Source organism: Kribbella sp. NPDC058245, from assembly GCF_042882005.1.
Lineage (GTDB): Bacteria > Actinomycetota > Actinomycetes > Propionibacteriales > Kribbellaceae > Kribbella.
Window position 1 is genome coordinate 1 of the sequence record NZ_JBHVWY010000011.1, and the last position, 229583, is coordinate 229583.

General features: G+C 66.3%; 210 protein-coding genes. 127 read left to right on the plus strand and 83 right to left on the minus strand.

Going from position 1 to position 229583, the window contains the following annotated elements; genetic code table 11:
* Nucleotides 1-140: 140 nt before the first annotated feature.
* The 7 genes from ACFVWG_RS24595 to ACFVWG_RS24625 all read right to left on the minus strand — a co-directional run bounded on the left by ACFVWG_RS24595 (nt 141) and on the right by ACFVWG_RS24625 (nt 11261).
* Complete coding sequence (locus ACFVWG_RS24595; RefSeq protein ID WP_391545733.1) at nt 141-791, minus strand: hypothetical protein; 651 nt, start codon at nt 789-791, stop codon at nt 141-143.
* 198 nt (nt 792-989) lie between these two features.
* Nucleotides 990-2804, minus strand: coding sequence for a glycoside hydrolase family 76 protein (locus ACFVWG_RS24600; protein WP_391545734.1), 1815 nt, complete (start codon nt 2802-2804; stop codon nt 990-992).
* A 1-nt stretch (nt 2805) separates the two neighbouring features.
* Nucleotides 2806-5547, minus strand: a complete 2742-nt coding sequence (locus ACFVWG_RS24605) for an AbfB domain-containing protein (protein WP_391545735.1) — start codon at nt 5545-5547, stop codon at nt 2806-2808.
* A gap of 108 nt (nt 5548-5655) precedes the next feature.
* Entirely contained in the window at nt 5656-8778 is a 3123-nt protein-coding gene (locus ACFVWG_RS24610) for a chromosome segregation ATPase (RefSeq protein ID WP_391545736.1), read from the minus strand.
* Nucleotides 8775-9464, minus strand: a complete 690-nt coding sequence (locus ACFVWG_RS24615; protein ID WP_391545737.1) for a hypothetical protein — start codon at nt 9462-9464, stop codon at nt 8775-8777. The genes ACFVWG_RS24610 and ACFVWG_RS24615 overlap by 4 nt, the downstream gene beginning before the upstream one ends.
* The gene (locus tag ACFVWG_RS24620) at nt 9457-10074 is read right to left on the minus strand and encodes a hypothetical protein (protein WP_391545738.1); all 618 of its coding nucleotides are present in this window, start codon (nt 10072-10074) and stop codon (nt 9457-9459) included. Before ACFVWG_RS24620 ends, ACFVWG_RS24615 begins: the two co-directional genes overlap by 8 nt.
* Entirely contained in the window at nt 10071-11261 is a 1191-nt protein-coding gene (locus ACFVWG_RS24625; RefSeq protein ID WP_391545739.1) for a hypothetical protein, read from the minus strand. The genes ACFVWG_RS24620 and ACFVWG_RS24625 overlap by 4 nt, the downstream gene beginning before the upstream one ends.
* A gap of 293 nt (nt 11262-11554) precedes the next feature.
* Here ACFVWG_RS24625 and ACFVWG_RS24630 point away from each other — a divergent pair, with 293 nt between their 5' ends.
* The 3 genes from ACFVWG_RS24630 (at nt 11555) to ACFVWG_RS24640 (ending at nt 14111) form a co-directional block, all read left to right on the plus strand.
* On the plus strand, nt 11555-12352 hold the full coding sequence (locus tag ACFVWG_RS24630) for a TrmH family RNA methyltransferase (protein WP_391545740.1): 798 nt from the start codon (nt 11555-11557) through the stop codon (nt 12350-12352).
* 39 nt (nt 12353-12391) lie between these two features.
* On the plus strand, nt 12392-13375 hold the full coding sequence (locus ACFVWG_RS24635; protein ID WP_391545741.1) for a GDSL-type esterase/lipase family protein: 984 nt from the start codon (nt 12392-12394) through the stop codon (nt 13373-13375).
* An 85-nt stretch (nt 13376-13460) separates the two neighbouring features.
* Nucleotides 13461-14111 (plus strand): hypothetical protein, encoded by a 651-nt coding sequence (locus ACFVWG_RS24640; protein WP_391545742.1) that lies wholly within the window; start codon nt 13461-13463, stop codon nt 14109-14111.
* A gap of 552 nt (nt 14112-14663) precedes the next feature.
* Here the strand turns inward: ACFVWG_RS24640 and ACFVWG_RS24645 are convergent.
* From ACFVWG_RS24645 to ACFVWG_RS24655, 3 genes are read right to left on the minus strand one after another with little or no spacing between them, the layout of a single operon-like run.
* Nucleotides 14664-15566, minus strand: coding sequence for a hypothetical protein (locus ACFVWG_RS24645; protein WP_391545743.1), 903 nt, complete (start codon nt 15564-15566; stop codon nt 14664-14666).
* 8 nt (nt 15567-15574) lie between these two features.
* Nucleotides 15575-16789 (minus strand): SWIM zinc finger family protein, encoded by a 1215-nt coding sequence (locus ACFVWG_RS24650; RefSeq protein WP_391545744.1) that lies wholly within the window; start codon nt 16787-16789, stop codon nt 15575-15577.
* Nucleotides 16786-19572 (minus strand): DEAD/DEAH box helicase, encoded by a 2787-nt coding sequence (locus ACFVWG_RS24655; RefSeq protein ID WP_391545745.1) that lies wholly within the window; start codon nt 19570-19572, stop codon nt 16786-16788. Before ACFVWG_RS24655 ends, ACFVWG_RS24650 begins: the two co-directional genes overlap by 4 nt.
* Before the next feature lie 134 nt (nt 19573-19706).
* Here ACFVWG_RS24655 and ACFVWG_RS24660 point away from each other — a divergent pair, with 134 nt between their 5' ends.
* The gene (locus tag ACFVWG_RS24660; RefSeq protein WP_391545746.1) at nt 19707-20681 is read left to right on the plus strand and encodes a zinc-binding dehydrogenase; all 975 of its coding nucleotides are present in this window, start codon (nt 19707-19709) and stop codon (nt 20679-20681) included.
* On the opposite strand, the gene ACFVWG_RS24665 is transcribed toward ACFVWG_RS24660, so the two are convergent.
* Nucleotides 20678-22009: a diguanylate cyclase gene (locus ACFVWG_RS24665; RefSeq protein WP_391545747.1), complete on the minus strand. Its 1332-nt coding sequence runs from the start codon at nt 22007-22009 to the stop codon at nt 20678-20680. The two genes, ACFVWG_RS24660 and ACFVWG_RS24665, sit on opposite strands and share 4 nt — an antisense overlap.
* A 120-nt stretch (nt 22010-22129) precedes the next feature.
* Here ACFVWG_RS24665 and ACFVWG_RS24670 point away from each other — a divergent pair, with 120 nt between their 5' ends.
* Nucleotides 22130-22306 (plus strand): hypothetical protein, encoded by a 177-nt coding sequence (locus tag ACFVWG_RS24670; RefSeq protein ID WP_391545748.1) that lies wholly within the window; start codon nt 22130-22132, stop codon nt 22304-22306.
* A gap of 104 nt (nt 22307-22410) precedes the next feature.
* On the opposite strand, the gene ACFVWG_RS24675 is transcribed toward ACFVWG_RS24670, so the two are convergent.
* A complete protein-coding gene (locus tag ACFVWG_RS24675; RefSeq protein WP_391545749.1) occupies nt 22411-23661 on the minus strand; it encodes an MFS transporter in 1251 nt (416 codons plus the stop codon).
* A gap of 396 nt (nt 23662-24057) precedes the next feature.
* Between ACFVWG_RS24675 and ACFVWG_RS24680 the strand changes: the two genes are divergently transcribed.
* The gene (locus tag ACFVWG_RS24680) at nt 24058-26610 is read left to right on the plus strand and encodes an MXAN_6230/SCO0854 family RING domain-containing protein (protein WP_391545750.1); all 2553 of its coding nucleotides are present in this window, start codon (nt 24058-24060) and stop codon (nt 26608-26610) included.
* A gap of 105 nt (nt 26611-26715) precedes the next feature.
* The gene (locus ACFVWG_RS24685; RefSeq protein ID WP_391545751.1) at nt 26716-27219 is read left to right on the plus strand and encodes a hypothetical protein; all 504 of its coding nucleotides are present in this window, start codon (nt 26716-26718) and stop codon (nt 27217-27219) included.
* Nucleotides 27220-27385: 166 nt separating this feature from the next.
* Here ACFVWG_RS24685 and ACFVWG_RS24690 read toward each other — a convergent pair whose 3' ends face one another.
* Nucleotides 27386-28141, minus strand: a complete 756-nt coding sequence (locus ACFVWG_RS24690) for a FadR/GntR family transcriptional regulator (RefSeq protein ID WP_391545752.1) — start codon at nt 28139-28141, stop codon at nt 27386-27388.
* 190 nt (nt 28142-28331) lie between these two features.
* On the opposite strand from ACFVWG_RS24690, the gene ACFVWG_RS24695 reads away from it, so the two are divergent.
* The 8 genes from ACFVWG_RS24695 to ACFVWG_RS24730 are packed head-to-tail and all read left to right on the plus strand — an operon-like array spanning nt 28332 to nt 37100.
* On the plus strand, nt 28332-29846 hold the full coding sequence (locus ACFVWG_RS24695; protein WP_391545753.1) for an ABC transporter substrate-binding protein: 1515 nt from the start codon (nt 28332-28334) through the stop codon (nt 29844-29846).
* Between the two features lie 4 nt (nt 29847-29850).
* A complete protein-coding gene (locus tag ACFVWG_RS24700) occupies nt 29851-30801 on the plus strand; it encodes an ABC transporter permease (RefSeq protein WP_391545754.1) in 951 nt (316 codons plus the stop codon).
* The gene (locus tag ACFVWG_RS24705) at nt 30798-31616 is read left to right on the plus strand and encodes an ABC transporter permease (RefSeq protein ID WP_391545755.1); all 819 of its coding nucleotides are present in this window, start codon (nt 30798-30800) and stop codon (nt 31614-31616) included. The genes ACFVWG_RS24700 and ACFVWG_RS24705 overlap by 4 nt, the downstream gene beginning before the upstream one ends.
* Complete coding sequence (locus tag ACFVWG_RS24710) at nt 31613-32602, plus strand: ABC transporter ATP-binding protein (protein WP_391545756.1); 990 nt, start codon at nt 31613-31615, stop codon at nt 32600-32602. Before ACFVWG_RS24705 ends, ACFVWG_RS24710 begins: the two co-directional genes overlap by 4 nt.
* On the plus strand, nt 32595-33443 hold the full coding sequence (locus tag ACFVWG_RS24715; RefSeq protein WP_391545757.1) for an ATP-binding cassette domain-containing protein: 849 nt from the start codon (nt 32595-32597) through the stop codon (nt 33441-33443). The genes ACFVWG_RS24710 and ACFVWG_RS24715 overlap by 8 nt, the downstream gene beginning before the upstream one ends.
* Nucleotides 33440-34873, plus strand: a complete 1434-nt coding sequence (locus ACFVWG_RS24720) for an aldehyde dehydrogenase family protein (protein ID WP_391545758.1) — start codon at nt 33440-33442, stop codon at nt 34871-34873. Before ACFVWG_RS24715 ends, ACFVWG_RS24720 begins: the two co-directional genes overlap by 4 nt.
* A gap of 14 nt (nt 34874-34887) precedes the next feature.
* The gene (locus tag ACFVWG_RS24725; RefSeq protein WP_391545759.1) at nt 34888-35688 is read left to right on the plus strand and encodes an SDR family NAD(P)-dependent oxidoreductase; all 801 of its coding nucleotides are present in this window, start codon (nt 34888-34890) and stop codon (nt 35686-35688) included.
* Nucleotides 35689-35696: 8 nt separating this feature from the next.
* On the plus strand, nt 35697-37100 hold the full coding sequence (locus tag ACFVWG_RS24730; RefSeq protein ID WP_391545760.1) for an amidase: 1404 nt from the start codon (nt 35697-35699) through the stop codon (nt 37098-37100).
* Here the strand turns inward: ACFVWG_RS24730 and ACFVWG_RS24735 are convergent.
* Entirely contained in the window at nt 37097-38140 is a 1044-nt protein-coding gene (locus tag ACFVWG_RS24735; RefSeq protein ID WP_391545761.1) for an alpha/beta fold hydrolase, read from the minus strand. The genes ACFVWG_RS24730 and ACFVWG_RS24735 overlap by 4 nt on opposite strands.
* Before the next feature lie 231 nt (nt 38141-38371).
* Nucleotides 38372-39256 (minus strand): NAD(P)-dependent oxidoreductase, encoded by an 885-nt coding sequence (locus ACFVWG_RS24740; RefSeq protein WP_391545762.1) that lies wholly within the window; start codon nt 39254-39256, stop codon nt 38372-38374.
* 107 nt (nt 39257-39363) lie between these two features.
* On the opposite strand from ACFVWG_RS24740, the gene ACFVWG_RS24745 reads away from it, so the two are divergent.
* Together ACFVWG_RS24745 and ACFVWG_RS24750 are read left to right on the plus strand one after the other, a co-directional pair.
* A complete protein-coding gene (locus ACFVWG_RS24745; protein ID WP_391545763.1) occupies nt 39364-39744 on the plus strand; it encodes a winged helix-turn-helix transcriptional regulator in 381 nt (126 codons plus the stop codon).
* A gap of 42 nt (nt 39745-39786) precedes the next feature.
* Entirely contained in the window at nt 39787-41643 is a 1857-nt protein-coding gene (locus ACFVWG_RS24750) for a hypothetical protein (protein WP_391545764.1), read from the plus strand.
* Between the two features lie 591 nt (nt 41644-42234).
* Here the strand turns inward: ACFVWG_RS24750 and ACFVWG_RS24755 are convergent.
* The gene (locus ACFVWG_RS24755; RefSeq protein WP_391545765.1) at nt 42235-43728 is read right to left on the minus strand and encodes an alpha-N-arabinofuranosidase; all 1494 of its coding nucleotides are present in this window, start codon (nt 43726-43728) and stop codon (nt 42235-42237) included.
* A gap of 152 nt (nt 43729-43880) precedes the next feature.
* Between ACFVWG_RS24755 and yicI the strand changes: the two genes are divergently transcribed.
* Nucleotides 43881-46103, plus strand: a complete 2223-nt coding sequence (gene yicI / locus ACFVWG_RS24760; protein WP_391545766.1) for an alpha-xylosidase — start codon at nt 43881-43883, stop codon at nt 46101-46103.
* On the opposite strand, the gene ACFVWG_RS24765 is transcribed toward yicI, so the two are convergent.
* The gene (locus ACFVWG_RS24765; protein ID WP_391545767.1) at nt 46096-48894 is read right to left on the minus strand and encodes a glycoside hydrolase family 3 C-terminal domain-containing protein; all 2799 of its coding nucleotides are present in this window, start codon (nt 48892-48894) and stop codon (nt 46096-46098) included. The two genes, yicI and ACFVWG_RS24765, sit on opposite strands and share 8 nt — an antisense overlap.
* 171 nt (nt 48895-49065) lie before the next feature.
* Nucleotides 49066-50256, minus strand: coding sequence for an ROK family protein (locus ACFVWG_RS24770; protein WP_391545768.1), 1191 nt, complete (start codon nt 50254-50256; stop codon nt 49066-49068).
* A 162-nt stretch (nt 50257-50418) separates the two neighbouring features.
* Between ACFVWG_RS24770 and ACFVWG_RS24775 the strand changes: the two genes are divergently transcribed.
* Genes ACFVWG_RS24775 through ACFVWG_RS24795 form a run of 5 tightly spaced genes read left to right on the plus strand, consistent with a single transcriptional unit; the run spans nt 50419 to nt 58150 of the window.
* Nucleotides 50419-52086: an extracellular solute-binding protein gene (locus tag ACFVWG_RS24775; protein ID WP_391545769.1), complete on the plus strand. Its 1668-nt coding sequence runs from the start codon at nt 50419-50421 to the stop codon at nt 52084-52086.
* On the plus strand, nt 52070-53032 hold the full coding sequence (locus tag ACFVWG_RS24780) for an ABC transporter permease (RefSeq protein ID WP_391545770.1): 963 nt from the start codon (nt 52070-52072) through the stop codon (nt 53030-53032). Before ACFVWG_RS24775 ends, ACFVWG_RS24780 begins: the two co-directional genes overlap by 17 nt.
* Complete coding sequence (locus tag ACFVWG_RS24785) at nt 53029-53994, plus strand: carbohydrate ABC transporter permease (RefSeq protein WP_391545771.1); 966 nt, start codon at nt 53029-53031, stop codon at nt 53992-53994. Before ACFVWG_RS24780 ends, ACFVWG_RS24785 begins: the two co-directional genes overlap by 4 nt.
* 8 nt (nt 53995-54002) lie before the next feature.
* Nucleotides 54003-56198: a carbohydrate-binding protein gene (locus ACFVWG_RS24790; protein ID WP_391545772.1), complete on the plus strand. Its 2196-nt coding sequence runs from the start codon at nt 54003-54005 to the stop codon at nt 56196-56198.
* The gene (locus ACFVWG_RS24795) at nt 56195-58150 is read left to right on the plus strand and encodes a beta-galactosidase (protein WP_391545773.1); all 1956 of its coding nucleotides are present in this window, start codon (nt 56195-56197) and stop codon (nt 58148-58150) included. Before ACFVWG_RS24790 ends, ACFVWG_RS24795 begins: the two co-directional genes overlap by 4 nt.
* Here the strand turns inward: ACFVWG_RS24795 and ACFVWG_RS24800 are convergent.
* The gene (locus tag ACFVWG_RS24800; RefSeq protein ID WP_391545774.1) at nt 58123-59151 is read right to left on the minus strand and encodes a LacI family DNA-binding transcriptional regulator; all 1029 of its coding nucleotides are present in this window, start codon (nt 59149-59151) and stop codon (nt 58123-58125) included. The two genes, ACFVWG_RS24795 and ACFVWG_RS24800, sit on opposite strands and share 28 nt — an antisense overlap.
* Before the next feature lie 292 nt (nt 59152-59443).
* Here ACFVWG_RS24800 and ACFVWG_RS24805 point away from each other — a divergent pair, with 292 nt between their 5' ends.
* Nucleotides 59444-60151, plus strand: coding sequence for a hypothetical protein (locus ACFVWG_RS24805; protein WP_391545775.1), 708 nt, complete (start codon nt 59444-59446; stop codon nt 60149-60151).
* 51 nt (nt 60152-60202) lie between these two features.
* Here ACFVWG_RS24805 and ACFVWG_RS24810 read toward each other — a convergent pair whose 3' ends face one another.
* Entirely contained in the window at nt 60203-60808 is a 606-nt protein-coding gene (locus ACFVWG_RS24810) for a PadR family transcriptional regulator (RefSeq protein WP_391545776.1), read from the minus strand.
* 65 nt (nt 60809-60873) lie between these two features.
* On the opposite strand from ACFVWG_RS24810, the gene ACFVWG_RS24815 reads away from it, so the two are divergent.
* From ACFVWG_RS24815 to ACFVWG_RS24835, 5 genes are all read left to right on the plus strand, one after another.
* A complete protein-coding gene (locus ACFVWG_RS24815; RefSeq protein ID WP_391545777.1) occupies nt 60874-61761 on the plus strand; it encodes an alpha/beta fold hydrolase in 888 nt (295 codons plus the stop codon).
* A 186-nt stretch (nt 61762-61947) separates the two neighbouring features.
* Nucleotides 61948-62454 carry a Fur family transcriptional regulator gene (locus ACFVWG_RS24820; RefSeq protein ID WP_391545778.1) on the plus strand — a complete coding sequence of 169 codons (507 nt, stop codon included), beginning with the start codon at nt 61948-61950 and terminating at the stop codon, nt 62452-62454.
* A gap of 114 nt (nt 62455-62568) precedes the next feature.
* Nucleotides 62569-63462, plus strand: coding sequence for a metal ABC transporter solute-binding protein, Zn/Mn family (locus ACFVWG_RS24825; protein ID WP_391545779.1), 894 nt, complete (start codon nt 62569-62571; stop codon nt 63460-63462).
* A 3-nt stretch (nt 63463-63465) separates the two neighbouring features.
* Nucleotides 63466-64314 (plus strand): metal ABC transporter ATP-binding protein, encoded by an 849-nt coding sequence (locus ACFVWG_RS24830; protein ID WP_391545780.1) that lies wholly within the window; start codon nt 63466-63468, stop codon nt 64312-64314.
* Nucleotides 64315-64319: 5 nt separating this feature from the next.
* On the plus strand, nt 64320-65180 hold the full coding sequence (locus ACFVWG_RS24835; protein ID WP_391546018.1) for a metal ABC transporter permease: 861 nt from the start codon (nt 64320-64322) through the stop codon (nt 65178-65180).
* Nucleotides 65181-65216: 36 nt separating this feature from the next.
* Here ACFVWG_RS24835 and ACFVWG_RS24840 read toward each other — a convergent pair whose 3' ends face one another.
* The 5 genes from ACFVWG_RS24840 to ACFVWG_RS24860 form a co-directional block, all read right to left on the minus strand.
* A complete protein-coding gene (locus tag ACFVWG_RS24840) occupies nt 65217-65963 on the minus strand; it encodes a L,D-transpeptidase (RefSeq protein ID WP_391545781.1) in 747 nt (248 codons plus the stop codon).
* 436 nt (nt 65964-66399) lie between these two features.
* Entirely contained in the window at nt 66400-66813 is a 414-nt protein-coding gene (locus ACFVWG_RS24845; protein ID WP_391545782.1) for a hypothetical protein, read from the minus strand.
* A 2-nt stretch (nt 66814-66815) separates the two neighbouring features.
* Nucleotides 66816-67454 carry an SEC-C domain-containing protein gene (locus ACFVWG_RS24850; protein ID WP_391545783.1) on the minus strand — a complete coding sequence of 213 codons (639 nt, stop codon included), beginning with the start codon at nt 67452-67454 and terminating at the stop codon, nt 66816-66818.
* A gap of 583 nt (nt 67455-68037) precedes the next feature.
* Nucleotides 68038-68463 (minus strand): PKD domain-containing protein, encoded by a 426-nt coding sequence (locus tag ACFVWG_RS24855; RefSeq protein WP_391545784.1) that lies wholly within the window; start codon nt 68461-68463, stop codon nt 68038-68040.
* 479 nt (nt 68464-68942) lie between these two features.
* Nucleotides 68943-69539, minus strand: a complete 597-nt coding sequence (locus tag ACFVWG_RS24860; RefSeq protein ID WP_391545785.1) for a DUF6318 family protein — start codon at nt 69537-69539, stop codon at nt 68943-68945.
* A 141-nt stretch (nt 69540-69680) separates the two neighbouring features.
* Here ACFVWG_RS24860 and ACFVWG_RS24865 point away from each other — a divergent pair, with 141 nt between their 5' ends.
* Both ACFVWG_RS24865 and ACFVWG_RS24870 read left to right on the plus strand, forming a co-directional pair.
* Nucleotides 69681-70568, plus strand: coding sequence for a LysR family transcriptional regulator (locus ACFVWG_RS24865; protein WP_391545786.1), 888 nt, complete (start codon nt 69681-69683; stop codon nt 70566-70568).
* A gap of 28 nt (nt 70569-70596) precedes the next feature.
* The gene (locus tag ACFVWG_RS24870) at nt 70597-72048 is read left to right on the plus strand and encodes a plasmid pRiA4b ORF-3 family protein (protein WP_391545787.1); all 1452 of its coding nucleotides are present in this window, start codon (nt 70597-70599) and stop codon (nt 72046-72048) included.
* Between the two features lie 61 nt (nt 72049-72109).
* On the opposite strand, the gene ACFVWG_RS24875 is transcribed toward ACFVWG_RS24870, so the two are convergent.
* Together ACFVWG_RS24875 and ACFVWG_RS24880 are read right to left on the minus strand one after the other, a co-directional pair.
* Complete coding sequence (locus ACFVWG_RS24875; RefSeq protein ID WP_391545788.1) at nt 72110-73084, minus strand: aldo/keto reductase; 975 nt, start codon at nt 73082-73084, stop codon at nt 72110-72112.
* Nucleotides 73085-73184: 100 nt separating this feature from the next.
* A complete protein-coding gene (locus ACFVWG_RS24880) occupies nt 73185-73640 on the minus strand; it encodes a DUF1841 family protein (RefSeq protein WP_391545789.1) in 456 nt (151 codons plus the stop codon).
* 177 nt (nt 73641-73817) lie between these two features.
* Between ACFVWG_RS24880 and ACFVWG_RS24885 the strand changes: the two genes are divergently transcribed.
* The 3 genes from ACFVWG_RS24885 (at nt 73818) to ACFVWG_RS24895 (ending at nt 75568) form a co-directional block, all read left to right on the plus strand.
* Nucleotides 73818-74504, plus strand: a complete 687-nt coding sequence (locus tag ACFVWG_RS24885) for a YdcF family protein (RefSeq protein WP_391545790.1) — start codon at nt 73818-73820, stop codon at nt 74502-74504.
* 274 nt (nt 74505-74778) lie between these two features.
* Entirely contained in the window at nt 74779-74937 is a 159-nt protein-coding gene (locus tag ACFVWG_RS24890) for a hypothetical protein (protein ID WP_391545791.1), read from the plus strand.
* Nucleotides 74938-75028: 91 nt separating this feature from the next.
* Complete coding sequence (locus ACFVWG_RS24895; protein ID WP_391545792.1) at nt 75029-75568, plus strand: GNAT family N-acetyltransferase; 540 nt, start codon at nt 75029-75031, stop codon at nt 75566-75568.
* Between the two features lie 2 nt (nt 75569-75570).
* Here ACFVWG_RS24895 and ACFVWG_RS24900 read toward each other — a convergent pair whose 3' ends face one another.
* The 13 genes from ACFVWG_RS24900 to ACFVWG_RS24960 form a co-directional block, all read right to left on the minus strand.
* On the minus strand, nt 75571-76131 hold the full coding sequence (locus ACFVWG_RS24900; protein ID WP_391545793.1) for an NUDIX hydrolase: 561 nt from the start codon (nt 76129-76131) through the stop codon (nt 75571-75573).
* 17 nt (nt 76132-76148) lie between these two features.
* The gene (locus ACFVWG_RS24905) at nt 76149-76940 is read right to left on the minus strand and encodes a hypothetical protein (protein WP_391545794.1); all 792 of its coding nucleotides are present in this window, start codon (nt 76938-76940) and stop codon (nt 76149-76151) included.
* A 112-nt stretch (nt 76941-77052) separates the two neighbouring features.
* On the minus strand, nt 77053-77505 hold the full coding sequence (locus ACFVWG_RS24910) for a pentapeptide repeat-containing protein (protein ID WP_391545795.1): 453 nt from the start codon (nt 77503-77505) through the stop codon (nt 77053-77055).
* Between the two features lie 236 nt (nt 77506-77741).
* Entirely contained in the window at nt 77742-78152 is a 411-nt protein-coding gene (locus ACFVWG_RS24915) for a hypothetical protein (protein ID WP_391545796.1), read from the minus strand.
* A gap of 47 nt (nt 78153-78199) precedes the next feature.
* Nucleotides 78200-79456 (minus strand): methyltransferase, FxLD system, encoded by a 1257-nt coding sequence (gene fxlM, locus ACFVWG_RS24920; RefSeq protein ID WP_391545797.1) that lies wholly within the window; start codon nt 79454-79456, stop codon nt 78200-78202.
* 43 nt (nt 79457-79499) lie between these two features.
* Nucleotides 79500-80636, minus strand: coding sequence for a methyltransferase domain-containing protein (locus ACFVWG_RS24925; RefSeq protein ID WP_391545798.1), 1137 nt, complete (start codon nt 80634-80636; stop codon nt 79500-79502).
* Nucleotides 80637-80639: 3 nt separating this feature from the next.
* Nucleotides 80640-81578: an ATP-grasp ribosomal peptide maturase gene (gene tgmB, locus ACFVWG_RS24930; RefSeq protein ID WP_391545799.1), complete on the minus strand. Its 939-nt coding sequence runs from the start codon at nt 81576-81578 to the stop codon at nt 80640-80642.
* A gap of 11 nt (nt 81579-81589) precedes the next feature.
* A complete protein-coding gene (tgmA, locus tag ACFVWG_RS24935) occupies nt 81590-81820 on the minus strand; it encodes a putative ATP-grasp-modified RiPP (RefSeq protein ID WP_391545800.1) in 231 nt (76 codons plus the stop codon).
* Between the two features lie 207 nt (nt 81821-82027).
* A complete protein-coding gene (locus ACFVWG_RS24940; RefSeq protein ID WP_391545801.1) occupies nt 82028-82363 on the minus strand; it encodes a hypothetical protein in 336 nt (111 codons plus the stop codon).
* Between the two features lie 79 nt (nt 82364-82442).
* On the minus strand, nt 82443-82631 hold the full coding sequence (locus ACFVWG_RS24945; RefSeq protein WP_391545802.1) for a hypothetical protein: 189 nt from the start codon (nt 82629-82631) through the stop codon (nt 82443-82445).
* 215 nt (nt 82632-82846) lie between these two features.
* Entirely contained in the window at nt 82847-84082 is a 1236-nt protein-coding gene (locus ACFVWG_RS24950) for an MFS transporter (RefSeq protein ID WP_391545803.1), read from the minus strand.
* Nucleotides 84083-84091: 9 nt separating this feature from the next.
* Nucleotides 84092-84310 (minus strand): DUF397 domain-containing protein, encoded by a 219-nt coding sequence (locus ACFVWG_RS24955; RefSeq protein ID WP_391545804.1) that lies wholly within the window; start codon nt 84308-84310, stop codon nt 84092-84094.
* A 28-nt stretch (nt 84311-84338) separates the two neighbouring features.
* Complete coding sequence (locus ACFVWG_RS24960; protein ID WP_391545805.1) at nt 84339-85196, minus strand: helix-turn-helix domain-containing protein; 858 nt, start codon at nt 85194-85196, stop codon at nt 84339-84341.
* An 84-nt stretch (nt 85197-85280) separates the two neighbouring features.
* Between ACFVWG_RS24960 and ACFVWG_RS24965 the strand changes: the two genes are divergently transcribed.
* Nucleotides 85281-86042: an alpha/beta fold hydrolase gene (locus ACFVWG_RS24965; protein ID WP_391545806.1), complete on the plus strand. Its 762-nt coding sequence runs from the start codon at nt 85281-85283 to the stop codon at nt 86040-86042.
* Between the two features lie 440 nt (nt 86043-86482).
* On the opposite strand, the gene ACFVWG_RS24970 is transcribed toward ACFVWG_RS24965, so the two are convergent.
* Complete coding sequence (locus ACFVWG_RS24970) at nt 86483-86701, minus strand: hypothetical protein (RefSeq protein WP_391545807.1); 219 nt, start codon at nt 86699-86701, stop codon at nt 86483-86485.
* A gap of 528 nt (nt 86702-87229) precedes the next feature.
* Here ACFVWG_RS24970 and ACFVWG_RS24975 point away from each other — a divergent pair.
* The 5 genes from ACFVWG_RS24975 (at nt 87230) to ACFVWG_RS24995 (ending at nt 93807) form a co-directional block, all read left to right on the plus strand.
* Nucleotides 87230-88399 (plus strand): hypothetical protein, encoded by a 1170-nt coding sequence (locus ACFVWG_RS24975; RefSeq protein ID WP_391545808.1) that lies wholly within the window; start codon nt 87230-87232, stop codon nt 88397-88399.
* A gap of 14 nt (nt 88400-88413) precedes the next feature.
* On the plus strand, nt 88414-88869 hold the full coding sequence (locus ACFVWG_RS24980) for a GNAT family N-acetyltransferase (RefSeq protein WP_391545809.1): 456 nt from the start codon (nt 88414-88416) through the stop codon (nt 88867-88869).
* 631 nt (nt 88870-89500) lie between these two features.
* Complete coding sequence (locus ACFVWG_RS24985) at nt 89501-91114, plus strand: ATP-dependent endonuclease (protein WP_391545810.1); 1614 nt, start codon at nt 89501-89503, stop codon at nt 91112-91114.
* Nucleotides 91114-92796 (plus strand): UvrD-helicase domain-containing protein, encoded by a 1683-nt coding sequence (locus tag ACFVWG_RS24990; RefSeq protein WP_391545811.1) that lies wholly within the window; start codon nt 91114-91116, stop codon nt 92794-92796. The genes ACFVWG_RS24985 and ACFVWG_RS24990 overlap by 1 nt, the downstream gene beginning before the upstream one ends.
* A gap of 174 nt (nt 92797-92970) precedes the next feature.
* Entirely contained in the window at nt 92971-93807 is an 837-nt protein-coding gene (locus ACFVWG_RS24995) for a PIN domain-containing protein (RefSeq protein ID WP_391545812.1), read from the plus strand.
* Between the two features lie 138 nt (nt 93808-93945).
* On the opposite strand, the gene ACFVWG_RS25000 is transcribed toward ACFVWG_RS24995, so the two are convergent.
* Complete coding sequence (locus tag ACFVWG_RS25000; protein WP_391545813.1) at nt 93946-97044, minus strand: DUF3427 domain-containing protein; 3099 nt, start codon at nt 97042-97044, stop codon at nt 93946-93948.
* Nucleotides 97045-97370: 326 nt separating this feature from the next.
* On the opposite strand from ACFVWG_RS25000, the gene ACFVWG_RS25005 reads away from it, so the two are divergent.
* Nucleotides 97371-97580 (plus strand): hypothetical protein, encoded by a 210-nt coding sequence (locus ACFVWG_RS25005; protein WP_391545814.1) that lies wholly within the window; start codon nt 97371-97373, stop codon nt 97578-97580.
* A gap of 59 nt (nt 97581-97639) precedes the next feature.
* Here ACFVWG_RS25005 and ACFVWG_RS25010 read toward each other — a convergent pair whose 3' ends face one another.
* The 7 genes from ACFVWG_RS25010 to ACFVWG_RS25040 all read right to left on the minus strand — a co-directional run bounded on the left by ACFVWG_RS25010 (nt 97640) and on the right by ACFVWG_RS25040 (nt 101930).
* On the minus strand, nt 97640-98527 hold the full coding sequence (locus ACFVWG_RS25010) for an HNH endonuclease (protein ID WP_391545815.1): 888 nt from the start codon (nt 98525-98527) through the stop codon (nt 97640-97642).
* 64 nt (nt 98528-98591) lie between these two features.
* Entirely contained in the window at nt 98592-99347 is a 756-nt protein-coding gene (locus ACFVWG_RS25015) for a DUF429 domain-containing protein (RefSeq protein ID WP_391545816.1), read from the minus strand.
* Between the two features lie 109 nt (nt 99348-99456).
* Nucleotides 99457-99906: a dCMP deaminase gene (locus ACFVWG_RS25020; protein ID WP_391545817.1), complete on the minus strand. Its 450-nt coding sequence runs from the start codon at nt 99904-99906 to the stop codon at nt 99457-99459.
* A complete protein-coding gene (locus ACFVWG_RS25025) occupies nt 99899-100573 on the minus strand; it encodes a RibD family protein (protein WP_391545818.1) in 675 nt (224 codons plus the stop codon). Before ACFVWG_RS25025 ends, ACFVWG_RS25020 begins: the two co-directional genes overlap by 8 nt.
* Nucleotides 100574-100594: 21 nt before the next feature.
* The gene (locus tag ACFVWG_RS25030; protein WP_391545819.1) at nt 100595-101224 is read right to left on the minus strand and encodes a hypothetical protein; all 630 of its coding nucleotides are present in this window, start codon (nt 101222-101224) and stop codon (nt 100595-100597) included.
* A complete protein-coding gene (locus tag ACFVWG_RS25035; protein ID WP_391545820.1) occupies nt 101221-101556 on the minus strand; it encodes a hypothetical protein in 336 nt (111 codons plus the stop codon). Before ACFVWG_RS25035 ends, ACFVWG_RS25030 begins: the two co-directional genes overlap by 4 nt.
* Complete coding sequence (locus ACFVWG_RS25040) at nt 101553-101930, minus strand: hypothetical protein (RefSeq protein WP_391545821.1); 378 nt, start codon at nt 101928-101930, stop codon at nt 101553-101555. The genes ACFVWG_RS25035 and ACFVWG_RS25040 overlap by 4 nt, the downstream gene beginning before the upstream one ends.
* An 89-nt stretch (nt 101931-102019) precedes the next feature.
* On the opposite strand from ACFVWG_RS25040, the gene ACFVWG_RS25045 reads away from it, so the two are divergent.
* From ACFVWG_RS25045 to ACFVWG_RS25055, 3 genes are all read left to right on the plus strand, one after another.
* Nucleotides 102020-102334, plus strand: a complete 315-nt coding sequence (locus tag ACFVWG_RS25045) for a hypothetical protein (protein WP_391545822.1) — start codon at nt 102020-102022, stop codon at nt 102332-102334.
* 208 nt (nt 102335-102542) lie between these two features.
* Nucleotides 102543-102905, plus strand: coding sequence for a hypothetical protein (locus ACFVWG_RS25050; protein ID WP_391545823.1), 363 nt, complete (start codon nt 102543-102545; stop codon nt 102903-102905).
* Nucleotides 102906-102908: 3 nt separating this feature from the next.
* Entirely contained in the window at nt 102909-105701 is a 2793-nt protein-coding gene (locus ACFVWG_RS25055) for a caspase family protein (protein ID WP_391545824.1), read from the plus strand.
* Nucleotides 105702-105737: 36 nt separating this feature from the next.
* Here ACFVWG_RS25055 and ACFVWG_RS25060 read toward each other — a convergent pair whose 3' ends face one another.
* Both ACFVWG_RS25060 and ACFVWG_RS25065 read right to left on the minus strand, forming a co-directional pair.
* Nucleotides 105738-107759 (minus strand): protease pro-enzyme activation domain-containing protein, encoded by a 2022-nt coding sequence (locus tag ACFVWG_RS25060; RefSeq protein ID WP_391545825.1) that lies wholly within the window; start codon nt 107757-107759, stop codon nt 105738-105740.
* Nucleotides 107760-107928: 169 nt separating this feature from the next.
* Nucleotides 107929-109059, minus strand: a complete 1131-nt coding sequence (locus tag ACFVWG_RS25065; protein WP_391545826.1) for an epoxide hydrolase family protein — start codon at nt 109057-109059, stop codon at nt 107929-107931.
* A gap of 60 nt (nt 109060-109119) precedes the next feature.
* Here ACFVWG_RS25065 and ACFVWG_RS25070 point away from each other — a divergent pair, with 60 nt between their 5' ends.
* Nucleotides 109120-110115 (plus strand): helix-turn-helix transcriptional regulator, encoded by a 996-nt coding sequence (locus ACFVWG_RS25070; RefSeq protein WP_391545827.1) that lies wholly within the window; start codon nt 109120-109122, stop codon nt 110113-110115.
* On the opposite strand, the gene ACFVWG_RS25075 is transcribed toward ACFVWG_RS25070, so the two are convergent.
* Together ACFVWG_RS25075 and ACFVWG_RS25080 are read right to left on the minus strand one after the other, a co-directional pair.
* Nucleotides 110112-110792 (minus strand): response regulator, encoded by a 681-nt coding sequence (locus ACFVWG_RS25075; protein WP_391545828.1) that lies wholly within the window; start codon nt 110790-110792, stop codon nt 110112-110114. The two genes, ACFVWG_RS25070 and ACFVWG_RS25075, sit on opposite strands and share 4 nt — an antisense overlap.
* Nucleotides 110789-112789 (minus strand): sensor histidine kinase, encoded by a 2001-nt coding sequence (locus ACFVWG_RS25080; RefSeq protein ID WP_391545829.1) that lies wholly within the window; start codon nt 112787-112789, stop codon nt 110789-110791. Before ACFVWG_RS25080 ends, ACFVWG_RS25075 begins: the two co-directional genes overlap by 4 nt.
* Nucleotides 112790-112941: 152 nt before the next feature.
* On the opposite strand from ACFVWG_RS25080, the gene ACFVWG_RS25085 reads away from it, so the two are divergent.
* The 3 genes from ACFVWG_RS25085 (at nt 112942) to ACFVWG_RS25095 (ending at nt 114893) form a co-directional block, all read left to right on the plus strand.
* On the plus strand, nt 112942-113292 hold the full coding sequence (locus tag ACFVWG_RS25085; RefSeq protein WP_391545830.1) for a hypothetical protein: 351 nt from the start codon (nt 112942-112944) through the stop codon (nt 113290-113292).
* Entirely contained in the window at nt 113292-113978 is a 687-nt protein-coding gene (locus ACFVWG_RS25090) for a hypothetical protein (protein ID WP_391545831.1), read from the plus strand. Before ACFVWG_RS25085 ends, ACFVWG_RS25090 begins: the two co-directional genes overlap by 1 nt.
* Before the next feature lie 78 nt (nt 113979-114056).
* Entirely contained in the window at nt 114057-114893 is an 837-nt protein-coding gene (locus tag ACFVWG_RS25095) for a methyltransferase domain-containing protein (protein WP_391545832.1), read from the plus strand.
* On the opposite strand, the gene ACFVWG_RS25100 is transcribed toward ACFVWG_RS25095, so the two are convergent.
* Entirely contained in the window at nt 114874-115941 is a 1068-nt protein-coding gene (locus ACFVWG_RS25100; protein WP_391545833.1) for an alpha/beta hydrolase family protein, read from the minus strand. The genes ACFVWG_RS25095 and ACFVWG_RS25100 overlap by 20 nt on opposite strands.
* A gap of 320 nt (nt 115942-116261) precedes the next feature.
* Between ACFVWG_RS25100 and ACFVWG_RS25105 the strand changes: the two genes are divergently transcribed.
* Nucleotides 116262-117626, plus strand: coding sequence for an FAD-binding oxidoreductase (locus ACFVWG_RS25105; RefSeq protein WP_391545834.1), 1365 nt, complete (start codon nt 116262-116264; stop codon nt 117624-117626).
* A 105-nt stretch (nt 117627-117731) separates the two neighbouring features.
* Here ACFVWG_RS25105 and ACFVWG_RS25110 read toward each other — a convergent pair whose 3' ends face one another.
* Nucleotides 117732-118268: a dihydrofolate reductase family protein gene (locus tag ACFVWG_RS25110; RefSeq protein WP_391545835.1), complete on the minus strand. Its 537-nt coding sequence runs from the start codon at nt 118266-118268 to the stop codon at nt 117732-117734.
* A 13-nt stretch (nt 118269-118281) separates the two neighbouring features.
* Nucleotides 118282-118845 carry an NADPH-dependent FMN reductase gene (locus ACFVWG_RS25115; RefSeq protein ID WP_391545836.1) on the minus strand — a complete coding sequence of 188 codons (564 nt, stop codon included), beginning with the start codon at nt 118843-118845 and terminating at the stop codon, nt 118282-118284.
* Between the two features lie 96 nt (nt 118846-118941).
* Here ACFVWG_RS25115 and ACFVWG_RS25120 point away from each other — a divergent pair, with 96 nt between their 5' ends.
* Together ACFVWG_RS25120 and ACFVWG_RS25125 are read left to right on the plus strand one after the other, a co-directional pair.
* A complete protein-coding gene (locus ACFVWG_RS25120) occupies nt 118942-121977 on the plus strand; it encodes a BTAD domain-containing putative transcriptional regulator (RefSeq protein WP_391545837.1) in 3036 nt (1011 codons plus the stop codon).
* Nucleotides 121978-122024: 47 nt separating this feature from the next.
* Nucleotides 122025-123536: an LLM class flavin-dependent oxidoreductase gene (locus ACFVWG_RS25125; protein WP_391545838.1), complete on the plus strand. Its 1512-nt coding sequence runs from the start codon at nt 122025-122027 to the stop codon at nt 123534-123536.
* 4 nt (nt 123537-123540) lie between these two features.
* Here the strand turns inward: ACFVWG_RS25125 and ACFVWG_RS25130 are convergent, their stop codons facing one another.
* On the minus strand, nt 123541-124167 hold the full coding sequence (locus ACFVWG_RS25130; RefSeq protein ID WP_391545839.1) for a DUF6308 family protein: 627 nt from the start codon (nt 124165-124167) through the stop codon (nt 123541-123543).
* 298 nt (nt 124168-124465) lie between these two features.
* Here ACFVWG_RS25130 and ACFVWG_RS25135 point away from each other — a divergent pair, with 298 nt between their 5' ends.
* The 3 genes from ACFVWG_RS25135 (at nt 124466) to ACFVWG_RS25145 (ending at nt 126597) form a co-directional block, all read left to right on the plus strand.
* Nucleotides 124466-124957, plus strand: coding sequence for a hypothetical protein (locus ACFVWG_RS25135; RefSeq protein WP_391545840.1), 492 nt, complete (start codon nt 124466-124468; stop codon nt 124955-124957).
* 424 nt (nt 124958-125381) lie between these two features.
* Entirely contained in the window at nt 125382-125750 is a 369-nt protein-coding gene (locus ACFVWG_RS25140) for a hypothetical protein (protein ID WP_391545841.1), read from the plus strand.
* A gap of 58 nt (nt 125751-125808) precedes the next feature.
* On the plus strand, nt 125809-126597 hold the full coding sequence (locus ACFVWG_RS25145) for a phytanoyl-CoA dioxygenase family protein (RefSeq protein ID WP_391545842.1): 789 nt from the start codon (nt 125809-125811) through the stop codon (nt 126595-126597).
* Nucleotides 126598-126605: 8 nt separating this feature from the next.
* Here ACFVWG_RS25145 and ACFVWG_RS25150 read toward each other — a convergent pair whose 3' ends face one another.
* Nucleotides 126606-127208: a DUF4291 domain-containing protein gene (locus tag ACFVWG_RS25150; RefSeq protein ID WP_391545843.1), complete on the minus strand. Its 603-nt coding sequence runs from the start codon at nt 127206-127208 to the stop codon at nt 126606-126608.
* A 214-nt stretch (nt 127209-127422) separates the two neighbouring features.
* Between ACFVWG_RS25150 and ACFVWG_RS25155 the strand changes: the two genes are divergently transcribed.
* The gene (locus tag ACFVWG_RS25155; protein WP_391546019.1) at nt 127423-128037 is read left to right on the plus strand and encodes a LysE family transporter; all 615 of its coding nucleotides are present in this window, start codon (nt 127423-127425) and stop codon (nt 128035-128037) included.
* On the opposite strand, the gene ACFVWG_RS25160 is transcribed toward ACFVWG_RS25155, so the two are convergent.
* Both ACFVWG_RS25160 and ACFVWG_RS25165 read right to left on the minus strand, forming a co-directional pair.
* Nucleotides 128034-131465, minus strand: a complete 3432-nt coding sequence (locus ACFVWG_RS25160) for a UvrD-helicase domain-containing protein (protein WP_391545844.1) — start codon at nt 131463-131465, stop codon at nt 128034-128036. The two genes, ACFVWG_RS25155 and ACFVWG_RS25160, sit on opposite strands and share 4 nt — an antisense overlap.
* A complete protein-coding gene (locus tag ACFVWG_RS25165) occupies nt 131458-134541 on the minus strand; it encodes a PD-(D/E)XK nuclease family protein (RefSeq protein WP_391545845.1) in 3084 nt (1027 codons plus the stop codon). Before ACFVWG_RS25165 ends, ACFVWG_RS25160 begins: the two co-directional genes overlap by 8 nt.
* A 120-nt stretch (nt 134542-134661) precedes the next feature.
* On the opposite strand from ACFVWG_RS25165, the gene ACFVWG_RS25170 reads away from it, so the two are divergent.
* From ACFVWG_RS25170 to ACFVWG_RS25215, 10 genes are all read left to right on the plus strand, one after another.
* The gene (locus ACFVWG_RS25170; protein ID WP_391545846.1) at nt 134662-134859 is read left to right on the plus strand and encodes a hypothetical protein; all 198 of its coding nucleotides are present in this window, start codon (nt 134662-134664) and stop codon (nt 134857-134859) included.
* Between the two features lie 7 nt (nt 134860-134866).
* Complete coding sequence (locus ACFVWG_RS25175; protein ID WP_391545847.1) at nt 134867-135262, plus strand: VOC family protein; 396 nt, start codon at nt 134867-134869, stop codon at nt 135260-135262.
* Between the two features lie 212 nt (nt 135263-135474).
* On the plus strand, nt 135475-138213 hold the full coding sequence (locus tag ACFVWG_RS25180) for an FtsK/SpoIIIE domain-containing protein (RefSeq protein ID WP_391545848.1): 2739 nt from the start codon (nt 135475-135477) through the stop codon (nt 138211-138213).
* Nucleotides 138210-138884, plus strand: a complete 675-nt coding sequence (locus ACFVWG_RS25185; protein WP_391545849.1) for a hypothetical protein — start codon at nt 138210-138212, stop codon at nt 138882-138884. Before ACFVWG_RS25180 ends, ACFVWG_RS25185 begins: the two co-directional genes overlap by 4 nt.
* Nucleotides 138885-138901: 17 nt before the next feature.
* On the plus strand, nt 138902-139162 hold the full coding sequence (locus ACFVWG_RS25190; protein ID WP_132414728.1) for a hypothetical protein: 261 nt from the start codon (nt 138902-138904) through the stop codon (nt 139160-139162).
* A gap of 6 nt (nt 139163-139168) precedes the next feature.
* Nucleotides 139169-140419, plus strand: coding sequence for a hypothetical protein (locus ACFVWG_RS25195; protein WP_391545850.1), 1251 nt, complete (start codon nt 139169-139171; stop codon nt 140417-140419).
* Nucleotides 140419-140889, plus strand: coding sequence for a hypothetical protein (locus tag ACFVWG_RS25200; RefSeq protein ID WP_391545851.1), 471 nt, complete (start codon nt 140419-140421; stop codon nt 140887-140889). The genes ACFVWG_RS25195 and ACFVWG_RS25200 overlap by 1 nt, the downstream gene beginning before the upstream one ends.
* Nucleotides 140879-141004: a hypothetical protein gene (locus ACFVWG_RS25205; protein ID WP_391545852.1), complete on the plus strand. Its 126-nt coding sequence runs from the start codon at nt 140879-140881 to the stop codon at nt 141002-141004. Before ACFVWG_RS25200 ends, ACFVWG_RS25205 begins: the two co-directional genes overlap by 11 nt.
* Before the next feature lie 237 nt (nt 141005-141241).
* The gene (locus ACFVWG_RS25210) at nt 141242-141427 is read left to right on the plus strand and encodes a hypothetical protein (RefSeq protein WP_391545853.1); all 186 of its coding nucleotides are present in this window, start codon (nt 141242-141244) and stop codon (nt 141425-141427) included.
* A 44-nt stretch (nt 141428-141471) separates the two neighbouring features.
* Nucleotides 141472-141819, plus strand: coding sequence for a hypothetical protein (locus tag ACFVWG_RS25215; protein ID WP_391545854.1), 348 nt, complete (start codon nt 141472-141474; stop codon nt 141817-141819).
* Between the two features lie 142 nt (nt 141820-141961).
* Here ACFVWG_RS25215 and ACFVWG_RS25220 read toward each other — a convergent pair whose 3' ends face one another.
* Complete coding sequence (locus ACFVWG_RS25220; RefSeq protein WP_391545855.1) at nt 141962-142273, minus strand: hypothetical protein; 312 nt, start codon at nt 142271-142273, stop codon at nt 141962-141964.
* 188 nt (nt 142274-142461) lie between these two features.
* On the opposite strand from ACFVWG_RS25220, the gene ACFVWG_RS25225 reads away from it, so the two are divergent.
* Entirely contained in the window at nt 142462-143451 is a 990-nt protein-coding gene (locus ACFVWG_RS25225) for an oxidoreductase (protein WP_391545856.1), read from the plus strand.
* Nucleotides 143452-143462: 11 nt separating this feature from the next.
* A complete protein-coding gene (locus tag ACFVWG_RS25230; RefSeq protein ID WP_391545857.1) occupies nt 143463-143954 on the plus strand; it encodes a metallophosphoesterase family protein in 492 nt (163 codons plus the stop codon).
* A 134-nt stretch (nt 143955-144088) separates the two neighbouring features.
* On the opposite strand, the gene ACFVWG_RS25235 is transcribed toward ACFVWG_RS25230, so the two are convergent.
* A complete protein-coding gene (locus tag ACFVWG_RS25235) occupies nt 144089-144244 on the minus strand; it encodes a hypothetical protein (protein WP_391545858.1) in 156 nt (51 codons plus the stop codon).
* A 150-nt stretch (nt 144245-144394) separates the two neighbouring features.
* Between ACFVWG_RS25235 and ACFVWG_RS25240 the strand changes: the two genes are divergently transcribed.
* The 3 genes from ACFVWG_RS25240 to ACFVWG_RS25250 all read left to right on the plus strand — a co-directional run bounded on the left by ACFVWG_RS25240 (nt 144395) and on the right by ACFVWG_RS25250 (nt 146747).
* Complete coding sequence (locus tag ACFVWG_RS25240) at nt 144395-144898, plus strand: hypothetical protein (protein ID WP_391545859.1); 504 nt, start codon at nt 144395-144397, stop codon at nt 144896-144898.
* A gap of 70 nt (nt 144899-144968) precedes the next feature.
* The gene (locus ACFVWG_RS25245; protein WP_391545860.1) at nt 144969-146204 is read left to right on the plus strand and encodes an exonuclease domain-containing protein; all 1236 of its coding nucleotides are present in this window, start codon (nt 144969-144971) and stop codon (nt 146202-146204) included.
* 9 nt (nt 146205-146213) lie between these two features.
* Nucleotides 146214-146747: an orotate phosphoribosyltransferase gene (locus tag ACFVWG_RS25250; RefSeq protein WP_391545861.1), complete on the plus strand. Its 534-nt coding sequence runs from the start codon at nt 146214-146216 to the stop codon at nt 146745-146747.
* A 623-nt stretch (nt 146748-147370) separates the two neighbouring features.
* Here the strand turns inward: ACFVWG_RS25250 and ACFVWG_RS25255 are convergent.
* The 3 genes from ACFVWG_RS25255 to ACFVWG_RS25265 all read right to left on the minus strand — a co-directional run bounded on the left by ACFVWG_RS25255 (nt 147371) and on the right by ACFVWG_RS25265 (nt 148621).
* On the minus strand, nt 147371-147616 hold the full coding sequence (locus ACFVWG_RS25255; protein ID WP_391545862.1) for a hypothetical protein: 246 nt from the start codon (nt 147614-147616) through the stop codon (nt 147371-147373).
* A 57-nt stretch (nt 147617-147673) separates the two neighbouring features.
* Nucleotides 147674-148162, minus strand: a complete 489-nt coding sequence (locus ACFVWG_RS25260) for an FBP domain-containing protein (RefSeq protein WP_391545863.1) — start codon at nt 148160-148162, stop codon at nt 147674-147676.
* Between the two features lie 66 nt (nt 148163-148228).
* Nucleotides 148229-148621 (minus strand): SRPBCC domain-containing protein, encoded by a 393-nt coding sequence (locus tag ACFVWG_RS25265; RefSeq protein WP_391545864.1) that lies wholly within the window; start codon nt 148619-148621, stop codon nt 148229-148231.
* A gap of 354 nt (nt 148622-148975) precedes the next feature.
* On the opposite strand from ACFVWG_RS25265, the gene ACFVWG_RS25270 reads away from it, so the two are divergent.
* Nucleotides 148976-149470, plus strand: a complete 495-nt coding sequence (locus ACFVWG_RS25270; protein ID WP_391545865.1) for a hypothetical protein — start codon at nt 148976-148978, stop codon at nt 149468-149470.
* Between the two features lie 121 nt (nt 149471-149591).
* On the opposite strand, the gene ACFVWG_RS25275 is transcribed toward ACFVWG_RS25270, so the two are convergent.
* The gene (locus ACFVWG_RS25275) at nt 149592-150143 is read right to left on the minus strand and encodes a hypothetical protein (protein WP_391545866.1); all 552 of its coding nucleotides are present in this window, start codon (nt 150141-150143) and stop codon (nt 149592-149594) included.
* Nucleotides 150144-150329: 186 nt separating this feature from the next.
* Between ACFVWG_RS25275 and ACFVWG_RS25280 the strand changes: the two genes are divergently transcribed.
* From ACFVWG_RS25280 to pgm, 5 genes are read left to right on the plus strand one after another with little or no spacing between them, the layout of a single operon-like run.
* On the plus strand, nt 150330-150968 hold the full coding sequence (locus tag ACFVWG_RS25280) for a hypothetical protein (protein WP_391545867.1): 639 nt from the start codon (nt 150330-150332) through the stop codon (nt 150966-150968).
* An 11-nt stretch (nt 150969-150979) separates the two neighbouring features.
* Entirely contained in the window at nt 150980-152233 is a 1254-nt protein-coding gene (locus tag ACFVWG_RS25285) for a sensor histidine kinase (protein ID WP_391545868.1), read from the plus strand.
* Nucleotides 152208-152864: a response regulator gene (locus tag ACFVWG_RS25290; RefSeq protein ID WP_391545869.1), complete on the plus strand. Its 657-nt coding sequence runs from the start codon at nt 152208-152210 to the stop codon at nt 152862-152864. The genes ACFVWG_RS25285 and ACFVWG_RS25290 overlap by 26 nt, the downstream gene beginning before the upstream one ends.
* A 4-nt stretch (nt 152865-152868) precedes the next feature.
* Nucleotides 152869-153225: an MmcQ/YjbR family DNA-binding protein gene (locus tag ACFVWG_RS25295; RefSeq protein WP_391545870.1), complete on the plus strand. Its 357-nt coding sequence runs from the start codon at nt 152869-152871 to the stop codon at nt 153223-153225.
* Nucleotides 153226-153271: 46 nt separating this feature from the next.
* Nucleotides 153272-154894, plus strand: a complete 1623-nt coding sequence (pgm, locus tag ACFVWG_RS25300; RefSeq protein ID WP_391545871.1) for a phosphoglucomutase (alpha-D-glucose-1,6-bisphosphate-dependent) — start codon at nt 153272-153274, stop codon at nt 154892-154894.
* Here the strand turns inward: pgm and ACFVWG_RS25305 are convergent.
* Together ACFVWG_RS25305 and ACFVWG_RS25310 are read right to left on the minus strand one after the other, a co-directional pair.
* The gene (locus ACFVWG_RS25305; protein ID WP_391545872.1) at nt 154891-155274 is read right to left on the minus strand and encodes a DUF3037 domain-containing protein; all 384 of its coding nucleotides are present in this window, start codon (nt 155272-155274) and stop codon (nt 154891-154893) included. The genes pgm and ACFVWG_RS25305 overlap by 4 nt on opposite strands.
* The gene (locus ACFVWG_RS25310) at nt 155271-156008 is read right to left on the minus strand and encodes a HipA family kinase (protein ID WP_391545873.1); all 738 of its coding nucleotides are present in this window, start codon (nt 156006-156008) and stop codon (nt 155271-155273) included. The genes ACFVWG_RS25305 and ACFVWG_RS25310 overlap by 4 nt, the downstream gene beginning before the upstream one ends.
* Nucleotides 156009-156050: 42 nt before the next feature.
* Here ACFVWG_RS25310 and ACFVWG_RS25315 point away from each other — a divergent pair, with 42 nt between their 5' ends.
* A complete protein-coding gene (locus ACFVWG_RS25315) occupies nt 156051-157103 on the plus strand; it encodes a glutamate--cysteine ligase (protein ID WP_391545874.1) in 1053 nt (350 codons plus the stop codon).
* 44 nt (nt 157104-157147) lie between these two features.
* On the opposite strand, the gene ACFVWG_RS25320 is transcribed toward ACFVWG_RS25315, so the two are convergent.
* The 4 genes from ACFVWG_RS25320 to ACFVWG_RS25335 form a co-directional block, all read right to left on the minus strand.
* Nucleotides 157148-158929 (minus strand): glycerophosphodiester phosphodiesterase family protein, encoded by a 1782-nt coding sequence (locus ACFVWG_RS25320; protein WP_391545875.1) that lies wholly within the window; start codon nt 158927-158929, stop codon nt 157148-157150.
* Nucleotides 158930-159019: 90 nt separating this feature from the next.
* Nucleotides 159020-159748 (minus strand): hypothetical protein, encoded by a 729-nt coding sequence (locus ACFVWG_RS25325; RefSeq protein WP_391545876.1) that lies wholly within the window; start codon nt 159746-159748, stop codon nt 159020-159022.
* Nucleotides 159749-159951: 203 nt separating this feature from the next.
* On the minus strand, nt 159952-160557 hold the full coding sequence (locus tag ACFVWG_RS25330; protein ID WP_391545877.1) for a hypothetical protein: 606 nt from the start codon (nt 160555-160557) through the stop codon (nt 159952-159954).
* 37 nt (nt 160558-160594) lie between these two features.
* Complete coding sequence (locus tag ACFVWG_RS25335; RefSeq protein ID WP_391545878.1) at nt 160595-161044, minus strand: pyridoxamine 5'-phosphate oxidase family protein; 450 nt, start codon at nt 161042-161044, stop codon at nt 160595-160597.
* 82 nt (nt 161045-161126) lie between these two features.
* Between ACFVWG_RS25335 and ACFVWG_RS25340 the strand changes: the two genes are divergently transcribed.
* The 4 genes from ACFVWG_RS25340 (at nt 161127) to ACFVWG_RS25355 (ending at nt 164219) form a co-directional block, all read left to right on the plus strand.
* Nucleotides 161127-161621, plus strand: coding sequence for a MarR family winged helix-turn-helix transcriptional regulator (locus tag ACFVWG_RS25340; protein ID WP_391545879.1), 495 nt, complete (start codon nt 161127-161129; stop codon nt 161619-161621).
* Between the two features lie 16 nt (nt 161622-161637).
* Nucleotides 161638-162042, plus strand: coding sequence for a hypothetical protein (locus tag ACFVWG_RS25345; RefSeq protein ID WP_391545880.1), 405 nt, complete (start codon nt 161638-161640; stop codon nt 162040-162042).
* A 142-nt stretch (nt 162043-162184) separates the two neighbouring features.
* Nucleotides 162185-163297, plus strand: a complete 1113-nt coding sequence (locus tag ACFVWG_RS25350) for a GNAT family N-acetyltransferase (RefSeq protein ID WP_391545881.1) — start codon at nt 162185-162187, stop codon at nt 163295-163297.
* Nucleotides 163269-164219, plus strand: a complete 951-nt coding sequence (locus tag ACFVWG_RS25355; RefSeq protein WP_391545882.1) for a potassium channel family protein — start codon at nt 163269-163271, stop codon at nt 164217-164219. Before ACFVWG_RS25350 ends, ACFVWG_RS25355 begins: the two co-directional genes overlap by 29 nt.
* A gap of 899 nt (nt 164220-165118) precedes the next feature.
* Here the strand turns inward: ACFVWG_RS25355 and ACFVWG_RS25360 are convergent.
* Nucleotides 165119-166258, minus strand: a complete 1140-nt coding sequence (locus ACFVWG_RS25360) for an LLM class flavin-dependent oxidoreductase (RefSeq protein ID WP_391545883.1) — start codon at nt 166256-166258, stop codon at nt 165119-165121.
* Nucleotides 166255-167571 (minus strand): MFS transporter, encoded by a 1317-nt coding sequence (locus ACFVWG_RS25365; protein WP_391545884.1) that lies wholly within the window; start codon nt 167569-167571, stop codon nt 166255-166257. The genes ACFVWG_RS25360 and ACFVWG_RS25365 overlap by 4 nt, the downstream gene beginning before the upstream one ends.
* A 160-nt stretch (nt 167572-167731) precedes the next feature.
* On the opposite strand from ACFVWG_RS25365, the gene ACFVWG_RS25370 reads away from it, so the two are divergent.
* The 16 genes from ACFVWG_RS25370 to ACFVWG_RS25445 all read left to right on the plus strand — a co-directional run bounded on the left by ACFVWG_RS25370 (nt 167732) and on the right by ACFVWG_RS25445 (nt 184113).
* Nucleotides 167732-168766, plus strand: coding sequence for a LacI family DNA-binding transcriptional regulator (locus ACFVWG_RS25370; RefSeq protein WP_391545885.1), 1035 nt, complete (start codon nt 167732-167734; stop codon nt 168764-168766).
* On the plus strand, nt 168763-169641 hold the full coding sequence (locus ACFVWG_RS25375; RefSeq protein WP_391545886.1) for a carbohydrate ABC transporter permease: 879 nt from the start codon (nt 168763-168765) through the stop codon (nt 169639-169641). The genes ACFVWG_RS25370 and ACFVWG_RS25375 overlap by 4 nt, the downstream gene beginning before the upstream one ends.
* A 13-nt stretch (nt 169642-169654) precedes the next feature.
* Complete coding sequence (locus tag ACFVWG_RS25380) at nt 169655-170488, plus strand: carbohydrate ABC transporter permease (RefSeq protein ID WP_391545887.1); 834 nt, start codon at nt 169655-169657, stop codon at nt 170486-170488.
* A gap of 9 nt (nt 170489-170497) precedes the next feature.
* The gene (locus tag ACFVWG_RS25385; protein ID WP_391545888.1) at nt 170498-171772 is read left to right on the plus strand and encodes an ABC transporter substrate-binding protein; all 1275 of its coding nucleotides are present in this window, start codon (nt 170498-170500) and stop codon (nt 171770-171772) included.
* Nucleotides 171772-172911, plus strand: coding sequence for an ADP-ribosylglycohydrolase family protein (locus ACFVWG_RS25390; RefSeq protein ID WP_391545889.1), 1140 nt, complete (start codon nt 171772-171774; stop codon nt 172909-172911). Before ACFVWG_RS25385 ends, ACFVWG_RS25390 begins: the two co-directional genes overlap by 1 nt.
* Nucleotides 172911-174200, plus strand: coding sequence for an ADP-ribosylglycohydrolase family protein (locus ACFVWG_RS25395; protein ID WP_391545890.1), 1290 nt, complete (start codon nt 172911-172913; stop codon nt 174198-174200). The genes ACFVWG_RS25390 and ACFVWG_RS25395 overlap by 1 nt, the downstream gene beginning before the upstream one ends.
* Nucleotides 174190-175089 carry a ribokinase gene (locus tag ACFVWG_RS25400; RefSeq protein ID WP_391545891.1) on the plus strand — a complete coding sequence of 300 codons (900 nt, stop codon included), beginning with the start codon at nt 174190-174192 and terminating at the stop codon, nt 175087-175089. Before ACFVWG_RS25395 ends, ACFVWG_RS25400 begins: the two co-directional genes overlap by 11 nt.
* Nucleotides 175086-177074: an SUMF1/EgtB/PvdO family nonheme iron enzyme gene (locus ACFVWG_RS25405; RefSeq protein ID WP_391545892.1), complete on the plus strand. Its 1989-nt coding sequence runs from the start codon at nt 175086-175088 to the stop codon at nt 177072-177074. The genes ACFVWG_RS25400 and ACFVWG_RS25405 overlap by 4 nt, the downstream gene beginning before the upstream one ends.
* Complete coding sequence (locus tag ACFVWG_RS25410) at nt 177071-178258, plus strand: CaiB/BaiF CoA transferase family protein (protein ID WP_391545893.1); 1188 nt, start codon at nt 177071-177073, stop codon at nt 178256-178258. Before ACFVWG_RS25405 ends, ACFVWG_RS25410 begins: the two co-directional genes overlap by 4 nt.
* 15 nt (nt 178259-178273) lie before the next feature.
* Nucleotides 178274-179086 (plus strand): HpcH/HpaI aldolase/citrate lyase family protein, encoded by an 813-nt coding sequence (locus ACFVWG_RS25415; RefSeq protein WP_391545894.1) that lies wholly within the window; start codon nt 178274-178276, stop codon nt 179084-179086.
* A 42-nt stretch (nt 179087-179128) separates the two neighbouring features.
* Entirely contained in the window at nt 179129-179383 is a 255-nt protein-coding gene (locus ACFVWG_RS25420) for a type II toxin-antitoxin system Phd/YefM family antitoxin (RefSeq protein ID WP_391545895.1), read from the plus strand.
* On the plus strand, nt 179380-179631 hold the full coding sequence (locus tag ACFVWG_RS25425) for a type II toxin-antitoxin system RelE/ParE family toxin (RefSeq protein ID WP_391545896.1): 252 nt from the start codon (nt 179380-179382) through the stop codon (nt 179629-179631). The genes ACFVWG_RS25420 and ACFVWG_RS25425 overlap by 4 nt, the downstream gene beginning before the upstream one ends.
* 78 nt (nt 179632-179709) lie before the next feature.
* Nucleotides 179710-181305, plus strand: coding sequence for a phytoene desaturase family protein (locus ACFVWG_RS25430; RefSeq protein WP_391545897.1), 1596 nt, complete (start codon nt 179710-179712; stop codon nt 181303-181305).
* Nucleotides 181302-181727, plus strand: a complete 426-nt coding sequence (locus ACFVWG_RS25435) for a TIGR03668 family PPOX class F420-dependent oxidoreductase (protein ID WP_391545898.1) — start codon at nt 181302-181304, stop codon at nt 181725-181727. Before ACFVWG_RS25430 ends, ACFVWG_RS25435 begins: the two co-directional genes overlap by 4 nt.
* Nucleotides 181728-181858: 131 nt before the next feature.
* Nucleotides 181859-182884 (plus strand): DUF4037 domain-containing protein, encoded by a 1026-nt coding sequence (locus ACFVWG_RS25440; protein ID WP_391545899.1) that lies wholly within the window; start codon nt 181859-181861, stop codon nt 182882-182884.
* 2 nt (nt 182885-182886) lie between these two features.
* Nucleotides 182887-184113, plus strand: coding sequence for an RNA polymerase sigma factor (locus ACFVWG_RS25445; RefSeq protein WP_391546020.1), 1227 nt, complete (start codon nt 182887-182889; stop codon nt 184111-184113).
* Between the two features lie 83 nt (nt 184114-184196).
* Here ACFVWG_RS25445 and ACFVWG_RS25450 read toward each other — a convergent pair whose 3' ends face one another.
* Nucleotides 184197-184694, minus strand: coding sequence for a MarR family winged helix-turn-helix transcriptional regulator (locus ACFVWG_RS25450; RefSeq protein WP_391545900.1), 498 nt, complete (start codon nt 184692-184694; stop codon nt 184197-184199).
* 97 nt (nt 184695-184791) lie between these two features.
* On the opposite strand from ACFVWG_RS25450, the gene ACFVWG_RS25455 reads away from it, so the two are divergent.
* From ACFVWG_RS25455 to ACFVWG_RS25470, 4 genes are all read left to right on the plus strand, one after another.
* Complete coding sequence (locus tag ACFVWG_RS25455) at nt 184792-185670, plus strand: NAD-dependent epimerase/dehydratase family protein (protein ID WP_391545901.1); 879 nt, start codon at nt 184792-184794, stop codon at nt 185668-185670.
* A gap of 47 nt (nt 185671-185717) precedes the next feature.
* Nucleotides 185718-187022, plus strand: a complete 1305-nt coding sequence (locus ACFVWG_RS25460) for an acyl-CoA dehydrogenase family protein (RefSeq protein ID WP_391545902.1) — start codon at nt 185718-185720, stop codon at nt 187020-187022.
* Nucleotides 187022-188233 (plus strand): acyl-CoA dehydrogenase family protein, encoded by a 1212-nt coding sequence (locus ACFVWG_RS25465; protein WP_391545903.1) that lies wholly within the window; start codon nt 187022-187024, stop codon nt 188231-188233. The genes ACFVWG_RS25460 and ACFVWG_RS25465 overlap by 1 nt, the downstream gene beginning before the upstream one ends.
* A 316-nt stretch (nt 188234-188549) precedes the next feature.
* Entirely contained in the window at nt 188550-188933 is a 384-nt protein-coding gene (locus ACFVWG_RS25470) for a pyridoxamine 5'-phosphate oxidase family protein (RefSeq protein ID WP_391545904.1), read from the plus strand.
* Nucleotides 188934-189017: 84 nt separating this feature from the next.
* On the opposite strand, the gene ACFVWG_RS25475 is transcribed toward ACFVWG_RS25470, so the two are convergent.
* The 4 genes from ACFVWG_RS25475 to ACFVWG_RS25490 all read right to left on the minus strand — a co-directional run bounded on the left by ACFVWG_RS25475 (nt 189018) and on the right by ACFVWG_RS25490 (nt 193197).
* Nucleotides 189018-189380 carry a hypothetical protein gene (locus ACFVWG_RS25475; protein ID WP_391545905.1) on the minus strand — a complete coding sequence of 121 codons (363 nt, stop codon included), beginning with the start codon at nt 189378-189380 and terminating at the stop codon, nt 189018-189020.
* A gap of 230 nt (nt 189381-189610) precedes the next feature.
* Complete coding sequence (locus ACFVWG_RS25480) at nt 189611-190567, minus strand: NADP-dependent oxidoreductase (protein ID WP_391545906.1); 957 nt, start codon at nt 190565-190567, stop codon at nt 189611-189613.
* A gap of 132 nt (nt 190568-190699) precedes the next feature.
* Nucleotides 190700-192019 (minus strand): dipeptidase, encoded by a 1320-nt coding sequence (locus ACFVWG_RS25485; RefSeq protein WP_391545907.1) that lies wholly within the window; start codon nt 192017-192019, stop codon nt 190700-190702.
* Nucleotides 192019-193197, minus strand: coding sequence for an MFS transporter (locus tag ACFVWG_RS25490; RefSeq protein ID WP_391545908.1), 1179 nt, complete (start codon nt 193195-193197; stop codon nt 192019-192021). Before ACFVWG_RS25490 ends, ACFVWG_RS25485 begins: the two co-directional genes overlap by 1 nt.
* Nucleotides 193198-193347: 150 nt before the next feature.
* Here ACFVWG_RS25490 and ACFVWG_RS25495 point away from each other — a divergent pair, with 150 nt between their 5' ends.
* The 5 genes from ACFVWG_RS25495 to ACFVWG_RS25515 all read left to right on the plus strand — a co-directional run bounded on the left by ACFVWG_RS25495 (nt 193348) and on the right by ACFVWG_RS25515 (nt 199804).
* Nucleotides 193348-193926: a TetR/AcrR family transcriptional regulator gene (locus ACFVWG_RS25495; RefSeq protein ID WP_391545909.1), complete on the plus strand. Its 579-nt coding sequence runs from the start codon at nt 193348-193350 to the stop codon at nt 193924-193926.
* Between the two features lie 54 nt (nt 193927-193980).
* Nucleotides 193981-195195, plus strand: a complete 1215-nt coding sequence (locus tag ACFVWG_RS25500; protein ID WP_391545910.1) for an MFS transporter — start codon at nt 193981-193983, stop codon at nt 195193-195195.
* Complete coding sequence (locus ACFVWG_RS25505) at nt 195192-196139, plus strand: TIGR03564 family F420-dependent LLM class oxidoreductase (RefSeq protein ID WP_391545911.1); 948 nt, start codon at nt 195192-195194, stop codon at nt 196137-196139. The genes ACFVWG_RS25500 and ACFVWG_RS25505 overlap by 4 nt, the downstream gene beginning before the upstream one ends.
* Before the next feature lie 31 nt (nt 196140-196170).
* The gene (locus ACFVWG_RS25510; protein WP_391545912.1) at nt 196171-198957 is read left to right on the plus strand and encodes an AAA family ATPase; all 2787 of its coding nucleotides are present in this window, start codon (nt 196171-196173) and stop codon (nt 198955-198957) included.
* An 82-nt stretch (nt 198958-199039) separates the two neighbouring features.
* Entirely contained in the window at nt 199040-199804 is a 765-nt protein-coding gene (locus tag ACFVWG_RS25515) for an arginase family protein (protein ID WP_391545913.1), read from the plus strand.
* A gap of 17 nt (nt 199805-199821) precedes the next feature.
* Here the strand turns inward: ACFVWG_RS25515 and ACFVWG_RS25520 are convergent, their stop codons facing one another.
* On the minus strand, nt 199822-200319 hold the full coding sequence (locus tag ACFVWG_RS25520) for a hypothetical protein (RefSeq protein ID WP_391545914.1): 498 nt from the start codon (nt 200317-200319) through the stop codon (nt 199822-199824).
* A 145-nt stretch (nt 200320-200464) separates the two neighbouring features.
* Here ACFVWG_RS25520 and ACFVWG_RS25525 point away from each other — a divergent pair, with 145 nt between their 5' ends.
* Together ACFVWG_RS25525 and ACFVWG_RS25530 are read left to right on the plus strand one after the other, a co-directional pair.
* Nucleotides 200465-203959, plus strand: a complete 3495-nt coding sequence (locus ACFVWG_RS25525; protein WP_391545915.1) for a glycoside hydrolase domain-containing protein — start codon at nt 200465-200467, stop codon at nt 203957-203959.
* A gap of 165 nt (nt 203960-204124) precedes the next feature.
* Nucleotides 204125-204442 carry a DUF4241 domain-containing protein gene (locus ACFVWG_RS25530; protein WP_391545916.1) on the plus strand — a complete coding sequence of 106 codons (318 nt, stop codon included), beginning with the start codon at nt 204125-204127 and terminating at the stop codon, nt 204440-204442.
* A 609-nt stretch (nt 204443-205051) separates the two neighbouring features.
* Here the strand turns inward: ACFVWG_RS25530 and ACFVWG_RS25535 are convergent.
* Nucleotides 205052-207136 carry a bifunctional polysaccharide deacetylase/glycosyltransferase family 2 protein gene (locus ACFVWG_RS25535; RefSeq protein WP_391545917.1) on the minus strand — a complete coding sequence of 695 codons (2085 nt, stop codon included), beginning with the start codon at nt 207134-207136 and terminating at the stop codon, nt 205052-205054.
* 838 nt (nt 207137-207974) lie between these two features.
* Here ACFVWG_RS25535 and ACFVWG_RS25540 point away from each other — a divergent pair.
* The 5 genes from ACFVWG_RS25540 to ACFVWG_RS25560 all read left to right on the plus strand — a co-directional run bounded on the left by ACFVWG_RS25540 (nt 207975) and on the right by ACFVWG_RS25560 (nt 219672).
* On the plus strand, nt 207975-216578 hold the full coding sequence (locus ACFVWG_RS25540; RefSeq protein WP_391545918.1) for a DNRLRE domain-containing protein: 8604 nt from the start codon (nt 207975-207977) through the stop codon (nt 216576-216578).
* The gene (locus tag ACFVWG_RS25545) at nt 216575-216958 is read left to right on the plus strand and encodes a hypothetical protein (protein WP_391545919.1); all 384 of its coding nucleotides are present in this window, start codon (nt 216575-216577) and stop codon (nt 216956-216958) included. The genes ACFVWG_RS25540 and ACFVWG_RS25545 overlap by 4 nt, the downstream gene beginning before the upstream one ends.
* 105 nt (nt 216959-217063) lie before the next feature.
* Entirely contained in the window at nt 217064-217582 is a 519-nt protein-coding gene (locus ACFVWG_RS25550) for a hypothetical protein (protein WP_391545920.1), read from the plus strand.
* A 411-nt stretch (nt 217583-217993) separates the two neighbouring features.
* Nucleotides 217994-218584 carry a suppressor of fused domain protein gene (locus tag ACFVWG_RS25555; RefSeq protein ID WP_391545921.1) on the plus strand — a complete coding sequence of 197 codons (591 nt, stop codon included), beginning with the start codon at nt 217994-217996 and terminating at the stop codon, nt 218582-218584.
* A 137-nt stretch (nt 218585-218721) separates the two neighbouring features.
* A complete protein-coding gene (locus ACFVWG_RS25560; RefSeq protein ID WP_391545922.1) occupies nt 218722-219672 on the plus strand; it encodes a hypothetical protein in 951 nt (316 codons plus the stop codon).
* A gap of 187 nt (nt 219673-219859) precedes the next feature.
* Here the strand turns inward: ACFVWG_RS25560 and ACFVWG_RS25565 are convergent, their stop codons facing one another.
* Entirely contained in the window at nt 219860-220213 is a 354-nt protein-coding gene (locus ACFVWG_RS25565; protein WP_391545923.1) for a hypothetical protein, read from the minus strand.
* Between the two features lie 51 nt (nt 220214-220264).
* On the opposite strand from ACFVWG_RS25565, the gene ACFVWG_RS25570 reads away from it, so the two are divergent.
* The 5 genes from ACFVWG_RS25570 (at nt 220265) to ACFVWG_RS25590 (ending at nt 223319) form a co-directional block, all read left to right on the plus strand.
* Nucleotides 220265-220483, plus strand: a complete 219-nt coding sequence (locus ACFVWG_RS25570; RefSeq protein ID WP_391545924.1) for a hypothetical protein — start codon at nt 220265-220267, stop codon at nt 220481-220483.
* A 380-nt stretch (nt 220484-220863) separates the two neighbouring features.
* The gene (locus ACFVWG_RS25575; RefSeq protein WP_391545925.1) at nt 220864-221415 is read left to right on the plus strand and encodes a DUF4241 domain-containing protein; all 552 of its coding nucleotides are present in this window, start codon (nt 220864-220866) and stop codon (nt 221413-221415) included.
* 359 nt (nt 221416-221774) lie between these two features.
* Nucleotides 221775-222233, plus strand: coding sequence for a hypothetical protein (locus ACFVWG_RS25580; protein WP_391545926.1), 459 nt, complete (start codon nt 221775-221777; stop codon nt 222231-222233).
* Nucleotides 222234-222485: 252 nt separating this feature from the next.
* Nucleotides 222486-222932 carry a hypothetical protein gene (locus ACFVWG_RS25585; RefSeq protein ID WP_391545927.1) on the plus strand — a complete coding sequence of 149 codons (447 nt, stop codon included), beginning with the start codon at nt 222486-222488 and terminating at the stop codon, nt 222930-222932.
* Nucleotides 222933-223319: an ankyrin repeat domain-containing protein gene (locus ACFVWG_RS25590; protein ID WP_391545928.1), complete on the plus strand. Its 387-nt coding sequence runs from the start codon at nt 222933-222935 to the stop codon at nt 223317-223319.
* On the opposite strand, the gene ACFVWG_RS25595 is transcribed toward ACFVWG_RS25590, so the two are convergent.
* Nucleotides 223316-223597 (minus strand): hypothetical protein, encoded by a 282-nt coding sequence (locus tag ACFVWG_RS25595; protein ID WP_391545929.1) that lies wholly within the window; start codon nt 223595-223597, stop codon nt 223316-223318. The two genes, ACFVWG_RS25590 and ACFVWG_RS25595, sit on opposite strands and share 4 nt — an antisense overlap.
* Here ACFVWG_RS25595 and ACFVWG_RS25600 point away from each other — a divergent pair.
* The 9 genes from ACFVWG_RS25600 to ACFVWG_RS25640 all read left to right on the plus strand — a co-directional run bounded on the left by ACFVWG_RS25600 (nt 223590) and on the right by ACFVWG_RS25640 (nt 229403).
* Nucleotides 223590-223814 (plus strand): hypothetical protein, encoded by a 225-nt coding sequence (locus ACFVWG_RS25600; RefSeq protein WP_391545930.1) that lies wholly within the window; start codon nt 223590-223592, stop codon nt 223812-223814. The two genes, ACFVWG_RS25595 and ACFVWG_RS25600, sit on opposite strands and share 8 nt — an antisense overlap.
* Complete coding sequence (locus tag ACFVWG_RS25605; protein WP_391545931.1) at nt 223804-224640, plus strand: hypothetical protein; 837 nt, start codon at nt 223804-223806, stop codon at nt 224638-224640. The genes ACFVWG_RS25600 and ACFVWG_RS25605 overlap by 11 nt, the downstream gene beginning before the upstream one ends.
* Nucleotides 224641-225240: 600 nt before the next feature.
* Nucleotides 225241-225660 (plus strand): hypothetical protein, encoded by a 420-nt coding sequence (locus tag ACFVWG_RS25610; RefSeq protein WP_391545932.1) that lies wholly within the window; start codon nt 225241-225243, stop codon nt 225658-225660.
* Between the two features lie 620 nt (nt 225661-226280).
* Entirely contained in the window at nt 226281-226598 is a 318-nt protein-coding gene (locus ACFVWG_RS25615) for a hypothetical protein (protein ID WP_391545933.1), read from the plus strand.
* Nucleotides 226599-226658: 60 nt separating this feature from the next.
* Nucleotides 226659-226889, plus strand: a complete 231-nt coding sequence (locus ACFVWG_RS25620; RefSeq protein WP_391545934.1) for a hypothetical protein — start codon at nt 226659-226661, stop codon at nt 226887-226889.
* Nucleotides 226890-226957: 68 nt separating this feature from the next.
* Nucleotides 226958-227242, plus strand: a complete 285-nt coding sequence (locus tag ACFVWG_RS25625) for a hypothetical protein (protein WP_391545935.1) — start codon at nt 226958-226960, stop codon at nt 227240-227242.
* Between the two features lie 141 nt (nt 227243-227383).
* On the plus strand, nt 227384-227734 hold the full coding sequence (locus ACFVWG_RS25630) for a hypothetical protein (protein ID WP_391545936.1): 351 nt from the start codon (nt 227384-227386) through the stop codon (nt 227732-227734).
* A gap of 170 nt (nt 227735-227904) precedes the next feature.
* Nucleotides 227905-228390: a suppressor of fused domain protein gene (locus ACFVWG_RS25635; protein WP_391545937.1), complete on the plus strand. Its 486-nt coding sequence runs from the start codon at nt 227905-227907 to the stop codon at nt 228388-228390.
* A gap of 62 nt (nt 228391-228452) precedes the next feature.
* On the plus strand, nt 228453-229403 hold the full coding sequence (locus ACFVWG_RS25640) for a hypothetical protein (RefSeq protein ID WP_391545938.1): 951 nt from the start codon (nt 228453-228455) through the stop codon (nt 229401-229403).
* Nucleotides 229404-229583: the final 180 nt, after the last annotated feature.

The window sequence follows — 229583 nt, forward strand, 5'->3', positions numbered from 1 at the left end:
CTGCGACCGGGAGGTCGTGGGAGAGTAGGACGCCGCCGGACTTTCACACTGTTAAGGGCCACCCCGCGAGGGGTGGCCCTTAACATATGTCCGGGTAAATCAGGACCCGGCTAAGACTGCCCAGCAGTACTGAGCTCGGCTCAGCCTTCCGGAGCGATGCCCACCAGGGCTGCAGCAGCGCAGATGTGGACCGGAGTGAGGTCTGCAGGTGACACCGGGGCCTGGAGCAGCGTTCCGCGCTCGAACGGCGTCAATTGAATGTCGATTCCGTGCGCGCCGGCCACCATCCCGCGGACGTACGTGAGCCAGCCCATCATCGGGATCCCCCGACGGAAGACTCCCGCGGCCGCTGCCAGCTCCGTATCGGCGATGCTGGCCCACTCTGGCTCCCAGATCGACACGACAGCACGCAGGACCTGCGCGAACCGATCTGACTGGATCAGCGCGTCGTCGTCGCTCCAATGCAGCGTGACCTGGTCCGACACCGTCGTGAGCGTCCCACCCATAGACAGGTCGAACAGCCAGGGCAGCTCACCAGTGCTCTGCAGGTGTAGCCGAGTGGTGCTGGAGCCGTTGGCGAGCACCTTCGTGGTCGCCTCGACCATTTCCTCGAGCGGAGTCGACCCATCCGCCTCGAGAACGTGGTACCCCCACCGCTCGTCCTGCGTCCACACATGGACGTCCGGGAACGCGACAGCGACCGCCGTCAGCGTCCGTCCCACCCGCAGCGCGCGGTGCTCGACGGTCTCGTCACGATGAGCCCACTGGGCGCGTAAAAGCCATGATGCCATCACGCCCTCCGATCGTGAGCCGGCCGATCCTGCGCAGCAGACGGTACGCCGGTGGCCGGATGGTTGGCCAGAGTTCCGCCTACTCGGCGTGAAGAGCCCGCGCGGTTCTCTGGAAGTTCCACCCGACCAGTCTGCGGCACCGATGGGTCGGAGGTGACCACCGGGGTCCGGTTTTGGTAAATAAGCGTCCGAAGTAGCTCAGGGTTTCGGTGTTGCCGCGAGCAATCCGCCGAGCGCGCTGGCCTGCGTCCGCCAGTCCCGGACTCCGCCGGCGGCCCAGCGTTGCCCGAGCCGGTTCAGCGTGTCCCGATCGTTCTGCCAGATCGAGTCTGCCTGCCGCTGCGCGTAGGTCTTGTACGACGCGTCACCGGTGCTGTCAGCGAGATCCATCAGGTACCGCATGAAGATGCCCTTGAACTGCTTCTGGTTGTCATCGCAGTTGCCCGCCGGGTCACATGACTCGGTCAGAATCCCTCCGGGACTCAGCACGGAAGACGACATCGCAGCGTCCCCTAGCTGCCGTGCCTTCGCCAGTACGGCGCTGTCTCCGGTGGCGCGCCACAACTCGAGCGCGCCGCCGATCGCCAGACCCTGGTTGTAGGTCCAGACCGTCTGCCCGTTGTTCGTGCACGAGGCGGTGATCCCGTCATTCACCAGGCCGGCCGAGTTGATCATGCCGCTGTTCTTGAACCAATTCCAACTGGTGGTCGCCCGCTGCAACCACACCGAGTCACCAGACAGGCGGTTGTGCAGAGCCGCGGTCATCCGGATGTACAGACCGTTGGTGACCGCGTTCTTGTAGGTCCGCTCGCGATCCCACCACACCCCGCCACCACACGAGCCGGTGTCCCAGTAGCCGTGGACGTAGTTCGCGATGGTCACCGCCATGTCCAGGTACTTCCGGTCGCCGGTGAGGTCGTACGCCTGGATCCAGGCGATCGCCCACCACTCGGTGTCGTCGATCGCCCGGCTGATGAAGTTACCCTCCAGCGCGTCACCGCTCTTCACTCCGGCCGCGAAGACACCCTTGTTCTTCTCATACATCTCGTTGACGATCCAGCGCAGATCGGTACGCCGGGTCCGCTGCTGGTAGTCCATCACCGTGGTCAGCGCGACCGCGGAGTTCCACCAGCTCGACAACCACCACGCGGTGTAGGGCTGGTACGAGTACATCAGCGCATCAGCCGCGGCTGAGGTTCGATCCGCCGCCGGCCGCGCCCACGCCGTACAGGTGCCGTTTTGGCCTTCGACTGCGCGGCCGCAGGCGCGGACCGCGCCGCCGTACAGCTTGGAGCGTGGGTCTGCTGTGGCGTAGAGCTTCGTCTTCACCGACGTCGAGCCGGAGCCGACACTGAGCCGGCCGAGGGAGGAGCCGCCGGGCCAGGAGGCGCCTTCGTTCCAGGAACGGTCGAGCCAGACCTCGTCGCCGGCATTGCCGGTGTCGATGGTTCCCCACGCCATCCCGCGGTTGTCGATGTGCAGCGCGATCCTGCGTCCGGAGAGTGCTGCCGATGGGATTGGCTGGTTGTCACCGGACGGGCCGTCGCTGCCGTCGCAAGCTGCGGCGCAGATGGTCGGATACGCCCAGGCGGTGCAATCCACTCCGGCTGCGTCGCCGCAGGCGCGGATCATCCCGCGCCGGTGGCCGGCTGGGTCGGCCAGGTTGTACATGAGCGTCCGGGTGCCGGTCCAGCCACCGGGGATCCAGGCCTTGCCGAGCAGGCCCTCCCAGGTCGCACCGCCGTCCCAGCTGCGGTCGAGCCACACCGAATCGTTGGCGACGCCGTTGTCGATGCTGCCCCAGGCCATCGAGTCCTTGTCTGAGACATGCAGTACGACGCGCCGTCCGTTGATCACCTTCTCCGGCACCGGGAAGGTCTCCTCCTGAGCCCGCGACGGATCGAGCGTGTCGCACGCGACCGAGCAGACCTGCGCCAACGGAACCACTCGGGCATACGCCGGTACGACGAGTGTCGCGCTCAGCACCGCGAGAGCAAGGAGTAGCCGGCGCATCTCAGCCTCCCAGCCCGGCCTGGTCGGTCCAGGTCGCGTCGGCGTTGTAGCTACCGCCACCGTCCCACGCGTTCGCCCCACTGGCTGTAGCGATGTACACCAGCTCACTGGCGTGACGCACGTAGTAGGTGGGGTAGTTGAACGACTGCAGAGACACGTTCCCCGCGCCGCCAGCCAGCGGAGGCTGTGCACAGAACGTCGCATCCCGGCGGAACGTGTCGGAACCGTCGCTGGTCGCCTTCTGCAGCCGGTAGTTGCTGTGCCGCAGGTACTGACCGGGGAAGTTGATCGACTCGAGCGAATAGCAGGTGCTCTCCGCCAGACCAGCCCGTATGACGAAAGTCGAGTCCTGGCGGTCAGCCAGCGCAGAGCCCGCGTCCACGACATCTGTTCGCGCCAGGCTGTCCCGATGCCGCAGTACCCGGTTGGTGTAGCCGGGCGTGGTCACGCGGAACGTGCGGGCCTGACCGACGCTGAGATCCGCACCGCTCTTCCACCACGCCGGTATGAGGTTCCAGGTGGAGTCGTCGCGGAAGGACCCACCGGTGTCGCCGTCGACCCACACTTCGGAGTTCCGGTGCCGCAGGTACTGACCGGGCCGCGCTGCGGACTCCAGTGACGTACCTCCGCCGCTCAGACCTGGGCGGGCACAGAAGGTCGCATCGGCCGCGAAGGTGCCGCCGGTGTTGGCCTCCTTGTAGACCCGCTGGTCACGCTGGCGCAGGTACTGGCCGGGGAAGTTGCGCGACTCGAACGAGAAGCAGTTGCCATTCGACAGCCCGGAGCGGACCCAGTACGTGGCGTCCTGCTTCAGACCCTGGCTGCTCCCGCCATCAACCACCTCGGTGTTCGCGACTCCGTTGATGTGCCGGAGATAGCGGTTGGTGTAGTTCGGCGTGGTGACCCGGAACGACACCAGCTTCCCGGTCGGCAACGCCGTACCGTTCGCTGCCGCCAGAACCTGCTGATGTACGGCGCGGACCCGGGCGAAGTCCATCTTCTGCACTTGCCGGTCGTAGGTGAAGAAGCCGTTGATCTCGTCTTCCACGTCCGTCGGCTCGGTGTAGATCGAACCCGACAGTCCGGAGCCATTGATCAGGTCCGGCAACTGACTGGTGATCTGGATGTAGCGGTTCGTCAGCGCTTCACTGGTCGGGAGCATCTCGTAGGCGAAGCTGTTCCCGCTCGGCCACTCGTGACCGGGCACGTGCAGCCCGAGCCCGCCGTACTCACCGAGCTGCAGTACCCGGGTACTCGACGGAGCCCGCGCGATCCCAGGACCGACGTACATGTGGTCGTCGATGATGTCGCCGTTGCCAGGGTCCGGATCGGAGTCGCAGCAGTTCGATCCGGAGTTGTGGTTGACCAGCCGGCTCGGGTCGAGGCTCTTCACCAGGTCGGCGATACGGCCGGCCTGGAACTCACCCCAGCCTTCGTTGAACGGGATCCACTGCACGATCGACGTGATCTGCTTGTGGTTGTCGATCATCCGGCGCAGCTCGGATTCGTACCGCGCTTCACCGGTCGTCGATGCGTTGCGGCCGGCCACGAGCGACGGCATGTCCTGCCAGACCATCAGCCCGAGCTTGTCGGCCCAGTAGAACCAGCGGGCCGACTCGACCTTGATGTGTTTGCGGACCATGTTGAAGCCGAGCGACTTCTGCTGTTCGAGATCGAAGCGCAGCGCCGTATCGGTCGGCGCGGTGTAGAGGCCGTCGGGCCAGAAGCCCTGGTCGAGGGTGCCGAGCTGGAAGACGAACTTGCCGTTCAGCGTCGGGCGCATGAACCCGCCGATCATCGCCTTGCCGACCGAGCGCATCCCGAAGTACCCGCCGACCGCGTCGCTGCCGAGCGTGACCTTGAGGTCGTAGAGGAATGGGTCATCGGGTGACCAGAGCCTGGCGTTCGGCACCGGCACGCGGAACGACGTACCGGTGACGCCGGTGGCTTCTCCGACGACCTGGCCGCCGGACAGGACCTGTGCACGCACCGATTGACCGGCGGATGAGGCTTGGACGTTGAGGTCGAGGCCGCCGGCGGCGACGTTCGGAGTGGTGTCGAGGCGGGTGATCCAGGTGGCCTGAGTCGGTTCGAGCCAGACGGTCTGCCAGATGCCGGACGACGGGGTGTACCAGATGCCGCCGCGGTTGAGGCGCTGCTTGCCGGACGGGATGTCCTCGGCGTCGACCGGTGCCCAGACACCGACGATGATCTCGTTGTTCCCGGCGCGGAGTGCCGAGGTGACGTCGTACGAGAACGCGTCGTACCCGCCCTCGTGCGTACCGAGCAGGACGCCGTTCACCCAGACCTTGGACTGCCACATGACGGCGCCGAAGTTCAGCTGTACATGCCGGCCGGACCAGCCGGACGGGATGGTGAAGTTCCGCTTGTAGTACATGCGGTTCTCGTGCCGCTGGATGCCGGACAGCGCCGACTCGATCGGGTACGGGACCAGCACCTCCTCGGCCAACGTCCCACCGATCGGCGGGCTGTTGAGGTTGCTGGTCGGCGCGAACTGCCAGACGCCATTGAGGCTCTGCCAATCCGTCCGGGTCAGCTGCGGCCGCGGGTACTCAGGCAGCGGGTTGGTCACCGAGACCTGATTGGTCCACGGCGTCGTCAGCGGTGGCGGCTTCGGCGCGAACGCCTGGGCGGGTGCCGAGACCAGCCCGGTGCTGAGGATCGCGAGAACGATCAGCAGAGTAAGCCGTACGGAGGCATGACGAAGCAGGCCGGAGGTCATCTGTGGTCTCCTCGGGGCGGTAGGAGAGAGCGCTCTCACCCGTCAGTATGAAGACTCAAGCGACTTAATCAAGACTCTGGATGATTGTTTCTGTGGGAAAGCGTCGAACTACGTGAGGGTGGGCGACGCCATCTCGAGCGTCGGGGTCTTGCCGCGGTAGGACTCGAGCCACGAGCGCAGCAGCTCCACGCGCGCGGAGTATTCCTCGTTGCCCTTGACGACGGGAGCCTGGTTGTACGCCATCGTGTCCGAGCTGCGGCGCAGCTTGACGTAGAGCCGCGACGACGCGAGGGCGTAGCGCTCCATGTCGTCCTGCAGCGCACCGATGACCGTGATGTTGCGGTCGCGGCCGATCTGCTCGAACAGCGCCACGGCCTCGCGGCGGTGCTGAGAACCCAGGTTGCGGCCGAGCTCGTCGAGGATCAGCAGCAGCGGCCGGTCGGAGCCGCCGGCCAGCGCAGCGGCGCAGACCAGCTTCACGGCCTTCTCGTCCATCTGCGCGGTGTTGCCCTTGACGTTGAACGCCGAGAACGGGCCGCCTTCGGAACGTCGCCACTTCGGCGTGACGGTCCACCGCCACGGCTTGTCCGGCTCGGCGGGCGGGTCGGGCTCGGGGAACTCGAGCTTCGCGCCGTAACCGCCGTACTGCTGGTCGAGGCGGTCGAACTCCTGTGACACCAGGCGAAGCCGGGCCTTGATGCCGTCGGCAAGTGATGCGCGGTGCGCGCGGGCTGTGCTCTCGGCCTCGCCGAGTCCCTCGCGCGCACGCTCCAACGCGGCGTTGCGCTCGGCGCGCTGGTTGGCGATCTGCTGTTGCTGCAGGCTGTCGAACGTCTCGTGCTGCGCAAGGTGGCTGCTTAGCGTCCGGTGCAGCGCTGGGACCAGGCCGACGCGGGCGCCGAGCGTGCCGTTCGTCCAACCGTCCGGGCCGTTGAGGATCTCCCAGAGCTCGGCCGGGATCTCCTCACGCGAGCGAGCGTTGGGGAAGCAGCGGCGGATCACGTCATCGAGCTGCGTGCACGCCTGATGATTCCAGTCAGCCGTCGTACGGCGTTGCGCGTCGTCAGGCAGCCCGAGGAGGAACTCCTCGGCTTCGGCCGGTGTGGTGCCCCAGGCCGTGATCCGGCTGGTCAGGTCGAGCGCGGTCTGCTCCTCGAGCAGTCGCAGCCGGCGGCCGGTGAGGTCATCGAGGATCCGGTCGTGATCGCGGCGAGTCGATTCAAGGTTCTTGAGCCGCTCGTCGCGAACCAGTTGCTGGCCGGCCGCAGCTTCGGCGGATTCCTTGGCTGCTTGGAGTTGCGGCGCGAGCGAGTCGCGGTCGTTCTCGTGGCGGTCGATCGTTTCGCGCAGCGCGAGGATCTGCTCCTGCACCGACTCGGCGTCGGCCAGCGCGCGAGCGGCCGCCGTACGGCGCTCTGCTTGGTCGACACGGGCCCGAGCTTGCTCCAGCGCGGTTGATGCTGCGGCGCGTGCTTCGGCTGCAGCCTCGACGCGACGGCGTGCCGCCTCGATCCGCGCGGTCCGGCCGGTGAGCGGTTCGTCGAACTGGCCGACCGCGACGACGCCGGCGACGTCGTCGATGTTGTCCTTGGTTGCGCGCTCGGCGAGCGTCGTGAAGAAAGCATCCAAGGCGAAGCGCTTGTCGGCCGAGGTCGGAATACCCTTGGCGCGCTTGCCGGCGGTACCGGGCCGATTCGCCAGCACCAGCAGGAATCCGGCGTACCCGGCATCGGCCAGCGCTGCCGAAGCAACCGCCGCATCACCGGCGTCGATGACGACAGCTTCCCGGTACGGCGCCAGTCGCGGCTCCCACTCGGATCGGGCTGCAGCGGGGAGGTCGGTGATGTCGGTCAGCGCGCCGCATTCGAGCCCGGCGTTCTCCAAAACCTGCTGCTGAGCAGCGGAAACGGTCTGCCCGCTCTCGGCCTCGCGCAGCTCGGCGGTCGCGACGTCGACCGCGGATCGGGCAGCGTGGTCGCGCCCGATGTGTTCCTCCAGCGCTTCACGCGCTTCGGCCTGCTCTTCGCCGGCCGCAACCAGATCGCGCCCGTCCGCGGAACGACCCGCATCCAGCAGTCGGCGGTGCTCTTGCCCCATGCGCTCGAGCTGCTCACGGACCGAGCGCTGCGCGAGGTCGAGATCGCGGTCGCGCGCATCGAGCTTGTCGCGCTCCTGCCGGGTCAACTGGACATCGCGGAGCAGAACCTCCTCGTTGCCGAAGGCATCGATCCCGGCGTCGACCGCCTCCCGGCGCGCCTCCTGCTCGGCGACCCGCCCGTCGAGTTCACCGAGCTCCTGCAGGATCTCGCCGTTCCGGGCGTCACCGTCGATCAGGTGTCGCGCACAGCGCGCCTGCCAGGACTCCTTCGCGGAGGCCAACGCATCCCGGGCCGCGCCACGCTGCAGGATGCCGGCCTCAACCGCAGCCATCTCCTGCTCCCAGCGCTGCAGGTCGGCGGCCGCCTGCTTGGTCGCCTCGCGCTGCGTGTGCTCGGCCGATCGGTGCGCTTGCTCCTGCTCGAGTTCGTGGTCAAGGCCGGTCAGGGTTGCGATCGCGTTGAAGATCCGCGCCGGGCCCAGCTCGTTCAGCGGTTCGGCGAGCAGGTTCGCGGTCGGGCTCGAACGCACCGAGGTCGAGAGGAACGAGACGCAGCGGACCTGGCCGCCGTACAGAACGCTGGACAGCTTGTTGGCGTGGAAGTCGGTGCGGCCGTTGGAGTGCGGCAGCGCCGCCCACAACGCGTCGGCCCCGGCAGCGCGCTCGGCCTCGGTCGCGCCGTACGGGACATGCAGGCCGTTCTTCCAGCGCAGATCCAGGTACGACGCTTTGCGGTTGATGCGGATCCAGACGGTGATCGCGGCCGCCTCGATCTCGTCGAGTTCGGTGAGGTCGGGATCGGAGAAGACGCCGACGATGTAACCGCGGTCGACGTTCGACCAGTTGCCTTCCTGGCCGGCCGCCTCGGCGGTGAACAGAAGCTCGGCCGCACCCGGCGCACCGCTGGTGAGCCGCCACTGGTCGTCCGCGTGCAGCAGGCTGAGCGCGGCGATCCAGGACGACTTGCCGGCGCCGTTCGAGTCGGTCGGGCCTTGACCCGCGACCGTGACGAGCCCCTGACCGACCATCGGAATCGGGTGTGTGGACAGCCGGGACAGGTCGACGACCTGGACACCGAGCAGCACCTTCGACCCGAGGATGTCGAACGGACCGTCCTCCACCGTGCTGCTCATGCCACTCCTTCTTCTTGTTCGGCGCTGCTCGATGCGTCGTCCAGCGGGGTTGCCGTCCCGTTGCGGGCCCGGATGGCTTCAGCGATCGGACTGGCCGGCGCTGCGGCCAGGATGAGTTGGTCCTGCAGCCGGCGCCGGGCGGCGGGGGTCAGGCGTTGTAGCTGTGGACCGGGGATGTAGCTCGGACCACCGGAGTGGTCACCGGACAGCTGGATAAGTCCGGCTGCGCGCAGTCGTTGCAGTGCGAGCCGTCGCTCTTCACCGCTGATCTTGGTAGTGCGGAGCTCGTCGACGGTGGTTGGCCGGGCCGACTTCCAACTGTCGCCGGTGAGGATGCCTTCGCTGCGGGGAATCGCGACGGAGTGGATCAGCACCAGGACCAGTACGGCGCGGTCGACGACCGACAACGGCTGCCAGCCCTGCGCGGTCAGCGCAGCGGCGATGTCATCGGCGTACCCGGACGTCCAATGCGTGCCGTCGACCTGCACGAGCACGCGGCCGATCAGCTTCAGCATCTTCTGCACCTGTCGCCGCAGCGTGACATCACGCAGACCGGCCAACTGCACCTCGGCCACGGGATGCGCGGCGTACTGAACAGCACTGAACGCGGCCAGCACCTCATCACGCGCGCGGTCGCTCAGGTCCTGCAACAACGGATCGAACAACACATGCTGCTGCTCACTCATCAGCAGCCTCCGGTACCAGCGGCTCAGGCTCCGCGGCCTCAGGTGTAGTGCTGAGGACAGGTGGTGGGGGATCGGGGAGGTGCCGGCAGAGGTCTCGGAGAGTCGCTTGGTCGGCCGCCGTCCAGTTGATGACGCGCGGACCGAGCCGCACCTCGCCCGCCTTCTCGTTCCAGCGAATCCAATGCGTCGCGTGCAGCCGCCGCAGGCTGCCGATGATCAGAGTCAGGTCACTCGACTGCTCGGCCCGCCCCCGCATCCCGGCGTACACGGCTCTCACCTGGGCAAGCGTCCCGACCGAACCAGGCCAAGCCGAACCACTGCGATCAGTCCAGCAACACGCAACCACGATCGCCAGCACGCGAGCAGTCTCATTCGGCTGCTCAACAGCGACCGGCGGCGTTCCAAGCTCATCCAGTACGGCGTGCCCCGCGCCCGACGGCATCATCGGCACCAGCCAGACCGTGGAGCCGTCCGGCTCGGCTGCGCGGGCCAATCCAGCCACCGCTGGCGTATCCGGGTCCACCGCGAGTGGGCCGGCCGACTGCACCTTCGCCCACCACAGTGCGTTGTAGAGCCGTCGCTCGACGGCCTCCGAAGCCGGGGTGCTCATCGGCTCACCCGGCGGAACACGCCTTCGGTCGCCCACGGCGTCCCGGCCGCTGGGTCGATCCGCATCCCGTCGGACCACACCAGCTCATAGTCCAGCTCGTCATGCAGGTGTGCGGCGGTCAGCTCGGCCAGCACTCGGCGCGCCGTCACCCAGTCGCCCGCGTCGTCGACCACCTCGACGATGTCCACCGACGGCCGTCCGGCGAGCACCCGCTCAGCCTCGGACCGCAGCTCCTCACGATCAGTCGCTGCAGCCGACTCGGGTGCATCCACATCCGCAGTCGGGCGGGGCGGCGCCATCCGCGCCGTACCGGATCGGCGTCCGGTCTCCACCGCTTCGACCATCGTCTGCGGCGAGAAGTCCGGCGCGGCTGCGTCGAACAGCAGCCCGTCCAGCACCGCAGCCAACGCGTCCGGCTCGCTTCCGCGGGTGAACGACACCCAGGTCTCGATCGGGAGCAGGCCGAGGGCGCGCGTCGTACCGGCTCTCTCGACCAACCGGCCCGCGGCCAGCTGGACAGCATCGGCATACGCGGCGAGTGACATCCGCAGCGACGTGCAGGCCCGGTGCAGACCCGGCCAACGGCCGAGGACGATGCGGTGGACTGTCTCGGCCTGCTCGATCAGCCGCTCGTTACCCCAGGCGAGCTGCGCATTCTCCCGGAGCTGGGCGCTGGTGCTGGTCGCGACGAGAATCGCCAGCTCGTTACCGAGTAGACGGAAGACCTTGGTCAGGCGCTCGATCGAAGCGAGCCCGTCCTCCTCGGTGGACTTCGGGTCGCTGACGCTGTGTGCCTCCAGGGTCAGCAGCTGGTGCAGCTCACCCTGACCGCCCTGCACCGACATCCGGCGCAGGAACATCAGCATCACGTACGGCGCGAAGGCCGCGCGGTGGCGCAGCTCGTTCGGACGGTCGACGAGCTTGGTGATCGCGCCGTACTGCCGGAGCACCTCGAAGCGGCGGACGATCACATCGTGCGGGTAGGCGCGGCAGGCCAGCGTCGCCTGCTCGACGGTCAGCCCGTCGCTCCCGGCCTCCGCGAACGCGTCCAGAATCGCCTGATCGGCGTCCAGCAGCTCCGGATCGACGATCATCGCCCCGGCCTCGCGTGCGAGCACGGCGAACACCTGCCGGTAGACGCGCAGCACGGCCGCTTCGGCCTCCGCGTCCAGCAACGTCGCGTCCATGCTCACTCCTCCCGTGTGGTACCGCCCCCGCGAGCGAGCGGCAACCAGGAAAAGGACTCTAGCCATCGACTCCGACAGACCAAAACCGGGCCCGCCGAGCCTGTGGAAAACCTGATGACGACGGCGGCCGATGCTGCCTACCATCGCGAACATGAAGCAGCATCACCTTGGCTGACGCGGTCCAGGTAGACCGCGTCAGGACCACAACGCCGCTTGAGGCGTTCACACACCGGTGCGCGACCCACGACAGGGTCCCCGGTGCGCTGCTCAGTTCTCCAGTACGGAGTCCGCACATGACTGTGCACCCCGCTGCGCCCGCTATCGGCGCCCAGCACCCCGCTGTCCGTGACCTGCTCACTGTCCGCAAGGACGCCGCTCCCGGCCGCATCCTCGTCGAAGGCGCCTGGGAACACGACCGCCTGCTAGCCACCGACACCCACCTCGAGACGTTCTTCTGGTGCCCTGAGGCCGGTACGACGTACCCGGTCGACCGGATCGCGGAGCGGGCCACTGAGGTCTACCGGATCTCGCCCAAGCTGCTCGACCGCCTGTCCCGCAAGACCCGCTCGGACGGCCTGCTCTCGATCGCGCGCCTCCCCGAGTGGGAACCACGCGACTTCCGATTCAACGCGGAGTCGCTTGTCCTGGTCGCGGACGGCGTCGAGTACGCCGGCAACCTCGGCACGCTGATCCGGACGGTCGACGCTGCTGACGCAGACTGCCTGGTCCTGACCAACAGGCGAGCCCGACCGAGCCATCCGGCCGTGTACTCCGCCAGCCGAGGCATGGTCCTGTCGACACCAGTCGTGGAGTTCGACGAGATCAGTGAGGCGGCGGCCTGGCTGCTTGAGCACGGTTTCCAGGTGCATCTGGCCGATCCGGCGGCTCAGGGCAGTTACCGGGAGACGTCGTACGACGGTCCGACCGCGTTCGTGGTCGGGTCCGAGGGCTCGGGGCTGTCGCCGGAGTGGCATGCCCAGGGCTTCGGTGGTGTGTCGATCCCGATGCTCGGCCAGGCCGACTCCCTGAACGTCGCGCTCTCCGCCGGCATCCTGCTGTTCGAGGCGCGGGCCCACAAGAACGGGTGGTGAAAGAATGGACGCCGCCACCAACGACAAGGGAGTTAGAACGTGCCGTTCGAGCCGGGCGAAGTGGTCGCCCCGTCAGACCCGCGGATCGTCCTGGAGGGCCAGTGGGGTCACCAGCCCGGCGTCGCGATCACCGTGAACTCCGGGTCGCGGCTCTCGTTCTCCTTCGCGGGGGAGTGGGTGCAGCTGCTCTTCGACACGGACGGCCTCACGGTCGCGCCACACCTGTGGATCACGGTCGACGACGGTGAACCGACGCTGCACGTGGTCGAGGACTCGGTCATCGACCTGTCCGCACCCACCGGCCGCCACAAGGTCGAGGTGGTCGTCAAGGACGTCAACGAGCACGCCAACCGGTGGAACCCGCCGTTCGAGAGCGCGGTGGTCTTCGCCGGTCTGGTCCTCGACGTGAACTCCCGCCTGCGGCTCAGCGGCCGGCCCGGTGGACCACGACTCGAGTTCTACGGTGACTCGATCACACAGGGCGTGCGGGCGATCGGCCCGGAGATCGAGTCGGAGGGCGTCGACGGTACGGCGAGCTACGCGTACCTCACCGCCCGCGCCTTCCGAGCGACGTCGTACCAGGTCGGTTTCGGCAGCCAGGGCATCGTGAAGCCGGGGAACGGCGAGGTGCCGTCGGGGCTGGAGTCGTTCGGCTGGAACTTCGCCGGTTCACCGGCCGAGCGCGTCGAGTCGCCGGACGTGGTGGTGGTCAACCTCGGAGTCAACGACGAGACGCTCACGGCCGATCAGTACGGCGAGTACGTCGGCCGCGTGCGATCGGCGTACCCCTCGACAACGGTGGTCGCGCTCACGCCGTTCAACGGCAAGCACGCCGACACGATCGCGGCCGCGGTCAAGTCGTTCGACGACGAGAACGTCGTACTGATCGATTCGACCGGCTGGATCACCGAGGACGACTGCACCGACAACATCCACCCGTCGGTCGCGGGTCACGCCAAGATCGCCGCCCAGCTCGTCCCGGCGCTGGAAGCCACGACGGCACTGCGTCTTCCTTCTATTTAGCACAGAAGCGCGACCCAAGAAACAGACTGCTTCTTTTCCTCGCGGCCGCCCACACTCGGAGGCGGCCGCAACAGGAGGAGAACCCATGATCACCCCGGACGACCTCGACACCGCAGTCACCTGTGTCGTCGACGCCCTACGCCCAACCGTCGACCAGGACTGGTCCGCACCCGCCGGCTCGCTCGACTGGAGTTGCCGCACCACCGCCGAACACATCGCCCAGGCGCACCTCCACTGGGCGACCCAGCTCGCTGTCGCCGCGCAGACGAAGTACGTCCGCTGGTCAGCCACCGCTCAAGAACTCGCCCCGCCCGCCGGCGTCCTCGACTTCCTCGAAGCCGCCGGTCGCATCCTCGCCCTGGTCGTCCGAGCCACCCCATCCTCCGTCCGCGCCTACCACCCCTGGGGCATCGGCGACCCCGAAGGTTTCACGGCCATGGCCTGCGTCGAGTCCCTCCTCCACGGCCACGACCTCACTTCGACTCTCGGCAACCCGCTCGACCCATCCGCCGACCTCTGCGCCCGCATCCTGGCCCGAGCCTTCCCCCACGAACCCCAGCCCACCGAGGACCCCTGGCTCAACCTCCGCTGGCTAACCGGCCGAACCGAAATCCCCAACACCCCAACGCCCACCAGCTGGAAGTGGCGCCCCACCCCACTCAACGAGACCTGGACCCCAGCCCCCGAAGCAGCCCCCATGCCCTTCACCCCCCTGCCGCTGCCGACGTCGGGATGACCGCGCGGCTCCAGCGCTAACGTCCGAACGATCGGAGACATGGTCTCCGGTTCTTCGGACGTTGCGGTCGGTTCTGCGCTAACGTCCGAACAACCGCAGACATGGTCTCCGGTTCTTCGGACGTTGTGGTCGGTTCTGCGTTAACGTCCGAGCAACTCGAGACGTGGTTTCCGGTTCTTCGGACGTTGGCGAGATCGTGCGTGGCCGAACGGCCGTGGGGAGGGATTAGCGGAGATCTACTGCCAAATAGCGGCAGTGGATTACCGCAAACCGGACCGGATGGTGGTTAGCCGGATTGGCTGGTTGGCGCTGGGGGACCTCATGCCGCCCACCCAGTGCGTGCATCGACGCCGGCGGATCGGGTACCGGGGGAATCGACCCCCGGCGGGTGGTCGAGCCGCGGAGAAGCAGGAGCCTCACAGTCACGACGGCTAGTCCGACTCGTGGCGAGGGTTTTACAGCAGAGAGCGACTGGACCCACTCCTCACCACCCGCCGGGCCCACTCGAACGGCCACCCGACCCACGTCAGCACCACTCGACCTCGACCACAACTAACGCCGGTACGACACCACCATCGCGCGCCCGAGTTCCAGCACCGCCGGAGCCTGACCATCTCTGGTCGTAAAGACATCGACGTAGGTCTTCGCGACTCGATAGGTGACGTAGCCGTTGGTCTCCTGCCAGCCAAGGTCTCCGACCTTCACAGCCTTTGCTGGGGGAGCCGGATACTGCCGGAAGATGCCAGCCTGATCGGAGGTTGAGCCGCCGCCCCGAATGAGGACGGTGTCCGTGGCCGAACCCCACTGGCAGTAGGTAGTGCCGTCGACCGTTCCGCCACGCCGAAGGACCGCCTTGGTACCAAGGGCCTTTTCGGCCGCGGCGAGGCCGGGCGCACAGTGCGGTGGGTCGACGATCGGTGCGGCGATGGGCAGTCCGTTGGGTAGCTCAGTGATGGCCTTGGCCATGTCGCGGAGCTCGGCAAGCGTGGAACGGTCGCTGCGATAGGCGCTGCCGTATGCGCTGTCGCCGCGGATCAGGACCAGACGATCAGCGGTTCGGAAGCCGAGCTGCGGGGCGGCAGCGACTGGGTCCAGCGTCCAGGAGCCCTCACCCAGTCCGCCGTCCATCACCTTGGCAGCGACATGGCCGCTGCGGAAGTTCTCCTCTGTCACTTTCCGGAGCCGAACGGCCTCGGCGGCGCTGACGGGCAAGATCGAGAGCGAGACCCGAACCATGTGCTGCGGTGCCTCGGTGTCTGTCAGTTTGCAGCTGTCCGCCATCGGCGCCAGCGCGCTCGGTAAGGCCGCCGTCACTTTCCAGGTGCCGGCCAGTTTCGGCAGCATGCGTTCGCACAAGTTGCCGGTCGCAACCGGTGCGGGTGCTGGCTTCTTGTCCGACTGGCAGCCAGACAAGAGCAGTACGAGTGCGCCCGCGATGGCGATGATCCGCCGCATCAATCCCCCTAAGACTCCAACAGGTCTTGAGGATAAGGGGCGGGCGGGCGACTCAGGGTCCAGTCGCCGAAGTGTTGGTCGAAGCGGTACCAGAGACCGTCCGCGCCCAGGCGGAGTTGGCGTTTGCCGGCGGTGACTCGGTTGGCTTCGATGGTGGCCCTCGGCATCAGAGCGGCCGCTTCGGCCAGAGCATCGGGGTCGACGTCCGTTGGTGAATCGAGGGTGACGGATAACCCGCCGGCGCCGCCTTCGCGCCAGGCGGCAGCCCAGCTGGTGAGCTGACGAGCCGGTACGCCGGAGCGATGCGCGAGCTCGGCCAATTCCGCCGTACCGACTCCCGCGGCCCGCCGCGCAAGGTCCTGATCGAACGTCAGCTCCGAACCACCGTCCCCCGAAGCCAACTCCCAAGCACGCTGCGCAGCGTCGGTCGCCAACGCCACGAGATCCCGTACGTCGATCTCCGACGAGCGAGGTGGATCCAACGCCTGCACCGCTGCGGGTAGTCGCGCGGTCCGCAACGGTCGCGGCACAACCGGCAGCACGCCGATCCGAGCCTCGTAAGCAGCCCGAGCCGGAATGCCTGGGGGAGCGGCCTTCACGACAGGCGCCGTGGATGCAGTCCCTCGACGGGCACGGAGGGCCGCGAGCAGGTCATCGCGCGACCGACCACGGAGCAGCAGTAGTTCAAAGGGATCGGCATCGAGTGCATCGGTGATCACGTAACAGACGGCTGCCGAGTGTTTGCACGGTACGGCGAAGTCCGGGCAGTTGCAGTTCGTCAGGACCTCGCCCGCACCCGGCAAGAGGTCCAGCCCGGCCGCACGCACGTCATCGACCACCTCAGGCGGCAGTTCACCATCCAGCAGCGCCGCCACTCGCCCAATCTGAGCGGACACGACGTCGAGCACGGCGTCCCACTCCGCGCTCGAGAATGCTCGGATCCGCACCGCCACCTGGTACGGCGTCACCCGGCTGCCCTGCACGACCGCGTCGACCTCGCCGGGGGTGACCGTCAGCTCCAGCACGCTCCCGCGCCTCGCGTACGAACGCCCACGCGCCAAGCGGTTCGGATCGAGTCGCGCCCGTTGCTCCAACGCTTCCAGCCAGGCGCGTCCCCACCAGGTCGCACCGAACGGCCGTCGGCTCCCTGGCCCACGCGCGGCCGGCAGCCCCGCGTCCTCGCCTTTGTCCCGCCAGCCCTGCCAAGGTGTGCGCTCGTTCACGGCTTGGCCCTCCCAACAGCAGAAGGGTTGTATCCACTCGCCGACCCCGACCGAGCCGGCCCGGTTGACAGCTCGACAAGCTCAGACAGCTCCGCATCGGACAGCTCACTCAGCCACGCCTCACCCGAACCAACCACCGCGTCAGCCAGCGCCCGCTTGCCCGCGATGACTGCCGAGATCCGGTCCTCCAACGTGTTCTCCGTGACAAGCCGGTGCACCTGGACCGGCCGATCCTGCCCGATCCGGTACGCGCGGTCGGTCGCCTGATCCTCGACCGCCGGATTCCACCAGCGGTCGTAGTGCACGACATGCGTCGCCTGCGTGAGCGTCAGCCCGACACCACCCGCCTTGAGCGAGAGCAGGAACACCGGCGACTCACCGGCCTGGAACTGCGCGACCATCTGCTCGCGCTTCCGCACCCCGATCCCACCGTGCAGGAACAGTGGCTGCACACCACGCGTCGCCAGATGCGCTTCGATCAGCCGGCACATCTCGACGTACTGGCTGAAGATCAGCACCGATTCACCTTCGGCGAGGATCACGTCGAGCAGTTCGTCGAGCGCGGCCAGCTTGCCGGACCGTCGCTCCAGCGGCCCCTTCTCATGCAGGAAGTGGGCCGGGTGGTTGCAGATCTGTTTGAGCTGTGTGAGCAGACTGAGCACGAGCCCGCGCCGCTCGATCCCTTCCGCGGCTTCAATCTTGGCCAGCGTCTCCTTCGCGACCGCTTGGTAGAGCGTCGCCTGCTCGATGGTCAGCGGTACGACGACGTCCTGCTCGGTCTTCGGCGGCAGCTCCGGTGCGATCCCGGGATCGATCTTGCGCCGCCGCAGCAGGAACGGCCGGGTGACGCGCGCCAGCCGAGACGTCGCCTCCTCGTCGTGATACCGCTCCACCGGTACGGCGATGTCCTGCCGGAACCGGTCGAGGGTGCCGAGCAACCCCGGCGCTGCCCAGTCCAGAATCGACCACAGCTCGGACAACCGGTTCTCCACCGGTGTCCCGGTCAACGCGAGCCTGGTTGCCGACGGCAACGTCCGCAGTGCGCGAGCGGTCCGGGACAACGGGTTCTTGGCGTGCTGCGCCTCGTCCGCGACGGCCAGCGCCCACTGCACCTCGCCGAGCACCTGATGGTCCTGTCGGACGACGCCGTACGTGGTCAGCACCACTTCGTCCGGCGCGATGTCACTCAACGTCCGGCCCGCTCCATGGAAGCGCCGAGTCGGCACATCCGGGGCGAACCGGGCGAATTCCCGCTCCCACGTGCCGAGCAGCGTCGACGGGCACACCACCAGCGTTGGCCCACGACCGCGCCGTAACAAGTGCAAGGCGATGACCTGGATCGTCTTGCCCAGACCCATGTCATCGGCCAGACAACCGCCAAGCCCGAGATCGGCCAGCTGCGCCATCCACGCAACGCCGCGACGCTGGTAGTCCCGCAGCGTTGCGTGCAGCCCCGGCGGCTCCACGAACGGAGCAGTCTCGTCACCCGACCGGAGCCGCGCCAGCATCTCTGCGAGCGACCCGTCCGCGTCGAACGCGACCAGCTCGCCGTCGACCACGATCGTCCCGGTGAGCGCAGCCCCGAGCGCCTCGGCACCGGTCAGCTTCTGCGACCCGCCGCGGCGCAGCTTCCGCACGAGGTCGTGGTCTACGCGCACCCAGCGCCCACGCATCCGGATCATCGGCCGCTTCGCCTCCGCGAGCGCGGCCACCTCATCCTCGGTCAGCTCTTGCCCGTCCAGCATCGGCCGCCAACGGAACGCGACCAGCTCGGTCAAGCTGAAGTCCGGGCCTGTCACAGCCCCAGGTGTCGGCGTCCCGACCGTCCCGCGCACGCTGAGCTCACTCGCGAACAGCTCGGCAGGCCAGAGCACCTCGATGCCCGCGCCCTCTAGCGCCGTACTGCCCTCGGCCAACTCTTCCAACGCATCGTCATCCACGTCGACCGCTGACGGCGCTGCGTCCCGTAACGCTGCTGACAGCGGCGGCCACACTCGCGCCCCACGCCGCAGTGCCAGCAGAAGGTCAGTCTCGGCTCGCTCACCGAGCGCCGCGAGCACTGCGGCCGGTGAGGTCCAGACATCGGCCACATCGACCAGCAGGCTCGGATCCAGCTCACTGCGAAGCTGCAGCACGGCTTGGAAGTCAGACAGCTCCTCAGACGGCGGCTCGATCCGCAGCACCAGCCGCGCACCGGCGTCCTCGCTCTGCGCAGTCTCCGCCAACCACGCCGTCGGCCCGGTCACCGCCACCGGTTCCACCGCCGCGAACGGCGCCGCCCCTGGACGAGCCGTGACCGCAGCAGCAGGCGTCCGCACGAGCGTGTCCGCAATCGCATCCCAGAACGCCCGCACGAGTTGCTCCGGATCGACCAGCCGCACCGGTCGCGACCCCTCGATCGGCAACGCATGCCCGTACGGCGGCATCGCGGCGACCAGTTGCTTCAGCCAACCCCGGTCCGGCGGATCCAACGGTGCCACCCGCCAACCGCCGTACCCACTGGGGGTGAGATCGGGCACCAGCCGTCCGCGCGCGATCAGCCCCAACCCGGCTAAGGCAGCCGCCCGCCAGGCCTCCCAACTCGCGGCGCCTTGCACCGGTGTTGACGCGAGCGCGAGCGCCTCCGTGATGCTCAGTATCCGCGCCGGGACCGTCGTCCGCCGGACCTGCGATCCCTGTGGGAGCACGAGGTTGACGCTCTCGTCGGCCGCGTCGATGTCGCCGTACAACGCCAAACGGCCCGCGCGCGGCGGGTCGGCTGGGAGGAAGACGGCGTCGAACATGCCCTGCACAGTACGCCGGTCCGCCGACAAACTTTCTCGTCGCCGGTCCCGGCCTGTGGACAACTCGGATCGGGTTGACCTCAACCATGGTTCAGGGACGAGCCTGGGGAGCACCAGACGACGAAGGAGCAGGAATGCGTGCAGCAGTGGTGACCGAGTTCGGTGAGCCCTCGGTGATCCGGATCCAGGACGTGGCCGACCCGATTCCGGCCGCGGGACAGGTGCTGGTCGAGGTCGAGGTGGCCGACGTGATCTTCGTCGAGACCGCGATCCGCCGCGGCCAGCATGGCGGGTTCTTCGACGTCCAACCGCCGTACGTGCCGGGTGGCCGGTTCGGTGGCCGGGTGCGGGCGACCGGACCCGACGTACCGGAGACGTGGATCGGCAAGACAGTCGTCGGACGCGGTGTGGACTTCGGCGCGCACGCGGAGCTGGTACTCGCGGCCGCCGACACACTGACTGAGGTACCTGCCGGTCTCAACTTGGAGACCGTCGTCGCAGTGACCGGCGACGGCTTCACGGCACTACTGCTTGAGCAACTGGCCCCGGACCTGCGAGACAAGGACGTACTGATCACTGCGTCGGCAGGTGGCATGGGACTGCTGCTGATCCAGCTGGCCCACCGTGCTGGCGCACATGTCATCGCTGCGGCGCGTGGACAGGCCAAACTCGACCTCAGCAAGGCACAGGGCGCAGATGTGGTCATCGACTACTCGCAGCCGGGCTGGGAGAAGGCTGTGCTCGAAGCAACCGGCAACCGTGGCGCAGATGTCGTCTTCGAAGGTGCTGGCGGCGAGCTGGGCGCGACAGCGTTCGAGGTGGTCAAGGACGGCGGCTGGTTCTCCGCGCACGGTGCGCCGAGCGGTGGCTTCGCCGCCTACGACCCAGCCGAGGCGGAGCGCCGCGCGATCACGGTGAAGGGGATCGCGGACCTCCGCCTCGATCTCGTCGAGACGCCGGTGACCGATGCGCACGTGCTGCAACGCGCGGCGGCCGGTGAGCTGGTCCCGGTCGTCGACCGTGTCTTCGACCTGGACCACGTTGCCGACGCGCATACGGCTCTCGAGCAGCGCAAGCTACTCGGTAAGGCTCTGATAAGAGTCCGCTAGTCGACCGGCTGGTCGGCGTGGTCAGTCACAGCAGGGGGAGTAGGCCGGGCCGCGACGATGCGGTTCCGGCCGTCTCGCTTGGCGCTGAGCAGAGCGTTGTCGGCGGCAAGCACCAGCTGATCCATGGTGGTCGCCACGTCCGGATACACCGCAGCTCCGATAGACGCCGGTACGCCGCTGATCACCGCGGTCTCCTCAGCCGCCGTATCGACAGACACTGTCAGTGCGCTCAGGCGGTCGCGAATCCGCTCAGCGACCTCCAGCACCTCGGTCTCTGAAGCACCCGGCAAGAGGACCGCCAGCTCGTCACCGCCGACGCGTGCGACCAGATCGCCCTGCCTGACCTCAGCACGGACGCTCTGACCAACAGCCTTCAGCGCTTGGTCGCCAGCGGGGTGACCGTAGGTGTCGTTGATCTCCTTGAACTTGTCCAGGTCCAGCATCAACAGACCGACAGTGCTGCGCAGAGTCTCCGCCCGCGCAAGCTCCACCGGTACGGCGTTCGCCCAGTACGCCGGTGTGGCCAGTCCGGTCTTCACGTCCGTCCCAGCTGCGCGCTGGAACTGCGGTAGCAGCAGATCGCGATGCAGAGTCAGCACCGTAACCATCAGGATCGGCACCACCCACGGGTACGACGCCTGGAGGCCACCGACCGCCACACCGAGACCCAGACCCGCGACCACCACCAGCTGATCGGAGAGGTCACCCAGCGCGCTCCGTGCGGTGGCATCGGGGGAGGACAGCAGAATCGCGCCGATCACGAGTGCGAAGTTCACCAGCCACCACGTGGTCGCTGCGCCCAGCACGACCAGCAGGGTGAACGGACCGGTTGGCACCCGCGGCTCAGCGATCAGCCCGCCCCCTCGCAGTACGGCGGCGGCCGCGGCACTTGCCAGGGTGAACGTGCTGGCGGAGAAGACCTTGCGGTGCGCGATGGTCCGGCCGTAGACGCGGATCCAGGAGTAGCCGTACGAGACGACGATCAGCGCGATCACCAGGCTCAGCGGCAGGAGCAGGAGGCCGGCGAACACCCAGAGGCTCTTCAGGTTCGTGTAGGGCGAACTGTTAGCTGCCATCTCGCGTCGCCGCTCGATTCCGCGGGCAGACTCCAGATGAAGGACCGAGGCGGCCGCGAGCACGGCGAACGCGGCCCACTCGGAGGGCCTGACGCCGGCTCGGGCGCCGGAGAACGTCGAGGCCAGAGCCAAGGCGGTGATCGTGACGGCAACAGCGTCGACACCCAGCACATAGCTCAGCGCCGGGCGTGGCAACGACCAGAGCTTCCATTGGCGGGGTGGCACCCACTTGCTCCGACCGATCAGAATCATGGTGGCCTCACACGGATAGACCTGAGCGGTTATTCCTGAATAGTAACTGCCTGTTCACGCGAGGTCATCCCGGACCGCGCGACATTCCATCTGGCGGATGGCGAAGGAAGGATCCCCACCATGTCCGAGAACAGCACCGGTAACGAGTGGTTCCACGGCTCGAACAAGCGCTCGACAGGCGGCGGGAACGAGTGGCTGCACGGCGGGAACGAGTGGTTCCACGGCGCCGGGAACGAGTGGCTGAACCGGCCGTCCGGAGGCGGCAACGAGTGGTTCACCGACGGTAACGAGTGGTGATCCACGAAATCTCCCGGGAATTTCTTTACCGACACTTTACGGAGGGCTTTCCGGAGGTAATTCGCTGAATCTCCGGCAGTCTTGTCAGCAGGTTGTGCGAGAAATCACGCGAGGCCTGTTCCGGCGGCTTCGGGTCCGGGGCGGCGGGCACGCGACCAGGCGGCGCCCGCCACCCCGGCGGCACCCAGCCCGACGGTGCCCATCACCCCCAGGGCGAACGACGGCGACGAGCCTTGAGCGATCAGACCGGCCAGCAGGATGCCCAGACCTTGGCTGCCCCGGAGCGCGGTACTGGCGACTCCGAACGCTTGACCGCGCTGTGAGTCCGGCACGGCCTGTACGAAGGCCGCACTGGTCGGCAAGTGATAGGCAGATGCCAGCCCTGAGACCGCCCACAGCGTCACAGTCGGCACCAGACCCGGTGTGAGGAAGCACAGCACCAACGGGACGCATGCGAGAGCCGCCAGCGGACCCAGCAACTGCATGCGACGTTCTGGCGGACAGAGGGTGATCAGCCACATCCCGGCGACCGCCCCGGCCGGACTGGCAGCCAGCAGGAGCCCTGCCGCGGTCGGTCCCTCACCGATCTCGTGGGCGTAGGGGACCGCGAGGCCCTCCACAGTCACGTAGAAACCGGCGATGGTGGCGAGGATGACGAGTGTCCGTAGCTTCGGCGTACGGGCGACCAGTGAGAGACCTGCGGACAGGTCTTTGAAGTAGCTGCGAGATGGCGCATCAGTGCCACTTGTCGGAGTTGGCCGGCGGCGCACACCGAGCGTGATGAGTCCCGCGGACAGCAGAAAGGTCGCAGAGTCGAGCAGGAGACCGCCGGACGTGCCGACAGCCACCACGATCGCGCCACCGGCACCGAAGCCGATCACCTGGCTGAACTGCACGACCATGTCGTTGGCAGCCTTGCCGAGCACGTAGTGATCCCCAGGCAGTACGGCGGGGAGTGTGGCTGCCCGCGCTGCGTTGAACGGCGAGCCAAAAGCCTGCAGTCCGAGCAGTAGCAGGATGACCACCAGCAGTGGAAGCGCCTCAATCGCCATGGCGGCAACGAGAATCGCCCTCGCCAGATCGGCGACGATCATCACCGCCCGGCGCGGGAAACGGTCCGCGAAGCCCGCCAGCAGCGGACCGAACAGCAGATCGGGGACGTAGGTCAGCGCATAGGTCAGTGCGGTCAGCCCGGCCGACTCCGTCCGGTCGAAGACCAGCACCGACAACGCCACACGCGCGAGCTGGTCACCGGCGACGGACAGGACGCCGGCCAGGAACAATGCGCGGAACTCGGCATGTCCGAAGACATCCCGCCAGCGCGCACGCTTGACCACCCCAGCCGCCATAGTCATAGCTTCACCACTATCCGTAGTCCCACACCTTCCAAGCGTGATCAGAAGGGTTTCCCCGCACGAATCAGGGGTGGTTCAAGGGTTCGCTTGCGGCGCATCAGTGCCATCTTGATCTCAAAACGGCTACCCGGTGGCGTCGGGTTTGATCAAAGGTTCTATTCTGTAGATGTTCCGATGCTGGGGTCTGGGCGGGGCGGCCCCGACCCTGGCATCGGACTTCTCTTTGTCCGGGCATCCGGGTCTCGACGGCCTTCGGAAACTGTCCCCGGCGCCCGGTAGCGTTCTTCTTGCCAGGGGCGGCTCCTGGACGTGCTTCCTTCTCCTTCACCAGGCAAGTAGCGCGTCCGCTCTCCGCCTCTGGCGCCCTCATCTCTGACGTCTTGTGGGGAGGACGCGATGCAGGAGGCTGCGGCCGTTCTGTTGCGGCGCCGACGGCTGGTCGACGCGACAGCACTGACACCGCCGGTGCGCCGTTCGGCGTGGCAGTGGGTGCGGCGCCCGCTGACCATCCAGGCCGGCATGTCCGCGTTGCAGGCCGACCTCATCCAGCGTGGGTTCCTGCTATCGGTCGGCCTCTACCGCCACTGCTCCGGCCTGTCCGCGCCTGCCCTGGTCGGTCTGGGCAACACACTGCTCGATCTGCTGGACGCAGAGTCCGGCAACGACACCGAGCACGTGCCACTGTTCCGTGGCTTCCCAGACACCGTTCCGGCCGACACCGAGACGTTCTACATCAACCGCGTCTTCGCCCGGCTGCTCCAAGAGCCCCAGCAGCCCTGTGTGCTGTGTGGCGACACCACGTCCGTGCACCCGGTCTCGCCGTGCGCTCATTTGGTCTGCCGGAGCTGCTGGGACGGTGCAGACCTCAGCGCCTGCCCGCTGTGTCTGCGCAGGATCGACCCGAGCGATCCTTTCCTGGAGCCGTCGTTCGACGAGGTCCAGCCGGGCCAGGTCCGTTCTGACCGGCTCCGTCTGCTGTCGCTGGCCGGTCCGGACGCTGTCCGCACCACAGTCGAGTCTCTCCTGGTACGGCGTACTCCGCCGGCCGCCGTGGACCGTGCCGACCTGCAGGTGCTGCTCCCGCTCGCGGACTTGTCCTGGCTGCCCGATGACATCCCGGTCCGCGAGGTCCGAGCCGTGGTGCTCGCACACTTCCTGGCCGACGAGCCAGACGTGATCGACCGAGCCACCACGGCGACCGACGTACTGCGACTTCTCTACGCATTGATGGACGCCGACCCCGGTCTACGAACACCACCAGTACGGCGTACGTCGCTGTCTCGCGCTACCCGGCGACTGGTTCTCGGCCGCTTGGACCGGCTACCGGCCGAGACGCTGATCGAGGACATGCTGCGGCACGAGCGCGCCTGGAAGCGGATGGGCGAAGTGCTGCACCCCTTCGAGTTCGCGACTCGGCATCCGCGCGCGGCGCTCGCGTTCGCCATACTGCGGCGGACCGATCTAGACACGCAGTCGGCAGCTGGTCGAGCGGTGTTGAGCGAGGCAGCACGGCATCCGTTCGTGCGGGTGGAGGAGGGGCGGCTGGTCATGCGCACCTTCGCCTCCCGTGTTGAGGGTGCGTTCGTGGACGGCCGTCCGGGAATGGCGCTCGACCTGCTGCGGCAGCGGCCGGGGGAGCTGCTCAGACGGCTGGTGCAGCTCGCCCGTGAGCTACCGGCTGATCAGCACGGCGATCTGGTGGGTGCCGTGGGCACTGCGGTCTCAGACGTGTCACCGGCCGTGGTCACTGCCGCGCTTGGACAGGTGCGCACGCCGCCCGGCGACCTGCGGTTGTTCTTCCCGCGTGGTGGCACCACTCGCGTCTGGACCACGGTCGACCACCGGGAGCCGCTGCCATCCCAGCTCGCGGCCGCGCTGTCCGGCGTACTGGTTGGAGAGATGTTGCGGCGGGCCACTGATCTGCCGCGATGGCGGCGGGCGTTCCTGGACGAGGAGCTCGCCCGGCTGGCCGCACCGGGCTCGGAGCGCGGATCGTCCGCGTCACTGCGCCGGATGACCCGAGGGAGCGCCGTACAGATCCCACCGGCGGACTCGCTGCGGTTGTTCCTGCACTGGGTCGAGCCAGCCGGGAAGCGGGTCGATCTGGACCTTTCGGTCGCGGTGTTCGGCGAGGAGTGGGACTTCGTCGGCCTGTGCGACTACACGGAGCTGCGCCTGGATCAGGAAGCGGCCGTGCACTCAGGTGACCTGACGTCCGCACCGGGTCCCGACGGCTCGACGGAGTTCGTGGATCTCGACCTGCGTCAGCTCCGTCGGGCAGGCGGGCGGTATGTGCTGCCGGTCGTGTTCAGCTACAACAACGTCCCGTTCGACCAGCTCGAGCGCGGGTTCGTCGGAGTGATGCGGCAGCCGACCGCACTGTTCGATCCGGCCGCCGTCGAGGAGCGCTTCGATCTGAGTGGTCCGGCCAAGATCCTGATGCCGTTCGGCGTCGACCTGCACACCAAAGAGCTCCGCTGGTACGACGTGAACCTCACCGATGCCGGCTACGGCCATGACATCGCGCGGTACGGCGGTCAGCTGGCGTTGATGTGCGCTGCGCTGGAGGACGTATACGGCTCCGGCGATCGCGTCAGCCTGTGGGAGATCTGCTGCTGGCACGCTGCTGCGCGCGCCGACGAGATCGCCGTACGGTGTGATGACGGATCGGTGGTCGGCTACCTGCGCGACCCGGCTGAGGACGTGGCTACGTTTGCGCGGCGGCTGACCGCCAGGCTGGAGCCAGACCGCGTGTGGGACGAGGACGCGGCGTCCAGAGCCGATTTCGTTGGGGTTCTCAACGGAGACCTCACACCACGCGCCGGCACGCAGGTCTACGCGCTGCACCCACGCCTGCTCGACGCAACCACGCTCTCGCTGGTGGACGCGTCGTACCTGCTGAGCGCCCTGGCGCCGGACAGCCGGGCGCATGCCCCGGTGAATCTGTGAGGACCCTGAGAACTGTTTGACAATTCCGTGACGGTGCCGCGTCAGGTGCTATGGCCTGGTCGGCAGCAGGAGTACAACGGAAAGTGACTGCGAAGGGAGCCACGCATGACCTACGACGTGGTGGTGCTCATCGAGCGGGAGATGAGTGAGGGCGACGCGCGCCGCGTTGCCGCCCTGCACGCAAGGCACGAAGAAGCCATCAACTACCACCTACTGGTCTCCAGTCATCCGGAGCGCGGATTCGGTGGTCCGATGGCCTTACTGGGAACGACGTTCGCCGATGTGGCCGGTCTGAGTGGCCCACCGGGAAGCGCCCCGTCCGGAACGGCGACCGCGACACTCGCTGATCCAGACCTCGACATGGCCTCCGTCATCGAACACAGTGCGCGCCTCCTGCGCGCGGCAAGTCGCTATCCGGTGCAGGTCTCGATCACGCACGGCGAGGTGCTGCTCGCACTGAAGTCGCTGGTCATGCGCAGCGGTGGCCAGGAGGTTGTGGTGGTCGCCTGGCCGGAGACCGCAGCCAGCTTCCTGTGCTCCGATTGGGCTGCCAAGGCCCGTAAACTGCTGAAGGTACCGAGAGTCCGAATCCTCGAGCACGACAACTAGTTAGGGCGTGTCTCTCAACTCCCCGCCTACTGCGCTGCACCCGGCACGGCACCTCGCCGCACTGGAGGAAAGACCACGATGGAAAAGCATCGAGGCCTCCCCTCCAGCACGCCGATGCACCGCACCGGGCACATGCTCGCTACGGCGCGGACTCAAGAGACACGCCCTAGTCGGTGAGTGCCCGGAGCGCATCGCGTTCGCCTTCGGGCACATAACCTGCGTAGTAGTCATACATGTTCTGACGGGCGACCCTTGCGGCGGCGTGTCCGTCGCCGGAGCGAATCGCGTCGACGACCTCCGAGTGGTGCTGCAGTGACTCTAGCATCAGCGCACGGCTGTTCGGCGCGTGCGCGATCTTGTCCGAGATCAGGCTCAGTACGACGCCGCGCACGACCTCGTTGCAGGTCTGGATCAGCGAATTGCGCGCGATCCGGGCGACCACGTCGTGGAAGGTCAGATCGGCCTCGCTGAACGCGGTGAAGTCGACATCGATCGCGGTCCGCATCGCGACCAGCGTGTCCTCGAGCTCGGCGAGCTGGTCCGGCGTCCGCAGCTGCGACGCGACCTGGATCGCCGCGCCGTCCATGATCATCCGGAACCCGATCAGCTCGGCCAAGGTCAGCTCGTCGACCCGCGCCAGCCGGACCATCTGCTTGCGCAACGCGATCGACGAGAACGGCAGGATCTCCGGACCGTTCGGATCACCGGGCCGCGACCGGACGACGCCGTTGCTCTCCAGCACCCGGAGCGCCTCGCGAACCGTGGACCGGCTGACCGCGAACTGGCTGACCAGCTCCCGCTCACTCGGCAGCCGCTGACCGGGCGCGAGCTCGCCCTTGGCCAGCGCGTCCTCGACCTGCTCGACGATCCGCTGATAGGCGCGCACGGGCTGGACCGGCTGAAACCGCGGTCCCTCAGCCATGCAGTCATCCCCATTTCGCCTTGACAGACCACTCGGTAGCGACAAACCTAGTGGCCGACTGACACCTAGTCCACTGGTCAGACCAGTCACAGCTGGACGGCGAAGCCCGCCGTACTGCGTGCCCGGGTCCGGCCGGAGCGGACCGGGTCGGCAGAATGCGGCGAGAGTCCGGTGATCTGGAGGAGTTCGCGTGAAGTCGTACACCACTCGAGCGGTCGCGTTCGTCGCCTCCGCCGCACTACTGGCCCTCACCGCCTGTTCGGCCGGTTCGAGTACGTCGGGCGGTGGCGCGACGACCGGTGGTGATCAGTCGCTGTCACTCGGCCTGGTCGCGGAGCCGGCCAGCCTCGACTTCACCACGACCGACGGTGCGGCGATCCCGCAGGTGCTGCTCGGGAACGTCTACGAGAGCCTGGTGAAGCAGGACGACTCGGGCAAGATCGTGCCCTCGCTGGCGAAGTCGTGGACGGTGTCGCCGGACCGCAAGACCTACACGTTCGACCTGGTCGACAACGCGAAGTTCACCAACGACAAGCCGTTCACCGCGGCCGATGCGGTCTTCAGCATCAACCGGGTGAAGTCGGCGTGGACGACCTCGCTGAAGAGCGCGATGGACGTCGTCGCCGGGGCGAAGGCGTTGTCGCCGACCCAGCTGCAGGTGACGCTGACCAAGCCGAGCAACGGCTGGCTGTTCCGGATGACGACCCGGATCGGGGCGATGTTCTCCGAGACCGGTGTGAGCGCGCTGGCCACGGCGCCGATCGGCACCGGGCCGTACAAGTTCTCGAAGTGGAACCGCGGCGACTCGATCGTGCTGCAGCGCAACGACGCCTACTGGGGGACCAAGCCGTACTTCCAGCAGATCACGCTGAAGTACTTCAAGGACCCGACCGCGCTGAACAACGCGCTGCTCACCGGCACGATCAACGTGATCACCACGGTGCAGGCGCCGGAGGCGCTCAGCCAGTTCACCAGCAACGCGAAGTACCAGGTGATCGAGGGGACGACGAACGGCGAGGTGCTGCTGTCGTTCAACAACTCCAAGCCGGTCTTCAAGGACGTCCGCACGCGGCAGGCGATCCGGCAGGCGATCGACCACAAGGCCTTGCTGGACACGTGTTTCGCCGGGCGCGGCAAGCTGATCGGCTCCATGGTCCCGCCGACCGACCCGTGGTACGAGGACCTCACCGGAGTCGCGCCGTACGACGTGGCGAAGGCGAAGTCGTTGCTGCAGGCCTCTGGTGCGGCCGGCGCCACACTGCGGCTGCGGCTGCCCACCCTGCCGTACGCGACCTCGTGCGGTCAGGTGGTGAAGAGCCAGCTGGAGCAGGTCGGGCTGAAGGTGCAGATCGACCAGCTGGAGTTCCCGGCCGCGTGGCTGACCACAGTCTTCAAGAGCGCTGACTACGACATGTCGATCATTGCGCACGTTGAGCCGCGTGACCTCGGTGCTGTGTTCAGTCCGGCGTACTACACGCGCTACAACGACCCGGAGCTGCAGCAGCTGCTCGCTGCGGCGGACGCAGGTGATGAGGCGGCGCAGCTCGACAACATGAAGAAGGCGGGCCGGCGGCTCTCTGAGCAGGCTGCGGGGGACTGGCTGTTCCTGCTGCCGAACCTGATCGTCGCGGACAAGAACCTGACCGGTCTGCAGCAGAACGCGATCACCGAGAACTTCGACCTGTCCCGTCTCGCCCGGTCGTGACACCGTGATTCTTCGCCTGATCGAGCGCACCGGTGTGCTCTTGGTCAGTCTTGGAGTCAGCTCGGCGCTGGTCTTCGGGTTCATGGCAGTACTGCCCGGAGACCCCGCCCGGGTCGCACTGGGCGTGAACGCGTCAGATGAGGCAGTGGCCGAGCTGCGGCGCCAGTTCGGGCTCGACCGGTCGCTGCCGGTGCAGTACTTCGATTGGCTCGGCGGACTACTCCGGGGCGACCTCGGTACGTCGTACGTGTCGAAGGCCGCGATCGGACCGCAGGTGTTCGACCGGTTCCAGGTGACGCTGCTCCTGGTGCTCGCGGGGATGCTGATCGCGCTGGTGCTCGCCGTACCGGCTGGCACCGTGATGGCGGCGCGGCACCGGCAGCTGTCCGGGGTAGCGCTCTCTGCGCTCTCACAGGTGGGCGTCGCCGTACCGGCGTTCCTGGCGGGCATCCTGCTGATCATGGTGTTCGCAGTGAAGCTTGGCTGGCTTCCGGCGAACGGATGGACGCCGCCAGCTCAGGACCCTGGGATGTTCGTGCGGCAGCTAGTGCTGCCGGCCTTGTCACTCGGGCTGGTGCAGGGCGCCGTACTGACCCGGTACGTGCGCAGTGCGGTGCTGGACGTGTTGCGGGAGGACTATCTCCGTACGGCGCGTGCGAAGGGGCTGCGACCGTTTCCGGCGTTGTGGCGGCACGGTCTGCGTAACGCCGCCGTACCGGTCGTCACTGTGCTCGGTCTGCAGCTCGCAACGCTGCTGATCGGCGCTGTGGTCGTGGAGCGCGTTTTCGTCATCCCCGGGCTCGGCAGCCTGCTGCTGGATGGGGTGTCGCAGCGGGACCTCATTCTGGTGCAGGACGTCGTCATGGTGCTGGTCGTCGCCGTACTGCTGGTCAACTTCCTGGTCGACCTCCTGTACGTCGCTCTGGACCCGCGACTGCGGACGGGGGCGCGATGAGGCGCCTGAACCCGAGCCTGGTCGCAGGTGGCGTGATTGTCGGTGTGATCGTCGTTGTGGCGTTGCTGTCCTTCGTCTGGACGCCGTACGACGCAACGTTCGTGAACCCGTCGGTGCGGTTGGCTCTGCCGTCGTGGGAGCACTGGTTCGGGACGGACAAGTTCGGACGGGACGTGCTCAGCCAGATCATGGTGGGGTCGCGGACCACGCTGTTCGTCGGTGTGGTCGCGGTGGGCGTGGCAGCGGTGATCGGCGTACCGCTTGGTGTGCTGGCCGCTATGACTCCGCGGTGGCCGTCTGAGCTGATCATGCGGACCAATGATTTGCTGCTGGCGTTTCCGGCGCTGTTGCTGGCGATCATGTTCGGTGCTGTCTTCGGGGCGAGCACGCTGACCGCAATGGTTGCCATCGGCCTCGCTTCAGTGCCGAGCTTCGCGCGGGTAATCCGGAGTGGTGCACTGCAGGTGATGCGAACCGAGTACGTGCTGGCCGCTCGGGCTGCCGGCCGAAAGCCGTTCCCGATTGCTCTCCGGCATGTCCTGCCGAACGTGACCAGCCTGGTGACCGTACAGGCATCAGTGTCGTTCGCGATCGCTGTTCTCGCTGAGGCAGCGCTCTCTTTCCTCGGCTACGGCACTCCGCCGCCGACGCCGTCTTGGGGTCGGATGCTGCAGGAAAGCCAGGAGTTCTTGTTCAGCGCTCCGCGGCTGGCGGTCTTCCCCGGCGTTGCGATTGCGATCGCCGTACTGGGGTTCAATCTCCTCGGCGACGGTCTGCGTGACCGCTTCGATCCCAAGTTGGAGGATCGGCGATGACGGCCGACGTACTCAATGTCCAGGGGCTCAACGTTGCTGTTGGCAACACCAGTCTCGTCTCCGACGTCGATCTGACGGTCGGTCCGGGGGAGCGGGTCGGGCTGATCGGCGAGTCCGGCTCGGGTAAGTCGCTCACCGCGCTCAGCATCCTCGGCCTCCTCCCGGACGACGTGGTCGCCTCCGGCTCGATCCGGCTGAGCGGTATCGGCCATGATCTGATCGGCGCCGACGAGAGAGCGCTATCTCGGATCCGCGGCCGCGATCTCACCATGGTCTTCCAGGAACCGATGACCGCGCTCAACCCCACCATGCGGATCGGCGACCAGATCGCCGAGATCATGCTGATCCACCACACCCAACCGACCCGGTACGCCGCTCGCGCAGCCGCCGCCGACCTCCTCGACCGCGTGCAACTCCCGGCCGACCTCCTCCGCGCGTACCCGCACCAACTCTCCGGCGGCCAACGCCAACGCGTTGTACTCGCCATCGCCTTGGCCAACGACCCCGCTCTCTTGATCTGCGACGAACCCACGACGGCCCTGGACGTCACCGTTCAGGCCCTCGTCCTCGACCTGATTGTGCAAGGTGTCGTGGACCGTTCGTCCGCTCTGCTCTTCATCACCCACGACCTCGCCGTCGTAGCCACGGTCTGCGAGCGAGTCCTCGTCATGTACGGCGGCCGGGTCGTCGAATCCGGTCCCGTCCACGAAGTCTTCACCAACCCGCGTCACCGTTACACCCAAGGCCTCCTGGCCGCCTCCAATCTCGAGGCCACCTCTGTCGCCGCTCTCGAGACGGGTGCCGGGCGACGCCGCCTCACGACCATCCCAGGCACCGTCCCCTCGGCCGGTCATTTCCCGTCTGGCTGCGTCTTCCGCAACCGCTGCGCTCATGCCACCGACCTCTGCGCGACCACACCCGCGTGGTCCGGGACCTCCACCACCGGCTATGCCTGCCACCATCCCGCCGGAGTCACTGATGCCTGACGCGCCCGCAGTACAGGTGATCGACGTGGTCCGCGACTACCCGCGGCCGCGCACCTCGCTGGTGAAGCCGGCTCCCGTCGTCCACGCCCTCCGCGGCGTGAGCCTGGAGGTCAAGCAGGGCGAACGATTCGGCATTGTCGGCGAATCCGGTTGCGGCAAGTCGACTCTGCTCCGCCTGATCGCCGCCCTCGACCGCCCCACCTCCGGCCAGGTAGTTGTCGAAGGCACCGACATCACCACCCTTCCCGAACGCCGGTTGCGGTTCCTCCGCGAGAACCTTCAGCTCGTCTTTCAGGACCCGATGAGCTCCCTGGACCCGCGCATGCGCGTTCGCGACATCATCGCCGAACCGCTTGTCGTCCAAGGGCATCCCGCCTCGGGAGAGCGCGTTCGCGAGTTGCTGGAGGCGGTCGGTCTGTCCGCGGACGCGGGGGATCGCTACCCCCACCAGTTCTCCGGTGGCCAACGTCAGCGCATCTCCATCGCCCGTGCGCTCGCTCCGCGCCCCCGCATCCTGATCGCCGATGAACCGGTGAGCGCTCTCGACGTTTCCGTCCGCGCCCAGGTCCTCAACGTCATCTCCGACCTCGTCGACGAACTCGACCTCACGCTGATCTTCGTCTCCCACGACCTCTCCGTGGTCAAGCACGTCTGCGACCGTGTCGCCGTCATGCACGCCGGCCAGATCGTCGAGACCGGTCCCACCACCGACGTGTACGCCGATCCCCAGCACCCGTACACGCAACGCCTGGTCTCCGCGATCCCGACCCTCGAAAGAGCGCTCTCCGGCGCGACCACGGCGGACCTGCTCGATCAGCCCTCGAAGGGAGAGACCGCGTGAAGTTCCCGTCCGGCCTGCCGATCGGCGAATCCTGGATCGAGGCCCCCACGACCGCCCCGGTGATCTTCCCGTACGACGGTTCCACGATCGCCGAAGCACCGGTCGGCACCACGGAGCTGGCCCGCCAAGCCCTCGACCACGCGGTCGCCGTCCGCGAAACAGTCGGCCGCCTCCCGTCGTACCTGCGTCGAAACGTCTTACAGGCAACGCATTCCGCCGTCCGCGCCGAGCGCGATGCCTTCGTCGATCTCCTCGTTCTCGAGACCGGCAAACCCCTCGTTGACTGTCGTGTAGAGATCGATCGAACCCTGCTCACACTGGAGACCGCAGCTGAGGAGGTCGCCCGCCTCCACGGCGAGACCGTCCCGCTGGACCTCCTCCCCAGCGGCGAAGGACTCTTGGGCTTCTGGACCCGCAGGCCGATCGGCGTCGTCGTCGGCATCACCGGCTTCAACTATCCGTTGCTTCTTGCCGCACACAAGATCGCTCCGGCTTTCGCCGCCGGCTGTCCGATCATCGTGAAGCCGGCTCCGCAGACCCCGCTCGCAACTCTCTGGCTCGTGCACCTCATGCGCTCCGCGTTACTTGAGGCGGGAGCACCAGAGAGCGCTCTCCAGTTGCTCACCGGCGGAGCAGACGTTGGCGCAACCCTCACCACCGACGACCGAATCGGCGCCGTCTCCTTCACCGGCTCGGCCGCTGTCGGCCACCAGATCGCCCGCGATGCCGCGCCGACCAAGGTCCTGCTCGAACTCGGTTCGAACTCAGCCCTGGTCGTCGCCGAAGACGCCGACCTCGACGCGGCCGCCGACGCCATCATCCGCGGCGGCTACTACGCGTCGGGCCAAGCCTGCATCTCCGTCCAGCGCGTACTCGCCGTCGAGTCGATTCGCGAACCCCTGCTGGAGAAACTCGGCGCCTGCCTACCCACCGTCGTCGTCGGCGACCCGCGTGACCCCGCCACCCGAGTGTCGGCGCTGATCGACCCTCGCTCCACCGCGCGGGTCCGCGATTGGGTCGACGATGCTGTCCACGCAGGCGCCACCATCGCGTATGCCGCCGAGGGTGACCTCCTCGGTCCGATCGTGCTGACCGACGTACCGTCCGGTCAGCCGGCCTGGGACGAGGAGATCTTCGGTCCCGTGATCGCCGTGCGTTCCGTTCCCGACCTGGAGAGCGCTTTCGCAACCGTGAACGCGTCGCGCTACGGCCTGCACGCCAGTGTCTTCACCGCGTCCCTCGACACGGCCTTCGCCGCGATCGACCAGCTCGAGGTCGGGGGAGTGGTGATCAACGAGGTACCCGGTTTCCGCTCCGACGTCATGCCGTACGGCGGCGTCAAGGACTCCGGCATCGGCCGCGAGGGTCCACGCTTCGCGATCGAGGAACTGACCACCACCCGCATGGCGATCATCCGCCCCCGTCCCTGAGAGGTGAACCGGCTGTGACGGACTACGCGAACCTCTTCCGCCTCGACGGCAAGCACGCCCTGGTGATCGGCGCCGGCAGCGGCATCGGCCGAGAGAGCGCTCTAGCTCTCTCCGCCCACGGTGCCCAGGTCACCTGCGCCGACCGCGATCTCACCGCGGCCGAGTCAACTGCGTCGACCCGAGACCTCACCGTCGCCGGCGAACTCGGTACGCCGGACATCTCGGCGTACCAGCTGGATGTCCTTGACGACGACGCGATCACCCGAGCGGTCGCCGAACTCGATCCCGTCGATGTCCTGGTGTTCACCGCCGCGACCAACGTGCGGAAGCGGATTCTCGATTACACGATGGAGGAGTTCGACCGCGTCGTCTCCCTCAACCTGCGGGCGTCGTTCCAGCTGATCCGTGCCTTCGGCAAGCAGATGGCCGAGCGGGGGAGCGGCAGCATCATCGGCTTCAGCTCCATTCGCGGTACGACGGTCGAGCCCGGGCAGTCCGTGTACGCGGCCACCAAGGCCGGTCTCGTCCAACTGCTCCGCACCGCCGCCGCCGAACTCGGCCCGTCCGGAGTCCGCGCCAACGCGATCGCGCCCGGCGTCGTCGAGACACCGCTCACCGCGCAGATCAAGGCCAACCCAGCCTGGTACGACGCGTATGCCCAGAAGGGAGCGCTCTCCCGGTGGGCCCAGCCGAGTGAACTCGCCGGCGCCGTCGTCTACCTGGCCTCCGATGCCGCCAGCTTCGTCACGGGCAGCGTCCTCGCCGTCGACGGCGGCTGGACCGCAGTCGACGGCCGCTTCGATCCCCCGAACTAGGAGCGTCTATGAGTCTCGCCGACCTGACCGCGACCGAGCTGCTGATCCGCTACCGAGAGCGCTCTCTGTCGCCCGTCGAGGTGATCGAAGACGTACTCGCCCGGGTCGACGAACTCGAACCACGCATCTGCGCGACCTACGCTCTCGACCCGGCCGGCGCCCGCGCCGCGGCTCACGAGTCCGAGGCCCGCTGGCGTGATGGCACGGCCGGCCGACTGGACGGCGTACCGGTCACTGTCAAAGAGAACATCGCCACCCGCGGAACCCCAGTCCCACAAGGGACCGCTGCTACCGAACTCATCCCCGCCGCCGAAGACGCACCCGCGGCTGCCCGCCTGCGCGAGGCCGGCGCGGTCATCTTCAGCAAGACGACGATGCCGGAGTACGGGATGCTCTCGTCCGGTGTCTCGACCTTCCACCACCTGACCCGCAACCCCTGGGACGTCTCGAAGACCGCTGGCGGTTCAAGCGCCGGAGCCGCAGCCGCCGCGGCCGCGGGGTACGGTCCGATCCACATCGGTACCGACATCGGCGGCTCGATCCGTCTCCCGGCCGGATGGTGCGGCCTCGTTGGCCTCAAACCAACCCATGGCCGGATCGCGGTCGGAAATCCCTACCCAGGAAGGGCGATCGGCCCGCTCACCCGTACTGCGGCCGACGCAGCACTGGCCTTGTCGGTCATGTCGGGCTACGACCCCCGCGACCACACGTCGTACCCGCCGGCACCGGACAACGCGACGTACGCCGAAACCTTCGAGAACGTGACGAGAACGCGAGGGAGCGCTCTCCGCGTTGCTCTCCTGCTGGATGCCGGACTGGGCCTCCCGGTTGATCCCGAGGTCGCCGCGGCCGTCTCCGCAGTCGCCGCCGTCCTCGAGAAGGCCGGCGCGATCGTCGAACCGATCGCCCCGATCATCACCCGCGAGATGCTCGACGGCCTCGACCGGTTCTGGCGGATCCGCTCCGCGACCGATATCGCCGCCCTCCCCGAAGAACGCCGAGCAAAGGTTCTCCCGCAGATCCGCGACTGGGTCTCCACCGCAGGTGAGCTGACCGGCTCCGACGTCTTCAACGGCTACAGCCAAATGGGTGCGATGGCCGCCGCGGTCACCACGGTCTTCACGTCGTACGACGTCATCCTGTCGCCGGTCGCACCGATCACCGCGTTCCCGGCCGAGCTCGCCTATCCCACCGACGACCCGGCCAAGCCCTTCGAGCACATCGCCTTCACCGTTCCCTACAACATGTCCGCCCACCCGGCGACCACAGTCAACGCTGGTTGGTCCACGAGCGGTCTCCCCATCGGCGCCCAGCTCGCCGTACCGCATCACCAGGACATGACTGCGTTGGCCCTCGCCGAGTACGCAGATAGCGCTCTCTCCGATCACCGCCCCTGGCCGACCGCGCTCTAGGGCATCTCGCTCGCCTCTGTCATGGCGACCGGTCGCACGCGGCGGATGAGCTCGTCGAGGAACTGCTCCGGCCGGGTGAACATCGCGAGATGCCCCGAGTGCTTGATCAGCGCGAACTCCTTGTGCGGCGCGGTGACCGCGTCGAAGTAGTCCTTGGCCGCGGACGTCGGTGTCACCGCGTCGCTGTCGCCTTGCAGGATGAAGAACGGTACGGCGAAATCCGTGCCGACGGCAGAGGCGTCGTACTGGGCGAAGGCTTCGCGCCATTGGCTTCCTGACTCGTCCATGCCCTTCATGATGTTCCCGAGGTCGCGCAGGGTGTGCTCCGACGAACCGATCATCGCCGGGAGGATGACGTCGGACAGCATGTTCGGGATCGCGGTGTCGGCCTTCACCGTCCAACGGTCCAGAGTGGTTGCCTGCCGCGCGGTCCAATGAGCACGCTCGGGGCCGATCGCCTCGAGGGCCTTGACGCCCTTGGTGTTTCCGGCGGCACGGAGCTTCTCCAGCGTCAGCCGATAGGACAGTGGGGTAGCGGCGGGGCCTGTGTTCTGGTCGGTCCCCACGTAGGCGTGCAGCAGATCGGGGCGGTGCCGCGCCATCGCCAGGCCGAAGCTACTTCCGACTGAGCTGGCCACCAGTACGACCTTGTCGTGGCCCAGGTGGGATCGGAGAAACTCGGCGACCTCGATGGCATCGCTCTCCAGCTGTTCCAGCGTCCACTCGCCCGCACTCAAAGGGCCGCTGCGGTCCCGGGTCTTCCCCGACCCGCGCTGGTCCCACTGGACCAGAGTGAAATGCCGCTCCCACGGCACAGTGAGCGCGTTGAAGATGGTGTGACCGCAGCCGGGGCCGCCGTGCAGGAAGAACAGGACCGGGTTGCGGCGGTCCTCGCCGCGGATGGTCAGCCACTGCTCGATACCGCCTACAGTGACGAACCGGCCCTCGTAGATGCCGTCGGGCGACTGCTCGGCCAGCCGCCGAGCGTTGCGGCGTCGAGTGGCTGATCGGGTCAGCAGGGAGGTGAGGATGCTGGTCATGGTGCTCCTTGGCGTGCGGCCTGGAGCGCGAAGGCCACCAGGGTCTGGGTGAACCTCTCTAGGCCTCGAGGGCGCTGATCAGTTGTTCGGCCGCCGTCGTCGCGCGCTCAGTGGCGGCCACGACGGTCGCGATCCGCTCACCGGAGTCCATCACCTGACTCTAGGTTGGCTGAACAAGATGATCGGGCGGTGTGGCACGAACCTGCCATTCGTGCTGACGGCCCGCCTGGGTCAGCGGCGCGGACCGCGGATTCCGTCGATGATGCGGGTCCAGTTGTCGCCGCCGTGCCCATCCTCGATCGCACGCAGGTAGTGCGCCTGCACCGCCTGGGGAAGCGCGAGGTCGATACCGGCCGCCGCGCTCGCGCCGACGATGTGATCGGCGGTCGCGCCCATCATGGTGATCGTGCTCAGGTCTCCAGGATGCTTGCCGGCGTCGATGTCCGCGCCAAGGTTCTCGGCACCCGCGGTCAGCATCTCCGGGATACCGCTGACCGACTGGAGTAGCTCCGGCACAGCCTCGGCCGCGGTCAGTCCCGCCGTACCGAGTAGTGCCGTTGCGTGCATCAGCGACGAAAGCGTCGTCAGGAAGACGTCGAGCTGAGCCTGGTACATCAGCTGTGCCAGACCTGGATCCGCGCCCAGATACCGCGGCGCACCGATCAGAGAGAGCGCTCCCCGGTGTTGCTCGAAGGCCGCACGAGGTCCGCTGTAGTAGACGTACGCCTGATCGGTCCCGACCATCGGCGCGGGGATCATCACTCCGCCGGTCAGGAACGTCGCCCCGTGCTTGGCCGCCCAGTCCGCGGCCGAGCGCGTGCGATCGGGAGTATCGGAGCTGAGGTTGACGATGGTGCGGCCGGCCAACGAACCGGCGGCAGGTTCCAGTACGTCGTACATCGCCTGGTAGTCGGTGAGGCTGAGGATCACGAGGTCGCCCGCCTCGAGAGCGCTCTCCGGGCTCGAGGCGAGAAGGGCGCCGTCGGCAACGACTCCGGCGGCACGGGAAGCGGTCCGGTTCCAGACGGTCACCGGGTGTCCGGCCGCGAGCAGCGAGCGGACCATGGCCTGTCCCATGGGGCCGAGGCCGATGAGCGTGACGGGAGTGCGGGGCATGAGGCTCCTTGGTTGTTCGGTGGTGGCACCATGCTCAGCTGACGCTTAGGATTCTGGAAGTACGCACTATTTTCTGCGGTACTTACTTTTTGGTGGGTGGGGTTCGGATGACCAAGTCGACCCGGCAAGGCCCGTACATCTGCGGTATCGACGCGGCGCTCGACGTCGTGAGCGGCAAGTGGAAGGGCCTGATCCTCTGGGAGCTCGACGCGCACGGCATCCGCCGGTTCGCCGAGCTGCGGCGCGGACTCCCCGGTGTGAGCGAGAAGATGCTGACCCAGCACCTGCGCGAGATGGAGCACGACGGCCTGGTGCTACGGACCGTGTACGCCGAGGTCCCGCCGCGGGTGGAGTATTCGCTCACCGACGACGGCCGCGCGCTCAACGCCGCCCTTGCACCGCTCGGTCGCTGGGGCTCGGCCCGGATCCGCAGCCAGGGGATCCCGATGGTCGATCACCAGGACGCCGCGGCCATGCCCCGCCCCTGATCTAGGCTCACCGCGTTCCCGCACAACGCTGGAGTGACAAGGATGGACCTCTATCGTTTCGAGCCGGCCAGTCGCACCGTCACGCCGCTCGGCCCAGCCGTCACCGGCACTCCACTCACCGGCGCCACGAACGACAACACAGCCAGCCGGTACGTCGTCACCCGCGGTCTCGCACCATGCGCCGTAGCCGAGATCGAGTCACCTGGCGAACCCCGCGTACGACGGCGAGTGAGCCTGCCGAACGGCCATGGCGGCTGGGGGATCGTGACCTCTGACGCAGCGGTGTTCGTCGGCACCTATCCAACAGCCCACGTGCACCGCTGGGATCCGCTCTCCGGCGCCGTCACCACCTTCGGCCGGCTCGGCGAGGAGGAGTTCGTCTTCCCCCTGGCCGTCGGTCCCGGCCACCGGCTCTACGCGGGAACCTACCCCGGCGGAAAGCTATTCGAGCTCGACGACGCCACCGGAACGGTCCGCGACCTGGGCCAGCCGTTGCCCACGGCAACCTATGTCCGCGCACTCGCCGCCGCCCCGGAGAGCCCGCTGATCCACATCGGCACCGGCTGCCCAGCAGGTCTTCTGACCGTGAATCCAGCCACGAGCGAGACGCAGCAACTGCCTATCCCTGAACTGGCCACCGAAGACTTCGTCTACGCCCTCGCGGTCACCGATGATCTCATTGCTCTAGGCACCGAACCCGGCGGCCTGCTGATCGTCATCGACCGGCAGACACCGCAAAACCAACAGGTCGCCGAAACCCACGAACGAACGATCGACACGATCGCCATTGACGGTCACATCGTCTGGTGCACCGCGAGGCCGAGCGGTTCCCTCTTCCGCTACGACACCGCCACCGGGCAACTCGATCGAGTCGGTACGCCACTGCCAGGTCAAGAGACCCGAAGCCTCACGGTGGACACCGACGGCGTGTCCGGAATCTCCGGCGGTGGCCAGTTCTGGCGCTGGTCAGGCCAGAGCGCAACCGTCCTCGACCTCGGTCAGCAAGGTCTCCCCGCCCACGTCGAGCCTCCACAATCTCTGTGCACACTAGAAAACGAGATCCTTGTCGGTGGCAACTTCGGCCTCTGCATCCATCGACCGACGGAGCGAACCATGCGCCGGTTCGTGGTCGACGGCGAACCCAAGGCGATGATCTCGACCGGTGACGCCGCCTACCTCGCCCTTTATCCCGGCGCCGGCATCTGCCGCTACGACCCCGAGACCCAGCAGATCACCCGGGTCGGCAAGATCGGAGGCCTCTCAAATCGCCCGCGCGACATCGCGTGGTCACCCGATCACGGCCTCGTCCTGGTCGTCACCCGCAACCAGTACGGCCATCGCGGCGGGGCACTCGCCGTCGTCACGACGGCGACCGGCGCGATCCAACGGTACGACGATCTCCTCGGAGATAACGCTCTCTCGTCTCTCGCACTCGATCCCAGCGACGCCGGAACGGTGATCATCGGCAGCGAAACGATCGCAGACGGGCTACCACTGCGAAGCGAGAACGCGATGATCGCCGAGTTCGATCTCGTCGAACGACGCCTCCTCTGGACCTGGCAGCCGCTGGACGAGGTCACGCAGTACACAAGCCTGGCCTGGCACCGAAACCTCCTGTACGGCGTCACCCGCGACGGCCGCCTGTTCGCTGCCACACCCGAAACCCGGCGTCTCGTCGCGCTCGGACACGTCGACGCGACCGAGCCGGGCCGATTGCTGTCCACAGGCGATCGCCTGTACCTCGCGACCGAAGATGCAGTCCTCCTGATCGAGCCGGATCTGGAGACCTCGACGATCCTGACCGGCCTGGCGAGTGAGTGGCACAACTCCCCACAACTCGCCGCGGACCCGAGCACCGGCGACCTCTACGTCTGCGGGGCCGGACCCAAAGCCGGTTAGCGGGTCGGCGGCGGTGTCAAGCAGCCCGCCTCGCGTGAACGTCCGAAAACTGAGGGCGTGGTCTCCGGATCTTCGGACGCCAGGTTCAGCGAACGCGGTTGGGTCAGGTTGGCCGAGAGCTGCTGGCTGTCGCGCTGCGGCTCCCCAAACCGGTTTGGGGAGAGTTTGCCCCGCCCGGAACGAGATCTGGGGAGGATCTACCCCCCGAATCGGTCCGATATCCTCCCCACACTGGTTGGACGCCGACCCGAATCCCCGGAACCGGTCTGGGGAGGCGGCCTCGGACCGCGCCGGTAGCTGGGGAGTCCTCACTGTCGTTTCGCTCCCCAACGACACACCAGCCAGCCAGGCACCCCTGATCCCTGACCGCCGCCCCCTCGACTACCGCCCGGCGTCGGCGCCGGTTACGTCCGAAGACACGCCGTACCAAGCCCGCAGGTCTCCGGTGACACCAAATCTGACCCACTGACTAACCGGCTTTGGGGTCGGGCCACAACTCGGGGTGCGGACATCCTGCGGGGACCGTGAACAGGTCATTACGTGTTCACGCTCACCGGTTCTTGTTCAAGGCCACAGCGAGCGGGCGGCGTACTAACTCAACGAGAGCGAGACGGTGACATAGGAGTGGGGCGGTAGCTCCAGCGCCAGGCCCGCCGGATGCGGGGTGATGTCCAGGAACGTCTGCGGGACAACGGCGTCCGGGTTGGCTGGGTCGTTGTGGGCCTGTGGTGTCTTGGCGGACAGGATGCGGGCGGTGTGACCTGACATCTGCCGGCCGCGGAGGTCGAGGATCACGGACTGGGACTCCTCAGCGTCCAGATTCGACAAGGAGATCAGCGCGGTGTCGTCCTTGGTCGAGGCCGACGCGGAGACCAGCCCGAGGCCGTCGCGGCTGGGAGCGTCAAGGAGGTGGACAGCCAGGCTGTCGGCGTCATGGTGTCCGGTGTTCATCTCGAAGACGTGGTACGTCGGAGTCCGCACCAAGGCCCCGGTGGCCGGGTCGGTGAGGATCATCGCCTGCAGGACGTTGACGGTCTGCGCGATGTTCGCCATCGTCAGTCGCGCGGCGTGCCGGTGGAAGGTGTCGAAGTGCAGGCTGGCGACCAGCGCGTCCCGGATGGTGTTCTGCTGGTACAGGAAGCCGGGATTGGTGCCCTCGGCAACGTTCCACCACGTGCCCCACTCATCGAGCACGAGGCCGACCTTGCCGCACGGGTCGAACATGTCCATCACCGTCGAGTGCCGGCGGAGCAGTTCATCGATCTTGCCGGCCTTCGCCAGAGTCGCGTAGTACTCGTCGAGGCTGAAGTCAGTGGCGTGACCCTTGTTCTCCCAGTCGCCGGCGATCGTGTAGTAGTGCAACGAGATCGCCTGCAGCGGTCCCTTGCCGCAGCCGCCGATCGTGCGCATCAGCGTCTCGGTCCAGGCGTAGTCGTCGGAGTTCGCGCCGGCGGCAACCCGGTAGAGCTTGTTGTCGCCGTGGTCGCGGCAGTAGGTCGCGTACTGCCGCGCCAGGTCGGCGTACGCCTCGGCGCGCATGTTGCCGCCGCATCCCCAGGACTCGTTGCCCACACCCCAGAACGGGATCCGCCACGGCTCGTCCCGGCCGTTGGCGCGACGCAGGTTCGTCATCGGCGAATCGCCGACGCCGGTCAGGTAGTCGACCCACTCGCGCATCTCGCGGACCGAACCCGAGCCGACGTTGCCGCTGATGTACGGATCAGCCCCGAGCAGTTCGCAGAGGTCGAGGAACTCGTGCGTACCGAAGCTGTTGTCCTCGACGACGTTGCCCCAGTGGGTGTTGACCATCGTCGGCCGCTGATCGCGCGGACCGACCCCGTCGCGCCAGTGGTACTCGTCGGCGAAGCAGCCGCCCGGCCAGCGCAGGTTCGGAATCTGTAGCGCACGCAGTGCCTCGACCACGTCGGTCCGGATACCGCGAACGTTCGGGATCGGGGAGTCTTCGCCGACCCAGAACCCGCCGTAGATGCAGCGTCCGAGGTGTTCGGCGAAGTGCCCGTAGAGATGGCGGCTGATCCGGGCTCCGGGCAGGTCGAGGTCGACAACCGCGCGCGTGGTGGTCACAAGTCAGTCCTCCGGTCGGGGATATGAACGCGGCAAGTATATCGATAAACCCAGCGCTGACGTCAGGCGTCGTCCGGCCCGCTCTTGACCCTCGATCGAGCCCGCACCTACATTCGTCGAAGCGCTTCGACAATCCGACGGGAAGGCCGCTGATGAAGTTCACCGATGGTTACTGGCAGTTGCGGCCCGGAGTGAGCCGGCTGTCTCCCGCCGGTGTCGAGAGCGTGGAGACAGGAGAGCGCTCCCTGACCGCCTTCGCGCCCGCGCGGCGCATCGACGGCCGGGGCGACACGTTGAACCAGCCGTTGTTCACGGTGACCCTCGACGCGCCCGCGGAGGGCGTCATCGGGGTCCGGATCGTGCATCACGCCGGCGGCGTTCCGGCCCGGCCGGTCTTCGAGTTACAGACCGACGACCTGCACCCGGTCAAGGTCGAGGTGGACGACACGACCGCACGACTCACCAGCGGAGACCTGACCGCCGTACTGGCGCTCGACGGCCCGTGGGATCTGCGTTTCGAGGATGGTCAGGGCGAGCTGACCGGCTCAGGTGCCAGGAGCATCGGGCTGATCACCGACGCGGACGGCAGGCAGTTCCTGCATGAGCAGTTGGCGCTGGGTGTCGGGGAGAGCATTTACGGACTCGGTGAGCGGTTCGGCCCGTTGGTGAAGAACGGTCAGGTCGTCGACATCTGGAACGCCGACGGCGGCACGTCGAGCGAGCAGGCGTACAAGAACGTGCCGTTCTACTCGAGCAGCCGAGGGTACGGCGTACTGGTGGACACTCCGGCACACGTGTCATTCGAGGTCGGCTCGGAGGTCGTGTCCCGCAACCAGTTCAGCGTCGAAGGTCAAGAACTGCGGTATCTGGTCTTCGCCGGCCCGACACCGAAAGACGTCCTGCGCCGCTACACGGGTCTCAGCGGCCGACCGGCGAGGGTGCCGGCCTGGTCGATGGGGTTGTGGCTGTCGACCTCGTTCACCACCGACTACAACGAGCCGACAGTCGCGTCCTTCGTCGACGGGATGGCTGAGCGGGATCTTCCGCTCAGCGTCTTCCACTTCGACTGCTTCTGGATGCGGCAATTCCACTGGTGCGATTTCGTCTGGGACCCGATCGCCTTCCCGGACCCGGCCGGCATGGTCCAGCGGCTCAAGGAGCGCGGCCTGCGGGTGAGCTTGTGGATCAATCCCTACATTGCTCAGCGGTCGGTGCTGTTCGAGGAGGGGCGCGAGCACGGCTACCTGCTCAAGCGCCCGGACGGTTCGGTCTGGCAGTGGGACAAATGGCAGGCCGGCATGGCGATCGTGGACTTCACCAACCCGGCCGCGACGGCGTGGTTCCGTTCGAAACTGCAGGCGCTCATCGATCTCGGAGTGGACTGTTTCAAGACCGACTTCGGTGAGCGGATCCCGACCGACGTCGGCTGGTACGACGGTTCCGATCCGGAGCGCATGCACAACTACTACCCACACCTCTATAACCAGGCGGTCTTCGACCTGCTGCGGGAGAACCGTGGTGACGGCGAAGCGGTCTTGTTCGCTCGCTCCGCCACGGCCGGCGGCCAGCAGTTCCCGGTTCACTGGGGCGGCGACTGCGAGTCGACGTTCGAGGCGATGGCCGAGTCGCTACGCGGCGGCCTGTCGCTGGCATCGTCCGGCTTCGGCTACTGGAGCCACGACATCGGTGGATTCGAAGGGACGCCAGACCCTGCGGTCTTCAAACGTTGGGTGCCGTTCGGCTTGCTGTCATCGCACTCGCGCCTGCACGGCTCCGGTTCGTACCGGGTGCCGTGGGCCTTCGACGACGAGGCGGTGACAGTCCTGCGCCGCTTCACCAAACTCAAGCTCTCACTGATGCCGTACCTCGCGGAGGTCGCCGAACAAGCGCATCAGTCCGGTACGCCGATGATGCGGCCGATGGTGCTGGAGTTCCCGGATGATCCCGCCGTCAGCCATCTCGATCGCCAGTACATGCTCGGCCCCGACATCCTCGTCGCACCGGTCCTGAGCGCCGACGGCGCGGTGACGTTCTACCTGCCGGAGGGTCGATGGACGAGCCTGCTCGACGGTACGGCGGTCAGCGGCGCGAGGTGGTTCACCCAGCAGCATGGCTTCGACACCCTGCCGGTTTACGTTCGCGAAGGTGCGATCCTGCCGATCGGTGCGGTCGACGACCGTCCGGAGTACGAGTGGGCCGACGGCGTCGAGCTGCGCTGGTATCAGCCCACGGACGGGGACGTCCGCCGGATCCGGTTGCCGCGGCCCGGCGGCGGTACGGCGGCTCTCGTGGAGCTGAGACTGACCGACGGCCAGCCGGTGGCCACAGTTGCCGAAGGCAACTGCGACCACCTCACCGTCACCGTCGTCAGCTGAAGGACAGCTCCTGCAGGAACACCCCGGCCTCGGCGAACACGACGTACAGCGTGTGGACGCCGGAGCCGGGGATCAGCGCAGTCGTGAGTTGCGTCCAGCTGTGCCGATGACCGGTCGGGTGGATCTCGACGCTGCCCAGGACAGGACCGTGGTACGGGTCGTCGAGCCGGAGCTCGATCGTTGCCGGCTTGGAGAGTTCGCTGGCCACAGAGACCCGGCACTCCGAAAGGCCGTCGCCGAAGTCGGTGTCTGCGAAGGCGAGCCACGCCCCTGGATGCTCCGACCGTACGGCGTCGCCGTGGCTGGGCTGGGCATCGGACAGCGTGACACCGCTGTACTCGTCGAACGAGGCAGCCGGTAGGGGAGTGACCAGTCCGCGGTCCGGGATCGGATCGCCCAGGACGTCGACCGGCGCACTGAGCCGGATGTCGGTGCAGGACCGTCCGATCAGGATGCTGTGCCGGGCCGGCTCGATCCAGTACTGATCCGTGGTCACGTCCCAGATCGCGAGCTCGGCGACCGGAACGGTCAGCTTTGCCTGCGCCGACTCACCAGGGTCGAGATCGAGGTGGCAGACAGCACGGAGACGGCGCAACGGTTGCTTGACGCGTGAGTTCTGTTGATGGGTGTACAGCTGGACGACTTCGTGCCCTGGCCGGAGGCCGGTGTTGGTCACCGTGCAGGTCACGTGCACCACGCCGTCCTTGGCGACTGCGGGCGAGTCGACCACCAGATCGCCGTACGCGAAGGTGGTGTAGCTGAGCCCGTGGCCGAAGGGGTAGAGCGGGCTGCCACGGAAGTACTGATACGTGGCGTCGCTGGTGATGATGTCGTAGTCGAGAAGATCGGGCAGATCCGCCTCGGACCGGTACCACGTCTGCGGCAGTCGGCCGGCTGGATCGACGACACCGAACAGGACGTCGGCGAGCGCATGGCCGTACTCCTGGCCGCCGTGCGCCGACCAGACGACCGCGGGCAGGTCGCGATCGGCCCACCCGACCGAGAACGGGTAGCTGCTCGACATCACCAGAACAGTCCGGGCGTTTCCGGCCTGGACAGCGCGGACCAGCCGCTCCTGTCCCGCCGGCAACTCCAGGCTGATCCGGTCCTCGGTCTCGCGCCCGTTCACCAACGGATGGTTGCCGACGACAACTACGGCGACGTCGGCGCGAGCAGCGGCCGCAGCAGCCAGTACGGCGCCGTCGGCGACTCGGGTGAAGTCGAACACGAAAGGCTCGTCCGCCGTGACGTCGATCCGCCCGTCGTCGTGTGTCGTGACGTAGCGACCGCTAGTGCGATGCCGGAGCAGGCACTTGCTGTCCTCGATCAGGACGAGTTCGAAGGTCTCGTTGACCACCCAGCTGTTGGGTCCCGGGTGATCGGCGCGCAAGGTTCCGTCGTCGGTCACCGTCAGGTAGCGACCGGTTCGGACTGAGCGCAGGGTGCAGACGCCGCCACCCCAATCGAAGAGGTCGAATCCAGCGCTCGACCTGGTCACGCCGACGACACCGTCCGCGGCTGCTTCGAGGGACATCCCCGCCGTACCGAATTGCACTCGGTCAGCACCTTCGCAGTACTCGACCGCGTCGGGGCCGAGGCGCTCGGTCAGCGCCTGCACGGCCGTCACCTGGTACGGCAGCGTGCCCGAATACCAGTCCTCCTGCAGGGTGTCGGCCAACGGCCCGAGCACCGCGATCCGCCGTACGTCGGTCGGCAGTGGCAGGAGGTCTTCGTTCTTGAGCAGCACGAAGGACTCTCGAGCCGCCTGCCTGGCCAGGTCCCGATGGGCCTGGCACCCGACGATGTCCGGTTCTGCCGCGGATTCTCCGGCCGGGTCGAATTCGCCGAGCCGGAACCGGAGTGTCAAGGCGCGTGCGGCCGCGCGATCGATGTCCTGCTGAGTGATCAGGCCACGCTCCAACGCCTCTTCGAGGAGCCGCGTGCTCGGACCGGCGTCGTTGTCGTCCTGGGTGAAGCTGTCGACCCCCGCGCGCAGCGCCGCCGCGTAGGCGATCGCTCCGTCAGCGCAGTAGCCCTGCAGGCCAAAGAGGTTCGCCGGTGCGCCCGCGTCGCTGACCACCAGCACGTCCTGATCGGACCAACCCCGCAGGACGTCGTTGATCAGCGGACTCAGGTGCGCCGGGCGGCCGTTGACGAGGTTGTACGACGGCATCACGGCCACCGCCGCACCGGCCCGCAAGGGCGCTTCGAAGGCCGGCAGCTCGTACTCCCACAGGACCCGGGCGGGCATGCTGCTCGAGGTCGTGCAGCGATCGGTCTCGTTGTTGTAGGCAAGGAAGTGCTTCAGGGTCGGTGCCGTCCGCAACGGTCCGGAGCCGTCGCCGCCCAGCCCAGAACCGAACGCGATCGCGAGCTCACCAGTCAGCCAGGGATCCTCGCTGTAGCCCTCCTCGTTGCGGCCCCAGCGGGGATCCCGCAGCGGGTTCACGACGGGCGCCCAGACGTTCAGCCCGACGGCCGCCGGATCCTTGGCGTGAAAGGCGCGCACCTCGGAACCGACCGCGACGCCGACGGCGTGCAGCAGATCGATGTTCCAGCTGGTCGCGAGGCCGACGGCCTGCGGGAAGACAGTGGCCGGACCGAGCCAGGCGACTCCGTGCAGGGCCTCCGTCCCGGTCCGGAAGGGGCCCACTCCCAGCCGGGGAACGGCCGCCTGGTGCTGATGGAGAAGCCCGAGCTTCTCGGCCGGCTCGAGCCGGGCCAGCAGGTCGGCGACCCGGTCGGCCACAGGGCGCTGCGGATCGCGGAACACGTCGTCTGACTGGGTCATCGGTTGTCGTCTCCGGGCGTTCGGTGGCTGTCGACGGCGGTCGAACAGAGTGCGTTTCGACGTCGTCGAAGCGCTTCGACAGTTCTGGAAGGGTCGCACTCCACGGCGGCCCGGTCAAGATCCGGGCGGCGGTCGAGGCGAAAGTTTTCGGTGCGGGAGGGCGGGGTGCGATCAGCCGGGGATACGGCCGGCGTCGAGCTGGTCCAGGGACCTGGCCACGGCGCCGATGGCGGTGATGTCATGGCCGAAGGTCGACAGTTCGACCGTGCAGCCGCCGGCCTGTGGTGCCAGCGCCTGCTCGGCCAGCTCCTTCTGGACCGCGGGCAGCAGCCAGTCGCCGAGGGTTGCGTAGTAGCCGCCGAGCACGATCAGTGCGGGATTGAGAACGTTTGCCAGCATCGCCACCCCCTGACCGAGCCAGCTGCCGGTCTCGAGGAGTGCCTTCACCGTCTCGCTGTCGCCGGCACTGGCCCGGGTCACGATCTGCTCGACCGCGAGCTGAAGGTCGTCGAGATCCGAGTCGTCGTACAGTCGGCGAACCAGCGCGGGGATACCGGCCATGGCCTCCAGGCAGCCCCGACGACCACAGCCACAGAGCGGTCCGTCTGGCGCGACCCGCAGATGGCCGACCTCACCGACGTACCCGAGGTTGCCTTGCAGGGCGCGGCCGTCGACGATGACTCCGGCCCCGAGACCGGTGTCTCCGGAGATCTGGATCAGGTTGTTCGTGCCGGCGAACGGGCCGTAGCGATACTCGGCCAGCGCGCTGAGGTTGGCGTCGTTGTCGACCGTCACCGGGAACGTGGGCTGGTTCAGTGCGTCCAGCAGCCGCGGCTTCAGGGCGTAGTCGCGCCAGCCGAGACCGGCAGCCAGTACGACGGTGCCGTCGCGATCGACGAGCCCGGGCACTCCGACGGTCAGTCCGAGGATCTGCCGGCCGGTGGCCTCGACCGCCGCGATCGCCCGGCGGGCCAGCGCGCTCGTCGCAGTCAGGGTCTTGTCTGGACCCGCGCCACGGCCCGGACCTGATCGGTGCCAGCGCAGGATCTGGTCGCCGGCGAGGTCGTAGGCGATCGCCGTCAGGCCGCGGGCGCTGATCTCCATCCCGATCGCGGCGTACGCCGATCCGTCGAGCTCGAGCAGCGTGGCCGGCCGTCCGACCCGGTTCTGGGTCTGCTCGGTCTCACGGATCAGCCGGCGGTCGATCAGGTCACCGACGATGTTGGTGATGGTCGCCTTGTTCAGGCCGGTGCCACCGGCGATGGCGGCGCGCGAGCAGGGGGCGTTGGCCCGCAGGAATCCCAGGACCGCGGACAGGTTGGTGGCGCGGACATCGCTGTAGTCGGCGGTGAGTGAGCTCAACGTGTGTCCGTTCGGAGTCGAGGGGCGGTCTGGGTGTGTTCAGTCTGGCATCTTGTCGCGGCCCGGCGCATCATCTACTTTGTTTGGCGTCAAGCCAAACTAACTCTAGCCCACCCAACGACAACTCGGAACGTCCGTCGTTCCCAGGAGAAGGGACTCACTGTGACCGGAACTGGAAGCAGCGGACCGAACCGCCGGAGTTTTCTCGCCCTCGTCGGAGCCGGTACGGCGGTAGTCGCCGGCGGCGCGTCCTTGACCGCCTGCTCGGACGGCGGTGGCGGTTCGACCACGGCCGGGCACGCCGAGGCCACCGACAAGCTGACCGGCCTCCTGCCGAAGTACACCGCCTACGAAGGGGTGAAGCCCGATCTGCCGGGTGAGGGCGGTGCTGCCCCCGGGTTCACGAAGTATCCGACCCAGCTCACGCGGGCGGTCGCCGAACCACCGGTGAAGAGCGGCAAGGAGGTCACGGCGATGACCCCGCTGTGGGCCCCGGCCCCGCCCGGACTGGGCAGCAACTCCTACTACGCCGCCAACAACGAGCGGATCGGCGCACCGGTTCGGTTCAACATCGTCAACGGGATCGACTACGGCGACAAGCTCGGCCCGCTGCTTGCGGCCGGCAACATCCCGGAGCTGCTCTGCATCCCGGGCTGGAACATCGGCGGGCTGACGCGATTCGGCCAGGCCGTGGACAAGCTCTTCGAGGACCTGACCCCACACCTTGCTGGTGACAAGGTTTCGCCGTACCCGATGCTTGCGAATCTGCCGACCTCGGCGTGGGCGTACGCGGTGTGGAACTCGCAGCTCAAGGCGGTCCCGTTCCCGTCCGACGGGATCCCGTGGCTGCTGTACTACCGCAAGGACCTGCTGGACAAGGTGGGTGCGCAGCCGCCGAAGACGATCGCGGATCTCGAGGCCCTGGGCAAGCAGTTGACCGATGCCAAGCGCAAGCAGTGGGCGTTCGGCTCGATCGCTGACGAGGTCCAGCGCGCGTACGGCGTGCCCGGCAACTGGCGCAAGGATTCCAGCGGCAAGCTGATCAACAAGATCGAGACGCCGGAGTTCGAGGAGGCCGTGGCCTTCGTCCGGAAGACGTTCCAGAACGGCTGGGTGCACCCCGAGGTGGTCGCGAACGCGAGCGCCGACCAGAAGCCGCTGTTCGAAGGCGGTCAGGTCCTGATCCGCCAGGACGGCACCGGGACCTGGGGCGAGACGCTGCAACGCCAGCAGGCAGTCGACCCGTCGTTCAAGATGGACGCGGTGCTGCCGTTCGCCCACGACGGTGGCACGCCGATCGTGTGGTCCGGTGATCCGGCCGGCATCTTCACCTTCGTCAAGAAGGGGCTGCCCGCCGACCGCATCGCGGAGCTGCTGGGCGTGCTGAACTACACCGCGGCGCCGTTCGGTACCGAGGAGAACCAGCTCTACAACTACGGTGTCGAGGGCAAGCACTACACCCGGCAGCCGTCCGGTGCGCCGAAGCTGACCCCGCTGGGCCAGAAGGAGATCGCGCCCACCTACATCTTCCTCGGTGGCCGCCCGCTGGCGATCACGACGAGCGAGTACCCCGGCTATGTCGAGTCGATGAGCGCCTTGCAGAACGCGATCGCGAAGGTCCGCGAGAAGAACCTCTTCGAGGGGATCCGGGTCGAGCAGCCGGCCAAGTTCGCCGCGCTGGCCCAGCCGTTCGACGACAAGGTGCAGGACATCTACCGCGGCCGCCGGCCGATGAGCGACCTGAAGGTCGCGGTCAAGGAGTGGCAGACCAAGGGCGGCGACGCCGGCCGCGACTTCTTCGCGAAGGTGCTCAGTGACAACGGTCGCTGAGTCCCGCCGCCGTTTCCGCCGCAGCAGCAGAGGCGGCGCCAACTGGCGGCAGCGGTTCCGCAAGGACTGGCCGCTGCTGCTGATGGTGTCGCCGGTGATCGTGCTGCTCGGGGTCTTCCACTACTTCCCGACCCTGGGCAACGTGATCGCCTTCCAGGACTATTCGCCGTACGCCGGGATCCGCGGCAGCGAGTGGATCGGGTTCGGTAACTTCGCACGGTTGTTCAGCGAGCCGGAGTTCTGGTCGGCCCTGCTCAACACGTTGACGATCACCGGCTTCCAGCTGGTGTTCTTCTTCCCGATCCCGATCTTCCTTGCCCTGTTGCTGAACAGCGTGCTCTCGGTGCGGGTGCGGACGATGATCCAGGGCGTGGCGTACCTGCCGCACTTCTTCTCGTGGGTGCTGGTCGTCTCGCTGTTCCAGCAGATGCTGGGCGGCTCGGGTCTGCTCGCGCAAACGCTGCGCACCCACGGGCACGGCGCGTTCGACCTGATGACGAACCCGGACACCTTCCTGCTGCTGGTCACCTCGCAAGCGGTCTGGAAGGACGCAGGGTGGGGGATGATCGTCTTCCTCGCCGCGCTCAGCACCATCAACCCGGCGCTGTACGAAGCAGCGGCGGCCGACGGTGCCAATCGATGGCGGCGGCTGTGGCACATCACGCTGCCCGGCCTGCGCCCGGTGATCGTGCTGTTGCTGATTCTCCGGCTCGGTGACGCGCTCAGCGTCGGCTTCGAGCAGTTCATCCTGCAGCGGGCCGCTGTCGGCGCCGAGGTGTCGGAGGTGCTGGACACCTACGTGTACTACCAGGGCCTGCTGGTCGGCGACTTCGGGTACGGCGCGGCCGCCGGCCTGTTCAAGGGAGTCGTGGGACTCGTGCTGATCCTGGTCGCCAATCGATTCGCCCACATGATGGGTGAGCAGGGGGTGTATTCGCGGTCATGACGTCTCAGAATCTGACGATCCCCAGCCGGCTGGCCCGGCGTCGCGCCGCCGCCGTGGAGAACGAGCGCCCGGCCTGGGAGGAACCGCCGTCGGTTCCCGGCCGGATCAGCAAGGGCGTGATCCTCGGGCTGGTCGTGCTGGCCGTGACTTTCCCCTTGTACGTCGTGGTCGTGACCAGCCTGTCGAGTACCGAAGCGGTCACCCGGGCCGGCGGTCTGGTGGTCGTCCCGCGTGAACTGACCCTGTCGGCGTACGTCCAGTTGCTGTCCGGGGGAGTGGTCACCAAGGCCCTGCTGGTCAGCATCGGGATCACCGTGGTGGGAACGCTGTTCAGCCTGGCGATCACGGTGCTGTCGGCGTACGGGTTGTCGCGGCCGGGGTCGTTGCTGCATCGTCCTTTGTTGTTCGTGGTGCTGCTGACGTTCCTGTTCGGACCGGGCATCATCCCCAGCTACCTGCTCGTCAGCTCGTTCGGGCTGATCGACAGTTATGCCTCGCTGATTCTTCCGACGGCGATCTCGGCGTTCAACCTGATCGTGATGCGGTCGTTCTTCATGGGCATCCCCGGCGAGCTGATCGACAGTGCCCGGGTGGACGGCGCCAGTGAGTTCGGGATCCTGACCCGGATCGTGATGCCGCTGTCCAAGGCAGTGGTGGCGGTGGTCGGGCTGTTCTACGCGGTCAGCTACTGGAACGCCTTCTTCAACGCCTTGCTCTACCTGAACGACAACAACAAGTGGCCGCTGCAGCTCGTCCTGCGGACCTACATCGTCCAGGCCCAGCAGTTGCCGTCCGGGGCCGGTGGGATCGCGGCGTCGCCGGGAATGAACCTGGCGCCCGCACCGACGCTGGCGATCAAGATGGCGATCGTCGTGATCGCCGTCGTGCCGGTGCTGCTGGCCTATCCGTTCATCCAGCGGCACTTCACCAAGGGCGTCATCATCGGCGCGGTCAAGGGGTGATTCGAACCATGGATCTGAAGCGAAGGAACTTCCTGGCGCTGAGCGCCGGAGCCGCCGCTGTCGCTGTCGCTGCCACGGCGCAACCCGCTCTTGCGGCGCCGAGTCACCGGGAGCGCTATCGCTGGCGCAACGTGGAGATCGTCGGCGGTGGATTCGTCACCGGCATCATCCATCACCCGGCCGAGCGCGGCCTGGTGTATCTGCGCACCGACATCGGTGGGGCGGCGCGGCTGGACCAGCGCACCCAGCGCTGGGTCCAGTTGCTGAACTGGGTGGGCTTGGAGGAGTGGAGCCTGACCGGCGTCGAGAGCCTGGCCCTCGATCCGGCCGACCCGCGGCGGCTGTATCTCGCGGTCGGGACCTATACCAACGAGTGGTCCCCGATCAACGGGGCGATCCTGCGTTCGAGCGATCGGGGCCGGACGTTCGAACGTACGGATCTGCCGTTCAAACTCGGTGGCAACGAGCCCGGGCGCTCGATGGGCGAACGGCTCGCGGTGGATCCGCGCGACGGTCGCGTCCTCTACTTCGGGACCCGCAACCAGGGCTTGTGGCGCAGCACCGATCGCGGCGTCACGTGGGCTCGCGTCGACAGCTTCCCAAGCACCGGTACGGCGGGGATCGGGCTCGGCTTCGTCCTCTTCGACCCTCGCGGCGCGCGTCGTGGTCGCCCGACGCCGACCCTCTACGTGGGTGGTTCCGATCCAGCTGCGCCGCTGTACCGCAGTGACGACGCAGGCCTTACCTGGCAGCCGGTCGCCGGGCAGCCGACCGGTCTGATGCCGCATCACGGTGAGCTCGGTCCGGACGGCTGTCTCTACGTGACCTATGGGGACTTGCCGGGGCCGTACGAGATGCACGACGGGGCCGTCCACAAACTCGATACCAAGACCGGAACGTGGACCGACATCACACCGCTGCGGCCGAACACCGGCGGCGAGGCTGGATTCGGGTACGCCGGTCTCTCCCTCGACCCGCGCCGGCCCGGTGTCGTCATGGTCTCGACGATGAGCCGGTGGGGACCCGTCGACGACGTCTTCCGCTCGATCGACGGCGGCGCGACGTGGCACTCGATTGCCGAGCACCTCGAGCTGGACGTGTCCGGAGCGCCGTACCTGACCTTCCACCAAGAGAAAGCCAAGCTGGGTTGGATGATCGGCGACATCTCGATCGATCCGTTCGACTCGGACAAGGTCATGTACGTGACCGGGGCAACGGTGTTTGGCACCGACGACGTGACGAACGCCGAGCGTGGACTCAGTACGCACTGGTCGGTCCGGGCTCAAGGGCTCGAGGAGACTGCGGTGCTGGACCTGATCAGCCCGCCGTGGGGACCGCCGTTGATCAGTGCGCTTGGCGACATCGGTGTCTATCGGCACGACCGGCTGGACGTCGTACCGGCGGATGGTCAGGCGGCGAACCCGGTCAGCGGCACGTCTCCGAGTCTTGACTACGCCGCTCGGACGCCGGGTTTCGTTGTCCGGCTGGCGAATGCCGGGGCGGGGGAGCGGGGCGCGATCTCGGTGGATGCCGGCAAGACGTGGGCGCCGTTCCCCGGGGAGCCCGCGGGGCTGGCCCAGACCGGGAAGGTTGCCGTTAGCACCGATGCGCGAACGCTGGTCTGGGTTCCGGGGGACATCGTGCCGCACTTCTCCCGGGATCGGGGCGCTACCTGGTCGCCAGTTGAAGGGTTGCCGAAGGACATTGCCGTAGTGGGCGACCGCGTTGACCCGTTGTTGTTCATCGCAGTTGCGGCCGCGACCGGGACGGCGTACCGGAGTGTCGACGGTGGGCGGACTTTCGTGCAGACGGCAACGGGTCTGGTGCTGTCGCAGGCCAAGCTGGAGACCGTTCTGGATCGAGCTGGTCACTGCTGGCTCGCGGGTGGGAGCGGTGGTCTGTATCGCTCGACCGACGGCGGTCTGACCTTCACTCGGTTGACCACGGTCGACGAGGCCCTGACCATCGGGTTCGGCAAGGCTCGACCGGGTTGCTCGCACATGGCGGCGTACACGTCGGCGAAGGTGGCCGGCCAGTGGGGCATCTACCGGTCCGACGACAGCGGCGCTACCTGGATCCGGGTCAACGACGATCAGCATCAGTACGCCTCGACCAACGATGCGATCACGGGTGATCCGCGCGTGTACGGCCGGGTTTACGTGTCCACGAACGGACTTGGGATTCCTTACGGAGAGCTGTGGTGACGAAGGCGATGTACTTCGGCGGCGACTACAACCCCGAGCAGTGGTCGCCGGAGACCTGGAAGGAGGACGCCGAGCTGATGCAGTGGGCCGGGGTGAACCTGGCCACGGTCGGCGTCTTCTCCTGGTCGAATCTCGAGCCGCGTCCCGGGCAGTACGAGTTCGGCTGGCTCGACACCGTGCTGGACCTGCTCGCCGACCACGGTGTCGGTGTGGACCTGGCGACGCCGACCGCGTCGCCACCGCCTTGGTTCAGCCTGAAACACCCGGAGGCACTCACGGTCACGGCATCCGGGACGAGGCTGACTCATGGCAGCCGTGACACGTACTGCGTCTGTTCGCCGGCCTACCGCGAGGCGGCCGCGCGGATCTGCGGTGTGCTCGCCGACCGGTACGCCGATCATCCGGCGCTGACGATGTGGCACGTCCACAACGAGTACGGCACGATGTGTTTCTGCGACCAGGCCGCGGCTGCTTTCCGGACCTGGCTCGTGCGCCGGTATGGCGGTTTGGACGCGCTCAACGCCGCGTGGACGACGTCGTTCTGGAGCCAGCGGTACTCCGACTGGGCCGAGGTGATGCCGCCCCGCGCGACGCAGTACCTGGTCAATCCCGCACAGTACGTCGACTACCGGCGGTTCTGGTCGGACGAGCTGCTCGCGGCCTTCAAGGAACAGCAGACGATCCTTCGGGCGGCGACACGCGACCTACCGGTGACGACCAACTTCGTCTTCGGCGGTTGGGTGCCGGTCGATCACAGCCAGTGGGCCGACGTGGTCGATCTCGTTGCCATCGACAACTACCCGTCCGGGACCGGTCTGGAACCTGAAGAGCAGACCGCCTTCGCGGCGGACCAAGCCAGGGGATGGGCGCGGCGTGGTGAGTGGCTGCTGATGGAGCAGGCTCCTGGCGCCATCAACGACGGAAAGCGGCTGCGCACCAAGGAACAGGGCCGGATGACCCGGATGAGTCTGTCGCACGTCGCCCGTGGGTCGCGTGGTGCGCTGTTCTTCCAGTGGCGGGCCTCGGCCGGTGGGGCCGAACAGTTCCATCCCGGCATGGTCCCGCACGCCGGCCAGGAGTCTCGGCGCTTCCTGGAGACCTGCGAGCTCGGCAGTCTCCTGGGTCGGCTCGGCGAGGTGAGCGGCAGCGAGGTCGACGCAGAGGTCGCCGTGCTCTGGGACAGCGCGGCCTGGTGGGCAATGCAGGGGACGCACCTTCCGTCTTCCGACCTCGATTACCTGGAGGCGGTTCGCTCCGCGCATCGGCAGTTCTGGCGGGCCGGGATCGGGACCGACGTCATTCATCCGGGGGCGGACCTGACGCCGTACCGGCTGGTCGTCGTTCCTTCGCTGTATTTGGTCGACCCGGCTCATGCGGCCGCGTTGCGGGAATACGTCGCGGCCGGCGGGCATGTGCTGGTGACCTATTTCAGTGGAATTGTGGACCCGAACTGCCAGGTCTTTCTCGATGGCTACCCCGGTGCATTCCGCGAGCTGCTCGGAATCCGGGTCGAGGAGTTCTATCCGGTCGCCGAGACCGAACTCGTCGACGCCGGAAAAGGGCGGTGGTGGAGCGAACAGGTCGATCCGGAGGGCGCGGAAGTAGTGGACGTCTATGCCACCGGGCCGCTGGCCGGGGAGCCGGCGATCACCCGGAACTCGTTCGGCGGCGGAGTGGCCTGGTACGTCTCGACCCAGCTCGCGGACCCCGGGTACCGGCTGCTCGTCGAGACGGTCTGCCAGGGGGCCGGCATCGCGGTGCCTCACCTGCCGGATGGTGTCGAGATGGTTCGCCGCCGACGGGCTGAGACGACGTGGACCTTCCTGCTGAACCACGGCGCCGCCGCGGCCACGATCGAGATCGAAGGGCACGACCTCGTCAGCGGGCAGCCGGTCGATCGAGCGGTGACGCTGCCGCCGGGAGGTCAGGCGGTGGTGGAGGGATCTGGCTGAGGCGCGGGGCCGCTGCTCGCTCGCGCGGTGAGGACGGCGGGGACGAGCGTTCCCGCCGGCGGGGCGAGCCCGTCGAGCTTGCTGATCAGCAGCTCCACTGCCTGCTGCCCGATCTCGTCGGCCGGAATCGCGACCGACGACAGCTTCGGGCGCTGCGCCTCCGCGACGTCGTCGGCGCAGATGGCCAGGATCGACATGTCCTCCGGTACGCGCCGGCCGAGGCTGCGCAGGACATCGAGCAGCGGGCCGATGATTGGCTCGTTCTGAACCACCAGGCCAGTCAGGTTGGGCTCCTCGCGCAGGAGTTGCTCGACCGTCGCCAGGACCGCCTCATGGGTGGCCTCACAAGGTGTCTCCACACCGTGGACGCCCCTGCGGTCGACGCCCGCGCGGAATCCTTCCCGCGTGCGGTGGGCGAATCCGGTCTGCCGTTCGTACACGGCGGACGGCGTCCCGAGCAGGGCGATCTGCTGATGACCGAGGTCGGCGAGGTGGTCGACGCAGAGCTCGGCGGCCCGGACGAAGTCCAGGTCGATACAGGTAAGACCTTCGGCGTCGAGCGGGAAGCCGATCAGGATCGATGGCAGATCAAGCGCGCGCAGCAGCGGCACCCGCTCGTCGTACAGCTCGATGTCCATCACCACGACCGCGTCGACCAGGGCGCTCTGCTGGACCCGCTCCAGACCGGTCGCGCCTTCGTCGGCGGTCAGCAGGAGGACGTCGTGGTCGTACCGGCGGGCTGTCGTCACGACCGCGGTCGCGAACTGCATCATCACCGGTACGTGCATCCCGGCGCGCAGGGGGATGACCAGGGCCAGCACGTTGGAGCGGTTCGAGGCCAGGGCCCGGGCGCTCGCATTCGGGCGATAGCCAAGGGCGTCGACGCTCGCGTGCACGCGTTGGCGTGTCTCGGGGGAGATGGATCGCTTCCCACTGAGAACATAGGACACGGTGCTGGCAGCGACGCCCGCGTGCTGAGCGACGTCGGCGATGGTCACCATGGCCCTACCTCCGGGATGACTTAGGCAGTCGAAGCGCTTCGACGATACCACTGTGGTGATTTCCCCGGGCGGCGTCAAGAGTTCGCTCGCCGAGATATTGACCCGGTACTGCGCGCATTGCATAGTGATGGCGATCACCGGGGAATGTATCCCGGTGGTTCTGTCGAATTCGAATCGAATTCGACATTATTGATCCCTGGAGTCGGCGGCGGGTCCCTCCCGCTTTTTTTCGAAGCATTATCGAAGCGCTTCGATTCCTGTCGCCGACGCCCACTCCGAGAAGGGGAACATCATGATGAAGAGAGCTTTCACGACTCCGTCGAAGGCGGTCGTGGCGCTGGTGACGCTGCTGGCCGCACTGCTCGCCTCGGCCCTGCCGGCCCATGCGGCCGCGTGGTCGTCGAGCGACAAGTTCGGCACCTGGTCGAACGGCGGCTACACGGTCCGCAACGATGTCTGGGGCGGCGGTGCAGGGCCGCAGTCCATCTGGGCGAACTCCTACAGCAACTGGGGAGTGAACGCCAACCACCCCAACACCGGTGGGGTGAAGGCCTATCCGCACTCGGCCCGCAACGTCGGCAAGCGGATCAGTTCGCTCGGCAGCCTGACCAGCAACTTCAACGTCTCCAGGCCGGGCAGTGGCGCCTACACCAGCGCCTACGACATCTGGGCGGACGGATCCAACTACGAGATCATGCTCTGGATGAACAAGCAGGGCGCTGTCGGTCCGATCGGCTCTCGCCAGACCTCGGCCTCGGTCGGCGGCCACAGCTGGGACGTCTACAAGGGCTCGAACGGCTCCAACGCGGTCTTCTCCTTCGTCCGTACCGGCAACACCAACTCGGGTTCGGTCGACATCAAGGCCGTCCTCAACTGGATCCGTAGTCAGGGCTGGATGGGTGACGCGACCGTCGCCGAGGTCCAGTTCGGCTTCGAGATCACCTCGTCCAGCGGTGGCCTCAACTTCACCAGCAACAGCTACTCGGTCAACTACTCCTGACCCCGACCCCTGGCGAGGCGCTGCCTTTTCGGCAGCGCCTCGTCGTCCTGTTCAGCTAGGGACGTTCGTGCTCGGGCGGAGCGCGGCCTCCCAGGTCAGGACGCCGCTGCGGAGATCTTCGAGCAGCGCATCGATCCAGCGCAGCTCGGCGTCGGTGATCGCCCGCTGGTACTCGGTCTCGACCAGGACCACGCGAGGTACCGGAGCGCCTTCGTACTCCGAGGCGAGCTCGGTGTCGAGCGCCGCGATCCGCCGGGTGAGCCGCTCGCGCCTGTCCACGAAGAGCCCCGTCGCGGCCTCCGGGGTCAGCAGCATCAAGAACGACAACGCCGCCGGAAACTCGGGGAACTCGTTGCGGGGGGTGGACACGATCTCGGCGAGCCACTCGCGCGAGGCCGTCCGGCCCCGGTTGGTCAGCTGGTAGGTCGTGCGCTCGGGATACCGCTCGTCGCGCTCGGTGTCGCCGACGGCGATCAAGCCGGCCTCCTCGAGCCGGGCGATCATCCGGTAGAGGCTGGTGCGCTGGCCGACGTTGACCACCTGGTCCTTGCCCCATTGCTTGATCAGCCGCTGGATGCCGTACGGATGCAGCGGCCCGTTCTCCAGCAGGCCGAGGATCGCGAGCGCCAGCGGTGAACGGCGGAAGGTCGGCTCCATGAGGATAGTCTAGAGGTCAAAGAAACTAGTTGCAATGTAACTAGAACTAGTGTCACTATTGCGGCATGACAACAGAGCTCGAAGGACTGACCCAAGGTTTCGTGACGTCCGAGGACGGCACCCGGATCGGCTACTGGAAGATCGGCAGCGGTCCCGCGGTCGTCGTGCTGCACGGCAGCATGGAGTCGGCGCGCAGCCACACGCTCCTCGCCCAAGCGCTGGCCGGCGACTTCACCGTCTACCTCCCGGATCGGCGGGGCCGCGGCCTGTCCGGTCCCCATCGGCCGGATCATTCGGTGCAGACCGAGGTCGCCGATCTCGAGGCGGTACTGCGGGAGTCCGGCGCCACTCGTGCCTTTGGGGTCAGCGCCAGTGGCGGGATCGTGCTGGCCGCCGCGCTCACGCTGCCGACGCTGACCAAGATCGCCGTCTACGAACCGGCACTGGTCGCCGACCCGGCACCGCATGCGGCCTGGCTGGCCCGTTTCGACCGTGAAGTTGCTGAGGGCAACATTGCGGCCGCGATGATCACCAGCATGTACGGGCTGGAGCTCGCCCCGGCGGCGTTCAAGGTGATGCCTCGGCGACTGCTGGCCGCGATCACCGGCAAACTCCTGCAGAAGGAGGACCGGAAGGCAGGCCCGGATGACATCACCTTGCGGAAGCTTGCGCCGACCGTGCATTACGACGGTGCGCTGATCGTGGAGCTCGCCGGCCGGTTCGAGGAGTTCCGCGGCGTCACGGCCGCGGTACTGCTGATGGGAGGCAGTAAAGGGCTGGCGTTCCTTCGATCCGGTCGGGACGCGCTCGCCGAGGTGCTCCCGGAGTGCCGTCGGGTGGAGTTCGACGGTCTTGATCACGGTTCATCGAGCGATCCGAGTGAGACCAACTCCACCGGTAGTGCTGAGGCAGTGGGCCGAATCGCGGCCGAAGTACGGGCTGCTCTCAGCTAGCGCGTGTCTGCGAAACCAGATCTGATCCGCGACAGCATCAACTGTGCAGCGATGAACCCGCAGGGCAGGGTCTGTTCAGCTGCGCTGGTGCTTCCCGTAGCCGGACACCGTCGTACCGATCGGAGGTGGTACTTTATGGAGATGGAAACCATGTTCATTTAGTCTGCCGGTCAGGCGGGAGGTGCGGTGTCCGATCCGGAGTTGGAAGGTGTTCAGCGGCTGAGTGCGGCTGATCTGGGCCTGCGCCGGACGTGGCAACGGGGTGCGATCCTCGAGGTGCTGGCGGACTGCCGGGATTTCGTGTCCGCGAGTGAACTGCATGGCCTGCTGAGTTCGGCTGGCGAGTCCATCGGCCTGACCACGGTGTATCGCGCGCTGCGTGATCTCGAGCGGGGTGGGCATGTCGATGTCGTGCGGGACGAGACGGGCAGCCGGTTCTTCCGGCAGCGGCCGGCAGCCGGTCACCGCCACTACTTGATCTGCCGGTGCTGCGGGCTCAGCCGGGCGGTCGACACCGAGGTCGTCGAACGGTGGGCGGAGGGCCTGATGGCCGACTCCGGATTCGCCGACGTGGAGCACACCCTCGAACTGGTGGGCGTGTGCGCCGAGTGTTCGCCCACGCTCGCGGCAGGCGAACCGCCCTGTCGGGACGACGCCCGTGACCGAGCCGGTTGTCGCGACCGCCGCGACTGACGCGTCGTACAGGGCGTACGATAATGACAATCGTTACCATTTCCACTTCCGCTCGAGATTGGTCGGCCCGTGAATCGCAGACTGCTAGCCCTGCCCGCTACCCTCGCTGTTGCCATGGTTGGTCTGACGGCCTGCTCGTCGGACAGTGACTCTCCCGGCGCAGGGTCGTCCGGAGCGCCGTCCGCGGCTGCCGCGGCGTCCATCAAGGTCGTGGCGTCGACGAACGTGTGGGGCGACCTGGCGAGCAGCGTTGGTGGTGCCAAGGTGCAGGTGACCTCGATCATCACCAGTCCGGATGCCGATCCGCACGAGTACGAGGCCAGCACCCGCAATCAGCTGTCGCTGGCCGAAGCCACTGTCGTGATCGAGAACGGCGGCGGATACGACGACTTCATCGACCGGATGCTGAAGGGCGCGAAGAACTCCTCCGCGACGGTACTGAACGCGGTGACCATCTCCGGCAAGAAGGCTGCCGGCGGTGCGGAGCTCAACGAGCATGTCTGGTACGACTTCCCGACCGTCGCGAAGGTCGTCGACCAACTCGAGCAGTCCTACGCGAAGGCCGATCCGGGCAGCGCCGCGACGTTCCAGCAGAACGCTGACGCGCTCAAGCAGAAGCTCGCCGGTCTGGAACAGCAGGAGGCGACGCTCAAGCAGAAGTACGACGGTCGGCCGGCGGCGATCACCGAGCCCGTGCCGCTGTACATGCTCGACGCGATCGGGCTGCAGAACAAGACCCCGGCGGCGTTCAGTGAGGCGATCGAGGAGGACAGCGACGTACCGGCCAAGGTCTTGAACGACACGTTGGCGTTGTACAGCGGCCGCCAGGTCAAGGTCCTTGCCTACAACGCGCAGACCACCGGTCCGGAGACCGAGAAGGTGCTGGCCGCCGCCAAGCAGAACAACATTCCAGTGGTGCCGGTGACCGAAACGCTCCCGGCCGGCAAGGACTATGTCGGGTGGATGTCGGGCACCCTGGACGCGCTCGGCACTGCGCTCGGTCAGTAGCTCATGACTTCCCTGGATGGTGCCGACCAGGTTCTGCTGAGGCTGGACCGGGCCGAGGTCGGATTCGGGTCCCGGATGCTGTGGCAGGGTCTGGACCTTGGGTTGCGCGCCGGTGAGCTGGTCGCGGTGCTCGGGGCCAACGGGTCGGGCAAGTCGAGTCTGCTGAAGGTTGTCCTCGGGCAGTTGCCGCTGCGGTCGGGACGGGTGGAATTCCTGGGTACGCCGGTGCGCCGCGGTGACCGAAGGATCGGCTACGTTCCGCAGCAGCGACTGTCCGAGGACGGGTTACCGCTGCGTGGCCGAGATCTGGTGGCGCTCGGTGTCGACGGACACCGGTGGGGTGTTCCGCTGCCGTCGCGCCGGCGTAGTCACCGGGTGGATCAGTTGCTCGCGTCGGTAGGAGCCAAGGGGTACGCGAAGGCCCGCCTGTCCTCGCTGTCCGGTGGTGAGCAGCAGCGGCTGCGGATTGCCCAAGCGTTGGCGGCGGAGCCGCGGCTGTTGCTGTGCGACGAACCACTGCTGTCCCTGGACCTGCCGAACCAGCGGCTGGTCAGTGACCTGGTGGACGCCGCTCGGCATCGGCTCGGGCTCGGCGTGCTGTTCGTCACCCATGACATCAACCCGATCCTGGACAAGGTGGATCGCGTCCTCTACATCGCGAACAACCGCTTCCGGATCGGAACCCCGGACGAGGTACTCACCACCCCAGTACTGAGCGAGCTGTACGACGCGGAGGTCGAGGTCATCCGGCATCGCGGCCGGATCCTCGTCGTCGGTGTGCCGGACCTCGAACTTCCGCACCACCCGCCCGCTGACGTCATGGCCCTGACCAGGGAGCAGGTGTTGCGGTGATCGGGCTGGACGTCTGGTCGGAGATCTTCAACTTCTCCGACTACGCGGAACTGCTTCCGCTGTTGAAGAACTCGATCATCGCCTGCGTGGTGCTCGGGATCATGGGCGGCATGATCGGCGTGTTCGTGATGATGCGCGACATGGCCTTCGCGGTCCACGGGGTCAGCGAACTGTCCTTCGCCGGCGCCGCGGTCAGCCTGCTCCTCGGGACGAGCGTGGTGACCGGCTCGCTGATCGGGTCCCTGGTCGCCGCGCTGCTGATCGGTGTACTGGGCTCCCGGGCCCGGGATCGCAACTCGGTGACGGCGGTGCTGATGCCGTTCGGCCTCGGTCTCGGCATCTTGTGCCTCGGTCTGTACCACGGCCGGGCGGCGAACAAGTTCGGACTGCTGACCGGGCAGATCGTGGCGATCGACGATCCGCAGATCAAGTCGCTGATCATCATCTCCTCGGTGGTCGCGATCGGCTTGGTCGTGGTCTGGCGGCCGTTGCTGTTCGCCAGCGCGGACGCGGATGTAGCCGCTGCCCGGGGTGTGCCGGTGGGGCTGATGTCGATCGTGTTCATGATCCTGCTCGGTCTCGCGGTCGCGGTCTCGGTGCAGATCGTCGGTGCGCTACTCGTGCTCTCCCTGCTGGTGACGCCCGCGGCGGCAGCACTTCGAGTCTCTGCCTCACCGCTGGTAGTCCCCTTGCTGAGCACTGCCTTCGCACTGACCGCATCGGTCGGCGGCATCCTGCTCGCGGCCGGCAGTTCGGTTCCGATCAGCCCCTACATCACTAGCATCTCGTTCGCCATCTACCTGGTCTGCCGGATGATCGCGGCCCCCCGGCAACGCCGCCGTACCTCGGCGCCGGTCACCGCTTGACCAGCTGCCGATTCCCGGACCGGGGTCAGGGCCTGTTCAGCTCCAGACGTACTTGCCGTAGACGGACACCGTCGTACCGATGGGGGTGTCGGCGAAGATCTGGTGGATCTGCGGGCGCAGGACGCGGACGCAACGGTGGCTGGCCGGGTACGGCTTGATCAGTGAGTTCACCCGAGATCCGTGGAGAGCGATTCCCGGGCGATCTTTGAGGAAGTAGAGCGAGTCGTACATGTAGGCGTCCTCGTACAGGCTGCTCTCGTGCGCGCCGGCGTACTTGCGCCACACCTTGCCGGTGCGGTTCGGGGTGTCGTAGCCGGGAGCGCCGGTCGAGATCCAGACGATCCGCTTGTACTGCTTGTTGACGACTTGGTAGAGCACCTGGCAGGTCTTGTTGACGTAGATGCCATCGGCCTTGGTCGGCGTCGGCTTCGCGGTCGCGTTGATCACCGAGTACGCCTCGTCCAGCGTCAGGCCCTTGCGGCTGATCGGCATACCGTTCGTCTCACGCCAAGCACACAAGGCCTGCCGCCCCCGGACCGTGATGTCGCCATCGGCGTCGCCGACCGGGTAGCCGAGCTTCTCCAGCTTCTGCTCCACCTTCAACGCGTAGTACTGCGCGTTGTGCGGATTCTTCGGCTTCGTCGTCGGCTTGACCGTGGGCTTGGTGGTCGGCTTCGCCGTCGTCGGGTTGGCGGTCGGCTTGGGCGTCGGCGTACTGGCTGGGGGAGCGCTCGTCGTACCGCCGACGCTGGGTGACTGGCTGCTGTTCTCGCTGGCGGCCACATCAGAGCACCCCGCAAGAACAATCGACAGAACGAGCGCACCGGCTACCAGACCATGTCGACGAGACATGATTCCCCTCTCCCTCGAGCACCTTCAAGAGTTGCAGAACCACGCCGAGTGAGCGCGCAGCGACCCGCCGAGATTAGTACCCCGCGGTTTCAGCGTCGCGGGATCGCGCTCTCCCGTCACCGAACCGTTGTCAAGGGCCCCATCACTCGGCCGCCCCGAACAGGCCGCAGTACACCAATCCGCCGCCGAGCCAGTTCGGGCTCGACCCAGGCGACGAACTGCGTCAGCTCCGCCACGCGATCCTTACGTCCGCACTGGAGCTGCTCGCCGACTGCAACCGCTCACTCGGCCGCCCCGAACAGGCCGCCGTACACCAATCCGCCGCCGACACCATCAGGCAGCGGACCGGCTACGTCCCGGTCTAGCGTCAGAGACCGAGGTCGCGCAGGAACTCCGGCTTGTACGCCTGCAGCACGACGTACCGGGGGTCCGGCACCTCCATGCCCGCGTTCTTCGCCTCGTCACTCGCCTCGTCATGCGCACCCACCGGCACGCTCGGATCCGTCCACTCCTGCTCGGCCGCATTCCACCGAGTCACCGTGTACTCCGCCGTGAGGTTGTCCCCGGCAACAAGCTCCTTGACGGTCCGCTCAGCCTCCAGCGCATCCTCGAGCGTCTGCGTGTACAGCAGCATCCGGTTCCCGTCCCGCGTCACCGTCACCTGGTTCCCGAGCCGCTTGCGCGCATCGTCATCGAGATCCAGCGCCCGCAACCGATCCCAGAACGTCAACCCGTGCTCTTCGTTCCCCAGCACGACCTCAACCCGAAACTCATCCGCCATGCTCACACCCTACAGACCGCCAACCCCGCCCCCGCCCGCAACCGGTCAGGTCCCCAGGCCAGAGCCCCTACGCTTCGCAACGCCGCCGCGCCGCAGCATCTCTTGTACTTCACCCCGGACCCACACCAGCACGGCTGATTGCGGCCAGGCGGCCAGGCGACCCCAACTCCGTCGTCCCGAGGCCACTTGATCGAGGTGATGTCCTGTCCGGGTTCCTCCAGCAACGGCCGGGCCTCCTCGATCCGGTCATGGAAGAACCGAACAGACCGATGCATCACAAGGACCGGCGAGTTGTGCTGTCGCAATCCGCGCTCGACCTCGTGGTAGTAGTCCCTGATGCTGTCGACGCTGATGCGCACCGGCCAGGTTGCGCGCGCGACAGCGAACTCGGACCGACTCCAGACCTGAACCTGCCCATGACCGACCCGCGGCTCTCGCAGCAGGTCAAGCACATCGAAGTAGAGGTCGGTCCTCTCGACCGGTCCAACCTCAGCGACCAGCTCGAGGCTCCCCAACTCCATCCCCAGCGCCCGCTTCATCCGGCGTCGGCCCTTCGCCATCACCTGTCCCCACCCCGAGCAACACTTCTCAACCTCGCTCAGCGCGTCGAACCCCTGTGTGAACAGGATGAGCGCCTCCACATACTCACCCCGCCGTTCATGCCCTGTCGCCGCCCACCACATGTCCGCGACCTCGCCGAGATCCTCGGCCGGCAGATCGTCATCGTCGTACAGTCGAAGTCGTCCGTCAGTAAGTCATCCATACCTGGAACATATTGAGATCGACCCCCCGCCGAACCGCCACTTTCAAGCCTGTGGATAACCGGCTCGTCCACCGGACATCACGTTGGCACGACGTGGCCTCGCCCCCACCCACGGCACCGCACATCGCCGCCCGCCCGCCGTACCGCAACCTTGTGCACCCACCAACCACTTTCTCCGGCCGAGAGTGACTGAACCGTGCTCAAGGTCGACGCTTCAGCAGGGAGGTTCCGCCTGCCGGTGCCAGCACGCAACGCTGCTCCGCCGGACAGCCCAGTGCCCGAACGCGACGTCCGAAGGTTCGCAGTACGTGGTCGGCGTGTTTTCGGACGTTGCGATCCGCCACAACGTCAGCGCCTCGAGTGTGCGGAGATTGCCGCCGGTAATCGATGGACAACAGCACGGTCGGTACAGTCGATGGCCCACTGTGCACACTCGTCGAAGTGCTTCAAGTGGCGAGCGCTCAGCGAGGCGGATCGACGAGCACTGGTACGGCTTCGCGGACCTGCAGGGGTGTCGATGGTCCGGTGATCGGTACTGGGCCGACGTACTGGATGGGTCCGCCGGCAACCTGGAAGCTGGCGGCGTACTCAACGGTGACCGACAGATTGACGTCTCCGCGCTTCATGTACTTGTGGGTGATTTCCTTGGAGGGGTACGGCGCGCCGGGGGAGTAGGTGCTCTTGGAAGTCCGGTCGCCGAAGCTCCAGGTGTACTTCGAAGGTGTCGCCTTCACGATGACCGGGAAACCAAGGATCGGCACCTGATAGGTGAGGACGCCGGTCTTGTCCGTGTAGACGATCGTGTCCTGGTTGACGAGCGTCTTGTCCTTCGGCTGCACATGCACCGTCAACTTCTTGAACAACACGTCCTTCGACTCACTGAACACCTGATCCCAAGTAACGTCCTCAGGCCTCGGCTGCACAACCGGGGGTGGCGTTTCCGGACGGCCCGGTCGAGGGTCGATTGGGCCAGTCGGTTGGCAGCGAGTCGGTCCTGGGATTGTTCCGTCGGGTCCCATGCGGCCACAGAGCCCAATGTTGAGTCGGAACGGACGTCGCGGCCTTTGCGATGGAGGAACGACTGTTCTGGAGCGGGCCGGCTTATGGCCCCCTTTGCTGAGGGTCGGTTTGCGCAGAGGGGCCTTGCCCTTGTTCTGGCGTTGCTTCGTGCTTGCCTTGCCATCGAGGGTCACGCCCCACCGGGAGTGCCGACCCTTGACGTCCGGTTTCGGCTTCCCCGTGAAGACTGCGGACGGAAACGAATCTGCGTGGCCGAACGCCGGGCCTGTTGCGGCGATGGCGACCAGGCCACTGGCCAGCATTGCCAGCGCAGTGCAGAACGCCCCGAGACGTACCGTCCGCACGATCATCCGTCGATCTGCATTTCGTACATGACCCAGTTGGCGCCGCTCAGGGTGAGCGTGAATTCCATGTTGCCGGTACCTGCCGCCTGCGGAACGGGGCTGCCGCCCGGAGATTGGATCTCTTCGTAGGCCCCGGTCTTGAGCGTTGCCGAGCCGCCGAGCTTGTTCTCCTCACCCTTGTGGATCTCCTTGACGTCGACCAGGCGATCCCGGAAGTCGCCCTTGAGCGTCCCGTTCTTTGCGTTGACCCTCTTCACATAGTCGGCCAGCGCGTTGCAGCCGACGCATCCTTTGTCGCTTGCCGCAAGGAAGCCGGCAGGGTCACCCGTGACATACGAATAGTTGAGAAGGTCTACGTAGTAACCGATAAACGCCTCACCGGCCGCTAGGTTCGTGCCAGCCGCGGGAGCGGGGCGGGTTGGTGGCGCGGTGGGCGCGGCCGTCGTCGGAGCGCTCGTGCCAGGGGCCGACGTGCTCCCCGACGGCGGTGGACTTGTGTTGGGGCGGCCGGCTTCGGGGCTGCCGGGGCCGCAGGCGCTGAGGAGGAGCGCGCTGAGGCAGGCGGCGGCCAGGAAGGCCGGTTTGTTGCGGATGGTCACCGAGTTCACCTCTCCGTAGTCAAGACGATCGTAAACGGAGGAGGTGCCAATCCGGGATGCCGCTTCACGAACCCTGTGGATAACCCAGCGACAAGCCAGGCAGGAAAGTCGGGTTGTATCGATCGACTAGACTTCTGAGTCATGGAGCTCAGGCACTTGGAACACTTCGTGGCCGTCGCCGAGCAGAAGCACTTCACGCGGGCGGCCGAGGCGATGTCCATCTCCCAGTCCGGCCTCTCAGCGTCGATCCGTGCGCTCGAGCGTGAACTCCGGGCCTCTCTCTTCGTCCGCAACACCCGCAGCGTCGAGCTCACCGAGGCGGGACGCGCGCTCCTCTGCGAAGGCCGCCGTACGCTCGCCGCCGCCGAAGCCGCCAAAGACGCGGTCGCCGCAGTCCAAGGCTTGCTCCGCGGCCACCTCACCGTCGGTCTCGAACAGTGCCTCGGAGTGGTCGACGTACCGGCCGTTCTCGCGAAGTTCCGCTCCGCCTACCCAGGCGTCGAGATCGAGGTCCGCCAAGGCGGCTCCACACCGATGCTCGACGAGCTAGCCTCCGGCCGCCTCGACGTGGCGTTCGTCGCCACCGCCGGCGACCCGATCGACGGCCTCGACTTGCGCCCGCTGTCCCGCGAGCCGATGGTCCTCGTCTGCGCCCCCGACCACCGCCTGTCCTCCGGACGGCCAGTCGGCCTGCACGATCTCGCAGGCGAGTCCTTCGTCGACTTCGACCCGACCTGGGGCGCCCGCACAATCTCTGACCGCGCCTTCACCACCGCCGGCGTCGCTCACCCAGTCACGATCGAGGTGAACGACGTACACACCCTGCTGGCTCTCGTCGCTCACAACCTCGGCGTAGCACTAGTCCCCGAGCGCATCGCAGCCAAGCGCGGGGACCACGTCACCGTCCCGCTCACCCCCGGCAGCGCCTCCGAGTGGCAGGTCTCCGTAGCCGTCCCCACCGGCACCGCCGCCTCCCTAGCCGCCGACGCCCTCCTCGGCATGCTCCCCACGACTGCGGTCCACAACTAGCCTGTACGTCGCCGGTAGGGTTGCGGGCGTGGTGAGCAATCAAGAGTCCCAGCCAACGCCGATCACCACTGCTCTGATGGAGCAGTTCATGAACCGGGACCAGCCACGCCCGTCGCGCCGCAGACCACGCCGCGACGATGTCGTCACCTACCAGGTGCGCATCGAGCTGGAGGAGACCGAACCGCCGTTGTGGCGGCGACTAGAGCTCGCCTCCGACCTGCTCTTGAACGAGGTCCACGACATCATCCAGACCGCGTTCGGCTGGACCGACAGCCACCTGCACGAGTTCGCCTCGGGTGAGGCCTACTACGACCGCACGAGCGAACACTATCTCAGTCCCTTCCAGGTTGGGGAGGGTGCGACCGGCGTACCGGAGAACGAAGTGCGCCTCGACGAGGTCCTGGTGGATCCGGGCGACAAACTGTTCTACCTGTACGACTTCGGCGACGACTGGATGCACGTCATCGAGCTCGAATCCGTGCAGCCGCGCGACGAATCCGCTCCCCGGGCATTCTGTGTGGACGGCCGGCTTCCTGGGCCGAGCGAGGATTGCGGCGGAGTGGCCGGCTACGAGCTGATCCGCGCTGCCGTCGATCCCGAACACCCGGGTCATGCGGCGGCGCTCGCCGAATACACCAGCCGGTACGGCGCTGATGCCGATCCGACGTACTACGCGCCGACCCCGTTCGATGCCGAGCGCATCAACAGGCGACTGATTGCGCTCGGCAACAAAGTAGACCTGCCTGCACCTCTCAAGGCACTCGTCGAGGCGATCCGTTCGCCAAGTCATCAACAACAGTTCGAGCAGTTGATCGCTGACGCAGACCTGGAGGCGCCGATCGACATTGATACCGATACGGCGGCTCAGATGGTAGCGCCGTACACCTGGCTGCTGAATCGTGTCGGCGTGGAGGGCATCAAGCTCACCAGCGCCGGCTATCTGCCGCCTGAGCACGTCAAGGCAGCCGTGGCCGACCTCGGATTGGGTGGGGCGTGGATGGGCCAGGGCCACCGTGAGGCCAGTGCGCCGCCCGTTCTGACCCTGCGGGAGACCGCGCAGGCGGTGGGCTTGTTGCGCAAGTACAAGGGATCGCTCGTCCTCACCCCGCGCGGACGTACCGTTCGCCAGGATCCCCTCGCTTTGTGGTGGCACTTGGCCGAACGACTGCCGTCGACCAGCAAGGATCGCTACGAGAACCAAGCAGGGCTGATCACTCTGACCGCTCTCGCCGCGCAATCGACCGATGCCGCGGACGAGACTGCCGCCCAACTGCTGACCGCGATCGGCTGGCGGGACAGCGACCTCAGCCCGGTCACTCCGTCAATGGCGTATCGAGCCGCTTGGGACACGAACGCCGTACTGAGGCAAATCGGAGCAGTCGCCGACAAGCGCGCGCTCTCCGGTCGGCACCAGACGCTGACTCCGCAAGGCGTTACGTTCGCTCAAGCCGCCTTGCGCACTTGGCCCAGCAAGACCTAGCAAAACGCAATCGCCTGTACGCCGACAGCCGGCGTACAGGCGATTCGCTGAACAACTCAGATCACCAGGCGTAGTCCTCGGGTGCCGTCTTGTAGCCCGGGAAGATCTCGTCGAGCCTGGCCAGCGCCTTGTCGTCGAGCTTCACATCAACCGCCCGTACGGCGGACTCCAGCTGCTCCATAGTCCGCGGCCCAACGATCGGACCGGTCACAGCCGGCTGGTGCAGCAGCCATGCAAGCGCCACGTCGCCCGGCTCATGCCCGAGCTCATCCGCAAACGCCTCGTACTGCTCGATCTGCGGCCGAAGACGCTCCAGCGCCTCCTTCGCGCGTCCCTCAGTACGACGTACACCCGCGTTCTCCTTGCGGATCACGCCACCCAACAGCCCACCCTGCAACGGCGACCACGGGATCACGCCCAGCCCGTACTCCTGCGCCGCCGGCAACACCTCGCGCTCAACATCCCGCACGATCAGGTTGTAGATCGACTGCTCACTGACCAGCCCATTGAAGTTCCGCTTCGCCGCGGCCGCCTGCGCCTGCGCGATGTGCCATCCAGCGAAGTTGCTGCTCCCGGCGTACAGGATCTTGCCCTGCTGTACGGCGACCTCGATCGCCTGCCAGATCTCGTCCCACGGCGTAGCGCGGTCGACGTGGTGGAACTGGTACAGGTCGACGTAGTCCGTCTGCAGCCGCTTCAGACTCGCGTCGAGTGCGCGCCGGATGTTGAGCGCCGACAGCTTGTTCGTGTTGGGCCAGTCCGACCCCATGTCTCCATAGACCTTCGTCGCCAGCACCGTCTTCTCACGGTTCTTGGGGTCCTTGGCAAACCACTCGCCAACGATCTCCTCAGTGCGACCCGGGTAGATCGAACGCCCATACCCGTTGGCGGTATCGAAGAAGTTGATGCCCTTCTCATGCGCCGCATCCATGATCGCGTGCGAGTCGTCCACGCTCGTGTGCGGCCCAAAGTTCATCGTGCCCAGGCAGATACGGCTGACAGTAAGGCCGGTCCGGCCAAGATGAGTGAATTCCATACCTCCCAACCTCCTCCTCCCCGGGCGACCTGTCCAACAGGAGAATCCACTCAGTTCGATCACCACACGTTCTAAGTCCCGTACGACGTACGCGGAGCGGTCAGGTGATGCCGTCGCGGCTGAGCTGATCGAGCTTGGCGCGGTACCGATCGATGTCGAAGTGTTCGCGGCCCACCAATCCGGCGTGGATGTGCTCCACGACCAGGGCTCCGATGGCGTGCAGAATGTCGTGCCTGTCCTCGCCTCGGTCGCGGAGTTTGCGCGCTGTTTCCCACACCTCGGGCGGATCGTTGTTCCACAGTTGGTTCGCGACGACCTCATGGATCGCGATGTGCAAGCGTGGGTTCGCGCCGTCGACCTCACCCTTGAAGCCAGGATCCGCGAGAGCATCCTGGTACTCGGGATGTTCGCCCTGGATCAACAGGCTCCGCTCGTCCTCCGAGTCCGGGTCCAAGCCAACGAAGTCCTCGTCCCCGATCTGGGCGTCGACGTACGGCATCGCAAACAGCCGCCGCTCGGTTTCCTCATCACCGTCGACCGGGACAGGTCTAGCCACCACCGCGTGCCCACCCGGCCGCCCAGGCTGCCGCTTCGAACGCTTGCTCGGCTTCCGCCTACGACTCTTCGGCATAACCCCACTCTCGCAAGCCCACAACGCACTAGCCAACCCCCAATCCTGTACGACGCGCCGCGGGCACAGGCGTTGTCGTGCCGACCTTCTAGTCTCGTCCCCATGGCGACCACCACGTTCGACGTCGGCGGCCTCGGCCCTGGAGACTTGCCAGCCGACGAGGTGATGGGCGACGCTCAGCTCATCTGGGACTACCACCAGATGAAGCATGTACTGCGCCCCTCCGACATCGGCATCGGCCTCGGCAGCCACGATCTCGGCGTCGCAACCTACGCAGCCCACCTCTTCCACCAAGGCCTGTTCCCCACGCTCGTCTTCACCGGAGCGAACAGCCCGAGCACCACCGCCTACTTCCCTCGAGGCGAGGCAATCCACTACCGCGACCACGCCATCGAACTAGGCGTGCCTGCGTCGTCCATCCTGATCGAACCGCGCGCCACGAACACCGGCCAGAACATCGCCTTCACCCGCGACCTCCTTGCCGGTAGGGCGGTGAAGTCCGTGCTGCTGATCTCAAAGCCCTACATGGAACGCCGAGCCTTCGCCACCTGCCAGAAGCAATGGCCGGAGGTGCTGGCGAGCTGCGCCTCCGACCCAATCGACCTCATCACCTACATCGACACCATCGGCGACGCCAACCTGGTCCTCAACATGCTGGTCGGAGACCTGCAACGCATCATCACCTACCCGGCCCGCGGCTTCGCCACCGAACAGAACGTCTCAGCCGACGTCCGTCACGCCTACAACCGTCTGATCGACGCCGGCTACACCAGCCGACTCGCTCGCTGATCGCCGCAGCCGCAGCGCCTCACCGGCGAGCAAGTGCTGCGCGCTGACACAGAGCGCTCCTCGTCGGTACGGCGCGATCGACTGCGGACTGTACGTCGCCTCAATACTGCTGGCTGCCCAAGCACTGGGATCCGGCATCTTGGGGATCGCATTCGGGTACGCCGATCTCAAGCACCCATCAGCAAACTTCACCTCAACAAGGGCACCCCTCGCCGAGGTAGTGACCTTCCACGAATAGATTTGGGGGAAGCAAGGAACGAAGGAAGAGGCGGAGATGAGTAAGAAGGAAATCCCTGCAGGATTCGTCGACGGCGATGTCGTGCTGGACGAGATCCTCGCGGAGCCGGGCATGGAAGCGGCGGTCGACACTATCGATCGCGGCGTCGCAGAGATGAACCGCATCCATCCACGGTCGGATCATCCTCCAGAATAATCGCGTTGATATCCAACCCGCCCTCGACGCCTTTCTCACCAGACACAGTGAGATGTAGTCCTGAGCGAGCGAGTCAGCGCGTGGAGAGACTGTGAGCTCTGCGGACGCGGACGCGGCCGATGCCGACCGGCTGACTACCGGTGCGGCACGCAGCGGGCCGATCCGGCTAGATGCACGGAGGTACGACCACGATGATGTGCAGACCTTGGTGCAGTCCCTCTACGCCGAGCAGTTTGGGCTGTACGGCTTTGCTGATTCACCTGATACGCAGGTTGTCAGCGACTACGTCGAGCCACAGGGGTTGTTTCTCGTGGGCTACACGCCGAGTGGTGAGCCGGTCGGATGCGGCGGTTGTCGAACCTACGATCGAGACAAGGGATTGGTCGAGGTCCGGAAGATGTACATCTTGCCTGACCATCGCGGCCAAGGTCTCGGGTGGATGATCCTGGATCATCTGGAACAGCATGCGGCTGCTCACGGCGCTCGAGGGACCTTGTTGGAGACTGGCTCGCTGAACCGAGCGGCCGTCCGCCTCTACTCAGGTGCTGGTTACCGGCCCGTTCCCTCCTATGTGTCGGGACGTAGCGAGCTAAATCGTGCGTTCGTCAAATCTCTGAATCCCGCGACCTAGGGTCAGGCTGTTCGGAACGTGAGGACGTGTAGCAACCCGATGAGCGACGCTGCGCCGATGATCTCGCCGGCGTCGATGCGGCCGCGGATTGACGCCAGGCTGATCCACTCGACACGCTGGGCTTCGTTGATGTCTTCTGGCGCCCCAATGTGGTCGGCACCATGCGACACGAACAGCAGGTTCTCGGCATCCGTCGTGCCCACTGACGGTTGAAGAGCGACCAGCGGCTTCACGTTCCTCGGGCGCCAGCCGGTTTCTTCTTCGACTTCCCGGGTGGCGGTGACTGCCGGCTCTTCGTTGGGGTCGACGTAACCACCAGGCAATTCCCAGACCCACCGATCGATGATGAAGCGATGTCGCCAGATCATCAGCACATGCTCTCGCGCGTCATCCAGCACAACCATCATCGCGGCCTTAGGCATCCGCAGCACGTACTGCTCGAACTGCGCCCCATCAGGCAACTCAACAGACGCGATACTGAGCCGCAACCGACGCGTATCGTCAATCACCCGCTCGCCGTGGATCTTCCATAAGGTGGATTCGCTGCCGCCGTCGGTCGCCACGCGACGACGGTACCGGTTCACAGTTGCTTGATGACCGTCTGGCCAAGCTGCCGAACTGGCAGAGCCAGGTCCGTCAGTTCTCCTCCGTCTGCGAACCGGAGGTATCGCACTGCTGCCGCCAGTATCGCGACGCGTCCAGCGGGTGTGTCCAGAAAGTGCGTGAGGGTACGCCGGATCCTTGCGGCGGTGCTCGGATACATCAACGTCGCGCAGAGGAGGCTGGCCGCGTCGTACCCGGCCGGAGCCTTCCCCCACATCTCCCAGTCGAGGATGACAAGCTGCGGAGCTGTGAGGTTGGCCCAGTGAAGGTCGCAGTGGGCTGTGGTCCAGGGCACCACAGTTGCGTCGACCTCGATGCCGAAGAAAGCTCGAATGCCGTCGTTCACATAGGTCGCGTCCACACCGTTGTCAGGAAGCGGGTGGGCTGCCAGCGCTTGCAACGCTCGGTCGAGATCGGTGAGCCATCGATCGGACGGAACCGGCTCTACGGTCGGCGCCATGCCGGTCGAGATGGCTGCGTCGGCAACAAAGGTGCTGACCTCACCACGCATTCTGCGGCCGTTGTCTTCCCACTCGCGCCACTGTTTGACTGACGGCTTGGGAACGCCTTCAATCTCGTTGGCGGCGACGTTGCTGCCGAGGTAATCCCCGTCGCCCCAGTCGGGGTCGTCGTACACCACTCGAAGCCAAGCGTCCTGGCCCGCATCGAGGACCTTGCAGCCGACCGAATGAAAGCGTGACGTGTGAAGCGGCTGACCTATCAGCTCAACGCTGAACTCGCGAGCGGCCCAGGCCAGGTGCCCTTCCATCCAGTCACGTCGCCGCTGGTCGTCACGTGTCACTCATCGCTCCGGTCGGGATAGCGCAGCTCGAGTTCCGATACGAGTGCCTCCGCGATCTCGTGTCGCTGCACAGGGTCGATCAAGATGCCCTTGAGGTAGCCGGCCCCGCGGACACAGTCGACAGGTCGTTGCCGCGAAAATCGAAGTCGGCATAGCTGCCGCCATCGAACTCAACGTCGTCCAACGTGCAGCGTGACATGTGACCGCCCGGGAGGTCCGAGCGCCTGAAGATGACGTCCTTGAACCGGGTATCGATGAAGGCGATCGGCGCGGCCGCCTGGATCGAGGCGAAGGTCGCGTACTCGATCCGGCAATTCTGAAAGACCACGTTGGCCCACCTGTTCTCAACGAAGTTGGCGCCGAGGATCTTGCAGTTGCGGAACACAACACGGGACAGCGAGCAGTCCATCCAATCGCTCGACGCCAGCACACAATGCTCGATCAGCACGGACTGGAGCGCCACCTGATCGAAGGTCACCCGTTCAGCCTCGACCTTCGACATCCGGCCGCCGAGTAGCGTCCGCTCGGCCACCGCCAGGTAGCGGACGGAGCATGGTCCGTAGGCGAAGTCCGCCAACGTGCCGGTGCCTTCCAGCGTCTCGACATTGCGTAGTTCGGCATCGTCGATATGTGGCTACAGCACCTTCGCAAGCCCGTACTCTTCAATCTCCATCGATTTCCGATCGTCAGGATTGGCAGGAAGATCCGCCTACCGGTACAACGACGCTCTTGGCCCGAGTCTGCCTACTCGCGGGTCAGGCAGGGGATCTAGCCAGGCTGCGACGGATGCCAAGCCGGGAGCTGTGCTTGGTCTCGAGGAAACAAGCGCTGGTCCTCAACCAGCAGATCCGAATCTGCTGCACCATCGAACGGCGGATTGTCGTAATCGAACTCGGCATCAAGCTGTCCTGAGCTGTCGAGGGTCAGCCGCGCGTTGTACCAAGTGCCCTTGCCATCCTGATACATCGACTCACGAAGATCGGCTGCAGCGTCATCGCCATCGTTGTCCAGTTCGCAGTCACGATCGATGCTGCCGTCCGCCCTGGTTGCACTGATCGTCGTCGAGGTCATTCCACCGGCTGCTGAGATCCTCAGCTCCACGTGGCTCCAACCCGCAGACCCCGATCGGGTCAGCGAGCGGCCGACCGCAGTCAGCAGTTCCTGTGCTTCGTCAATCATCAGTGAAGCCCTTCGCATCGGGACAAAGTTCGGGTCCGCCGTCTGAACTAGCATCCCGGACCTGATGTAGACGCCTGAGGCGGACGGATCCTCAGGACGCTAACGATTAGCCACGATGCAGCCTTCTCGATCACCGCGTGGTTGAGCGCTCCGTCGATCGAGATTGCTGACCGTGGTGTGCCGGCCAGGTACGCGCGCACGGTTGGTCGGGCGTTGCGGTCCTGATTCCAGACCTCGATCTCATCGCAGAGCTGTACGGCGAGATGTCTGCCGTACGGCCCATACCCGATGGCGCCGAGCTCGAATCTGCCCTCTTCGACTTTCCTGAAGGCGAGGTAGGCCAGGCTGTCGTCTTCGGCCAGGGCTGGGCTACGGACGGGGATGGCAGGAGTGCAGAGGCAGGCGGTGACGGCGGCGGGATCCGCGGAGATGCGACAGACACGGCTGTCATGGCGGCCAGTAAGCCGTAGCCAGACACCGTCGAAGGGATCCTGCGGTCCAACGAGAACCTCGGACCAGACGGTTTCCTTGGGCTGATCAAGGACGCCGATCAGCCTCGTGGGATCGATTGTCTGGTCGGCGTCCCAGTAGAGGGTCACGAGGCCATCGGCGTCGATGGCCCCGCTGCGCTCACCTTCTTGCCCGATCATCGGGACGAAGCCGCAGAGTTCCATCGAGTCTGATACGAGGGTTTCACCGTCTCGGACGAACGCGACGCTCTGGGTCTGGCCGCGCCAGCGCAGCGGCACAACCAGGCGTCCGCCAGGAGCCAACTGCTCCCAGAACGCCGGCGTCAGGTCCCAGGCGCCGACGGTGAAGATGATGCGGTCGTACGGCGCGTTCTCGGAAGCTCCAAGCGATCCATCCCGGGTGACGACATGCACCTGTTCGTTGCCAGTTGCGTTCAGTCCTCGGCGTGCACTGGCGGTGATGTCGGGGTCGATATCGACGGTCGTGACTGAGCCGCGAGGCCCTGTGAGCTGCGCCAACAACGCGGCGTTGTAGCCGGTGCCGGCGCCGATTTCGAGGATGTTGTCGCCGGGTTGCACCTGGAGTTGGTCGAGCATCATGGCGACGATGATGGGCGCAGAGGCACAGCTGAGCGCGGCGCCATCGTTGGCGCTCTTGGTGATGACGGCAATGTCGGCATACGCGTCTTCGGTGCTGGCTTCGGGAACGAACTCGTGCCGCGGGACGGTGCGCATCGCCTCGCCGACAGCCGGACTGCTGGCATGGCCGACGCGGCGGATTCGGTCGACCATGGCCGCGCGCAGGACCTCGGGCGAATAACTGATGGTGCTCATTGGTTCCTTTGCGAGGCGGTTTGGGAGGGCTGGAGCGGCTGGACTAGATGCCGAGGAGCCATTGCTCGTCTGGGCTGACAAGGATGCTCCGGTCTGGTCCAAGTTCGACGGTCATGCGACTCAGCGGGAATCGTCCGGCCGCTTCCCACCTGGACTGGACGAGCTCGAGTTCATCCCAGAGCCGCCGCGGTCCGCTTTGGTGCACGGTGCTGCTCGCGCCTTCACCGCGTGCCCACGATCCGTCTGCGGCGAGTAGCCACAGGAGTTCAGTACCGTCAGCGCAGGTGGCGGACCGGTTCTCGATGTCCGGACTGTCGAGTTCGTACAAGCAGCGCAGTTCCCAGTCCGACCACAGATCGGGCATCGGTCCGCTCAGATCGCGTATGTGGTCGCCGGCCTGGTCGCGGGCGGCGGTGTAGACCTGATCGAGTCTGGCCGGATAGTCGAGATTCTGGCGGGTGCGCATGAAGTTGGCTGGGTCCTGTTGCACCCGGCCGCGGGCGATGCCGTCCTTACCCATGTCGGCGCTGATCAGCATGGATGTCCCGACGATGGTCGTCACGATCCGGCCGCCCGGTTGTAAGGCATCTAGCCAACTGCGGGGGATGGGCCGTACTGACACGGTGGCGATGATGCGGTCGTATTCTTCGTCAGGGAGTGAGCTGGTCGCGTCAGCCACCTCGAGCCGCGGCGCCCGGCCAAAGTCAGCTAGTCGCTCGCGGGCGGCCTGCACGAGGTAGGCGTCGATGTCGATGCTTGTGACCAGGTCGTCGCCGAGTTGGTGCGCCAGCAGAGCAGCTGAGTAACCGGAGCCGGTGCCTGCGTCGAGTACCCGATCCGCCGGCTGCGGGTCGAGCAGGTGCAGCATGCGCACGATCAGCCCAGGAAGTGTGGATGAGGAGGTAGGCAGACCAGTCGGCTGATCCTCTGGCTTCGCTTGGTCAGCGTGGAGTGGACCAACACGGGTGACCAAGGTTTCGTCGCTGTAGAGCTTCATCCATGGCTGTTCGGGGTTTGGAGCATGTAGTCCCCACGCAAAGGGATAGCTGTCAGGGATCGGCTCCCACCACCTCGGCACCAGTTGGTGCCGAGGGGTGGCGCAGACCGAGTCATGCCACTCGGGCGCCGCAGCCGTAATCTCAGCCGCGAGCTTGCGGGCGGCATCGGTCCAGTCGGTCATGAACTAGCCGTCCTTTCCTTGTAAGGCGTCGGCCATGGCCTCGACCATCGGGACACCGGCCTTGACCGCCAACCAGTGCCATTGACCGTTCGGGTTCACCTCGAAGAACACCCAGCGCCCGTCCGGAGTCACGGCGAAGTCCAGCGCGCCGAAGAACAGGCCCAGCTCATCCATCAACAACCGGACGCCCTTTTCAACGTCTACCGGTAGTTCGACCGGCTCGTAGGTCAAGGACGCGTAGTCGGTGCGCCAGTCGAGTCTGGCAGCCTCACTTCCGGCATGGATCGCAACCGGGAACATTTGCTCACCGATGACCGTGAGCCGAACCTCGTAGGCCTTCGGTACTCGCTCCTGGAAGAGATGCGCCGTTCCGGCCAGCGCGTCGTCGACCTCGGCCGCGCTGAGGACCGTTGTGGGCAAGTACCGATGACGACGATCCGCGGTGAGGACGCCACCGCTGAGACCCTTGTAGATCACCTCGGCGGCTCCGATGAACTCCCGAGCATAACCAGGATCTGAAGTAATGACCGTCCGAGGTACATCTAGGCCGGCGCGGGCCGCAACAGCTAGCTGTACTGGCTTGTAGTTCGCTGCCGAGTCCTTTGCTGGGTGGTTAATCCAACGCACAGGCAGTGATCCCAGAACGCCGAGCACTCCGACCCGTGCCTCCGACAATGCGAAGGCCCGAGCCTCGTCTGGCCACTCAGCCGGAACGCTGAACTCAGCCGGGCGACGCCACCACACCGCGCTGATCGCCTCGAGGTCGATGTCGCGGTCGCCCCACAGTCCTCCGTGCCAGCCGTTCGGACCTAACGTGACAGCCAGCCGGGAGGAGAGCGGAAAGTCGGCCGTGTCGAACCGGACAACTGATGCTCTTCGCCTGGTCAGCTCGTCGACGACGGCGTCGGCTGTCAGATCGTCGCGGCCGGTCAGAACCAGCACGGTGCCCATTGTCAGTAGTTGTCGGTCGAGTTGTCCGACCCCGGCCGCTGGCCATCGGGGATTGGCGTCTCGGTGTTCGTCTCCGGCAGCGCCGCGGCGATCGCGTGGTACGGGTTGCCCGTGGCGGAGACGTTCAGTTGCAGGTTGGCGCTGTACGACATTGGCAACTCCATCGGGGCCGCGTCCGGTCCCGATGCCAAGTGACGAACCCCGAACGGGACAGCGGTCAGATCATGGGTCATTGTGAGATCTCCTTATTGGTGTGGCGGTTGGAACGGCTGGCGCGGGCAGTCTCGTCCCTGTCCGCGCCAGCCGGTATTGGGGGGGAGTCCCTGTCTGAGCTGTCAGGGATACAGGGGTCGGGGAGCCCAGACAGGGACGTCATAGCGACGGAACCGGCATCGTGCGGCGATCACTCCGCAGCTGAGGTCGATTCCGATTCCGTCAGATCAGGGAGGATCGAGCACGATCACGCGAGCGCCGGTGAAACGCTCGAAGATGTCCTTGATGTCGTGGGGCGCGCCGAGAACCATGAAGTGCAGGATGCTCGGCAACACCACCGCGGTGACATCGTCTTGGTTGACCGATTCGACAAGGGCTTCGAATGCCGTCGGCCACGTCCCAGGCTTCTCTACGTAGGTGAAACCCATCGAGTAGCCAGACGCGAGGGCGAACTTCGTCATCGCCCGCTCCAGTTGACTGACCTGGCCGTCGGTCACCAGCAGATCCCGTCGGACATACCCAAGGAGCAACGGCTTGATGCAGTCCTCGTCGGCGGTGCTCACCCCTCGTCCCGCCAACGTCGGAAGGCATTGTTCAGCCGGTTCCAGACCCTGGCCCACCAGGAGCGTAGGCGCGGTCCACTCACGTCGGGTCAACATCTCGCACGGCCGCGATCGGTTCGTTGGTGACGCGCAAGCTCGCGAAACGGCGACGCATCGCGGCCTCGAATCGAATCGCAAAGGCTGGCTCCGCGACGTGTTCGACGATCTTGTGCTCACCGAACCACACGCAGACGCGGCTGAGAGCCCCATGCTCCATCACGGCGGTCATCGGTCGCCCCGAAGCTCGCGCCAGATGTCTTTCAGAATGACGACGCGCAGCGCCGGCGTGCCTGGCGTCAGTACCGGCATGGTCGGTCAGCTCCCTGTGTCGGGCCATCGATGTGAGGTCGAACGGCCTTCAGAGTGAATGAAACTGCATAACAGAATCGAGTATGCAGTTTCATTCAGTTGGATGCAAGTGGCTGGGGAAGGCCAGCTAGAGAGTTAGCGGCGAAGGATGGTGCGACTAGCTAGCAGTAGGCAACAGGCCATGACGATTCCGGCGGTCCAGAAGGCGGTGTTGATGCTCCAGTGGCTCGCGATGAGGCCGCCGAAGAGCGCGCCGAGCGGGCCTGCCCCGTTGCCGATGGTGCGGAAGCTGGTGACGATCCGCCCGAGCATCTCGCGTGGAGTGAAGTGCTGTCGGGCTGAGACCACCGAGACGGTCACGATGGATGACGCAAGGCCGGCAACCGCTAGGCAGACATCAGCAAGGATCACGGACGAGGTGAGCGCCAGTACAGGCCAGAGCAGCGCCCGGACGGCTATGGCCAGGACGGCAGCTCGTTGGAAGCTCAAACGGCGCAGGATCCGCGGTGCCATTGGTCCGCCAACGATGCCGCCGATCGCGAGGGCGACGATCAAGAAGCCGAACTCCCGATCCTGCAGGCCGAGTTCATCGCTGTTGGTGGCATAGAGGACCAGTAACGCGTAGACCATCATCGTCGTGAAGTTGGCTGCACCGGTCAGCAGAGCCAACGTACGAAGCTCGCGGTGCCGGGCGAGCCATTTCATGCCCGACCAGATGGCGATGCGCACGGATTCATGTGGAGGTGTTGGAGTGCCGTCGGTCCGGGGCGGCCGTTTCGGCACCGCGCTGAGCAGCGCCGCCGAGCCGATGAATGAGATGGCGTCAGCCAGGAATGGCAACCACGGTGCCACGACGAAGGCGGCAGATCCTGCGGGCGGCCCGACCAGTGACGTGCCCGTGGTCTCGGCGGCCGATACCGAGCCGTTGACCCGGTTCCGTAGATCCGGATCGTCATCGGTCAGGTCTGCCACGACAGACTGCGCCGCTGCCCCGTGGAAGACCGCGCCGACCATCACAACAAAAGCACCAGCTGCGAGCAGTGAAATATTCACTCGGTCAGCGACGACCAGCACGGTGATGAGAGCGACAGCGATGCCACGGGTGAGGTCTGCGATCACGAGTGTTGAGCGGTGTGGCCAACGGTCGACCAGGGCGCCGGCGAACGGTGAGACCACCAGCCACGGAAGAAGCGAGGCGGCAGAAACCACGCTAATGGCGATGGGATCGCGCGTGACAGCGGCAGCCGCAAGGGGCACTGCCGCTGTCCAAGCGCCATCGCCAATGGACGAGATGGAAGCCGCTGCGATGACGGCTCGCAGTCGTGCCGGGATGGCTGGTCGGCTACGGGCCGGGGCGGTCGCGTCTTCCATCTCTAGCGACTACTGGTCGAACTCGCCCTTGCGGGCGCCATCGAGGAAGGCCGACCACTCCTTGGGCGTGAACATGAGGACTGGGCCGCTTCGGTCAGTCGAGTCGCGTACGGCGGTCCAGCCACTCGGCTCGGTGGCGATCTCGACGCAGCCGTTGTCGTCCGCGCTGAGGGTTGCCTTGTGCCAGTTAGTGAAGGTGGTCAGTTCGGGGCGGTTCGGAGACATCATGGCAGTGCTCCAATCGGTTGGTGTTCGACTAGGAGGCGTTGCGTGCGCTTGCGGCAAGCCAGTCCAACGACTCTTCGGGAGACAACGCGGCTTTTAGCATTCGGTGCCAGATCACGGCGTAGATCGCCAGATCATCGCTACCACCCAACGCAAGACCAACGGTCGGCGTCTCGACTCGCACCACGGCTGCCTGATCGGGATCCTTGTACGTCACCCAGACGAAACCGGTCATCGGTGACATCTCCATCGCGGCGTCGTTCAGGATCACTTGCAGGTTGATTCGCGGTGCATGTGCGCTGAGTAGGAGTTGTTCGAGCTGGGCTTGCCGCAGATGTGCGTTCCCCTGCGGGACCCAGCGTGCGGCGGCCTCAGTCACCACGACGTGGTACTGCGGGCCGTCTTGGTTGTCGCGCAGGCGGTCTCCCCGCTTCATGCGCATCGCCACGGCTTCGTCGACATCAGTGCCGGCAGAGAACCGGGACGACTCGATGACGGCGTGGGCGTACTCGGGTGTTTGAAATGGTCCAGGCACCAAGAAGGGCTGGAAGTGTCGGATGTTGCTGGCTAGTTCGTCGAGCTCCAGCAGCTGTCGCTGTCGATCCTCAAGGCTGCCGCGGTGGACGGACTGCCAGCTGCTGATGTCGGTGACGACCGCCTCAGCCAGCGCCATCACTCGGTCGCGATCTCCTGCTCTGGCCTCGACGGCATCGAGCCAGCGTGCGATGACATCCATGGCTGGACGAGCGGTCACGTTGGTTTCGATGCGCGACACCTTGGCCTGCGAGATGCCAACCTTGGTTGCGAGTTGTTCACCGCTGAGACCTGCCAGGCTGCGGAGCCGCCGTAGCTCCTGCCCCAGGCGGGCACGCTGCTGCGGAGGTGTCATTTCCACGGTCAGCCGCTCTCCTCACGCCACCAAGGTCTATTCAGTCTCATGCATCGTAGCGGCATCTGCCGTACGATCGTCGATATGGCGGCTACCCAAATCGACGTCGGCGGCTACAAGTTGGCCGCAGAGATCACCGGCAGTGGCGCACCAACTGTGGTGTTCAGCTCCGGACTTGGCGACGCGGGTGAAGCCTGGGACGCGACCGTCGCCACACTTGAGTCCTCCGTTCGGCTTGTGACCTACGCGCGTGCCGGTATCGGCGACAGCGAATCGCTACCGGACTCCACGACACCGCCGCGGTCGTTCGGAGCGACCGCCGAGGAGTTGCATCGGCTCCTGGCGGCTGCAGACATTGAGGGCCCCTATGTAGTTGTTGGTCACTCGATTGGTGCCGTGATCGCGCAACTCTTCGCTGCCCAATGGCCGCAGGGGATTGCTGGGCTAGTGCTCGTCGACCCGAGCGATGTCCAGTTGTGGCTGGACGTCGAGAATCCGAAACTTGTTATCGCTGATGGCGACCGCGATGATCACGCCTCCTTCGATGTGAAGCTCGGCGCGGAAGAGGTCGCGGCCAGCCGGCGCTCCCTCCATGTGCCTAGTGTCGTCATTACGAGTCGGGTTGGTCGTTGGCTGGAGTCGAAGACCCCGGATCTCTGGCGACCGTTCAGCCTGGAGGCTTTGGATAATCGCTGGCAAAGCGGGCATAGGACTCTCGCCGCCGATTTGGGCGCGACGCAGAGAGTGGCCGAGGTAGGCGGACACTACGTGCAGAACGATCAGCCGGAACTCGTGGCGGGGGCGATCGACGAGCTTGTCCGGCTTGCCTCTCGGGCGCGCCTGTAGTGCGGCGATTCATCCGTTATCGCGAAGTGGTTGGCGCATAGATCTGAGCCGTCCCATTCATGAACGAATCGTCGCCGGGCTTGGTCTTGCACACGACACCTCCGGGTGGTTGTTGACTCTATCTGGAACGGATGCCCCGGCGCTGACTCGCTCTCAAACGCCGGGGCAGCCGGCTTATGGGGGCTGTGGCCGAGCCCTCCACGGGGGAGGGGAAGGCTCGGTCACAGACCAGTACCGACGAGACCGGTGGCTGTGCAGGCGATTCACTACACGTGATGAGCTGAGAACCACGACTCCCCACCGGACCCGCCAGTTCAGGGGCCCGGATCGTAGAGCAGGAAGCGAGCCCCAGTGGCTCGCTCAAACTGGACCTTGACCGCGGCTGGATCGTCGACCAATGCCAGGTGTCGCCACTCTGGCAGCAACACCGTCGAGATTTCTTAGCGGTTGACTGACTCGATGAGAGCCTCGAAGGCGGCCGGAACAGCGGCTGGCTCCTCGACGTACGTCGAGCCCATCGTGTAACCCTCGACCGTGGCGATCGCGGCGAACTCTTTCTTCACCCGTTCAAGGCGTTGATCAGACAGATACAGGTCTCGGCGGACGTACCCGAGAAGGAGTGGCCGGGTGTAGTCGGTCACCGTTCCTCGTCCATCCACCGGCGGAATCTGGTGAGAAGACGTTCCCAGAACAGGGACCACCAGCGCTGGTGCTGACCGTTCACGAGTCGGCAGCATTTGAGTCCACCACCAGGGGCGCCGGCTCATTGGTGATTCGGAGGCTCGCGAAGCGCTGCCGCATCCCGCCTTCGTACGTCGCCGCGTCAGCCGGCGGTCCGACGAATGTTGCGATCGCGTGCTCACCGAACCAAACTCGGACACGGTGATTCGGAGGGACGAACCCGTAGGCGGCCATCATTCGCCGCGCATCTCTTCGGCGATGTCGCGAATGATGAGGACGTAGAGCACAATCGCCAGTCCGGCGAGTACGACCACCATTTCAGCCCCCTTGTGTAGCGATTTGACTGGTCTTAACGACATTGCCCGGTCACAAGATCTAGGCTGGCCGACTACTCTGAGGGTGAACAAGGTGACGGGAGGTGACTGCAGGTGACTCCTGAGGGGGAAGAACGAGAGTCACCCCTGGCCCGGGCCCGGCGAGAGCGTGGCTGGAGCCAGGTCGCAGCCATGCGTCGGTTTGAGGCGGCTGTGCAGGCAATGGGACAGCAGAGCCCCGCCGGCGCGTCGCTTAAACGCATGTTCGCGTACTGGGAACGAGGTCAGCGAGCCGTCACCGTATCGGTGTACCAGCGGGCTTTTGAGATCATGTACCAGCGATCGGCCGCCGACCTCGGGTTCGAGACACCGACACCGGTCGTCAGTCATGACGCCAGCGAGACGCTGCCCGTTGACGCAGACCTTGAGCACCTGCGGCGATCGCTCGATGAAACACTGACCCATGGGGTGACGAGCGATGCCGTCATCGATGACTGGGAACAGATGGTGGAGCGGTATGGGCGAGCGACCCGTGACCGCCCAGCTGCGCTGCTTTTGCAGGACCTGGGCACAGACCTCGAACACATTCGGCGCTCCGTAGACGGATGTCGATCCAGTCTCGGCAAGCGCCGGCTTGTTCGTGTGATCGCTCAGATGTCCGGGCTATTGGTGTTAACCCTGGTCAAGCTCGACGATCGCACTGCTTTCCGACGCTGGGCACGCACCGCACGCGTTGCCGCGACCGAGGCGGGCGATCCGGAGGTCGAAGCTTGGTTGCTAGCGCAGGAATCATACGGCCACTTCTATAGCAACGACCTGTCCGAAGCTGTGATAGTTGCCGAACACGCGCAAGCAGCGTCGACGGCGCCCAGGGGAGTAGGCGGGCCTTTGGCAGCTGCACTCGAAGCTCGGGCGCACGCAATGATCGGCGACGGACGAGCAACCATCCGCGCTTTAGAAAGAGCTGAGTCGATGGTTGCCAACCTGGAAGGCGACGCGCTGACTCCTTCAGCGTTCGGCTACAACGAGGCTCAGCTCAGGTTCCATGCTGGTAGTGCCTACACCCGTCTCGGAGATGTCCCACGGGCTTTCGCAGCTCAAGAGAAGGCCCTCGCACTTTGCGCGCCAGGTGACTACACCGATAGCGCGTTGACCCACTTGGATCGGGCCGCCTGCTGGGCGATCGAAGGCGATGCGACCGCAGCGGCGACCGAGGTAGCCTCGACGCTCGTGGGGCTGAGTTCGGCGCAGCGCCAGGGCCTGATTGACTTGCGAGCAGTTGAGGTCATGACGGGATTCTCTGAGCAGCAACGCAAGCTTCCCGCGGTGCAAGAACTGCGTGACCTGGTGAGGCCGGCCTGAAAGGAATCTCTGCTGTGACTGTGGTGCGTCCTGCTCGACCTGAGGATCTCGATCACCTGCTCGGACTGACCGAGGAGATGGATCGGTTCTACGGCACGACCGAGTTCGACCCCGTCGAAGTGCGCAGCCAGCAGCTACACGATGCAATCTTCAGCGACTCGCCTGCCGCCCATGTCTTGCTCGCCGTCGACGGCGAGACGGCGGTTGCCTTCGCCGCGTACTCGTTCTTGTGGCCAGCGGTCGGGTTGACCCGCTCGCTCTACCTCAAGGAGCTCTTCGTCTCCGGGCAACAGCAACGCAAAGGCATTGGCCGGGAGTTGATGCAGGCGCTGTTCGACCTCGCAGTGAAGCATGACTGCAGTCGAGTCGAGTGGACGACCGACCGGGACAACGCCGAAGCACAGGCGTTCTACGGATCGTTCGGCGTCGCTCTGGTCGAGTCGAAGCTCTTCTATCGGCTGGAGATGTAGAGCTTTCTTCGGCTGCCGGGACCTGTAGGCATCCCAGCGCAGGCCACAGCCCTGTAACGCCAAGCCCGAACCTCCGATGTAACAGAGGAGACCCCGCCCAGAGTCACCGTTCGTAACCGGATGAGTCGATTCTCGTTAACATGGCATGAGGGTCAGCGGGAGCACGCCTTTATAACAGTTCAATCTCGGACCATTGTCGAACGTGCGTTCGATTGTTCTGTTTTCCCGTTGCGTTCGGCAACAAGTCAAGCATGTCGTGACTGCGTTCTCACGCTCAAGACAACGATGGCACTGCGCAAGTGATCTGGCTCACAAGGTTCAGCTTTGTTTCGAGCCCCCGTTTTGTCGTCTTACACGGGTGTTGTTATCGCCTTGGAGCGCTGACGTGCTGTTGTACAGTCATCGTCGAAAGATGCGGAGAGGCCCCGGCCGGAAGTTCTCCGATCAGGGCCTCACCTGTCATTTGGCGTGACCTGGGTGACGGTACTCGCTGTGTGCGTGTAAGGCAAAGCTTGCCGAGCATGCTGATACAGAAGTACAGGGAAAGTTACTAAGCCGTAACTGCTCTTACCTGATTGGCGGGCTTCTGCCGGTGGTCCTGCGCAACATGCGCGATCACAGGAGAAGGAACATGCACCTCACCCGTCTACGGGTCACCAATCACAGCCGGTTAGCCGATCTCGACATCGAGGTCCGGCGGCACCTCGTCCTGGTCGGGGCGAACGATGTCGGGAAGTCGTCTCTGCTTCGCTGCCTGGACCTGTTGCTTGGAGCAAGTACTGCCCAGCTCTACGCCCGGATCACCTCTGACGATGTTCGTGATCCTGAACTCCCCTTCGTGATCGAGGCCGAGCTGACTGGTTTCGATCAGTCCGATAAGGCGCTCTTCCCGGACGAGATCTCGATTAGTGAGGCCACCGGGGACGCGAGCTTGACGCTTCGCCTGTCGGCAACCTTCGACAGCAACCAGACCCTGTCGGTCGAACGGGCTGCTCCCGGTGGTGGCACAGGCCGGCAGCTCTCACGCGAGCAGGTGGCTGGTGTGGGATGGCAGTTGCTTGGCGCAATGTCGGCCTCTCGTGATCTTCGCGACGACCGGAAGTCGGTTATCGATGACATTCTCCGGACGGTCGAGCTCGGGACGGAGAAGGCTGATTTCGAGGCCATCGCAGCCCAGTTGAAGGGACAGCTTGGCGCGTCCGACGTACTCGGTACGTTGCGGACCAATCTGGCAAGCCAGCTGTCAAAGGCTCTGCCAGATGCAGTGGGCAAGGATGACCTTCACTTCGTTCCAGGGGCTACGGCTGAGGAAGACGTTCTCAACGATGTCCGCTTGCAAGTGTCCAAGGATGGTGTCCCGCGGAACCTCGGCGAGCAGTCCGATGGAACTCGAGCGCTCTATGCCATCGCGCTGTATGACCTGGTCAGTGTGGGGGCGAACATGGTTGCGATTGATGAGCCGGAGGTGCATCTACACCCAACGAGTCAGCGGAATCTTGCGAAGCTGCTTCAGAGCAGCGCGAATCAGAAGTTCATCGCTACGCAGTCAGCCGACATCGTTGGTGCTTTTGCGCCAGAGTGTGTAGTGGTAGTTCGAGGCGGTGGGGTCATAGTCCAGCCGGCGACGAACTTCCTAACCAACGAAGAGCGGATGACTGTCCGGTGGTGGGTCCGAGACCGGCTGGAGCCGCTGACTGCTCGCCGGGTTGCTGCGGTTGAAGGGATCTCCGACCGGATCATCCTCGAATGCGCAGCTGAGTTGACGGGAAGGAACCTCGATCGTCTTGGGGTGTCGGTCGCCGAGACCGGAGGCGCTGGCGACATGGGAGCGATCATCAAGCTGTTCGGCAAGGATGGCTTCGATGTCCCGATCTCCATGCTTATCGATGCAGATGCCGCGAACGAGACCGCCGCCAAGCTGGGCGTGCCGGTTTCTGATCTGAAGCTGAACTCGGTGTGGGTTTCCACCCCTGACCTTGAAGCGGAGTATGTCGCAGCGCTGGGCGCGGATGCTGTCTGGTCGGCTGTTTCGTCATCGCCGCATTTCAAGCCAAACGAGTTGACTGTCGGCCCAATCTCCGGCACTGGGGGCTCTCGGACCGAGGCTGATGTCGCCGCGTTCTGCAGGTGGAACTCCAAGTACAAGGTTCGGGCTGCGATGACAGTGGCACCGCTTCTTACGGCCTCGTCGGCGTCGGCTATTAGCAGCATCGACAAGTTGCTCAACGAAATCGCGACGCTCTGATGGTTACTCCGACGACTGCGCAGGCGCAGGTACGGGACCACGAAGATCTAGGCCTGCTTGTTGTGGCTCCGGCAGGGTGCGGCAAGACCGAAGCCTTGGCGGTCCGGATCGCCGGGATGCTCTCACGAGGGACTATTGCTCACCCGCAGCGAGTCTTGGTGACTACCTTCTCTAACCGCGCTCGCGACAACATCCGTGATCGCCTCCGCACGTACATCTCGCCGGGAGTCATGCGAGATCGTGTCACGGTCTCGAACTTTCACGGCTTCTCAGCTCGCCTTTTTCGGGCTCACGCGTCAGTGATAGGCCTTGACTCCGACATGATCCTGCCAGAACACGATTGGGTGGCCGAGCAGATTCGCGAACGCGGCCTGGGATACGAAGAAAGGCGTGCCGTGGAGGACATCCTCCGTGTGGCAAATCAGGATGGAGTGGACGACTCCACCCTCGAAAAGCATCTGATTGCCAGAGGCAACGGGGTCGCACTCGACATCGAACGGCAGCGGCTAGCTGAAGGTCGCTTAACTTATGACGACCTTCCGCGTATGGCTGAGCTCATCCTTAACCATGACCTGGTCGCTGACCTGTACCGGAACCACTTCGCTGCAGTAGTCGTCGACGAGTTCCAGGACCTGACCCCCCAGCAACTTCGGATCGTGAACCGAGTCGGCTACGGCAAGACGACGTATGCGGGAGATCTTGCCCAGGGCATCTACAGCTTTGCTGGAGCCCAGCCTGAGGTGATCGACAAGCAGGTGCGAGCTGAGTGTCCCACGGTGATCAAATTTGCCGAGTCACACCGCTCGTCTCCGGCTGTCCTTGGGATGGTCAACGCCCTTACCGGGTGGACGGGCGGCCAGACACTAACGTGCGCGAATCCAGATTCGTGGCCGCACGGTGGGCTGGCTGGACAGGCCACATTCGGGACCGTGGCAGCTGAGGCCGCTTGGATCGTCGCAACCGCCCGATCTATGTTGGCGTCCGCGCCAGGGCTACGTATTGGAGTTATCTCACGGACTGGGCCGCGCCGCCGTTTCGTCGATGACGCGTTCAAGCGTAGCGATGTGCTGCATCACAGGTGGGACGACGGCGTGCTCGACACCGAGACGGCGACGATCCTCAAGGTCATGCTGCTTGGACTGACTATGTCCGAGTTTGTACGTTCATCCGATCAGCTCGCGTACCTCCGAGTTGCTGCTCGTTTCGAAGAGGTGCATCCACCCACGCGGGACTCGCTCCGTGATGCTCTTGACTGGGTCTGGGATCTGCTTCGCGACGGGCTCAGTCCGGACCAGGTGCGAGCGCGGATTCGGATCGGTGACCAGGAGACGTTGCTTACTGCGCCCGGTGTCCACCTGCTGACCGGCCATATCGGCAAGGGCCAGCAGTTCGACTTCGTGATCGTTGTCGGAGCTGAAGAAGGGTGCATCCCAGACTGGAGATCAGAGAACGACGCGGCCGCCCTTCGGGAGGAGGCACGAATCTTCTCCGTCATGATCTCCCGTGCGCGGCACGGGTTGATCATCTTGAACGCTCAGAACGTGCCGACCTTGGCCGGCAAAGTACGGGCGAAGCAGCCATCACGCTTCCTGCAACACTTCAACACATCGATCTCTGTGTACGGGAACGGTGTCAGCAATTGGCTGAACGCTGCGTCATGGAACGACATCGAGTCTCGGTGAGAGGGGCTCGCTGATGGCGAGTGCCCGCTTAGTCTGCGTTCAGGCCCGCGGTCATCGATGAGGACCGCACCGAAACTCACTACCTCACTGGAGGTCTAACTAATGCTCGTCCGGCTCATGCCAGGGGCAAATCGAGATCACGTTCTGAGTACTCTGCGGCAGATCACTACTGATGTGCTGAACCTTGAAGCCTTCGGCGGAACGAACCAAGAGCTGTACAACAAGTACAGCTCTTGGGTGCGTGACTCCGTTCGCATGCTTAGCAAGCTCTTTAGTCCCGCTGACATCGAGAACTTGCTGCTGACAAGACGCTACTGGGCCCTGCAGGCAATGGGCGGCGGCGAGGTTCTTGTCGCCATGCGCTATCTCCTCAACACTGAAATCGAGGAGCGCCATACTGTCTTCGCTGAGACGCTCGACCGCCTTACCGGCGAGTTTGGCCGCTGGGGCGGGCCGGGGCGACTTGTGGTCGCTGACACGTCGGTCTACATGGATCACGAGCAGAAGTTTGAGGACCTTGAGGTGGACAAGATCCTTGGAGCCGATGGCGACCTCGTCCATTTGCTCGTTCCAGTTGCCGTCATCGACGAACTAGACAACCTGAAGCGCGGTAAGGACCGATGGCGGCCCGGCCACACTCTCGCCGTGCTCGACAGGGTTCTGGAGAAGCCAACCGAGATCGCGACTATGCGGGAGGCGGCCAATGACGTTGGCAAACTCACCGTGGAGATCGTGTTCGACCCTCAGGACCACAGCCGCCTGCCGATCATGGACGAGGAGATCATCGACCGAGCTTTGGCGGTGCAGGAGGTGGCAGGGAGGCCGGTCACGCTCATCACGTATGACACGAGCCAGTCGACGCGAGCACGGGCTCGCGGTCTGACGACGATCAAGCTCAAGCGAGATGAGTGGGAAGAGGAGGTAAAGACAGCGGAGAAGCCGAGTGATGGCAGGCGGAGCAGACGACGTCCGGCCCCCAGAGAGTTGGACGATTCGGCCAGCAACTCCTAATTGAGCCGAGCACCCCCTATAGCGGACGCAGATCTAACCAGCGTGCCAGAAAGGTCTCAGCTACCTTCGCGGTCTGCCCTGGATCGGCCGAGACAAAGCTCGGGATACCGCAGCATGCGGATGTGCGCCGTATGTCGGTCAGGCTACGACCGACGCTGACTGGAAGAGGTCGGTGGGCATGGGGTGGTCTAGGCGCCAGGTGATGGCTATGGGGCGGTCGCCGGTGTGGGTGGTGTAGGTGGCTGGGCCCAGGAAGAGGTAGGGGGAGGTGCCTAGCTCGTTGAGCTTTTGTTCGCGGGTGAAGATGAGGATGTTCGAGCCCTCGGCGCGGTGGTTGATGTAGCGCTGGCCGGTTGCTGAGGCTACTGAGGTGATGCTTTGGGACTCCCAGTGGAACAGCGTTGGGCTGATGGCGTAGTCGCGGTACATCGTGGTCGGGGAGTAGTCGGCCTCGGACTTGTTGAGTGTCACGAAGAAGGCGTCGATGCCGGCTTCCTTTTCGAACAGAACTCCCTCGCGGAACGTGCTGGGTCGGCGCTGGAGGCTCGCGTAGTTGAGGGCAGCGAGGATCTCTTCGCGTTGGTACCGGGCGTGGACACGTAGGGGGATGCCACGCAGTTGGCCCGAGAGTCCGAGGGTTCGGTGGCGAGCACGGTCCATGGTGAAGTCGATGACCTGGATCAGTTCGTCACGGAGGGCTTGCTCTGCTCGGAGTGCGTCGAGGCCGGCGTCGTACGAGGCGAAGCCGCCACTGTCAGGCCACAGCGAGAAGAAGAGCATTCGGGCATGGATGCGCTGCGCATCAGTCAGCTCGCTGTACGACGGCGCCGAGTCGGCCAGGAGCAGCTTGTAGGTCTGCACGCGATCGAGGTCGTCGACGTGCGCTAGGGCACGGACCCTTCGAAGGAGTTTGGACTCACGGGCTGTGCCATCGCGCGTGGGCAGGCCAGCTTCTCGCCGGAGCGTCGTCCAGCTTCTTCCGTTGCGCAGGATGTCGCTGAGTTCGACGCCCGACTCGCGGACGAAGGTCGGTAGGTCCTGGTCGCCGTGAGATCGCAGATCGCTCATCATGTCTCGCCAGCGGCCGGTGACCTGGGTGCGGAGGTTCTCGAGGACTGCGTTCTGGGTTACCGCGTCCAGCACGATCTGGCAGCCCGAGGGCAGGAAGGGGAATCCTTGTTCGACTTGCCGCTGGAGGCCCCTGCGGGTCTGGCCTGTGAGCGCCCTGAAGCGCTTGTCGAAGCGAAACTCCTTGCGTTGGTGTCCGACGAAGTCGAGAGCGGTCAGGACCGGCTTGCCCTGTGCCTGACGGAGGCCACGGCCCAACTGCTGAAGGAAGACGGTTGGGCTCTCGGTCGGGCGGAGGAAGAGGACGGTGTCGACCTCCGGAAGGTCTAGACCCTCATTGAACAGATCCGCGGCGAAGAGCGCGTTCACTCGGCGATCCTTCAGATCACGAAGAGCGCGGTCTCGGTCTGCAGTTTGCGAACGCCCAGAGACTGCAAGCGCCGGGATGCCTGCATCATTGAAGACCTTGGCCATGTATTCGGCATGGGCGATCGATACGCAGAAGCCCAGAGCGCGCATCGCATGGACGTCGGTGAGCTTGTCCTTCAGCTCGCGGAGGACGATCGCGGCGCGTCGGTCGTTGCCGGTATATAGGCCCTCGAGTTCCTGCTCGTCGTATCGTCCTCGCTTCCATTGCAAGTCCGCGAGGCTGGTGCCGTCTGCGATGCCGAAGTAGTGGAACGGGCACAAGAGGTCGTCGGACAGCGCATCCCAGAGCCGGAGCTCGACCGCAGTCCTGCCGCCAAAGTAGGACTGAAGATCGAAGCCATCGGTGCGCTCCGGCGTAGCAGTCAAGCCCAGGAGCTCAATGGGCTCAAGATGGCCTAGGAGCTTCTGGTAGGTCTTAGCTGCGGCGTGATGGAACTCGTCAACGACCAGGATGTCGAAGGACTGGGCCGGCAAGGTGGTGACGTCGTAGTTCGACAGGGCCTGCACTGAAGCGAAGACATGGTCCCATCGCTCGGGCCGCGCGCCGGAGAAGTACTCCTCTCCAAAGCTGGCGTCGTTGAGGACCTCGCGATAGGTGCGCAGCGACTGCTGGAGAATCTCGCGTCGGTGAGCGATGAAGAGTAGCGACGGCGCTTGGTCTCCGCGGGCGAGCGCCTCGTCTCGGAGGCGTCGGTAGTCGAGTGCAGCAATGACGGTCTTACCGGTTCCCGTCGCTGCGACTACCAGATTGCGGTGGCGATCGTGGACCTCTCGTTCGACGGCGAGAGTTTCGAGCATCTCTGCCTGGTAGGGCCGAGGGCGTACCTCGAGGCCGGCTAGCGAGATGGTGACACGATCCGACGGCTTGCGGTTGCCAGCCTCTGCCAAGGCGTCGTCGAGGCGGTCGCGGTCGCGCTCCGGGTCGTAGGCCTCGAAGGTCGAGTCGTTCCAGTAGGTGTCGAACGTCGCGCCGAACTTGTTGAGGAGGCTCGGGGTGGCGATACGCGACAACCGAACGTTCCACTCGACTCCGTCCAGGAGTGCGGCGCGGGACAGATTCGACGATCCGACGTATGCAGTGTCGAAGCCCGTGGTACGGCGGAAGAGCCAGGCCTTGGCATGCAGTCGCGTACGGAGTACGTCGTACTGGATCTTGACCTCGGCGCCGAAGTCGTTGACGAGACGGTCGAGTGCGTGGCGGTCAGTGGCTCCGAGATAGGTCGTGGTGATCACTCGGAACGGTCCACCGCGCTGTCGTAGCCGCAGCAACTCGGGCTCGAGGAGCCGGAGCCCGTACCACTTGACGAAGGCGCAGAGGAGGTCGACCTCATCGGACGTGTCGATCTCGGCGCGCAGTTCGGAGCCGAGCGCCGGCTCGCCGTGAGCGTTCGTGAGGAGGGCTGCGTCTGACAGCGGAGTGCTTGGTCGGGTGCCGCCTGGTTGGTGCACGCCCGGCCCGGCCGGAGGGTAGAGCGCGAGTAACTGGCGAGGTGTCTCGTCGGGCAGCAGGTCACTCTTCGACGTCAGGCGGCTGAGCAGGTCGTTAACGAGCGCAACGCGTTCGCCCTGATCGCGAGTTGCACCGAGCGTTCGGAGTACGGCGTCGCGGACATGTCGGGCTAAGACCTCGGGTTGGTCCGCCTCGTCTACGTCGTCAATCAGCGACGTGAGTCCGTCGACCTGATCGAGGACGTCACGCAGGCCGTTGGTTACGAGCGCGTCATAGATTCCAGGCTTCATCCAGTCACCACCTCGCGGAGAGCTTGCCAGATACCGCCGACAATCGCTGGACTCGCCGACGGCTGAGCGTGTTGGTGTGAGGCTCCGCCGGCTATGGTGGTGTTGATCGCTATCGAGGCTCCAGAGATCTCGCCTGCGTTTGGTCCCTCTTCGAGGACCCGCAGCGGGCTGGCATAGCAACCTCGCGATCGCATCTTCGCCCACCTTTTGGGCGTGCGCGGCAAGAACGTGTGCCGTCGCCTGGCTCCTCCCTCCTCAGCTGCTGCCGTCCCCGATTCGTCGGTCGGCGAGCTGCAGCTGGCCACCATCTTTAGCAAGGAGACGACATGATCGACCTGACGCGGATCACCATCCGTATCGGCGGCAACAATTCGCAATTTCTCAATGTGGACCTCGACGGGAAGGAAATTGGGTTCTTCGAGGTGTCAGATCGTCGCATCGTCCGCCAGCGGTCTCATGAGACGCGGCACGATTACATCCTCGACGAGATGCGGCGGGTCTTTGAGCCGGTCCTGATCGCGGCAGAGCGCTCTTAGGTCCGCTTCTCTACCCAGTGAAGCCGGGTTGGCGTTCGCGCCAACCCGGCCGAGGAGCTCTAGCTTGCCTTGAACTCGTTGTATCGCACTTCGAGGAGCTCGGTGCTCGGACGCTCAATCTTGCGGCGAGGCAGGGTGATCGTAGTCCCGTGCATCTGCTGGAGACCGTACTTCAGCATGGGGCCGTCCCGTTCCTCCAGCAGCTCTCTGTTGATTTCGACCACGTTGTCTGGCCGGATGCCCATCAGGTTCTGGTCATAAGCGGCGTGATGGATCTTGCAGAGGCTGAGCCCGTTGCTGATGTGTGCCACGCCCGCCTCATCGGAGTCGGGCACGATATGAGCTGCGTCCAGGAGTTCGCCGTGCTGGAGGCGGCATACCGCGCAGCGCGTCTCGTAGGCGCGGATGACTGAGGCCCGGAACCAGGGCTGATGCAGGCGCCTGCGGGTCAGTTGCTGGGCGTACTCCTTGGCCCGAATATCGAGGCTCTGCGGTTTGACGAAGCGGAGGGATTCGTCGAGGGCGATCAGGAAGTGACGCGCCTCTTGGTCGTCTTCGACGACGAAGACCGGGAAGATTGGGACGAAGATGCCCGCTTTGAGCTTGCGGAGCATGATGAGCGGAAGGCTGAACTCGACGGCAGCTCGGAGCTTTCGATTGTCTCCGTCGGTAGAACCAGCGCGATACGAGTAGACAAAATAACCCTCGTCGACCTCCCGGTCGTCGTACGGTCCGTCGGGGGAGCTGACGATCGATAACGTCACATTGAGATCTTGGGGATTCCAGATGCCACGCGACTGGTCGATCAGGCGTCGCTGCCCACCATCGATGGCGAAGTTGCTCAACTGCTCGCGCGTGACGACGCCGCCTCCCTGATCGCGGACGTGCGCCAAGCGAACCATGATGCGTTCGCGGAGCTTGAGATCGTCGGACAGGCTCAGGACCACGTGATTCCCTCCGGCTGAGCTACATCGGCATCGTGATCCTACGCAAGCCCAAGCCGTTGACGTCTCAGGCTGAGTCGTAGGCGCTGGCGATTTGGAGGGTCACCGGGGTCAGGATGTAGCCGCTCTTCATGTCACCCATCACCCGGACGGCTGTCGGGTTGGCTACCGCGTAGGCCGCGATGTAGGCGCAGACGATCGCGTCGATCGAGTCTTCGACCCGTGACAGTTCGACCTTCCGCTGAGCCTGAGTGACGGCTTGCCTGATTCGTTGCCAGTCGGGGTTGGCCGCGAGAAGGAGCGGCGGAGATGCCTGATGGAGTCCCTCAAGGTGGTCGAGGAGGCGAACCAACTCGAGTCGTAGATATTCCAGATCGCGGCCGGGTTTGTGTTTGTACTGGAGGATCCGCGGCAGATCGAAGAGTACGACGATCGCTGGGTGCGGGTAGACCTCCACTGCGCGGCGTTCGGACTGGCCTTGGGGATCGACGGCGAGTCCGAGCTCGTCGGCGAGGCGGAGTGCCCGGGTGCCGTCGGCGAAGTGGGGCTTCGAAAGGTTTGCCGAGTGGCAGGACGCGTTGTATTTGCCGAAGTGGCGGTTCACCATGCTTTCGCAGGGGCGGTTGCCCGTGGGGTTGGTGACAATGATCGGCGCGTCGATAGCCACCAAGCACGGGCCGGTCGTCCAAGGCGTTAGCCAGTCGACTATCTCGCTGTCGGTCTTACGCTGAGTCGCAGCCAGCAGTCGTCCGGACGCGTCAAGGACCGCGAGTCCGGTCATGTTGTTCTGGCCCCAAGCAAGATCCACCCCGACGTAATGCACATGTCCTCCACCTGAGGGCGAGCTGTCTCTGCTCGTTGACTTTGAACAGTGACGCTAGCGCTCGGGAGACCAAGGCAACAGATCTCCTTGGGAGTTCGCCGATAACCGCCTACGCGAGCAGGTGGGCGTTGATTTGGCGTACGGCGTCGGCGAGGTCGGGGTATTCGATGACCTCTAGGCCGGCGGCGGTGAGGAGTTCTACGCCTTCGCAGTCTACGAAGATGGAGGGTTCGCGCCAGGCCATGACTACGCGGGTGATGCCGGCGGCGATGATGAGTTCGGTGCAGGTGCGTGGGTGGGAAGAGCGCTTACTGCATGGTTCGAGGGTGCTGTAGATCGTTGAGCCGGGTAGACGCGGGTCGTCTGCGGCGAGTTTGTTGATGGCGACTTCTTCGGCATGGTCGCGGAGGCCGGTCTCGCGGGAGTAGCCGGTGGAGATGGTTTGGCCGGAGGCGTCGAGGATGATTGCGCCGACTGAGAACGCGCTCTCTAGCGGGGGGCACGAGCGGGAGAGTTCGATGGCTTGTTCTAGCCAGTAGCGGTCGTCGTGGTCAGTCATCAGCAGCCCTCTCCAGGAGATAACGCAACAAAACTACGTCACCGATCTGGCGGACCTCCGTGAGGTCCATCCGGCGTGTGGAGTTGTGGGGGAAGTTGCCCGGGGCTACGAAGCTGGCGGCGGCTGGGTCGCCTACGAAGAACGGGGCGATGACGAGGTGGAGCTCGTCTGCGAGGCCGGCGGTGAGGAACTGGGTGTGCATGGTGGTGCCGCCCTCGACCATGAGCCGTTCAATGCCGCGGTCACCGAGGTCCCGCAGTACTGAGTGCAGGTCGTTGGCCTCGATGACGGTCGCGACCTCGCCGAGTGTGGCGGCGGTCTTTTCGAAGGCTGAGGTGTAGACGAGTTTGTCGATGTCGCCTTCGGTGAAGAAGCTGGCGGCGGGGGAGAGGTCGCCGGTCGAGGTGATCGTCACCTTGGCGGGGGAGAAGGGCAAGCTGGCGGCGACGCGGCGGTCGCGGCGCTCCTGGGAGCGGACCAGGAGGCGGGGATTGTCTACGCGGATGGTGTTCGCGCCGACGAGGATCGCGTCGACGCTTGCCCGTACCTCGTCCACCCGGTCGAAGTCCTCGTCGTTGGAGAGGAACAGGCGTTGGTCCGTGGCGTCGTCGATGTAGCCATCAATCGAACTGGCGGCCGACAGTACGACGTACGGGCGGTTGGGCATTCGAGCCTCCGGAGTGCTGGATCAGGGTTCGCGGCTGGGTGGGCCGTTGTGGCGCGTCGGTGTCTGCGGTCTGCCTGGCTGGGGTTGGGCTCTGACTGCGCCTTGGGCTGGAGCGACGTTGGAGGCGGCGGCGAGAGCGCGCCGGAGGTCGGGGGGAAGGGGGAGACGGGGTGGTCCGGTTGGTTGGGCGGTCGCGCGGTGGTTGAAGGTGGGGTTGGGTAGCCCATCCAGTTCGGGGACGGGCTGACCGATTTCGCGCTGGAGTTGGGCGCCAGCTTGCTCGAAGGGGAGGTCGTCGCCGCGGTGAGCGAAGATGAGTGCTTCGCGATATGGCAGCCCGCCGTCCTCTGACTCGAACTCGCGATAGATCAAGCGGTGCGACGGACCAAGCTCCCGGCCGTAGCGTGACTCTGCGACGACGGGGACTTTGAGCTCGGCGCAGTCGCGGAGGTCGTGGTGGTTCGGTGAGAAGCCCAGACGTTTGCCGTCCAGATCGTCTTCGCGACCTTCAGCTAGTGCTCGGAGACCGAGTTTGAGAGCTCGGAACTCGCGATCGCGAAGACCGCCTGGCTGTGTCGCGGCCGCCTGCTCGAGCGCAGCGAACTTGCGTCTCAGCCGTGGGGTGATGAGGATCCGGAACTGGACAGTCATTTCTTCGGCAGGTCGGAGTCATCGACCGGCTCGTTGAGATCCCAGACGGCCTCGAGCGGGACGGACGGTTCGTCGTCGGTCAGGCTGTCGCGTGCGGCGTCGTACACGTGATCGAAGCGCGCGGTCTCGGCGGCCAGTACGGCGAGTTGTTGCCAGGCTGTCCACGGGATCATGACTGCCTCTGGCTGGCCGGCGTCGCCGATGATGAAGGGGCCGTGTTCGCCTAACCGGATTCGGCCGAGGATCTGCGGCAGGCTCTCGGCGGCCAACGTCGGATCGATCACCCAGATCCGTTCGCCCCCAGGAAGTATGTACGGCGTCTCGGCGCTCATGAGTCCCTCCGATTAGGTGATGTCCCGTGGAGTTCCGCGTCGTCGATCGGGCTGAGGTCCAAGCCGAGTTCGGCGGCGATATCTTCCAGCGGGATGGAGTTGCTTGGGTCGTTCTTGAGGCGGTGGCGGGTGAGGGCGTGGGTGGTGTCGAAGCCTTCTTCGTCGAAGACTCGGGTGTCTAGGGCTTGCCAGAGTTCGAAGGGGACGACGACTGCTTCGGGTTGGCCGGCGTCGCCGAAGATCAGCGGGTCGGCGTGGCCGAGGCGGAAGCGTTCGAGCATTTGTGAGAGCAGCTCTGCGGCGACTGAGGTCTTGATGACCCAGACGCGGTCTCCGTCGGGGAGGAGGTACGGCGTCTCGTCGTCGGTGGGCATGGGGTTCCTTTCGGTTGCGGTGCGTCGGTCTCAGCATAGGAGGCGGGGGTTGTGCCAGGGTGGAGTTATCCACAGGGCTGGAGGACTGGATGGGTGAAGGTCGTTGGGTGTTGGTGCGGGCGGGGGACGGGCTGAAGGGGAAGGCTTTACAGCTCCTGAGGCAGGAGTTGGCTGAGCAGGACTTGGCGACTCAGGAGATGCCGGGGGAGGCGATTGCGGTGGGGCTGGCCGGTGGTGCCGCGGTGGCTGACACGGTGGCTGGGGCGTTGCGGGACTGGATTCATCGGCGGAAGAGTCCCGAGGCGGTGGTGCTGACGATCGGGGCGGATTCGCTGGAGGTGCAGCGCTCGACCGTGGACGCCAGAACCAAGGAGATCAAGGCCTTCCTGCAAGGGAACGTTTGAACGTTGTGACCCTCACTGACGCGGCGTAGCTTCGGAAGTGGGCTGGACGACGGGGTGACTCGTCGCAGGAAGCTCTGCCCGGATTCCCCTCCAGATGGGTGGAGCCCAAAGGAGCCCGGAGCGCGATCGCGCCCCGGGCTCCCTCACAGACCGTTGCGGGACGGTCGCCGTACCGGGATCATGGACGGAGATCCTGGGAGGGGTGTGCGTGGGGGACTGGGTGGACGTCGTACTGCTGGATGACGATCCGGAGTTGGCGGATCGTGCGATCAGGCAGCTGCGGCGTGGGCTGGCGGAGCATGAGATCGAGACGCGGGCTGTCGAGGCGACCGCGCCCGCGGGCAGCAAGGGAGACATCGCCACGGTCAACGCGGTGGCGATCGCGCTGGGTGGGGCTGGTGGGATGGTGCCGATGGTGGTCACGATCCTGCGGGATTGGCTCAGTAGGCGGGCGGCACCGCAGCGGGTGCGGATGACGATCGGCGACGAGACGATCGAGCTGGATGCGGCGTCACCGCAGCAACAGCAGCAGGTGCTTGACGCGTTCTTGCGCCGGCACGAAGCGAGCTGAGACATGGGGCGCCGCAGGGCGTTGCTGGTAGCAACTTACGAGTACGAGGACACCGGGTTGCGCCAACTCGTGTCGCCGGCTCAGGACGCGGAGGCGCTGGCCGTCGTACTCGAGGATCCGGCGATCGCTGGGTATGAGGTGCAGGTGCTGATCAATGAGCCGTCGAGCCGGGTGGGCGAAGCGATCGACGAGTTCTATGCGACTGCCGAGCGCGATGATCTGACCCTGCTGTACTTCAGTGGGCACGGGTTGAAGGACGACAGCGGCCGGTTGTACCTCGCCATGAAGAACACCAAACGCGAGCGGCTGCGCTTCACCGCGCTGCCGGCGCACATGGTCGACGAGGCGGTCAATGAGTGCGTGGCGCGGCAGAAGCTGCTGATCCTGGACTGTTGCTACGGCGGCGCGTACGCCGTTCAGCAGCTCGCGAAGGCGGACACGGCGGTGGACACCAAGGCCGAGCTCGGTGGGCGCGGCCGGATCGTGCTGACGGCGACCGAATCCACGCAGTACGCGTTCGAAGGGGCCAAGGTCCACGGTCAGGCGTCGCAGTCGGTCTTCACCCGTTGCATTGTGGAGGGGCTGCGCAGTGGCGCGGCCGATCTCAACGCCGACGGCGACATCACGGCCGACGAGCTGTACCAGTACACGTATGACGCGGTCGTCGCCGAGCAACCGAATCAGCGGCCCAAACAGATCGCGGATGTCCAGGGCCGGACGGTGATCGCCGCCAACCCGCACTGGGAGCTGCCGCCTCGGATCATCACGGATCTGGAGAGCCCGGCGCATCGGGACGCGGCTCTGCAGCAGCTCGGTCAGTTGCTGGAGGCAACCAACGATCGGGTACGGCGGACTGCGCGCGCCAAGCTGGTGGAGTTGCTGGACAACGACAGCCGGGCCATCGCCGACACTGCGCGGGCGTATCTCGATCGTCCACCTGTGCGGGCGCAGCCGGTGGTGGCGCCCGTTTCTCCGGTACGGCGTCCCACCGGGCCGACGTTTGGTGCTGCCGCACGAGCCGCGGCCCGGCGATGGCGTCACCGGGTGAATCTGTTGCGCGGGCCGGCGGCGACTGTGCGCAACGCGACCTCGAGCTGGTGGCTTGTCGGCCTGCTCACTCTCGCTGCGGGGCTGGCCATCTGGGCAGCCGCGCTCGGCGCCACGCCGTACACGATCGGGGTGGCAGCGGTTCTGACGATCGCGGTGGCGGTCCAGTTCCGGGCGGTAGACACGGCCTTTGCCGCCGGCCTCCTGGCGCCAGGCGTCCTGAGTGCGGCGATCGTCGCGGGTGATCTGACCAAGCAGACCTACCTGGGGATCCACGACCCCCTCCCACGGGAACTCTTCACCGCAGCCCACGCGATTTGGCTCGCGACAGCTGTTGTCGGCCTGCTCAAGTGGCGACCGCCGAAGCCCGGACTGCGGTTCAGCCAACTGATTCCCGCGGCGATCGCGGCGGCACTCGTCCTGGTCGCGGTGGTTGAGCGTTATCGGAGCCTGCACGAATACAACACGCTGCCGCACCTCACCTATCCAGCATTCCTCGGCCTCATTGCTGCAGAGTTCGCACTGATCGGTCCGCTGCTCGACTTCGGACGTGCGTTCACCATCGGCTGGGTGGTTGGCGGATTCGCCATCTGGCTCGGCCTGTTCGGCACTCCGCGAGGTTTGGGCGACCCCTGGACTGTGGTCGCGGCGCTGCTGGCTATCTGGCTGCTCATCGGAGTTCTGGTTGTCACCAGATCACGACCCGGCGCCCCGATCCGTCGCCTGGTGATGATGGCACCGCTGCTGGCTCCCGTCGTACTGGGTGCTGTCGCGTTCGCCGTCGTACCACCTGCGCCGCGTTCGCCGACCGTTGTGGCTGTCGCCGTCAGCCCCGACGATCGCACGCTCTATGCGACCGACTTCGCTAATGGCCGGTTGTTGAAGTTCGACACCACGACTCGTGAACAGATCGGCGATGCGCTGCCGGTCGGTAGGGCTCCGGGCCGGTTTCTGCTGGCCCCGGACGGCAAGACGCTGTACGTCGCGAACTCCACCTCCGACTCGATCTCCGTCATCGACGTCGCCGCCTGGAAGGTCGTCGGTACGCCGATCGCCGTCGCTCCGCAGCCGGTCGACCTGTCGTTGAGCCTCGCCGCTCATCGGCTTTATGTGCTCAGTCGTACCTCCGAGACGATCACCGAGATCGACACCAAGACGCGTCAGACTGTCGGCGGTCCGCTTGCCAGCGGGTCGAGCCCGTCCGACCTCGAGGTCGACGCGAAGGGCGAGTGGCTGTACGTCGCCCACCGCGACGCGGGTACCGTCTCGGTGATCGACACGGCGACCCGCCAACCTGCCCGCAGCCCCATCAAGGTCGTCACCGATCAGAGTGACCTGGCATCCGGGCCAGATGCCGTGCCACCTGGCCCGACCGACCTGGCGCCTGGTCCGGACGGCCTGATCTACGCCATCAGCCGGACGTCGTACGCGGCGATCAACACCAAGGTCAAGACGTCGCGTCCGACCCCATTCACGCTGCCGGACAGGGAGAGTTCCGCCGTGGTAGGTGCTGACGGCAAACATCTCTACATCCTGGGCGACTCGGGCTCGGACGAGGCGATCCGGGTGGTCGACGTAGGCAGTCGCGAGGTGGTTGGGACACTGGCTGCCAACCTCGGGGCTGCGGCCAATCTTGCCGTTAGCACGGACGGCCAGCGGATCTACGTCAGCAACTTCTATCGGGAGGGGATCATCGTGCTGGATGGTGCCGGTCCGAAAGAGATCGGCATGATCGAGATCGGACGCTGAGCCCGGAGCGCTGGGCGCCCCGGGCTCCCGCTGGCGTCAGCGGCGGTAGGAGTCGGCGTAGGTCGAACTCGGCGTACCGACGCCGGTCAGGTTGTCGTAGCCGGGGGTACCGACCAACGGGCCGTTGATGGCGAAGGTGATCAGGCGGGTGAGGATCGTGCTGGTGGGGTCGGTGATGTTGGCGTAGTCGTTGCGGACGGCGCTGTAGAGGGCGCCGTCCGTCGGGTCCTTGAGGTCGGTGACGGCGGCGGTTCCGGCGCGCTGGTAGATCTGCGGGTTGGCGAGGCCGATGGGTGAGCCCTGCGCTTCCTGGGCCAGCGCTTGGATGCCGGCGATCAGCGGGCTCGAGAGGCTGGTGCCGCCCAGGCGCACCTCACGGTAGCCGGTGGTGCCGTCGGGGAGGAGCCAGGTCTGGCCGACCATCATGCCGCTGTTGTTGTCGCCGTCGGCAACGATGTCCGGTACGACGCGCATCGGGTACGCCGAGGTTTCGCCAGTCAGCAAGGTCTTTGCGAGCTTCGTCGGTACGACCCCGGCCTGGTACGACGGTTGCCGGACCTTGGCGCTGGTCCCGCCGCCGGTGCCGCCGGTGAACGCGGCCGGGTAGCCCTGGCGCGGGTCCGGACTCCAGCCGTTACCTGTCTTCGGCGAGCGGATGTTGCCCCAGCCGAACTCCCACAACTTCTTGCCATCGGCATCGATCGGCATCGTCGTACCGCCGACGCCGGTCACCCAGGTGCTCTCCGGCGGGTACTCAGTCTGGACGCCGTTCGAGCCCTCGTTCTGCCCGCAACCACTGGTCGGGTCCTCGGTACCGCAGTCACCGGACGAGAAGTAGACGCCGATGCCCTGGATTGCGGCGCGCTGGAAGACGTCTTCGTACGCCGCGCGGATCGCCTCGGTGGCCGGTCCGTTCGCGCCGTCGCCCCACGAGTTGCTGACCATGTCAGCGAGGTGGTTGTCGACGAGCCTGTTCAGTGCGTCGATCAGACTCGCATCGCTGCAGTCCTTCGCGCCGACGTACGCGACGTTCGCGTCCGGTGCCATCGCGTGCACGGCCTCGATGTCGAGCGATTCCTCGACGTAGATGGCGTTCGGTGGGCCGCCGAAGCAGTCGGGCGAACCGCCGGGTGTCGTGTATTGCTTGAGCTGGCCCGGGCGCCAGCCCTGGAAGTTGTGCTTGTTCGCGTACGCCGCGAGGTCGGCCTCGATCGTGGGCGACGCGTACGGATCGATGACGCCGACCGTGACTCCCTTACCGGTGTACTTCGAGTTCGTCAGCCCGTACGCCGAGCGCAGCTCCTGCGGGCCGTAACCGCACAGGGTCCACGGACGGGTCGTTCCGTCGACCGGGGGCTGGTCGGTGGCGGGCTTCTGACCCCAGTAGATGGAGCAGGGCTCAGCGCGGTAGAGGGCCGGCGTCGGTCCCCAGGGATCAGGGTCCGCCGCCTTGGTGTGAGCAGCGACGTCGTCGCTGATCTTCGCGCGGACGCCCTGCTTGGACTGGTCATCGGGCCCGATCACACCCTGTACGGCGGCCGCGATCCGCTGCGGGACCTTCAGATCACTGGCGGGTGCGCGGTGAAGGCCCTTGGCGTCGGCGTAGTTGTGCAGTTCGACCTCGAAGGCCTTCTGCACCTTCTCGACCGAGCCGTGGAACGCGACGGCGTGCTGGTCGGTACTGGTCACGTTCAGCCCCTTCGACTCGAGCCAGGAGACGACCGCGTCGGTCTGATCCTGGGTCGGGCCGAAGCGCCGGTTGACCTCGTCGGCGGTGAGGAAGTGGCGGTAGTTGGCACTGTGCGGGTCGATCACAGACGTCGCATAAGCGGTCATGCCTTGCGGATCACGGCCAGAGAGCGTGATCCGTGCATCCAGTTCGGAGTGCGGGTCGGTGGCGCCGCGGTCGGTGCTGCTGGTCGCCCAGCCGGGCCGTGCGCCGGGTACGACCCGGTCGGCGGGGGCCGCGGCGGCCGCGGGGAGCAGCGTGGCGAACAGCGCCGTACCGCAGACGGCGATCGCCAGGCCGCTGAGCCCGGTGCGTGTGGACCTGATCAAGGTCTCGTCCCTTCGTGTGTCGAGAACGGCAACCGGGACAGCGTGCGGGACCGGATCAGACCGGGCAATCGATTTCACCAGGGTGCTGGCAGGGCTTCGGGGTGCGCCGAAACCCTGCGCCTCAGGGATCCGGAGATCCCTGAGGCGAGATCGTTCAGTTTGGGCTCTCTCACAGGTTTCCGAAGAACTTCCGCAGGTCGGCGGTGACGTCGGCGGGGCGCTCCAGGGAGGCGAAGTGACCGCCCTGGTCGAAGGTGGACCAGTGCACGATGTTGGTGTTGTCGCGCTCGGCCAACGGCCGGATGGTCTTGAAGTCGTCGGCGAAGACGGCGACGCCGGTGCGGGCGTGGTTGAGCTGCGGTTCTGCGCCGGACTTGGCCTCCTCGTAGTGGTAGCGGCCGGCGGCGGCCGAGGTGTTGGTGAACCAGTAGAGCGAGACCTCGGTGAGGATCTGCTCGCGGGAGACCAGGCTGGTTCCGTTGCCGAAGTTGTTGAAGAGCTCGTTCCAGGCGAGCTGGCCGACCGGCGAGTCGGAGATGCCGACGGCAACGGTCTGCGGACGGGTCGAGTTGATCGCGTTGTATCCGCCGACCGACTGGAACCACTGCAGGTGCTCGAGCGCCGCGTAGTCCTCCGGCGTGAACTTCTCGAACTCGGACGGGTCGCCCGAGGGGAACGAGAACAGCTGCAGGACGTGCAGCCCGAGGAAGCCTTCGGGGTTCAGTACGCCGAGCTCTCGCGAGATCATCGCGCCGGCGTCGGACCCGTGGGCGCCGTACGAGTCGTAGCCGAGGCGGCGCATCAACGCGTCGAAGGTCTTCGCGACCCGGGCCATGGTCCAGCCGCGGTCGACCAGCGGGGTGCTGAACCCGAAGCCGGGGATCGACGGGATCACGACGGAGAACGCTCTCTCGGCGGGTTCGCCGTACGCCTCGGGGTCGGTGAGCGGGCCGATCATGTCGAGGAAGTCGACGAACGAGCCGGGGTAGGTGTGGATCAGCAGCAGGGGTGTCGCGTTCTCGACCTTCGACGGGACGTGGATGAAGTGGACAGTCTGGTCGTCGATCTCGGTCAGGTAGTGCGGGAACTCGTTCATCCGTGCTTCCTGGGCGCGCCAGTCGAAGCCGTTGCGCCAGTGGTCGACGGTCTCCCGCAGGTAGTGGTTCGGGGTGCCGTAGTCCCAGTCGTCGCCGGGGGCCGGCTCGGGCAGCCGCGTCCGCTCGAGGCGGGCGTTCAGATCGTCCAGGTCGCTCTGGGCGATGTCGACGGTGAAGGTGCGGATGTTCTCGTTGTTGGTCATGGCTTCACCGTATGATCCGTATAGGAACATTAGATTCCTAATTGACCGAGGAGTTTTGAAGTGCTGGAGACGTCGTCACGACTGCTCTCGTTGCTGGCGCTGTTGCAGACGCGGCCCGCCTGGACCGGCGCCGAGTTGGCCGAGCGGCTGGACGTGACGACGCGGACGATCCGGAACGACATCGACCGGCTGCGAGAGCTCGGGTATCCGGTGGACGCGGCGCGTGGCCCGGCTGGGCATTACAAGCTCGGGGTCGGCGCGAAGCTGCCGCCGTTGCTGCTGGACGACGAGGAAGCGGTTGCGGTCGCAGTCGGTCTGCGGACCGGCGCCGGCCTCACCGGGCTGGAGGAGAGCAGCGTGCGCGCTCTCACCAAGCTCGAGCAGGTCCTGCCGCATCGGCTCCGGCGTCAGGTGAACGCCATCCATCGGGCGACCTCGAAGGGGCCGGACGACACCGGGACGAACTTCGAGGCGCCCGAGATCGACCCGTCGTTGCTGAGCACGATCGCGGCGTGCATCCGCGACGCACACTACCTACGGTTCGACTACGAGATCCCGCAGGGAGCGCTCTCCCGTGACGCTGGCTCTGCCCGTACGTCGGACCTCCCGGTGCTCGTGCAGCCGTACCGCCTGGTGAGCTGGCACGGGTTCTGGTACGTCGTCGCCCGAGACGAGCACGACGAGTGGCGCACGTACCGGGCCGACTGGATGTCGTTGCGGATGGCAACAGGTATGCGGTACGTACCGCGGCCGATGCCCGATGACGACTACACCGACTTCGTCTTGCGTGACGTCGCGTCAACCGGCTGGAAGGTGCATGCCCGGATCACGGTGTTCGCTCCGGCGGAGGAGGTGCTGAGCCGGATCCACGCGGCCGTGGGGGTGGTCGAGTCGGTGGACGAGCAGACCTGCATTCTCGTCACGGGCTCGGACTCGCTGGAGATGATCGCCGTGTACGTCGGCATGCTCGGACTCGACTTCCGGATCGATGGTCCGGCCGGTCTGGTCGAGCACCTCAAGATCCTCGGAGAGCGCTATCTCCGTGCGATCCCTTAGGCTTTCTCATTGCCCAAGCCGGCGTTGCGGGCCTGGATGATTGCGGTCGCGCGGTCGGCGATGCCGAGCTTGGTGAAGATCGCGGAGACGTTGTTGGCAACGGTCTTCGAGGCCAGGTGCAGGCGGTCACCGATCGCCGGGTTGGACAGGCCGGCTGCGAGGAGATCGAGGATCTCACGTTCCCGGCTGGTGAGCTCCGGGAACGGTTCGGCTGTGGCCGCGGGTGCGGCGAAGAACCCCAGCACGCGGCGGGCGACGCCAGGTCCGAAGATCGCTTCGCCGGCGGCGACCGCGCGGATCGCCCGGGCGATCTCGTCCTGCTCCGCGCCCTTCACGAGATAGCCGCGCGCCCCGGCCCGCATCGCCGCGAACACCGAGTCGTCGTCCTCGAACATCGTCAGCACCAGTACGGCGACCTCCGGCGCCGAGCGCGCCAGTTCACGGGTCGCCGCGAATCCGTCGAGGTCGGGCATCTGCAGATCGAGTACGGCGACATCCGGCCGGCTCGTGATCACCTCGCGAACCGCTTCCCGCCCGTTCGAGGCAACCCCGACGACCTCGATCCCCGGCAACGAGGTCAGCAACGCCGCCAGCCCGGCCCGAACCACAGGATGGTCATCCGCCAGCACCACTCGGACGGGAGCATCCGCCGGAGAGCGCTCTCGGCTGTCGCTCATGGCGTGACCAAGGGGAAGCTGGCACGGACGAGGCCGCCGGTCGGGGTGGGACCGGCTTCGAAGGCGCCGCCTAGTTCGGCGGCTCGTTCGCGCATGGCGTGGAGGCCGACGCCGGGATGCCAAGCGCCGTTGGGTGGGCCGTCGTCGGTCACTTCAACCTCAAGGTCATTGCCACAGCGCAACGCTAGTACTGCCGAGGTCGCCCGGGAGTGCCTGACCACATTGGTGAGCGCTTCCGTAGCGATCCGGTACGCCGCGACCTCGAGCGCTGCGGGTAGTGCGGGCAATCCCTCTGCCGCCACCTCGACCTGGATCATCGCCCCGTCCGCCCGGAACGAGAGCTGATCCGCACGTTGCCGTAGCGCTCCCACCAGCCCGAGCTCGTCCAACGCCGGCGGACGGAGGTCGTCGACGAGTCGCCGTACATCGCCGATCGCCGTACGGGTGTCGGTCCGCAGGGTGTTGAGCAGGTCGCGGGTTCTGTCTGTATCGGTGTCGACAAGGTTCGCGGCAGCATCGGCGGTGAACGCGATTCCGGTCAGCGTCGGCCCGAGACCGTCATGCAGATCGCGGCGCAACCGACGCCGCTCCTCCTCGCGCGCAGCAACCAGCTTCTCTCGCGACGACTGCAGTTCGCTCGACAGTCGAGTCGCGTGGACTGCAACGGCCAGCGGTACGGCGACCAGGGCGAGCACATCGCGATCAGCGGTCGACAACGCGGACTCGCCAGACCGTACGCCGATCAGCAGTTGGGCGACCGACGTACCGCCGTACTGGAGTTCCAGCGGTACGACGAGTTCTGGCGGTACCCCGTCGGAGGCGATGACGGCGTCGTCGATTGTGAGAGCGGTGTACGGGAAACGAAGGCCGGAGCGGATCGCGGCGACGACACCGGGGAGGCCGGCGGAGAGCTGTTCGCCGACCCGGGATGCGATCCGGGCGGGATCGCCGCGATCACCGTAGAGAGCGCGATCTACGAGTTGCCGGAGCCGGGGCAGGATCGGAGCGATGATCAGCGCCACGAGAACCGTGACCGCCGCCGAACGACCCACTCGGGACGGGATCAGCGCACCGAGGAGAGCGGCCAGGGCGGCATAGGAGCCGATGGCAACCAACGTCAGCAGTCCCCAGGTCAGGGCCCGCGAGACGACCAGCCGGATGTCGAGCAGCTGATGCCGGACGATGGCGACCGCGACCGCGATCGGAATCAGCGGGATGGCCAGCAGGACGAAGATCGGGGTTCCGGCGATGAAGGCCCAGGGCGTGACGAAGAGCAGGGCGACCACCGAGGCCAGGAGCAACCACAGGAGCTGGCGACGGCCGACCTCGTCCGAGCGGCGGAAGCGGATCACCAGGCAGCTGATGGCGAGAGCGATCGCTACCAGGTTGCGGGCCTCGGCGACGGTCCACAGTGGCTGCAGATCGGCGTACGACGGGATGGTCAGGTACCCACCGGGGACGCCGGGGGTGATCGGATCGCCGCTGGTACCCATCTCGAGCGCGAACAACGGCGAGGTGACGATGATCCCGACCGAGATCCAGCGCCAGCGTGCAGAGAGCGCTCTACCGTTCGGGAACAGCAGCAGGGCGAGCGGGAGGAAAAGCCCGATCGACCACGGCCAGGCGAAGACTGCAACGGTGGTGGCGAGACGCTGCGCCGCGATCGGCGCATTGGCGTCGGCAAGGACGGAGGCCAGCGGGCCGCTGAACGCGGTCGTTGCGTGACCGATGCCGTCGGCAAGGAACAGCCAGCCGATCGGGTTGCTCGGTCGATGCCACGCGATCACCGCGCCGCACAGCCCGAACGTCACCCCCATCAGGCCGTTCGTCACCACGAAACCGTCCAGCATCTCGGCCCAGCCCCAGCCGGTCACGAACGACAGCACGACGCCGGCCAGTACCTCGACGACGGCCAGTCCGCCGAGGGCGCCCGCGAGCGTCCGCCGAGAATGCGCTCTCTCGGTTGCTGCGGGCGACGCCTGCTGCGCGGTGGTCATAACGGCAGTGTGCTCCTGAGGGTGTCCCGGCGTCTCGGGATCACGATCCCGGACCGGCCGGGGAACTGCCCGAGATCGGGGGACAGCGCTCTCAGGTGCAGTACGGCGAAACTCGCGACGGTGGTTCCAGACGAACTGGAAGGAGATCTGAAATGTCTGGAATCAACAAGGCCGGCCTCGTCGTACTCGGCCTGCTGTCGGTGGCGGATCTGTTCACCCCGCTGACGACCGACGGCGAGCACCCGCCGATGGTGATCGCGGTCGGGAGCGCGGTGGTGGGTCTGATCAGCCTCGTGCTGGTCGTCCTGGGGTGGGGTGGCAAGCGATGGGTGCTCGCTCCGCTGATCACGCTGCGGCTGGCCTCGGCGTTGCTGGCGGTGCCCGCGTTCTTCGCCTCCGACGTACCGGCGCCTGCCGTCGCAGCGGCCGGGATCGGCGTCGCGGCGACGATCTTCGGAGTGATCGCGGTGCTGCTGCCCGCCCGGGTCCCGGCGCGTGCGTGATGAGCCAGGTTCAAACGATCGCTCCGCGCGGCGACGTCCGTACGGCGTCTCGCTGGTTCGGCGCCTTGATCCTCCCGATCGGGCCGGCGGCAATCGCCTTGCTGCGTTACCTCTTGCCATACGACACAGTCGACGACCCGGCGACGATCACCAGCAAGATGCTGGCCCATCCGGGCCGCGCCTCGTTGGTACTCTGGCTGGCGTTCGCGGGGGTCCTCACGCTGGTGCCTGGCGCGTACTTCGTTGCCAGGCTGATCCGCCATCGAGCTCCGTGGCTGACAGCGCTCTCCCTGTTGCTCGTCGTACCGGGGTATCTGGCGCTGCCGTGGATGACGTCGACTGACATCTTCACTTGGTCAGGCGGGCAGGCGGGGCTCAACGCCGCCTCGATCACGAAGGTCGCCGAGGCGACGCACGGGTCAGTGGGCGTGGCCGGCGTGGTGTTCGTGGTCGGGCATGTGCTGGGCACGATCTTGCTGGGGAGCGCTCTCTGGCGTTCTCGGATGGTGCCTCGCTGGGCGGCGGTGGCGACTGCGATCTCGCAGCCGATCCACTTCATCGCGGCGATCATCCTGGTCAGTCACACGCTGGATCTGGTCGGTTGGGGCCTGCAGGCAGCTGGGTTCGCCGCGGTGGGGTGGGTGATCCTGCGACTGCGGGACGACGAGTGGGAACCGTTGCCCTAAAGGGCGACGTACTGAAAAGCAGGCTCGTCCGGCGCTAGTCTCGACTTGCCTAAGGGACCTTGCACAGGGGGATGGCAGATGAGCGAGATCGAGGCGCCGGGCGAGCTGGGCGCGAAGGTACAGATCGGCAGTTTCAAGGTTGCCGACGCGGCGAGGGCCGATGCTGCCGGAAGGGCTTTCGTGCTCGACCAGATGGCGCAGCGGCCCGCCGTACTGACCTTGAAGGCGTGGGCGCTGGAGCAGTTGGCGCCGGTGGCAGGGGAGACCGCGGTCGACGTCGGTTCGGGGACGGGCGAGGACGTGGTCGTGTTCGCTGACCTCGGCCTGCGTGCCATCGGCGTCGAGCCGAGCGCCGGGCTGCGCGAGGAGGCGGTACGGCGTGGGCCGGCCGGCAAAGGAGAGTTCGTCGACGGGCTGGCAGACAAGCTTCCGTTCGACGATGAGTCGGTCGATGTTCTGCGCTGTGAACGCGTTCTCCAGCATGTCGACGACCCAACCCGGTCGGTGCGGGAGATGGCTCGAGTTCTGCGGCCCGGCGGCCGGATCGTGCTGATCGACACCGATTGGCAGACCGCGATCATTCACCCGGCCGATCCCGATGTGTTGCAGCGGATGGTCGGCAGCTTCCTGTCCCAGTCGGCGAATCCGTACTCGGGCCGCCAACTTCGCGGGCAGCTCGCGGAGGCCGGGCTCGAGATCACCGGCGAGACCGCGGCCACCTGGCTGGAACCGCAGGCGGGTGCGCGCCAAGGGTTCGTGTCGATGATGCATCTTCGCGCTGCGCAGAGCGGCGCGATCACCGAGGCGGAGGCGATGGCGTTCGCCAACGGGATCACCTCGGCCGCCGATCGGGGCGCCTTCCACATGTCGTTGACGATGTACGCCGTGAGTGCGGTCAAACCCCCTGTTGCTTGAGGAAGGCAACGGTTCGGCTCATCGAGGTCGGCCAGGCCGCGACGAAGGCGTGCTCCTCGCCGGGATAGGTGTAGAGCGTCGCCTTCTTCCCGGCGGCCGTGAGCGCAGAGAGCGTTCTCCGGGACCAGGCGATCGGGCAGTTCGAGTCGGATTCGCCGTGATGCAGCAGGACCGGCTCCGTGACCCGGTCGAAGAACGTCACCGGTGACACATTGCGCCAGAACTCCGGGTTGCGCGCGGGCTCGCCGTACGCGCGCAGGATCGCGGCAGTGTTCGCCGGTCCGGGTGGCCAGCGTTCGAAGTTCTCGACCGTGTTGGAGCTGATGGACGCGAAGACGATCCCGGCCTTCACCAGGCCGGGCTGCGCGACGAGTGCGTTCAACGTGACCCCGCCACCCATCGACCGGCCGAGCATGCCGATCCGCTCGGGATCGACGTACTGGGAGGTCCGCAACGCGAGTACGGCGTTGATCGAGTCCTCGGTATAGCCGAGCCGCAGGTTGAGTTCGGAGCGCGGATCCTTGGACGACTGAGCGTGGTTGCGGTAGTCGGTGTGCAGTACGACGTACCCGCGGCGGGCGAGGTAGTCCTGCTCGCGGGCGAGACCGCGGCCGGTGGTGTAGACGGCCGGGTCGATGTAGCCGTGGTTCAGGACGACGGCAGGATGCGGGCCCGGGGTCGACGGGACGTTGAGGATCCCGGAGATCGTGAGTGAGCCGCTCGCATACGTCACGTGGTGTCGGGTGTAGGCGGCGTTGCGTGCCAGCACACGGTCGAGGCGGAGGTTGCGGCCGTCGTACTTCTTCGCCGTCAGCGCCGGGAGAGAAACCGGGTGAGCGCTCTCCGGCGTTCTCGTGGGGTTCCCGCTGGGCGTCGCCCCGGTGCTCGGGCTCGCAGACGAGGGGCTGGGGCTCGACGGGCCGCCGGACGGCGTGGGTTCGGTGCTGCTCGGAGTGCTCGCGGTGGGTGCCGCGTCGTTGCTGCTGCATCCGACGGCAGCCGCCGCCACGAGCGCACCGAGGGTCGTCAACACTGTCCGTCGCTCCATGCGGGTCAGTTTGCCGTCCGGTATCGAAAACCGATCGAAAGCGCCGGCAACGACCTGAGAGAGCGGTTGCTCAGCGGAGCTTCGGCAGAACTTTGACGGGGCTTTGACGGGGCCGAACGGTGCAGCTCGCGGCATTGACGAACCTCGCGAGCGGGAGGAGGGTCGAGGGGAGCAGGCGAGGTCTGGGGGAGGGCCGAACGACTGCCGGGGTTCAGGCGCTGACGGGGCGAGGCGCGCTCCCGGCGACCATCGGTCTACGGCGCTGCGTCGTCGGATGCGCGCCGTGTCGTGAGCAACGACCGGGGGTCCGGGGAGCAGACATGAGCACCATCGAGAACATGAGAGAGCGCGTTCGCGGGCAGATCTTCACCGCCGGCGACGACGGGTACGACGACGCACGCCGCGTCTACAACGCGATGCACGACAAGCGGCCGCAGGTCGTCGTGCGCTGCGAGAACGCCGGGGACGTGATGGCCGCGGTCGACTATGCCCGCACGAACGAACTGGAACTGGCGGTCCGGGGCGGTTCGCACAGTGTGCCGGGGTTCGGCACTGTCGACGACGGTGTGGTGATCGACCTGAGCGGCATGCGCAACGTCCGGGTGAATCCGGTCAGCCGCACCGCACGGGCAGGCGGCGGCGCGACCTGGGGTGATTTCAACGCGGCCACGCATGCGTTCGGGCTAGCGACGACCGGCGGCATCATCTCGACCACCGGCGTCGCCGGACTCACACTCGGCGGCGGCATCGGGTACCTGGCCCGCGGTCTGGGCCTGTCCTGCGACAACCTGATCTCCGCCGACGTGGTGACCGCGGACGGGCAGTTCCTGATCGCCAGCGAGAAGGAGCACGAGGACCTCTTCTGGGCCTTGCGCGGCGGTGGCGGCAACTTCGGGGTGGTAACCGCGCTCGAGTTCCGGCTGGCTCCTCTCTCGACCGTGTACGGCGGTCCGATGCTGTTCGAGATGTCCGACGCGGCCGCCGTACTGGCTGGGTTCCGGGATCTGATCGGCGATGCGCCCGAGGAGCTCGGCGGCTTCCCGGCCTTCCAGCTCGCACCGCCGCTGCCGTTCATTCCCGAGGATCGGCACGGCGAGCCGTTCACGTTGATCGTTGCCTGCTGGGCCGGCGACCCGGACCGCGGAGAGAGCGCTGTCTCGGCGTTCCGGGAGTTTGCTCCGGTGGTCGCCGAGCACGTCGGCCCGATGCCGTACCCGGCGTTGAACAGTGCGTTCGACGGCCTGGTTCCGGCCGGACTGCAGCACTATTGGAAGGCGAACTTCGTCACTGAGCTCACCGACGACGCGATTGAGGCCCACCTGCGTCATGCGCCGGGCTTGCCCGCGGTCAACTCGACCGTGCACATCTACCCGATCAACGGCGCGTGTCATCGGGTCACTCCGGATGCGACGGCGTTCGCCTACCGCGATGCGAAGTTCGCCACCGTGATCGCCGGCATGTGGCCGGATCCGGCCCAGAACGAGGCGGGCACCGACTGGGTGCGTTCCTACTACGACGACATCGCACCGCACTCCGAGGCCGGCGGCTACGTCAACTTCATGGCTGATGACGACCAAGGGCGGATCCGCGACAACTACAAGGGCAACTACGACCGCCTGGTTGAGGTGAAGCGCAAGTACGACCCGGGCAATCTCTTCCACCTCAACCAGAACATCGCGCCGTGACCCAGCACTGACACAGCACGGACCCAGCTCACACAGCACTGGGGGCCGGTACGACGTACCGGGCCGCGCTGTGGTGTCCAGGACTGCTGTGGTGTTCAGGACGGTTCAGGCCTTCGGCGCGAGCTTGTGCACGACGATGCCGGACTTGAAGGTGGTGGTGCCGAGCAGGTCGAGGTGGTGGATGTCGAGGCCCTGCCCGCTGAACATGGTTTCGCCGTCGGCCAGCACCGGGAAGACCCAGAAGTGGTACTCGTCGACCAGCTTGTTCTCCAGCAGCGTCTTGGAGAGCGATCCCGTGCCGAACTTGAGCAGGTTCCCGCCGTCCTGCTGCTTGAGCTCGCGGATCGCCTCGACGGTGTCGCCTTCGAGCAGGGTGGCGTTCCAGGTCGTCTCGGTGAGCGTGCGGCTGGCGACGTACTTCGGCATCTTGTTGAAGGTGTCGGCCATGTCGCCACTGCGCTGCGACCAGGCCTCTGCGAACCCCTCGTACGTGAGCCGGCCGAGCAGCAGGGCCTCGGTCTCGGCCATCAGGGCGCCGGAGTAGCCGAAGTGGTCCTCGTCCCAGTACGGGCCGGAGTAGTCCTGCGGGTCCGAGATGACGCCGTTCAGAGTGACGAAGGTGGACTCAATGAGCTTGCGCATGATGCTTCCTCTTTCAGTGTTGGTACGGGTGCTTGGTGCGCGCATCCCGGAGCGCTTGGGCCCACCAGGTGAGCTGGTCGAGCATGAGCTTGGCCTGGGCCTCGTAGCCCGCAGCCGGCCGCGGCCAGGAGCCGTCGGCGGTGAAGTGTTCCCAGTAGCAGGGGAGCGTGACTGTGTTGCGGATGGTGACGGCTTGCAGCTCGGCGAAGACCTGCCGCAGCTGTGCGGTAGCCAGCAAGCCACCGCTCTCCCGGCCGTAGCTGACGACAGCTACTGGCTTGGCGTGCCACTCCTCGTAGTACCAGTCCAGTGCGGTCTTCAGCGCGGCCGGAAAGCTGCTGTTGATCTCCGGGGTGACTACTGCGAACGCATCGGCAGCTGTCAGCCGCGGAGCCAGTACGGCGACCTCCGCCGGTACCGGGTCGTCAGTATCCGGAAGCGCGGTGGGCAGGTCGGCGTCTGCGAGGTCGATCAGGTCGACCGTGAACTGTTTGGCCGCCTGTGTGGCCAGCCAGTGCGCGACGGTCGGTCCGAACCGGCCGTGGCGGGTGCTGCCGATGATGACTGCGAGTCGCATTTCCTGCCTCCTCTCTGGTGCTCTGTACTCTGCCGGAGACCGTTTACGGTTTCTTTCCGGTGCGGAGGGCAGGCGGCGGAAAGATAGGGTGCGGCCATGCGTTTCGGCGTACTAGGACCGGTCACGGCCTGGACCGACGCGGGGGAGCCCGTGACGATCCAAGGGCTCAAGGTTCGTGCGCTCCTGGCCGACCTGCTCGTCCACGAGGGCCGCCCGGTCCCGGCTGACCGTCTGATCGACCACCTGTGGGGAACACAGCTCCCGGGCAACCCAGCCGGGACGCTGTCGGCCAAGGTCTCTCAGCTGCGTCGTGCGTTCGAGGACGCCGAGCCCGGCAGCCGGAACCTCGTGCGCTCCGGCCCGGCCGGCTACTCGATCGCCGTCGACAAGACGTCGTACGACGCGCTGGCGTTCGCGGACCGGGTCTCGCAGGGCGAGCTGGATGAAGCGCTGGGACTGTGGCGCGGACCGGCGTACGCGGACTTCGCCGACGAGGCGTTTGTGGAGACTGCGATCGCGCGACTGACAGAGCAGCGCTTGACGGCTCTGGAGCGTGCAGATGTGCCGGTCGGTGAGCTGTCTGCGCTGGTGGCTGAGCATCCGTTACGTGAGGGGCTGCGCGCGGCCCAGATGCGTGCGCTGTACCGAGCTGGTCGGCAGAGCGAGGCTCTTGAGAGCTACGAGGAGCTGAGACAGCTGTTGGCCGACGAGCTCGGGCTGGATCCGAGTCCGCCGCTGGTCGCGTTGCAGCAGTCGATCCTGACGCAGGAGCTGCCGCATGCGCGCAGCAATCTGCCTGCTCAGCGGACCGACCTAATTGGTCGGTCGAACGCGGTCGATGACGTCAGTGCCGCACTCGCGTCGTCGAGGCTGGTGACGCTGACCGGGCCAGGTGGAGTGGGCAAGACGCGACTGGCGCTGGCCACGGCGGCTTCGGTGGCGGACCGGTTCGCGGACGGCGTTGTCCTCGTCGAGCTGACCGCCGTCACACCGGCAGCGCTCTCGGTGCGCGACGCGCTCACAGACGCCGTACAGGCTGCGCTGGATCTGCGAGACAGCAGTGGTCCGGCTGAGACCGCAGTGGAGCGGCTGGCAGCTGTCATGGGCTCTCGACTGCTCCTGCTCGACAACTGCGAGCAGGTGATCGCTGAGGTTGCAGACCTGGCAGACGAGCTGCTGGCTGCCGCACCGGACCTGCGTGTGCTGGCGACCAGCCGTGAGCCGCTCAACCTCGCAGGCGAGGTGGTGTGGACCGTGCCGCCGCTGGAGATCCCGTCGGCCGGCCTGGAGCCAGGTGCGGCGGCAGACTGCAGTGCGGTCCAGCTGTTTGTCGCTCGGGCAGCCGCAGCATCGCAAGACTTCGCGCTGAGCGCAGACAACCTTGCTGACGTTGCTGTGCTGTGTCGGCGGCTGGACGGCATCCCACTCGCTCTGGAACTCGCTGCCACTCGCGTGCGTGCGCTGGGCATCCAGGGCTTAGTCGCTCGACTGGATGACCGGTTCCGGCTGCTGGCGACCGGGCATCGTGGTGCTGCGCCGCGTCAGCAGACTCTGCAGGCGATGATCGACTGGAGCTGGGAGTTGCTCGCCCCCGACGAGCAGGTCGTGCTGCGACTCCTCGCTGTTCACGCTGATGGCAGTACGGCGGATGCCGCGGCCGAAGTGTGTGCTGAGCCGGCGATCGACGTACTGGAGGTTCTGGTTCGACTTGTCGACAGGTCGCTCGTCGTACCGGTGCATGGTGTCGACGGACCGCGGTACCGGTTGCTGGAGTCAGTGGCGGCGTACTGCATCGAGAAGCTGCGTGCGGCCGGCGAACTGGAGTCAGCGCAGCAACGGCACCTCGAGTATTACGTGGCACTGGCGGAGTCGGCCCAGCTCTTCGGTGCCGAGCAGAGCCGGTGGCTGCGTCTCCTGGATGCGGATGCGGCGAACCTGAGGACAGCACTCGATCGGGCTGTGGCCACTGGGCAGTCCGACCTGGCTGAGCGACTTGTCGACGCGCTGGCGTGGTTCTGGTTCCTGCGGGGCCGTACTGCGGAGGCGGTTCGCTCGCTGGACGCCGTACCGGAGTCAGCGCGCGCAGGTGTCTGGCGGACTGGCTTCCTCTATTTGCAGGCGGATCGCCGAGCAGGTGCCGAGTGGGAGCGCTGGTCGGAGGCGGCTGATGCGCGCGGGCAGTGGTGGGTCGCATTCACCAGCGTTGATGTCGGTGAACTTGTGATGGGTGAGGCTCTGCTGGAGCGATGCCAGAAGGCTTTCGAGTCCGCCAGTGATCGGTGGGGAGTTGCTGCAGCGCTCTTGGCGCGTGCCAAGCACGCACACCTGCGGTCCGACGTGAAGGCGCTGCGAGCTGACGCAGAGGAGAGCACGCGAAGCTTTCGTGCCTTGGGTGATGCGTGGGGCGAGCTCCAGGCGACAAGCTGGCTTGGTGCAGCCGCTGAGCTGGATGGTGACTTCGAGGAAGCCGCACGCCTGCACGGTGAGTGTGTGCAGCTTGCGGAGACGCTTGGATTGTGGCCAGACGTAGCCGGAGCCCTGGGCATGCTGGGATGGACTGAGATCAGACGAGGTGACTACTCGGCTGCCTGTGCGCATGGCGAGCGTGCACTGCGGCTAGCGATCGACCAAGGTCAGCGGCCGTTGCAGGCCTTGGCTGAGATCGTGTTGGCCTTCGGAGCTCGCCGGATCGGTGACCTCGGCGATGCAGAGCGCCGGCTGAGGACGCTGCTCGCTGCAGCCCGCGCGCAGAGCGAGCCGGTGCTCTACCTGTCGATGGTGCTGGCTGAGCTCGGCTTCGTGCTGGAGCTGCAGGGCGACGCGGCTGCGGCTCTCGACCTCCACAAGGAGTCCTTCGAGGTCTCCGAGACTCACGACTCCGTCCGCAGCATGTGTCTGGCACTCGAGGGGATGGCTGCGTGTGTCGAGGACAAGAACGTTGCCGCGCAGCTCCTCGGAGCGGCGTCAGCCACTCGAGCGGCCGGGCAGCACCTGATCGCGTCCACCGAAGTCGAGGACCTCGCACGGGCCGTTGAAGCGGCGCGGAGTGCTCTCGGTACCGGCTACGACGCGGCGTTCGAACGCGGCCGCGCGCTCACACTGCGGCAGGCCGTCGATCTGCTCTCTGTGTAGATGTTCTGTGTTTGAGATTATTTGCTAGGCCAAGTAGTTTGGTGCTCATGGACTATGGCCACGATCTGGTCTTCGGGACCTTCCTGACCCCCGGGATCGACGACCCGGGGCGCGTGATCGCACTGGCGCAGCTGACCGAGCAGGTCGGGCTGGACCTGGTGAGCTTCCAGGATCATCCCTACCAGCCACGCCTGATGGACGCCTGGACGCTGCTGTCTGTCGTCGCAGCGCAGACCCAGCGCATCAAGGTCACCACGAACGTCGCCAACCTGCCACTGCGGCATCCGGTGGTGCTGGCGCGCAGCGTGGCCACCCTGGACCAGATCACTGGCGGCCGGGTGGAGCTGGGCCTCGGTGCCGGCGGCTTCCTGGAGGCTGTCGCGGCCAACGGCGGACCGCACCTCACCGCGGGTGAGAGCATCACAGCCCTGGAAGAGGCCATTGCCATCATCCGCGAGGTCTGGACGCCGACAGGCGGCGGCATCAAGCTTCCCGGCAAGCACTACACGGTCGCTGGTGCGAAGCGCGGCCCACAGCCTGCTCACGACGTGCAGATCTGGTTGGGCGCCTACAAGCCACGCATGCTTGCCGTCACCGGCCGCCTGGCCGACGGTTGGCTCCCCAGCAGCGGGTACGTCGGACCGGACCAGCTCGGCGCGATGAACAAGCTGATCGACGAGGCGGCTGTCGAAGCAGGACGCGACCCGGCCTCAGTGCGGCGTCTGTACAACCTCTCTGGGCACTTCTCCGGCACCGGTGGGTTCCTGCAGGGGCCGGAGCAGGTGTGGATCGAGCAGCTCACCGAGCTGACGCTGGGCGAGGGGATGAGCACCTACATCCTCGCTTCTGACGACCCGACCGATATCCGCCGCTTCGCCGAGGTCGCGGAAGGTGTTCGCGAGGCGGTCGAGGCCGCGCGGAACGGGACCGCAGTCGTCGCCCAGGCGACACCACAGTCGTCCGGGTTCGCCGTCGTGCCGACTCCACCGCCTGCTGTACGACGGAGCGCCGTACAGGTGCTGGACGAGTCGGAGCGACCTACCGGGCCGGCGCTGGACCCGTCGCGCACGTATACGCCGTACCAGCTGTCGTCGGGGCAGCACTTGATCGACGTACACGACCATCTGCGCTCGGAGCTCGAGCAGATCCACGATCTGGTCGAGCAGGTCGCGGCTGGTTCGATGGGCATCGGTCAGGCGCGCTCACACATCAACACGATGACCATGCGGCAGAACAACTGGACGCTCGGCACGTACTGCGAGTCGTACTGCCGGCTCGTCACCACGCATCACTCGATCGAGGACGCGTCGCTGTTCCCGCAGCTGCGCCGGGCCGACCCTGCGCTGGTACCGGTCGTGAACCGGCTGCAGGAGGAGCACCTCGTCATCCACGACGTACTCGAGGGCGTGGACAAGGCGCTGGTGGCGCTGGTGGACGGGTCCGGCACTATCGACGGACTGCGTGCAGCGGTCGACCTCCTGGACGACACGCTGCTCTCACACCTGTCCTACGAGGAACGTGAGCTGGTCGAGCCACTGGCTCGACTCGGCGTCATGTAGCGGACTACTTCGCCTCACCGAGCAGTGAGGCGAGGATGTCGAGCAGGCGAAGCGTAGGAGCCTCACCGAGCAGCCGGGCCGCCGACGTGGGCGGCTCGGCGTTCAGACGGACCTGCAGCAGCTTGAAGTCGCGCACGTTGGCCGGATTCACCAAGTCGGCGTGCACTGCGCCCAGAAGCTCAGCACCAGCAGAGGCGTTCGTGTACGTCATGCGGATGAAGCTGTCGCTGACAGGGAAGAGAAACGGGCGCTTCAGGTGCAGCAGCTTGGACTTCTTCGCCTGCCCGAAGCCCCGGTGCCCCGAGAACACCTCGTCGAGCGCCATGGCCGCATCGAACAGCGCAGTCCCAGGCGCAGCGTCCTCCAGCCGCGCATCGACCGGCACCGCGGCGAACTCCTTCTCCGCATCCACCTCGAGCAGCCACGGGATGTCCAGCGCCCGCAGGTCCGCACCGATCACCATGGTGCGCGCCAGGTCCTCCAGCGTCACCCGGTTCGGGTCGGCGCCACCGACATTCGTCATCCCCGGCAGGCCGTCGTAGTACCGCAGTACGGCGCCGTTGCCCTCGGCATAGATCCGCAGCTGGGCGATCGCCTCGTCGACGACGATCTTCCGAGTACCGATGTTCATGGCCACACCCTCACACTCTTTGTGGCAGACCCGCCAGCAGACGAGCCATCATCCGAGCGATTCCCTCACAGCGTTTCCGCAGATCGTAGGCGACCCGGCGCTCATCCACACGCCTGGGTCGCCCGACTTATCCACAACCTGTAATCGACCGTGCCACAACACCCCCCAAACTCCATAAACTCTCCGTGACAGAACCACCACCGAACGGAGGCGCCCATGACCCACCCCCGGCGACTGCTGGCCCTCCTCCTGTGGCGACTGTGCCGACAGAGAACCAGTTGAAGATGTGGGGGTTGAAGTGATCGAGCGTCTTGCGCGAGATGCGCTGGTCGTCATCTTCGGTGGTGAAGAGGTTCCGGGGATGTCGTTCTACGGGCTCGTTGCACGGGGCAGCCTGGGTTCTTTTGTCTTGCCGTCCGACGAATGGCCGGGGCGCCCGGAGACCAAACTGTATGTCCTGCATGGCGTCGCATGGGAGGTTCCGATCTGGGATCTTCCAGTGCTCGTGTGGCCGACCGGCCGCCGGTTCGAGCGAGCCGTGCGAAGGACCCTCGAGGGAGTGATTGCGACAGGTTGTCAGGTCGCCTGGGTGGCTGCCGAGGGCTTTCCGTTCAGCGATCCGCCGGACTTGTTCGATCCGGAGTTCACCTCCGGTGGTGTCCTGGCGTGGATGACGTCCGATGGCGAGTTCGAGTGCCCGCTGAATCCTGATCTGCCGTTGTCCCCCGTCAGTGATGAGCGGCTCTTGGCGCTCAGACGGTATGCGCACGGTCTTGCTGATGCGGAGTAGACGGCTTGGCCGGACGTATGTGGACCCTGCCACGAACCGCCGTGCTTGAGGATGAAGCAAGGTGAACCCAGGTGCGGAACGGCAACATGTTGTTGCTCTGGATGATGGGACGTTTCGACCTCGCGACGCTCCTTACCAGGCAGGATAGATCGATGTACGCGTGTCCGGTGTGCGGAGAAAGCTACCTGTCGGTGAAGCCCTATGCCCTGTGGCCTCCTGCCGACAGCGCTGACTTGGGCCCCCCGTATGAGTCGATGTTGGGTGCACCTTCGTATGAGGTTTGTCCGCGGTGCGGGTTCGAGTTCGGGAACGACGACAATCCGGGGACTGCGGAGCCGGTCTCGTTCGAGGAGTATCGCGCTGAATGGGTCGCTGACGGGAGGCCATGGTTCGATCGGTCGGCCGGCGGTGAGGGGCCGGTTTGATGGGTGAGCCGGTGGTGAGCTTGATTGGGCAGGCGGACCTGCCGATGGGTTTCACGTATCCGGCGTCGTTTGTGCGGGTGGTTGGGCTGGGGCTGGTTGACTTTGAGCCCTGGCAGGTGTTGAGCGGGGAGCTGCTCTACTTCCAATATCGAGGCTTGGGAGATCGGTATCCGGGGCGGGGCCTGGTTCCGTTCGCGCGGCGTCAGGACAACGACGATGTTGCGTGTTGGACTGTTGGAAGCCCGGAAGTCCTACTCATTCATGATTTCGCTGATCCAGGTTACGAATTGAGGGAAACGCTGCCGTCGTTCTATGACTGGTTGCGGCGGGCGGTAGAAGATCTGGTTGAGTTCGAGCCAGACGGGTGAAGTTGGCTGCGTCGAAACCCTGTTGACCCTGGTTGGCGGGTAGCGAAGGCTGCTCGGCATGTTGACGGATGCCGAGGTCGCGTCGTTCGTGCGGGATGGATTCGTCGTCGTACGCGGAGCCGTGCCGCGGCCGGTGATGGACGCGTGTGTGGATGTGGTCTGGGAAGAACTGGAGGAGCGTGGCATCAGTAGAGCTGATGCTGGGTCCTGGAAGACGCCCGTCGAGCGGACCCTCTGTCCTGAGGAGGGCGACCAGGGGCGGCCGTTCGCCGAGGCGGGTACGGCGGGTCCGCTGTGGGAGGCGTACGACCAGCTGATCGGTCCGGACAAGTGGTGGAAGCGTGAAGGAATGGGCGGAACGATTCCCGTTCGGTTCCCGCATGCCGCTGATCCGGGGGACTCCGGGTGGCACATCGAGACCAGCTACTCCGACGATGGCATCGATTGGCGGGCGAATGTCCGGAGCCGCGATCGCGGTCTGCTCTCGCTCTTCCTGCTCACCGATGTGGGCACCGACGATGCGCCGACCCGGATCCGGGTCGGCTCGCATGCCGACGCTGCGCGGGTCCTGGCTACGGCAGGCGATGACGGACTGACGTCGGCTGAGTCGGGTCCGCCGATCGTCGCGGCAAGCGCGGACCGTCCTGTGGCCGAGGCGACAGGCTCCGCTGGTGACGTCTACCTGTGCCACCCGTTCCTTGTCCACGCAGCCTCCTGGCCGCACCGCGGTACCAGCCCCCGGATGATCGGCCAGCCAGGAGTTCTGCTCCTGGAACCCTTCGCACTGACAGACCGCAGTACGGCGAGCCCTGTCGAGGCCGCGATCCTGGACGCGATCTCGGGATAGCCAAGAGCTCAGTCGCTGGCGCCGAGGTGGGCGGCGAGGGCTGGAGTGAGGGGGTAAGGGAGTTCCTGGGGGAGGGCTGCCTGGGCTGTGGCGGGATCGGACTTCGCGAGGGTGTGGATGTGGTGCATTTCGGGGGTGGCGTCTTCGATGCGGGTGATCCAGTCGTCGACGTAGTGGGTGACGGCTGGGCCGGAGAGGCCTAGTTGGAGGGAGCGGACCTTGGGTTGGGGCGTGAGGGTGAGGGTCTGTTCGGGGTCCCATTGGATGCGGACGGGGGAGGCGGCGAGGGTTTCGTGCCAGGCCTCTTCGGAGCTGTGGTAGGCGGGGTCGTAGTGGGAGAGGGTGCTGTTGGCGAGGGCCCACTCGAAGCCGGAGCGTTTGAGGTGGATGCGCAGGACGTGGGTTTGGCCGGGTTTGGTGGCCCAGCCGGAGCGGTAGGCCATCCAGAGGAACGAGGGCTTGATCCAGGTCATGCGAGAGAAGCCGAAGGGCGCGACGAAGGTGCCTGCGGCAAGGGCCGGCAAGGCGATCTCGGGCGCATAGGCCTGGTAGACGGCGATGGTGTCGTCGTCGAACAGCGCGCGGATCTGGCGGTACGGGGCCGAGGTCATGGAATGACGTTAGAGCACGGCGACGACATGGCAGCCGCTCGTGTCCAGCAAGGGCTCCTTCGGGTAAATGAGTTGAGGGACGGCAGGGCGGTTCGCATGATGAGGGTATGACTACGACCTCTGGAATGTTGCTGACGAGACCGGTTGCCGACGTGGCGGCGCGGGCTCAGCAGCAGGCCGGTCGTGGCTGGAGGTCTAGCCGCCTCCAGTCGTGATGGAGGTGGTGGTCGCCGGGGTGCTCGCCGGGTACGGAATCGCAGTACCTGTTGGGCCCGTGGGGACCTACTTGGTCGGCCTGAGTGCACGAAGCTCGGTGCGAGTGGGAGCGTGCGCAGCTCTCGGCATCGCATCGGCGGACGGGATCTACGCGCTGGTCGCAGCCGTGGCCGGTACGGCGTTGGCTCCGCTCCTCGTTCCGATCGTGGTGCCGTTGCGTTGGGTCTCCGTGGTGGTCCTCATCGGGCTCGCGGTGATCGGCGCGATCACCGGCGTACGACGGTACCGGACGCGCCGGTTGACCGGCGTCACTCGGGAGACTCCGGTTCGCGGGCGCACGGCGTACCTGGGGATGCTCGGGATGACCCTGCTCAGCCCGATGACGGTGATCTACTTCGCGGCGCTGGTACTCGGCGGCTCTGGAAGCAGATCGACTGCGCAGTTGGCCGTGTTCGTGACTGCTGCTTTCTTGGCGTCGGCGAGTTGGCAACTGCTGTTGGCCGGTGGTGGTGTGCTGCTCGGACGTGTGCTGACCGGGCATGTGGGACGGCTGATCACCGCGCTGGTCTCCAGCGTGGTGATCGTGGTGCTCGCGATCCGACTGGTTGCCTAGGACAACTGACGGGCGACTGCGCCGGCTGGATTGAGGAACAGCAGGACCGGTGGGCCGGTGTTGGGCAGGATCTCCGTGTACGCCTGCAACTGGGGAGCGTAGTAGGCGACACGACTGTCCAACGCGGCCGCCGGGATGGCGTCGGTCTTGTAGTCGACGACCGTCAGGCGACCGTCGTCCTCGCGGTAGATGAGGTCGACGAAGCCTTCGAGGACCGTGCCATCGGGTTGCACCGTGCCGACATACGACTCGCGCCAGTGGTCGCGGGCCGCAGCTCGTTGCACGACATCTGCAGCGAGGGCGGAACGAACCAGCGCAGTCACGACATCGGCGTACTCGAGGACGCCTTCGGCGAGACACTGACTCGACACGGCGGACTCGAGACCGGCGCCGGTGGAGAGATCGACGACCTGCAGTACGCCGTGGACCGCGCGACCGATCGCGGTTCCGTACCGGCCCTTCGACCATGGCGGCAGCTCGAGATCGCGCGGTGCCTTGGCCGAGCCGGGCTCGACCTCGGACGCGCCGGGCAAGGCGGTCTCCGGTCCCGTGCCTTCGAGACCCGAGGCGCTGCGGGCCGACGGGCGACGGCTGGCCTGCCGGGCCGCGGTGATCTGTTCGTCCCAGTCGCGCCGACTCATCGGCGGCGTGACGTCCGACGTGGACCGCGGGTCGCGGTCGGCCGGCGGCGGACCGTCGAAGAGAGTGATCCCCGGCAACTCCGCGGCACCGGCAGAGGCGAACATCTCGGCATTGCTGGAATGGCGACGCGTACCCGATCGGTGCAGCGAGACGACGAGATGGTCGCGGGCACGGGTAGCGGCGACGTACAAAAGGCGGCGGCGTTCGTAGTCGTCCATCTGCTCATCGACCGGTTGGACGAGATCGAAGTCCTCGGTCTGGACCGAAGCCTTGAGCTTCACCGCATAACCACCGGTCGGCGGCCACAGGACCTGGACGCCGCGCTGCCGGTTCGGCGCGGCGGTCATGCCGGACAGGATGACGATCGGGAACTCGAGTCCCTTCGCGGCATGGATCGTCATCACCCGGACGGCGTCCGCGTCGGTCTCGGGCAGGACGGCCTCGGCAACGCGCGAAGCCTCCTCACCCTGGTGAGCAGCCCAGGCGAGGTACGAACGCAGACCGCCGTGCTCAACCTCCGACCAGGCACGGGCCTGATCGACGACGAACCGGATCCGCCGCCACGTATCGCGGGCGCGCGGTCCGATCGCAGCGACCTCGAGCATCCGGCGGTCGGCAACGATCTTGGCGAGAACCTCGCTCGGGGTGAGCCAGCGCGACGCGTAGTACGTGCGGCGCAGCCAGTCCATCGCTTCGCCGATCGGATGCGTCAGCAAGTCGTCGGAAACCGGCGCGGTCAGCGTGAACGAGCCGCCGGAACGCTTCCAGGTAAAGAGATCGTCGTCCCCACACCCGAAGAGCGGCGAGCGCAAAGTCGTGACGAGTGCTAGCTGATCGCTCGGGTCACCGAGTGCTCGCGCACAGGCGAGCAGATCGCGAACCTCAGCGGTCTGATAGACGAGCGAGCTGGCCTCGGCCCGGTACGGGATGTCGGCCCGATCCAGTGCATCCTCGAGGAACGGCAACGACGTCCGCGCAGGAACCAGTACGGCGATATCGCCGGCCGCCGCCGGTCGCCAGGCCGACGTGCGTTCGTCGTACACGAGCCAGCCGTCGCGCAGAGCCTGCTCCACGGTCGCAGCGACGTCGGACGCCTCGCGTTCACGAAGAACCGAGGCCTGGGCACGCGGAAGGTCGTCGTGTGGCGTCGCGCCGAGGATGGTGACGGCGGGACCGGAGACAGAGTCGTCGTACGGCGCCGGCGTGGGCTCCGGTGGGCCTTCGTCGGTCGAGCGCCGGAAGGGCAGGACCGTCGCCAGCTCAGGCCCTGGTTCCGGCTCCGCGGGGGAGTCGTCCAGGAAGTCGAAGAGGGTGAGCTCATCGTCGGGGTCGCGACTGACGTCCGCGGGAAGCGGCGCAGCCGGTGGTGGCGGAGCTGTAGTGGGCGTGGTCGTGCGATGTGGCGTCAGCGCGTGGTACGTGGGCTGAGCGCCTTCCTGCGGCTGGATCAGCGTCGTGAAGACGTGGTTGATCCAATCGAGGATCGGCGGCACCGTGCGGAAGTTGGTCGTTAGCGTGACCGTCTCGCCGAGCAGGTCCTGAGCGGTCAGGTATGTCGCGATGTTGGCCCGGCGGAACCGGTAGATCGACTGCTTGGGGTCGCCGACCACGAACAGCCGACCGTCAGGGACCTCGACGTCCTGCCAGTCCGAAGCGTCACCGTCCGCGCCGGCCGCGATCCGGACCGCGAGCTCGATCTGGATCGGGTCCGTGTCCTGGAACTCATCCAGCAGCAGCCGCTCATACCGCTCGTGCAGCGCAGCACGGACGGAGTCATCGCGCCGCAGCAGGTTGCGCGCCAGCACCAGCAGGTCGTGGAACTCGAGCCGCCCCTCGCCTCGCCGTACCTCGGCCGACTCCAGCACCCGCTCCGCGATCCAGTGTGAAAGGTGCCGAAGGCAAGCATCGAGAAGCAGCTCGACCAGCGAGCCGGCCACCTCCACGACCTCGGCACAGTCCGAGCGCAGTTTCCCGACGTCCGGCCAGTTCTCCTTGCGACCGATCTTGCCGACCTTCAGCCCACGCAACGCCTGCAGATACGCAAGCTGCGTCTCCTGGTCGGTCGCCGCCTCCAGCATGACGCCGAGCTCCCGGATGGTGTGCACCTTCGGCAGCAGCCGGTCCTCGGAATCGCGGCAGGAATCGACAGCCGCACCGAGTTGGGCGGCGGCAGCGATCAGCCCGGTCAGGTCCGGCATCGACACGAGCTCCGGCGGATCCACCAGGACGTGCTCATCGATCAGGTCCCAGTCGTTGCCGAACAGCCGGGCCAGCGACCGGAGGTGCTTCAGCTCGACCCCGACCGCCATCGCGAGCAGCAGCGGCTCGGCGATCGAGTCGTCGTCCAGCAACCGTTGCTGCAGCTCGGCCCAACGTTCCTCGAACGCGACCGACGAGCCGACCTCATCCAATACGTCGATCAGTGGCGGCAGCCCGGCCTCGATCGGATGCGCGAGCAGCAACTGTTGCGCGAACGCATGCAGTGTCCCGATCGACGCTGAATCCAGATCGTCGAGCGCCTCGTCGGCCAGCGGCCCTGCCGGCCCCTTCCGCGCCTTCTCGAACTCGACCCGCAGCCGATCCCGCAGCTCCGCCCCGGCCTTCTCGGTGAACGTGACCGCAGCGATCGTCCGCAGCGGTACGCCGTCGCGCAGGACCAGCGTGGTCACCCGATCGACCAGCGCATGAGTCTTCCCGGACCCGGCACCGGCCTCGACGAACAGTGTCGTGTCGGTGTCGGTCCGGATCCGCTCCCGGGCCGCCCCGTCGAGCAGTTGCTCACTCATCGCCGGCCTCCTCGTAGACGACCGGATCGATCAGCCGCACCAATCGCTCCAGCGTCGGATCGAGCCGCTTGCGCTCCCAGCGCGCCCGCACCTCGCTGTGCCCGAGCCCGTCCGGGTTGCAGTACGGGCACTGCACCCACAAGAAGTCCGGCACCTCGGGCGCCTTCGGCGGGAACAGCCCGTTCGCGATCGACGACACGATCACGTCCAGCGTTTCGACGTACCGGGCCTCGACCTCGGGCGTCAGCGGCACCGGGATCCGTTTGCCGCCGCGCCGGACGAACCAGTACGACGCCTCGACCGGGGTCGTCGCCTCACCCAGCCGGGCGCGCGCCGCATACGCGTAGACCGGCAACTGGAGCTTGGTCCCACCAGCCACCGGATCGCTCTCGATGCCTTCGTAGCGCGAGAAGCCGCCTGTCTTCACATCGGTGACGTAGATCGTCCCGTCCCGCCCGAGGTCTACCTTGTCGGCAGAACCGCGCAACAATACGCGCCCTGACGGCACCGGAATCTCCACCGGCGGCTCCCCGTCGAACCCGAACCGCAGCTCGCTGGCGACCACCGAAGCATCCCGCGACGCACGCCACCGATCGTCGTCGCCCAGCAGCACCATCAGGTCGCCCAGAATCCGCAGCCGCTCCCGCTGCCACAGTCTCGGATGACCGGTCAGCCCCTCGGCTTCGAACTGGTCGGCCAGGTCTGCCCCGATCGCGAGCAGCAGTTGGCGTTGCTCGGCCGACCATCCCTCGCCGTACTCCGGAAGCGATCCCGCCAACCGGGACACGAAGGCGTCGAGGCTGTTGTGGATCAGGTTCCCGACCTGGATCGGTGAGATGACGAGCAAATCCTCCGGCGCCTCCAGCGGCTCCACCTGAAGCAGCCGCTCGACGAAGTAGGCATGCGGACAGGTCGCATAGGCCTCCAACGAGGTCGGGGAGGCAATCCGATCCTCCACCGCATACTCCGGCAACCCCGGTACGCCGGACAGGTCGCCGTCGAACCGTGTGAACGCCAGCGACCCGCGCCCCCGCAGCATCTCCCGAGCCCGCACCAGCACCCGATCGCTCAGCCACAGACCGGCCGCCGCGGACCGCACCTGCCACTCCTGCTCACTCGCCGGCATGGTTGCCGTCGTCAACGATCCCGCGTACGACGCGGAGGTCCGGAGCTGATCCCCATAAGCACCCTGGTCCCAAACTGTCGCGGCCAACGCGTGGTCGCCACTCAACTCCCGCATCGAACCGAGCAACCAGCGCGTCGGCAAGCGCCGTGACGATCGCCGCAGGTCCCCCCGGGGGAACGACGCGACCACCTTCTTCGCACCGGCCGAGAACGCAACCAGCAGATGCCGTTGCTTCTCGTCGAGCCGATCCCGGAACGACGCCAACTCCGGAGCAGCTGCTTCACGCACCCGTTGCGGCAGCAGCGCGTCCTCATGCACTCGCCCCGGATAGAGATCCTCGGACAGCCCAACGACGTACACGATGTCAGCTGCCAGACCGACGCTTGCCGACAGCGGAGCCACCAGTACGCCGGTCCCGAAGGTGCCGACGCGCGGCAGTGATTGCTGCAACTCCAGATCCAGCACGTCGCGCAGCACGGACAGGCTCGCTGGTGTCCCGAGCTCGTCCAACGTGGAGAGCCCACGCAAGGACCCCTCGACCGCGGCTGCGGCGTACTGCTCCTCGATCGGCAGGGCCGAGTAGTCCCCGAGCAGATCCTGGAAGAGCTCCAAAACTCCCGCGGCCAACGCCGACCAGCTCTCCAGCCCGGCGACAGTCTGCAGCCGTCGCCGCAGTTCAGAGGCGAAGGTATGCAGGGCCTCGGCTCGGTCCGCGTTGGCGCGCGCACGCCGGATCGCGGCCGGACGCGGATCCTCGGCAGCCTCCTCCTGATCGGCTGTCCGGCGCTCCGACTCCGCATACCGAGCAAGCCGGGTATCCCAGTCATCACCGCGCACCACACCGGCCGCGCGCGACATCCGCTCCCACTGCGGCACCGGGATGCGTTCGCCGGTGAAGTCCCGCGTCGGCGCGTTCGCCAGGGCGCGGAACACATCGGCACGTGGCAGATCTTGATCGACGAGCGCGAGCACCTCGAGCAGTGTCCGCGCGATCGCCCGCTCATGCACCGGCCGCGTCCCCGGGCCGTTGACGGCGATCCCCGCGGCCGCGAGGTGCTCGTGCAGCAGCCGCGCGTACGGCGTGATCGCCGAATACAGCACCGCGATCCGGTGCGCGGGAGTCTTCTTGAGCGACGCGACCACGTCCCGCACGACACAACGGATCTCGTCGTCGGCGTCGGACGCGTTCAGGATTTCGGTCGCGACCGGATAGTTCCGCGAGATCGAGGTCGGCAGGTCGAGACCGATCCGCTCGAGCGAACGCCGCACTGCTCGATCGGCACGCCGTACGTCGGTGAATCCCACGATCACCGTCAGATCGGCCGCGGCGGCCCCGAGGGCCTCGACGAAGGCGGCCTCGGCCTGGGTGAGCTCCTGCGGCAGGTAGAGCACGAGCGCACCGAGCTCGCGGACGATCGCCGGCTCGGAGTCGACGCGGGCCGAAGCGGCCTGGAGCAGGTCGGTCTCGTCGTACCAATCGGTGCCGAGATCGGACCCGATCTGGCGGTGCAGCCGCACCAGATCCGGGCCGAGGACCGAGGCTGCGGCGACTCTGTCCAAGGCGGGCTCGGTCAGATCGCGCAGCTCACGATGGGCTGACGCAAGCGCTTGGATGGTGGACGGATGCTCGGCGACGTCCTCGAAAATGCCCGGCGCCTTGGACAAAGCGGTCCGCCAGGTCGCCGCGACGATCGGGCGCGTGGCCGGCCGCCGTGGCGACAACACACCGGCGGCGAGTTGCTCGGCCAATCGCTCGAGGGTCGCGAGGAACAACCCCGCGATGCCGGTCGTCGCGAGCTCCCGGCGGGCGACGACACCGGCCAGGTTGTTCGGCAGCAGCAGGGTGACAGGCGCCATCGGATCATCGGCCTTGAGCCGCGTCACGACGGCGTGCAAACGCTCCAGGGCGGGCGCGCCGTACGCCGTACTCTCGATCCGGGTGCTGCTCACGAAATCCCCCGATCTCTTGACTGTCACCGCAGACGGTAGACCCTGCCACGGACAAGTTCCGAAACGGCGCGAAACGCCCTGGTTTCTGCAGGGTTCCCGGCGGGCTCGGACAATGAAGAAATGACCAGGCAGACGGCGATCGCGCGGGTGCTGATGGTGGCTGTGTTCGCACCGTCCGGCGGGCTGTTCGGCAAGGGCGTCGCCGAGGCCTCGCAGGGCCGCGAGTGGTGGTTGTGGATGGTCGCGGCGCTGGTCTGGCTGATCGTTTCAGGCTCGATCTCGATGGCTGTGTCGAACCATCTCGACGAGCACAGATAATGCTCCGATGGTCGCTGCCGTGCATCACGTCGAGATCTGGGTCCCGAACCTTATCCGGGCCCAGCAGAGTTGGGGCTGGGTACTGAATCGGCTGGGCTGGAAGGACGGTGACGGCTGGCCCGGCGGGATGACCTGGACCGCCTCCGACGGCACTTACGTCGTGGTCGAGCAGAGCCCGGCGATGTCGTCCGACGTCCACGACCGGCTCCGCCCCGGGATGAACCACCTCGCGCTGAACGTCGCCTCCCGCGCCGAGCTCGACGCGCTCGTCGCCGAGGCCGCTGCCAACGGCTGGACACTGATGTTCGCCGACCGGCATCCGTACGCCGGCGGGCCGCAGCATTACGCCGCATTCCTGCACAACGAGGACGGGTACGAGCTGGAACTCGTCGCCCCCAACTGAGCCCGTCTGACTGATGCGTGAGACTACTGATGCCTGGAGTGACCACTGGGACTACTGGTGTGACACAGTTGTCCAGGCAGTAGGTGTCGCGGGGCAGAGGTGGAAGGACGGTGCTCGTGACGGAGAAGCCTGACGGGGAAACTGCGCCCCAGGTGGCTTCGCGCTCTGCGCGAGAATCAGATGCAGTGCGCTCTGCGCGAGAATCAGATGCAGTGCGCTCTGCGCGGGACGGGGACAAAGCACCTGAGGTTCTGGAGGCGCGGATCCGCGGCCTCCAGCACGCACTGGGGCAGTTGCTGGAGCATGCGCGCCGGCTGACCCAGGGCGAGCACCAGCGGGCTGTCCAGTTGCACCGGCAGCTCCAGGAGCAGACTGCGATCGCGCGCCGCGAGTCCCGCGCGCAGGTCGAGGCGAACACCGCTGCGGCGCTGGCCGAGGCAGAGCCGGCCGCACGCCTGCTCGCGCACCGCCTAGCACCCGGACTGGCCTCGATCCCGCCGAACGACGCCCGCTGGCGGTCTCGGCAACTCGTCGGCGCCGGAGTCCCGCCGTACATCCGGATCGGTGAGCTAGACGCCGGTACGCCGGTCGCCGTGCCGCTGCTGCGGACCAACGGCTGGAAGGTGACCGCTGATCGGAACGAGTCCGCGCGCCGGCTGCTGCAGAGCGTCGCACTGAGGCTGGTCGCGGCGGCAGAGCCCTTCCGGTTGCGGATCGACGCGTTCGACCCGAAGCTGACCGGCACCATGGGTCTGCTCGGCCACCTGACCACGAAGTACCCGCAATTGGTGCCTAGGGCAACCCACACCGCGGAGCAGTTGCATGCGGTGCTGTCTGGACTGGTCGACGTGTCGTCGCTGCGCGCCAGCCGGCAGGCGCAGCTCGGGCACAAGCGGTTCGAGGACCTCATCCGGGAGACCGGCCGAGTGACCGATCCGTACCGGCTCGTCGTCCTGTTCGACTACCCCTCCGGCATCGATCAGCTCGCACAGCGCGATCTGCTGCGGCTTGCGGCGACGGCGGGGGAGCGGGGTATCTGCTTCCTCGTCCATCACGACCCGTCGTCTCCGGCCGAGAGTGATGTCGATACGAAGCAGCTGCTTGAGCTATTGGACGCAGTAGTCGTCACCGGCGACAAGGTGGAGGCAGCGACGCTGCCGGGGGTGGCAGCCAAGCTGGACCCGGCCTTCGATGCGAACGTTGCTGCAGGCATCTGTGACGTGGTCGCCGAGCTCGCCGAGATCGCAGTCCTACCGACCATCGACTTCGAGCGCACACTTCCGGACCGCTCGACCTGGTGGCAGCCGGTCAAGGACGAGATCGGCACAGTGATCGGGTACGACGATCGCACGCCCGCGCTGGTGCGGTTGCGCAGCGGCAACCCTGCGCTGCCGCATGTGCTGGTCGGTGGCGCCGTCGGTCAGGGCAAGTCGAACCTGCTGCTCGTGCTGATCCACGGACTGGCCGCGCGGTACGACCCTGTCGATCTAGAGATGTACTTGCTGGACTTCAAGCACGGTGTGGAGTTCTCGGCGCTCGGTCCGGCCGGAGAGCGTGAGCACTGGCTGCCGCATGTGCGGGTGCTGGGGATTCACAGCGACCGCGCGTTCGGTCTCGCCGTACTGCGGCACCTCTCTGACGAGCTGGCGCGGCGGAGCGAGATCTTCAAGGCGCACGGCAACGTTGCGGACATCGCTGAGCTGGCTCCGGGGCCGGACCGGCCGCCGCGGATCCTCGTGGTCCTGGACGAGTTCCAGGTGCTGCTTGAGGACGACGACGAGCTGGCGGACGAGGCAGCCAAGCTGCTGGAGCGGTTGGTGCGCCTGGGACGCGCGTACGGCGTTCACGTCGTACTGGCGACTCAGACGATCGAGGGGGTCAAGCGGCTGTCGACGCGGCGGGACTCGATCTTCGGCCAGGTGCCGTACCGGATCGCTCTGAAGACCACTCCGGCCGATTCACAGGCGATTCTGCGCAGTGGGAACAGTGCGGCGGCTGAGCTGCAGTTCCGCGGTGAGGCAGTGCTGAACGCGAACTTCGGCTCACCTGACGACAACCAGCACGTGCTGGTCAGTTTTGCGGACAAGGCGGTGCTGGACGACCTACGGCGTGAACTATGGCGCCGAGCCGGTACGGCGGTGCACCCGCCGCGCGTGTTCCACCTGGCAGAGCCAGCACGCCTGACCGACACGGCGGCTGCTGTGAAGCCGGAGCTGGGTCGGCCGTGGATCGGTCTGCCGATCGCAGTGACTGAAGAGCCGGTGCAGGTCGAGGTGCGGCCCGAGCCGGGAGCCGGCGTACTGGTTCTGGGCGACAGCCCGGCGGATGCGCTCGGCGTACTGACTGGGTTGGCGTTGTCGACTGCTGGGGCTGCGGTGGAGCCGCCGCGATTCATCTTCATGGACGGGACCGACTCATCGCCTGCTGTTGCGGACGGCAAGGGCGCACTGGTGCATGCGCTGCGCTCACTCGGGTGTGAGGTCGAGACCGTCGACAAGCACGACGAGGTCGGTCCCCGGCTGTTTGCGTTGCGAAACGCGCTTCGGGACGGACAAGTCGGCGGTCCGACCTATCTGCTCGGCTTTGGCTTCCATGGGGTGCCGCGGATGCAGCTGCACGCGGAGGGGTTCTTCGAGAGCCCGGCCAACGCACTGCAGGACATCGTCCGAGACGGTCCGGCGCAGGGGCTCATCACGTTCGGCTGGTGGAACAGACTGCACGTAGCTACTGAGCACCTCGGTTATGGACGGGCGAACGTGGCCACGCATCTGTTCTTGCGGCATCCGCAGGACGGTGTCCGGGCTGTGTGTGGACCGCTGGTTCGGTGGGCTTCGGAACCGCACCGCGCGCTGCTGTGGGACGGACTGCATCCGGAGGCGCAGGTCGTCGTACCGTTCGCGGCTTTGCGGTCTGACGAGGTAGAGCGTGCAGTGGAGTTGGTACGGCGATGAAGACGGAACAGCAGCAGTGGTCCGAGTACGCACGCGCGCTGCGGATCGTCGCAGGTGCCCGTACGGACGCTCAGCAGGCGCAGGACCGGCTCACCGCCACCAAGTCCCGCGCAGAGGCTGCAGCGCAGGCTGAGGCCGCTGCGATGGCCGAACGCGGCAGGCAGGTCGAGGAGAGGCTGAACGCGCTCGCTGAGAAGGCTGCGGTCAGCCTGCAGCGAGCTGGGCTGCCGGCTGACGGGCGTCGGATCAACATCCCGTCGCCGGAGATCCGCGGTCTGAGCGACCTGGAGTCCGCTGCGGCTCGGCTCACCAAGCAGCTGGGTGAGGCGGTCGATCAGCTCGAGGAAGTCCGGGCTGAGGGGCGTGCGCTTCAGGAGCGGCGCAAACGTCGTACGATCAGCGCCGTCCTGACGCTGGTCGGGTTCGTGCTGGTGTGGATCACCGCGACGTTCCTGGCCGGGGTCGAGGCGGCAGCGATCGGTGCGGTCACCATGCTGGCCGCATCGCGGATGCTCGGGCTGCCCAGGCTGCCTGGAGCGCGGTGGTGGGGCTGGGGCGGTGCCGTCGTGGTCGTGGTCGCGATGGCGGCCGGGCTGCCCTGGTGGCTCGCGATCCTGGTACCGGTGGTCGTGGCCGGTACGGCGATCGTGCTGCCGAAGAAGCGCAACTGACATAGGAGTGGGTTCAGGTGTCCGACGTACAGCGGCTCAAGGAACAGCTGTTTCAGGTCTCGATGGAGGCCAAGCAGGCAGCGGGCGGGCTGGCCGGCTTCAAGCTGCGCTTCACGCAGCACAGCCAGCAGGTCGAGAGCCTCATCGCGGGTACGGCGACCGGGGTGGACCGGGACATCTCCGAGATCCTGGACGCGGCCGGCAAGGCCGTGGAGCAGGCAGCCGAGGCTCTGGAGATCGCCTCGGCCGGATGCAAGAGCTACGCCGACCAGATCTGATCTCCCATGCCGTCGGACCTGCAGCGGGTGGCGCGTGGGTTGGTCGAGTGCCTCGACGAGGTACCGGGGGTGCTGCACCACCTACAGCGCACAGCTGCCCGCTGCCGTGAGAACGCGGCGGTAGCGGCGCAGGGCGGTGCGACTATGGCCGCGCATCAGCTGGACGCTGCCGCACGGGCCTGTGAGGCGGCGGCGCACTATCTGTCGATGGCGCCGCCGAAGGCGCGGCTGTGGGCCGACCGGCTGGTTGGTGGCGGATCGGGTACGGACCGCCTGTCGTCGGACTCCGCCGATCGCAACCGCGCTACGGGGGGCAAGGGGGATGTGGTCGAGCGTGACACTCGCGGTCGCACCAAGCGGCTCACGGCGACCTTCGAGGACGTAGAAGTTGCCGATGACAACGAACCCCCGTTGATCGTGGTCGCCCGCAAAGCCTTCGAGAAGTTCCGCAAGGACCACGAGAAGGACGACGAGCAGAACCCGAACCCCGAGGAACCCCTCGAGGTCGAGATCGTCGTCACCGAAACCGGCGAGTTCGAGATCGAGGAGAAGACCGAGAAGGAAGAGAAGGAGGAGGAGAAACGCAACGAGCGCCTCCTCGCCGACCACGAGTTCCTGATCGACCTCGAAGAACCCATCAAGAACCTCCTCGAAGCCATGGCCGAATCCGCCGAGCAGTCCTGGGACCACGCCACCTTCACCATCACCCCCAGCACCATCGAAGCCACCTTCGACTACCCCGAAGACGAAAAGCCCCACCCCATAGTCGTAGACATCAACCTCCCCCCGCTCAAAGCCGCCGTACCGGACTTCGACCCAGCCTTCGACCTCCGCCCCCTGCAACTCGACTTCGCCCCAGGTACGCACGATCCCGACGGCGTGTTCAAGCCCCACGAGCGGAGAACTGCGGACCGGCTGACAGCCGAGGGGTGGCGTGTCGACGCACGGAAGGCTGACCATTCGACGGGAGACGTCAATCCGGATGCGATGGTCCGCAAGAATGCGGAGGATCGTGGGGTGATTGTGGAGTTCAAATCGCCGCGATCGGCCAAGACGAGTGCGATCAAGCGAAACATCTGTGACGCCGGTGACCAGGCCGCCGAGGTGGTCATTGACGGCCGAGGGGTTGACCTCTCGGAAGCCGACGCCTGGCGTGGCTATCGACGGGCAGTCGGCCAGCCAGGTAAGACTATTGCCGACGTCGTCCACGTCATCCTTGGCGATGGACGGCTCGTCACTTACTACAAGGAGCAATGATGTCGGACGTTGACAGTGTGTTCCTGGCGGTTTCCGGGTCGCCGGCCGAGGTCGCGGCATGGGTGGTGGACGACATCGGTGCCGAGGTGATGGCAGCAGAAGGGGACGTTGTCCGGCTCAGGGCTCGTGGGGTGACTGTCGACCAATGGCTCGGTGTGGTGGTTCAGCCGAATGGCTTTGCCGAGGTGGATCCGGAGCCGGATGAGGTTCAGGCGATGGACGCCTACGGGATCGAGGTTCAGGTGCGCGGCGGTGGGGAGGCGCTACGAGCCGAAGCCGATCTGATCTTCCAGAAGCTCATCGATCGCCGGCCATCCGTGCCGATGCTTCTGCTGACCAACCTGGACACGCTGGTTGCTGCCCACCTGCCCGAAGCTGGGACGCATTTCTTCGAGCAGCCGATCAGCCCCGATGAACCAGACGCGGAGGCCTGGCGCCCGTGGGTGCTCGGCCGGCCAGATGGCCGATAGCGACGAGATCTTCCTGGCTCTGGACGGGGATCTGGAGACATCCGTCCAACGCGTTGCCGAGGTGCTCGGCCTGGACGCGAACGGCGGGCTACTGGCCGACGACGATGGCCCTTGAGGCTTGGGCGGGTGGGCGGTTCGAATGAAGGTTCGAACGGGGTGTTTGAAAAAGATCTGGGGAATTGCGTCATGAAGCTTTGCGGGGTCCGTCACTACCAGTGAACCCATCCCCACAGGGAAGTGGAAGTGATCGACGTGAACCGTAGGTCTTGGATGCCGCTGATGGGAACAACCATGATGTGCCGGGTGCCTTGAGATGTCCGGTGAGTCTGGTTCACAACGTTGCCGTGTACGGGTGTGGTTCGGGGACCATGTCGTCGCGGATTACAGTGCTGAGGCCGAGTTGGCCGAGAGGTATGCGGAGGCGATGTCGCGGCGGTTCGCGGGGTTGAAGGTGACCAGCGATCCGATTCCGGTGACCGATCCGGGGCAGTACCGGTCGTTGCCGGGGGAGCGGTTGTGGGAGGTTGCCCCGAAATGAGCTCCCGTCGTTTTCGGCTGATCCGTCACCATGATGTTTCTGGGGTGAGTGGGACCGGGCCTGTTGCCGAGGGCGTGCAGTTCACCGACGGGTCGGTGGCGCTGCGCTGGTACGGCGACTATCCGACCACGACCGTGTGGGACGGGATCGAGTCCGTGGTCGCGATCCATGGTCATGGCGGGGCGACCGAGGTCGAGTGGATCGATCCGGAGTCCGGTCCTGATCCGGGGCTGACGTTGCCGCCGCGCGAGACGCTGGCGGCGCGGCCGTGGCCCGACCTGCACTCCGCGCCCGAACCCGAGGACCCTGACCCTTTGCACCACGAGCGCGACTCAGGCTCGTACGGCGGTGCGCCGCCGGGGAGCTGGTCGTCGTACCGCGTCTTCCGCTGACGCGACACCCACAAGCCGGTCCGGATCCGGCGCCGCGGATCCGGGCCGATGCGGCCGCCGATGCCGACCTCCTTTCCGGCATCGGTACCGCCCTCCCCTGTCTCGGGCCCAGCCGAATGCGAGTCCGGCTGGGCCCGAGCACTCAGCGGAAGTCGGTCGCCTCGACGACGTCCAGGTCGTGGAACGTCGCCGGTCCGTCGCACAGCTCCATCAGGGCGGCCGCGAACTCACCGGTGTCGGGTCGCTTCGAGTTCTCCATCGCCTCCTCGTACGACGCGAACTCGACGATCGCGAGGTACCGCGCCGGGTCCTTGCGGTCCGAACACCACACGGAACGGATCGGCATCGGCCCGTCGCCGCCGGCCTCGCGCTTGGCCCGGTAGTCGTCGGAGAGCGCGGCGACGTCGTCCGGTCTCGACGTCCGGTACTCGATGATCTGAACGAAACCAGCCATTTCTCCCCCTTGCTCAAGGCACCGTCGAAAGGTGCCGCTCTTGCCGACACTGCGCCTGGAATCGGTCGGCGGCAAGTGCTCGCGGCCTGCGGTGACGGGACGCCGTACCGGGGTCACGTTCGGTGTGCGGTTCTGCCCTCGGCTAAGGGAGCTGGGTTTTGTCGGTGGGGCCTGATTTGCTTACCTGCATGGAGATTCTGATCCTTGGTGGGACGGCGTGGTTGGGGCGTGAGCTCGCGGCGCAGGCGGTGGCGCGTGGGCACGCGGTGACGTGTGTGGCGCGGGGTGAGAGCGGTGCCGTGGCCGAGGGCGCGGAGCTGGTCCCGGTGGATCGCAGCCTTCCTGATGGGTACGGCGCTGTGCCGGATCGCGACTGGGATGCCGTGTTCGAGGTGTCGTGGCAGCCGGGGTTCGTGCGCGGGGCGCTGGCGGCGTTCGGGGCGCGGGCCAAGCACTGGACGTACGTCTCCACGGGGAACGTGTACGAGAAGTTCGATACGCCCGGGGCGGATGAGACGGCGCCGTTGCGGGCGCCGTCCGAGGGTGACGTCGCCGATCGGGAGCAGTACGGCGAGGCCAAGGTCGCGTGTGAGCAGGCGTCGATCGAGGCGGTGGGGGATCGCTTGGTGATCGCGCGGGCCGGGTTGATCGGTGGGCCGGGCGACGTGAGCGATCGAGCCGGTTCCTGGGTGGCGCGGGCCGCCGCACAGCCGACCGAGCCGATGCTGGTGCCGGATTCGCCTGACATGCCGACAGCGGTGATCGACGTACGGGATCTGGCCGGATGGCTGCTCGACTGCGCAACCAAAGGCCGGACAGGGATCTTCGACACCGTTGGTCCTGTCGTGCCGTTCGGGGAGTGGATCGAGCTCGTGCGCGAGGTCGGTGGGCACACCGGTCCGATCGTCACCGCGAAGACCGAGTGGCTGGAGGAGCGGGAGGTCGGTCAGTACATGGGGCCGGAATCGCTCACGATGTGGATGTCCGACCCGGACTACGCCGGTTGGTCCTGCCGGAGCGGGGCCGCGGCCGCAGCGGCGGGGCTGGTGCATCGGCCGCGCCGCGAGTTCCTGGCCGACACGCTCGCCTGGGAACGCGAGCTGGGCCTGGAGCGCGAGCGACGCGCCGGGCTGAGCCCGAGCAAGGAGAGGGAGTTGATCGCGGCACTGGAAGAGTAGAGGGTTGGAGGATGCGGCTGGTGCTGATTTCGGACACCCATTTGCCGGTGCGGGCGAAACGGCTCCCTGATGCGGTGTGGGAGGCGATCGACAGCGCCGACGTGGTGATTCACGCCGGCGACTGGGTGAACGTCGCGCTGCTCGACGAGCTGGAGGCGCGCGCCGCCCGGCTGATCGGCTGCTGGGGCAACAACGACGGCCCCGAGCTGCGCGCCAGGCTGCCTGAGGTTGCGCGGGTGACACTCGACGGGCTGAGCGTGGCGGTCGTGCACGAGACCGGTACGGCGAAGGGTCGCGAGGAGCGATGCGAGAAGGCGTACCCGGGAGTAGAGCTGCTGGTCTTCGGACACAGCCACATCCCGTGGGACACGACGAGCCCAGGCGGCCTGCGCCTGTTGAATCCTGGATCACCGACCGATCGGCGCCGGCAGCCGTACTGCACGTTTCAAACGGCCGTTGTGACCGCCGGCCGACTTAAAGATGTTGCCTTGCACAACCTTTAGATCCCCACTGGCGGCCGGGTCGGCGTAAGATCCGGAGATGACTCCGGCCGGGCGCGGAGGGGTGTCGCCGTACCACCGAGTTACGGCGTCCTCGCGCCCGGCCGAACGTCGTACCGGGATATCTGTGTCTGAAGTCAGACGCGCGCGGCTTGTTTGGCGCGGTCCTTGAGGCGGTCCCGCACCTCTTCCGGCGTGTAGGCGCGACGCTTCCGCTCGCCCCGTGCAATCACTACGCCCGTTGCGGCCACGCCGACGAGCCCCGCAAGTCCTACGACCTTCCATACCTTCATGGCGACTAACCTAGCGACGTGGAGAGCCGGATTTCACTGGATGACGCTACGGAACTGACACGAACAGGTGACATTTGGCTGTTCCGCGGTGAGAGTGCCGCCGATCGCGCGATCCAGACCTTGACCAACAGCCCCGTCAACCATGTCGGGATGGCGATCGTCCTCGACGACATGCCGCCGCTGATGTGGCATGCGGAGCTCGGGCGGTCGCTGGAGGACATGTGGACCGGCACGCATCACCGCGGTGTGCAGCTGCACGACCTGCGGGACGCGGTGACGGTGTGGGCGCGCAAGTACGGTCAGCGCGGCTGGTTGCGCCAGCTGGATCACCCGGTCACGCACGAGATGGAGGACGCCGTACTGCGGACTGTCGCGAGACTCGACGGTACGCCGTTCCCGTCGACTGCTCGCCTTGCGTCGCGCTGGGTGCGTGGACGGGTCCCGGCGTTGAAGCGCGGCCAGCGGGAGCTCGAGCTGGAGTCTGCGTACTGCGCGGAGGTCGTCGCGGTCACGTATGAGGAGATGGGCCTGCTGATGCCGGGGCGGCGGCCCAACTGGTACGACCCGGGGCGGTTCTGGAGCGGTGACGAACTCGCGTTGATGCACGGCGCGAAGCTCGGGGCCGAGATCGCGGTCGACGTTCCCGTGGAGTAGGCGTGCGGAAACTGTCGGCGGCGTCTGATTGGCTTGTGGTGGGTCGGAAACCGAGTTCGAGGAGGCCCGCATGTATGCCGTGATCGACACCGAGACGACCGGTCTGTTGCCGAGCCATCGGCACCGGGTGATCGAGATTGCCGTTGTCCTGCTGGACGAGCGCGGCCAGGTCGAGGACGAGTGGGTCACGCTGCTGAATCCGCAGCGCGACCTTGGGCCTCAGCACATTCACGGGATCCTTACCGCCGACGTGCTGGATGCGCCGGAGTTCGGTGCCGTGGCGCGGCGCTTGGGTGAGCTGCTGTCCGGGCGAATGGTGGTCGGGCACAACGTCGAGTTCGACCTCGGGTTCCTGCGGGCGGAGTTCGCGCGGCTGGGTTACATGGTGCCGTTGATCACCGAGCGGTCGATGTGCACGATGGCGCTCGCCGGGTATCTGTATCCGGGCGCCAAGCGGACGCTCGGTGCGTGTTGCGCGGCGGCTGGGATTTCGCTCGAGGGGTGGCACTCGGCGCTGGCCGATACCCGGGCGACGGCTGAGCTGTTCGGCCAGTATCTCCAGGAGTTTCCGTCTCCACCGCCCTGGCAGTGGGCGTATGAAGAGCTTCGCGGCTGGCGCTGGCCGTCGTTGCCGGAGCATGCCTTCACGCCGACCGTTCGGCCGGTGCATGCCGGCGGTCGGCACGGGTGGATGAGTCGACTCGTCGACCAACTGCCACGGGTGCCGGAGCCGCCACAGGCCGACTCGTATTTGGCGCTGCTCGACGGCATCCTGGCGAACCGCGAGATCACCGCGACCGACGCCGATCAGCTGGTGCAGGTCGCGACCGAGCTCGGACTGACCCGGCTGCAGGTCCAGGATCTCCACTGTGACTACGTTTCCGGGCTTGCGGAGGGGTCGTGGGCCGCCGGTGGGATCACGCCGGAGCGGCGCAGCGATCTCGACAAGGTCGCGGTGATGCTGGGGTATCTGGAGTCCGATGTGGACGATGCGTTGCTGAGGGCAAGCTCCGGTCAGTACGTCGTCCCGTCGCGTCCCGGTGCGGACGGGTTCCCGGCGGGGAGCACGCTGGTGTTCACCGGCGACATGATCGAACCGCGCGAGGTGTGGTGGGACCGTGCCGTCGCTGCCGGCTTCGCGCCGCAGGAGGCGGTGCGGCCGGACACGACGTTCGTGGTGGCCGCGGATCCGGACAGCCTGTCGGTGAAGGCACGCGCGGCCCGGGAGTACGGCGTACCGATCATCTCCGTGGACGCGTTCCGGCGGCTGCTGCCGGCCGAGGAGAGGCAGCAGCACGCGAGTTAGGGTGCGGGCGTGGAGATTGCTGAGCTGGGGCGACGGGTTTATCAGACTGCGCACTTGACCGGAGAGTTCCTGCTGCGGTCAGGGCAGATGACGGGGGAGTACTTCGACAAGTACCGGTTCGAGGCCGACCCGGTGCTGCTCGACGAGCTCACGGCCGCGATGGTCGCGCTCGTGCCGTCCGACACCGAGGTGCTGGCGGGGCTCGAGATGGGCGGGATCCCAGTGGTGACCGCACTGAGCCGGCACACCGGGCTGCCGTGCGCCTTCGTGCGGAAGCAGGCCAAGGAGTACGGGACCCGACGGTTGGCCGAGGGCGCAGACGTGGCGGGCCGACGCGTGACAATCGTCGAGGACGTCGTGACCACCGGCGGTCAGATCGTTCTCTCCACGCAAGACCTCCGGGCGCTAGGTGCCGAGATCAACCACGCCGTCTGCGTCCTCAACCGCAACCCCACGACACCAGACCCCCTCACCGAAGCCGGTCTGACACTCCACCCACTCCTCACCCCGGCCGACCTCGTTCCCACCCAGCACGCCGAATAGGCAGTCGCCACCACCCCCGCTGAACTATCCCTAGCCGCAACTGAAGGCCGGCCGCCGGGAATGGTGCCTAGAGACACGATGCGATGGCCGGAGACCTCGTACCACAGGTCTCCGGCCCCGACTGCCTGTGCCCGGCCCTGACTGCCTGTGCCCGGCCACAACTGGTGGCTGGGCGTTGGGAACGGTGGTTTGAGACGGGTTGTGGTGGCCGGAGACCTCGTGCCATAGGTCCCCGGCCCTGACTGCCTGTGCCCGGCCACAACTGGTGGCTGGGCGTTGGGAACGGTGGCTTGAGACGGGTTGTGGTGGCCGGAGACCTCACACCATAGGTCTCCGGCCCCGACTGCCTGTGCCCGGCCACAACTGGTGGCTGGGGCGCCTTGGGAGGAGGTCGGTGCTTGCGCCTCGGGGAACTGCCGACCGCGCGATCACCCGACGCGCTGTCCGCCGCTGGTCGTTGGGGGCGGCGACACCGCGGGGTGAGCGTGAACAAGTTGTGACCTGTTCTCGCCCACCGATTCCTGTTCAAACCCCCGGTTGTGCACTCGGCCGGGGGTGGACGCGGTGGTTTGGGACGACGTCGGCGCACTGACCTCAGGCGACGGTGTACTCGTCGGGACCGGTCAGTCGGCTTCTTCTATTTCGAAGCGGAGTTGTTTGCCGGAGCGGATGCGTTCGACTGCGGCCAGGCAGGCGGGTTCGCTCATGTGGACGCCGATCTCGGCGAGTTTGTGGAGGAGGACCCGGGCGGCGTCTTCGGCCGAGCGGGCGCTGGACTCGTTGATCGCCTCGATGGTGGTGGCGGTGAGTCGCTCGCGGATGTCCGGGTGTGCCTCGTGGATGTCGTGGGTGATCCTGAACTCCGTCATGCGATTCCCTTCGTGCCCGGCGGTTGCGGGCACCAGCCTAGAGCCGAGGACCGGCTCTCAGGCAAGGACGCGCGTGACGAAGGTGTCGAGGCGGGTGGTGAGGCGCTCGATGCGGAGTTCGGGGGCGATCGTTTCGCCCTGGGGGACCTCGGGGTCGCGTAGGCCGCGGAGGTAGAGGGAGCAGGCGAGGTCGGCGCAGATGTAGGTGCCGACCGTGTTGCCTTCGCGACCCGCGGTGCCGGCCCGGCGGGCGGCGAAGAGGGCGACCTCGGTGACCTGGTGGGCCGTGGTGCAGAGGTCGCAGAGGCCGGTGCCGCGGCGGGGCTTGGTGGTTGCCTGGGTGTTGAGGGCGATCCCGGTCACCCCGTCGGTACGACGTACGACGAGGTAGCCGCGGTTCGGCGCCTTCGGGTCACGCCAGCCGAGGAAGTCGAGGGATTCCCACGGCAGGTCGGTGAACTTCGGTGGCGGCGTCATCGCCTTCACCAGGCTGCGCGTCGAGTTGACGAACGAGCCTCTGATCTCGTCGATGCTGAGCGGTTCCACGTCTCCATCAGATCTGTTCGCAGGCACCGTCCGCAACTGAAATACCCGAGATGGTTGCCGAAGGCATCAGCTGTCCAGGTAGCCCGCGCCCCGGGTGCCGTCGTGGTTGCGGAGGTCGACGCCGAAGTCGACCCAGGCCTTCAGCCGCAGCAGCACCGAGATGTCGCCGGCCAGATGCGGGCCGGTCGAACCGGTGACGGTGAGGTCGGTTCCACCGGTGTCGTCGGGGGTGAGGTCGAAGGTGAGGGTGCGATCGGTGTACCACGTGAACCGGTACCGGCGGTCCTGGATCGCTTCCTCGATCCGGGCGTCGGTGGTGTGACCGGCGGGGAAGGCGAAGTGGATCGTTCCGTCGGTCTCGGGCGCGTCGGCCCAGTACCGGGAGCGGCCGCCCGGGGTGCTCAGGGCGCGGTAGACGTCGCTCGGGCCGGACTTGAAATGCAGTTTCCAGGTGGGCAAACCGGAACACCTTTCGCTGGGGCGGCGTGATCGAGGGGTCGCCGACCGGGGCGGACCACGAGGTGGTCCAGATCAAGGTTAGTGCCGTTGGATGGCAGTGCGGTCACGATTGGCGTGGCCGGGGTTCGGCATCGCGCTCACCTGGGGACACTGCCCTACAAGTGCCGGCCCAGTGTCCCGCATCGCAAGTTCTTTGGCGCTTGCGGCGCCCAGGCACGCACCTCACGGCACCGGAGGAACAGCCACGATGGAAAAACATCGAGGCTGCCCCTCCGTCACCGCGATGCACGCACCTGAACACCGCAATCACTCAAACAACTTACGACGCGGGACACTAGGTCGAGGGGTCCGCCGATGATCGACACGAGACTGAGGCGATGGTTGTCGCCGCTCTTCGGACGTGCCCGAAAGCAGCCGCACGGCTTCCGGCCGCGCGGGACGAGTTCGCGGGTGAGCCGGTTGGCCGAGCGGTACGACGAGGACGTCGATGCCGCCCTGCAGCGGCTCTGGCCGAAGGCCCGGATCTACCACGATCGCGAGTTCACCCGGGACCGGGCGGACTTCCTGCTCGTCGTCCGCGGGCGCGGGGTGATGGTCGAGACCAAAGTGAAGAGCGATCCGGGCGTGTTCCGCGGGTCCACGTTGCCGCCGTTGCTCGATCGGCTGCAACGCGACGGGCGGCGGCTGATCGTCGTACTGAATCAAGGCGACCCGACCCCTGCCCGTGCACTCATCGCGGACAGGCTCGGCGACAAGGGCTGTGTTGTCGTCTGGTCGGGTCCGCAGCACGACGCCGACCTGCACGGCGCCGTCGAAGCCCTCCTCCAGCAAATGGTCCGCCACCAGTAGTCGGGGACGCCGGACACCGGAGGAAGTGAAGCGGCGCGGAGAGGGGCGTCTCCGCGCCGCTGGCTTCGGACCGCGAGGTGTGCCGTTTGGCGGCGAACCGAAGGTCTGAGGGTCTTAGTGCCTAGCAGGAGGTCGGCGCGGTGCTGCCGCCGTCGACGATCCAGCGGGAGTCCTGTTGCTGGACGCGCATGTGGTCGAGCCAGCGAGTGGGCGTGGTGGCCGGGAGGACCGAACGGTCGGCGGCGTCCACGGTGCGGGCGGCGGTGGTGTCGTAGCAAGCGGTCACGATGACGCCGTTGGAGGCGAGCGTGCGCTTGGCCCACACGACGGTGGTGACGCCGGTGTTGCGCAACTTCTTGGTGCGGTAGTACTTCGCCTGGACGCTGATCGACTGGAAGAGCTTCGTCGTCATCAGTGGTTTGAGCTGCGCGGTCTGAACACCGCCGCTCTGCATCATCTCGTCGAGCCCACCGCGGTAGGCGTAGTACGCGTTGACGACGGGGTCGGCCGAGCCGACCGCGGGCCCGCTGACCTGCTCGGTGAGACCTTGCTTGGACACCTTCTGGGCGCCCGGGGACGAAGCGGCGACGTCGGACGTCGCCTCGCTACCGCAACCGGTGAGGATCATCACCGGGACGAGCACGGCGGGAACTGCCAAACTCCGAATGCGCATGCCGAACCTCCACTCTGGCCGCGCGCCGCCGACGCAGAACGTCGTTCGGCACTGACCGTGTAACGCGATGGCACGGACCGTGGTCACTGTGACCTGGGTCACATCCGACCCCCTACCGGGGTACCGGCCCGGAGTTGGCTCCCTGGCTGGAGGTCCCGGAGGCCGCGAATTCCTAGGCTCGACGGCATGACACAAACGCTTGCCAATCACCGGATTCGGCCGCTGCCGCGACCCTCCGCGCAGGCCGGACGGATCGTCCGGCAGGTCGGCTACACCCTCCGGCTCGCTCCGGTCGGCATCCAGGCGATGGCCGACGCGATCATCGGCCGCCCGGGTGACGCGAGCGGCCGCTGGCAGCAGATGCACCCGGAGCTCCAGAAACCCGGCGGCCAGAAAAACGACGGCCAGACACACGACGGCCAGACACACGACGGCCAGACACACGACGGTACGGCGGCCCGCGGGCTGACCGTGTTCGGTACCGGACTCGCGAGCGCCGTGATGGGCCTGATGAGCTGGTTCCTGCTGCTCCTCTTCGTGACGTCGATCGCGCGCGGCCCGTTCTACGGACTCGTCGAGCACGGCCCGTACGGCCCTGGCACGTGGGGCGGTCCGACCCGGGCAGGCGCTTGGGCGGTGCACGCGGCGGTCGCGATCCCGGTCATCGTGCTGATCCCGCTCGTCCTGCGAGGCATTCGCCTGCTGCACGGTGCGCTGATCCGCCGGGTGTACGGCCTGACCGCGGCGAAGTGGGTGCTTCCGGCAACGATCCTGTTCTGCGCCGGGGGCATGCTGTTCTTCTGGTCGTGGATCCAGCAGCTGTGAAAGAGTCCGGTGTGACCGCTGAGCAGCAGACCCTCGGCGCCTGGCCGCGCGGCAGGTGGCGCTGGGTCGCACTCGTGGGCGTCGTCGTACTGGCTGGGCTGTCAGCGCTCGATCTGTACCAGCACTACACCTTGGGCGATGGCATCCTGGGCGAGTTGTTCGGCATCACTATCGCGCCCGGACCGTTGGCGTTGGTGCTCGGCCTGGCCCGGGGGATCAGCCTGGCCCTGGCCTGGTCGCGGCCTCGGCCAGCCTTGCTGATCGCGCTGGCGACATCCGCGGTCTCGGCCTCGCTGGGTGACGCGGTCAGTTCGAGCGAGCCGTGGCCGTGGGCTGCGACTGCTGTCTTCGGGTACGCCGCCATCCTCGCGATCGCCGGCGCCCGCGGGCTGCCCAGACGCCGGCTCGTCCGCTGGTGGCTGGCCGCCCAGGTGCTGAGCGTGGTTTTCTACATCCCGGCTTGGGCCCTGTCCACCACCAACTTCGCCTCCGGGATCGTGATGGCGATCGTGTCGGCGGTCGGAGCCGTGCTGGGCGACCTGCTGCGGTCGCGCGCCGAGGCCGGCCGAAGGCTGGCCGAGCAAGAGGTCATCAGCGAGACCGAACGCGGTGAGCGGGCCCGCCTCCAGGAACGCGCCCGGATCGCCCGGGAGCTCCATGACGTGGTCGCTCACCACCTGTCCGTGGTCGTCGTACGGGCGGACAGCGCGCCGCATCGGCTGACCGCCGTGTCGGACGAGGTGCAGAAGGAGTTCGCCGAGATCGGCGAGGCCGCTCGGGCGTCCTTGACCGAGATGCGCCGAGTACTGCGCCTCCTCCGTGATGACGAGCCGCAGCCGGAGCTCGAACCGCAGCCGGGTCTCGCGCAGATCCCCGAGCTCATCGACAGCGCTCGGCAGGCCGGTGCCGACGTACAGCTGAAAGGCGGGTCGGTCGCAGATGTCGACCCGGCCGCGCAACTGACGGCGTACCGGGTTGTGCAGGAGGCCTTGAGTAACGCGGTCCGACATGCCCCCGGGGCGCCGGTGCGCGTCGTGGTGGGGCGGTCCGCGAATGCGCTCGTCGTCCAGGTGGTGAACCGTCCTAGTACCGGCGCCCCGATCACGGTGGGGAGCGGGCACGGCCTGGTCGGCATGCGGGAGCGTGTCGAGTTGGTCGACGGCACGATGACGGCCGGGGCGACCTCGGACGGTGGTTACCTGGTCGAGGTCGCAATACCGATGGGAGCGGAGGTGGCTGATGGCGATTCGGGTACTCGTCGTTGATGACCAGGACATGGTCCGGGCCGGCTTCAGTGCGCTACTGAATGCGCAGCCCGATATCGAGGTGGTCGGTCAGGCCGGTGACGGCGCTGAGGCGATCACTGCGGCCGCTGAGCTTCGCCCGGACGTGATCTTGATGGACGTGCGGATGCCGGTCATGGACGGCCTGGCCGCGGCCCGCGAGATCCTGGCAGCCCCGGACGCACCGCGCGTCATCATGCTGACCACCTTCGACCTGGATGACTACGTGTACGCCGCTCTGCGCGCAGGCGCGAGTGGCTTCCTGCTGAAGCACTCGACGCCGGATGAGCTGGCCGGCGCAGTGCGGGTGGTCGCGGCTGGTGATGCGCTGCTGGCGCCGTCCGTGACCCGGCGGCTGGTCGAGGACTTCGCCCGTTCCCAGCCAGTCACCAGGACCACTCCGGACCGCCTCACTCCACGTGAGGCCGACGTACTGCGGCTTGTTGCGCGTGGACTGTCCAACCGGCAGATCGCGGCTGAGCTGGTGCTCGCCGAGCAGACCGTGAAGACGCACGTCAGCAACATCCTCGCCAAGCTCGACCTCCGGGACCGCGCTCAGGCTGTCGTCTACGCATATGAGTCGGGTGTTGTGGTCCCTGGGCCGCGACACTGAGCAGATGGACGCACTGGAGCGGCTGAGAGCGCTGTGCCTGGCGCTGCCGGAGACGACCGAGCGGTTGAGCCATGGTGAGCCCACCTGGTTCGTGCGCGACAAGAAGGTGTTCGTGATGTTCGCGAACCAGCACCACGACGACCGGGTCGGTCTGTGGTGTGCGGCGCCGCCGGGCGTGCAGGAGTCGCTGGTGGCCGATGACCCCGAGCACTTCTACCGCCCGCCGTACGTCGGTCATCGCGGCTGGCTCGGGGTCTATCTAGACGTGGATACCGTCGACTGGGAGCACCTGGCCGACCTGGTCGAGAACGCGTTCAGGCAGATCGCTCCGAAGACGCTGGTCGCTCAGCTGGACAGCTAGTCGGTCAACGACACACACCGGGCGGATCGTGTGCTTGCATGTGGTCATGCACCCACGCGCAGGCCAGCCCGCCCAGCCCGGCGATCTCGTCGACGTCACCGCCCTGCTCGCGGCGTACGACGGCATCACGCCGGATGTCGAGAATCCCGCCCAGAAGGTCGTCTTCGGTACGTCGGGCCACCGTGGCTCGAGTTTGGACGGTGCCTTCAACGAGGCACACATCCTGGCCATCACCCAGGCGATCTGCGAGTACCGGGCCGGTGAGGGGACCAACGGCCCGCTCCTGGTCGGCCGCGACAGCCACGGCCTGTCCGAGCCGGCCTGGCGCACCGTCCTGGAGGTGCTCGCGGGGAACGACGTCCAGACGCTGGTCGACAGCGAGGACCGCCTCACGCCGACGCCGGGCGTCTCGCACGCGATCCTGCGCCTGAACCGCGGCGCGGGCGCCGGCGCTGATGGCATCGTCATCACGCCGTCGCACAACCCGCCGCGGGACGGCGGCATCAAGTACAACCCGCCGCACGGCGGCCCGGCCGACTCCGACGCGACCGGCTGGATCGCCAACCGCGCGAACCAGCTGATCGCAGGCGGCAACCGTGAGGTCCGCCGCAAGCCCTTCGAGCAGGCGCGGCAGCACGCCGGTTCCTACGACTTCCTCGGCCACTACGTCGACGACCTGCCGTCCGTGCTCAACCTGGATGCGATCCGCACGGCCGGCGTCAGGATCGGCGCCGATCCGCTCGGCGGTGCCAGCGTCGATTACTGGGCCGCGATCGCGGAGCGACACCGCCTCGACCTGACCGTGGTGAACCCGCGGCTCGATCCGGCCTGGTCATTCATGACGCTGGACCACGACGGCAAGATCCGGATGGACTGCTCGTCGCCGTACGCGATGGCCTCCCTGGTCGCCCAGAAGGACCGGTACGACGTCGCGACCGGCAACGACGCGGATTCGGACCGGCACGGCATCGTCACGCCCGACGCGGGCCTGATGAACCCGAACCACTATCTGGCGGCGGCGATCTCCTACCTGTTCGCGAACCGTCAATGGGGACCGGACGTGGCGGTCGGCAAGACGCTGGTGTCCTCGTCGCTGATCGACCGCGTCGTCGGCGATCTCGGCCGCCGGCTGTGGGAGGTGCCGGTCGGGTTCAAGTGGTTCGTGCCGGGTCTGATCGACGGGTCGGTCGGGTTCGGTGGTGAGGAGTCCGCGGGCGCGAGCTTCCTCCGCTTCGACGGCACGGTCTGGACGACGGACAAGGACGGGATCCTGCTCGCGCTGCTGGCCAGCGAGATCACCGCGGTCACCGGCGAGACGCCGTCGCAGGCCCACGCGAAACTCGTCGAGCGATTCGGAGCTTCGGCGTACAGCCGCGTGGACGCTCCCGCGACGCGCGATCAGAAGGCGAAGCTGTCCGCGCTGTCGGCTGATGCGGTCACCGCGACCGAGCTGGCCGGTGAGCCGATCGTCGACCGGCTGACCAGTGCGCCGGGCAATGGCGCCGCGATCGGTGGGCTGAAGGTGACGACCGAGTCCGCATGGTTCGCGGCGCGGCCGTCCGGGACCGAGGACCTCTACAAGATCTACGGCGAGTCGTTCAAGGGCGCGGAGCACCTCGAAGAGGTCTTCATCGAGGCCCGCGACGTGGTGTCGAAGGCGCTGGGTTAACGGACGAAGGCTTCGAGCAACCGGTCCAGATCCGCGGCGGGCGCGTTGGTGAGCCCGCTGTGGATCGGACTCGGATGTACGACGGTACTGCGGGGCGCGGCCAGCCACCGGAAGCGTTCGCCGATCCGGGTCGTCGCCGCGGGGCCGCCCACGGGATCGCCCGCGCAGATCGCGCGGATGTGCTCGAGTGAGGCACAGACGACGTCGACGTCGACGGCCGGATCGAGCGCGCGGAGCCGAGTCGGCTCGACGTCCCAGGCCGCGCCGAGGAAGTCGAGCCCCCGGCAGTACAGGACCGCGCCGACGTTGACGAACTCGCCCCGCTGGATGCGCGGCGCGGCGCGCAGGATCACGTAGTCGAACGGCACCAGGTCACTCATGCTGCACCACCCGGCTGCCAAGCGGCCCGATGCTCCAGCCGCGCGAGCAGATGCCCGAGATAGCGCTCTCTGTCGCCTTCTCCGAGCCACTCGTCGGGAACCAGAGCGATCACCTCGGTGAGCAGCTCGGGCGTGATCGCCGCGGCCAGCTCATCCGCAACAGCCGGTACGCCGGGCGCCGCGACCGCGAACACGTGGTCATCGGCGTCGTACGCGAGGGTGGCGAACTTCTCCGCCGACATCCACGAGTGGTGGAAGTACAGCGCGGCGCCGTGGTCGATCAGCCAGAGCTGCTTGTGCCAGACCAGCAGGTTGGTGTTGCGCCACGACCGGTCCACGTTCGCGACGAACGCGTCCAGCCAGAGGATCTTGGCCATGTCCTCGTCACCGGGGTTGCCGGCCGAACCGTCGTACCCGAAGGAGCCGGGCAGGAAGTCGACGGCCAGGTTCAGGCCGGCGCTGTTGGTGAGCAGCGTCTGCACTTCGTAGTCGGGCTCCGACTTGCCGATCACCGGATCGAGCATGATCAGCTTCAGCTCGGGCACCCGCAGGCCGAGCCGCCGGAACAACTCACCGACGATCACCTCGGCCACCAGCGCCTTCGGCCCCTGGCCGGCGCCGTGGAACTTGATCACGTACGTCCCGAGATCGTTGCCCTCGACAACACCGGGCAACGACCCACCTTCCCGCAACGGCAGCACGTACCGGGTTGCGGTGACCACTGGCAGACTCACGGCGCCGAGCCTACTTCGTTTCCGGCGGGGTACCGGTCGTGGGTGAAGCCTCCGTCCATCGGCGTCGAAGAAGAACTCCTGCTGGTATCCGCCACCGGCGACCCGTTACCCCGTAGTCAAGCCGTCGTCGACGAGCTGCCCGACCTCGACGTCACGCTCGAGCTCACCCGCGCCCAGGTCGAGCTGAACAGTCCGGTCTGCGACTCCGCGACCGAACTGCACCGGCACCTCACCAGCATGCGTGCCGACCTCGCGGGCGCGGCGCATGGCGAGGGTGCGCGGTTGCTGGCGATCGCCGTACCGCCTGCTGGTGAGGCTGCTCAGTTGGTGACCAGGAAGCCGCGGTATCGGGAGATGGCCGAGCGGTACGGGCTGCTCGCGCGGGAGCAGGGGGTGTGCGGCTGCCACGTGCATGTGGACGTGCCGGATGACGAAGCTGCGATCCGTGTGTCGAACCATCTGAGGCCGTGGCTGCCTTCGCTGCTGGCGCTGACGGCCAACTCGCCGATCTACCTCGGACAGGACACCGGGTTCGCGAGCTGGCGGTGGCTGATGTGGTCGCGCTGGCCGAGTGCCGGACCGCCGCCGTACCTGGAGTCGGTGGAGCACTACGAGGCGCTCGTCGCGATGCACATCGCGACCGGGACGGTCATGGACGAGCAGATGATCTATTGGGACGTGCGACCGTCCAGTCACCTGCCCACGATCGAGGTGCGCGTGAGCGACGTACCGATGACTGTCGACGAGACCGTGCTGCTCGCGACGCTCAGCCGCGCGCTGGTGATGACAGCGCTCGCTGATGGCGGCCAGGGACCGACAGTGCAGCCGGAGATCCTACGGGCGGGCTACTGGCTGGCCTCCCGCGACGGGCTGACCGGCGGCTCGGTCGACGTGGCGACGGGGGAGTTGCTGCCGGTGGCGGAGCTGCTGACGAAACTCACCCAGTACGTCGGTCCCGCGCTGCAGGAGCTGGGTGATGAGGACCTGGTGGCAGACGGGATCGAGCGAGCGCTCTCTGAGGGCAACGGCGCGATGCGTCAGCAGCAGATGTTCCGTGCCGGCGGTGACGTGATCGCCCTCACGGAGATCAACTGATCCGGCTGGGGTGAGCACGACGCTCACCCCAGCCGATTCAGGGCCTAACGGTTGCGAAGGAAGTCTTCTAGACCGTGCAGGTCGTCGGTGTTGAGGTTGTCGACACCGGCGGCGGCCAGCTCGGACCAGAGGGCGTCGCGGGCTGCGCCGCGGGCGTCCGGGGTCGCCCAGAAGCGGACCCGGTAGCCGGCGTGGTGGGCGGTCAGGACGATCTCGCGGAGCTTGGCCTGCTCGGCGGTCGGCATCGGGCCGACTCCCTGCCAGGTGAAGTTGTTGGTCCAGTTGTCGCTGACCAACGGCATCAGGGACGCCGGCATCCCCGAGTTCAGGTCGCTCAGCCGGCCGTCGTACCCGGCGTACCGGATCTTCTGGGCCTTGAGGACGTCGAGTGGCCGGTTGCCGCTGATCACCGAGGTGACCGCGCCCTTGAGGACCCGGCCGTTCGCGAAGATCGTGCTGATCCCGCGGTACTTGCGCAGCGCCGTGTCGACCGCCGCGTACGTCGACGGTCCGTCGCTCTTGATGTCGATCAGCAACTGGAAGTCACGACCGTGCTGGTAAACCTGGCCGTGGTTCGCGCGGACCCGATCGGCCAGCGGCTTCAGGTACAGGCTCTCCAGCGTGCGGCCCGGCTTGGCGTCCTTCTCGTCGTGCGCGACCCGGAGCTCGCCGTCGATCAGCCAGACGTCGGCCTCGACACTGTTGAACCCACGGTCCAATGCATCCTGCAACGGCCGCCGGTGCTCGTAGTCGTTGTGCGCGTGCGCCGAAGGCAACGCCCGTACGGCGGGGGCGTCGTACTGGCGTGGCAGCCGGAACCCGTTCTCCCGTACGACGGAGCGCAGGCGGTCCGGGTAGTCCGTGATGATCCCGTCGACTCCCTTGTCGATCAGGGACTGCATCGTGGCCGGGTCGTCGACCGTCCACGGGATCACCTTCATCCCGGCCTGGTGCGCCGACTTCACCATCTCCGTGGTGACGTAGGGCTTGTAGCCGGGATCGGAAACCTTGCCACCCTGGGGAAAGCCGTGCACGGGCGAGATCGCCGACGCACCGAAGGACTTGGTCGCCTTGACCAGGTCACCACCGAAGTCGTCGATGTCGATACCGCCGAGCCACGGCGACTTGCCCGGCTGGCCGGTCTGCAGGAAGTCGTAGTTGGTCAACGCGACCAGCGGCAGCTCAGGCGCGACCTGACGCATCCGCATCAGCGAACCCCAGTCGAAGTTCTGGATCGTCACCTGACGGCTGATCCGCGCCTTGCGGATCTCCTGCGCGACCACCTGGACGAACTGCTCGCGCGGCGCGGTCTCGCTCGGTGCGCCGGCCTCGACCTTGGTCTCGATGTTCAGCTTCACGTCGTTGGCGCGGTAGCGGTGCACGAGCGCGAAGACCTCGCGCAGCTCGGGGATCGTCGCGCCCGGGTCCGGCTGCTGCTGCGGGAACTCCGCTTGCGGCAGCGAACCGCAGTCGAGCTGCTTGACCTGCTTCAAGGTGAGCGTGTTGATGTACTTGCCGACGTACGGGTACTCCGGGTCGTTCGGCGTGTACGGCGCGGTGTCGCGGCACTTGGTCCCGGTGACCTTGCGGTCGTGGGTGATCACGGCGTACCCGTCCTCGGTGATCTGGACGTCGAGCTCAAGCGTGCTCACGCCCAGCTCGAGGCCGTGGGAGAACGACGCGATCGTGGACTCCACGGTCAGGCCGAGGCCGCCGCGGTGGCCCTGGATGTCGAAGCTGCCACGGTGGGCGCTGGCCGGCACAGCCGGCAGCAGCAGGCCACCGACCAAGGCGAGCGGCAGCAGCACACGGGGAAGGCGGTGCATGAGGAGGTTCCTTCCGGAGGGGTGGGCGGTCGTGCTGAGCGTGTCTGGGGAAGGTAACCGACAAAAGGCCGAGAGGTAACCGTCAAGCGTTTACGGAGTTGAGACGATCGACCGCTTCGACACCGCCTGGGCCTTGACGCTGCCGTCCTTGAAGGCCGGGTCCAGCCTGCCCTCGACCTCGCGGCTCAACGTGATCTCGACCGAGCAGCGTGTCGCGGCCTGCCCGGGTGACGCGCTGCTGGTGGTGTTCGCCTTCAGCGTGCCGGCCGGGATCACGGTCGAACTCGCCCCGGGGGTCAGGATCATCCGGCCCTGTCCCACGCACGAGCCGGACCAGCTGAGAATCGTCTGCTGATCGGTCGGGGCGGTCTCGAATCGGACAGGGACCGGCTGCTGCCGCGAGTACGCCGTGCTGTTCGTCGGCGCGGTCAGGTGGACGCGCTCGGGGAGGGCGACCGTCGACTTCGGTGCCGACTCGTTCGCGCTGTCGCGCTGGAGCGCGAAGGTGATCTCGGTGCCGGCGTTCAGGATGTCGTTGAGGCGGCTGGTGTAGTTGATGGTGCCGAGCGACTTCTGCCGGCGCAGTTCCTGCGGAGTGCCGGAGCCGGCGACACTGATCGACTCGCCGGCACCGAGGTCGATGTACGTCAGCGTGCCCGACCGCAGCGACGCGGTGGCCACGGCCCGCTGCTCGTTGTCGTCGACCGTCACCACGAAGCTGGCCGACATGCCGCTCGTGCGGATGTCCTTGGATTCGACGGTCGAGCAGCCGGTCAGGACCAGTCCCGCGACGACGACCATACCTACGATGTGCCTCACGAGCGGAAGCTAGCACCGAAGAGGTTTAAGGGTGCCGGACCGGGAAGCGCCTCACGGCGCGTGGCCGCTCGTAGCGGCTTTATTTGGGACCCGGGGCTTGCACCGGTCCGACACCTCGAACAGTGTAACCGGTGCCCAAACCCCTTGTCCTGTTGAGGATCCGGCGTGCGGAACGCCATAACACCTCGTGCCGCGACACGCAACTACCAGAGTTGACCGGCGCGTTCGGCGCGCGCCGCCGTCTGCAGCTGATCGGCCATCTCGAGCAGCTTGGAGGCCGACAGCACCTGATCGTGGCCGTCGTCGGCCAGATGAGCCCGCCCGGTCGCGATGATCCGCGCGAACGCGGCCGCCCGATCCAGTGTGGTGGCGAAATCCCCGGTCGCGACACCCCGCAGTACGGCGTCGACCATGTCCCGCACCTCGGTCGGTCCGGGCGGCTCGGCGACCCCGGCGACCACGGCGTGCACCTCGGCATATTTGCGCCCGGTGGCGAACTCGCGTGACACCTGGTCGGCGTTCGAGTGCACCCAGGAACGCAGCAGGTACAGCCGCCACAGCGCACCAGGCAACGAATCCGACGGTGCGTCGGACCACAGCTCGGCGAGCTCGTCGAGACCGTAGTCGTCGGCCAGCTTCACAACCCGCGCGTGCACCTCGGCGTCCTCGGACGACCGCACTCCACGCACCAGCAACTCGGCGGTCCGGTGCGCGACTTCGGTCACGACCGCCGGGTCGGCAGCACCGGGCAACGACTCGAACAGCTTGTTGCCGGGCAGGATCGGGCGACGCGGATTGGGGGAGCTCACGGCCTCCATGGTGCCTGACAGCGGAAACCTCCGCATCTCAAGCGGGGTCTGGGGACAAGTCGCTGCTGAACCATTTCGCCGGCCGAACGGTGTAGAGCATTGGCGCGGAGTCCGGATGGGCGAACTCGTTCTGCACGAAGCCTTCGGCGTACTCGACCGGCATGTAGCGCTGGGCGATCTTCTTCATCTCGTCCGGAGTCGCCGGTCCGGTGCTCACTACGGCGCCTTCGACGGTGACGTACTTGTAGGGCATCTCTTCGGTCTGCACGGTCATCGTCAGTGCGCCGGCGGCCTCGATCAGGTCGGCTTTGCGGGTCTTGCGGCCCAGGGTGTTGGTGAAGAAGGTGAGGTCGCCGCCGGGCTCGTAGTGGTAGAAGACCGGCGACGCGAGCGGCGGCCGCCCGTCCGCGCCGGCGACGGACAGGATCGCGACGTGCGACGACGCCAGAAAGGCCTCGCGGCCGGTGGTGCTCATCGGACCAGGCATTCGACTACTCCTCTTCAGTGGCATAGACTTTGCTTAGCCAAGAGTTTGATTCTCAAAGTCTATGGTTGTCAAGGAGGACATCGTGACGGATTCCGTCGAGGCCGAACTCGACCACCATCTGGCCGGGCATGATCAGGCCGATCCGGTGGTCGAAGGGGTGCTCTACCGGATCATCGAGCTCGCCCGGCGGCACGAGGAGGGGCAGCGAGCCGTCGCGGCCGGCGAGGGGTTGTCGCTCGCCGACTGCGAGGTGATCCTGCGGCTCGCCCACCTGGAGCCCGCCGATTGCACCCCTGGCCAGCTGGCGCGGCTGTTCCACATCACCGCGGGCAGCATGACCTCGCGCCTGAGCCGCCTGGAGTCCGGCGGCTACCTCACCCGGACGGTCCAGCCAGGCAACCGCGCCCAGATCCAGGTCGACCTCACCGACAAAGGCCAGGTCCTGCACCACCGCTTCGCCGACCAGATGGTCGACATCCACCAAGAGATGGTCGGTGGAGCGCTCCCTGCCAAAGACCGGGCGACGCTCAACGAGCTCCTGCGCCGGGTGTTGACCCATGTGGAAGCCACCACCTGACCAGTAGGCTCGACGTATGGCGGCTGGGAAAGGTCAATTGGCCAAGAACTTGATCAAGTACGGCGTGCGCTACGGACCGCTCGTCGTCGAGGCGGTCAAGCACGGCCGTGAACCGGCCCAGCAGGCGATGCAGGCGGCGGTGGCCCGGCGGACCGCGCGGAAGAAGGCGCTCGAGCACGCGCTGACCGTGCGCGAGGGATCGCTGCTGAAGGTGATGAAGGACGGTCAGGCGATCTTCTTCGTCTTCTCCGGCGACGCGATCGTGACGACGTACCCGGCGGTGCCGCAGGCGGCGTACCCGGAGCTGTTGCGGCATGCGGACCTGGACAAGCGGGAGTCGGCCGAGCAGTTGGCCGCCGCCAAGGCGGCCCGTCGGCCGCGGATCGGCGCCCGGCTGCCCAAGGTGATCCGGCGCAAGTGACGACGCTAGTGACAAGACGCTAGTGACAATGCGTCGCGAATGACGGGGCGTGCGTTGACGCGGACGTAACATTCGCGACCCGGCGAGGCAACAGGTCGCCCGCAGAGTAGAGGGACGAAGCTCCACGAGGGAGGGCGTCCGCATGCTCTGGAAGATCAGGACCGAACTCGCCGACCGGCCCGGTGCACTGGCCGAACTCGCTGCACGGTGTGGTGCGGACGACATCAATATCCTGAGCCTGGAAGTCTTCACCGCCGAAACCGGTGCTGTCGACGAGCTGGTCGTGTCCACCGGTGTGGGTTGGTCCGCCGAGGACCTGACCGCCCTGGTCACCGAGGCCGGCTGCGTCCGGACCACGGTCAAGCCGTGTCAGGCCGACGTACTGAGTGATGCTCCGACGCGGTATCTGCGGGCCGTTCTGCGGCTGGTGGAGGACCCGCTGTCGGTCGACGACGAGCTCGGCACCCTCCAGGGATTCGGCGAGTACACGCCGGCCGAGTGGGCCCGGGCCGATGTCCTGGTCGAGATTGCAGGCCGGCTGGCCGAGCGGTTGCAGGAGCCGGTGATCGACGGTCCGCGGCCCGGCAGCGGCGTACCGGAGTTGCGTCGTGCGTCGGTCGAGGACGCCGAGGCTGTCGTCGCCATGCATGAGCGCTGCTCGCACGAGAGCCGCACCCGGCGCTATCACGTGCCGATGCCGAAGCTGACCACCCGTACGGCGCGGCACCTGTCGGCCCCCGCCGGTGGGGTCTCGGTCGTCGCGACCATCGGCGGTTCCGTGGTCGGGATGGCTACGGCTGCCCCTTGGGAAGAGCTCGGCGGTACGGCGATGGAGGTCGCGGTGCTCGTCGAGGACGGCTGGCAGGGACGTGGGCTGGGAGCCCAGTTGCTGCGCCAAGTGATCGGCGCAGCGCGTGATCTGGGCGCCGACCGGGCCGTCTGCGTGGTCCAGCCGGAGAACGCGGCGATGCTGCGCACGATCGAGGGTCTGCGGATGCGGACCCGGGTCGTTCACGACGGCGACAACCTGATGGTCACTGTCGCGCTGTCTCACGAGAGCCTGTCGCATGCAGTGGATCAGGCGCCGGTGCAATATGGTCGGTCCCGTGTCATCCCTGCCCGGTCGCAATCCGCACGGCCTACTGGTCAACCTGCCCGCGAGCACACGCTCGCCGCTCTTTCAGCTCTTCACCCGGTTGCTGGTAGCGCTGGCGTTGTTGACCGTGATGGTGCTGATCGTGGTGGTCGACCGTGACGGCTACAAGGACAGTTACGACGGCTCTGTCGGCCTGATCGACAGCATCTACTACGCCACCGTCACCCTCACCACCACCGGGTACGGCGACATCACTCCGGTGACGCCGTCGGCCCGGCTGGTGAACGCCTTCATCGTCACGCCACTGCGAATCTCCTTCCTGGTGGTCCTGGTCGGTACGACACTGGAAGTCCTGGCCAACGAAGGTCGCCGCGTCATGCGCGACACCCGATGGAGGAAGCGGATGAAGGACCACGTCGTTGTGGTTGGCTACGGCACCAAGGGCCGGTCTGCGGTGCAGACCCTGCTCAGCAACGGGGTCAAGCGCGACAGCATCGTCGTGATCGACCCGCGGGCCCAGGCTGTCGGTGACGCGGGCAACGACCAGATGGCCGCGTTCCACGGTGACGCCACGAACCGCACGGTGCTGCGGCGGGCCGAGGTGATGTCGGCGCGCGAGGTCATCGTCACCACGGATCGCGACGACTCCGCCGTACTGGTCACGCTGGCCGTGCGGCAGCTCAACCCGACCGCACACATCGTGGTCGCCGTCCGCGAAGAGGACAACGTGCCGCTGCTCCGGCAGAGCGGCGCCGACGCGGTCGTCACCTCCTCCGAGGCGGTCGGCCGGCTGCTCGGCCTGTCCGCGGTCAGCCCGAACCTGGGCGAGGTGATGGAGGACCTGCTCACCTACGGCGAGGGTCTCGAGGTCGCCGAGCGCCCAGTCCTCGGCCGCGAGGTCGGCAAGCCCCCGTCCGCCCTGCCCGACCGCGTCGTCTCGGTCGTCCGCGACGGCAAGGTCCACCGCTACTACGACGCCAACGTCTCAGTCCTCGCCGCCGGCGACAAACTCATCGTCGTCCGCCCGGCCAAGGAAACCCCCTGGGCCGAGCGCCCCGGCGCCGACGAAGACGACAACTAACCACCCCCACGCAGTACAACCCCCAACCGCCGTACAACCCACGCCGTCGTACCGGCCCCGGCCCCGGCCCCGGCCCCGGCCCCTGCCCCTTCCCCATCTGATGGGTTCACCCATCCGCTGGTGGGTTCTGCACCCTCATGCGGGTGCAGAACCCACAACCTCATGGGTTAACCCACCAAATGCCGAGTGGCGCAATGTGTCTGCGCGCACGGTGGCTTCAGTCGCCGCGCATCTGCCACGGTCCGGGCTCGACTGTGCGGAGATTGTCGCGGGTAATCGTTGGAGGACGACACAGTCGGCACACTCGATGGCCCAGTCCTCACAGTCGGCGGGTGCATCACGGGGTTGGCGGGCTAACGTCCGAAGGATCGGCGGGTGCATCACGGGGTTGGCGGGCTGACGTCCGAAGGATCGGCGGGTGCATCACGGGGTTGGCGGGCTGACGTCCGAAGATCGGCGGACGCATCACGGGGTTGCCGGGCTAACGTCCGAAGATCGGCGGACGCATCACGGGGTTGGCGGGCTAACGTCCGAAGGATCGGAGGGTGTCGTCGGCGTGTCTTCGGACGTTAACACCCTGGCTGGAGGTCGAGCCTGGTCACGGATGATCACCCGCCGCCCTTCGACCGGCGGTCGCGCTGGATCTCCATGCCCGGCAAATGTGCGGGAAATGGTGGCCGGAGACAGGCAATGGTGGCCGGAGACGGCGAGCCACAGGTCTCCTGCCACCACTAGCTGTCTCCTGCCTCCGCTAGCTGTCTCCTGCCACAACTGGTGGCCGGGGCGCCTCGTTGGTGCTGTGGGTGCCACGCTCCGGTTGAGGGTGGCGCCGGAAACTCCGGGCGATGTTCACTTAACGTCCGAAGACGCGCCGACTGTGTGCGCGGGTCGTTCGGACGTCAGACGGCGAACGGTACGGCGTTGGGCGGGGTGACGTGGTGGCCGGCGGGGTGGTGCCAGCGGTTGTCGCGGGCTAGGAGGGGGAGGACGGATTCGCCGAACCAGTAGGCCTCTTCGAGGTGGGGGTAGCCGGAGAGGATGAACTCGTCGATGCCCAGGTCGGCGTACTCCTTGATGCGGTCGGCGACTTCGCGGTGGCTGCCGACGAGCGCCGTACCGGCTCCGCCGCGGGCGAGGCCGACGCCGGCCCAGAGGTTCGGGTAGATCTCGAGGTCCTCGGGGCGACCCTCGTGCAAGGCGAGCATGCGCTTCTGGCCTTCGGATTCGCTGCGCCGCAAGCCTTCCTGGACCCGGGCGATCGTCTCCGGCGGGAGTGCGTCGAGCAGTCGGCGGGCTTCGCGCCAGGCGTCCTCGGAGGTGTCGCGGGTGATGACGTGCAGCCGGATGCCGAAGCGCACGGTGCGACCGGCGTCGGCGGCGAGCTTGCGGATCCAGGCGAGCTTCTCGGCAACGGCGGCCGGCGGTTCGCCCCAGGTCAGGTAGACGTCGCTGTGCGCGGCGGCCACTGGGCCGGCGGCTGCGGAGGAACCACCGAAGTAGATCGGCGGCGTGGGGTCGGGTACTGACACGAGTCGAGCCTGCTCGACGCGAAGATGCTTACCTGCATAGTCGAACGGGTCGCCGTGTTCCCACAGCTTGCGCACGATCGCCAGGAACTCGTCGGTGCGCGCGTATCGCTCGTCCTTGCTGAGGAAGTCGCCGAAGGCCTTCTGCTCGGTCGGCTCACCACCAGTCACCACGTTGAGCAGGAGCCGGCCGCCGGACTGGTTCTGGAACGTGGTCGCCATCTGCGCGGCCAGCGTGGGGGAGAGGAGCCCTGGCCGGAAGGCGACCAGGAACTTCAGCCGATCGGTCGAGTCGAGCAATGATGCCGTCGACAACCATGCGTCGTCGCACCACAAGCCGGTCGGTGTCAGCGCACCGACGAACCCGAGATCCTCGGCCGCCGTCACGATCTGCCGCAGGTAGCGCGTCGTCACCGGCCGATCCCGGTGTACGACGTCCGCCCCGTGGCCGCCGCCGACGATGTTGCGCGAGTCGCCCGACGTGGGCAGGAACCAGTGGAAGGTGAGGGTCATCGAACAGCTCCATCCAGTACATGCTTGTCAGAGTCGAGAGAACGGCCGAGCGTCTCGGGGAGCGCTCTCGCGGAGAGCAGGCTGATGATCGCGATCAGCACGTTGTACGTCGCCAGCCACCACAGGTCGCCGCCACCGAGACTCACCAGCCAGGCGGCGATCAACGGGGTCAGCCCGGAAGCGACGATGCCGGAGAGCTGATAGAGCGCTCCCAGCGCCGTGTACCGCACGCGGGTGCTGAAGAGTTCGGCCCAGAACGCGGCGAGCGGGCCGTAGATCACGCCATCCAGTACGCCGATGCCGATCGCGAGCGCGATGAACACGGTGACCGACGTACCGTGCTGCACCAAGGCCGCGGCGGGGAACGCGAACAGTAACGCGGCCCACGTCCCGGCGCGGTAGACGGGCTTGCGGCCGACGCGGTCGGAGAGCGCTCCCGCGATCGGGATCAGCGCGACCCCGATCAGGGCGCCGACCACGATTCCGTTCAGTGCGTAACTGCGCGGGAGCTTCAGGTCGTTGGCGACGTACGAGAGCAGGTAGACCGAGAAGAGGTTGAAGGTGAAGCCCTCGATGTAGCGGGTGCCCATCCCGAGCAGCAGGGACCGGGGGTGTTCCTTGAGCAGGTCGAACAGCGGGACGCTGGAGACCTCCTTGCGTTCCCGCACCTTCGCGAACGCCGGAGTCTCCATCACGGACAGCCGGATATAGGCGCCGATGGCAAGCAATCCGGCACTGACCAGGAAGCAGACCCGCCAACCCCAGGCCAGGAACGCGTCATCGGGCAGCAGACTCGCCAGCGAGAACGCGGCCGATGCCAGGAACAACCCACCCGGTACGCCGATGTGCGCGAAGCTGCCGAAGAATCCGCGCCGGCCGGGTGGTGCGTACTCGACCGCGAGCAGGACCGCGCCGCCGTACTCACCGCCCACGCCGATCCCTTGCAGGATGCGCAATACGACGAGCAGGATCGGCGCCCAGACCCCGATCCGGTCGTAGGTCGGCAGCAGACCGATGAGCGTCGTCCCGACGCCCATGATCACCAGCGTCAGCAGCAACATCTGCTTGCGCCCGATCCGGTCCCCGAAATGCCCGAACACCAGACCGCCGACCGGCCGCGCCAGGAACCCGACCGCGAAGGTCGCGAACGACGCGAAGGTCGCGGCCGAACCACTCAGCCCGGTGAAGAACAGCTTGTTGAAGACGAGCCCGGCGGCGGTCCCGTAGAGGAAGAAGTCGTACCACTCGATGGTCGCGCCGACGCACGCCGCGATCGCGACTTTCCGCGGCGAGGGCGGTGGCTTGTCGGTCATCGAAACTCCCGGGCGGTGGGCAAGGGCTACTAAGTCGATGAGGCTAGTTGGGTTTGGCGGGGCGTGGAGCCGATCCCAGTATGTGAGCTGTTGACGTCGTCGGAGCCGCCGCTTAGGGTCGCTCTGTAAACGATTACAAGAACGATTACAGGAGTACGCCGTGAGTCGTCCGACGATCGCTGCAGTGGCCCGGGCCGCGGGGGTCTCGGTGGCGTCGGTGTCGCGGGTGCTGAACGGGTTGCCGGCGACCGAGGAGATGGCCGAGCGGGTACGGCGAGCTGTCGACGAGCTCGGGTATGTGCCGGACTCGCGGGCACGGTCGCTCAAGGTGGGGCGGACGTTCCAGCTGACGTTGGCCGTGGCTGATGTCGGTAACCCCGTCTACGTGACGATGATGCGCGCGGTCGAGGAGGTCGTGTCCGCGGCCGGGTATCGGCTGGTGGTGACCACGACCGGGCCGGATGTGGTCGACGAGGTCGCGCTGGTCCGGGGGATGGCCCGGGGGTACGCCGATGGGCTGGTGATCAGCCCGCTGCGGGTCGACGACGACCTGATCAAGTCGATCCAGGAGTGCGACGTACCGGTGGTTGTCGCCGGCAACGTTCCGGCCAAGGCCGGGGTGGACACGGTCCGGGCGAACTCCCCGAAGGGGATGGTGCTGGCGGTTGAGCACCTGGTAGCGCGGGGCCGGAAGCGGATCGCGTTCGTGAACGGTCCGGCCGACACGGTTCCGGGGGAGGCGCGCGCCAAGGGGTTTGCGGACGCGCTGCGTGCGCAAGGGTTGCAGCCGATCGCGTCGGTCGAGGCGGCGGATTTCACCTTTGCCGCTGGGAGAGCGGCGGGAGAGCGGTTACTCAGCGGTGAACGCGACGCTGCCGGCGGCCGGAAGGGCAGTGTGGTGGGTGGCAGGCCGGCGTTCGATGCGGTGATCGCGGCGAACGACCTGCTGGCGGTCGGGTTGATGCACGAGCTGGCCGCCGCTGGGCTCGACGTACCGAAGGATGTTGCGCTGGTCGGGATGGACGACAGCGAGCTGGCCGAGCAGTGCTTCCCGCCGCTGACGAGTGTGAACCTCGGGTCGGCCGAGCGGGGGCGACGGGCGGCGGAGTTGTTGCTGGCCCGGATCGAGGACGGAGAGCGCTCCCCGCGCCGGATCATCGTGCAGCCGTCGCTGAGTGTCCGGCGGTCCACGTGAGCCGCCCGAAGCAGAACAGGGAGGCGATCTTCCTCTTCCTGCCCGCGCTGATCCCGGTCCTGCTGCTCAGCGTCTACCCGCTGATCCGGGGAATCGCTCTCGGGTTCACGAACGCGCGCGCCGGGCTGCGCGTCGACACGGACTTCATCGGCCTCGGCAACTTCGGCAAGCTGCTGCACAACGACCTGTTCTGGGAGTCGTTCCGGATCGGCGTGATCTGGACGCTCTCGGTGACCATCCTGCAGTTCGTCGCCGCGCTTGGTCTCGCGCTGCTGCTGAACACCAACCTCAGGTTCCGCGGCGTCGCCCGGACGCTCGCGCTGATCCCGTGGGCGATGCCGCCGGTGGTGGTCGCGATCATGTGGCGGCTCCTGCTGCACCCGACCAACGGCCCGGTCAACAAGCTCCTCCAGGACCTGCACCTGACCGATCACCCGATCAACTTCCTCGGGGATTTCAGTGCGGCGTTGCCGGCCGTGATCGTGGTCGGTATCTGGGTCGGCATGCCGATGACCACCGTGACGTTGCTGGCCGGGTTACAGGGGATAGACCGCTCTCTCTACGAAGCTGCGGCCGTCGACGGCGCGAGTGGGTGGCGCCAGTTCTGGAATATCACGCTGCCGCAGCTCAAGACCGTCGTCGTGGCGATCACCAGCCTGGATCTGATCTGGAACTTCAACTCGTTCGGCCTGGTCTACGTGCTCACCGCGGGCGGCCCGGGCGGCAAGACCATGCTGCCGATGCTGTTCGCCTACAACGAGGCGTTCCGCTACGGGAACTTCGGCATGGCCGCGGCGATGGGTGACGTGATGGTCGTGGTCATCATCGTGTTCCTCGCCTTCTACCTGCGCAACCGGCTCCGGAGCCAGGCATGAAAAGAGACAGGGCATGAAGACGCGTCCGCTCGCCCGAGCCCTCCAGTACGCCGCTGTCCTCGGCTACCTGGTGTTTCTCGCGTTCCCGCTGCTCTGGCTGATCTCCAGCTCGCTGAAGTCGCCCCGCGAGTTCGCATCGATCACGCCGAGCCTGCTCCCGAAGCACCTCGATGTCTCGAACTACACCAACGCTCTCGAAGAGCAGGGCTTGGTCCGATCCCTCGGCAACAGCCTGCAGATCTCGGTCCTGACCACGATCCTGGTGCTGATCGTCGCCCTCCCGGTCTCCTACGCGCTGGCCCGGTTCCGCAGTCGCCTGCGCCCGATCACCAACGGCTGGATCCTGGTCAGCCAGGTGTTCCCGGTGATCCTGATCGTGATCCCGCTCTTCATGATCCTGCGACCGCTGCACCTGACCAACACGATCCCCGGAGTCGTGCTGGTCTACCTGGTCTGGTCGTTGCCGTTCGCTCTCTGGATGCTCCAGGGGTACGTCGCCGCCGTGCCGCGCGAGCTCGAAGAGGCAGCGGCGGTGGACGGTGCGAGCCGGATCCGGACCATCGTCGCGATCGTGATGCCGCTGCTCCGGCCAGGGCTGATCGCGACCGCCATGTTCACGTTCATCTCGGCGTGGAACGAGTTCTTCTTCGCCCTGGTCCTGCTGCAGGACCCGGAGCTCAAGACCCTGCCGCTGGTCCTCGCCCGCTTCGTGGGCGCGGAAGGGCAGGTCCAGTTCGGCCCGCTCGCCGCCGCGTCCGTGCTCGCGACCGTGCCCAGCCTCGTGTTCTTCGCGTTCCTCCAGCGCCGGCTGACCTCCGGCCTGCTGAGCGGCGCCGTCAAAGGTTAGGAGAAACCTGTGAGGAAAGTAGTAACAGCGTTGCTCGCGGCAAGCGCTCTGGTGACGCTTGCCGCCTGCAACAACAGCAGCGACGACTCAGGTAGTGACCCGAACGAGAAGGTCACCCTGAAGTTCCAGAGCCTGGCCTTCCAGAAGACGACCGTCGCCGCGACCAAGAAGATCGTCGCGGACTGGAACGCCGCCAACCCGAACATCCAGGTCGAGTACGTCCAGGGCAGCTGGGATTCGGTGCACGACCAGCTCGTCACCCAGTTCCAGGGTGGGACCGCGCCGGACATCATCCATGACGAGTCCGCCGACATCACCGGTTTCGTCAACCAGGGTTACCTCGCGGACCTCTCGCCGTACCTGAGTCAGGCGACCAAGGACGCCGTACCGCAAGGGGTCTGGGACACGGTCTCCAGCGAGGGCAAGGTGTACGCGGCGCCGACCCTGCTGCAGTCGTACGTCGTCTTCGCGAACACCACCGCGTTGAAGCAGGCCGGGATCACCACAACCGGAGACGCGCTCACCTGGGACGACCTGGCGGCCAACGCGAAGAAGCTCACCGCCGGTGGAAAGCACGGCCTCGGCTGGGGGCTGAAGAGCCCGACCGCGACCGTGCTCAACCTCGGGATGAACTTCGACGCCAAGTTCTTCGACGGCACCGGTCGTGACGCCAAGGCCGCGATCGGCGACGCCGAGCTCGAGGTCCCGAAGCGGATCCATGAGATGGCCTATACCGACAAATCGATCGACCCGACCTCGTTGACGCAGAGTGGTTCGGATGTTCTGCCGGGCTTCTATGCCGGCAAGTACGCGATGGTTGTCGGCGGCAACTACGCGGCCCAGCAGATCCAGGCCGAGGCGCCGAAGGGCTTCCAGTGGGAGGTACTGCCGCCGCTCAAGGGGACCAGCGCCAAGCAGGCCGCGAACCCGCAGACCCTCTCGGTACCGGCGGAGAGCAAGCACGTGAAGCAGTCGGCGCAGTTCATCGACTACTTCATGAAGGCCGACAACTTGGCCGCGGTCGGTCAGGGCGACTGGCTGATCCCGACCACACAGGCGGCCCGGGACGCGATCCTGAAGACGACCGGCGGCAAGGACGGCTGGCAGCAGACGCTCGCCAGCGGCGCCGAGCTGACCAAGGCGCCGTTCCAGAGTGTGGAGAACTACCCGAAGTGGAAAGACCAGATCGCGACTCCCGCGCTGCAGGAGTACCTGGCGAACAAGACCGATCTGAGTGCCCTGGGCAAGAAACTGAGTGACGGATGGGGGCAGGTCAACAGCTGATGCCTGACAGTGCGTTGGAAGACAAGTCGACAGGTGCCCTTGTCGGTTCCGCCGTTGGCGATGCGATCGGCGGGGCCGTCGAGGGCTGGACCCCGGCGGCGATCCGCGAACGGCACGGCGGTTGGGTGACCGGCATCGTCGGTCCCTGGTACGACGACTGGCGCACCGCGCGGCCGATTGCGCCGTACCACAAGGGCGATGGGCACATCACCGACGACACCTTGATGACGCACGCGTTGGTCGAGGTGTACGACGAACGCCGGGCGCACCTGGACGCGTACGCGATCGCCGAGTCGCTGGTACCGAAGATGATCACGGGCCGCCGCTGGGTTCCGGAGCTGGAGTCCGACGCGTTGTTGCTGCAACGCGTCTTCCTGGCCGAGAAGTGGCTCGTGACCCGGTTGCACTATGGACATGTCGACCCGCGCGAGGCCGGCGTCGGCAACATCGTCAACTGCGGTGCCGCGATGTACATGGCGCCGGTCGGGATCGCGAACGCCGGAGATCCGGTCGGCGCCTACAACGAGGCGATCGACGTCGCCGGTGCGCATCAGTCGAGCTACGGGCGGGAGGCAGCCGGAGTGTTCGCGGCCGCGGTCGCCGCCGCAATGGTGCCAGAGGCAACAACAGTCCAAGTCGTCGAGGCGGCACTCGCCGTGGCCAAGGACGGTACCCGAAAGGCCATCCAGGCGGTGGCCGAGGCGGCGAGCGGTCTGGCGGATTGGGAAGAAGCAATTCCCCTGTTGCGCAACGCGGTTGAGCCGTTCGACAGTGTGGGTCCTGACTATCGCGATCAGTCGCTGGACGCGAGAAGGCCGAGCCGGACGAAGGCGATCGAGGAGTTGCCGATCGCGCTCGGGTTCGTCCTCGTCTCCGAGGGCGACGTACGGCGTGCTGTGCTCGGCGGCACGAATTACGGCCGGGACGCCGACTCGATCGCGTCGATGGCCGGCGCCATCACCGGTGCGCTCGGCGGACTGAACGGCGTACCGGCTGAGTGGGCGGCCGAGGTCGCGGAGGCGAGCCGGACCGATCTAGTCCGGCCAGGGGTGCTGATGACGTCGGTGGCGCGCGAGTTGCACGAGGCTGATGCGCGTCGGTGGGCGCGAAGGGCCGAAGTACTGGAGAATCTGTCCTGATGAGATTGACGTGGGTGCAGCCGGAGGATCTGCTGCCGCATCAGCTGGTTCAGTGCCGGTCGGAGGGCGTCGAGGTCGCTGACCTGCAGAAACGCTGGATCGTCGCTGGGGGAGCGGCCGAGGCTCCCGTCTCGGGTGCGTCCGACAAGCCGGCCAGTTCCGAACTACGCGCCTTGGCGCGTGAGCTCCTGAGCCAACTCGATGCGCGCACGCCGGATTGGGTCGAGCCCGAAATCCCGTCGCTGCCACAACTCGGTACTTCGACGGAACGCATTCACGACGCTTGGCTCGGTCGAGCTGCCGGGAACCTGCTCGGCAAACCCGTGGAGAAGATCCCGCGCGAGGGCATCCGCGAGATCCTGCAGTCGTCCGGGCAGTGGCCGCTCACGCAGTACGTGACGGCCGTCGGCGTACCGGAGGAGGTCCTGCAGCGGTGGCCGTGGAACCGGGCGTCCGCGCCGACCAGCCTGCGGGAGGTGATCGACGGGATGCCGGAGGACGACGACCTCAACTACGCCGTCCTCGCCCTGCGGATGCTCGAACAGTACGGCGAGGCGCTGACCACCGAGGATGTCGCGCAGACCTGGCTGCGGGATCTCCCTGCAGCAAGGGTTTTCACTGCCGAGCGTGTTGCCTACCGCAACCTTCTCGACGGCGTCGACCCCAGCAGAGCGGCCGTCGTCGGCAACCCGTTCCGCGAATGGATCGGCGCCCAGATCCGAACTGATGTCTACGGCTGGACACGCCCCGGCGACCGTACGGCGGCCGCCCGGCTCGCCCTGGTCGACGCTCGGCTCAGCCACACTGGTGCCGGGGTGGACGGCGCGCTGTGGGTGGCCGCGATGTCGGCCGCGGCGATGGTGGTCGACTCGCCGGTCGAGGCGGCGCTGGCCGGGCTGGATGTGATCTCGGGTGATGGAGCGCTCTCCCGCGCGGTCCGGTTCGGGCTCGCGCTGGCGGGGTACCCGTTGGATGACGCTCTGGACGCGCTCCACGCGGAGTACGGCGACCTGCACTGGGTACATGCCGTGAACAATTCGGCACTGACCGGATACGCCTTGACGGCACCCGACTTCACGGCCGCGGTTGGCCGCTCCGTCATGGCAGGGTGGGACACGGACTCGGTCGGGGCCACCGTCGGTGCCGTATTTGGCGCCGTCCGGGGAGTTCCGGCAGAGTGGTCTGCACCACTAAAGAACCGGTTGGCCACCAGCCTGCCGGGGATGGCACGGCTGGCGATCGACGAACTGGCGGACAGGACTGTGGAGGTGGCCCGGGGTGGAGTCTGACGTTGTCGTCGTGGGCAGCGCGAACGTGGATCTGGTCCTCCCCGTGCAGCGCATCCCTCGCCCCGGCGAGACCGTGCTCGCGGGCGTGATGACCCGCGGCCCCGGTGGCAAGGGCGCGAACCAGGCGGCAGCGAGCGCGCGGGCCGGTGCGCAGACGGCGATGGTCGCGTGCCTCGGCGCTGACGACGGTGGAACGCTGCTCCGCGACACTCTGGTCGAAGCTGGGGTAGACCTCTCGCTGGTCACGACCTCGGACGCCCCGACCGGTACGGCGATCATCACGGTCGAGGCGAGTGGTGAGAACTCGATCGTGGTCGCCCCCGGCGCCAACGGCGAGCTGGCCCTGACGCCGGCGGCGGCCCACGTGATCGGCGGCGCGAAGATCGTGCTGGCCCAGCTGGAGATCCCGATGGCGACCGTGCAGGAAGCCGCGGCGACGAGCTCGTACTTCATCCTGAATGCGGCTCCGGCGGCCGAGTTGCCGAGTGCACTGCTGGCCGACGTCGACCTGCTCGTGGTGAACGAGAGTGAAGCCGAGGCGATCGGTGGCTCGGACCGCAGCGATCTGCTGAAGCTGGTGCCGGCCGCGGTGGTCACGCTCGGCGGCGCCGGCGCGGTGATCCTGACCCGCGGGAACGACGAGATCACGGTTCCCGGCGTACCGGTCGAGGTCGTCGACACCACGGCCGCGGGCGACACGTTCTGCGGGGTGCTCGCGGCAACCTTGGCTTCCGTGTCAGCTATCGAGCCGATTACCCCCCGCGACCTGACGAACGCGGTCCGACGCGCTAACGTTGCTGCTGCACTGAGTGTCCAAACGGCGGGAGCCATTGCCTCGGTGCCTCACGGGGATGCGATCGACGCGCGTTATGCGGAGGTGTATCTGTGAGTCCGCTCGAGCCGAGGCCTATCGATCTGCCGTCCCGGGTGGATCTGGGGTTCCGGGCCGACCTGTCCTTTCTCGACGACGCCAAGATTCTCGGCGCACCGGAAGACCCCGCGGATCTGCCGCGGTGGCGGGCCAAGCTCGCCGAGTGGCTGATCGGTTCGTACGACCGGACGCCGTACAACAGCACGCAGTACGACGTGCCCGAGCGCGCGTGGACCCAGACGGCGTACTCGGTGGCGCTCGTCTGGTTGTGGGACGACCTGCTGTACGACGTCTCGACCGGGCGGTTCACTCCGGAGAAATTCGTCCGGCACGGGATCGAGCAGTTCGGTGGGCACGACGCGATCGTGCTGTGGCACGCGTACCCGGTGATCGGTATCGACTCGCGCAATCAGTTCGACTTCTACCGCGATGTTCCGGGGTTGCGGGAGCTGATCGATGACCTGCATCGCCTTGGTGTGAAGGTTTTCTTCGACTACAACCCCTGGGATGTCGGGACGCGGCGGGCAGCTCGTTCGGACGCGGCAGAGTTCGCTGCGTTGGTGACGGACTACGCCGTCGACGGGGTTTTCCTCGATACGTTGAAGGAAGGCGACCCAACCTTCACCCGGGCATTGCGGGCGGCCAATCCGGCGATCGCACTTGAGGGCGAGTCACGGTTGCCGATGGCAAGGGTCAGTGATCATGCGCTGTCGTGGGCACAGTGGTTCGCCGACACGCATGCGCCGGGTGTACTGCGGGCGCACCTGTTCGAGCGCCGGCACATGATGCACCACACCCGCCGCTGGCACCGCGACCACAGCGCGGAGCTGCAGTCCGCGTGGATCAACGGCGTCGGGATCCTGGTCTGGGAGTCGGTCTTCTCCAGCTGGGTCGGCTGGAACGCCCGCGACCGCGCGACCCTGCGCCGGATGGTGACCGCGCAGCGTGCCTTCGCGCCGGTGCTGATCGACGGCGACTGGATCCAGCTGACGCCGGAGATCCCGGACAAGGCGCGCGTGCACGGCATCTACGGTTCGCGTTTCGACCTGCAGGACATCACGTTCTGGACGTTGATCAACCGGCACGAGGACGACTTCGAGGGCATCGTGCTGCGGTCGGAGGATCAGGTCGGCGACTGGTACGACGTGACGTCCGGCGTACCGATCACGGCGAACGACGACGGCGTCCATCTCGTCGTACCGGGCCGTGGTGTGACTGGCATCATCCGGGTCGGCGCGACCGCGGGCGCGAGTTGCCGGACGACTGCGCGCAAGCTGGGCACGCTCGAGCGGCCGCATGTTGATGATTCCGCGTTCCCGATGCGGCCGGCGGAGCGGTTGCCGGTGCCAACAGTCTCCGGTACGGCGTCGATCGGCCCGACCGTCGACGTACCGGCTGGTGCTCAGCGGCTGACGGTGAAGCACCGGCGCCGCGAGACCGGGTTGTACGACCAAGCGCCGTACGTGGATGAGTGGAAGCCGTTGCCGCCTCGCCTGCACGACGTGCGCACGGTCACGCGCGACGTCGAGTTGCCGGGGATCGCGGTCGCGGTCTCCGAGGTGACGAACGCGGAGTACTTCGCTTTTGTGCAGGCGACCGGGTATCGGCCGCTGATCGCCAATCGGTTCCTCGCACAGTGGGTCGATGGTGCGCCGGTGGCCGGGACCGAAGACCAGCCGGTGACGTATGTCGATCTGCCGGACGCGCGGGCCTATGCGGCCTGGCGTGGTGGGCGGTTGCCGACCGAGGACGAGTGGCAGGTCGCGGCCGGGCTGGACGGGTTCGCCCGGGCCGAGCCGCTGGTGTGGAACCTGACCGAGAGCGAACACCGCGACGGCCGCAGCCGGTTCTGCATCCTCAAGGGCGGTTCGCACTATCAGGCCGAGGGCTCCGATTGGTACGCCGACGGGGGACCGCGCGAACCGGAAGTGAGCTTCAAGTTGGTGCTGACCGGTGGCGGACTCGACCGGTCGGAGACCATCGGCTTCCGGTGTGCGGGATGAGGCCTGCTCCTCTCGACGGGGTGAAGGTGCTTGAGGCGGCGACGCTGTTCGCGGGACCGCTGGCGGCAACGTTCCTGGGTGACTTCGGGGCGGACGTCACGAAGATCGAGCATCCGGCACGCCCGGACGCGGCGCGGACGCACGGCGCCTCGAAGGACGGCATCGGGCTGTGGTTCAAGACGCTCGGCCGGAACAAGCGGCTCGCGACGCTCGACCTGTCCCAGGGACGGGACGTCTTCCTGGATCTCGTGCGGCGGAACGACGTACTGGTGGAGAACTTCCGGCCGGGGACGCTGGAGCGCTGGGGGCTCGGGCCTGAGGTGCTGCTCGAGGCGAATCCGAGGTTGGTGATTGCGCGGGTGACGGCCTTCGGGCAAGTGGGCCCGTGGAGTGGGCGGCCTGGGTTCGGATCGTTGGCTGAGGCAATGAGCGGGTTCGCGGCTGTGACCGGGGAGCCTGAGGGGCCGCCGACGCTGCCGCCGTTCGGGCTCGCGGACGGGATCACCGCGCTCGCCACCGCGTACGCCGTACTGGTGGCTTTGCGTGAACGGGATCGGTCGGGCGCCGGGCAGGTGATCGACATGGCGATCATCGAGCCGATTCTGATGATGCTCGGTGGCGGGATCACGGCGTACCAGCAGACCGGGTATGTGCAACCGCGGTTGGGGAATCGGTCGTCGAACAATGCGCCGCGCAACGTCTACCGGACGGCGGACGGGCGTTGGGTGGCGGTGTCGACCAGTTCGCAGAGCATTGCCGAGCGGGTGATCACGCTGGTCGGGCGCGGCGATCTGGTGGCCGAGCCGTGGTTTGCCACTGGGCGTGAGCGCGCTCTCCACGCGGATGAGCTGGATGAGGCGGTTGGTTCGTGGATTGCCGCGCGACCGCTTGATGAGGTGATGGATGCCTTCGAGAAGGCCGAGGCTGCGGTGGGTCCGGTCCATGACATCCGCGGGATCGTGAGCGATCCGCAGTACGCCGCATTGCAGACGATCGTTGCCGTGGAGGACGATGAGTTGGGTGGGCCGGTGGAGATGCAGAACGTGCTCTTCCGGCTGTCGGAGTCACCGGGATCGATCCGCTGGGCGGGGCGGCGGCACGGTGCGAACACCGACGAAGTGCTGGCCGAGATCGGGGTGACTCCGGAACAGCTCGCGGCTTTACGTGCAGCAGGCGTGGTCTAGTTGTAGGGGGAGCTTGTGTTAACAGGGTTGTATGTCCCGGCCAACCGGCCGGATCGGTTCGCGAAAGCCGTTGCCGCGGGCCCGGATCTGGTGGTGTTCGACCTTGAGGACGCCGTACCGGTCGATGCCAAGGCCGCGGCGCGCCAGTGGGCAGTGGCCTGGATCGCTGCCCATCCGCAGGATCGGGTGGAGCTGCGAGTGAACGCGCCCGGGTCGCCGTGGCTTGCGGACGACCTCGCCGCGGTGGCCGCCGTACCGGGGATCCGGTTGCGCGTGCCCAAGGTGGAGAGCGCTCTCGATGTTCTCGAGGTGCTGGAACAGGTGCCATCGGCAAAGATCACGGCGCTGATCGAGTCGCCGCTCGGTTTGGAGCGCGCCTTCGAGATCGCCTCGGCGGACCCGCGCGTGATCGCGATCGCGTTGGGCGAGGCGGATCTGCGCAGCTCGCTCGGGGTGGACGGTTCGGAGGGACTCACCTGGGCGCGTGGACGGCTCGTGTCGGCCTCGCGAGCGGCCGGGCTGGGCGCGCCGATGATGTCGGTCCACGCGCGGGTCGATGACGACGAGGGGCTGCGCCGGACGAGCTTGGCCGGCCGGGCGCTCGGGTTCGTCGGCCGGATGGCGATCCACCCCGACCAGTTGGCCACGATCGTGGAGTGCTTCACCCCGAGCGCCCAACAGGTCGCCGAGGCCCTCGAGCTCCTCACCGCGGTCGACCAGTCCGGCGGCGTGGTCGTGCTCCCGGATGGCCGGATGGCCGACCCGGCGATGGTCGGCCGCGCCCAGGAGGTCACAGCGCTCGCAAGGGAGATAGAGCTCAGGTCGTAGGGACGCTATCGACGTACTGACATGAAGTGTACAGTTCTGTACATGAGTGACACGTTGCCGATCACCGAGGCTCGCGGCCAGCTCGGTGCGCTGGTGCGCCGAGCCTCGGCCCGCCGTGAACGGACGACGATCACCGATCACGGCGAGGCCGCCGCGGTGATCATCTCCGCGCAGGAACTGGCCGATCTCGAAGACCAGCTGGCCGTCGCGTTGTATCAGGCCGCGAAGGCGACGGGGCAGGTGCAGACGGTCCCGCACGACGAGGTTAGGCGCCGGCTTGGCATGAGCCAGGCGTGACCTATCAAGTCGTCTGGAGCGAACGTGCTCTGGACCAGGCCGCGGGCTATCTCGAGGAGGATCCCGCCGGGCTCGAACAGCTCATGACCGCGATCGACACCCTCGCGGACGAGCCGCGGCCCGAGTGGTCCGTCGAGTTCGGATCGCCCGGAATCCGGCGGCTCGACGTCGGGCGATTCCGGGTTCTCTACGACATCTATGCCAATTCAGTGGTGATCGTCGTCATCCACGCCGGCCAGCTCAGCTGAGTCCCCACCGCCGTCAAGAAGTGGGCGCGCCCGGGAGGTCGCGGGGCTGGCGCAGGTGGTGGAGTTAAGGTCATAGGCATGCTGCCGCGCAGTGTTGATGCCGTGGTGATCGGTTCGGGGCCCAATGGGCTGGTGAGCGCGATCGGGTTGGCCGATGCCGGGTGGGACGTGCTGGTGCTGGAGGCCGCGGACACCTTCGGGGGTGCCGTGCGGTCGAGCAGCAGTGACGGTTGGGTCAGCGACCGGTTCAGTTCGAACTACCCGCTGGGTGTCGCGTCGCCGGTGATCCGGGCGCTCGAGCTCGAGCGGTTCGGATTGAAGTGGGGTCAAGCGCCGCTGCCGCTGGCGCACCTGCTCGACGCGGACGAGGGTACGGCGGTCGCGATTCACCCTGATCCCGAGGACACGGCGAAGTCGGTCGGTGCTGATCATCCGGGTGACGGCGAGGCGTGGCTGCGGCTCTACCAGCAGTACGTCGCGTTGCGGGAGCCGCTGCTGAAATCGCTGCTCACTGGGTGGCCGCCGGTGGCGCCGGCGATCAAGCTGGTTCGCAAGCTCGGGTCGGCGGGGGAGCTGCTGCGCTTCGCGCGCTTCATGGCGATGCCGATGCATCGGATGGGCAAGGAGTTGTTCGCCGGGCCGCGGGGTAGTGCATTGCTGGCGGGGAACGCGCTGCATGCTGATTCGCCTTTGTCGGGCAGTGTCAGCGGCACGATGGGCTGGTTGCTGGCGATGCTGGCGCAGGACGTTGGTTATCCGGTTGCTGTTGGTGGATCTGGTGCGTTCTCCGGTGCGTTGGTGGCGCGAGCTGAGCGTGCCGGCGTGCTGTTCGCTGCGTCGATGCCGGTGACTTCGGTCGAGGTGACCGGTGGCCGGGCGACCGCCGTACTGACTGCTTCGGGGGAGCGGGTCGCGGTCTCGCGAGCCGTGATCGCGGATACTTCCGCTCCGGCGCTGTACGACGGTCTGTTGTCGGGGGCAACTATCCCGGCCGGGTTGCGGCGGGATCTGGATGAGCGGTTCGAGTGGGACTATCCGACCGTCAAACTGAACTTCCGCTTGAGCGGACCGATTCCGTGGAAGGCGGCCGAGGCACGCTCTGCCGGGGTGGTTCACCTTGGCGGGACGGCCGATGAGCTGGTGCATCTGTCGGCGGATCTGGACACTGGGCGAGTGCCGGCGCAGCCGTTCTTGCTGATCGGGCAGACCACGAAGTCGGATCCATCGCGATCGCCGGAAGGGACTGAGGCGGTCTGGGCGTATGCGCACCTGCCGCGCGGCATCGCCGACGACGAGGCCGCGGAGAAGTTGTCGGGGCGGATGGAGCGCGCGATCGAGCGGTTCGCGCCCGGATTCGGCTCGGTGGTGATCGAGCGCGAGTTGCAGCGGCCGAGTGTGCTGGAGGCAGGGAACGCGGCGCTGGGCTTCGGAGCGCTCGGCGGCGGCACGATGCAGCTTCAGCAGCAGTTGATCTTCCGGCCGACGATCGGTCTCGGGAGCCCGCGCACCTTCGTCGACGGCCTGTACCTGGGCAGCTCGGCGATCCACCCAGGCGGCGGCGTCCACGGTGCCTGCGGTCACCTCGCTGCCCGTACGGCGTTGCGCGACGCCTCGCTGCTCGGCCCGGTCACTCGCTCGTTCCCGACCGCTGCGCTCCGTCGCCTGCAGAAGTGAAGCTCCCCGAGTCCACCTGCCGCTCACGTTTCGCGAGTGCGCGGGTGGCCCGGTTGGCGACCGTCAGCGCGGATGGACAGCCGCACCTGGTCCCAGTGACCTTCGCCGTTGCCGGCGACGAGGTCTTCATCGCTATCGACCACAAGCCGAAGACCACCACGAACCTGCGGCGGCTCCGGAACATCACCGCCAATCCGTCGGTGACGCTGCTGGTCGACGAATATGACGACGTGGACTGGTCTCAACTCTGGTGGGTCCGCGCCGACGGTGTCGCCCGAGTGCTCGACACCCCGCCGCCTGAGGTCGAACTGCTGATCACGAAGTACCCGCAGTACGCCGCGAACCCGCCGCGGGGGCCGGTGATCGCCGTACGGGTCGATCGGTGGAGCGGTTGGGCGTTCGAGGCGGACCTGCACCACTGACCAAGTCGCTCAGCAGCCGTCCGGAAAGGGCGCGCTGAGCGTGAACCGGGTGCGCCGATCAGAGTTGGTGGGTGGTGGCGGTCCGCTCTAATCGGCTATACAGCTGCGGGCGGCCGCTGAATGATGGGCCGGTGACGGGATTCAGGTCGGCTCGGGAGCTCAGCGCGGCGTTCTACGCAGATGTGATCAGGCCGGCGGTCGACGTATCGCATGCGGCCGGGTTGCTGGGGTGGGGCTCGGATGTCCTCGGGTACGACACCGAGCGGTCGATGGATCACGGGTGGGGACCGCGGTTGCAGGTGTTCGTGGACGAGCCGGAGCCGGTGCGTGCGGCGGTTGAGCGGGCGTTGCCGGATGAGTACGACGGGTATCCGGTGCGGTTCGGGTGGGATACGCAGGAACCGATTCACCACATCACGGTCACGACCCTCGGGGACTGGCTGGTCGACCTGCTCGGGTTCGACGCCTCGCTCGGGGTTGGCACTGCCGACTGGTTGATCACGCCACAGCAGAAGGTGCTCGGTGTCGTCGCCGGGCAGGTGTTCGCCGATGACGGACGACTCGCGCCTGTCCGGGACCGTTTGCAGTGGTATCCGGAAGAGATCTGGCGCTGGTCGATGGGGTGTCAATGGGCGCGGATCGGCGAAGAGGAGCCGTTCGTGCAGCGCACCCACGAGGTTGGTGACGAGCTGGGCTCACGCGTCCTCGCGGCTCGGCTGACCCGGGATCTGATGCGGTTGGCGCTCCTGCAGTCGCGGACCTACGCGCCGTACTCGAAGTGGATGGGGACGGCGTTCACTCAGCTCGGTCACCCGGACGGACTCGATCGCGTGCTGGCCGACGTCCTTGCTGCCGACAACTATCCGGCCCGGGAGCAGGCGCTGACGACCGCCTACCGACTGCTGGGGGAGCGGCACAACAAGTTGTCGATCACGCCGACCGTCGACCCGACGCCGCGACCGTTCCACGAGCGGCCGGCGCTGGTTCTTGGTGCTGAGCGATTTGCCGAGGCCTGCCTGGCGACGGTGACCGATGCGGGACTGCGGGCGTTGCCGTTGATCGGGACCGTGGACCAGTTCTCCGACAACACTGCCCTGCTGAGCAATCCGTTGGCGTACCGTCGGTTGACCGGAGCGGTGGCACAATCGGCGGGGTGAGCATGGAGGAGTTGCTGCGTGAGCTGACGCCGCAGGTGCTCGGGTTCCTGACGCGGCGTTATGGACAGTTCGATCTGTGTGAGGACGCCGTACAGGAGTCGCTGCTGGCGGCGGCGACGCAGTGGCCGGCGGACGGCGTACCGGATAACCCGCGTGGCTGGCTGATCACGGTCGCCACTCGGCGGCTGACGGATCAGTTCCGCAGCGAGAGCTCCCGGCGCCGCCGTGAGGACTCCGTGGCCGCAATGGGCGGGGCGGAGGAGCTGGTTGCTCCGGCTGCCGATTCCGTCAGTGACCCAGACAGCGACGACACGCTCACGCTGCTCCTGTTGTGTTGCCATCCGGCGGTCACGCCGGCGTCTCAGGTCGCGCTCACGCTGCGCGCGGTCGGCGGTCTCACCACCGGTGAGATCGCGCGCGCCTTCATGGTGCCCGAGGCAACGATGGCGCCGCGGATCAGCCGGGCGAAGAAGAGCATCAAGGCGGCGGGCAGCCAGTTCGAGCTGCCGCCGGCCGAGGAGCTCGCCGACCGGGTGAAGGTCGTGCGACAGGTCCTCTACTTGATCTTCAACGAGGGCTACACGGCGAGCTCCGGCGAGTCGCTGCAACGAGTCGAACTGACCGCCGAAGCGATCCGGCTCACCCGCATGCTGCGCGCCGCCCTGCCCGACGACGGCGAGGTCGCGGGCCTGCTCGCGTTGATGCTGCTGACCGACTCCCGCCGAGCGGCCCGGACAACCGCCGACGGTTCGCTGATCCCGATCGACGAGCAGGATCGCGCTCTCTGGGATCACGCCCAGATCTCCGAGGGCACCACGCTCATCCTGGCCACGATGGCCCAGGGCGGAGTCGGCCCGTATCAGATTCAGGCCGCGATCGCCGCCGTCCATGCCGAAGCTCCCAGCGCCGAGGCGACCGACTGGCCGCAGATCCACGCGCTCTACCTGATCCTCGAGAAGCTGACGCCCAACCCGATGATCACCCTCAACCGGGCGATCGCCCTGTCCCAGGTCGAGGGTCCGCAAGCCGGCCTCGACCTGCTCGCCACCCTCGACGACAACAAGAACCTCACCGAGTCCCACCGCCTGGACGCCGTCCGCGCCCACCTGTACGAGCGCGCCGGTGAGCCAGGCAAAGCCCGCGAGCACTACCTCGCCGCAGCCCGCCGTACGACGAGCCTGCCGGAGCAGCGTTACCTCACAGCCAAGGCGGAAGACGTCAGCGGTTGATCACAGTGCTCCTCGATGAGGTGCTGCGGCTTTAACGTTCAAGTCATTGAACGGCCAAGGAGGCGTCTGGGTGGGGCTGGTGGTCAGCGGGCGGGGGAGTCGATCCGGCCGAGGATGCGCTCGGCGTCCTGGCCCATCCGGCGCAGGCGCTCGGGGGTGAGGTTGTCGACGACCAGGTGGCGCACGTACGCCACGTGGGCGGGTGCGGCGGCCTGCAGGGCCTGTAACCCGTCAGGGAGCAGGATCGCGTTGGTGAAGCGGCCGTCGGCCGGGTCCGGCTCGCGCCGGACGTAGTCGCGGGACTCGAGCCGTTTGACCAGGTGGGACAAGCGTGACAAGGAAGTGCTGGTCTGCTCGGCCAGCAGGCTCATCCGCAGGGTTTGGCCGGGGGTCTCGCTGAGCATGGCCATGGTCTGGTACTCGATCATGCTCAGGCCGGCGTCGCGCTGAAGCTGGGTGTCGATGGCCCAGGGGAGCCGGGTGACCAGCCGGACGACGGACAGCCAGGAGCTCAGTTCGTCCGGGCTCAGCCACAGGTCGGCGTGCTCGTCGACGGCCGGCGACTTCTTGCTGCCGCTCATTCGGTGAATCTATCAGGCGGGGCCGGGAATACGCCGGAGGACGACTCCGTTGACTTGAATGTTCAATTCATCGCAGTCATATCGGAGGTCGAGAACGATGAAGGTGGCACTGACCGGAGCAACCGGGTTCGTTGGTTCGCACATCCTCGCCGAGTTGCGCGCGCATGGTCACGAGGTGACCGCGCTGCTGCGCGACGACAGTCATGCCGATGCCGTCGCTGCTCAGGGCGCGACGCCGGTCGTGGTTGATTTCCACGATCCGGAGGCGTTGGCGAAGGTCCTCGGAGCGGCGGACGGCGCCGTACACACGGCAAGTCCGGGGGATGCGACGAGCGCCGAGCTGGACGCGGCCGTGGCCGATGCGGCGATCGCGGCGTTCGCCGGGAGCGGCAAGCCGTATCTGCACATCAGTGGTCTGTGGGTCTATGGCAACAACGCGGCCATCACCGAGGAGTCGCCATTCGCGGCGCCCGCGCTGGTGGCGTGGCGGGAGTCCATCGAACGCCGGGTGCTGGCTGCCGAGGGGGTTCGCGGCTCGGTGATCGTTTCGGGAGTCGTGTACGGCGACGCCGGTGGCGGGGTTCCCGGCGTACTGCTTGGATCTCCGCGGGACGAGGCCGGTCGGCTGATCACGATCGGCTCGGGTGCACAGCACTGGCCGACGGTGCATGTGGCGGATCTGGCCGACTTCTTCCGGCGGGTGCTGGAGAGCGATTCCGCGCACGGGTATTACGTCGTCGGGGACGGGGTGAACTCCACGGTGGCCGAGTTGACGGCCGCGGCGGCTGATGCGGTGGGGGCGGCCGGCGTCGTACCGGGGTCTGATGCGGAGGCCCGTGGGCGGCTGGGCGACTACTTCGCCGAGGCGCTGCTCCTCGACCAGGCGACCGCCGCGGTCAAGGCTCGGGAGTTGGGTTGGCAGCCGACTCGGCCGGCGCTCGTCGACGAGTTTCGGACGGGGAGCTATCGCCAGTGACCTGGGTCACGTGACTCCGGTTGTAACTTCGGTTTACAGTGGCGGGTATGAGCCTTCTGGAGCGAGAACGTCGCCGGGACGTCATCGGGGTCGGGGTTGCGTGGCTGAACCGGCTCGCGAAGTCGCGCACGATCGACCGGTTCGGGTGGCGCAAGCAGACCGAGCGGGTGGTGTTCGAGGCGACGAAGAGCGGTTTCCGGACGGCGGGAGCGCTCTCCCGGAGTTTCTCGGCCGCGTCGAAGTTGGCGAAACCGTCACGGTTGCCGGCGGCGCGGGGGACCGGGAAGTTCGACCTGACGCCGACCGAGGACCAGCAGACGGTCGTCGAGGTCGTGCGTGAGTTCGCCGCGGAGGTCCTGCGCCCGGCCGCAGCCGCGGCGGACACCGCCTGTGCGACCGACGCGAAGGTGCTGAGCTCGTCCGCCGAGCTGGGGCTGAGCCTGATCGAGGTCCCGGAGGAGCTCGGCGGCATCGTCACCGAGCGCTCCGCGATGACCGGCGTTCTCGTCGCGGAAGCGCTCTCTCACGGGGACATGGGCCAGGCGGTTGCCTGCCTGGCTCCGGCTGCCGTGAGTACGGCGATCTCGCTGTGGGGCGACGAGACCCAGCAAGCGACGTACCTGCCGGCCTTCACCGGTGACTCGGTCGCTGCCGCCGCACTCGCGATCCTGGAGCCACGCCCACTGTTCGACCCGTTCGACCTGCGCACCCGGGTGACCGGCGGCAAGCTGACCGGCGTAAAGTCGCTGGTCCCGCGCGGAGCCGAGGCCGAACTCTTCGTCATCGCCGCCCAGCTCGAGGATCGCGGTCCGGCCTTGTTCCTGGTCGAATCCGGCCACCCCGGCGTCACCATCGAGGCCGAGCCGTCGATGGGGCTCCGGGGCGCTTCACTCAGCCGGGTGATTCTGAACGACGTACCGGCTGTTCAGCTTGGCACGTTTGACGACTACATCGAGTGCGTCCGGCTCTCGCGGCTCAGTTGGTGCGCGCTCTCCCTCGGTACGGCGAAAGCGGTGCTCGACTATGTGACGCCGTACGTGAATGAGCGCACTGCCTTCGGTGAGCCGATCAGCCACCGTCAGTCGGTCGCGTTCATGGTTGCGAACATCGCGATCGAGCTCGAAGGTATGCGGCTGGTGACGTATCGGGCCGGATCGCGTGCTGAGCAAGGACTTTCGTTCGCTCGCGAGGTCGCGCTGGCCCGGCGCCTGTGTACCGACAAGGGCATGCAGATCGGTACCGACGGCGTACAGCTCCTTGGTGGGCATGGGTTCGTGAAGGAACATCCTGTCGAACGCTGGTACCGCGATCTGCGCGCGATCGGCATCATGGAAGGTGCGGTGCTCGTCTGATGATCAACCTCGAGACGCCCCGCAAGTTCCGGGCCTTCGTCAACCAGGCACATCAGGTCGCCGCCGAGATGTTGCGGCCGAACTCCCGCCGGTACGACTTGGCCGAGCACGAGTATCCGGTCGAGCTGGACATGCTTGCCGCGATGGTCGACGGTTTAGGGGCCTCAGGCACCGGTTCGGGAGCCGGTGCAGCTGGAGTCCGCCGTACCGAAGGCAGTGAAGACAGCGGCATCAAGAACGGTTCGAACATGTCCTCGGTGCTCTCCATCATGGAGATGTGCTGGGGCGACGTCGGCCTGCTGCTCTCCATGCCGCGCCAGGGCCTCGGCAACTCGGCCATCGCGTCGGTCGCCTCGGATGAACAACTCCGCCGCTTCGACGGCGTCTGGGCGGCCATGGCGATCACCGAGCCCGAGTGCGGCTCGGACTCCGCCAGCATCCGCACCACCGCCCGCCGCGACGGCGACGACTACATCATCGACGGCGAGAAGATCTTCGTCACCGCCGGCGGCCGCTGTGACGCCGTCGTCGTCTGGGCCACCCTCGACAAGTCGGCCGGTCGCGCCGCCATCAAGTCCTTCGTCGTCCCCAAGGACACCCCGGGCGTCACCGTCGAACGCCTCGAACACAAACTCGGCATCCGCGCCTCCGACACCGCCACCATCCGCTTCGAGAACGCCCGAGTTCCCGCCGCCAATCTGCTCGGTTCGCCCGAGATCGACGCAGGCAAAGGCTTCGCGGGCGTCATGCAAACCTTCGACAACACCCGCCCCTTGGTCGCGGCCATGGCGGTCGGCGTTGCCCGCGCATCCCTCGAACTGACCCGAGACCTCTTGGCCGAGGCGGGTGTCGAGATCGACTACGACCGTCCCACCCACCTCCAACCAGCCGCCGCCTCCACCTACCTCCAACTCGAAGCCGACTGGGAAGCCGCCCACCTCCTGGCCCTTCAAGCCGCCTGGATGGCCGACAACGGCCGCCCCAACTCCCTCGAAGCCTCTATCGCCAAAGCCAAAGCCGGCCGCACCGCCAACGACATCACGCTGCGCTGCGTAGAACTCACCGGCTCCTTCGGCTACTCCGAACACCACCTCCTGGAGAAGTGGTCCCGGGACTCCAAGATCCTCGACATCTTCGAAGGCACCCAACAGATCCAGCAACTCATCGTCGCCCGCCGCCTCCTCGGCAAGACCTCCGCCGAACTGAAATAGCCTTGCATACAACGGATTCGGGGCTGCCCGCGAGGGTCATCAGACCAGCCCCGGACCCAGGTCAGGGTCCTCATCATCAGGCCCGCTTTTCGACCCTGCTCCGTCGCTGCTCCGTCAGCCGCAAACCAAGTCGCTCGAGCCGACAGTCCACGGCCTGACGAGCCCGGTCGTGGGACGAGGGCAGCATGTGCGTGTACATCTGCAGAGTGAACCCCCGTAAAGAGTGTGCTGATAGTCCTGCCTGGTCCCTCCGCCGCGTATGGTCGGCGAGGTCATCATTGGGTTCTGAGCCGTCATCGGGTGCTGAGGAGAGACGATGGAGACAACTCCGGAGATCGAGGCCATCCTCGCCAAGCCGCTGCACGCGGTCGTCGGGTTCAACCGGCCGGGAAGTCCGCCGCAGCTGAGTGTCGTGTGGTTCGACTGGGACGGTACGACCTTCCGGCTTTCCACTCTGCGGACCAGGCTGAAGTACCGGCTGTTCACGCGTGATCCGCACCTGTCGATCTTGATCAACGACCAGGAGACCCTGCGGTACGTCGCCGCGGTCGGCGAGGCACATGAGGAGGGTGGTCACGAGGAGCTGTCGAGGCGTCTGTTCGCGCGTTATCTGCCTGGTCATGACCCCGGCGATCGCCCAGTCGACCCCGAGCGCGTCGTCCTCGCGCTGACCCCGGAACGCCTCACCTCAGGTTCGTGACTCGCCGGATCTGAGGCTAGCTCCTTGGGTCATCCGGACAACCGGTCCGGACGGCCCGCAACCGCAGTCCGGCGTCTCGCGCTGTCAGCAGGATGATGAGTGAGATGACGGATTGCTTTCGATCTGAAACTGCTCAACCAGCGTCGCCCAGTTCCCGGAGTTGCCAGCGGCAACATCGACCGATTTGTCGGGCGTGATGCTGCGGACACCGTCGGCAAGGTTCGCGGCTCGTGTGCCCTCGGTGTAGATGCCGACGACGAGTGTGTGGGTATGGGATTGTTCGTCGCCGTGCACGGTGAAGCCCCACGGCACGTCACAGGGGCCGCTGTGTTCCGGTTCGGGGCAGAGCAGCCGTGCGATTGGCTCCTGCAAGGCGAGCGCTTCGTCGATGGTCGGAAGCCCGCGGACCTGGATTTCGTATACGCCTCGGTCGTCTTTGATCGGCAAGGTTGCTCCCTGGTGGTTGCCAACAGGTGGTCAGGCGCTTGGCCGTCGGAATACCTGCAATTCAACGAGGTTTTCGTCACGCTCACATCAGCTCCAAGGACCAACTGCTCCCCTACATAAGTAGCAGTCCCCGATTGGCCGGTCGGGGAGCGGGCGAAGGCGTCCAGTCCCCGTTGCTGTCGGCAATGACCTGGGGAGCGCTGGGAGTTCGGCCTGGTAGGCGGTCCTGCTCAGCCGTCGAAGTTGGTGAGGTCGAGCACCAACCTGCCTCGAATGCCTCCCGCCGCCAGCAGCCGGTGTGCGTCGGCCGCCCGTGCTGCGGGAAGTATGTCGGCGACGCGAAGGCTGAGGGTGCCGTCCCCGGCTTGGCGACTGAGTCGCTCGAGGAGGTCGGTTGCGGTCGCCTGTCGTGAGCAGAGGATCTGATGGAGGGTGATGCCGCGTTCGGTCTGCCCATCCCAACCCCGGACGACGCTCACGGCGCCGCCGTCGGCCAGCGCGGGCAGCACTAGCTCGTTCAGCACAGCCCCGTCGACCAAGCCTGGTACGCCGTCCGGGGCCAGAGCTCGGATCCGATCGGCGACGTCCATCCCGCGAGCTACCACCTCGTCAGCGCCTAGCTTCCGCACGAGGGGTTCGTCTGCCGATGCGGCATCCGCGATCACCCGCAGTCCATCAGCTTTGGCGAGTTGGATGGCATAGCCGCCAAGCGCGCCGACCGCGCCGGTAATGGCGACGGCCTGACCTGGGCTGAGATGGAGTGCGTCGATGGCCAGTCGCGCGGTCAGCGCGTTCATCAACAGTGTCGAGGCCGCCGGGAAGTCGATCCCCTCGGGAGCGGGCACGACCGACGCGGCCGCTGCGATGATCTGCTCAGCGTAGGCGCCACCGAGCGCCCCAGTAGGCATGACCAGTGCCACCACCGGCTGACCGACCTCCAGCCGGTGGTCGGCACCCGGTCCCAGCTTCTCAACGACACCTGCAGCATCCATCCCCGGCACATAGGGCGGCTTGAGTCCCTTCATCCGAGAGGCGTGCGCACCTGCACGCAGCAAGGTGTCGGTCGGATTCACTGCCGCAGCGTGCACTCGAATCCGAACCTCGCCCGGACCTGGATTCGGCTCAGGCAGGTCCAGGACCTGCAGTGCCTCTGGCCCGCCGTACTCCCACACGCCTACAGCCTTCATACGCAGGACAACTCCTCAGATCCGCCGACAATTCGACGCCGAAGTGATCACGTTCCGAGCATCATTATTCCGTCGGTGCTGCCCCTCAGATGCTGTGCCAGCGCTGGTAGACCTGCACCTGGGCATTCGCCGTCACCCGTCCGCGAGATGCCGAAGCAACAATGCCTCGGCGAGACATGCCTTGGTGAAGTCTCCGAGGTGGAGACTTTCGTTGGGGGCGTGTGGATTCGACTGCGGGTCGGCGAGTCCGGTGATCAGCAAGGCCGCGTGCGGGAATGCCTCGGCGAACGGGGCGACGAGGGGAATCGACCCGCCGGAGCCGATTTCCACCGGCGGCACGCCCCACGCGGTCGTGAAAGCGGCCCGGGCGGCGTCGTACCCGGCCCCGGTGGTGTCGATCGCATACGGCTGGACCAGTTGGCCAGGTTCGATGCTGACATCCACTCCCCAGGGCACATTGCCGAGGACGTGCTGTCTTAGGGACGCGTAGGCGTCGGCCGGGTCGCTGCCGGGCGGTATCCGGAGACTGACTTTCGCTCGCGCGGACGCCTGGAGAGCGTTGGGCGCTTCGGCGGTCGAGGGTGAGTCGATGGCCAGGACGGCCAGTGCAGGCTGGTTCCACAGTCGATCGGACAAGGGTCCGTGGCCGATCGATGCGACGCCGGCCAGCATGCCGGACTCGAGGCGGATCCGATCATCGCTGATGGGGACGTTCGCGACCCCACCGCGTCCGATGCCTTGCACCGTGACCTCGCCGCGATCGTTGTGGAGCGTGGCCAGCAGGCGGCACAGCGCCGTCAACGCGTCCGGCGCTACACCGCCGAAGGCTCCGCTGTGGACATTCGCGGCCAGCGTACGGACCGTGATGCGGCAGTCGACCAGGCCTCGAAGCCCGACCGTGAGCGCGGGTTGCCCGATACCCCAATTGTCGCCGTCCGCCAGGACGATCACGTCGGCTGCCAGCCGGCCGCGGTGCTGAGCCAGAAACGCGGCCAGTGTGGGGGAGCCGACTTCTTCCTCACCCTCCACGAAAACGGTGACGCCGACCGGAGGTCTGCCGCCGTAGGCGCGCACGGCCGCGAGATGCGCGGCGATGCCGGCTTTGTCGTCGGCCGTTCCACGCCCGTACAACCGGCCGTCCTTCTCGACCGGGTCGAAGGGCGAGGTGTTCCAGGCGGCCTTGTCGCCGGCCGGTTGCACGTCGTGGTGGGCGTACAGCAGAACGGTGGGGGTGTTCGGCGGGCCAGGAAAGGTCGCGATCACCGCCGGTGCGCCGCCAGGTACGGCGAGGATCTCGACCGTTCCTCCGGCGGCCCGGAAGAGCGCAGCCGTCAGATACGCAGAGTCCCGCACCGCCTGCCCGCGCACACTCGCGATCCGGACGAGTCGATCGAGGTCGCTGCGTACGGATGGCATCAGCCGGTGGATCTCGTCGGAAAGTTCTCTGGTCATCAGGCCTTCGCTTTCGACAGATCAAGGCAGGCCGGGAGGAGTGCGGCGAACACCACTGCCGCCACGACCGCGAATGCAATCGGATAGGGGACGACTTCGGTCAGGAATCCGAAGCCCACGGCGCCGATACCCATGCCGCCGTCGTATCCGAGATTCCACATCGCGCTCACCCGGCCGTACTCGGCGCGGGAGCTGCGTGCGTACATCAGGGCCAGGGTGACGTTCTGGGCTATCCCGAACCCGATGCCGAACAGGGCCATCCCGACCACCACGGCGATCGGGTGTGCCACCCAGAACGACAGGCCGGCACCGGCACCGGCCGCGACGACGGCCGGCACGAGCAGTCCGCCGGAGCCGAACCGATCGCCGAACCGGCCTGCGCCCCAGCGGGCCGTCGGGGTGGCGACGGACTGTACGAGCAGAGCCACCGGCGCCCACTGCCGGATTTCAGCCGGCATGGCCAGCGCCAGGAAGGTCACCCACACCCCGGCCGCCAGCGTGATTGCCGAGAACACCACCACTGGCCTGGTCAGTCGGCCTACCCTGAATCCGGGCAGGACACTGGAGTGGCGTTCGACTTTCGCTGACAACGAGGGAAGGCCCAGGACGGCGAGCAGCGCAAGGCAAGCCACGACTGCACTGCCGACGAAGACCGGTCCGTACCCGGTGTGCGGCACGGACCAGAGGCCGAGCGGCAGGAAAACGATGGAAGGTATCGCGGAGGCCACACCGTAGATGCCCAGCGCCTCGCCGAGCCTGGAGACCGGGGCGAGTTCGGCGGCTAGGGCGGCGCCGGCGACCACGATGATCCCGAGCCCAGCCCCGCGGGCCAAGCAGACCGACAACAGCAGCGGGACCGACGACGTTCCGGGCAACGCCAGCGCCGGAACGCCTAGCAGGACCAGCCCCAGGCTGAGGGCGCCGCGATATCCCAGTCGCGCCACCAGCCGGGGCACCAGCAGCTCCGTCAGGACTGTGCTGAGCATCATCGCCCCGGTCGCCAACCCGGCCGCCACGCCACCTGAACCGCCGGTCGCCGCAGACAGCGGGATCACCGACAACAGCAGATAGAAGCTCGCCATAGCGCCGGCGACAGTGAGGAGCAGCATGACCATCTGGCGGTTGAGCAGTGGCTCCTGCTGAGCCGCGGCCTGGGAGTGAGTCCCCTGGCCGCTCATCTGGCTGCGATCCGCAAGGTGTGCACGTTTCCAGCGTGACGGGAGCGTGCCCTGCGGACATGGGGCAGATTCCCTAGTCCGCCACGAGCAGCCGCCCTAGATTCCCGGCGTTCTTGATTTTGAGTTACAGAATGGCGTACGGTCACCGTCATGGCCAGGCCGCGCAGCTTCGATACCGAGCAGGTGCTCGACCAGGCGACAGATGTCTTCTGGCGTAAGGGGTTTGCGGCCACGACGCCGCAGGATCTTTGCGAAGCCACAGGTCTTGGGCCTGGCAGCCTCTACAACGCCTTCGACGGCAAGCGCCAGCTCTTCGATCGTGTGCTGGAGCGCTACAACCAACGCGGGGCGGCTGCCCAGCTGGCCATTCTCGACGAGCCCAAGCCGGTTCGAGAGCGCATCCGCGGCCTGCTGATGGCGACGATGAGCAACAGCCCGATCGGCGTCAGCCGCACCGGCTGCCTGGCCGTCAATACCGCCGTGCAGTTGGCCGGAACTGATCCAGAACTCGCCGAGTTGCTCCGGAAGCGTTTTGGTGAGACCGAGAACGCCCTGGTCGCGGCCATCGAGTACGGCCAGGCATGCGGTGAGATCAGGACAGATGTGGCGGCTCGCGCACTGGGCCGGATGGTGCTGAGCACGATGTACGGAATGACGGTACTCGCGACGACTTTCGATGATCCGGAGCAACTGGCCGACGTTCTGGAAGCCTCGATCGCGGTGCTGTGATTTTTTTTGCTCCTGTTCTGTAGCTGAAGCTCAAATATTGGGAGGGGTTCGGACGTGCCTGTTGCCGTCTACGTGCTGGGGATGGCCATCTTCAGCATGGGAACGACCGAGATGATGTTGTCCGGTCTGTTGCCGTCGCTCACCGCGCACCTGTCGATCTCTCTTCCGACCGCCGGTCTGCTGATCTCCGGGTTCGCGATCGGTGTCGCGATCGGTGGCCCACTGCTCACCAGCCTCCTCGTACGACTGGAACCGAAGCTGGTTCTGCTGATGCTCCTCGGCCTGTTCGTCCTTGGTCAGAGTCTTGGAGCCGTTGCGCCGACCTACTCGGTTCTGATGGTCTCCCGGGTGATCGCTGCCGCCGCGATGGGCGCCTTTTTCGGGAGGGCAGCGTCGGTGGTGGTCGGCTTGGCCGGCTCGCAGCGGCGCGGCCGTGCGCTGGCCGTGCTGGTCGGCGGCCTGACGGTATCCAGCGTGATCGGACTACCGATCGCCACCCTGGTCGGCCAGCACTTCGGCTGGCGGGCGAGTTTCTGGATGGTGTCGGTGCTCGCGGTGCTGAGTTTTGTCGGCGTTCTGGCGTGGGTGCCCCGGCAGGAACGTGGTCCGCAGGTCAGCCTTCGGAGCGGGCTGTCGATCTTCCGCAGTGGCCGGCTCTGGGCGACCCTGGCTGCCAACGCGTTGGCGCTGGCGGCGTTTCTGGGCACCTTCAGCTACATCACGCCGTTGCTGACCGACGTGACCGGCTTTTCTCTTTCCACTGTCCCGATCCTGCAGGTCCTCTACGGGGTCGGCTGCATCGCGGGCATCGCTGTCGGCGGCCGGTTCGCCGACCGGCGGCCGGATCTCAGCCTGTTCGTGGCGTTGGCCTGCTCCGTGGCCGTGCTGGCGTTTTTCGCGCTGGTCGTGCACCACCAGATCGCTACCGTGGTGGCGTTCCTGGCCTTCGGGTTCGTCGCTTTCGGAAGCAATCCGGCGATGACGTCGCGGGCGATGGCGCAGGCTGCGGACTCCCCGCTGGCCGCCAGTGCGAATGCCTCCGCGTTCAATGTCGGGGTCGCGGCAGGCCCCTGGCTCGGCGGCCTGGCGATCGGCGCCGGCTACGGGTTGGTCGCCCCGATCTGGATCGGGGTCGCGCTCGCCGCCGCCAGCCTTGTCCTGAACGTCGTCAGCCTTGCTGTGACACGTCGTACGAGCCGCGTGCCGGCCAAGCCGGCGGCACCCGACCCGGAACGTGTCGTCGTCACTACCGGAAGGATCGAAGAATGACCGTCGGAATCGCGTTGCCAACAACCTCGGACGCCGTCGCACGCAGTACGAACGCGGTGGATCTGCTGATCGACCAGGCGCGGACGGCCGCTGAGTTCGGGGTCGGCGGCATCTGGCTGTCCCAGCGGTTCGACGTCGACGCACTGACACTGGCCGCGGCCGTGGCGCGCGAGGTGCCGGACGTGGCCATCGGTACGTCGGTCGTCCCGATGTATCCACGGCATCCGGTGGTGCTCGCCAGTCAAGCCCTGACCGTGCAGGCCGCCAGTGCCGGCCGATTCACGCTCGGCATCGGTTTGGGAGCTGGGCCGGTCGCCGAAGGCCTGTACGGCGTCCCGTACGACCGGCCGATCCGCCATCTGCGCGACTATATGACCACCCTACGGGCGATTTTCGCCGGCGAGGAGGCTGATGTTCACGGTCCGACGGTGACTGCGGCCACGGCCGGCTACTCCACCGTGGTCGGCGGCGCGTCAACGCTCCCGATCATCGTCGCGGCGATGGGAGAGCAGGCCCTGCGGGCGGCCGGCGAGCTTGCCGATGGCACGCTGCCGTTCCTGGCAGGCAGGCGGACGATCGCCAACACCATCGCACCGGCCATCACCGCAGCCGCGCAGTCCGCCGGTCGTACCGCGCCGCGGATCATCGCCGCCGTACCAGCGATCGTCACGTCGAAGGTGGACGCCGTGACCGCGGCAGCGCGGGAGGAACTGGGCTTCTACGCCGCTTTCCCTACCTATCAGCGGATTCTCGCCGCCGAGGGCATCGATCATCCCGCGCAACTGGCGTTGATCGGCGATGAGGAAACCGTCGCCGCCGGCGTCCGCGCGTATCTCGAGGCCGGTGCCACGGAGGTCATCTTCGCCCAGACCGGCCTCGGCTCCAGGGCGGACCAGCTTCGCACTGGGGAGCTGGCCGGCGCCCTGACGAAGGAATTCTCCTAGCTCCGGACCCGGTCGTGCAATCATCGGATCGATGTCCAACCGTGCGGTGAGTCCCGTCATGGTGGCGCGAGAGGCGGAGCTGTCCGCGCTGGCCGCTGCCTTTGCCGCCACCCCTGAGGCTCCGGTGACCGTGCTCGTTTGCGGCGACGCGGGGATCGGTAAGTCCCGACTGGTGCACGAGTTCATCGCCGGAGTCGGCTCGGGCGTCGCCCGCGTGTTCGAAGGCGGCTGCTCGGGTTTCGGCGCGGATGGGCTGCCCTACGCTCCGTTCCGCACGGTGCTACGACGGCTCGTCCGTGCCGTCGGGATGGCGGAGGTGTCGGCGTGGCTGCCCGAGCAAGGCCGCCGCGGTCTGGCGCGGCTGCTACCCGAGTTGGGCGAGGCAGTCGATGACCCTGACCCAGATCTGGGCCGGGCCCGGCTGTTCGAGGAGATCTTGATCTTGCTGGAACGGTCGGCGGAGGACCGCCCGCTGATCGTTGTCCTGGAAGACCTGCACTGGGCCGACAGATCGACCGGCGAGCTGCTGGTATTCCTGCTGCGCAACCTCAGCCAACCGGGCATCCTGCTCATCTGCACCAGTCGTCCGGACGACTGGGCACTGCGACCGGCGCTGTCCCGCATCGACGGCGTTCGCAGACTCGAGGTCGGCAGCCTGAGCCGTCGCGGGGTGTCAGCGCAAGTGACCGCCCTCCTCGGCCACCAACCAGAACCGCAACTTCTCGACCGGGTTTTCCGGCGCAGTGAGGGCAATCCGCTGTTCGTGGAGGCTTTGGTCGACTCTCCGGAGGAGGCTTCGGTGTCGCTGCGCGACCTGCTGCTGGCCGGCGCCGATCGGCTACCGGTCGTCTCCCAGCAGGTCCTTCGCGCCGCCGCCGTGGCGGGCAGCCACGTCGGGCACGAGTTGTTGGCCGCCGTCCTGGACCTGGACGACCTGACCTTCGAGCATGCGCTGCGACCAGTCGTCGACCAGCACTTCATGGACGTGGTCGACGACGGCTACGCCTTTCGGCGCGCGATGATCCGCGAAGCCGTCTACGACCACCTCCTGCCCGGCGAGCGCGTACGACTGCACACCCGATACGCCGAAGCGCTTTCGCAGGACCAGAACTTCGCCGAACTCACGGCGCATTGGTACGCCGCCGGTAATCTCGGCCAGGCAGTGGACGCGGCCTGGGATGCGGCCGCCGCCGCGCAGCAAGCCCACGCGTACGGCGAACAACACCGGATGCTCGGTTGCGTTCTCAAACTGTGGGATCACCTTCCGCGACCGATCGGCGTCGACTACGTCCAGGTACTGGAAATGGCCGCCGAGTCCGGCCTCGCGGCCGGTGAGATCGAAGCCGGCGAGGCGCTGGCGACCGCAGCGCTGACCCAGCTGAGGTCAGCGGAGCCGCTCCGGGTGGCGGCGATGCTGGAAATTCGGGCCGCTCTGCGGGATCGGCTCGGTCAGGACCCCGTGCCGGACCTGTCCGAAGCCCTCCACCTGACGTCCGCCGAGGCGCCGACCCCGGCTCGTGGCTGGCTGCTGGCGTCGCTGGCACGCGCGCTTCTGGCCGCGCGCCGGTTGCCGCAGGCAACGCTGGCCAGTACGGAAGCGCTGGCGATCGGCCGCCGCACCGCGGACCTCGCAGTACAGGCAAAAGCGCTGGTCACCCTTGCCGCGCTGGCCGCTGGCGAAGGTCGCCGGATGGCTGCGACAGACATGTTCGAGCAGGCCTCGACGGCCGCTCGCGATGCCGACGCGCACGACACATTGTTGCTGATTGCCACCACCGAGTCCGACACACTCGAGGCCGCCGGGGACCACACCGCAGCCGCAGCCGCTGCGCGGAAGGGTATCGCCGTGGCCCGCGAACTCGGGCTGGCCCGCACCTACGGAACTCTGCTGGCTCCCAACCTTGCCGAGCCGCTGGTGTCGTTGGGCCGTTGGGAGGAGGCAGGAGAGATCATCCTCGATGCCCTCGATCTGGCGCCGCCGCCGCTCTATCGCGCCTACCTGCTGATCGAGCAAGCGACCGTAGCGATCAGGAGCGGAGACCTGGCCGGCGCCGAGAAAGCCGCAGCCCAGGTTCGTTCGACGGTACGAGGTCACACCCGCGGCGAGGAGTCCTGCCTCGAATCAGATCTGCTGGAAGGCCGTTTGGCACAGGCACAAGGAAGTCTCGACCAAGTCCGTACGATCATCGACCACGCCCTGACCGAGCATGACCTTGCGGTGAGCCCCCGGTACGGCTGGCCGCTGCTCCTTGTCGGTGCACGAGCGGGGGTTCTCGATAGTTGGCACGTGGACCTCCCTGCTTTCGGCGAACTGCAGCAGGCGTACCGAACCACCGTCAACGCCGAGCTGGACAAGCACGACCGGAAAGCCTGGCATCGAGCGGTCACCGCCTGGCGCAATCTCTCCGAGCCATACGCTGTCGCCGAGGCATTGTGGCGAAGCGCGGAGGCCGACCTTGCCGCACGAGACAAGCCCGGCGCCGCGGCACAGTTGAGGGAAGCGGCATCGATTGCCACCGAGTTGGGCGCAGCTCCACTGCTGAACGAGATCGAGAAATTGGCCGCCCGCGGCCGCCTCGCGCTCGACCCACCGACTGCCCCGCAATCTCGTGCCCGGCCAGGTGGCCTGACACCGCGAGAACACGAAGTGCTGCGGCTCCTGGGCGCCGGTCTGAGTAACCGGCAGATCGGCGAACAGCTGTTCATCGCCGCGAAAACCGCGGGCGTTCACGTCTCCAACATCCTGACCAAGCTCGACGTGACAACTCGACTCGAGGCCGCCTCCTGGGCCCACCGAAACCGCCTTGACGACGCGTAGGACGAGTGGACTTCTCCATCAGGCCGTCCGTTCGGCCACGATCGCGGCGTCGCCGGTACGGCGAACCGCCTATCCTGCGCGTGTGACCACCATCGTCGTGCCATATCACCAGGACGAACGTCTCCCCGATGAAAGCATTCCGTTGCCCCCCGACGGGGCCACCGTGACAGTGGATGCCTCGTTGCCCGACGGGAGTATCTGGCCGCGCCTGACGACCCTGTACGACGAGGTCGCGCGGACAGTGGCCGACCACACCGGGCCGGATGCCATGCCTGTTGTGATCTCCGGAGACTGCCTGGTGGCACTTGGAACGATCGTCGGCACGCAGCGTGCCGGTATGGATCCGTCCATCGTTTGGTTCGACGCCCACGGCGACGTACACACGTTGCAGACATCAACTTCCGGCTACCTCGGTGGCATGGCCCTCAGCTTGGCGATGGGCCGGCACCCAGAGCGACTCGCCGAACCTCTAGGGCTGCGCCCACTGTCCGAGCAGCAGGCTGTTCTGGTCGATGCCCGCGACCTGGACCCTGCCGAAGCCGACTTTCTCTCCACCAGCGAACTGAAGCGTTATCCCGTTGACGATCTGTCTTCAGCGGTGCTGCCCGGCGGGGCGCTGATCCTGCATATCGATGTCGACGTGATCGACATCGGTGAACTTCCCGGCGTCCGGTTCCCCGCTCCCGATGGGCCGTCCAAGGACACTGTCCTGGCGGCGGCACGCCGGGTGCTGCAGACCGGTCGCGTGGTCGCTCTGGACATCTCGTGTCCTTGGAACCCGGCCGCGGATCAGCAGGACGTGACGATCAGGACCGCCTTGATCGAGGAACTCATCGCTCTCCGATAGGAGCGCGGCGGAACATTTCACCGGCGTACCGACCGGGCGCCAAGACACTTCCGCAGTAGGACCACATAGCCACTCCAGCGCGCGGGCCGGGTCACGCTGCCGACGGTGGCCATCTCGGCCCGATCGAGGCTGTCTTCGATCAGAGCGTCGTGGAGTGGCCGGAACGCCAATGGCCAGGTCAGGCGTGCCGGACCCCGTAAGCGCATCGCCAGCGTGTGCCGCAGCACCGTTTGATTGTCCTGTGTGTGTACGGCGTACTCGTGGAAACCGTGGAAACCTCTGGGGCCGGTGAACGTCAGCCGGATCCAACTGCCGGGTGCGTAGTGGCTGACCACGTACCTGATGGGACCGTGGCCACCGTCAGCATTCAGGCCAAGTGGACGGTCGAACTCCATCGCGGGCCAGGTCTGATGGGGCCAGAGAACGTCGGTCTCACCGGCGAGGCTGTCGATGAGAGCACCGACCTCGGCCGCCGAGACAGGCAGGCGCCGTTGATGAACGTTGAGCACTGCCATGGACGAACCTCCAGATTAGTGATTGCTCTCTAAGACCGGAGCGACCAACCGCCGTAGACAGGATTCGACCTGTATTTCATGGATTGTTCTGGACTGGTCCAGTATGCACCCTGTGGTGATACATCGTCACTCAGCGGAGGTCGGCATGCGATGGATCCGGGTTGTACTGGCGGCAGGGTTGCTGGTGACGACTGCCGCGGTCGGGCAGCCGAGCGCCGCCAGGGCCCAGCTGCAGGCTCCGACGTTGCCGTCGGTGTGGACGGAGACGGCGTACAACTCGGTCTTCAAGGACAGTGGGCCGTCACCGGAGGCATCGGACCGGATCACCCTCGACACGGCGAAGAACGAGTACGAGGGCGCGCAGATCGTCGTGCGCGGGCCGCAGGCGTTCACCGTGAACAGCGTTGACTTCACCACGCTGGTCGGGCCGTCGGATTCGATCGCGGCCGGTGAGATCTCCTCCAACCCGGTCGGCTACGAGTACCTCAACCATCCGTCGGACAACATCAATCCACTGATCAGGACGGCGCCTGGTGATTTCCCGGACCGGCTGCTGAACCAGCCGGGTATCGCTGTCCCGGCGAACCAGACGCAGTCGCTGTGGGTCCGGGTGCACGTCCCGGCGAGTGCGGCCGGTGGTGTCTACCGTGGCCGCGCGACCGTCCGTACGACTGCGGGCGATCTGAGTGTGGCGATCTCGGTCAACGCGCGCAATGTGGTGATCCCGCCGGCGAACCAGTCCGAGTTCACCAACGTGATGTGGACGAACCTCCTGGGACTGACCTCCTGGGACCCAGGTGCGGGTGACACGGTCAAACTCTTCTACGACCACGACCGGTATTCACCCGGCTGGTGGCAGTTGATCGACAACTGGGCCGACACGATGAAGAAGTACCGGCAGAACGACCTGCAGTTACCGATGATCAACCTGCTCACCGACGGCGGCTCCAAGGTCGATGCCGCCGGCAAGTACACGTTCAACTTCAGCCGCTTCGACGAGGTGGTCCAGCGGTTCCTCGACAAGGGTGTCGTCAACCGGCTGGAGGGCTTCACCGGCGCCGGGCCACAGACTCCGGCACGGAACAAGGACTTTCCGAAGTTTCTGATCGAGGTGACGCCGAAGCAGACCGGCGCGCAGATCCCGGACTATGTGGCCTGGGACAGCCCGGCAGGCGAGAACTGGTACCAGCAGTTCTATCCGACGTTGCGGCAACATCTGGTCGACAAAGGCTGGAAGGACATGTTCTGGACGCATGTCGGTGACGAGCCGAACGGTGACGTGGGTGGTCGGCAGTGGTTCGACATCGCGGCCAAGATCCGGCAGTACTACCCCGACGTGAAACTGGGCGACGCAACCGTCTACCCGATCTCGGGAGAGGTCGCCAGGGCCTCTGACATCGTCATCCCGAACGTCACCATCTACTCCGACGGTCCGGCGCCCTTCGATGCCGAGCGGGCCAAGGGCAAGGAGTTGTGGCTGTACAACTGTGCCGGCCTCGGCGGTGAGTACCTGAACAGGTTGATCGACCAGCCGCAGTGGCAGCAGCGACAAACGATGTGGTTCTCCTACAGCCGCGGTGTCACGGGCTACCTGCACTGGGCTTACAACAACTGGCAGTACTCGATGGACGCGCAGAACATCAAGGGTGACGGCTACATCGTGCGCCCGGACAAGGCGCACAACACGATCGAGGCCAGCACCCGATACGAGTCACTGCGGGACGGCCTGGAGGATTGGGAGGTCCTCAACAAGCTCGGCAAAACTAATCCCGGCCTGGCCAAGGATCTTGCGACCACGGTCGGGCAGAACGGCACCAAGTACTCGCGGGACGTGTCCTACATGCAGCGGATCCGCGCCATCGCCCTGGACGCGGCCGCCGGCAAGCCGATCGTTGCCAAGGACCTGGCCAAGGCACGGACCGAAGGTCCGAAATGGGTGCAGACCAACCTTGGCCGGCAGGGCCAGGTGGATGGCGTTCACCTGAAGTGGGGGGCGAACTTCGCGGACAAGTACCGCGTGCTGATCTCGTACAACGGCACGGACTGGTCCGAGGCGGCCAACGTCACCAGCAATGGCGGCGACGACTTCGTCGGTCTGAACGCGAAGACGAGGTACATCCGCGTCGAGGTGATCAGCACCACGCCGTACGAGCTGCAGAAGCTGGAAGTGGCGGGGAACCTGCTGTTGCAGCAGAACCTCGCCGGCGGGAAGCCATACACAGCCACGGCACCGGCGGCCCGGTTCCCGGACAAGGGGCGGGAGGCCACCGACGGCGTGCTGGCCGATGACTGGGGTGACGGACTTGCCTTCGGCTACGAGCTGACCAACGGCCAGTTCAAGGCGCCGTCCGTCGCGATCGATCTCGGCGGTCTTCAGACGATCGGCACCGTCCGGGTTCATGCCTACGAGGAGTACCCGGACTACCGACCGGACCAGATCACCGTCGCCACCAGTTGGGATGGGGTGAACTACGCGGACGCGGGTCAGGTCGGCGCGATCAACGGTGCCTCCCGGATCTGGTACGACATCAGTTTCGCGCCGACGCTGGGCCGGTTCGTCCGGGTCACGTTCGCGAAGACCGGTACGCCGAAAGGCACAGGTGAGTTCGTCGACGACATCGAGGTGTATGGCGCCGGGCAGGCGGTCGACGAGGTACCGGGCAGCCCGGCGTACCAATGGAACGACGTCGGCCGGGCCGGGCACGAGGTGATCCTGGCTCCCACCGCCAGCGGCAGTGTGGGGCGATGGGACTGGAGTGCCGCGGCCGGTGTGAAGCGGGACGACTGGGGCGGTGGGCCGGTCGGGGGCAAGACGACGGGGTTCGCCTGGCTCAACCAGCAGCACGCGCTGGCGCGCAGTACGGCCGGGAAGCTCCTGCACTGGTGGTGGATCGAAGGCGAGACCACGCAGCACGTCGCGGACTGGGGTGGTGACGCAGCCGGAGACCCTAGCGCCGTGCTGTGGTCTGGCCAGCAGCACACCTTCGCCCGCTCATCCGCCGGCGATCTGCAGCACTGGTGGTGGGATCCCGCGGACGGCGAACTCCGGCTGGACAAGTGGGGCGGCGCACCTGGACCGATTGTCGGAACCCCGTCCACGTATGTCTGGGGCAACCAGCTCCACGTCGTGGCGCGTGGAGCGGACAAGCACCTCTACCACTGGTGGTGGGGCCTGGGGGAGTACGAGCCGCACTTCGCCGACTGGGGTGGTGAGGCGTACTCCGACCCGACCACCTTCGTCTGGCTCGGTCAGCAACACGTGTACACACAGGCAGCGGACGGCCAGCTCTACCACTGGTTCTGGGACCCGGCCGATGGACTGCATCAGGTCAAGTGGACAGGTGCCCCCGGCAAGTTCGCGGGTGCGCCCTCGGCCTTCAAGACGGCCAACCAGCAGCACGTGGTCGCCCGTGGGCCGGACAACACCCTCTACCACTGGTGGTGGGATCGAGGCACGGCCAAGGTCACGTTCGAGGACAAGGGAGGTGAGGCGTACTCCGACCCGATCGGGTTCGCGTTCGAGGATCAACTCCAGTTCTTCGCGCAGAGCTCGAAGGGGACGCTCTCGCACTGGTGGTGGACAGCGCCCGAAGGCTGGCAGCGCAACGACTGGGGCGGCAGCGTCCGATACCCCTCCTGAATGTCCGAGCCCGCTTGGCCCGCCAGTCGCATCTCGGTACGTGCCGCCAGTTGGAATATCGGTCGGTTGATCAAGCTGGTCGACGATGCCATTAGTTATGAAGCGCAGCAGGTCGGGGAGTCGTATTAGGAGCAGTCCGAGCTGCTCTCGAACGCTGCTGGCGCGGTGTTCAGTCTCACCGGCGACATGAACGATGCAGTCATGGTGGTGAGTGGCTACGGTGACGGCGCATACCCCTGCTATTGGGGCGTGGTTGAGAATGGGACGATCGCCTCGCTCGTTGTCGATTTCCTGGTGCTTGCAGGCGACAGCGAGGGCGGTTCAGCTGGGGGAATCCGAGAAAATGAGGGGATCTCCGCTCAAGTCGCTGGTTCTCCCCTCATTGAGTGCCCCCGCCCCCCGACCTTGAGCACGGCTCAACCACTTCGACCGGCCTCAGGTGGTCGAGGGGTGCACAAAGGTGATCCCGCCACCGGACGTTGAGCACGGCTCAACCGCTTCGGCGGGTGTCGCGTGGTTGAGGGGTGCTCAAGGTGGCTTACGGGGTTGGGGGTGGCGGTCCGGCGATCGTGGGTTCGTGGGGGTGGGAGTGCGTGCGGTTGCCGGGTGCGGAGTTTTTCGTCGTCTGGACCCGAAAACTCACCGATAGCGCAAGCTCCGGGCATCACGTACCTCAGCCACAGCCCGTCAGCCCTAGGCAATGTGTACTTCGGCCGGTGACCGCGTTCTCCGTTGCTTGGGGCTGACGGGCTTTGGTTGCGGTCGGAAAAGGAAGCCTCGCGGGTTCACCGTTGCTTGGGGCTGGCGGGTTGTGGTCGCGGTCCGGGAACGACGCCGGCGGGTTCGCAGTTGCTTGGGTGACGGGCTTGGGGTCCGCGGAAATAGGGCGCTTCGGTGATCGGGCTGTACAGACCGACTGTTAGTAGGCGGACGAGCGGGCGTGCTGCAGGGTGACGGAGGCGCCGAAAAGGGCTGCTGGTAGGCGTAGTAACAGTCGGTGTGTACGCAACCGGCGGATCCATCTCAGGCGCCGGAGCGGCCGCAGCCCCGGCAACGCCGGGTCACCCACACATCGAGCAGGAGAGCCGAAATTCACGGGAGTCCTTCGGTCGTAGAGACAGCCGGCGGGACCCCGAGACTGCCGTAGCGCTCCATCCGCTGCCAGCGCAGCCGGGATCCGGCCAGCGCCGTGAAGACCGACTGGATCACGACCAGATACATCAGTTGGCGGTAGACGAACTGCTGCAGCGGAAGGCTCCACAGCGGACCGGCCTTCTCTCCGTCCAGCCGGAACGCGTAGAGCCCCATCCCGAACTGCAGGGCCACGAAAGCGGACCAGACGAGGCCCACCCGCCACGGATTCAGGAAGAGCAGCCCGTAGAGCGCGAACACGTCCACCACTGGCGCGAGAAGGGGCAGCAGGACCTGGAAGAGCAGCAGATAGGTCAGCCCGCGTCGCCCGAGCTTGCCGGCCTGACCCCGTTGTACCCAGGCGCCGCGATGCTTCCACATTGCCTGCAGCGTCCCGTAGCACCAGCGGTAGCGCTGCCGCCAGAGCGCTCCCAGGCTGGCCGGTGCCTCGGTCCACGCCCGGGCGCGTTCCTCGTAGACGACTCGCCAGCCGTCTCTGCACAACGCCATCGTCAGGTCGGTGTCCTCCGCGAGCGTGACGTCGCTGAGGCCTCCGATCCGCTCGAGCGCACTCCGACGGAAACCGCCGACGGCACCGGGCACGGTGGGCATGCACTCGGCCAGGTCGAACAGTCTGCGGTCCAGATTGAAGCCGACGACGTACTCGATGTGCTGCCAGCGGCCCAGCAGGCCTTGGCGGTTGCCGACCTTCGCGTTCCCGGACACCGCTCCGACCGCAGGGTCGGCGAACGGCTGCACCAGCATGCGGACGGCATCGGTCTCGAACACGGTGTCGCCGTCCACCATGACGACCAGGTCGTATGACGTGGCGCGGAGCCCGGTGTTCAGTGCGGCCGGCTTGCCCGCGTTCGGCTGCCGGATCACGCGGACGCCGGGCAGATTCAGGGACTCGACCAGTTCGGCGGTCCCGTCACTGGAGCCGTCGTCGACCACGATCACCTCGACCGGGTAATCGGACGCGACCAGCGATCTGACCGCGGCCTCGATGCCGGCTGATTCGTTGTACGCCGGGACGATCACCGAGACCGGCTCCGTGACGGGATCACCCCACGACGAGTAGCGGTCCCGCGCGTGCCTCCTGGCCGCGATCACCGTGGTGACGGCCCGCAGCACACTGAGCGCACCGGCGGCGTAGAGGAGCCAGGTGATGACGCCGAGCGCACCGTCGCTGAGCCGCATCGCGCCGATGACAGCGACGCCGCGCCCACGCTCGAGGGCGCTCGCCTGATGGACCGGCTCCGGAATGCCGACGGTGTCCGACACCGTCGCGAACCGGAAGTGCCGTGCCTTGAGCGCCGGCACGAGCCGCTTCAAGGCATCGAGGGTCTGGGCGCGATCCCCGCCTGAGTCGTGCATCAGCAGCACCTGCCCGGCGGCGCCCTTCGGCGTCGAGTTCGCGACCACCCGGGCCGTGCCCGGCTGTCGCCAGTCCTCGCTGTCCTGGGTGGTCAGCACGGTCAGGTAGCCGGACTCGCGGGCCTGCTTGATCGCGGACCAGTCGGCGTTGGTGAGGGCATCGGGTTCGGACGAGTACGGCGGCCGAAGGAGCGGCGTACTGACTCCGGTGGCGCCGGCCAGGATGAGCTGACTCTGGCGCAGTTCGAGGGACCGCCGCCAGCCCGGCGCGGTGCCCAGGTTCGTGTGTGTGAAGGTGTGCAGGCCGATCTGGTGACCTTCGGCGACGATGCGGCGCGCCAGTTCCGGGTGGGCGGCGACTTCGGTGCCGATCACGAAGAACGTCGCCTTCACCTGCTGAGCCCGGAGCAGGTCAAGGATCCTCGGTGTCCAGACCGGGTCCGGCCCGTCGTCGAAGGTGAGTGCGATCGTCCTGGCCTTCGGCCGCGCCGAGCGTGGCGAGGCGGCCGTGGCGTCGATCAGCGGCCCGCCGGCCGAAACAGCCACCGGTACGGCGTCGTGCGGGCCCACGGCGACGACCGCACCATCGGGTTCAGTGCCGAACAGATGATGGGTGTATCCGTGCAGCAACAGTGAGCCCGACAGTGTGACGAGCAGGATCGTGAGCACGACCCAGTGAGTCCGCAGGGGTATGTCACGGGCCCGGGCCCGGCGGGCGCGCGTCACGGCTTGGACGGGGACTTCGTCCGTCCGGGAGGCGCGGTCGGCTTCCCGTGCCGCGGGGTCGTGGTCGGCGGCCCCGGGGTAATCGTCGGCGATCCCGGGGTAGTCGTCGGCGAGCTGGTGGCGGGCGCCGAAGGCGTTCCGGTCGGCGCGCTCGAAGTGGGCGTCGTCGGGCGCTCAGCCGGCGTCGGCGTTACTACTGGCACACCTGTCGTCGCGACCACCGGCCGCACTGTGGCTGGATCGGATGTCTCTGCCTCTGAAGGCTTCGCTGTCTTCGTCACCGGTCCCGCGCTCGGCGTCACCCGCGGCGCAGGATGCTGTCGACCGGCTTCCGGCAACGGAATCAGCGGCGTATCCACGCGTGGCCCACCGAGCAGACTGCTGACCAGCAGCACCAGGTACCCCACAAATGGCACCGCGACTACCGCCCCCAGACGGCGAATCCTGCGATGACGATACCCGGACGAGTCCACGAACACCGGACTCCGGGCGGAGAGCGGCTTCACAATCGCGAGATCCTACTCGCCTTCGGTACCTGCTGTCCGAATCTCACGCACGGTGATTTCATCGTGCCCGGAGTACTGAACAGTCCGTAAATCCGGGCATTTCCCGGACGGCCGAAGCAAGCGTTTCAATCAAGTCTGTCGGCCTCGTGGGGCCAATTGCAACAAGTGGCAACCTGCCCGAGAAGCCTTGCCATGACAAAGGGCGTCTGGAATGCTCCTGCTGCTTTCACCGGTTCACGGGGGTGCACCGGATTCCAACCAATCTTGGAGTTCCCATGCACCCCGCCCGCCGGTTGCTGACGTCTGCCCTCGTCCTGTCTGTTCCGCTCTCGGTGACAGTGCCCGCCGCCGCGTTGGCGCACCCACCGCAGCCCGCCGCACCGAGGGCCGCCGTACCGCAGGCGTGGAAGGCTGCGCTCGGGCCGCTCGCTCCACCGGCAGCTGCCCGTCTCGGCAAGGTGTCGCCGAGCGGCAAGCCGGAGCGCGTTCGCGAGTTCGACAGCAGAAGGACTGCGCGTTCGAAGAGCTACGAGATGTCGGACGGCACCACGCAGGTCGTGCTGTCCACGGATCCTGTGCATTACAAGGATTCACGCGGCAAGTGGCAGGAGATCGACACCAAGGTCGTGCCTGGCGCGGACGGTTTCGAGAATGCGAAGAACGCGTTCCACGCTCGGTTCGGCAAGTCGAGCGATCGTTTGCTCAGCTTCGAGGCAGACGGTACGTCGATCCGGCTGGGCGCCACGGGGGACAAGCGCAAGCTGGTGCCGACTGCGAAGGATTCGGCGGTCACTTTCGCGGATGTGTTCGGTACGGCGGATGTGCGGTACCGCGTCACGAGCACCGGGGTGAAGGAGGACGTCGTACTGACGAGCGCCTCCGACGTTGCAGGTGCGTACGCGTTCGAGCTGCAGACCAACGGGCTCACCGCGAAGGCGCAGGCCGACGGGTCGATCGGCTTCTTCAAGGGTGAGGCGTTGAAGTATGTGATCCCGGCGCCGGTCATGTCGGATGCCGGCTCGGGTCGCTCGGACAAGGTCACCCAGAAGATCACGGAGCAGGGCGGCAAGACACTGCTGACGCTGCGGCCGGACCAGTCCTGGCTCAAGGCCGCGGATCGCGTGTTCCCGATCGCGATCGATCCGACGATCGTCGTCGTTCCCGATCCGGCCGCGGCGCAGGACACGTCCATCTCCGAAGCGGCGCCGACCACGTCGTACGGGAGCAATCCGACGGTGCTGGTCGGTGATGACGCGAGCCACAACACGTGGCGTGGTCTGCTGAAGTTCGACACGTCGGCGATCCCGGCGAACACCGCGATCCGGTCGGCGGATCTGAACATGCATTACGGGTCGTCGTTCGGTGCGGACAACACGTCGGTGCAGTTCGTGGCGTTGAAGGCGACGAAGGACTGGTCGGAGTCGACGGCGACGTGGTCGGGGATGAACACGTCGTTCGACGGCACGTACCCGGTGAACAAGATCATCGTCGACGACCAGGACACGGCCGCGACGTCGTACGAGGGTCTGTGGAAGGACCAGAGCAATGCGGCGGCGGTCAACGGGTCGTTCGCGTATGCGCCGAGTGGTACGACTCCGGACACGTTCACGTGGGATGCACGGGTGCCGAGTGCTGGTGACTATCTCGTGCAGGGGCACTATTTCCAGGCGTCGTACCGGGGTAAGCCGACGGTCGCGATCACCGGCTATCCCGACCCGACGCTCAACGCGACGTGGGACCAGACGGTCGGTTCGCCCTCGGGTGCGTGGTACTCGTTGGGCACCGTGCACACCGAGCCGGGCCGGACGGCGCGGGTGAAGATGCAGCGCCAGGCTGGTACGACGGCCTCGACGCCGATCGCGGATGCGGTGTCGTGGACGGAGTACGGGACACAGACGAAGAATCCTGGCGATCGTGATGGGTGGCATTCGTTCGCGCTTGGTTCGCTGGTGCAGCAGTGGGTGAACAACTCTGCTCCGAACTATGGCGTGATGGTGAAGCGCGTCGATGAGGCCGCGACCAGCGTGACCGGCGGCCTGTACTACAGCGCGAGCGAGGCGACGTACGGCGGTGAGACCGCGGCCCGGCCGAATCTCGTCGTCACGTATGACGAGCCCGGTGTCATGCTGAACCCGCCGACGACCGTCAATGCGTCCGGTCCGGAGTTGACGTGGAGCAAGTACGTCGACCCAGCCACGAGTGACGACGACGACTTGGTCGAGTACCAGATCTTCCGCGGCTGCCGCGTCCTGCCGGGTGGGGCGTGCACGGACCCGGTGGGAGACGTTTTCGATCGGGACAACCCGAACCACCAGCTGGTCGGGACGGTAGCGCCGGATGTGTTGGCGTGGACGGATCCCGATGCGGACCCGTCGGCGACGTACAACTACTGGGTTGTCGCCCGCACGATCGCTGACACCGAGAACGGCAAGAACGGGCGTGCTGCGTCGAACGTGCAGACGGTGACGACGCCGCGCGAGGGCCGGATCCTGCGGTCGTTCTCCGGTGATATCTCCGACAGCACACTGAGTGCAGCTCAGCCGACCACGGTGCTTGCCCGGCCGGATGGGGCGAGCACGAACACGCGGTACTGGATGCAGGTCGGCAACAACCATCCGACGTACGGCGATGAGCGCTCGGTGTTCGAGTTCGACACAGCTGCGATCAAGCAGGGCACCCGGGTCACCGACGCGCGGGTGGAGTTGTTCTCCAACTACGGCTCGGGGACCGGTACGGCGACTCTGGATCTGCACGGGTTGACGCGCGACTTCGTGGAGAGCCAGACGACGTGGAACCAGGCCACCTCGACCATCAACTGGACCGCTCCGGGCGGCGACTACGACACCACCGCGCTGAGCAGTTTGACGGCGGACAACAATCCGCAGCGGTTGACGTTCGCGTCGGCCGGGCTGATCTCGAAGGTGCAGTCGTGGGTGAATAACGCGGGCGACAACCACGGTCTGCTGCTGAAGACGCGCGACGAGACCGCGAGCCAGCAACTGTTCAGCATCACGAACAGTGAGTCGCCGGACAGCTTGTTCCGGCCTCGCTTGTGGGTCGAGTCGCTGGCGAAGACTGACGCTCAGACGTACGAGGCCGGCGAGATGCCGGAGCGGTTCGTTCCGGGCACGACGATCACGACTCCGGTCACGGTGACCAACACGACCAATGCGGTCTGGCCTGCCGGTCTGCAGTTGTCGTACCGGTGGACCGAGCCGGGCAGCCCGACCGACATCACGGTTTCTGGTGATCGCAATTTCGTTGCTCTGGGCAAGGCGCTCGCTCCGGGTGAGGCGGTGGCGCTGCGGTTGCCGATCCGGACGCCGATCAACTCCGATACCGGGACGAAGCGGCTGGCTTACGACTTGTATCTGGATCTGTGGACCGGGACCGACTGGTTCTCCAAGACCACGCCGCCGTCGACCAACACCGTTCGGCCCAGCCAAGGTTGCGCGGTCGTCACGACCGGGTTCTTGTGTGTGGACCGGTACGTCGAGGATCCGACGTCCAATCAGTTGGGTCTGGAGAAGTTCTTGTCGTACACCGGTGAGGAGACCGGTGGCGGGTCGCAGCTACTGACGAACCTGTTCAGCGGGAACGCGGTGTGGTCGTACGACGCGATGTCGAACCCGTCGATCGGTCCGTCGGCCTTTGTCCGGCTCGCGTACAACGCGCAGGACGGCACCGACCCGGGTGCCGGGTTCGGCTTCTCGGTACAGCCGTCGACGCTGACGCGGCTCGGTAGCAGGTTGTCGGTGCCGAACGGTGGCAGTACGAGCAACTTGATGACGTTCGTCGACGGTGACGGGACGACGCACACCTACAAGCTGGCCACCCAGACGTCAACGTTGCTGACCTACACGCGGCCAGCCGGGGTAGGCCTCGACCTCACGCGTGATCTGACCGCGGACACTGCGCATCAGTGGGTGTTCAGCCGACCGGATGGCACCCGGTTCTACTTCGACCAGGACACCGGCCGGCAGACCTCGGTTGTCGACCGCAACGGCAACACGATGACCTTCAACTACGGCGCGAACAACCGGTTGACCTCGGTCACCGACGCGTCCGCGCGGAGCGTCCTCACCCTCGGCTACGACACCCCTGGACTGGTCTACATCAGAGATCTGTCGGGACGGGCGCTGAAGTTCAACTACAACAGCTCGCACCAGCTGACCAAGCTCGAGGACGGCGGCGCGTTCGACCCCGTGACCAAGACCTTCGGTGGCCCTGTCAAGAGCTTCCTGTTTGGCTACACCGACACCTCGAACAACGGCAACACCCGGCTCAACTCGGTGCGCGATCCACGGAACGCCGAGACGCGGGTGCAGTACTACACCTCGACCGAGAACTCGGCGTACGCGCTGTGGCCGAAGAGCTACACCGATCGCCGCGGCAACGACACCACCTTCACGTACGCCGATCCGGACGGTTCCGCGGCTCGCGACATCGTGGCGACGGTGACGGATGTGAACGGCAGTACGCCGAGCGTGACGACGTACCGGATGGACGGGTACGGGCGGACGACGAGCATCCTGGATGCGAACCAGAACGCCACGGGTGGGAACAAGGCGACCTTGCTGGCGTGGGACAGCGACCACAACGTCATCCGGCTGCAGGAGCCCAACGGCGCGGTGTCGACCTGGGAGTACGACCCGCGCACCGGCTATCCGCTCAAGGTCCGCGATGCGCTAGCGGTCAAGAACGGCCAGCCCGGCATCGTGTTGCAGTACTCGACTCTGACCACCGGTGCGCGTCCAACGGTGCTGATGTCGAAGACGAGCGCGGGCGGTCGGGCGTCGACCTTCACTTACGATGCCAACGGCAACGTCAAGACGGTCAAGAACGGGCTCGGCTTCGGGCCGACCTATACCTACAACACCAACGGAACTCTGGCGACAGCTGCCGACGCTCGTGGCAACGCGACGCAGTACAGCCTGGTCCCGTACGACGCCAGCGGCTACCCGAAGTCGATCACCGATCCCGAATCGGCGAAGACGGATTTCCAGTACGACGACCGTGGCAACGTGCTGCAGGTGATCGATGCGCTGACGCGGAAGACGATCGCGCAGTACGACGCGTTCGGGCGGCCGACCGCGATCACGACGCCGTACAACGGGACCGAGACTCGGACGAACGCGACGGAGTACGACCTCAACGACAACGTGGTGAAGCAGACGGCGCCGAACGGGGCTGCGACCTCCTCCACTTTTGATGCCGCTGACAACGTTCTGACCAAGACGCTGCCCGACAACAACACCACCGGTCGCCAGATCGTCTACACCTACGACGTGCTGGGAAGGATGGTCACCCAGACCGCGCCGAAGGGCGTTGCGTCAACCGCGGATCCGAACGACTTCGTGACGAAGTACACCTATGACCGGATCGGTCAGGTGCTGAAGGTCGAGACCCCGTTCGTCGACACCGACGGATCGTCGAAGACTCCGACGACGACGTACGACTACGACGAGGTCGGTAACCAGATCACGGTGATCGACCCGGCCAAGAACGCCTCACCGGCGACCGATTACACGGCCAAGACGACGTACGACCTGAACCACCAGCCGACCGCGGTCACCGATGCCGCCGGCTACACCAGCAAGAAGGTGTACGACGCAGATGGTCTCGTCACGGCCCAGATCAACCAGACCGGGCACACCACACGGACGGTGTACGACGCGGCCGGCCAGCCGATCGAGGTGCACACCCCGCACACGCCGATCGGTGCGCATCAGGAAGACCGGGTTACCACGCTGACCTATGACGAGGCCGGCAACGTCACCCGGGAGACCCGGCCGAGTGGGCGGTATTCCGAGACCGTCTACGACAAGAACAACCGGCCGGTCCAGAAGAAGAGCGCGTTCGATGCAGCGTCGACCCTCTATAAGACGCCGTCGAGCACGTTCTTCCAGTACTACCCGACCGGCGAGATCAAGGCACAGTCCGAACCGACCTTCGCCACCTCGGGCACACAGTGGACGAATCTCACCTACTACGACTCGGGCGAGATCAAGACCTCGACGGATCCGTGGCAGATCAGCACGACGTACGGCTACAACCCGCTGGGCCAGCAAACCGACCGCACACTGACCGTGCCGGGCGACACCGCGAAGCGGACTCAGTCCTGGGGCTACTACCCAGACGGTGCCGCGAGCTCTCGCTCCGACACCGCGGCTCAGCAGCCGGTGGACGTGCTGAACAACACCGACACGTGGCAGCGGACGTCCACCGGCACCTGGCCCATCGTCTCGGGCGGCACCAACACCGTCGGCTCGAACTACCAGACCCACGCAGCGGCCGCGGCCGGTACGCCGGAAGCCAACGACAGCTTCAGCTGGCGGGTGCTGCCTGATGTCGCGGGCTCCTTCGATGTCTTCGCCTCGTGCCCGGTTCGGACCGATGCCACGACCGCGGCGACGTACACGATCAACCACTCCACAGGTGCCGCGACCAAGACTGTCGACCAGAAGGCCTGTACCGCGGCGACGCCATGGATCAACCTCGGCAACTACAGCTTCCCGGACGGCGTTGCGAAGACCGTCGTACTGAAGCCGTCGACGTCAGGTGTGGTGAGCGCCGACGCGATCAAGCTGGTCGCGACCGACCCGGTGGCGTCACGCTCGTTCACCTACGCCTACGACGCCAATGGGCAGCAGACCGAGGTCAAGGACACCAACCCGAACGCACTGACCGACACCTTCAAGGTGTCTAGCGACGGGCTGGCTCGTACGACGCAGGTCCAGGAGCTCAAGTCCGGTCAGGAGAAGGCGAAGACCGACTACACCTACGACCTGAACTCCAACGTCCTATCGACCTACGCCCAGCGTGGTGCCGACACCAACACCGTCGGGGTGTCGCGCTACACGGCGTACACGTGGGATGTTCGCAACCTCGTCGACACAGTCAAGGCCGGCGCGACGCCCTCGTCCCAGCTGGACACCTGGCAGTACACCTACGACCCGCGCGGCTGGCGCTCGACCCTGAAGAAGCCGAACAACAACCTCACCACGTTGACGTACCACGAGGACGGCCTGCAGCGGATTAACACCGAGAAGACCGCCGCCGGCCAGCTCGTCTCCTCGCATTCCCTGCGCTACAACGCCGACGGCGACCGATCCCAAGACGTCGAGAAGGTCCTCCAGGCCAAGACAGCCAACTACCTCGACCAAGCCTCGGCCTACGCCTACACCCCAGCCCGCCAACTCGCCTCCGTCACCAAGACCGGCGTCGAAAAGGGCGACAACGAGGCCTACGAGTACGACGCCGCCGGCAACGTCACCAAACAAACCATCGGCGCCACGACGTCGACGATGACCTACGACCGCAACCGCCTGACGTCTACCGTGTCCGGCGCGACCACGGTCAGCCAGCGCTACGACCCGTTCGGTCGCTCCACCATGTCCTACAGCGGCTCCCAGGTCATCGAAGAAAACGGGTACGACGGCTATGACCGCCTCACCCGCCAGCAGAAGTTCGACACCGCCGGCACTCCGACCTTCACCCGCAACCAGGTCTACGACCCCTTCGACCGCGTCACCACCCAGAACGAAAAGGTCGGCACCGCCAACTCGGTCAGCACCCGTTACACCTTCGTAGGCCTGGCCGCTCAAGTCGCCAGCGAAGAGGAGAAGGACACCGCCGGCACTTGGAAGGTCTCCAAGTCCTACGCCTACGGCGCCAACGGCGAAAATCTCTCCCTGGTAGACACCCCCGTCAACACCACGACCACCAAGAAGTCCTACTACGGCCTGAACCCCCACGGCGACACCGAAACCCTCACCGACGCCACCACAGGCCAAACGACCTCCACGTACCGCTACACCGCCTACGGCCAACCCGACAAAGTAGGCACCACTGGCGACGACGCCATCACGGGCGACCCCGCCCAAGACGCCGACACCGTCAACCCCTACCGCTTCAACGGCAAACGCTTCAACGGCGCTACCGGCACCTACGGCATGGGCTTCCGCGAGTACAACCCGGGCCTGAACCGCTTCCTCACCCGCGACATGTACGCCGGCGCGCTGAAAGACGTCGCCCTCGGCACGGACCCCTGGAACGCCAACCGCTACGCCTTCGCCGGCGGCAACCCCGTCAGCGGCATCGAGCTAGACGGCCACTACGCCATCGATGAAGCTGGCGATCGGTTCGAACCCCACGAGACCCCGACGATCACATCACCAACCACGACCGGCGGCAGCACCACCCCAGTCCCGAACAATGTTGGTCAAGAGATCAATGAATCGATGGGTCTGCCAGAAGGAGCGAGTCCACAGCAGCAGGCCATCCGAATGGCGCAACTCGGAATCAACCCAGCGATCGTCGGGTTCAAGCTCGGAGCCGAAGAAGCCGACAGGGCAGGCGTGGATGAAGCCATCGAGTTTGCCGCCGATGTGACAGGCGTCAAGGACGCCGAAGAGTGTGGCTACGAGCAAGATCCCAGGGCTTGTGGCATGACCGCATTGACGCTCTTTCCCTTCGGGAAGCTCGGATCATTCGCCCGTGCCATGGTCGTTCTTAAGCGCGCTGACGAAATCGCGAAACTACCGGTACTAGTCATCGATGGCGGACGTATGCCTAGCATCGCCCGAAATGTGCAGAACGCGCTGGATGCCGGGCATCCGGGAGTTCTGAGCCGGATCACCGACAAGGCAATGATCAAGGCTAATCGGAGTGCTGCGTGCAAGGGCTTCTGTGGCGTTGGAAGTCCTGACGAGTATCCCTTTGCCTCGACGGCTCAGGGCGGCGCAGGAGCTTGGGTGTCAGGTGTTCCGCTGCAAGAGCAGAGAATCCAGGGTGGCGTGATGGCTGGCTTCTACGCGAAGTATGGTATCGGGGACGGTGACATGTTCAGGGTCGTAGTGACAGGATTGCCAAAATGAATGAAATCTTGATTGAAGCCGAGATCACGCCGCTATACGGCCAGGTTCTGGTTCAGGATGTCGCAACAGTCGATGTACCCGATTGGGGTACGGGCGAGGAGGCGGTCGTCGCATCGGAGCAAGCGGTCGCTGTCGCCACGCGGTCAGATGCCGATGGCACCGTCATGATGCGTGTTGCGCGGGGTAGCGATATAGGCGTATTAGGGACTGAGGTATTCACTGGCGAGCTGTCTTTGACCTCAGCGACTCTGGAGATAGGTAGTCCTTTGGCCAGTGATTTGCATACTGTGGACGTGGGGCGCGCCGGGTCCCTTCCAATGCGTATATTCGTGAGCCCGGAGGAGATGCCGGACACGGTCACAATATTGCTCGGTCCGTGACCTTGAGTGCAGAAGACTCTGACCAGCCCCGCGACTGGGCGGCTCGGCCGCTGCCGTTTTAGCTGCGGAGTTGCTTGGCAGCTCCATTGCGTGGATGGTGGTTCGGTGAGCGTGAACTGGGACGGCTACAAGCCGTTCGACCCGGGTGTATCGGGGCCGCTGAACGAGTTGACGAGGCGTGAGGCGCGTGCCGCGTTTGAGCGACTGATGGCGGCCAAGTCGGAACGCATCGACGAGTTGCGGCGATTGCTGGCGAACAACGGTGTGGAGTTGTCATCGAGCGCTCCCGGCCTTCAGGCGCTCAATGATTGGTTCCGTAGCGAGGTCGAGGGCGACCCGGCTGTGAGTCGACTTCGACCGATCTGGTACGCCGTGGTAAACGACATTGGGTTGTTCCTGGGGGATGCGCTGATCGAGAGGAACCCCCATCTGAAATGGGTCATGTTTGACAAGGGAAAGCGTGATCTTGCGTACCAGCGGCACGTGATCATGGGCTTCACTGAGGTCGCGAACCCTAAGTACAATGTCGATCCTGACCTGCTCGTGGGGATGTATGGCCATCGGATCATCGCAGGCCAGGGCATTGAGACCGATGCTTTCGTCACCTGGGGCGGTGCCGCCTGAGTCAAAGGCAGCTGTACAAGCTGGCATGGGATGTCAACTCGACTCCTGCCGTCGGAGGCTGTCAGATGATGGCGTCGATTAATCGATAGTCACCAACGGCCGAGCCGACATGCGGATCTTGCTTACCTTGCCGGGACGGATCCTTACCACCGCGGTCAACTTGACTATCACTGGTTGGGTCGAATGTGCTTGGCGCGACGTGGCGCCCAGTTCGAGCCGTCGGCAAATCCGAGAGACCCCGAGCTGGTCTACGCCGCGGCGGTGGTGGCCAATTCTGCGGTCGCTCACTCGCTGTGCTCGGCATCGTGGGTGACCTCCAGTTTGCCTGGGAGGCCGGCCGGGCGGTGTTGGACAATTACAACCAACGGGTGTCCTTGGAGTGTCCGATCTGCAACCGCTTGGCAGGAAACGATGACGCGAGATTCGGCAAATGACATGACGAGTCTGGTTGAACACTTCGAGCGTGTTCTCGGCCCGATTCAGGCAGGTTGGGCGCGTGACCCGGATGGAGCGGAGATGCCCTTTCAGATCGTCCGGTTCTCCGGTGGGTCTGACGCTGATTCGGTGGGATACGCGACGCTTGGCCTGAGTCGCTATCCGCTGTTGTCGCCGACATCGGGGCGCACGATCCGCCAAGAGCTCCTGATGTTGGCGCCGGCCGAGTCGGTGGCGCCAGACCGAGTGGCGTTGCTTCTCCAAGTAGGGTCGATGGCTCTCGCGCGACAGCGTGTGCTGTTGCGAGGCAGCGTGCTCGGTCCGGCAGATGCGATCGTGCCCACGTCGGCCTTGACGGCGTTGTATGTGACGATGCCGGTCTATTTTCCTGACGAGTTTGCCACGTTCGCTGGCGCCGATGGCGACGTCGTCGTGGCATGGTTGGTGCCAATCACCACGGGTGAGGCGGACTTCATCGCGAGCCGAGGGTGGGACGTATTCGAGGACCGGCTCGCCGAGCAGGACCCCGATCTCGTCGACTTCCATCGCTCGGGGATGAAGCTGTAGTCCCGGCTCCGCCGGTACGTGACGACTACAGGTTTGACGTGGATTCCCAAAGCGGTAGGCGGAGCGATCGGCGTTGGACTCCTCTTTGGGGTGGCCCTATTGAATCCGGTGAATCTGCTGACAGGTGGGAGTTTTTCGTGACTATGGCGGATCGCATCGAAGAGATTCGGTTGAGTGCGGCGCGGGGGTTGGAGCTGGAGCTCAACTACTGCATGCCGCCGGACAGCCCAGAGGTCGGTCAGCGGGTCGAGTCGTGGTTTGTTGCGGCGACGGAGGCGTTTGCGGGTGAGTTTGTTCGCGAGTTCCCGCCTGGTGGGCTGCCTTCGGCGGGCCTGCGGGATCGCGCGGGCGGTCCGTTCGGTCCCGTTGGTTCGCGGTGGTGCTCGCTGCTGATCCTCGAGCAGAGGAACCGGAAAGTCGGTACCTCGCTGCGACCGTGGACGCCGAAGAACTGGGCGCGGTTTCTGTCGCTGAGTTCGGGTCCGTCCTTCGAGATGTCAGCGAAGTTTTCGACGCTGAACGGTTTTGGGCACGCAGGTAAGCCCAGCCTCACCCTCTCGGCGTATCGGCTGCGGACTGCGCAGCAGTGGTTGAACTTGTCGGCGCGCTATGTCGTCGGTGACCTTCGTACGCCGCCGATTCCGGACGAGACGGCCGAGGTCTGGTCAGCGTTCTTGCGGGCTGAGGCCGAGAGGTGGCCGCCGGTGTTCGGCTATCTTGCGGATGACTCGTTCGCCGCGGGCGGAACGAGGACTCCGCTGGAGGCGATGAGTGCTCGCTTCCCGGAGCAGACATTGCCGTTGGCCGACTCGGAAGTGCGTGGATATTCCTGGGTGACGGTGACATCGTCGGGTGTGCTGGAACGGCTGGGCGGTATCGAAACTCTGCGCAGCGGCGGGGCGTTTCACGACATCACGGCCTTGCCGTCAGGTGGCGCGGTCTTGCAGGCAACCTCGCGGTTGGCCGAGTACGAGGGCGATGCTGTCAGGCGGGTGTTCGAAGGGCTGGGTCCGGTGCTGCCCGAGGAGGCTCCGTGGCCGGACGAATTCGATCGGTTCAAGCTGATCTACGAGGCTCCCCGCAGGTAGAGGTGTCTGGTGGCTTGGTCGAGGGTGACGGGGCCCGGGAGGTTCACCCGCGGCAAGTGAATACAGTACTTCTCCGGTATGGCGTCGGCGCGCGCCTTGCTTGGGTTGTATCTCCATAGGTCGAGCCACGTCGACGTACGGCTACGCCGCGAGTGCGTGCCGAAAAGGGCTTCAGCTTCGAGATGTATTAGTTGCGGTCCTCTGATTTCAGGTGGTGGGCTAAGTCAATCAATTCCCGAAGCTGTTCATCCGAGAGGGAGGTGGTGATTGAGACCAGTTCGCCGATCTCAGCTGGATTGCGGTAGGGGGCGGAGGCGGTGGGTGGCGGTGCTGCAATACCGGCGATGACGAGCAGGTCGGCCTGGGGAATCTGCAGTACCGGTGCGATGTCTCGTACTAATTCGGGTGAGGGCAGAATTGCTCCGTGGGTCAGTTGCAGGATGGTCGACTCAGCACGGCCTGAAGCGCGACTAACGGCCCGGGACGATAGGCCGCGGTTATCCATGAGACCTTGTAGGATATCGGCGAATCGTAGAGACATTTTTTTTGTACCTTACCTGCGTTGCTGGCGGGGATGGGAGTGGATCGAATCGTGGACCGAGGGCAGTTGATCGAACTGGTCCGCAGACTGGTTGCTGGCGTCTACGGTACTTATGCGGAGTTGGATCGGGATGTCGCGGCGTTTTCGGCGGCTGTGCCGCACCCGCGGGCTGTGGATCTGATCTACCAGTGGCGTGGTGAGTTCGAGCGTGAGCCCAGTGCTGAGGAGATCGTGGACAGAACGTTGGCCTATCGACCTGTCGCGCTGTAACTATGGCGGGTTCGTCGGAGCTGATAGGAGACCTAGATGACGCCTGCTCATGCTGCGGTCGACGTTGAAGTCGACGGGTACACGCAAACGAGTCAGGCGCTGCATGTCGATGTCACGGCGTATTTGCTCGCGCGAGGTGCGCATCCGCTCGCGGGTGGCGCAGGTTCGGTCTCTTCACATGGCCCAGCTCGGAGGGCACTGGCTTGCGGTCTCGCTGGTCGAGGCCTTCGCGGAGCGACGGACATAGTGCCGCCGCTGCGGAAGGGTGAGCTGGTCGGTGACGACGAGGTGTGCTGTGTCGACGGTGGCGCGCCTTGGGATCGATGGGCTGTGGTGGCGTAGGCGAGTCCGACGGATTCTTGGACGTAGGTGCGGAGGAGGTGACTGTTTTCGCCGGTGGGGTTTTGGATGGTGAGGGAGCCGTCCGGCCAGCGGTGGACAACGGTCCAGTGGTCGCCGCGTCAGTTTCCCCAGGCTCCTACTCGGTCGTCCTGTCGGTCGCCACATGGCAGCACTCACCGAATCCCGCCATCGCGTCGCCAATGAGGCGGATTTGCGCGGCCAAGGTCCAGATCTTGCCGGATGCGGTGGACATCTGGCGCCCGGCTCGCATGTCGAAAAATGACGATCACCCCGTTCCGCTGGGTGTGCCGGTGGACAGCGGCACTGCCTCGTTTTTCGACTTCTCTGCTCGGCAATGGCTGGGTGGCTTGCAGAGGAATGACAACCATTGGGCACATGCTCTTGATTGCATGCGTCGAGATCTTTACGCGCGATTCGAAGATCCAAATTTGACTGCGAGTGTTGTGATGTTTGAATGTGGGATGGGAGACGGCGTGTACGATCTCAGTCTTGGACTCACCAAGGATGGCCGCATCGCGGAGATCGTGTTAGATCTCGAACTGCTGTCGCACAGTCTCGGTCCCTTGTAACGGCGTTTTTGTCCCCGCCGAGGTCAAGGCGGCAGCGGATCCAGGTACTGGCGACGAGGCGGACTTGGCCTGTCAAGGGGTCGTGGCAGCGACCTCGATCATCGGATCATCGCAGGCCAGGGCGCTGAGACCGGCGCCTTCGTCCGTTGGGTCGATGGTGCAGCTGCCAAGGCTTGATTCAAAGGCAACTGCGCAAGCCGAGGTATTGGAGGTCATGCTCGGCGGCTGGTCGGTCGTCTCGATTCAGGTTGCGACATCGACTTCGCAACTCCAGTCCGTGGATGGTGGTTCGGTGAGCGTGAACTGGGATGGCTACAAGCCTTTCGACCCTGGTCTGGGGACCGCTGAAGGAGTTGCCGATGCGCGAGGCGCAGGCTGCGTTTCAGCGACTGATGGCGGCCAAGTCGGAACGCATCGACGAGTTGCGGCGACTGCTGGAGAACAACGGTGTGGAGTTGTCCTCGAGTTCTGCGGGCCTTCAGGCGCTCAATGATTGGTTCCGTAGCGAGGTCGAGGGCGATCCGGCGGTGAGTCGACTTCGACCGATCTGGTACGCCGTGGTAAACGACATCGGGCTATTCCTGGGGGACGTGATGATCGAGCAGAATCCCCATCTGAAATGGGTAATGTTCGACAAAGGGAAGCGTGATCTTGCGTACCAGCGGCACGTGATCATGGGCTTCAAAGGTGTCGCGAACCCCAAGTACAATGTTGATCCCGACCTGCTCGTTGGGATGTATGGTCACCGGATCATTGCAGGCCAGGGCGAGACCGACGCCTTCGTCAGTTGGATCGATGGTGCAACTGCCAAGGCCTGATTCGAGGGCAACTGCCAAGCAGAAGTGGGACGTACCGCTCAATCGCAGCTCTGCGTCTGTGGCTGCGGAATCGAACCAGGTCCCGCCGCTGAAGTCGTCCCAGGCGGTCAGTTTGACGTAGGGCTCGGGTTATCTGACTGCGGCGCGTGGACGCCGACGTCTGAGGCCTGGACCAAGGTCCTTGCTGGCTCAAGCGATAGCATCCAGGAGGTTATGGGCTATGGCATGTCAAAAGGGTGTAACCGTCAACCTTTGGAGTATCTGAATGCAGTCACAGATGGCGGCGGTGTACAAAAGCGGGGACCGCTCGTTCACCCCTTTATGCGGATTCCGGCCGGGATGTGGGTCGTCCGCGGACCCTACGAGGTACTGGTGGGCGTTGATGCTGGTCTTCAGGAACTGGGTGACGCAGCCACGGCGGCACTCGATCGGAGTGGCGTCCTAACCGAAGCTATCGACACCAGGAAGGCACAGGACGGTGAGCTGATCCGGGCCGCCGGCTTCAAGTCGCGGAAACAGTTCGTCGCCGGCACGGCCATGTGCACCCTGCGGTGTGACGATGGGCCGACCGTAAGTGTGCGAGGGGCCACCAAGGCCGCCAAGGGGTCGAGTTGGCTTCCTGATGAGGAAGCGATCGAGGTTGACGTCACGAACAGAACAGGACTGGCCGAGGCCATCAGCTCCCTGCTGCTGAGGTAGGTGCATGATCTGGCAACCATTGGATGGGCTCGCTGGTTTGCTGCTGTCGAAAACGAAGACTTGCCGCTGTTACGCGAATTGCTTGATAGCGGCGTCGACGTCGGCGAGGTCGACGGCGGGCTGACGCTCCTTCAGCACGCGATCAACGTCGAGCTTGATGGGCACACTCAAACGGGTGAGCCGCTGCATGTGGATGTCACGGCATATTTGCTCGCGCGGGGTGCGGATCCGCTTGCGTCGCCCCTCGCCGGTGGCTCAGGTTCGGCTCTTCACATGGCCCAGATTGGAGGGCACTGGCTCGCGGTCTCGCTGATCGAAGCTTTCGTGGAGCGAACGGACGTAGCGCCGCCGCTGCGGAAGGTGCCTCGGAGGACTTGCGTGGCCTAGTGATAGTCGGCGAAAGCATCTCGGACCACGGCCTGACGGAGGTTCATGTGGGTGTTCTCAACAGGCTCGACGACTGGACGGGCGTGGTCCGCCTGCTGGTTTGGCGGCGGAGTGGATGCGGCGATGTCCTCACCACCACCGAAGACCACCCGTTCTGGAACGCCACGGAGCACGAATACCAGCGCGCCGATGAGCTGGACCCGGGCGACCAACTGCTTGCTGCCGACGGCCGCCTCGTCCGCGTAGTAGGCCTCCGCCCCGGCTCCCAACGTGGGCAAGGCCAGCGACATCCACAACCGGTTCCATGCCGCATTCAGGAAGGGCGGGGCGCTTTTCGATGCCGGATATGGGAGTAAGGACGTTCAAAGCCTCGACTGGATGGAGATGCCGGGCGCGACGTCGGCTGATCTCTTCGAGATGGAAAGTCAGTGGATAAAGTACGAAGGCGGGATCGGCAACTTGGCCAATCGGATCAATTCTCCTGGTGGATCATGAGTTTGGTGGGGCGATGAAAAGCGGCGAGTACAAGATCTTGCAGTGGGATGGCGCCTTCGATGGCCAATGGTCGGAAGGCGCTGTCGAGAAGTATCGGCGAGAGGGCTTTGACGGGTTGAGCCTGACGGCCGGAGCAGGGGAGAAGCTTCGGGATCTGGGGTTTCTGCAGGATCTGCCGGGGCTGCGCTATCTCGATGTCCTGGCCAAGGTGAAGGACGATCTGGGCGCGTTCCGGATTGGCACCCTGGAGGCGTTGACTCTCGCTACGGGGTCTCGCGGCAAAGTTCCGCAGGTGATTCAAGAACAGCTTCGGGCGTTGTGCTTGACCGACAGGCCTGGGATCGCGGTACGCGACAAGTGGCCGATACTCGAGCGTTTGCGGCTCGGTGCATGGCGCGGGTCGGACCTTGAGTTGCTGCGTGGAGCCGAGCATCTGTCGTCGGTGCACCTTGAGGGCCGGCGGCAGGAGGGGACGCTGGCCGGCATCGACGGTTGCGTTTCGCTGACCGAGTTCACGTCGATCAACTACTCCGTCGAGGATTCGGCGCCCTTGCGGAACCTGGCTGAACTGCGGACTGTCAAACTGATGTCGGCACCCCCCGGACCGCCGCACCGGCGAATCCTGTTCTCGGATCTCGCTGGTGGCAAGCTGGAAAAGATCTGGATCTCGAACGCGGACGAGTTGGTAGACGTCGGCGTATTACGTTCGCTCCCTCGGCTTCGAGAGGTACGACTTATTCATTGCCGGCTACGAACGGCCGACCAACGCACTCTGGATTCGCTGTCCGCAGCGAATGTCAAGGTGATCGACCCGAGAGCCTCGTGAGACTCGCCTACGTGACGAGCGACGTTTGTATAGCGGGTGCCAGAGGCCCGGAATCTGGGACCGTCGATCCCTGGCCGCCTCGATTGTTGGCAGGCTCTCGAGCGCATCGAGCTGACCCGGACCGCTCGTTTCGAGCGGTTCTCATCGGCGACGCCGGCCCCGAAGAGACCCGGGGTCCGGCTGGTTCGACTGTCGCGCTCGTTCCCGGAGCGTTTGCCACACGCCTCGCTGCCCAGGATGCTGAGGCCGCCACAGCTCGGGGGCAACTTCACTGTCATGGCGGCATACTGTTGGGCATGCGCAGGCGAGGTGGCCCATGAGAACCGCCATGGTTCGCTTGGTCGTCTCCGTTATCGCGGCGCTGGCCCTGTTCCTGATGGTCCTGGCGATTCGGCACATTGACGATTTCGGCCTCTTGGCCGGTCTGTGTCTGATCATGCTGGCCGCGGGCTTCTTCAAGTTCGGACTCACTCGCGACGACCGGATGGCTGGGAGGGTGATGAGAGGGCTTCCTGAAACTCCCGCAGTTGGCCGCAGGTGCCGAAGTAGCAATCGGGTCGTTCGGTGTGCACATTGGACCAATAGAGTTCCGGTAGTGCGATGAAATCAAAGATCAGTGGGCTGATTTACTGGATCCTGGCGATAATTGGCGTCCAGGTGTTGATAGGCGTTGGTCTCGCTCTATGCTTCGGCGAGGCGTCGCCGGCTCACTTGTCTTCAAATGCCGTTGAACGACGTCTATATTCTGCGGTTGACGTCGGGGCAGCTTTTGTTGCGATCTCGGCCCCGGCGCTTCTGGCTAGCATCGTCACGTATCTCGCTGCGCTCCGGTGGCCCAAGTCGACGATCTCGATCTGGGTACTTGGTTTGGCTTGGCCGGCATTTCCGCTGGTCTTATTCATGCTCTCGTTGAATACGCCGCTGCTTTATCTTGCCGTGCTGCAGTCGCTGGCAGGCATCCTCGTGACAAAGATTGGCAATGCCTCGGACGCCTTCGGGCCCAGGAGGCCTCCCGGCTAACAAGAGCTCCACCGCCCCACGCCGCTCGCTGACACCCACAGTTGCGGAGAGCCATTCCTCGGCGTGTTCGCGGACGGACGTGAGACGGGTCAGTTGCCGACCGGCCGTTTCGCTATCGTCTCGTGCCTTGACTGGCCGGACCTCGTTTCCAGGACGAGGCTGACCAGCCCGGGTGGGCGCGGCACCTGGCGTACCAGGCTGGTCTGTCGGTGTCGCGTACCGAGGCTTCGATTCAGCACCGCTAACTCGGTCGGTACGACGACATCGAAGAAGTCCTACTAGGGCGGCGCCCCCCACAGCGACCCGAAACCCTCACCGGCGCCACCAGTGGACAGACCAGCTCGACGTACCGCTAGACCGCCTACGGCCAACCCGACAAAATCGGCACCACTGGCGACGACGCCATCACCGGCGACCCCGCCCAAGACGCTGACACCGTCAACCCCTACCGCTTCAACGCCGCTGCGTTTCCGTGTCGCGCCCCTTGCCGCGATCTGGCAAGGTGCTGTCAGGGTTGACAGGTGCCGTCGACGACGGGATCGGGTTCGCCGGGCGAGGTCATTCTCTGCGGGCGTCTCCGGGTGTTGTTCTCAAATGGCTACGGGTAATAGGAGATCGAGATGACATCTGCTCATGGGGCTGTCGAAAACGAAGACCTGCCGCTGTTGCGCGAACTGCTGGACAGCGACGTCCAGAACCTGGGCGACGCAGCCCGTCCGGCGCTTGACCGGAGTCGCCTTCTCACCGAAGTCGTCGACACCAAGACACAGGACAGCGAGCCGATCCGGGCCGCCGGTTTCAAGACGCAAAAACAGTTCGTCGCTGTCACGGTGAAGTGCACCTCGCGGTGTGATGACGGTTCGACCGCGAGTGTCCGAGCAGCCACCAAGGCCGCAAAGGGGTTGAGCTGGCTTGCCGATGACGACGCGGTCGAGTAGACGGGGCGAACACGACAGAACTGGCCGAGGTCATCAGGTTCCTCTTGCTGAGGTAGTCCCGTGATCGACAGCAAGACCTCAGATGTGGAGCTCAGCGGCGATGCATATCCAGCATTCCAGGTGTACCGCTACTCAGCCAACGGCTCGGTGCAGGCTCTTCTGGAGAGTTCTGACTCCCGTTTTCATGGTATGGCATCCTGCCCTCAATTTCCTGATCGATATGAACACTGGATGAACGGCGTTCGGATGGGTGCAGTGCACGGTGTCCTGACTGACGGGCGGATGTCTTGATAACTTATGATCAGCTCCCGTCTCTTCTGGTGGCATGGTTTCCAGAGTCGGAAGAATCAGTGCAAGAAATGATTCGAAAGCGTCCAGGAGAAGGAGGCGTTCTGGCTTTCGGAGTTATTTCAGAATGTTTCTGGTGGAGTATTTTCGAGCCAGCCCTGCGGGCGCGCGATTTCGTTACGATCGAACGCTGCTTCCAGTTCGCCGATCTTCTGGCTGAACAAGGTGACCAGCTATTGCAGGATGCAATTTCGATCCGAGTGCTCGATTATTTGTTCGAGCCGTCTTGGAGAGAAATCGCGGTCAAGTACTCGGGCCCAACCCTGCGCGAGATCTTCACGGATCCAACACAGTAGCCATTTCTGCAGGTAAGTCACCCCTGGTGTTGTGTCGACCACGTGGGGCGAGGCGGCGACGAACCGGATTGGCAATCAGAGCGCGGGCTATCGTAATGCATGGCCGAACGGTTCGCCCTGGACCGGATATGGAGGGAACTGATGGCTAGCCTGCTGACCCCGGCTGACCTGCCCGACGGATTTGAGTACCCTCGCCAATTCATTCGGGTCGTGGAGCTCGGGCTGACAGATCTGGAGCCGTGGCGGATCGTCGAAGCCGAAGAACTTGCCCTGCTGCTTGAGGGTCTGGGTAAGCGTTACCCGACACGGACGCTGGTCCCGTTCGCTCGCCGGATCGACGACGACGACGTTGCCTGCTGGGACATCGATCGACCCGGCCGGGTGTCGATCGTCCATGACTTCGCGTCACCGGGCTGGGAACAGCAGGCAGAGTTCGACAACTTTTATGCGTGGCTACGTCAGGCAGTGGAGGACTTGATCGAGTACGACTGACGCTGACCTGAGCCGGCTGATGTCGCACGTCTTACGGCACCAGCCCTGGCTGTACGAGCTGGAGTTGGACGAGGAGGAGTGGGTGTCGATCCACCAACTCGTCGAGGCCATCTGAGCGTGTTCTCGGACCGATTCAGGCAGGTTGGGCGCTTGACCCGGATGGGGCCGAGATGCCCTTTCAGATCGTCCGGTTCTCCGGTGGGTCTGACGCCGATTCGGTGGGATACGCAACGCTTGGCCTGAGTCGCCACCCGTTGTTGTCTTCAACGTCGGGGCGCACGATCCGTCAAGAGCTTTTGATGCTGGCGGCGGAGTCGGTGGCGCCAGACCAAGTGGCGTCGCTGCTTCTCCAAGTAGGCTCAATGGCTCTCGCGGGACACCGTCCGCTGTTGCGAGGTGACGTGATCGGTCCGGCAGATTCCATCGTGCCCACGTCGCACTTGACGGCGTTGTACGTGACGATGCCGGTCTATTTTCCTGACGAGTTTGCCACGTTCGCTGGCACCGATGGCGACGTCGTCGTGGCATGGTTGGTGCCAATCACCACGGGTGAGGCGGACTTCATCGCGAGCCGAGGGTGGGACGTATTCGAGGACCGGCTCGCCGAGCAGGACCCCCATCTCGTCGACTTGCATCGCTCGGGGATGAAGCTGTAGCCCCGACTCAGCCGGTTGGCGGTATTGAATCCGGTGAATCTGCTGACAGGTGGGAGTCTTTCGTGACTATGGCGGATCGCGTCGAAGAGATTCGGTTGAGCGCGGCACGGGGGTTGGAGCTGGAGCTGAACTACTGCATGCCGCCGGACAGCTCAGAGGTCGGTCAGCGGGTCGAGTCGTGGTTTGTTGCGGCGACGGAGGCGTTTGGGGGTGAGTTTGTTCGCGAGTTCCCTGCTGGTGGGCTGCCTTCGGCGGGCCTGCGGGATCGTGCAGGCGGTCCGTTCGGCCCTGTCGGTTCACGGTGGTGCTCTCTGCTGATCCTTGAGCAGAGGAGCCGGAAGGTCGGTACCTCGCTGCGACCGTGGACGCCGAAGAACTGGTCGCGGTTTCTGTCGTTGAGTCCGGGGCTGTCCATCGAGATGTCAGCAAAGTTTTCGACGCTGAACGATTTTGGGCACGCAGGTCTGCCCAGCCTGACCTTGTCGGCGTATCGGTTGCGGACTGCGCCGCAGTGGTTGAGCTTGTCGGCGCGCTATGTCGTCGGTGACCGCCGTACGCCGCCGATTCCGGACGAGACGGCCGAGGTCTGGTCGGCGTTCTTGCGGGCTGAGGCCGAGAAGTGGCCGCCGGTGTTCGGCTATCTTGCGGATGACTCGTTCGGCGCGGGCGCAACGAGGACTCCGCTGGAGGCGATGAGTGCTCGCTTCCCGGAGCAGACGTTGCCGTTGGCCGACTCGGAGTTACGTGGGTATTCGTGGGTGACGGTGACGTCGTCGGGTGTGCTGGAGCGGTTGGGCGGTATCGGAACTCTGCGCAGCAGCGGGGCGTTTCACGACATCACGGCGCTACCGTCGGGTGGCGCGGTGTTGCAGGCAACCTCGCGGTTGGCCGAGTACGAGGGCGATGCTGTCAGGCGGGTGTTCGAGGGGTTGGGTCCGGTGCTGCCCGAGGAGGCTCCGTGGCCTGACGAATTCGATCGGTTCAAGCTGATCTACGAGGCTCCCCGCCGCTAGGAGAGCGTGGTGGCTCGGTTGGTCGAGATGGTTGACGGGGCCTGGGAGGTTCACTCGCGGCAGTGAAGACAAACTTCTCCGGTATGAAGCCGGTGCGCGTCCATTTGGTTGGGTCTCCACCGGTCGAGCCACAGTTCGGTCGCAGACGGCCAACTGCTCCGCAGGGCAAACCCTGCGGCG

Excerpts from the sequence above, each read along its gene's own strand:
- ACFVWG_RS24595 (WP_391545733.1), bottom strand. The coding sequence starts at position 791 with ATGGCATCATGGCTTTTACGCGCCCAGTGGGCTCATCGTGACGAGACC.
- ACFVWG_RS24600 (WP_391545734.1), bottom strand. The coding sequence starts at position 2,804 with ATGCGCCGGCTACTCCTTGCTCTCGCGGTGCTGAGCGCGACACTCGTC.
- ACFVWG_RS24605 (WP_391545735.1), bottom strand. The coding sequence starts at position 5,547 with ATGACCTCCGGCCTGCTTCGTCATGCCTCCGTACGGCTTACTCTGCTG.
- ACFVWG_RS24610 (WP_391545736.1), bottom strand. The coding sequence starts at position 8,778 with ATGAGCAGCACGGTGGAGGACGGTCCGTTCGACATCCTCGGGTCGAAG.
- ACFVWG_RS24615 (WP_391545737.1), bottom strand. The coding sequence starts at position 9,464 with ATGAGTGAGCAGCAGCATGTGTTGTTCGATCCGTTGTTGCAGGACCTG.
- ACFVWG_RS24620 (WP_391545738.1), bottom strand. The coding sequence starts at position 10,074 with ATGAGCACCCCGGCTTCGGAGGCCGTCGAGCGACGGCTCTACAACGCA.
- ACFVWG_RS24625 (WP_391545739.1), bottom strand. The coding sequence starts at position 11,261 with ATGGACGCGACGTTGCTGGACGCGGAGGCCGAAGCGGCCGTGCTGCGC.
- ACFVWG_RS24630 (WP_391545740.1), top strand. The coding sequence starts at position 11,555 with ATGACTGTGCACCCCGCTGCGCCCGCTATCGGCGCCCAGCACCCCGCT.
- ACFVWG_RS24640 (WP_391545742.1), top strand. The coding sequence starts at position 13,461 with ATGATCACCCCGGACGACCTCGACACCGCAGTCACCTGTGTCGTCGAC.
- ACFVWG_RS24645 (WP_391545743.1), bottom strand. The coding sequence starts at position 15,566 with ATGCGGCGGATCATCGCCATCGCGGGCGCACTCGTACTGCTCTTGTCT.
- ACFVWG_RS24655 (WP_391545745.1), bottom strand. The coding sequence starts at position 19,572 with ATGTTCGACGCCGTCTTCCTCCCAGCCGACCCGCCGCGCGCGGGCCGT.
- ACFVWG_RS24660 (WP_391545746.1), top strand. The coding sequence starts at position 19,707 with ATGCGTGCAGCAGTGGTGACCGAGTTCGGTGAGCCCTCGGTGATCCGG.
- ACFVWG_RS24665 (WP_391545747.1), bottom strand. The coding sequence starts at position 22,009 with ATGATTCTGATCGGTCGGAGCAAGTGGGTGCCACCCCGCCAATGGAAG.
- ACFVWG_RS24670 (WP_391545748.1), top strand. The coding sequence starts at position 22,130 with ATGTCCGAGAACAGCACCGGTAACGAGTGGTTCCACGGCTCGAACAAG.
- ACFVWG_RS24675 (WP_391545749.1), bottom strand. The coding sequence starts at position 23,661 with ATGACTATGGCGGCTGGGGTGGTCAAGCGTGCGCGCTGGCGGGATGTC.
- ACFVWG_RS24680 (WP_391545750.1), top strand. The coding sequence starts at position 24,058 with ATGCAGGAGGCTGCGGCCGTTCTGTTGCGGCGCCGACGGCTGGTCGAC.
- ACFVWG_RS24685 (WP_391545751.1), top strand. The coding sequence starts at position 26,716 with ATGACCTACGACGTGGTGGTGCTCATCGAGCGGGAGATGAGTGAGGGC.
- ACFVWG_RS24690 (WP_391545752.1), bottom strand. The coding sequence starts at position 28,141 with ATGGCTGAGGGACCGCGGTTTCAGCCGGTCCAGCCCGTGCGCGCCTAT.
- ACFVWG_RS24705 (WP_391545755.1), top strand. The coding sequence starts at position 30,798 with ATGAGGCGCCTGAACCCGAGCCTGGTCGCAGGTGGCGTGATTGTCGGT.
- ACFVWG_RS24710 (WP_391545756.1), top strand. The coding sequence starts at position 31,613 with ATGACGGCCGACGTACTCAATGTCCAGGGGCTCAACGTTGCTGTTGGC.
- ACFVWG_RS24715 (WP_391545757.1), top strand. The coding sequence starts at position 32,595 with ATGCCTGACGCGCCCGCAGTACAGGTGATCGACGTGGTCCGCGACTAC.
- ACFVWG_RS24730 (WP_391545760.1), top strand. The coding sequence starts at position 35,697 with ATGAGTCTCGCCGACCTGACCGCGACCGAGCTGCTGATCCGCTACCGA.
- ACFVWG_RS24735 (WP_391545761.1), bottom strand. The coding sequence starts at position 38,140 with ATGACCAGCATCCTCACCTCCCTGCTGACCCGATCAGCCACTCGACGC.
- ACFVWG_RS24740 (WP_391545762.1), bottom strand. The coding sequence starts at position 39,256 with ATGCCCCGCACTCCCGTCACGCTCATCGGCCTCGGCCCCATGGGACAG.
- ACFVWG_RS24745 (WP_391545763.1), top strand. The coding sequence starts at position 39,364 with ATGACCAAGTCGACCCGGCAAGGCCCGTACATCTGCGGTATCGACGCG.
- ACFVWG_RS24750 (WP_391545764.1), top strand. The coding sequence starts at position 39,787 with ATGGACCTCTATCGTTTCGAGCCGGCCAGTCGCACCGTCACGCCGCTC.
- yicI (WP_391545766.1), top strand. The coding sequence starts at position 43,881 with ATGAAGTTCACCGATGGTTACTGGCAGTTGCGGCCCGGAGTGAGCCGG.
- ACFVWG_RS24765 (WP_391545767.1), bottom strand. The coding sequence starts at position 48,894 with ATGACCCAGTCAGACGACGTGTTCCGCGATCCGCAGCGCCCTGTGGCC.
- ACFVWG_RS24785 (WP_391545771.1), top strand. The coding sequence starts at position 53,029 with ATGACGTCTCAGAATCTGACGATCCCCAGCCGGCTGGCCCGGCGTCGC.
- ACFVWG_RS24790 (WP_391545772.1), top strand. The coding sequence starts at position 54,003 with ATGGATCTGAAGCGAAGGAACTTCCTGGCGCTGAGCGCCGGAGCCGCC.
- ACFVWG_RS24800 (WP_391545774.1), bottom strand. The coding sequence starts at position 59,151 with ATGGTGACCATCGCCGACGTCGCTCAGCACGCGGGCGTCGCTGCCAGC.
- ACFVWG_RS24805 (WP_391545775.1), top strand. The coding sequence starts at position 59,444 with ATGATGAAGAGAGCTTTCACGACTCCGTCGAAGGCGGTCGTGGCGCTG.
- ACFVWG_RS24810 (WP_391545776.1), bottom strand. The coding sequence starts at position 60,808 with ATGGAGCCGACCTTCCGCCGTTCACCGCTGGCGCTCGCGATCCTCGGC.
- ACFVWG_RS24815 (WP_391545777.1), top strand. The coding sequence starts at position 60,874 with ATGACAACAGAGCTCGAAGGACTGACCCAAGGTTTCGTGACGTCCGAG.
- ACFVWG_RS24825 (WP_391545779.1), top strand. The coding sequence starts at position 62,569 with ATGGTTGGTCTGACGGCCTGCTCGTCGGACAGTGACTCTCCCGGCGCA.
- ACFVWG_RS24830 (WP_391545780.1), top strand. The coding sequence starts at position 63,466 with ATGACTTCCCTGGATGGTGCCGACCAGGTTCTGCTGAGGCTGGACCGG.
- ACFVWG_RS24845 (WP_391545782.1), bottom strand. The coding sequence starts at position 66,813 with ATGGCGGATGAGTTTCGGGTTGAGGTCGTGCTGGGGAACGAAGAGCAC.
- ACFVWG_RS24865 (WP_391545786.1), top strand. The coding sequence starts at position 69,681 with ATGGAGCTCAGGCACTTGGAACACTTCGTGGCCGTCGCCGAGCAGAAG.
- ACFVWG_RS24875 (WP_391545788.1), bottom strand. The coding sequence starts at position 73,084 with ATGGAATTCACTCATCTTGGCCGGACCGGCCTTACTGTCAGCCGTATC.
- ACFVWG_RS24885 (WP_391545790.1), top strand. The coding sequence starts at position 73,818 with ATGGCGACCACCACGTTCGACGTCGGCGGCCTCGGCCCTGGAGACTTG.
- ACFVWG_RS24890 (WP_391545791.1), top strand. The coding sequence starts at position 74,779 with ATGAGTAAGAAGGAAATCCCTGCAGGATTCGTCGACGGCGATGTCGTG.
- ACFVWG_RS24905 (WP_391545794.1), bottom strand. The coding sequence starts at position 76,940 with ATGGAAGGGCACCTGGCCTGGGCCGCTCGCGAGTTCAGCGTTGAGCTG.
- ACFVWG_RS24915 (WP_391545796.1), bottom strand. The coding sequence starts at position 78,152 with ATGATTGACGAAGCACAGGAACTGCTGACTGCGGTCGGCCGCTCGCTG.
- fxlM (WP_391545797.1), bottom strand. The coding sequence starts at position 79,456 with ATGAGCACCATCAGTTATTCGCCCGAGGTCCTGCGCGCGGCCATGGTC.
- ACFVWG_RS24925 (WP_391545798.1), bottom strand. The coding sequence starts at position 80,636 with ATGACCGACTGGACCGATGCCGCCCGCAAGCTCGCGGCTGAGATTACG.
- tgmA (WP_391545800.1), bottom strand. The coding sequence starts at position 81,820 with ATGACCCATGATCTGACCGCTGTCCCGTTCGGGGTTCGTCACTTGGCA.
- ACFVWG_RS24945 (WP_391545802.1), bottom strand. The coding sequence starts at position 82,631 with ATGACCGCCGTGATGGAGCATGGGGCTCTCAGCCGCGTCTGCGTGTGG.
- ACFVWG_RS24950 (WP_391545803.1), bottom strand. The coding sequence starts at position 84,082 with ATGGAAGACGCGACCGCCCCGGCCCGTAGCCGACCAGCCATCCCGGCA.
- ACFVWG_RS24955 (WP_391545804.1), bottom strand. The coding sequence starts at position 84,310 with ATGATGTCTCCGAACCGCCCCGAACTGACCACCTTCACTAACTGGCAC.
- ACFVWG_RS24960 (WP_391545805.1), bottom strand. The coding sequence starts at position 85,196 with ATGACACCTCCGCAGCAGCGTGCCCGCCTGGGGCAGGAGCTACGGCGG.
- ACFVWG_RS24965 (WP_391545806.1), top strand. The coding sequence starts at position 85,281 with ATGGCGGCTACCCAAATCGACGTCGGCGGCTACAAGTTGGCCGCAGAG.
- ACFVWG_RS24975 (WP_391545808.1), top strand. The coding sequence starts at position 87,230 with ATGCGTCGGTTTGAGGCGGCTGTGCAGGCAATGGGACAGCAGAGCCCC.
- ACFVWG_RS24985 (WP_391545810.1), top strand. The coding sequence starts at position 89,501 with ATGCACCTCACCCGTCTACGGGTCACCAATCACAGCCGGTTAGCCGAT.
- ACFVWG_RS24990 (WP_391545811.1), top strand. The coding sequence starts at position 91,114 with ATGGTTACTCCGACGACTGCGCAGGCGCAGGTACGGGACCACGAAGAT.
- ACFVWG_RS25000 (WP_391545813.1), bottom strand. The coding sequence starts at position 97,044 with ATGAAGCCTGGAATCTATGACGCGCTCGTAACCAACGGCCTGCGTGAC.
- ACFVWG_RS25005 (WP_391545814.1), top strand. The coding sequence starts at position 97,371 with ATGATCGACCTGACGCGGATCACCATCCGTATCGGCGGCAACAATTCG.
- ACFVWG_RS25020 (WP_391545817.1), bottom strand. The coding sequence starts at position 99,906 with ATGACTGACCACGACGACCGCTACTGGCTAGAACAAGCCATCGAACTC.
- ACFVWG_RS25025 (WP_391545818.1), bottom strand. The coding sequence starts at position 100,573 with ATGCCCAACCGCCCGTACGTCGTACTGTCGGCCGCCAGTTCGATTGAT.
- ACFVWG_RS25030 (WP_391545819.1), bottom strand. The coding sequence starts at position 101,224 with ATGACTGTCCAGTTCCGGATCCTCATCACCCCACGGCTGAGACGCAAG.
- ACFVWG_RS25035 (WP_391545820.1), bottom strand. The coding sequence starts at position 101,556 with ATGAGCGCCGAGACGCCGTACATACTTCCTGGGGGCGAACGGATCTGG.
- ACFVWG_RS25040 (WP_391545821.1), bottom strand. The coding sequence starts at position 101,930 with ATGCCCACCGACGACGAGACGCCGTACCTCCTCCCCGACGGAGACCGC.
- ACFVWG_RS25045 (WP_391545822.1), top strand. The coding sequence starts at position 102,020 with ATGGGTGAAGGTCGTTGGGTGTTGGTGCGGGCGGGGGACGGGCTGAAG.
- ACFVWG_RS25055 (WP_391545824.1), top strand. The coding sequence starts at position 102,909 with ATGGGGCGCCGCAGGGCGTTGCTGGTAGCAACTTACGAGTACGAGGAC.
- ACFVWG_RS25065 (WP_391545826.1), bottom strand. The coding sequence starts at position 109,059 with ATGACCAACAACGAGAACATCCGCACCTTCACCGTCGACATCGCCCAG.
- ACFVWG_RS25075 (WP_391545828.1), bottom strand. The coding sequence starts at position 110,792 with ATGAGCGACAGCCGAGAGCGCTCTCCGGCGGATGCTCCCGTCCGAGTG.
- ACFVWG_RS25080 (WP_391545829.1), bottom strand. The coding sequence starts at position 112,789 with ATGACCACCGCGCAGCAGGCGTCGCCCGCAGCAACCGAGAGAGCGCAT.
- ACFVWG_RS25085 (WP_391545830.1), top strand. The coding sequence starts at position 112,942 with ATGTCTGGAATCAACAAGGCCGGCCTCGTCGTACTCGGCCTGCTGTCG.
- ACFVWG_RS25090 (WP_391545831.1), top strand. The coding sequence starts at position 113,292 with ATGAGCCAGGTTCAAACGATCGCTCCGCGCGGCGACGTCCGTACGGCG.
- ACFVWG_RS25095 (WP_391545832.1), top strand. The coding sequence starts at position 114,057 with ATGAGCGAGATCGAGGCGCCGGGCGAGCTGGGCGCGAAGGTACAGATC.
- ACFVWG_RS25100 (WP_391545833.1), bottom strand. The coding sequence starts at position 115,941 with ATGGAGCGACGGACAGTGTTGACGACCCTCGGTGCGCTCGTGGCGGCG.
- ACFVWG_RS25105 (WP_391545834.1), top strand. The coding sequence starts at position 116,262 with ATGAGCACCATCGAGAACATGAGAGAGCGCGTTCGCGGGCAGATCTTC.
- ACFVWG_RS25110 (WP_391545835.1), bottom strand. The coding sequence starts at position 118,268 with ATGCGCAAGCTCATTGAGTCCACCTTCGTCACTCTGAACGGCGTCATC.
- ACFVWG_RS25115 (WP_391545836.1), bottom strand. The coding sequence starts at position 118,845 with ATGCGACTCGCAGTCATCATCGGCAGCACCCGCCACGGCCGGTTCGGA.
- ACFVWG_RS25120 (WP_391545837.1), top strand. The coding sequence starts at position 118,942 with ATGCGTTTCGGCGTACTAGGACCGGTCACGGCCTGGACCGACGCGGGG.
- ACFVWG_RS25125 (WP_391545838.1), top strand. The coding sequence starts at position 122,025 with ATGGACTATGGCCACGATCTGGTCTTCGGGACCTTCCTGACCCCCGGG.
- ACFVWG_RS25130 (WP_391545839.1), bottom strand. The coding sequence starts at position 124,167 with ATGAACATCGGTACTCGGAAGATCGTCGTCGACGAGGCGATCGCCCAG.
- ACFVWG_RS25140 (WP_391545841.1), top strand. The coding sequence starts at position 125,382 with ATGGGTGAGCCGGTGGTGAGCTTGATTGGGCAGGCGGACCTGCCGATG.
- ACFVWG_RS25145 (WP_391545842.1), top strand. The coding sequence starts at position 125,809 with ATGTTGACGGATGCCGAGGTCGCGTCGTTCGTGCGGGATGGATTCGTC.
- ACFVWG_RS25150 (WP_391545843.1), bottom strand. The coding sequence starts at position 127,208 with ATGACCTCGGCCCCGTACCGCCAGATCCGCGCGCTGTTCGACGACGAC.
- ACFVWG_RS25155 (WP_391546019.1), top strand. The coding sequence starts at position 127,423 with ATGGAGGTGGTGGTCGCCGGGGTGCTCGCCGGGTACGGAATCGCAGTA.
- ACFVWG_RS25160 (WP_391545844.1), bottom strand. The coding sequence starts at position 131,465 with ATGAGTGAGCAACTGCTCGACGGGGCGGCCCGGGAGCGGATCCGGACC.
- ACFVWG_RS25170 (WP_391545846.1), top strand. The coding sequence starts at position 134,662 with ATGACCAGGCAGACGGCGATCGCGCGGGTGCTGATGGTGGCTGTGTTC.
- ACFVWG_RS25175 (WP_391545847.1), top strand. The coding sequence starts at position 134,867 with ATGGTCGCTGCCGTGCATCACGTCGAGATCTGGGTCCCGAACCTTATC.
- ACFVWG_RS25185 (WP_391545849.1), top strand. The coding sequence starts at position 138,210 with ATGAAGACGGAACAGCAGCAGTGGTCCGAGTACGCACGCGCGCTGCGG.
- ACFVWG_RS25195 (WP_391545850.1), top strand. The coding sequence starts at position 139,169 with ATGCCGTCGGACCTGCAGCGGGTGGCGCGTGGGTTGGTCGAGTGCCTC.
- ACFVWG_RS25200 (WP_391545851.1), top strand. The coding sequence starts at position 140,419 with ATGTCGGACGTTGACAGTGTGTTCCTGGCGGTTTCCGGGTCGCCGGCC.
- ACFVWG_RS25205 (WP_391545852.1), top strand. The coding sequence starts at position 140,879 with ATGGCCGATAGCGACGAGATCTTCCTGGCTCTGGACGGGGATCTGGAG.
- ACFVWG_RS25220 (WP_391545855.1), bottom strand. The coding sequence starts at position 142,273 with ATGGCTGGTTTCGTTCAGATCATCGAGTACCGGACGTCGAGACCGGAC.
- ACFVWG_RS25225 (WP_391545856.1), top strand. The coding sequence starts at position 142,462 with ATGGAGATTCTGATCCTTGGTGGGACGGCGTGGTTGGGGCGTGAGCTC.
- ACFVWG_RS25230 (WP_391545857.1), top strand. The coding sequence starts at position 143,463 with ATGCGGCTGGTGCTGATTTCGGACACCCATTTGCCGGTGCGGGCGAAA.
- ACFVWG_RS25235 (WP_391545858.1), bottom strand. The coding sequence starts at position 144,244 with ATGAAGGTATGGAAGGTCGTAGGACTTGCGGGGCTCGTCGGCGTGGCC.
- ACFVWG_RS25240 (WP_391545859.1), top strand. The coding sequence starts at position 144,395 with ATGGCGATCGTCCTCGACGACATGCCGCCGCTGATGTGGCATGCGGAG.
- ACFVWG_RS25245 (WP_391545860.1), top strand. The coding sequence starts at position 144,969 with ATGTATGCCGTGATCGACACCGAGACGACCGGTCTGTTGCCGAGCCAT.
- ACFVWG_RS25255 (WP_391545862.1), bottom strand. The coding sequence starts at position 147,616 with ATGACGGAGTTCAGGATCACCCACGACATCCACGAGGCACACCCGGAC.
- ACFVWG_RS25270 (WP_391545865.1), top strand. The coding sequence starts at position 148,976 with ATGATCGACACGAGACTGAGGCGATGGTTGTCGCCGCTCTTCGGACGT.
- ACFVWG_RS25275 (WP_391545866.1), bottom strand. The coding sequence starts at position 150,143 with ATGCGCATTCGGAGTTTGGCAGTTCCCGCCGTGCTCGTCCCGGTGATG.
- ACFVWG_RS25280 (WP_391545867.1), top strand. The coding sequence starts at position 150,330 with ATGACACAAACGCTTGCCAATCACCGGATTCGGCCGCTGCCGCGACCC.
- ACFVWG_RS25290 (WP_391545869.1), top strand. The coding sequence starts at position 152,208 with ATGGCGATTCGGGTACTCGTCGTTGATGACCAGGACATGGTCCGGGCC.
- ACFVWG_RS25295 (WP_391545870.1), top strand. The coding sequence starts at position 152,869 with ATGGACGCACTGGAGCGGCTGAGAGCGCTGTGCCTGGCGCTGCCGGAG.
- pgm (WP_391545871.1), top strand. The coding sequence starts at position 153,272 with ATGCACCCACGCGCAGGCCAGCCCGCCCAGCCCGGCGATCTCGTCGAC.
- ACFVWG_RS25305 (WP_391545872.1), bottom strand. The coding sequence starts at position 155,274 with ATGAGTGACCTGGTGCCGTTCGACTACGTGATCCTGCGCGCCGCGCCG.
- ACFVWG_RS25320 (WP_391545875.1), bottom strand. The coding sequence starts at position 158,929 with ATGCACCGCCTTCCCCGTGTGCTGCTGCCGCTCGCCTTGGTCGGTGGC.
- ACFVWG_RS25335 (WP_391545878.1), bottom strand. The coding sequence starts at position 161,044 with ATGCCTGGTCCGATGAGCACCACCGGCCGCGAGGCCTTTCTGGCGTCG.
- ACFVWG_RS25345 (WP_391545880.1), top strand. The coding sequence starts at position 161,638 with ATGGCGGCTGGGAAAGGTCAATTGGCCAAGAACTTGATCAAGTACGGC.
- ACFVWG_RS25350 (WP_391545881.1), top strand. The coding sequence starts at position 162,185 with ATGCTCTGGAAGATCAGGACCGAACTCGCCGACCGGCCCGGTGCACTG.
- ACFVWG_RS25355 (WP_391545882.1), top strand. The coding sequence starts at position 163,269 with ATGGTGCTGATCGTGGTGGTCGACCGTGACGGCTACAAGGACAGTTAC.
- ACFVWG_RS25360 (WP_391545883.1), bottom strand. The coding sequence starts at position 166,258 with ATGACCCTCACCTTCCACTGGTTCCTGCCCACGTCGGGCGACTCGCGC.
- ACFVWG_RS25365 (WP_391545884.1), bottom strand. The coding sequence starts at position 167,571 with ATGACCGACAAGCCACCGCCCTCGCCGCGGAAAGTCGCGATCGCGGCG.
- ACFVWG_RS25380 (WP_391545887.1), top strand. The coding sequence starts at position 169,655 with ATGAAGACGCGTCCGCTCGCCCGAGCCCTCCAGTACGCCGCTGTCCTC.
- ACFVWG_RS25390 (WP_391545889.1), top strand. The coding sequence starts at position 171,772 with ATGCCTGACAGTGCGTTGGAAGACAAGTCGACAGGTGCCCTTGTCGGT.
- ACFVWG_RS25395 (WP_391545890.1), top strand. The coding sequence starts at position 172,911 with ATGAGATTGACGTGGGTGCAGCCGGAGGATCTGCTGCCGCATCAGCTG.
- ACFVWG_RS25410 (WP_391545893.1), top strand. The coding sequence starts at position 177,071 with ATGAGGCCTGCTCCTCTCGACGGGGTGAAGGTGCTTGAGGCGGCGACG.
- ACFVWG_RS25420 (WP_391545895.1), top strand. The coding sequence starts at position 179,129 with ATGAGTGACACGTTGCCGATCACCGAGGCTCGCGGCCAGCTCGGTGCG.
- ACFVWG_RS25430 (WP_391545897.1), top strand. The coding sequence starts at position 179,710 with ATGCTGCCGCGCAGTGTTGATGCCGTGGTGATCGGTTCGGGGCCCAAT.
- ACFVWG_RS25445 (WP_391546020.1), top strand. The coding sequence starts at position 182,887 with ATGGAGGAGTTGCTGCGTGAGCTGACGCCGCAGGTGCTCGGGTTCCTG.
- ACFVWG_RS25450 (WP_391545900.1), bottom strand. The coding sequence starts at position 184,694 with ATGAGCGGCAGCAAGAAGTCGCCGGCCGTCGACGAGCACGCCGACCTG.
- ACFVWG_RS25455 (WP_391545901.1), top strand. The coding sequence starts at position 184,792 with ATGAAGGTGGCACTGACCGGAGCAACCGGGTTCGTTGGTTCGCACATC.
- ACFVWG_RS25460 (WP_391545902.1), top strand. The coding sequence starts at position 185,718 with ATGAGCCTTCTGGAGCGAGAACGTCGCCGGGACGTCATCGGGGTCGGG.
- ACFVWG_RS25465 (WP_391545903.1), top strand. The coding sequence starts at position 187,022 with ATGATCAACCTCGAGACGCCCCGCAAGTTCCGGGCCTTCGTCAACCAG.
- ACFVWG_RS25470 (WP_391545904.1), top strand. The coding sequence starts at position 188,550 with ATGGAGACAACTCCGGAGATCGAGGCCATCCTCGCCAAGCCGCTGCAC.
- ACFVWG_RS25480 (WP_391545906.1), bottom strand. The coding sequence starts at position 190,567 with ATGAAGGCTGTAGGCGTGTGGGAGTACGGCGGGCCAGAGGCACTGCAG.
- ACFVWG_RS25485 (WP_391545907.1), bottom strand. The coding sequence starts at position 192,019 with ATGACCAGAGAACTTTCCGACGAGATCCACCGGCTGATGCCATCCGTA.
- ACFVWG_RS25490 (WP_391545908.1), bottom strand. The coding sequence starts at position 193,197 with ATGAGCGGCCAGGGGACTCACTCCCAGGCCGCGGCTCAGCAGGAGCCA.
- ACFVWG_RS25495 (WP_391545909.1), top strand. The coding sequence starts at position 193,348 with ATGGCCAGGCCGCGCAGCTTCGATACCGAGCAGGTGCTCGACCAGGCG.
- ACFVWG_RS25505 (WP_391545911.1), top strand. The coding sequence starts at position 195,192 with ATGACCGTCGGAATCGCGTTGCCAACAACCTCGGACGCCGTCGCACGC.
- ACFVWG_RS25510 (WP_391545912.1), top strand. The coding sequence starts at position 196,171 with ATGTCCAACCGTGCGGTGAGTCCCGTCATGGTGGCGCGAGAGGCGGAG.
- ACFVWG_RS25520 (WP_391545914.1), bottom strand. The coding sequence starts at position 200,319 with ATGGCAGTGCTCAACGTTCATCAACGGCGCCTGCCTGTCTCGGCGGCC.
- ACFVWG_RS25525 (WP_391545915.1), top strand. The coding sequence starts at position 200,465 with ATGCGATGGATCCGGGTTGTACTGGCGGCAGGGTTGCTGGTGACGACT.
- ACFVWG_RS25540 (WP_391545918.1), top strand. The coding sequence starts at position 207,975 with ATGCACCCCGCCCGCCGGTTGCTGACGTCTGCCCTCGTCCTGTCTGTT.
- ACFVWG_RS25545 (WP_391545919.1), top strand. The coding sequence starts at position 216,575 with ATGAATGAAATCTTGATTGAAGCCGAGATCACGCCGCTATACGGCCAG.
- ACFVWG_RS25555 (WP_391545921.1), top strand. The coding sequence starts at position 217,994 with ATGACGCGAGATTCGGCAAATGACATGACGAGTCTGGTTGAACACTTC.
- ACFVWG_RS25565 (WP_391545923.1), bottom strand. The coding sequence starts at position 220,213 with ATGTCTCTACGATTCGCCGATATCCTACAAGGTCTCATGGATAACCGC.
- ACFVWG_RS25580 (WP_391545926.1), top strand. The coding sequence starts at position 221,775 with ATGCGCGAGGCGCAGGCTGCGTTTCAGCGACTGATGGCGGCCAAGTCG.
- ACFVWG_RS25610 (WP_391545932.1), top strand. The coding sequence starts at position 225,241 with ATGAAATCAAAGATCAGTGGGCTGATTTACTGGATCCTGGCGATAATT.
- ACFVWG_RS25615 (WP_391545933.1), top strand. The coding sequence starts at position 226,281 with ATGACATCTGCTCATGGGGCTGTCGAAAACGAAGACCTGCCGCTGTTG.
- ACFVWG_RS25625 (WP_391545935.1), top strand. The coding sequence starts at position 226,958 with ATGATTCGAAAGCGTCCAGGAGAAGGAGGCGTTCTGGCTTTCGGAGTT.
- ACFVWG_RS25630 (WP_391545936.1), top strand. The coding sequence starts at position 227,384 with ATGGCTAGCCTGCTGACCCCGGCTGACCTGCCCGACGGATTTGAGTAC.
- ACFVWG_RS25635 (WP_391545937.1), top strand. The coding sequence starts at position 227,905 with ATGCCCTTTCAGATCGTCCGGTTCTCCGGTGGGTCTGACGCCGATTCG.